This is a genomic window from Burkholderia sp. MSMB1588, from assembly GCF_001546925.1.
GTDB lineage: Bacteria > Pseudomonadota > Gammaproteobacteria > Burkholderiales > Burkholderiaceae > Burkholderia > Burkholderia humptydooensis.
This window is the reverse complement of record NZ_LNJS01000001.1, coordinates 1-223,127: the sequence shown is the minus strand read 5'-3', so window position 1 is coordinate 223,127 and position 223,127 is coordinate 1. Positions and strand designations below refer to the sequence as shown.

General features: G+C 68.3%; 220 protein-coding genes and 4 pseudogenes (1 of these 224 running past the window's edge). 120 read left to right on the top strand and 104 right to left on the bottom strand.

The genetic code is table 11. The features are described 5' to 3' along the window. From WS92_RS12825 to WS92_RS32020, 6 genes and pseudogenes are all read right to left on the bottom strand, one after another. A protein-coding gene (locus WS92_RS12825) for an indolepyruvate ferredoxin oxidoreductase family protein (RefSeq protein WP_059930484.1) crosses the window boundary here: on the bottom strand, positions 1-11 show its start. It extends 3,565 nt beyond the left edge of the window; only the first 11 of its 3,576 coding nucleotides appear in the window; the start codon lies at positions 9-11; the stop codon falls past the left edge of the window. A gap of 218 nt (positions 12-229) precedes the next feature. Next, positions 230-1,264 (bottom strand): ion channel, encoded by a 1,035-nt coding sequence (locus WS92_RS12820; RefSeq protein ID WP_059930486.1) that lies wholly within the window; start codon positions 1,262-1,264, stop codon positions 230-232. A gap of 144 nt (positions 1,265-1,408) precedes the next feature. Continuing rightward, positions 1,409-1,813, bottom strand: a complete 405-nt coding sequence (locus tag WS92_RS12815) for a hypothetical protein (RefSeq protein ID WP_059930487.1) — start codon at positions 1,811-1,813, stop codon at positions 1,409-1,411. Positions 1,814-1,858: 45 nt separating this feature from the next. Next, entirely contained in the window at positions 1,859-3,562 is a 1,704-nt protein-coding gene (locus WS92_RS12810) for a S10 family serine carboxypeptidase-like protein (RefSeq protein WP_059930489.1), read from the bottom strand. Between the two features lie 509 nt (positions 3,563-4,071). After that, positions 4,072-5,085: a sulfate ABC transporter substrate-binding protein gene (locus WS92_RS12805; RefSeq protein ID WP_059930491.1), complete on the bottom strand. Its 1,014-nt coding sequence runs from the start codon at positions 5,083-5,085 to the stop codon at positions 4,072-4,074. A 201-nt stretch (positions 5,086-5,286) separates the two neighbouring features. After that, positions 5,287-5,952: pseudogene (locus WS92_RS32020) on the bottom strand (hydantoinase/oxoprolinase N-terminal domain-containing protein). A gap of 621 nt (positions 5,953-6,573) precedes the next feature. Here WS92_RS32020 and dapA point away from each other — a divergent pair. Then, positions 6,574-7,461 carry a 4-hydroxy-tetrahydrodipicolinate synthase gene (dapA, locus tag WS92_RS12790; RefSeq protein WP_171845218.1) on the top strand — a complete coding sequence of 296 codons (888 nt, stop codon included), beginning with the start codon at positions 6,574-6,576 and terminating at the stop codon, positions 7,459-7,461. A gap of 24 nt (positions 7,462-7,485) precedes the next feature. On the opposite strand, the gene WS92_RS12785 is transcribed toward dapA, so the two are convergent. The 3 genes from WS92_RS12785 to WS92_RS12775 are packed head-to-tail and all read right to left on the bottom strand — an operon-like array spanning position 7,486 to position 9,352. Further along, complete coding sequence (locus WS92_RS12785; RefSeq protein ID WP_015601966.1) at positions 7,486-8,328, bottom strand: alpha/beta fold hydrolase; 843 nt, start codon at positions 8,326-8,328, stop codon at positions 7,486-7,488. Beyond that, positions 8,325-8,627: an AzlD family protein gene (locus WS92_RS12780; RefSeq protein WP_015601653.1), complete on the bottom strand. Its 303-nt coding sequence runs from the start codon at positions 8,625-8,627 to the stop codon at positions 8,325-8,327. Before WS92_RS12780 ends, WS92_RS12785 begins: the two co-directional genes overlap by 4 nt. Beyond that, positions 8,624-9,352: an AzlC family ABC transporter permease gene (locus tag WS92_RS12775; protein WP_059930497.1), complete on the bottom strand. Its 729-nt coding sequence runs from the start codon at positions 9,350-9,352 to the stop codon at positions 8,624-8,626. Before WS92_RS12775 ends, WS92_RS12780 begins: the two co-directional genes overlap by 4 nt. 124 nt (positions 9,353-9,476) lie before the next feature. On the opposite strand from WS92_RS12775, the gene WS92_RS12770 reads away from it, so the two are divergent. Next, on the top strand, positions 9,477-9,935 hold the full coding sequence (locus WS92_RS12770; RefSeq protein ID WP_006024311.1) for an Lrp/AsnC family transcriptional regulator: 459 nt from the start codon (positions 9,477-9,479) through the stop codon (positions 9,933-9,935). 32 nt (positions 9,936-9,967) lie between these two features. Here WS92_RS12770 and WS92_RS12765 read toward each other — a convergent pair whose 3' ends face one another. Then, positions 9,968-10,606, bottom strand: coding sequence for a glutathione S-transferase N-terminal domain-containing protein (locus WS92_RS12765; protein WP_015600822.1), 639 nt, complete (start codon positions 10,604-10,606; stop codon positions 9,968-9,970). A 116-nt stretch (positions 10,607-10,722) separates the two neighbouring features. Here WS92_RS12765 and WS92_RS12760 point away from each other — a divergent pair, with 116 nt between their 5' ends. The 3 genes from WS92_RS12760 (at position 10,723) to WS92_RS12750 (ending at position 14,268) form a co-directional block, all read left to right on the top strand. Next, positions 10,723-11,715, top strand: a complete 993-nt coding sequence (locus tag WS92_RS12760; RefSeq protein ID WP_059930499.1) for a LysR substrate-binding domain-containing protein — start codon at positions 10,723-10,725, stop codon at positions 11,713-11,715. A 92-nt stretch (positions 11,716-11,807) separates the two neighbouring features. Next, the gene (locus WS92_RS12755; protein WP_059930501.1) at positions 11,808-12,104 is read left to right on the top strand and encodes a hypothetical protein; all 297 of its coding nucleotides are present in this window, start codon (positions 11,808-11,810) and stop codon (positions 12,102-12,104) included. 46 nt (positions 12,105-12,150) lie between these two features. Further along, positions 12,151-14,268 carry a phosphocholine-specific phospholipase C gene (locus tag WS92_RS12750; RefSeq protein WP_059930503.1) on the top strand — a complete coding sequence of 706 codons (2,118 nt, stop codon included), beginning with the start codon at positions 12,151-12,153 and terminating at the stop codon, positions 14,266-14,268. Positions 14,269-14,463: 195 nt separating this feature from the next. On the opposite strand, the gene WS92_RS12745 is transcribed toward WS92_RS12750, so the two are convergent. Then, positions 14,464-15,102 (bottom strand): RBBP9/YdeN family alpha/beta hydrolase, encoded by a 639-nt coding sequence (locus WS92_RS12745; protein ID WP_059930505.1) that lies wholly within the window; start codon positions 15,100-15,102, stop codon positions 14,464-14,466. Positions 15,103-15,250: 148 nt separating this feature from the next. Between WS92_RS12745 and WS92_RS12740 the strand changes: the two genes are divergently transcribed. The 5 genes from WS92_RS12740 to WS92_RS12720 all read left to right on the top strand — a co-directional run bounded on the left by WS92_RS12740 (position 15,251) and on the right by WS92_RS12720 (position 18,523). Continuing rightward, positions 15,251-15,688 carry a VOC family protein gene (locus WS92_RS12740; RefSeq protein WP_006024305.1) on the top strand — a complete coding sequence of 146 codons (438 nt, stop codon included), beginning with the start codon at positions 15,251-15,253 and terminating at the stop codon, positions 15,686-15,688. A gap of 4 nt (positions 15,689-15,692) precedes the next feature. Then, the gene (locus tag WS92_RS12735) at positions 15,693-16,634 is read left to right on the top strand and encodes a 2-hydroxyacid dehydrogenase (protein ID WP_059930507.1); all 942 of its coding nucleotides are present in this window, start codon (positions 15,693-15,695) and stop codon (positions 16,632-16,634) included. Between the two features lie 73 nt (positions 16,635-16,707). Further along, positions 16,708-17,640, top strand: coding sequence for a hydroxymethylglutaryl-CoA lyase (locus WS92_RS12730; protein WP_009911100.1), 933 nt, complete (start codon positions 16,708-16,710; stop codon positions 17,638-17,640). A gap of 50 nt (positions 17,641-17,690) precedes the next feature. Then, positions 17,691-18,197: a YbaK/EbsC family protein gene (locus tag WS92_RS12725; protein ID WP_006024302.1), complete on the top strand. Its 507-nt coding sequence runs from the start codon at positions 17,691-17,693 to the stop codon at positions 18,195-18,197. Beyond that, positions 18,194-18,523, top strand: coding sequence for a DUF1289 domain-containing protein (locus WS92_RS12720; RefSeq protein WP_059930509.1), 330 nt, complete (start codon positions 18,194-18,196; stop codon positions 18,521-18,523). Before WS92_RS12725 ends, WS92_RS12720 begins: the two co-directional genes overlap by 4 nt. Positions 18,524-18,743: 220 nt before the next feature. Here the strand turns inward: WS92_RS12720 and WS92_RS12715 are convergent, their stop codons facing one another. Beyond that, positions 18,744-19,658 (bottom strand): DMT family transporter, encoded by a 915-nt coding sequence (locus WS92_RS12715; RefSeq protein ID WP_082743596.1) that lies wholly within the window; start codon positions 19,656-19,658, stop codon positions 18,744-18,746. A 111-nt stretch (positions 19,659-19,769) separates the two neighbouring features. On the opposite strand from WS92_RS12715, the gene WS92_RS12710 reads away from it, so the two are divergent. Further along, positions 19,770-20,258, top strand: a complete 489-nt coding sequence (locus WS92_RS12710; protein ID WP_015602269.1) for an Lrp/AsnC family transcriptional regulator — start codon at positions 19,770-19,772, stop codon at positions 20,256-20,258. 48 nt (positions 20,259-20,306) lie between these two features. Here the strand turns inward: WS92_RS12710 and WS92_RS12705 are convergent, their stop codons facing one another. Next, positions 20,307-21,200: an alpha/beta fold hydrolase gene (locus tag WS92_RS12705; RefSeq protein WP_059930512.1), complete on the bottom strand. Its 894-nt coding sequence runs from the start codon at positions 21,198-21,200 to the stop codon at positions 20,307-20,309. Positions 21,201-21,498: 298 nt separating this feature from the next. Between WS92_RS12705 and WS92_RS12700 the strand changes: the two genes are divergently transcribed. Further along, positions 21,499-22,458 carry an NAD(P)H-dependent flavin oxidoreductase gene (locus tag WS92_RS12700; RefSeq protein WP_059930514.1) on the top strand — a complete coding sequence of 320 codons (960 nt, stop codon included), beginning with the start codon at positions 21,499-21,501 and terminating at the stop codon, positions 22,456-22,458. Between the two features lie 171 nt (positions 22,459-22,629). Here WS92_RS12700 and WS92_RS12695 read toward each other — a convergent pair whose 3' ends face one another. From WS92_RS12695 to WS92_RS35780, 3 genes are all read right to left on the bottom strand, one after another. Continuing rightward, positions 22,630-23,592: a LysR family transcriptional regulator gene (locus tag WS92_RS12695; RefSeq protein ID WP_015602416.1), complete on the bottom strand. Its 963-nt coding sequence runs from the start codon at positions 23,590-23,592 to the stop codon at positions 22,630-22,632. A gap of 158 nt (positions 23,593-23,750) precedes the next feature. Next, positions 23,751-24,827: a porin gene (locus WS92_RS12690; protein WP_059930516.1), complete on the bottom strand. Its 1,077-nt coding sequence runs from the start codon at positions 24,825-24,827 to the stop codon at positions 23,751-23,753. A gap of 408 nt (positions 24,828-25,235) precedes the next feature. Next, positions 25,236-25,721: a hypothetical protein gene (locus WS92_RS35780; RefSeq protein ID WP_043281943.1), complete on the bottom strand. Its 486-nt coding sequence runs from the start codon at positions 25,719-25,721 to the stop codon at positions 25,236-25,238. Between the two features lie 378 nt (positions 25,722-26,099). Here WS92_RS35780 and WS92_RS12680 point away from each other — a divergent pair, with 378 nt between their 5' ends. From WS92_RS12680 to WS92_RS12655, 6 genes are all read left to right on the top strand, one after another. Next, positions 26,100-27,140, top strand: a complete 1,041-nt coding sequence (locus WS92_RS12680; protein ID WP_059930518.1) for a bile acid:sodium symporter family protein — start codon at positions 26,100-26,102, stop codon at positions 27,138-27,140. 184 nt (positions 27,141-27,324) lie between these two features. Continuing rightward, positions 27,325-28,884 carry a methyl-accepting chemotaxis protein gene (locus tag WS92_RS12675; RefSeq protein ID WP_059930520.1) on the top strand — a complete coding sequence of 520 codons (1,560 nt, stop codon included), beginning with the start codon at positions 27,325-27,327 and terminating at the stop codon, positions 28,882-28,884. 172 nt (positions 28,885-29,056) lie between these two features. Beyond that, complete coding sequence (locus WS92_RS12670) at positions 29,057-30,076, top strand: LacI family DNA-binding transcriptional regulator (RefSeq protein ID WP_015601005.1); 1,020 nt, start codon at positions 29,057-29,059, stop codon at positions 30,074-30,076. Beyond that, positions 30,073-31,503, top strand: a complete 1,431-nt coding sequence (locus WS92_RS12665) for an AGE family epimerase/isomerase (protein WP_006024289.1) — start codon at positions 30,073-30,075, stop codon at positions 31,501-31,503. The genes WS92_RS12670 and WS92_RS12665 overlap by 4 nt, the downstream gene beginning before the upstream one ends. Then, a complete protein-coding gene (locus WS92_RS12660) occupies positions 31,500-32,408 on the top strand; it encodes a carbohydrate kinase family protein (RefSeq protein ID WP_059930521.1) in 909 nt (302 codons plus the stop codon). Before WS92_RS12665 ends, WS92_RS12660 begins: the two co-directional genes overlap by 4 nt. Positions 32,409-32,573: 165 nt before the next feature. Continuing rightward, entirely contained in the window at positions 32,574-32,798 is a 225-nt protein-coding gene (locus WS92_RS12655) for a hypothetical protein (protein ID WP_006024287.1), read from the top strand. 108 nt (positions 32,799-32,906) lie between these two features. Here the strand turns inward: WS92_RS12655 and WS92_RS12650 are convergent, their stop codons facing one another. Together WS92_RS12650 and WS92_RS12645 are read right to left on the bottom strand one after the other, a co-directional pair. Further along, positions 32,907-33,101, bottom strand: coding sequence for a DUF2905 domain-containing protein (locus WS92_RS12650; protein WP_006024286.1), 195 nt, complete (start codon positions 33,099-33,101; stop codon positions 32,907-32,909). 18 nt (positions 33,102-33,119) lie between these two features. Continuing rightward, a complete protein-coding gene (locus WS92_RS12645) occupies positions 33,120-34,310 on the bottom strand; it encodes a class I SAM-dependent methyltransferase (RefSeq protein WP_059930524.1) in 1,191 nt (396 codons plus the stop codon). Positions 34,311-34,323: 13 nt separating this feature from the next. On the opposite strand from WS92_RS12645, the gene WS92_RS12640 reads away from it, so the two are divergent. The 3 genes from WS92_RS12640 to ttcA all read left to right on the top strand — a co-directional run bounded on the left by WS92_RS12640 (position 34,324) and on the right by ttcA (position 36,629). Then, complete coding sequence (locus WS92_RS12640; protein ID WP_059930526.1) at positions 34,324-35,151, top strand: SDR family NAD(P)-dependent oxidoreductase; 828 nt, start codon at positions 34,324-34,326, stop codon at positions 35,149-35,151. Between the two features lie 81 nt (positions 35,152-35,232). Continuing rightward, positions 35,233-35,637 (top strand): dihydroneopterin aldolase, encoded by a 405-nt coding sequence (locus WS92_RS12635; protein WP_059930528.1) that lies wholly within the window; start codon positions 35,233-35,235, stop codon positions 35,635-35,637. Beyond that, positions 35,634-36,629, top strand: coding sequence for a tRNA 2-thiocytidine(32) synthetase TtcA (gene ttcA / locus WS92_RS12630; protein ID WP_006024282.1), 996 nt, complete (start codon positions 35,634-35,636; stop codon positions 36,627-36,629). The genes WS92_RS12635 and ttcA overlap by 4 nt, the downstream gene beginning before the upstream one ends. Positions 36,630-36,694: 65 nt before the next feature. Here the strand turns inward: ttcA and WS92_RS36565 are convergent. Further along, positions 36,695-36,826, bottom strand: a pseudogene (locus WS92_RS36565) (alkaline phosphatase family protein); the annotation flags it as partial. A 291-nt stretch (positions 36,827-37,117) separates the two neighbouring features. Here WS92_RS36565 and glmU point away from each other — a divergent pair. Continuing rightward, complete coding sequence (gene glmU / locus WS92_RS12625) at positions 37,118-38,479, top strand: bifunctional UDP-N-acetylglucosamine diphosphorylase/glucosamine-1-phosphate N-acetyltransferase GlmU (protein WP_015602180.1); 1,362 nt, start codon at positions 37,118-37,120, stop codon at positions 38,477-38,479. A 62-nt stretch (positions 38,480-38,541) separates the two neighbouring features. After that, the gene (glmS, locus tag WS92_RS12620) at positions 38,542-40,374 is read left to right on the top strand and encodes a glutamine--fructose-6-phosphate transaminase (isomerizing) (protein ID WP_015601271.1); all 1,833 of its coding nucleotides are present in this window, start codon (positions 38,542-38,544) and stop codon (positions 40,372-40,374) included. A gap of 39 nt (positions 40,375-40,413) precedes the next feature. Here glmS and WS92_RS12615 read toward each other — a convergent pair whose 3' ends face one another. The 3 genes from WS92_RS12615 to WS92_RS12605 are packed head-to-tail and all read right to left on the bottom strand — an operon-like array spanning position 40,414 to position 42,424. Continuing rightward, positions 40,414-40,911 carry a TPM domain-containing protein gene (locus WS92_RS12615; protein WP_059930530.1) on the bottom strand — a complete coding sequence of 166 codons (498 nt, stop codon included), beginning with the start codon at positions 40,909-40,911 and terminating at the stop codon, positions 40,414-40,416. Next, entirely contained in the window at positions 40,911-41,765 is an 855-nt protein-coding gene (locus WS92_RS12610) for a TPM domain-containing protein (RefSeq protein WP_059930532.1), read from the bottom strand. Before WS92_RS12610 ends, WS92_RS12615 begins: the two co-directional genes overlap by 1 nt. Further along, complete coding sequence (locus tag WS92_RS12605) at positions 41,762-42,424, bottom strand: LemA family protein (RefSeq protein ID WP_059930534.1); 663 nt, start codon at positions 42,422-42,424, stop codon at positions 41,762-41,764. The genes WS92_RS12610 and WS92_RS12605 overlap by 4 nt, the downstream gene beginning before the upstream one ends. 678 nt (positions 42,425-43,102) lie before the next feature. On the opposite strand from WS92_RS12605, the gene WS92_RS12595 reads away from it, so the two are divergent. Further along, positions 43,103-45,526, top strand: a complete 2,424-nt coding sequence (locus WS92_RS12595; RefSeq protein WP_059930535.1) for a heavy metal translocating P-type ATPase — start codon at positions 43,103-43,105, stop codon at positions 45,524-45,526. 55 nt (positions 45,527-45,581) lie between these two features. Here the strand turns inward: WS92_RS12595 and WS92_RS12590 are convergent, their stop codons facing one another. The 9 genes from WS92_RS12590 to WS92_RS35775 form a co-directional block, all read right to left on the bottom strand. Further along, entirely contained in the window at positions 45,582-45,782 is a 201-nt protein-coding gene (locus WS92_RS12590) for a heavy-metal-associated domain-containing protein (protein ID WP_006024274.1), read from the bottom strand. A 227-nt stretch (positions 45,783-46,009) separates the two neighbouring features. After that, positions 46,010-46,729, bottom strand: coding sequence for a hypothetical protein (locus WS92_RS12585; protein ID WP_059930537.1), 720 nt, complete (start codon positions 46,727-46,729; stop codon positions 46,010-46,012). A 79-nt stretch (positions 46,730-46,808) separates the two neighbouring features. Then, a complete protein-coding gene (locus tag WS92_RS12580; protein ID WP_006024272.1) occupies positions 46,809-47,312 on the bottom strand; it encodes a hypothetical protein in 504 nt (167 codons plus the stop codon). 243 nt (positions 47,313-47,555) lie between these two features. Further along, positions 47,556-48,896 carry an argininosuccinate synthase gene (gene argG, locus WS92_RS12575; protein ID WP_006024271.1) on the bottom strand — a complete coding sequence of 447 codons (1,341 nt, stop codon included), beginning with the start codon at positions 48,894-48,896 and terminating at the stop codon, positions 47,556-47,558. A gap of 335 nt (positions 48,897-49,231) precedes the next feature. Then, positions 49,232-50,593: a glutathione-disulfide reductase gene (gene gor, locus WS92_RS12570; protein ID WP_015601892.1), complete on the bottom strand. Its 1,362-nt coding sequence runs from the start codon at positions 50,591-50,593 to the stop codon at positions 49,232-49,234. 193 nt (positions 50,594-50,786) lie between these two features. Then, complete coding sequence (locus WS92_RS12565; RefSeq protein WP_015600563.1) at positions 50,787-51,014, bottom strand: hypothetical protein; 228 nt, start codon at positions 51,012-51,014, stop codon at positions 50,787-50,789. A 353-nt stretch (positions 51,015-51,367) separates the two neighbouring features. After that, complete coding sequence (locus WS92_RS12555) at positions 51,368-51,547, bottom strand: hypothetical protein (RefSeq protein ID WP_059930541.1); 180 nt, start codon at positions 51,545-51,547, stop codon at positions 51,368-51,370. 69 nt (positions 51,548-51,616) lie between these two features. Then, positions 51,617-53,275 (bottom strand): NRAMP family divalent metal transporter, encoded by a 1,659-nt coding sequence (locus WS92_RS12550; protein WP_059930543.1) that lies wholly within the window; start codon positions 53,273-53,275, stop codon positions 51,617-51,619. A gap of 69 nt (positions 53,276-53,344) precedes the next feature. Then, positions 53,345-53,485 carry a hypothetical protein gene (locus WS92_RS35775; RefSeq protein ID WP_006024265.1) on the bottom strand — a complete coding sequence of 47 codons (141 nt, stop codon included), beginning with the start codon at positions 53,483-53,485 and terminating at the stop codon, positions 53,345-53,347. Between the two features lie 1,070 nt (positions 53,486-54,555). On the opposite strand from WS92_RS35775, the gene WS92_RS32000 reads away from it, so the two are divergent. The 6 genes from WS92_RS32000 to WS92_RS12520 all read left to right on the top strand — a co-directional run bounded on the left by WS92_RS32000 (position 54,556) and on the right by WS92_RS12520 (position 60,916). Then, positions 54,556-54,825 carry a hypothetical protein gene (locus WS92_RS32000; protein WP_006024262.1) on the top strand — a complete coding sequence of 90 codons (270 nt, stop codon included), beginning with the start codon at positions 54,556-54,558 and terminating at the stop codon, positions 54,823-54,825. Positions 54,826-54,923: 98 nt separating this feature from the next. Beyond that, complete coding sequence (locus WS92_RS12540) at positions 54,924-56,390, top strand: carbohydrate porin (protein WP_059930545.1); 1,467 nt, start codon at positions 54,924-54,926, stop codon at positions 56,388-56,390. A gap of 445 nt (positions 56,391-56,835) precedes the next feature. Then, a complete protein-coding gene (gene hpnI / locus WS92_RS12535; RefSeq protein WP_015601420.1) occupies positions 56,836-58,083 on the top strand; it encodes a bacteriohopanetetrol glucosamine biosynthesis glycosyltransferase HpnI in 1,248 nt (415 codons plus the stop codon). A gap of 91 nt (positions 58,084-58,174) precedes the next feature. After that, on the top strand, positions 58,175-59,155 hold the full coding sequence (locus tag WS92_RS12530) for an HpnL family protein (RefSeq protein WP_167359313.1): 981 nt from the start codon (positions 58,175-58,177) through the stop codon (positions 59,153-59,155). A gap of 316 nt (positions 59,156-59,471) precedes the next feature. Beyond that, positions 59,472-60,035 carry a hypothetical protein gene (locus tag WS92_RS12525; protein WP_006024256.1) on the top strand — a complete coding sequence of 188 codons (564 nt, stop codon included), beginning with the start codon at positions 59,472-59,474 and terminating at the stop codon, positions 60,033-60,035. A gap of 59 nt (positions 60,036-60,094) precedes the next feature. Continuing rightward, positions 60,095-60,916: a hypothetical protein gene (locus WS92_RS12520; RefSeq protein WP_006024255.1), complete on the top strand. Its 822-nt coding sequence runs from the start codon at positions 60,095-60,097 to the stop codon at positions 60,914-60,916. A gap of 73 nt (positions 60,917-60,989) precedes the next feature. Here the strand turns inward: WS92_RS12520 and WS92_RS12515 are convergent, their stop codons facing one another. The 3 genes from WS92_RS12515 to WS92_RS12505 all read right to left on the bottom strand — a co-directional run bounded on the left by WS92_RS12515 (position 60,990) and on the right by WS92_RS12505 (position 63,471). Then, on the bottom strand, positions 60,990-62,123 hold the full coding sequence (locus WS92_RS12515; protein ID WP_015601566.1) for a porin: 1,134 nt from the start codon (positions 62,121-62,123) through the stop codon (positions 60,990-60,992). 239 nt (positions 62,124-62,362) lie between these two features. After that, on the bottom strand, positions 62,363-63,109 hold the full coding sequence (locus tag WS92_RS12510) for a YoaK family protein (RefSeq protein ID WP_015600076.1): 747 nt from the start codon (positions 63,107-63,109) through the stop codon (positions 62,363-62,365). A gap of 17 nt (positions 63,110-63,126) precedes the next feature. Continuing rightward, the gene (locus WS92_RS12505; protein ID WP_059930547.1) at positions 63,127-63,471 is read right to left on the bottom strand and encodes a zinc ribbon domain-containing protein YjdM; all 345 of its coding nucleotides are present in this window, start codon (positions 63,469-63,471) and stop codon (positions 63,127-63,129) included. Positions 63,472-63,583: 112 nt separating this feature from the next. Between WS92_RS12505 and WS92_RS12500 the strand changes: the two genes are divergently transcribed. After that, positions 63,584-63,922: a hypothetical protein gene (locus WS92_RS12500; RefSeq protein ID WP_006024251.1), complete on the top strand. Its 339-nt coding sequence runs from the start codon at positions 63,584-63,586 to the stop codon at positions 63,920-63,922. 83 nt (positions 63,923-64,005) lie between these two features. Here the strand turns inward: WS92_RS12500 and WS92_RS12495 are convergent, their stop codons facing one another. Together WS92_RS12495 and WS92_RS12490 are read right to left on the bottom strand one after the other, a co-directional pair. Next, complete coding sequence (locus WS92_RS12495) at positions 64,006-64,536, bottom strand: chromate transporter (protein WP_059930550.1); 531 nt, start codon at positions 64,534-64,536, stop codon at positions 64,006-64,008. Next, positions 64,533-65,129 (bottom strand): chromate transporter, encoded by a 597-nt coding sequence (locus WS92_RS12490; RefSeq protein WP_006024249.1) that lies wholly within the window; start codon positions 65,127-65,129, stop codon positions 64,533-64,535. The genes WS92_RS12495 and WS92_RS12490 overlap by 4 nt, the downstream gene beginning before the upstream one ends. A gap of 97 nt (positions 65,130-65,226) precedes the next feature. Here WS92_RS12490 and WS92_RS12485 point away from each other — a divergent pair, with 97 nt between their 5' ends. Continuing rightward, positions 65,227-66,108 (top strand): transcriptional regulator GcvA, encoded by an 882-nt coding sequence (locus WS92_RS12485; protein WP_059930552.1) that lies wholly within the window; start codon positions 65,227-65,229, stop codon positions 66,106-66,108. A 103-nt stretch (positions 66,109-66,211) separates the two neighbouring features. Here WS92_RS12485 and WS92_RS12480 read toward each other — a convergent pair whose 3' ends face one another. From WS92_RS12480 to flgB, 13 genes are all read right to left on the bottom strand, one after another. Beyond that, entirely contained in the window at positions 66,212-67,519 is a 1,308-nt protein-coding gene (locus WS92_RS12480; RefSeq protein WP_059930554.1) for a solute carrier family 23 protein, read from the bottom strand. Positions 67,520-67,884: 365 nt separating this feature from the next. Next, complete coding sequence (gene flgL / locus WS92_RS12475; protein WP_059930556.1) at positions 67,885-69,117, bottom strand: flagellar hook-associated protein FlgL; 1,233 nt, start codon at positions 69,115-69,117, stop codon at positions 67,885-67,887. Between the two features lie 15 nt (positions 69,118-69,132). Next, positions 69,133-71,136, bottom strand: coding sequence for a flagellar hook-associated protein FlgK (gene flgK / locus WS92_RS12470; RefSeq protein WP_059930558.1), 2,004 nt, complete (start codon positions 71,134-71,136; stop codon positions 69,133-69,135). A gap of 196 nt (positions 71,137-71,332) precedes the next feature. Further along, entirely contained in the window at positions 71,333-72,091 is a 759-nt protein-coding gene (locus WS92_RS12465; RefSeq protein ID WP_006024243.1) for a flagellar brake protein, read from the bottom strand. 223 nt (positions 72,092-72,314) lie between these two features. Continuing rightward, positions 72,315-73,250 (bottom strand): flagellar assembly peptidoglycan hydrolase FlgJ, encoded by a 936-nt coding sequence (gene flgJ, locus WS92_RS12460; RefSeq protein WP_059930560.1) that lies wholly within the window; start codon positions 73,248-73,250, stop codon positions 72,315-72,317. Beyond that, positions 73,251-74,444 carry a flagellar basal body P-ring protein FlgI gene (locus WS92_RS12455; protein WP_051139209.1) on the bottom strand — a complete coding sequence of 398 codons (1,194 nt, stop codon included), beginning with the start codon at positions 74,442-74,444 and terminating at the stop codon, positions 73,251-73,253. A 5-nt stretch (positions 74,445-74,449) separates the two neighbouring features. Continuing rightward, entirely contained in the window at positions 74,450-75,160 is a 711-nt protein-coding gene (flgH, locus tag WS92_RS12450; RefSeq protein ID WP_059930562.1) for a flagellar basal body L-ring protein FlgH, read from the bottom strand. A 20-nt stretch (positions 75,161-75,180) separates the two neighbouring features. Then, a complete protein-coding gene (flgG, locus tag WS92_RS12445; RefSeq protein WP_015601866.1) occupies positions 75,181-75,969 on the bottom strand; it encodes a flagellar basal-body rod protein FlgG in 789 nt (262 codons plus the stop codon). Between the two features lie 32 nt (positions 75,970-76,001). Next, complete coding sequence (gene flgF / locus WS92_RS12440) at positions 76,002-76,763, bottom strand: flagellar basal-body rod protein FlgF (protein WP_059930564.1); 762 nt, start codon at positions 76,761-76,763, stop codon at positions 76,002-76,004. Between the two features lie 25 nt (positions 76,764-76,788). Continuing rightward, on the bottom strand, positions 76,789-78,030 hold the full coding sequence (gene flgE, locus WS92_RS12435) for a flagellar hook protein FlgE (protein ID WP_009911064.1): 1,242 nt from the start codon (positions 78,028-78,030) through the stop codon (positions 76,789-76,791). A 26-nt stretch (positions 78,031-78,056) separates the two neighbouring features. Beyond that, positions 78,057-78,863 (bottom strand): flagellar hook assembly protein FlgD, encoded by an 807-nt coding sequence (gene flgD, locus WS92_RS12430; protein ID WP_006024236.1) that lies wholly within the window; start codon positions 78,861-78,863, stop codon positions 78,057-78,059. A gap of 58 nt (positions 78,864-78,921) precedes the next feature. After that, positions 78,922-79,347, bottom strand: a complete 426-nt coding sequence (gene flgC / locus WS92_RS12425) for a flagellar basal body rod protein FlgC (protein WP_009911063.1) — start codon at positions 79,345-79,347, stop codon at positions 78,922-78,924. Positions 79,348-79,430: 83 nt separating this feature from the next. Next, the gene (gene flgB, locus WS92_RS12420) at positions 79,431-79,922 is read right to left on the bottom strand and encodes a flagellar basal body rod protein FlgB (protein ID WP_015600307.1); all 492 of its coding nucleotides are present in this window, start codon (positions 79,920-79,922) and stop codon (positions 79,431-79,433) included. A gap of 273 nt (positions 79,923-80,195) precedes the next feature. Between flgB and flgA the strand changes: the two genes are divergently transcribed. From flgA to WS92_RS12340, 16 genes are all read left to right on the top strand, one after another. Then, positions 80,196-81,539: a flagellar basal body P-ring formation chaperone FlgA gene (gene flgA, locus WS92_RS35770; protein WP_059930566.1), complete on the top strand. Its 1,344-nt coding sequence runs from the start codon at positions 80,196-80,198 to the stop codon at positions 81,537-81,539. A gap of 103 nt (positions 81,540-81,642) precedes the next feature. Next, positions 81,643-81,978, top strand: a complete 336-nt coding sequence (gene flgM / locus WS92_RS12410; protein WP_006024232.1) for a flagellar biosynthesis anti-sigma factor FlgM — start codon at positions 81,643-81,645, stop codon at positions 81,976-81,978. Between the two features lie 25 nt (positions 81,979-82,003). Beyond that, on the top strand, positions 82,004-82,498 hold the full coding sequence (locus tag WS92_RS12405) for a flagella synthesis protein FlgN (protein WP_009911058.1): 495 nt from the start codon (positions 82,004-82,006) through the stop codon (positions 82,496-82,498). A gap of 468 nt (positions 82,499-82,966) precedes the next feature. Then, complete coding sequence (locus tag WS92_RS12400; RefSeq protein ID WP_006024230.1) at positions 82,967-83,257, top strand: RebB family R body protein; 291 nt, start codon at positions 82,967-82,969, stop codon at positions 83,255-83,257. Between the two features lie 32 nt (positions 83,258-83,289). Beyond that, entirely contained in the window at positions 83,290-83,559 is a 270-nt protein-coding gene (locus tag WS92_RS12395) for a RebB family R body protein (protein WP_006024229.1), read from the top strand. Between the two features lie 38 nt (positions 83,560-83,597). Continuing rightward, positions 83,598-83,864, top strand: coding sequence for a RebB family R body protein (locus WS92_RS12390; RefSeq protein WP_006024228.1), 267 nt, complete (start codon positions 83,598-83,600; stop codon positions 83,862-83,864). Positions 83,865-83,921: 57 nt separating this feature from the next. Then, the gene (locus WS92_RS12385) at positions 83,922-84,194 is read left to right on the top strand and encodes a RebB family R body protein (RefSeq protein ID WP_006024227.1); all 273 of its coding nucleotides are present in this window, start codon (positions 83,922-83,924) and stop codon (positions 84,192-84,194) included. Positions 84,195-84,282: 88 nt separating this feature from the next. Continuing rightward, positions 84,283-84,474: a RebB family R body protein gene (locus tag WS92_RS12380; RefSeq protein WP_009911057.1), complete on the top strand. Its 192-nt coding sequence runs from the start codon at positions 84,283-84,285 to the stop codon at positions 84,472-84,474. Positions 84,475-84,479: 5 nt separating this feature from the next. Beyond that, on the top strand, positions 84,480-85,013 hold the full coding sequence (locus tag WS92_RS36990) for a RebB family R body protein (RefSeq protein ID WP_059930568.1): 534 nt from the start codon (positions 84,480-84,482) through the stop codon (positions 85,011-85,013). Positions 85,014-85,062: 49 nt separating this feature from the next. Next, positions 85,063-85,410: a hypothetical protein gene (locus tag WS92_RS12370; protein WP_006024224.1), complete on the top strand. Its 348-nt coding sequence runs from the start codon at positions 85,063-85,065 to the stop codon at positions 85,408-85,410. A gap of 44 nt (positions 85,411-85,454) precedes the next feature. After that, on the top strand, positions 85,455-86,555 hold the full coding sequence (locus WS92_RS12365) for a hypothetical protein (protein ID WP_059930571.1): 1,101 nt from the start codon (positions 85,455-85,457) through the stop codon (positions 86,553-86,555). Continuing rightward, entirely contained in the window at positions 86,552-86,881 is a 330-nt protein-coding gene (locus tag WS92_RS12360) for a hypothetical protein (RefSeq protein ID WP_059930573.1), read from the top strand. The genes WS92_RS12365 and WS92_RS12360 overlap by 4 nt, the downstream gene beginning before the upstream one ends. After that, positions 86,878-87,249, top strand: a complete 372-nt coding sequence (locus WS92_RS12355; RefSeq protein WP_059930575.1) for a hypothetical protein — start codon at positions 86,878-86,880, stop codon at positions 87,247-87,249. Before WS92_RS12360 ends, WS92_RS12355 begins: the two co-directional genes overlap by 4 nt. 181 nt (positions 87,250-87,430) lie before the next feature. After that, on the top strand, positions 87,431-89,380 hold the full coding sequence (locus tag WS92_RS12350) for a hypothetical protein (RefSeq protein WP_231755902.1): 1,950 nt from the start codon (positions 87,431-87,433) through the stop codon (positions 89,378-89,380). A gap of 91 nt (positions 89,381-89,471) precedes the next feature. Continuing rightward, positions 89,472-90,149, top strand: a complete 678-nt coding sequence (locus tag WS92_RS12345; RefSeq protein WP_015602213.1) for a glycoside hydrolase domain-containing protein — start codon at positions 89,472-89,474, stop codon at positions 90,147-90,149. Between the two features lie 58 nt (positions 90,150-90,207). Next, the gene (locus WS92_RS12340; RefSeq protein WP_015600373.1) at positions 90,208-90,921 is read left to right on the top strand and encodes a glycoside hydrolase domain-containing protein; all 714 of its coding nucleotides are present in this window, start codon (positions 90,208-90,210) and stop codon (positions 90,919-90,921) included. On the opposite strand, the gene WS92_RS12335 is transcribed toward WS92_RS12340, so the two are convergent. Then, the gene (locus WS92_RS12335; RefSeq protein ID WP_231748932.1) at positions 90,902-92,419 is read right to left on the bottom strand and encodes a helix-turn-helix domain-containing protein; all 1,518 of its coding nucleotides are present in this window, start codon (positions 92,417-92,419) and stop codon (positions 90,902-90,904) included. The genes WS92_RS12340 and WS92_RS12335 overlap by 20 nt on opposite strands. A gap of 519 nt (positions 92,420-92,938) precedes the next feature. Between WS92_RS12335 and WS92_RS12330 the strand changes: the two genes are divergently transcribed. Next, entirely contained in the window at positions 92,939-93,661 is a 723-nt protein-coding gene (locus tag WS92_RS12330; protein WP_059930577.1) for a response regulator transcription factor, read from the top strand. Here WS92_RS12330 and WS92_RS12325 read toward each other — a convergent pair. The 5 genes from WS92_RS12325 to WS92_RS12305 all read right to left on the bottom strand — a co-directional run bounded on the left by WS92_RS12325 (position 93,625) and on the right by WS92_RS12305 (position 101,125). Beyond that, the gene (locus tag WS92_RS12325; protein WP_041861785.1) at positions 93,625-95,505 is read right to left on the bottom strand and encodes an ATP-binding protein; all 1,881 of its coding nucleotides are present in this window, start codon (positions 95,503-95,505) and stop codon (positions 93,625-93,627) included. The two genes, WS92_RS12330 and WS92_RS12325, sit on opposite strands and share 37 nt — an antisense overlap. Before the next feature lie 634 nt (positions 95,506-96,139). Continuing rightward, a complete protein-coding gene (locus WS92_RS12320; RefSeq protein ID WP_006024213.1) occupies positions 96,140-97,381 on the bottom strand; it encodes a multifunctional CCA addition/repair protein in 1,242 nt (413 codons plus the stop codon). After that, on the bottom strand, positions 97,378-98,025 hold the full coding sequence (locus WS92_RS12315) for a glutathione S-transferase family protein (protein ID WP_059930579.1): 648 nt from the start codon (positions 98,023-98,025) through the stop codon (positions 97,378-97,380). Before WS92_RS12315 ends, WS92_RS12320 begins: the two co-directional genes overlap by 4 nt. A 64-nt stretch (positions 98,026-98,089) precedes the next feature. Further along, positions 98,090-99,049, bottom strand: coding sequence for a complex I NDUFA9 subunit family protein (locus tag WS92_RS12310; protein ID WP_059930581.1), 960 nt, complete (start codon positions 99,047-99,049; stop codon positions 98,090-98,092). A 120-nt stretch (positions 99,050-99,169) separates the two neighbouring features. Then, positions 99,170-101,125 carry a lytic transglycosylase domain-containing protein gene (locus tag WS92_RS12305; RefSeq protein ID WP_059930582.1) on the bottom strand — a complete coding sequence of 652 codons (1,956 nt, stop codon included), beginning with the start codon at positions 101,123-101,125 and terminating at the stop codon, positions 99,170-99,172. 21 nt (positions 101,126-101,146) lie between these two features. Between WS92_RS12305 and WS92_RS12300 the strand changes: the two genes are divergently transcribed. Continuing rightward, complete coding sequence (locus WS92_RS12300; RefSeq protein WP_006024209.1) at positions 101,147-101,743, top strand: 5-formyltetrahydrofolate cyclo-ligase; 597 nt, start codon at positions 101,147-101,149, stop codon at positions 101,741-101,743. A gap of 80 nt (positions 101,744-101,823) precedes the next feature. Here the strand turns inward: WS92_RS12300 and WS92_RS12295 are convergent, their stop codons facing one another. Further along, a complete protein-coding gene (locus WS92_RS12295) occupies positions 101,824-102,336 on the bottom strand; it encodes a winged helix DNA-binding protein (RefSeq protein ID WP_010113407.1) in 513 nt (170 codons plus the stop codon). A gap of 149 nt (positions 102,337-102,485) precedes the next feature. On the opposite strand from WS92_RS12295, the gene pxpB reads away from it, so the two are divergent. From pxpB to WS92_RS12265, 5 genes are all read left to right on the top strand, one after another. Then, a complete protein-coding gene (gene pxpB / locus WS92_RS12290) occupies positions 102,486-103,142 on the top strand; it encodes a 5-oxoprolinase subunit PxpB (protein WP_059930584.1) in 657 nt (218 codons plus the stop codon). Next, positions 103,139-104,227, top strand: coding sequence for a 5-oxoprolinase subunit C family protein (locus tag WS92_RS12285; protein WP_059930586.1), 1,089 nt, complete (start codon positions 103,139-103,141; stop codon positions 104,225-104,227). Before pxpB ends, WS92_RS12285 begins: the two co-directional genes overlap by 4 nt. Positions 104,228-104,283: 56 nt before the next feature. Beyond that, a complete protein-coding gene (gene pxpA / locus WS92_RS12280) occupies positions 104,284-105,048 on the top strand; it encodes a 5-oxoprolinase subunit PxpA (RefSeq protein ID WP_059930589.1) in 765 nt (254 codons plus the stop codon). A gap of 497 nt (positions 105,049-105,545) precedes the next feature. Further along, positions 105,546-106,289, top strand: coding sequence for a DUF969 domain-containing protein (locus WS92_RS12270; protein WP_015600507.1), 744 nt, complete (start codon positions 105,546-105,548; stop codon positions 106,287-106,289). Continuing rightward, a complete protein-coding gene (locus tag WS92_RS12265; protein ID WP_059930591.1) occupies positions 106,286-107,242 on the top strand; it encodes a DUF979 domain-containing protein in 957 nt (318 codons plus the stop codon). The genes WS92_RS12270 and WS92_RS12265 overlap by 4 nt, the downstream gene beginning before the upstream one ends. 490 nt (positions 107,243-107,732) lie before the next feature. On the opposite strand, the gene WS92_RS12260 is transcribed toward WS92_RS12265, so the two are convergent. The 10 genes from WS92_RS12260 to WS92_RS12215 all read right to left on the bottom strand — a co-directional run bounded on the left by WS92_RS12260 (position 107,733) and on the right by WS92_RS12215 (position 119,099). After that, the gene (locus WS92_RS12260) at positions 107,733-108,881 is read right to left on the bottom strand and encodes a TraB/GumN family protein (RefSeq protein ID WP_059930593.1); all 1,149 of its coding nucleotides are present in this window, start codon (positions 108,879-108,881) and stop codon (positions 107,733-107,735) included. Beyond that, positions 108,874-109,890 (bottom strand): peptide ABC transporter ATP-binding protein, encoded by a 1,017-nt coding sequence (locus WS92_RS12255; protein ID WP_059930595.1) that lies wholly within the window; start codon positions 109,888-109,890, stop codon positions 108,874-108,876. The genes WS92_RS12260 and WS92_RS12255 overlap by 8 nt, the downstream gene beginning before the upstream one ends. Then, positions 109,887-110,879 carry an ABC transporter ATP-binding protein gene (locus tag WS92_RS12250; RefSeq protein WP_009911032.1) on the bottom strand — a complete coding sequence of 331 codons (993 nt, stop codon included), beginning with the start codon at positions 110,877-110,879 and terminating at the stop codon, positions 109,887-109,889. Before WS92_RS12250 ends, WS92_RS12255 begins: the two co-directional genes overlap by 4 nt. 1 nt (position 110,880) lies before the next feature. Then, on the bottom strand, positions 110,881-111,798 hold the full coding sequence (locus tag WS92_RS12245) for an ABC transporter permease subunit (protein WP_006024198.1): 918 nt from the start codon (positions 111,796-111,798) through the stop codon (positions 110,881-110,883). A gap of 98 nt (positions 111,799-111,896) precedes the next feature. Continuing rightward, a complete protein-coding gene (locus WS92_RS12240) occupies positions 111,897-112,907 on the bottom strand; it encodes an ABC transporter permease subunit (RefSeq protein ID WP_006024197.1) in 1,011 nt (336 codons plus the stop codon). 111 nt (positions 112,908-113,018) lie between these two features. Next, positions 113,019-114,647: an ABC transporter substrate-binding protein gene (locus WS92_RS12235; protein WP_059930597.1), complete on the bottom strand. Its 1,629-nt coding sequence runs from the start codon at positions 114,645-114,647 to the stop codon at positions 113,019-113,021. 310 nt (positions 114,648-114,957) lie between these two features. Then, a complete protein-coding gene (locus tag WS92_RS12230; protein WP_059930599.1) occupies positions 114,958-116,250 on the bottom strand; it encodes an MFS transporter in 1,293 nt (430 codons plus the stop codon). 223 nt (positions 116,251-116,473) lie between these two features. Further along, positions 116,474-116,791, bottom strand: coding sequence for a high-potential iron-sulfur protein (locus WS92_RS12225; RefSeq protein WP_006024193.1), 318 nt, complete (start codon positions 116,789-116,791; stop codon positions 116,474-116,476). A 134-nt stretch (positions 116,792-116,925) separates the two neighbouring features. After that, the gene (locus tag WS92_RS12220) at positions 116,926-118,047 is read right to left on the bottom strand and encodes an NAD(P)/FAD-dependent oxidoreductase (RefSeq protein ID WP_043281922.1); all 1,122 of its coding nucleotides are present in this window, start codon (positions 118,045-118,047) and stop codon (positions 116,926-116,928) included. A gap of 71 nt (positions 118,048-118,118) precedes the next feature. Then, positions 118,119-119,099: an AAA family ATPase gene (locus tag WS92_RS12215; RefSeq protein WP_059930601.1), complete on the bottom strand. Its 981-nt coding sequence runs from the start codon at positions 119,097-119,099 to the stop codon at positions 118,119-118,121. 342 nt (positions 119,100-119,441) lie between these two features. Between WS92_RS12215 and WS92_RS12210 the strand changes: the two genes are divergently transcribed. The 8 genes from WS92_RS12210 to WS92_RS12175 all read left to right on the top strand — a co-directional run bounded on the left by WS92_RS12210 (position 119,442) and on the right by WS92_RS12175 (position 127,196). Beyond that, positions 119,442-120,008, top strand: coding sequence for a hypothetical protein (locus WS92_RS12210; RefSeq protein ID WP_059930603.1), 567 nt, complete (start codon positions 119,442-119,444; stop codon positions 120,006-120,008). Between the two features lie 6 nt (positions 120,009-120,014). Beyond that, positions 120,015-120,827 carry an endonuclease/exonuclease/phosphatase family protein gene (locus tag WS92_RS12205; protein ID WP_009911022.1) on the top strand — a complete coding sequence of 271 codons (813 nt, stop codon included), beginning with the start codon at positions 120,015-120,017 and terminating at the stop codon, positions 120,825-120,827. A 61-nt stretch (positions 120,828-120,888) separates the two neighbouring features. Continuing rightward, entirely contained in the window at positions 120,889-121,542 is a 654-nt protein-coding gene (locus WS92_RS12200) for a LysE family translocator (RefSeq protein WP_059930605.1), read from the top strand. Between the two features lie 214 nt (positions 121,543-121,756). Beyond that, positions 121,757-122,527, top strand: coding sequence for a ferredoxin--NADP reductase (locus WS92_RS12195; protein ID WP_006024186.1), 771 nt, complete (start codon positions 121,757-121,759; stop codon positions 122,525-122,527). A gap of 404 nt (positions 122,528-122,931) precedes the next feature. Continuing rightward, on the top strand, positions 122,932-123,774 hold the full coding sequence (locus tag WS92_RS12190; RefSeq protein ID WP_059930607.1) for a sensor histidine kinase: 843 nt from the start codon (positions 122,932-122,934) through the stop codon (positions 123,772-123,774). Next, on the top strand, positions 123,771-124,427 hold the full coding sequence (rqpR, locus tag WS92_RS12185; protein WP_059930673.1) for a response regulator transcription factor RqpR: 657 nt from the start codon (positions 123,771-123,773) through the stop codon (positions 124,425-124,427). The genes WS92_RS12190 and rqpR overlap by 4 nt, the downstream gene beginning before the upstream one ends. Before the next feature lie 187 nt (positions 124,428-124,614). Further along, on the top strand, positions 124,615-126,006 hold the full coding sequence (locus WS92_RS12180) for a branched-chain amino acid transporter BcaP (RefSeq protein WP_006024183.1): 1,392 nt from the start codon (positions 124,615-124,617) through the stop codon (positions 126,004-126,006). Between the two features lie 164 nt (positions 126,007-126,170). After that, complete coding sequence (locus WS92_RS12175) at positions 126,171-127,196, top strand: XdhC family protein (protein ID WP_059930608.1); 1,026 nt, start codon at positions 126,171-126,173, stop codon at positions 127,194-127,196. Positions 127,197-127,244: 48 nt separating this feature from the next. Here WS92_RS12175 and WS92_RS12170 read toward each other — a convergent pair whose 3' ends face one another. Further along, positions 127,245-128,303 (bottom strand): LacI family DNA-binding transcriptional regulator, encoded by a 1,059-nt coding sequence (locus WS92_RS12170; protein ID WP_059930610.1) that lies wholly within the window; start codon positions 128,301-128,303, stop codon positions 127,245-127,247. A 207-nt stretch (positions 128,304-128,510) separates the two neighbouring features. Here WS92_RS12170 and ugpC point away from each other — a divergent pair, with 207 nt between their 5' ends. The 5 genes from ugpC to WS92_RS12145 all read left to right on the top strand — a co-directional run bounded on the left by ugpC (position 128,511) and on the right by WS92_RS12145 (position 134,862). Beyond that, the gene (gene ugpC, locus WS92_RS12165) at positions 128,511-129,650 is read left to right on the top strand and encodes an ABC transporter ATP-binding protein (protein WP_059930613.1); all 1,140 of its coding nucleotides are present in this window, start codon (positions 128,511-128,513) and stop codon (positions 129,648-129,650) included. Between the two features lie 9 nt (positions 129,651-129,659). Beyond that, positions 129,660-131,642, top strand: a complete 1,983-nt coding sequence (locus WS92_RS12160) for a beta-galactosidase (RefSeq protein WP_059930614.1) — start codon at positions 129,660-129,662, stop codon at positions 131,640-131,642. Positions 131,643-131,704: 62 nt separating this feature from the next. Continuing rightward, positions 131,705-132,964 carry an ABC transporter substrate-binding protein gene (locus WS92_RS12155; protein ID WP_059930616.1) on the top strand — a complete coding sequence of 420 codons (1,260 nt, stop codon included), beginning with the start codon at positions 131,705-131,707 and terminating at the stop codon, positions 132,962-132,964. 161 nt (positions 132,965-133,125) lie between these two features. Continuing rightward, positions 133,126-134,001, top strand: coding sequence for a carbohydrate ABC transporter permease (locus WS92_RS12150; RefSeq protein ID WP_141668096.1), 876 nt, complete (start codon positions 133,126-133,128; stop codon positions 133,999-134,001). Positions 134,002-134,010: 9 nt separating this feature from the next. After that, positions 134,011-134,862, top strand: coding sequence for a carbohydrate ABC transporter permease (locus tag WS92_RS12145; RefSeq protein WP_015601769.1), 852 nt, complete (start codon positions 134,011-134,013; stop codon positions 134,860-134,862). Positions 134,863-134,952: 90 nt separating this feature from the next. On the opposite strand, the gene WS92_RS12140 is transcribed toward WS92_RS12145, so the two are convergent. From WS92_RS12140 to fliE, 6 genes are all read right to left on the bottom strand, one after another. Beyond that, a complete protein-coding gene (locus WS92_RS12140) occupies positions 134,953-135,672 on the bottom strand; it encodes a PepSY-associated TM helix domain-containing protein (protein WP_059930618.1) in 720 nt (239 codons plus the stop codon). Between the two features lie 346 nt (positions 135,673-136,018). Further along, positions 136,019-136,345, bottom strand: coding sequence for an EscU/YscU/HrcU family type III secretion system export apparatus switch protein (locus WS92_RS12135; RefSeq protein ID WP_006024174.1), 327 nt, complete (start codon positions 136,343-136,345; stop codon positions 136,019-136,021). Further along, entirely contained in the window at positions 136,342-137,814 is a 1,473-nt protein-coding gene (locus WS92_RS12130; protein ID WP_059930620.1) for a flagellar hook-length control protein FliK, read from the bottom strand. Before WS92_RS12130 ends, WS92_RS12135 begins: the two co-directional genes overlap by 4 nt. A gap of 109 nt (positions 137,815-137,923) precedes the next feature. After that, positions 137,924-138,250, bottom strand: a complete 327-nt coding sequence (locus WS92_RS12125) for a flagellar protein FliT (RefSeq protein ID WP_006024172.1) — start codon at positions 138,248-138,250, stop codon at positions 137,924-137,926. Next, positions 138,247-138,681, bottom strand: a complete 435-nt coding sequence (gene fliS / locus WS92_RS12120) for a flagellar export chaperone FliS (RefSeq protein ID WP_009911010.1) — start codon at positions 138,679-138,681, stop codon at positions 138,247-138,249. Before fliS ends, WS92_RS12125 begins: the two co-directional genes overlap by 4 nt. Positions 138,682-138,813: 132 nt before the next feature. Beyond that, positions 138,814-139,158: a flagellar hook-basal body complex protein FliE gene (fliE, locus tag WS92_RS12115; RefSeq protein ID WP_015600580.1), complete on the bottom strand. Its 345-nt coding sequence runs from the start codon at positions 139,156-139,158 to the stop codon at positions 138,814-138,816. 248 nt (positions 139,159-139,406) lie between these two features. Between fliE and fliF the strand changes: the two genes are divergently transcribed. The 6 genes from fliF to WS92_RS12085 are packed head-to-tail and all read left to right on the top strand — an operon-like array spanning position 139,407 to position 146,382. Continuing rightward, positions 139,407-141,203 carry a flagellar basal-body MS-ring/collar protein FliF gene (gene fliF / locus WS92_RS12110; protein ID WP_006024169.1) on the top strand — a complete coding sequence of 599 codons (1,797 nt, stop codon included), beginning with the start codon at positions 139,407-139,409 and terminating at the stop codon, positions 141,201-141,203. Then, positions 141,193-142,188, top strand: coding sequence for a flagellar motor switch protein FliG (gene fliG / locus WS92_RS12105; protein ID WP_009911003.1), 996 nt, complete (start codon positions 141,193-141,195; stop codon positions 142,186-142,188). Before fliF ends, fliG begins: the two co-directional genes overlap by 11 nt. After that, the gene (gene fliH / locus WS92_RS12100) at positions 142,181-142,864 is read left to right on the top strand and encodes a flagellar assembly protein FliH (protein WP_015601037.1); all 684 of its coding nucleotides are present in this window, start codon (positions 142,181-142,183) and stop codon (positions 142,862-142,864) included. Before fliG ends, fliH begins: the two co-directional genes overlap by 8 nt. Then, the gene (gene fliI, locus WS92_RS12095; protein WP_059930622.1) at positions 142,858-144,429 is read left to right on the top strand and encodes a flagellar protein export ATPase FliI; all 1,572 of its coding nucleotides are present in this window, start codon (positions 142,858-142,860) and stop codon (positions 144,427-144,429) included. Before fliH ends, fliI begins: the two co-directional genes overlap by 7 nt. A gap of 5 nt (positions 144,430-144,434) precedes the next feature. Then, the gene (fliJ, locus tag WS92_RS12090) at positions 144,435-144,887 is read left to right on the top strand and encodes a flagellar export protein FliJ (RefSeq protein WP_059930624.1); all 453 of its coding nucleotides are present in this window, start codon (positions 144,435-144,437) and stop codon (positions 144,885-144,887) included. 34 nt (positions 144,888-144,921) lie between these two features. Continuing rightward, positions 144,922-146,382 (top strand): flagellar hook-length control protein FliK, encoded by a 1,461-nt coding sequence (locus WS92_RS12085; RefSeq protein ID WP_059930626.1) that lies wholly within the window; start codon positions 144,922-144,924, stop codon positions 146,380-146,382. A 34-nt stretch (positions 146,383-146,416) separates the two neighbouring features. On the opposite strand, the gene WS92_RS12080 is transcribed toward WS92_RS12085, so the two are convergent. Then, positions 146,417-148,063, bottom strand: coding sequence for a GMC family oxidoreductase (locus WS92_RS12080; RefSeq protein WP_059930628.1), 1,647 nt, complete (start codon positions 148,061-148,063; stop codon positions 146,417-146,419). Positions 148,064-148,297: 234 nt separating this feature from the next. On the opposite strand from WS92_RS12080, the gene WS92_RS12075 reads away from it, so the two are divergent. After that, positions 148,298-149,977: an isovaleryl-CoA dehydrogenase gene (locus tag WS92_RS12075; protein ID WP_059930677.1), complete on the top strand. Its 1,680-nt coding sequence runs from the start codon at positions 148,298-148,300 to the stop codon at positions 149,975-149,977. Positions 149,978-150,011: 34 nt separating this feature from the next. Further along, the gene (locus tag WS92_RS12070) at positions 150,012-151,430 is read left to right on the top strand and encodes a coniferyl aldehyde dehydrogenase (RefSeq protein ID WP_059930630.1); all 1,419 of its coding nucleotides are present in this window, start codon (positions 150,012-150,014) and stop codon (positions 151,428-151,430) included. Between the two features lie 81 nt (positions 151,431-151,511). On the opposite strand, the gene WS92_RS12065 is transcribed toward WS92_RS12070, so the two are convergent. From WS92_RS12065 to kdgD, 9 genes are all read right to left on the bottom strand, one after another. Then, a complete protein-coding gene (locus WS92_RS12065; RefSeq protein WP_059930632.1) occupies positions 151,512-152,822 on the bottom strand; it encodes an MFS transporter in 1,311 nt (436 codons plus the stop codon). Positions 152,823-152,924: 102 nt separating this feature from the next. Beyond that, positions 152,925-153,779 (bottom strand): SMP-30/gluconolactonase/LRE family protein, encoded by an 855-nt coding sequence (locus tag WS92_RS12060; protein ID WP_059930679.1) that lies wholly within the window; start codon positions 153,777-153,779, stop codon positions 152,925-152,927. A gap of 71 nt (positions 153,780-153,850) precedes the next feature. Beyond that, entirely contained in the window at positions 153,851-154,720 is an 870-nt protein-coding gene (locus WS92_RS12055; protein ID WP_059930634.1) for an NAD-dependent epimerase/dehydratase family protein, read from the bottom strand. A gap of 2 nt (positions 154,721-154,722) precedes the next feature. Then, a complete protein-coding gene (gene garD / locus WS92_RS12050) occupies positions 154,723-156,324 on the bottom strand; it encodes a galactarate dehydratase (RefSeq protein WP_015600196.1) in 1,602 nt (533 codons plus the stop codon). A gap of 28 nt (positions 156,325-156,352) precedes the next feature. Next, the gene (gene gudD, locus WS92_RS12045; protein ID WP_171845248.1) at positions 156,353-157,714 is read right to left on the bottom strand and encodes a glucarate dehydratase; all 1,362 of its coding nucleotides are present in this window, start codon (positions 157,712-157,714) and stop codon (positions 156,353-156,355) included. Between the two features lie 8 nt (positions 157,715-157,722). Further along, complete coding sequence (locus WS92_RS12040) at positions 157,723-159,165, bottom strand: enolase C-terminal domain-like protein (RefSeq protein WP_059930681.1); 1,443 nt, start codon at positions 159,163-159,165, stop codon at positions 157,723-157,725. Between the two features lie 17 nt (positions 159,166-159,182). Next, positions 159,183-160,538 (bottom strand): MFS transporter, encoded by a 1,356-nt coding sequence (locus WS92_RS12035; protein WP_009910985.1) that lies wholly within the window; start codon positions 160,536-160,538, stop codon positions 159,183-159,185. An 86-nt stretch (positions 160,539-160,624) separates the two neighbouring features. Beyond that, complete coding sequence (locus tag WS92_RS12030) at positions 160,625-162,196, bottom strand: aldehyde dehydrogenase (NADP(+)) (RefSeq protein WP_059930637.1); 1,572 nt, start codon at positions 162,194-162,196, stop codon at positions 160,625-160,627. Next, positions 162,187-163,137, bottom strand: a complete 951-nt coding sequence (gene kdgD / locus WS92_RS12025; RefSeq protein ID WP_006024152.1) for a 5-dehydro-4-deoxyglucarate dehydratase — start codon at positions 163,135-163,137, stop codon at positions 162,187-162,189. Before kdgD ends, WS92_RS12030 begins: the two co-directional genes overlap by 10 nt. Before the next feature lie 118 nt (positions 163,138-163,255). On the opposite strand from kdgD, the gene WS92_RS12020 reads away from it, so the two are divergent. Next, complete coding sequence (locus tag WS92_RS12020) at positions 163,256-164,152, top strand: LysR family transcriptional regulator (RefSeq protein ID WP_059930639.1); 897 nt, start codon at positions 163,256-163,258, stop codon at positions 164,150-164,152. A 52-nt stretch (positions 164,153-164,204) separates the two neighbouring features. Here the strand turns inward: WS92_RS12020 and WS92_RS12015 are convergent, their stop codons facing one another. Together WS92_RS12015 and WS92_RS12010 are read right to left on the bottom strand one after the other, a co-directional pair. After that, positions 164,205-165,236 (bottom strand): serine/threonine protein kinase, encoded by a 1,032-nt coding sequence (locus WS92_RS12015; protein ID WP_006024150.1) that lies wholly within the window; start codon positions 165,234-165,236, stop codon positions 164,205-164,207. A gap of 40 nt (positions 165,237-165,276) precedes the next feature. Continuing rightward, positions 165,277-165,489 (bottom strand): hypothetical protein, encoded by a 213-nt coding sequence (locus WS92_RS12010; protein WP_004198969.1) that lies wholly within the window; start codon positions 165,487-165,489, stop codon positions 165,277-165,279. Between the two features lie 347 nt (positions 165,490-165,836). Between WS92_RS12010 and WS92_RS12000 the strand changes: the two genes are divergently transcribed. The 3 genes from WS92_RS12000 to WS92_RS11985 all read left to right on the top strand — a co-directional run bounded on the left by WS92_RS12000 (position 165,837) and on the right by WS92_RS11985 (position 168,790). Then, on the top strand, positions 165,837-167,126 hold the full coding sequence (locus WS92_RS12000; RefSeq protein ID WP_059930641.1) for an MFS transporter: 1,290 nt from the start codon (positions 165,837-165,839) through the stop codon (positions 167,124-167,126). Positions 167,127-167,483: 357 nt separating this feature from the next. Next, entirely contained in the window at positions 167,484-168,347 is an 864-nt protein-coding gene (locus WS92_RS11990) for a DMT family transporter (RefSeq protein ID WP_059930642.1), read from the top strand. A gap of 257 nt (positions 168,348-168,604) precedes the next feature. Beyond that, on the top strand, positions 168,605-168,790 hold the full coding sequence (locus tag WS92_RS11985; protein ID WP_006024145.1) for a hypothetical protein: 186 nt from the start codon (positions 168,605-168,607) through the stop codon (positions 168,788-168,790). An 88-nt stretch (positions 168,791-168,878) separates the two neighbouring features. Here WS92_RS11985 and mgrA read toward each other — a convergent pair whose 3' ends face one another. Next, entirely contained in the window at positions 168,879-169,922 is a 1,044-nt protein-coding gene (gene mgrA / locus WS92_RS11980) for an L-glyceraldehyde 3-phosphate reductase (protein ID WP_006024144.1), read from the bottom strand. A gap of 175 nt (positions 169,923-170,097) precedes the next feature. Between mgrA and WS92_RS11975 the strand changes: the two genes are divergently transcribed. Continuing rightward, the gene (locus WS92_RS11975) at positions 170,098-170,304 is read left to right on the top strand and encodes a DUF3185 family protein (protein ID WP_015601268.1); all 207 of its coding nucleotides are present in this window, start codon (positions 170,098-170,100) and stop codon (positions 170,302-170,304) included. Positions 170,305-170,482: 178 nt separating this feature from the next. Here the strand turns inward: WS92_RS11975 and WS92_RS11970 are convergent, their stop codons facing one another. Continuing rightward, positions 170,483-171,376, bottom strand: a complete 894-nt coding sequence (locus tag WS92_RS11970; protein ID WP_231755904.1) for a phytanoyl-CoA dioxygenase family protein — start codon at positions 171,374-171,376, stop codon at positions 170,483-170,485. Positions 171,377-171,619: 243 nt separating this feature from the next. Here WS92_RS11970 and WS92_RS11965 point away from each other — a divergent pair, with 243 nt between their 5' ends. Continuing rightward, positions 171,620-171,973: a hypothetical protein gene (locus tag WS92_RS11965; RefSeq protein WP_059930647.1), complete on the top strand. Its 354-nt coding sequence runs from the start codon at positions 171,620-171,622 to the stop codon at positions 171,971-171,973. A 143-nt stretch (positions 171,974-172,116) separates the two neighbouring features. Here WS92_RS11965 and metK read toward each other — a convergent pair whose 3' ends face one another. After that, complete coding sequence (gene metK, locus WS92_RS11960; RefSeq protein WP_006024140.1) at positions 172,117-173,304, bottom strand: methionine adenosyltransferase; 1,188 nt, start codon at positions 173,302-173,304, stop codon at positions 172,117-172,119. Positions 173,305-173,570: 266 nt separating this feature from the next. On the opposite strand from metK, the gene WS92_RS11955 reads away from it, so the two are divergent. The 9 genes from WS92_RS11955 (at position 173,571) to hslU (ending at position 182,660) form a co-directional block, all read left to right on the top strand. Continuing rightward, positions 173,571-174,455 carry a lipid A biosynthesis lauroyl acyltransferase gene (locus WS92_RS11955; protein WP_006024139.1) on the top strand — a complete coding sequence of 295 codons (885 nt, stop codon included), beginning with the start codon at positions 173,571-173,573 and terminating at the stop codon, positions 174,453-174,455. 40 nt (positions 174,456-174,495) lie between these two features. Further along, positions 174,496-175,365 (top strand): diaminopimelate epimerase, encoded by an 870-nt coding sequence (gene dapF / locus WS92_RS11950; RefSeq protein WP_009910968.1) that lies wholly within the window; start codon positions 174,496-174,498, stop codon positions 175,363-175,365. A gap of 46 nt (positions 175,366-175,411) precedes the next feature. Continuing rightward, positions 175,412-176,125: a DUF484 family protein gene (locus WS92_RS11945; RefSeq protein ID WP_015601168.1), complete on the top strand. Its 714-nt coding sequence runs from the start codon at positions 175,412-175,414 to the stop codon at positions 176,123-176,125. A gap of 43 nt (positions 176,126-176,168) precedes the next feature. Continuing rightward, entirely contained in the window at positions 176,169-177,089 is a 921-nt protein-coding gene (gene xerC / locus WS92_RS11940) for a tyrosine recombinase XerC (protein ID WP_015601712.1), read from the top strand. Positions 177,090-177,169: 80 nt separating this feature from the next. Further along, positions 177,170-178,441: a class I SAM-dependent rRNA methyltransferase gene (locus WS92_RS11935; protein ID WP_015602026.1), complete on the top strand. Its 1,272-nt coding sequence runs from the start codon at positions 177,170-177,172 to the stop codon at positions 178,439-178,441. Positions 178,442-178,618: 177 nt separating this feature from the next. Next, the gene (locus tag WS92_RS11930; protein ID WP_006024134.1) at positions 178,619-179,692 is read left to right on the top strand and encodes a CobW family GTP-binding protein; all 1,074 of its coding nucleotides are present in this window, start codon (positions 178,619-178,621) and stop codon (positions 179,690-179,692) included. 396 nt (positions 179,693-180,088) lie between these two features. After that, a complete protein-coding gene (dksA, locus tag WS92_RS11925) occupies positions 180,089-180,505 on the top strand; it encodes an RNA polymerase-binding protein DksA (RefSeq protein ID WP_006024133.1) in 417 nt (138 codons plus the stop codon). A gap of 265 nt (positions 180,506-180,770) precedes the next feature. Beyond that, a complete protein-coding gene (gene hslV / locus WS92_RS11920; RefSeq protein WP_006024132.1) occupies positions 180,771-181,307 on the top strand; it encodes an ATP-dependent protease subunit HslV in 537 nt (178 codons plus the stop codon). Between the two features lie 9 nt (positions 181,308-181,316). Beyond that, complete coding sequence (gene hslU / locus WS92_RS11915) at positions 181,317-182,660, top strand: ATP-dependent protease ATPase subunit HslU (RefSeq protein WP_015601087.1); 1,344 nt, start codon at positions 181,317-181,319, stop codon at positions 182,658-182,660. 219 nt (positions 182,661-182,879) lie between these two features. Here hslU and WS92_RS11910 read toward each other — a convergent pair whose 3' ends face one another. From WS92_RS11910 to WS92_RS11900, 3 genes are read right to left on the bottom strand one after another with little or no spacing between them, the layout of a single operon-like run. Continuing rightward, positions 182,880-183,422 carry a response regulator transcription factor gene (locus WS92_RS11910; protein WP_006024130.1) on the bottom strand — a complete coding sequence of 181 codons (543 nt, stop codon included), beginning with the start codon at positions 183,420-183,422 and terminating at the stop codon, positions 182,880-182,882. A 19-nt stretch (positions 183,423-183,441) separates the two neighbouring features. Further along, on the bottom strand, positions 183,442-184,722 hold the full coding sequence (locus WS92_RS11905) for an ATP-binding protein (RefSeq protein ID WP_059930649.1): 1,281 nt from the start codon (positions 184,720-184,722) through the stop codon (positions 183,442-183,444). Positions 184,723-184,739: 17 nt separating this feature from the next. Then, positions 184,740-184,991, bottom strand: coding sequence for a cysteine-rich CWC family protein (locus WS92_RS11900; RefSeq protein WP_015601868.1), 252 nt, complete (start codon positions 184,989-184,991; stop codon positions 184,740-184,742). Between the two features lie 300 nt (positions 184,992-185,291). Here WS92_RS11900 and argB point away from each other — a divergent pair, with 300 nt between their 5' ends. From argB to WS92_RS11865, 7 genes are all read left to right on the top strand, one after another. Continuing rightward, positions 185,292-186,191, top strand: a complete 900-nt coding sequence (gene argB / locus WS92_RS11895) for an acetylglutamate kinase (RefSeq protein ID WP_006024127.1) — start codon at positions 185,292-185,294, stop codon at positions 186,189-186,191. After that, entirely contained in the window at positions 186,188-186,991 is an 804-nt protein-coding gene (locus WS92_RS11890; RefSeq protein ID WP_015601368.1) for a pyrimidine 5'-nucleotidase, read from the top strand. Before argB ends, WS92_RS11890 begins: the two co-directional genes overlap by 4 nt. Beyond that, on the top strand, positions 186,958-187,647 hold the full coding sequence (gene slmA / locus WS92_RS11885) for a nucleoid occlusion factor SlmA (RefSeq protein WP_059930651.1): 690 nt from the start codon (positions 186,958-186,960) through the stop codon (positions 187,645-187,647). Before WS92_RS11890 ends, slmA begins: the two co-directional genes overlap by 34 nt. A 300-nt stretch (positions 187,648-187,947) precedes the next feature. After that, the gene (locus tag WS92_RS11880; protein ID WP_009910959.1) at positions 187,948-189,093 is read left to right on the top strand and encodes a homoserine O-succinyltransferase MetX; all 1,146 of its coding nucleotides are present in this window, start codon (positions 187,948-187,950) and stop codon (positions 189,091-189,093) included. After that, entirely contained in the window at positions 189,090-189,704 is a 615-nt protein-coding gene (gene metW, locus WS92_RS11875; protein ID WP_006024122.1) for a methionine biosynthesis protein MetW, read from the top strand. The genes WS92_RS11880 and metW overlap by 4 nt, the downstream gene beginning before the upstream one ends. Before the next feature lie 11 nt (positions 189,705-189,715). Next, positions 189,716-191,029 (top strand): AmpG family muropeptide MFS transporter, encoded by a 1,314-nt coding sequence (locus WS92_RS11870; protein ID WP_006024121.1) that lies wholly within the window; start codon positions 189,716-189,718, stop codon positions 191,027-191,029. Further along, on the top strand, positions 191,019-192,002 hold the full coding sequence (locus WS92_RS11865; protein WP_015600088.1) for a M48 family metallopeptidase: 984 nt from the start codon (positions 191,019-191,021) through the stop codon (positions 192,000-192,002). The genes WS92_RS11870 and WS92_RS11865 overlap by 11 nt, the downstream gene beginning before the upstream one ends. Before the next feature lie 172 nt (positions 192,003-192,174). Here WS92_RS11865 and WS92_RS11860 read toward each other — a convergent pair whose 3' ends face one another. After that, the gene (locus tag WS92_RS11860) at positions 192,175-193,119 is read right to left on the bottom strand and encodes an AraC family transcriptional regulator (RefSeq protein WP_059930653.1); all 945 of its coding nucleotides are present in this window, start codon (positions 193,117-193,119) and stop codon (positions 192,175-192,177) included. 218 nt (positions 193,120-193,337) lie between these two features. Here WS92_RS11860 and WS92_RS11855 point away from each other — a divergent pair, with 218 nt between their 5' ends. Then, positions 193,338-194,402: an NAD(P)-dependent alcohol dehydrogenase gene (locus tag WS92_RS11855; protein WP_059930655.1), complete on the top strand. Its 1,065-nt coding sequence runs from the start codon at positions 193,338-193,340 to the stop codon at positions 194,400-194,402. 42 nt (positions 194,403-194,444) lie between these two features. Here WS92_RS11855 and WS92_RS11850 read toward each other — a convergent pair whose 3' ends face one another. From WS92_RS11850 to gatC, 5 genes are all read right to left on the bottom strand, one after another. Beyond that, positions 194,445-195,215: an exodeoxyribonuclease III gene (locus tag WS92_RS11850; protein WP_006024117.1), complete on the bottom strand. Its 771-nt coding sequence runs from the start codon at positions 195,213-195,215 to the stop codon at positions 194,445-194,447. 31 nt (positions 195,216-195,246) lie between these two features. Beyond that, positions 195,247-196,086, bottom strand: coding sequence for a PPK2 family polyphosphate kinase (locus WS92_RS11845; RefSeq protein WP_009910957.1), 840 nt, complete (start codon positions 196,084-196,086; stop codon positions 195,247-195,249). Positions 196,087-196,212: 126 nt separating this feature from the next. Next, on the bottom strand, positions 196,213-197,685 hold the full coding sequence (gene gatB, locus WS92_RS11840) for an Asp-tRNA(Asn)/Glu-tRNA(Gln) amidotransferase subunit GatB (RefSeq protein ID WP_059930657.1): 1,473 nt from the start codon (positions 197,683-197,685) through the stop codon (positions 196,213-196,215). Positions 197,686-197,687: 2 nt separating this feature from the next. Beyond that, a complete protein-coding gene (gene gatA, locus WS92_RS11835) occupies positions 197,688-199,178 on the bottom strand; it encodes an Asp-tRNA(Asn)/Glu-tRNA(Gln) amidotransferase subunit GatA (protein ID WP_059930659.1) in 1,491 nt (496 codons plus the stop codon). Between the two features lie 111 nt (positions 199,179-199,289). Then, a complete protein-coding gene (gatC, locus tag WS92_RS11830) occupies positions 199,290-199,589 on the bottom strand; it encodes an Asp-tRNA(Asn)/Glu-tRNA(Gln) amidotransferase subunit GatC (RefSeq protein ID WP_015602347.1) in 300 nt (99 codons plus the stop codon). A 373-nt stretch (positions 199,590-199,962) separates the two neighbouring features. Here gatC and WS92_RS11825 point away from each other — a divergent pair, with 373 nt between their 5' ends. From WS92_RS11825 to rodA, 5 genes are all read left to right on the top strand, one after another. Further along, positions 199,963-201,006: a rod shape-determining protein gene (locus tag WS92_RS11825; RefSeq protein ID WP_004189550.1), complete on the top strand. Its 1,044-nt coding sequence runs from the start codon at positions 199,963-199,965 to the stop codon at positions 201,004-201,006. A gap of 119 nt (positions 201,007-201,125) precedes the next feature. Beyond that, positions 201,126-202,205 (top strand): rod shape-determining protein MreC, encoded by a 1,080-nt coding sequence (mreC, locus tag WS92_RS11820; protein ID WP_059930661.1) that lies wholly within the window; start codon positions 201,126-201,128, stop codon positions 202,203-202,205. Then, on the top strand, positions 202,202-202,714 hold the full coding sequence (gene mreD / locus WS92_RS11815; RefSeq protein WP_006024111.1) for a rod shape-determining protein MreD: 513 nt from the start codon (positions 202,202-202,204) through the stop codon (positions 202,712-202,714). Before mreC ends, mreD begins: the two co-directional genes overlap by 4 nt. Before the next feature lie 120 nt (positions 202,715-202,834). After that, entirely contained in the window at positions 202,835-204,988 is a 2,154-nt protein-coding gene (gene mrdA / locus WS92_RS11810; protein ID WP_059930663.1) for a penicillin-binding protein 2, read from the top strand. Positions 204,989-204,999: 11 nt separating this feature from the next. After that, positions 205,000-206,148: a rod shape-determining protein RodA gene (rodA, locus tag WS92_RS11805; protein WP_015601947.1), complete on the top strand. Its 1,149-nt coding sequence runs from the start codon at positions 205,000-205,002 to the stop codon at positions 206,146-206,148. A 98-nt stretch (positions 206,149-206,246) separates the two neighbouring features. On the opposite strand, the gene WS92_RS11800 is transcribed toward rodA, so the two are convergent. The 5 genes from WS92_RS11800 to queC all read right to left on the bottom strand — a co-directional run bounded on the left by WS92_RS11800 (position 206,247) and on the right by queC (position 210,019). Further along, a complete protein-coding gene (locus WS92_RS11800) occupies positions 206,247-207,038 on the bottom strand; it encodes a tetratricopeptide repeat protein (protein ID WP_006024108.1) in 792 nt (263 codons plus the stop codon). Continuing rightward, a complete protein-coding gene (locus WS92_RS11795) occupies positions 207,035-207,820 on the bottom strand; it encodes an HpcH/HpaI aldolase family protein (RefSeq protein ID WP_006024107.1) in 786 nt (261 codons plus the stop codon). The genes WS92_RS11800 and WS92_RS11795 overlap by 4 nt, the downstream gene beginning before the upstream one ends. 254 nt (positions 207,821-208,074) lie before the next feature. Beyond that, complete coding sequence (gene queD / locus WS92_RS11790) at positions 208,075-208,527, bottom strand: 6-carboxytetrahydropterin synthase QueD (protein WP_006024106.1); 453 nt, start codon at positions 208,525-208,527, stop codon at positions 208,075-208,077. Positions 208,528-208,546: 19 nt separating this feature from the next. Beyond that, positions 208,547-209,179 (bottom strand): 7-carboxy-7-deazaguanine synthase, encoded by a 633-nt coding sequence (gene queE, locus WS92_RS11785; protein WP_059930665.1) that lies wholly within the window; start codon positions 209,177-209,179, stop codon positions 208,547-208,549. Positions 209,180-209,284: 105 nt separating this feature from the next. Next, a complete protein-coding gene (gene queC / locus WS92_RS11780) occupies positions 209,285-210,019 on the bottom strand; it encodes a 7-cyano-7-deazaguanine synthase QueC (RefSeq protein ID WP_006024104.1) in 735 nt (244 codons plus the stop codon). 880 nt (positions 210,020-210,899) lie between these two features. Between queC and WS92_RS11775 the strand changes: the two genes are divergently transcribed. The 5 genes from WS92_RS11775 (at position 210,900) to WS92_RS11760 (ending at position 214,587) form a co-directional block, all read left to right on the top strand. Next, positions 210,900-211,436 (top strand): PAAR domain-containing protein, encoded by a 537-nt coding sequence (locus WS92_RS11775; RefSeq protein ID WP_059930683.1) that lies wholly within the window; start codon positions 210,900-210,902, stop codon positions 211,434-211,436. Then, complete coding sequence (locus WS92_RS31945) at positions 211,433-212,152, top strand: VRR-NUC domain-containing protein (RefSeq protein WP_082743599.1); 720 nt, start codon at positions 211,433-211,435, stop codon at positions 212,150-212,152. The genes WS92_RS11775 and WS92_RS31945 overlap by 4 nt, the downstream gene beginning before the upstream one ends. Before the next feature lie 14 nt (positions 212,153-212,166). After that, positions 212,167-213,261, top strand: coding sequence for a type VI immunity family protein (locus WS92_RS11770; RefSeq protein ID WP_059930667.1), 1,095 nt, complete (start codon positions 212,167-212,169; stop codon positions 213,259-213,261). Positions 213,262-213,931: 670 nt separating this feature from the next. Beyond that, a complete protein-coding gene (locus tag WS92_RS11765) occupies positions 213,932-214,228 on the top strand; it encodes a type II toxin-antitoxin system RelE/ParE family toxin (protein WP_006027262.1) in 297 nt (98 codons plus the stop codon). Between the two features lie 2 nt (positions 214,229-214,230). Beyond that, a complete protein-coding gene (locus tag WS92_RS11760; RefSeq protein ID WP_004202809.1) occupies positions 214,231-214,587 on the top strand; it encodes an addiction module antidote protein in 357 nt (118 codons plus the stop codon). Between the two features lie 43 nt (positions 214,588-214,630). On the opposite strand, the gene WS92_RS11755 is transcribed toward WS92_RS11760, so the two are convergent. Together WS92_RS11755 and WS92_RS11750 are read right to left on the bottom strand one after the other, a co-directional pair. Beyond that, on the bottom strand, positions 214,631-215,686 hold the full coding sequence (locus tag WS92_RS11755) for a phage portal protein (RefSeq protein ID WP_061083856.1): 1,056 nt from the start codon (positions 215,684-215,686) through the stop codon (positions 214,631-214,633). Next, positions 215,683-217,452 (bottom strand): terminase ATPase subunit family protein, encoded by a 1,770-nt coding sequence (locus WS92_RS11750; protein WP_061083892.1) that lies wholly within the window; start codon positions 217,450-217,452, stop codon positions 215,683-215,685. The genes WS92_RS11755 and WS92_RS11750 overlap by 4 nt, the downstream gene beginning before the upstream one ends. Before the next feature lie 143 nt (positions 217,453-217,595). Here WS92_RS11750 and WS92_RS11745 point away from each other — a divergent pair, with 143 nt between their 5' ends. From WS92_RS11745 to lysC, 11 genes and pseudogenes are all read left to right on the top strand, one after another. Beyond that, entirely contained in the window at positions 217,596-218,405 is an 810-nt protein-coding gene (locus tag WS92_RS11745) for a GPO family capsid scaffolding protein (RefSeq protein WP_059934701.1), read from the top strand. 44 nt (positions 218,406-218,449) lie between these two features. Then, positions 218,450-219,463 carry a phage major capsid protein, P2 family gene (locus WS92_RS11740; RefSeq protein ID WP_059934700.1) on the top strand — a complete coding sequence of 338 codons (1,014 nt, stop codon included), beginning with the start codon at positions 218,450-218,452 and terminating at the stop codon, positions 219,461-219,463. Next, complete coding sequence (locus WS92_RS11735; protein ID WP_059934699.1) at positions 219,460-220,149, top strand: phage terminase small subunit; 690 nt, start codon at positions 219,460-219,462, stop codon at positions 220,147-220,149. Before WS92_RS11740 ends, WS92_RS11735 begins: the two co-directional genes overlap by 4 nt. Before the next feature lie 99 nt (positions 220,150-220,248). Continuing rightward, complete coding sequence (locus WS92_RS11730) at positions 220,249-220,728, top strand: head completion/stabilization protein (RefSeq protein WP_059929026.1); 480 nt, start codon at positions 220,249-220,251, stop codon at positions 220,726-220,728. After that, positions 220,728-220,979 carry a hypothetical protein gene (locus WS92_RS11725; RefSeq protein ID WP_059929023.1) on the top strand — a complete coding sequence of 84 codons (252 nt, stop codon included), beginning with the start codon at positions 220,728-220,730 and terminating at the stop codon, positions 220,977-220,979. Before WS92_RS11730 ends, WS92_RS11725 begins: the two co-directional genes overlap by 1 nt. Beyond that, a complete protein-coding gene (locus WS92_RS11720) occupies positions 220,976-221,182 on the top strand; it encodes a tail protein X (RefSeq protein WP_010112635.1) in 207 nt (68 codons plus the stop codon). The genes WS92_RS11725 and WS92_RS11720 overlap by 4 nt, the downstream gene beginning before the upstream one ends. A gap of 14 nt (positions 221,183-221,196) precedes the next feature. Beyond that, complete coding sequence (locus WS92_RS11715) at positions 221,197-221,541, top strand: putative holin (RefSeq protein ID WP_004553021.1); 345 nt, start codon at positions 221,197-221,199, stop codon at positions 221,539-221,541. A 1-nt stretch (position 221,542) separates the two neighbouring features. After that, positions 221,543-221,815: a phage holin family protein gene (locus WS92_RS11710; protein WP_004524440.1), complete on the top strand. Its 273-nt coding sequence runs from the start codon at positions 221,543-221,545 to the stop codon at positions 221,813-221,815. Next, entirely contained in the window at positions 221,812-222,624 is an 813-nt protein-coding gene (locus WS92_RS11705; protein ID WP_061083855.1) for an N-acetylmuramidase domain-containing protein, read from the top strand. The genes WS92_RS11710 and WS92_RS11705 overlap by 4 nt, the downstream gene beginning before the upstream one ends. Continuing rightward, a pseudogene (locus WS92_RS36545) lies at positions 222,621-222,911 on the top strand (LysB family phage lysis regulatory protein); the annotation flags it as partial. The gene WS92_RS11705 and the pseudogene WS92_RS36545, both read left to right, overlap by 4 nt. After that, positions 222,898-223,127, top strand: a pseudogene (gene lysC, locus WS92_RS36540) (Rz1-like lysis system protein LysC); the annotation flags it as partial. The pseudogenes WS92_RS36545 and lysC, both read left to right, overlap by 14 nt.

Genomic DNA, 223,127 nt, shown 5'->3' with positions numbered 1-223,127 from the left:
CGAGCGTTCATGTGTCGTCTCCTCGATGTGCTGTTCGCCGTTGCCGCATCGCCGCGCGCCGGGAAAGCGCGCCCCTCTGTTTCGATGCGCAACGCAATGAGCCTTATTTTTTTACGCCAATAGAAGAATTTTTTTGCTCATCTTGATATCGATCAGCGTTTCATCGAAAGACGGCTGAAGCTTTGCTTGCGATTCGAGAAAGATTTCGCTCCGCGCCGGCTCGGCGGGGTCAGACCGGGCGGGCGTCGCCTTCGCCGGGAGGCTTTGCGCAGGGCGTCGCCACGCCGGACGTCGCCACGCCGGGCACGTCCGCCGCCGGCGGCTCGACCGGCTCGACGTCGTTGAAGCGCGTGTAATCGATGTGCGTCATGCCGTCGACGTCGCTCATCAGGTCGACGTAGCGGTGGTGCCAGCGGATGTCGCCGTGCTCCCACGCGTGGCGCGCCTGCATCACCTGCGCGGTGGTCTCGTCGGAGCCCTCGATCGTCACGAGCAGCATCGCGCTGCGCTCGGCGAGCGACTCCGGCGTCTCGCCGAACAGCGGGCTCGACTCGTCGATCACGTGCATCATGTTCCAGCCGAGCAGGAAAATCGGATGCTCGCTGCGCACGAGCTTCAGATCGTGGATCTTCATCAGCGAATACCCGTCGGACGAGCGCTCGCGCCGCATCAGCCGCATCTTCGCGCGCGCCTCGGCGATCACGTTCTGCCGCGCGTTCGCTGCGCGCACCATCAGCGTCATCCGGCCGTTGAGCGGGCGCACGATCGCGTGGCGCGCGAACATGATCTTCGCGCGCGGCCGCGCGAAGCGCGCGAACACGAGCCCCGTCGACAACGCGATCCCCGACATCCCGACGAAGATCTCGAGCGTCGCGACCACGTGCGCGTAGACGGTTTGCGGATGCATGTCGCCGTAGCCGACGGTGGCGAGCGTCTCGACGCTGAAGAAGAACGCGCCGGCGAAACCGGGCGGCGACTGATTCGCGATCGGCGCGGCGCCGAGCTGGTAGAGCAGCGCGAACAGCGTGTTGTTGACGACGAACAGCGCGGCGAGCGACGCGAAGAACACGGGCCAGCTCACTTTCAGCGCCCAGTAGTAGAGATCGCGCCAGACGGACGCCGGCATGCCGTATGCGATCACCTCGCGCGTGCCGGACCAGATCCGGCGGCCGCCGCGCGGCGGCTTGCGCGCTTGCGCGCCGTCGCGTGCGCCGTCGCGCGCGAAAGGATCGGAGGAATGCGGGAAGGAGGGATCGACGTTCATCGCGGTCTCGCCGGAATCGGTGCGGCGAGCGTAGCACGCGGCGCTTGCGATGCGTTCGTCGCGCGGCCGGATTTCGCGCGATCCGCGAGCGGCGGCACACCCGGCCTTCGGCGGGCCGGGCGCGCCGCGCCGCCCGTCAACGCGTCACTGACGCTGCTGCTCGATGAACTGCTGGACCTGCTTGAGCGTGACCTTGCCGGTGTGCGCGGCGTCGATCTCGTCGAAATGCTGCGCGACGTAGCCGAGGCCGCTCGCCTGCGCCTGCGCCTTCGTGACCGCCGCGCCGTTGCGAAGCACGCCGCTCGCGCCGAGGCTCGCGGCGAGCCGGCTCTGCGCCTGCTGCTGCAACTGCGCGCCCGTCGTCGCCGAAGCCGACGCCGGCACGGCCGACGCTGCCTTCGGAAAGAACGGGCCGTCGACGCCGCCGTGCAACGGCGCGACGGACGAAACGGCCTGCAAGGTTTCGGCGGACGCGCCGATCGAACACGCGGCGGCGAACGCGAATGCGACCGCCGGAAGGATGCGCCGCAACGGGAGAATCTGGAACATGACTGGACTCGCAATATCAGGGGTTCAACGAAGCGGGCCGCAATCTCAGCGGGCCGCGGCGGCTCGCGCGATCTTCGCCGTCGGCGTGTTCGCCGGGCTCTCGTCGGGCCACGGCGACGGCAGCGCCGCGAGCGTCAATGCATTCGCCGCCGGCCGGTTCTGGTAGAACGCGACGAGATCCGCCTGCATCTGCGGCCTCGCAACGTCGTCGAGATAAATCATGTGGCCGCCCTGATAGAACGTCACCTGCAGATTCGGCGCAAGACCGGACACCGTCTGCAGCCGCGCGAGCTCCTTCTCCGTCTCGAAATACGGCGTCGCGAGATCATGATAGCCGTTCGACGCGAGCACCTTCAGCTTCGGATTCAGTTGCAGCGCGGCGAGCAGGTCCGGGATCGTGTCCGGATACGGCTGCCCCGCGTGGCTGAAGTTCCACACGCCGATGATGTCGGGATTCAGCGTCTGATATGTCGCGTTCGGCGCGGTGTAGCCGAGGTAGTTCGGCATCTGCGAGGCGAGCGCGGTCGTGAACGGCTTCGAGATCAGGATGTCGGACGGATCGTCGTCGCTCGCGAGGCGCGGATCGCTGTTCGGCAGCGACACGCGGCCGTCGTAGCGGCCGATCGTGTAGCCGGGCACGAGCGTCGTCTGGCCGGGCGACGGTTCCGTGTCATAGAAATACTGGAAGTACGCGCTGATCGACGCGGTCGTCATGCTCGTTTGCGTCGACCATGCGGAGAGCGTGCCGGCATCGGGCGAAATCGGCGACGACGCCGTTGCGTAATGCACGATCGGCGCGTATTGCGCGGTCACGAAATCCTCGATGCGCTGCGCGTACGCGCCGAGATTCGTCGGCGACGGCGACACCTGGTTGAAGTACGCGGCCACCTGCGCATACGACGGGAAGGTGCCGGCCGCCTGATCGCCCGTGGCCGCCATGTAGTTCAGGATCGACGACTGCAGCACGATGCCCGCGAGCGGCACGCCGGCCGATTCGAGCGCGAGCGCGAGCATGTCCGTGCGCGGCGTGCCGTACGATTCGCCGTACAGATAGATCGGCGAGCCGCCGCGGCCGTTGACCGACAGATAGCGGCGAATGAAGTCGCGCATCACCTTCACGTCGGCGTCCGCGCCCCAGAACGTCTGGTTCGTGTTCGGCTGGATCGCCTCCGAAAGGCCCGTGCCCGGCGGATCGATGAACACCATGTCGGTGGTTGCGATCAGGCTTTCCGGGTTGTCGATGAGCGGATAGTTCGGCCAGTTCGTCATCAGCGGATCGGGCGTCGCGACGCGCGTCGGCGCGAACGAGCCGAGGCGCAGCCACACCGACGACGAGCCCGGGCCGCCGTTGTAGAAGAACGTGACGGGCCGCGGCGAGCCGTCGCGGCTCGGCACCGTGTACGCGACGTACGACATCGTCGCCTGCGCGTTGCCGTTCGGATCGTAGGCCGTCAGATGCCCGGTCGTCGTCAGGTAGTCGAGCGGCGCGCCGTTCGCCGACCACTGGTGGCTCATCACCGCCGCGCGCTCCGATACCTGCGACGCCGGCAACCCGTCGCCCGCCTTCGGCGAGTACGCGGTCGTGTCCGTGTACGGTTGATTGAGCTGCGCGGGCGTCGTGGTGCTCTGCAGATCGTCGCCACACCCGCCGAGCGCGAGCAGCATCGCCGCGGCAGCGGCCACCGCCGCCGACATCCGGCCACGCGATCGCGCCGGGCTGGCATACCCTCCATGCATCGTTTTTTTCATTTTCGCTTTCTATTTATTTCAAAGACGTAAGATATTGCGGCGCAATATCTTCCTCGATAAAGTCTCAATTGATTTATTCAATTTCGGCGCATCGTAATAATGAAAAAATGGCGCGTCAACCGTGGAAGCCCACCATTCTTCAATCGATCGTCAATCGATGAATGCGGCCGCGTTTGCCTCTCTGCCGAAAGCAATCACGCGCGGTTTGCGAGGCCCTGCGCGTACACAAGCCGCCTCAAAGGCGTCTCGGCTTGCGAACGTTCGTTGCGGACACAACGAATCAGGCGGATTGCGACAGGCATGCGGCCGGGCGGTGACTGAATCCGCGCCGGGAATACCGAAATGCGCGAAATAATCCGGCATTCGAACCGGAGAAAGGAAACAAAACGGGCGTATTCCGATTCCATCGGATACGCCCGTGAATTTCCGAAGGGATGATGCAATCGTCATCCGGACGGCGAATGACGAAGCGGCGACAGCCCGCGCGAATCGCCGGCCGGCCGATGCGCTTACTTGCGGTCGACGATGATCTTGTCGAACGTGCCGCCGTCGGCGAAATGCGTCTTCTGCGCGTTCGCCCAACTGCCGAAGATCTGCTCGACGCTGAACGTCCTGAGCGGCTTGAACTCGCTCGCGTGCTTCTTCAGCACGTTCGGGTCGCGCGGGCGCAGATGGTGCTGCGCGACGATCTCCTGCGCGGCGGGCGAGTACAGATAGTCGAGGTACGCCTGCGCCGCGCGGCGCGTGCCCTTCTTGTCGACGACCTTGTCGACGATCGCCACGGGCGGCTCCGCGAGAATGCTCGCCGATGGATAGACGGCGTCGAAGCTCGCGCCCGCCGCGCCCGTGTCGATCAGCGCGACTTCGTTTTCGAACGTGACGAGCACGTCGCCGATGCCGCGCTGCGTAAACGTCGTCGTTGCTCCCCGGCCGCCGGAATCGAGCACCGGCACGTTGCGGAAGATCGCCTTCTCGAAGTCGAGCGCCTGCTGATCGGTCGCACCCTTCAGCTTCTGATAACCCCACGCGGCGAGATACGCGTAGCGGCCGTTGCCCGACGTCTTCGGATTCGCGATGATCACCTGCACGCCGGGCTTCGCGAGATCGCTCCAGTCCTTGATCTGCTTCGGATTGCCGTGGCGCACGAGGAACACCATCGTCGTCGAGTACGGCGAGCTGTTGTCCGGCAGGCGCGCGCGCCAGTCCTTCGGCAGCAACTGGCCGCGCTCGGCGAGCAGATCGATGTCGTTGGGCTGATTCATCGTCACGACGTCGGCCTGCAGCCCCTGCAGCACCGACAGCGCCTGCGCGCTCGACGCGCCGTGCGACTGCCGCACCGACACCGTCTCGCCCGTCTTCTGCTTGTACGCGGCGACGAAGCTCGCGTTGATGTCCTTGTACAGCTCGCGCGTGACGTCGTAGGACACGTTCAGCAGCGACGTATCCGCATGCGCGGCCGCCGCGAGCAGCGCTGCGGCGACGCCGGCGGCGAGCCGGCGGCCGATTCCCTTGTTGTGCTTCATCGTTGATGCTCCGCTGGTGGTTCGACGTGATTCGTCAGGTTTTCGCAAGCGACGATTTTAGCGGCGATCGGCGCGGCGCGAGCCGATCCGGCGCGAAGAGATGCGAAGGACGATGAGGACATTGTGCACGCCGCCGATATATTCTCGGGGCATTGCGATGGCGTCGCCCGCAGGCGCATGTAGAGCGTCTTGCCGCCCGCGTCAATGCCCCCCACGCCGACGCGTATCGCTCACCGCCCCGAGCAGACCGTACTCGCGAATCTTCTCGTACAGCGTGCTTTTCGCGATGCCGAGCTGGTTTGCCGTCTTTGTCAGATTCTTGTGCGATTGCAGCAGGCAGATCACGATCGCCTTCGCGCCCGCCGCGACGAGTTCGCGCGTTGCGTGCCGCACCTCGTCCTCGCGCAGCGGAATCACGATGTCGCCCTGCACGTCGGTGCGCTCGGTGACGCCGCGCGTGCGCGACAGCGGCACGAGCGGCTCGTCGTAGCGATGCGTGTTCAGGTGGATCCGCTCTTCGAGCGCGTAGCCGAGATAGCTCTGGATCGCGCGGCCCATCGAATGGATGTGCTCGAAACCCTTGTTCACGAGCAGGCCGACGTCGAGCCCCTTGCGCTACACGACGCGGTTGAGCATCGCCGTGCCCGAGTATACGCAGGTGAGCAGCTCCGGATACACGTCGTCGACGTCCCGCCGCCAGTGGGCGAGCGCATCCTGCGACGAGTTGAGGATCGCGAGCGATTCGTCTTCGGGATTGCTTTGCGCCTTGCCGACGACGAAGCGGCCGTCCGCGCGCACGAAGAAGGTGTCGGTCATCGTGCCGCCTGCGTCGATGCCCGGCACCTGGACTTGCGAAAGCCCTTCCATGTTTTCGTCTCCAGTGATTGATGTAGCCGTGAGCCGCGATACGCCCGAATGAACGTGTTCGTCGAATCGGAAGCGACGGCTCGGAGACGACGTCGCAATAGCCGTGCCATTGGCGACCGGCGCGCACGGCGTGATGCCAGTCGCGATGCCGGCGATCGAGCATCTCGACGCGGTGCGAGGCACGATGCGGCCGTTGCTACGCAGGGGGTGTCCAGCGCGACGCCGCGCGGCTCGCGCGTTCGGCATGCGTGTTCCGGCACGCGCCCCGGCCATTCATGCGGCCCGGCGCGCGAACCGCCGCACAAAACATGCGCCGCCGTGTCGCAGCCGCTCGCCATCGCCAACGCATTGGTGCTAAGATCGCCGCTCAGCCCACTTTTCGTTCAGCCATGTCCGCCGCATTTCACTCGCGTTCGCTGTCGCCATCCGCCGCGCTTGCGGCGCACGCGCGCATGGCCGGGCTGAACCTCAAAAAACGACTCTCCGACTGACGGGGACGTCGCATCCCGTCAGGCGATCGCCGGACGGGATGCCCGCGTGTTCACGCACCATTCGCATACCTCGATCCGGCGCCGGCCGGCGGGACGGCTCCCCTCCACCCGTTTCACCTAGAGGATGCACATGCAATCACGTTTCGAAGGTATCTGGCTTCCGATCATCACGCCGTTCCACGCCGGCGAAATCGACCATTCGGCGCTCGCGCGCCTTGCGCGGCACTATGCGGACGAAGGAATCGCGGGCTTCGTCGCCGGCGCGACGACGGGCGAAGGCGCGCTCCTGAACGCGGGCGAGCAGGAAGCGATTTTCGCGACGCTGCGCGACGCCGCCCCGGCGCTGCCGGTCGTGCTCGGCGTGACCGCGGTCGCGACGCACGCGGCGGCCGAACGCGCGCGCTCGCTCGCGGCGCTGCGCCCGGACGGGCTGCTCGTCACGCCGCCCGTCTACGTTCGACCGACGCAGGCGGGCGTGCAGCGGCACATCGAAGCGATCGTCGAAGCGGCCGATCTGCCCGTGCTCGTCTACAACATCCCGTACCGCACCGGCGTGAACGTCGAGCTCGATACGCTGAAGGCGCTGTCGCGCGATGCGCGCGTCGTCGGCGTGAAGGAATGCGGCGGGACGATGGAGCGAATGCTGCGCCTCGTGCACGAAACGCCGCTGCGCATCCTCTCCGGCGATGACAACCAGAATTTCGCGGCGCTGTGCGCGGGCGCGCACGGCGTGATCGCGAGCGCCGCGCACGTGCTGCCCGCATGGCACGTGCGCGCGCACGCATTGCTGCGGGAAGGCCGGCTCGACGACGCGCGGCGGATCGCGGCCGCGTTGCAGCCGCTCGTCGCCGATCTGTTCGCGGAGCCGAATCCCGCGCCCGTGAAGGCGCTGCTCGCCGCGCAGGGCTGGTGCGACAACGCGCTGCGGCTGCCGTTCCTGCCGGCGAGCGACGCGCTCGCATCGCGGCTGGTCGCGCATTGGGAAGCGCTGCGGCAAAGCGAAATGGCTGGCGTTTGAGCGAACGGGGGCGCGCCGCCGACATCACCCGGCCGAGTCTGAACCGCCGCAACGCGCGTCACGAAGAAACGCCGCAACGCGCTCCGCCACCCACTGCTCGCGCTCGCGATGCGGCACGTGCCGCACGCCGGGCGCGATTTCGATCTGCGAAGGCCCGCCGACCGAGCGCGCGATCGTCTCCGGATGCAGCGTCGAGCCGTATTCGTCGTCGCTGCCGTGAATCGCGAGCGTCGGGCACATCACCTGCGGCAACACATCGCCGAGCGACCAGTCGGCAAATTCCGGCGACAGCCACGTGCCGATCCATGCATCGAGCACCCAGCGCGCCTTGTCGCCGTGATGCGCGCGCAGCCGCTCGAACGCGTCGCGCCGCTCGAACTGCTCGCGCGCGTCGACGATGCCGGCGCGCGTGCGGTCTTCGACGAACGCCTGCGCGGATTCGGTGATCAGCGCTTCGCACGCCGACGGGAACGCGGCCGCGCAATGCACGGCCATCCCGCCGCCGACGCTATGACCGAACGCGACGAAACGATCGAAGCCGAGCGCATCGCGCAGCATCGGGAAAAAACGTCGCGCCTCGTCGCGCACGAAGCCGGCGTCGAGCGTATCCGTGCGCGCATCCGACTGACCGAAGCCGAGGCGATCGTAAGCGATCACGCGCCGCCCCGCGCATGCGGCCAGCGTCTGCGGAAACGTTCGCCACAGACGAATGCAGCCGAGCGAATCGTGCAGCAGCACGATGGGCGGCGTATCGTCCGGCGCGCCCGCGCGATGCGGCGCGGGCCAGCATCGCGCGAACAGGCGTCCGCGCCCGGTATCGATCCGGCGATCTTCGGCGGCGTGCGGTTGGTCGTCCATGTTCGTCATTGACCGAGCAGATGGCGCAACACGCCGGTCGACACGATGCCGATGATCACAGTCGGCAGGATCGACAGGCGGGTCGCGGCGAGCAGCGTGATCGCGAGCGCGAGCAGATTGGCCGGCTTGTCCGACACGAACGCCGGCGCGATCACCGATACCAGCACGCATCCCGGCACGTTCTCCATCACCGACATCATGCGCGGGCTCAGCGTGCGATTGCGCAGCACGACGTAGCCGAGAATCCGGCTCAGGTAGGTGGACGAGGCCATCAGCACGATCGTCAGCAGCGTCGGGATGTCGATCATGCCGGCTCTCCGCAGGCGACGGCCGCGACGAGGCCGGCGAGCGCGCCCGCCGCGACGTACCACGCGCCCGGCACGAGCAGGTAGGTTGCCGCCGCGACGACGAGGCTGACGAGCCACGGGCGGCTCGCGCGCGCGCCTTTCCACATGCCCCGCAGCAGCACGAGGAAGACCGCGGTGAACGCCATGTCGAAGCCGTATTGCTCGACGTCGCCGATCGTCGGCCCCAGCGCCGCGCCGAGCGCGGTGCACGAGATCCAGGTGAGATACAGCCCGGCCGACACGCCGAGATAGTACGGCAGGCTGACGCGCCCGCGTCCCTCGCGCCGCGCGTCGGCGAGCGCCATCGCCCAGCTTTCGTCACACATGAAGAAGAGCGCCGGGAAGGTCTGCTTGCGCGACAGATGCCGCAGATACGGCGCGAACGCCGCGCCCATCAGGATGTGCCGGCAGTTGACGAGAAACGACATCGCGACGATGAGCAGGATGTGCGGCGGCGACGTCCATAGCCGGATCGCGGTGAATTCGGAGCCGCCGCCGAAATTCAGGCCGGTCAGAAGCGGCACTTCGACGACGCTGAAGCCCTTTTGCGCCGCCTGCGCACCGAGCACGAGCGCGAACGGAACGAAGCCGAGCATCACGGGCAGCGATGCGCGCAGGCCGCGCCAGGCTTCGGATCTTGCAGGGGATTCCTCGGAAACGAGGGTGGATGTTGGCAGACTGTTCATTAAACCTCCTTCGGGGCAATATTGTCTGCCAAAATCGATGGAATCGGGTTGCGTTGTTGCTATATGCTGATGCCAAATTGGGATTGACCGCTGATTTTCGGTATTTTTCTGGAATGGAATTTCAATGAAGCTCGACACCATCGATCGGCGCATCCTGCAGGCGCTGCAACGCGACGGCCGGCTGCAGAACGTCGAACTCGCGAAAGAGATCGGCCTGTCGCCTTCGCCGTGCCTGAGGCGCGTGCGGCTGCTCGAGGAAGCCGGCGTGATCGAACGGTACGTCGCGGTGCTCAATCCCGCGATGGTCGGCCGCGGATTGACCGTGTTCACGCGCGTCTGGCTCAAGGAGCAGGACGCGGACACCGTCGATCACTTCGCCGAGGCGGTCCAGCAGTTGCCGCAGGTCGTCGAGTGCCACCTGATGGCGGGCGACTGCGATTTCCTGCTGCGCGTCGTCGCGGCCGACATCGACGACTACCGGCAATTCCAGATGCAGCACCTGACGCGAATCAGGGGCGTGCAGAGCGTGAAGACCGAGATTCCGCTGCAGAAGGTGAAGCTGACGTCGGAAGTGCCGGTGTGAAGGCTCGGCGGCGCATACGCGCCCTTGCGTCGCTACAGCCCCTCCGTCGCGAGCGCCCGCTTCGCCGCATCGCGCGCAGAGACGCGCGCCGCATGCTCGCCCCACGCATCGCGTCGACCCATGTCGAGCCCGATCGCGCCCCCCCACCGATACAGCACGAGCAGGAACGGATCGACGATCGAATACCCGCCCGGCTCCGCCCATTGCCGCCCGTCGCGCAGCGCCGCGTCTATCGCGCCGTTCGCTTCGTCGATCACGCGCCTTGCGTGCGCGGAGATCGCCGGATGAATCGATTCGTCGCCGGCGAACCGCCCCGGCCGCCACAGCGCGCCGTAACCGACGCCGTGCACCCAGCCGACGAGCCACGCGAGCCATTCATGGCAACGCGCCTCGCGCAGCGGATCGTCGATCGGCAGCAGCGCGGCGTCCGGATGCCGGCGCGCGAGATAGGTGAGGATCGCGGGCGTCTCGGTCAGCACGCGCGCTTCGCCGGAAATCGCGAGCGCGGGCACGCGCGCCTTCGGATTGATCGCGAGATAGCGCTCGCCGAGATGCTCGCGATGCGACAGGCGCACTGGCTCGGCATCGAACGGCGCACCGGTTTCCTCGAGCGCGATGTGCGCGGCGAGCGAGCACGCGCCCGGCGAATAGTAGAGTCGATAACTGCTCATGATTGCGAGGCCTCCTTTGCCGACATGAATGGCGATGGCGGCGAGTGTAGGAACCGGATGCGCTCGCGACAAACGATAAATTGTCGTGCTCGGGCATTAGTGTTACTAATACGCGAATGACACGATCCCGCATTCCACCGTTGCAGACGCTGCGCGCATTCGAGGCTGCGGTGCGGCTGCAAAGCTTCACGCGCGCGGCCGACGAGCTCGCGCTCACGCAAGGCGCGGTCAGCCAGCACGTGCGCGCGCTCGAAGCGCAACTCGGCCGCCCGCTCTTCACGCGCGAGCGCAACGGCGCAGTGCCGACGCAAGCCGCGCATGCGCTCGCGCTGCAAGTGCGGCAGGGCTTGAGCGTGCTCGCGCGCGCGTTCGACGCGACGAAGGCGGTGCGCGCCGCCCGCGCATCGAACACGACGCTGCACGTGAGCGTGCTGCCGAGCGTCGCGACGCGCTGGCTCGAGCCGCGCCTGCCGCGCTTTCGCGCCGCGCATCCTGCGATCGACGTCGTGCTCCATCCGGACATCGCACTCGCGCCGCTCGACAAAGGCAGCCGCATCGACGTCGCGTTGCGCTACGGCCCCGGCGCGTGGCCCGGCGTGGTCGCGGAAAAGCTGATGAACGAGACGCTGTTTCCGGTCGCGAGCCCCGCGTATCGCAACCGCGATGGCGTCGCGCCGCGCGAGGCCGCCGACCTCGCGCGCTCGACGCTCCTGCGACACCCCGCGCAGCCGTGGGAGCCCTGGTTCCAGGCGGCGCGCGTCGATCTCGTCGAACCGCGCCGCGCGCCGCGGTTCAACGATGTCGAATCGCTGATCGAAGCCGTGCTGAAAGGGCGCGGCGTCGCGCTCGCGCGCCGCTCGCTGATCGCGCCGGAGCTTGCGTCGGGCGCGCTCGTGCGGGTGTCGAAGGTGAGCCTCGCCGACGTCCACGCGCACTATGTGGTCTGGCGGCCCGGGCATCCGAAAGCGCGCGCGATCGCCGCATGGCTCGGCTGGCTGCGCGACGAGGCGCGCCGCAAGCCGCCTCGCCGCACGTCCGTGACCGGCACGTCCGTGACCGGCATGTCCGTGACCGGCGGCCGCCAGCAAATCGAAAGCGATTCGTCATAATATGGCCGTCGCAAACGGTTCACGTAACCGACGCATCGTTTCCTCATACTAGCGGATGTTCAGCACCCGCGATCCCTCAGGAGACACCCCCGATGCGCCAGCGTCTCGCCGCCGTCGTTGCAGCACTCTGCGTCGCGCCGCTCGCCGCCGCGTGCAGCGACGATACGTCCCAAGCCCGCGCGAACGCGAACGCCGACACGTCGCCCGCGTCGCTGCAAGGCGGCGCCGCGAACGCGTTCAACGGCGGCGCGACGGCGGCCGGCAATGCGCCCGCGGGCGCGAGCGCGCCGCTAGCGACGCCCGTGATCCACTACCCGCCCGAAGACAGCGCCGACGACGCATCCGGCGCGACGGCGGCATCCGCGCAACCCGCATCGAATCCTGGCTGATCGCTTTTTGCCGCGCCCTCTTCCCCGCAGAGCCAAAGGTGAAAACATGACGTCAGAAAGCCGCCGCCGTTTCCTGCATGCCGTTGCGCAATCCGCGAGCGCCGCCGCCGCGCTCACCGTGTTTCCCGAATCGATCCGCCGCGCGCTCGCGATTCCCGCCGCGTCGCGCACGGGCACGATCCGCGATGTCGAGCACATCGTCGTGTTCATGCAGGAGAACCGCTCGTTCGACCATTACTTCGGACACCTGCGCGGCGTGCGCGGCTACAACGATCGCCTCCCGATTCCGCTGCCGAACGGCAAGCCCGTCTGGTATCAGCCGTCGAAGGCGGACCCGGGCAAGCCGGTGCTGCCGTTTCGCCTGAACACGCTGACGACGAGCGCGCAATGCATCGGCGACCTCGATCACTCGTGGTACAAGACGCACGCGGCGATCGACGGCGGCCGCTATGACCGGTGGCCCGCGAACAAGACCGACATGACGATGGGCTATCACGTGCGCGAGGACATCCCGTTCCACTACGCGCTCGCCGACGCCTTCACCGTCTGCGACAACTACTTCTGCTCGCTGCCCGGCCCGACGCATCCGAACCGCTCGTACCTGATGACGGGCACCGTCGACCCGACCGGCAAGTACGGCGGCCCGCTTCTCGACAACAGCGATTATGTCGACGGCGACGTGCCGCCAAAATACGATTTGCTCACGTGGACGACGTACCCCGAGCGCCTCGAGGCGAGCGGCATCTCGTGGCAGATCTATCAGCAGGGCACGACGGGCGCCGATCCGCTGAACGGCAACTACGGGACGAACATCCTGCAGAACTTCGCGAACTTCATCAACGCGAAGCCGGGCTCGTCGCTGTATCAGCGCGCGCAGACGGCGCGCACGCTCGACGATCTGAAAGCCGACGTGCTCGCGAACAAGCTGCCGCAGGTGTCGTGGCTGCTGCCGCCCGCCGCGTTCTCCGAGCATCCGAAATACACGCCCGCATACGGCGCGAACTACACGTCACAGATCCTCGACGCGCTGACGTCAAACCCCGACGTGTGGCGCAAGACCGTGCTCTTCATCATGTACGACGAGAACGACGGCTTCTTCGATCACGTCGTGCCGCCGCAGCCGGCGACGACGCGCGCGCAGGGCCTGTCGACCGTCACCGTCGACGGCGAGATCCACGACGTCGTGAACCCTGGGCGCGGCGGCAGCTACACGGCCGACGGCCTGCCGTACGGCCTCGGCCCGCGCGTGCCGATGACGGTCGTGTCGCCGTGGACGAAGGGCGGCTTCGTGTGCTCGCAGGTGTTCGACCATACGTCGGTGATCCGCTTCATCGCCGCGCGCTTCGGCATCGACGAGCCGAACATCACGCCGTGGCGCCGCGCGGTGTGCGGCGATCTGACGTCGGCATTCGATTTCCGCACGCCCGACGCGACGCTGCCGACGCTGCCCGATACGAGCAACTATCGGTCGATCGCCGATCAACTCTGCTCGACGAAGCCCGCGCCGACCGTGCCCGCCGCGCCGAGCCCCGTCGATCCGCAGGAGCCCGGCGTGCGCCCGGCGCGCGCGCTGCCTTACGAGCTGCACGTGAACGCATCGGTGCACGGCGGCGCGCGCCTGCGGATCGAGTTCGCGAATCGCGGCGAGCAAGGCGCGCACTTCTATGTATATGCAATGAATCGCAGCGACGGCCCGTGGCGCTACACGGTCGGCGCGCACCGCTCGCTGCACGACGAGTTCGATCTCGCCGCGACGAACGGCGCGTATGCGTTCGCCGTGCATGGTCCAAACGGCTTCGTGCGCCGCTTCGAAGGCGTCGCCGCCGCCGAGGGCCACGGCAGGCATGCGGCTGCGCATCCGGAAGTGAAGGCGGGCTACGACGTCGCGAACGGCAACCTGTATCTGAAGCTCACGAATCACGGCGGGCAGAGCGTGCAACTGACTCTCGCCGACAACGCGTATGGCGCGTCGCCGCGCCAGATCACGCTGCACGGCGGCGACGAGCGGGTCGAGCAATGGGCGCTCGCATCGAGCCATCACTGGTATGACGTGACGGTATCGGACGGCGCGAACGGCAAGTTCACGCGCCGCTTCGCGGGGCACGTCGAGAACGGCAAGTCGAGCTATTCCGATCCGGCCGCGGTCGCCCCCGTCACGAACTGACGATTCGGAAGCCGGGCGACGGCATGCGTGGGCGGATGCCGTCGTCCTGTTGATTCGTTCAGTCGATTCGGTCGGGCGTACCCGGTCCGTTTCGATGCGGTCGAAAACACGTTCGGCGAGACATTCGGCGCTGCACATCCGGACAAATAGCGGGAAAACAGCATCAAGCGGCATCAAGCATGCCTCAAGAATGCCTCAGGCCGCCGTCACGAGCCGCTCCGGCACGAGTGAGCCGAACGCCGGCGCATCGTCGTCGCGAAACCTGAGCGGTGCCGCGCAGTGCACGAGCGTGTCGACGAAGTATTTCGCGCGCGGCCACGGACCGTAGCCCGCCGCGGCGTTGATGTGCCCCGCGTCGCCGAGATTGACGAACGCGCTGCCGAGCCGGTGCGCGAACTCGCGCGCGTCGGCAAGCGTCATCCACGGGTCGCTTTCGCTGCCGACCACGATCGACGGCACGGTGAGGCGCCGCGCGTCGAAATCGCCCGCGAACGCGAACTTGCGCGGATTCGCCGGCGCGACGAACAGCACGCCGACGACGTCCGCTCCTCGCGCATCCGCCGCCGATGCGTGCCGCGCCAGCGCATGAGCGGTCGCGAGGCAGCCGAAGCTGTGCGCGGCGAGCACGAACGGCCCGCGCTCGCGCGCGAGCAGATCGCCCACCTTCCGCGCCCAGCGCTCGACATGCGGCGCGTCCCAGTCGTCCTGCTCGACGCGCAGCGCGCGCGCGAACTGTCTCTCGAGCCAGGTCTGCCAGTGCGCGCCTTCGCTGCCGTGCAGGCCTGGCACCGTGACGAGCCGCGGCGGCCACGTCGATTTGCTGCATGAGCGCATGTGTCCCTCGCGAAGCTAGGAGCCTGCGCCGATTGTCGCGTGCGCGCCGCGCGCGGCGAACCAATTTTTTGTGCTTTGCATTTCCCCGCTTTGCGACGCAACGCACGGCAAAACCGTAGAATGAGGGCTTCCCTTCAGGAGACGATGCATGTCCGCCACGCCGCGCGGCGCGTTGCGCCCGTTTCATCTCGCATTTCCGGTCACGAGCCTCGAGCACGCGCGCCGCTTCTACGGCGGCCTGCTCGGCTGCCCGGAAGGCCGCAGCTCCGATCGCTGGGTCGATTTCGATTTCTTCGGACATCAGCTCGTCGCGCATCTCGCGCCTGACGAGACGGGCCGCTCGGCCGTCAGCCCGGTCGACGGCGACGACGTGCCGGTGCGCCATTTCGGCGTCGTGCTGTCGATGGACGAATGGCACGCGCTCGCCGACAGGCTGAAGGCAGCCGGCACGCGTTTCGTGATCGAGCCGCACATCCGCTTCAAGGGCGAAGCCGGCGAACAGGCGACGATGTTCTTCGTCGATCCGTGCGGCAACGCGCTGGAATTCAAGGCGTTCGCCGACATCGGCCAACTGTTCGCGAAGTAGACGCATGCGCATTCTGCTCTACACGCCGCATCGGGACGCGCAGGACTGGAAGCGCGACATCGAGCGCGCGCTGCCCGGCGCGCAGTTGCGCGCCTGGGCGCCGGGCGACAACGCGAGCGCCGATTACGCGCTCGTCTGGCGCGCGCCGCGCGAGTTCTTCGCGCCGCGCGCCGGTCTGAAGGCGGTGTTCAACCTCGGCGCGGGCGTCGACGCGATACTCTCGCTCGAGCGCGCGCATCCGGGCCTGCTGCCGCGCAGCGTGCCGCTCGTGCGCCTCGAGGACGCCGGGATGGCGCGGCAGATGGTCGAATACGCGACGCACGCGGCGCTGCGCTATCTGCGCCGCTTCGACGAATACGCGCTGCTGCAGCGCGAGCGCCGCTGGCAGGTGCTCGAGCCGCATTCGCGCGAGACCTTCGTCGTCGGCGTGCTCGGGCTCGGCGCGCTCGGCGCCGAAGTCGCGCGCGCGCTCGCCGCGCTCGGGCTGCCGGTGCGCGGCTACAGCCGCGCGCCAAAGACGCTCGACGGCATCGCGACGTTCGCGGGCGCCGCGCAGCTCGACGCATTCCTGTGCGGCGTGAAGCTGCTCGTGAACCTGCTGCCGAGCACGGCGAGCACCGATGGCATCCTGAACGCGCGCACGTTCTCGAAGCTCGCGCACGGCGCGTATCTCGTGAACCTTGCACGCGGCGCGCATCTCGTCGAAGCGGATCTGCTCGACGCGCTCGCGAGCGGCCGCCTTGCCGCCGCGACGCTCGACGTGTTCGCAACCGAGCCGCTGCCGGCCGAGCACCCGTTCTGGCGCGAGCCGCGAATCGCGATCACGCCGCACTGCTCGGCCGATACGCTGCGCGCGGAGGCGGTCGAGCAGATCGCCGCGAAGATCGGCGCGCTCGAACGCGGTGAGCCGATCGGCGGCGTCGTCGACCGCGATCGCGGCTACTGATCGCGGCCCGCCAACGCGCGCCGGACAACCGCATGCCCCACATTCATCAGAAGACAGGAATCAGGAGACTCGGATGACGCTCCCCCAATCCGTGAAGATCGTCGAAGTCGGCCCGCGCGACGGGCTGCAGAACGAGCAGGCGTTCGTGCCGACCGGCGTGAAGATCGAACTCGTGAACCGGCTGTCGCGCGCCGGGTTTCGCAACGTCGAGGCGGCGTCGTTCGTGTCGCCGAAATGGGTGCCGCAGATGGCCGACGGCGCTGACGTGATGGCCGGCATCGAGCGCCGCGCGGGCACGATCTACTCGGCGCTCACGCCGAACCTGAAGGGCGTCGAGAACGCGCTCGCCTCGCGCGCCGACGAAGTCGTGATTTTCGGCGCGGCGAGCGAAGCGTTCTCCCAGCGCAACATCAACTGCAGCATCGCCGAGAGCATCGCGCGCTTCGAACCCGTCGCGCGCGCGGCACAGGACGCGGGCGTGCGGCTGCGCGCGAGCGTGTCGTGCGCGCTCGGCTGCCCGTATCAGGGCGACGTGCCGATCGAGGCGGTCGTCGATGTCGTCGAGCGTCTTGCCGCGCTCGGCTGCGACGAGATCGACATCGCCGACACGATCGGCGTCGGCACGCCGGGCCGCACGCGCGCGGTGCTCGACGCGGTCGCGAAGGCGTTTCCGCGCGAGCGGCTGTCGGGCCACTTCCACGATACCTACGGGCAGGCGCTCGCGAACATCTACGCGGCGCTCCTCGAAGGCATCGCGATCTTCCACGCGTCGGTCGCGGGCCTCGGCGGCTGCCCGTACGCGAAGGGCGCGACGGGCAACGTGGCGACGGAAGACGTGCTGTACATGATGCGCGGGCTGAACATCGACACGGGCGTCGACCTCGATCAGGTCGTCGCCGCCGGCGATTTCATCTCGAATGCGATCGGCCGCGCGAACGTGTCGCGCGCGGGCCGCGCGCTGCTCGCGAAGCAGCGCGCGGCCACCGAGCCGCCCGCCTGCGCGTGACGCGCGCGGGCGCCCATTCACCCCACTCCACGAGGATGCGAAGCGCACTCATGGCTACCCCCGCCCCCATCGACAAGCTTCCCGATTCCGCCCGCCGCGTCGCGTTGCTGCTGCGCGAGCGCGGCCATGCGAAGGGCATCGTGATGCTCGAGGAAACCGGCAAGACGTCGGCCGAAGCCGCCGCGGGCCTCGGCTGCTCGGTCGCGCAGATCGCGAAGTCGATCCTGTTCCGGCGCCGCGCCGACGGCGCGCCGGTGCTCGTCGTCGCGAGCGGCGCGAACCGCGTCGACGAAAAGAAAGTCGCCGCGCAGGTCGGCGAAGTCGGCCGCGCGGACGCAAAGTTCGTGCGCGACAACACCGGCTACGCGATCGGCGGCGTGTGCCCGATCGGCCATCTCGTCGAGCCCGTCATGCTGATCGATCGCGACTTGCTCGAACTCGACAGCCTGTGGGCGGCGGCGGGCCACCCGCACGCGGTATTCAACCTGTCGCCGCAGGAGCTCGTGTCGCTGACTGGCGCGCCGGTCGCCGACGTCGCGCAACGCAGCGACGCATGAGCGGCGACCTAATGGAAACGCACGGCGCGACGCCCGCCGAGTGCGCGCCGGGCGCGGCGCCCGCCCTCGATGCGGCGACGCATGCGCCGGCCACCGCGCGCACGGACGCAAGCGCCAACGCCACGGCGGCAAGCGCCGCTGCGCAACACGCAGTGCCGAATGCGGGCGTGCCGTCACCATGCACGAACGTCTGCCGGATCGATGCGGGGACCGGCTGGTGCGAGGGCTGCCGCCGCACGCGCGACGAGATCGCCGGCTGGCGCAAGCTCGACGACGACGCGAAGCGCACCGTGCTCGCGCGCATCGCCGCACGACGGGCCACATAAGCGGTGCGCATCGAGCGCGTGCCGCGCACGCAAAAAAAAACCGTCCGACCTGACAGGCGAACGGCGTATCGAATGAGAATTCTGTGGACGTGATCAACGTCACTGCGCATCATACGAGCGCCCTCGCTGCACCGCATCAGGAGTTTCCCTACAACTTTCTTGCGCGTGTCGGAATGTCGCAGCGCGCGCTCGCGCTCACATTCGCATTCGCGCGGCGCGTTCAGCCGCGCGCCGCGACGCTTCGCGCCGGCGCGATCCGCCATCCGAGGTTCACGCCCGCCGCTGCGAGCAGGATCAGCGCCGCGCCGAACACCTGGCTCCACGCGAGCGCCTGTCCGAACGCGATCCGGTCGACGACGATCGCGACGACCGGATAGACGAACGACAGCGCGCCGATCGTCGCGGTCGGCAGCTTCTGGATCGCGCCGTACAGCAGCACGTACATGATCCCCGTGTTGACGACGCCGAGCACGACGAGGTCGAGCCACTGCCCCGCCGTCGCGGGCAGCGCGTCGTAGTGGACGAACGGCGCGAGCGCGAGCACGCCGACGCCCGTCTGGAACAGCGCGAGCAGATGCGGCGGCGTGCCCTTCAACCGCTTCGTGACGATCGACGACACCGCGTACAGGAACGCCGCGCCGAGCGCGAGCGCGACGCCCTCGAGATACTCGCCGGGCACCGCGAGCACCGCGGGCTCGACGCGCACGACGAGCGCGAGCCCGCCGAACGCCAGCACGAGCCAGGCGACGGCCGACGCGGTGAGCCGCTCGCGGAACACGATCGCGCCGAGCGCGACGAGCATGAACGGCTGCGTGTTGTAGACGGCCGTCGCCATCGAGATCGACGCGCGCGAATACGCGGCGAACAGCAGCGCCCAGTTCGCGACGATCGCGATGCTGCCGATCAGCGCGAGCGCGGCCGTGCGCTTCGTCAGCAGATCGCGGCGCAGCAAGCCGAGCGCCGCGCAAATGATCAGCATCGTCGCGCCGCCGAACAGGCAGCGGAAAAATACGACATTCATCAGATGCTGCCGCGACGACACGACGAGCCAGCCGATCGTGCCGGACATCAGCATCGCGACCACCATTTCGAGCGCGCCGCGGCGCGTGTCATGCGAAGCCAGGATCGAAGCCATGTGAGTTCTCGCGAGAAGAAAGCCTGACTTCGATTCTAGGGACTTGATTCGGGCATCTCCATCGATAAACTGAGCACAAAGCGTCTTTCCACCTTTGAAAAGAAGGTTGCCATGCAAAAACGCCTTTCCACACCGCCACCCGTGGCGGGCGCGCTCGATGCGATCGACCGCGAACTGCTGCGCACGCTCGCCGACGACGCGCGCCAGCCCGTCAGCGAGCTCGCGCGGCGCGTCGGGCTGTCCGCGCCGAGCACGGCCGACCGGCTGCGCCGGCTCGAAGCGCAGGGCGTGATCGCGCGCTTCACGGTCGAGCTCGATCCGCGCGCGCTCGGCTACACGCTGCAGGCAATCGTGCGCGTGAAGCCGCTGCCCGGCCAGTTGCATCTCGTCGAGGAGTTGCTGCGGCGGATTCCGGAATTCGTCGAATGCGACAAGGTGACGGGCGACGACTGCTTCGTCTGCCGGCTTTATCTGCGCTCGATCGAACAGCTCGACGGGATACTCGCGAAAGTGACCGAGCGTGCGGAAACGAGCACGTCGATCGTCAAGTCGACGCCCGTCGCGCGGCGATTGCCGCCGCTTGCGCCCGAAGAAGATTGACGCGCGCGCGTCGCGCCGTCGATCGCCGCCGCCTGCGCGGCGTCGGCGTCACGCCGCCTCGCGCGCCTCGAAGAACGAGACGATCTCGTCGATCAGCGCGACGGGCGCCTCTTCCGGAATGTAATGCCCGCATGCGAGCGCGCGGCCGCTCACGTCGCGCGCGACGCGCCGCCATTCGTCGAGCGGCTCGAAGCAGCGCGCGACGACGCCTTGCTCGCCCCACAGCACGCGCAACGGGCACGCGAGCTTGTGCCCGCGCTCGAGATCCGCGCGATCGTGATCGAGATCGATCGTCGCCGACGCGCGATAGTCCTCGCACATCGCATGCACCGCGCCCGGCTGCCGCAGCGCGTCGCGATACGCGTGCAATGCCTCCGTCGAAAACGGCGCGAGCCCCGCCGAGCGATTGCCCATCACCGCCTCGACGTACGCGTCCGAATGGCCGCCGATCAGCGTCTCGGGCAACGGCTCGGGCTGGATCAGGAAGAACCAGTGGAAGTACGCGGTCGCGAATGCGCGATCGGTGCGCTCGTACATCGCGAGGGTCGGCGCGATATCGAGAAGCAGCATCCGCTCGACCGCGTCCGGATGATCGAGCGCCATCCGGTGCGCGACGCGCGCGCCACGATCGTGCGCGCACACGTAGAAGCGCGAAAAGCCGAAGTGGCGCATCACGGCGACCTGGTCGGCCGCCATCGCGCGCTTCGAATACGGCTCATGCCGCGCATCGCTCGGCGGCTTGCCCGATGCGCCGTAGCCACGCAGATCGGTGGCGATCACCGTGAAATGTCTGGCGAGCGTCGCGGCGACGCGATGCCAGATCATGTACGTTTGCGGGTGCCCGTGCAGCAACAGAAGCGGCGGTCCCGCGCCTCCTTTGACGCCGAAGATGTCGACGTCTTGCGCCGTGACGCGAAACGGCGCGAACTCCTCAAACGGCATGGTCTTGTTCTCTCGGATTGTTGTGCTCGTTATTGTAGGAGCGCGATCGACTCGCCATCGCAGCCGCCCCCGCGCAAAGCGTAGAAACAGAGCACTCATTCGACAGCCGTGCGGCGGCGCGTTCGTCGAAGCGCGTCTATAATGGCACGACCGTTCGTATTAATTCATCGCGGGCGCGCAGTCGGCACGACACTCCCATAACATATCGACAGCGCGCGACGCGCGTCCGCAAGGGCGGCGCGACGCGACGAATTTCATGCATCCGCCGCGCTCGCGGCGACGATTCAGGAGACACCGCATGGCCCTGCCCGCCGTCCTGCAAAACCTCGCGCTGCCCGTCATCGCGTCGCCGATGTTCATCGTCAGCTATCCGGAACTCGTGCTCGCGCAATGCAAGGCGGGCATCGTCGGCTCGTTTCCCGCGCTCAACGCGCGCCCGGCCGAATTGCTCGACGAATGGCTCACGCAGATCCAGGCGCAGCTCGCCGAGCACAAGGCCGCGAACCCGGACGCCGTGATCGGGCCGATCGCCGTGAACCAGATCGTCCATCAGTCGAACGTGCGGCTCGAGCACGACATCCGCGTGTGCGTCGAGCACAAGGTGCCGATCTTCATCACGAGCCTGCGCGCGCCGGCGCGCGAGATCGTCGACGCGGTGCATAGCTACGGCGGCATCGTGCTGCACGACGTGATCAACCTGCGGCACGCGCAGAAGGCGCTCGAAGCGGGCGTCGACGGCCTCATCCTCGTGGCCGCCGGCGCGGGCGGCCACGCGGGCACGACCTCGCCGTTCGCGCTCGCCGGCGAAGCGCGCAAGATCTTCGACGGCCCGATCGTGCTGTCCGGCTCGATCGCGAACGGCGGCTCGATCCTCGCCGCGCAGGCGATGGGCGCCGATCTCGCGTACATGGGCACGCGCTTCATCGCGACACAGGAAGCGCACGCGGTGGACGCGTACAAGCGCGCGATCCTCGACGCGAAATCGGCCGACATCATCTACACGAATCTCTTCACCGGCGTGCACGGCAACTACATCCGCGAGAGCATCGTGAACGCGGGGCTCGATCCGGACGCGCTGCCCGAATCCGACAAGACGAAGATGAACTTCGGCGGCGACAAGGCGAAGGCGTGGAAGGACATCTGGGGCGCGGGCCAGGGCGTCGGGCTGATGGACGACGTTCCGTGCGTCGCGGAGCTCGTCGCGCGCCTCAAGCGCGAATACGACGACGCGAAGGCGCGCCTCGGGATTCGCGCGTAACCGGGCCCGCCGCATGGTCCGAACGTCGCGGCGCTCTCGCGGGCGAACGCGAAGAACGAGAAGCGGTAAACAACAAAACCCTCGCGATGCGAGGGTTCGTCTTCAGTCTGATGCGGACCGCACGGTCCGCTTTTTTTCGTCGCTACGCGGCGCGCGCGGCGCCCGCGCGCGTCATCCGAGCCGCTTCATCCGCGGCATCGCGATCTGCCGCAGCCGCTCGTCGATCGACGGGCACAGCGACTGGCCGGCGAAGCGATCGGCGAGGAAATCGACGAACGAGCGCACCTTCGCCGACACGTGCCGGCGGCTCGCGTACACCGCGTAGATCGGCAGCTCGCGCGGCGGCAGCGCATCGAGCAGCAGCGGCACGAGGCGGCCGGACTCGATGTCCTCGCCGACCACTTCGGTGCCGAGGAGCGCGATGCCCGCGCCGCCCAGCACCGCGACGCGCAGCCCTTCGAGATGATTGACGATCACGTTGCCCGACAGCGGCACACGCGAAGCGGCCGCGACGTCGGAGATCGCCGCGTCGATCAGCGTCTCGTTCGGCTCGCGGCGAATGAAGCTGTGATGCTGGAGATCGGCGATCGTCGCCGGCGTGCCGTGCTTCGCGAGATAGTCGGGCGACGCGACGAGCACGATGTGCGCGGTCGCGATCTGCCGCGCGACGAGCGACGACGATTTCATGCCCGTGGGCGCCGCGCGCACCGCGACGTCGTAGCCTTCGTCGATCAGCTCGACGACGCGATCGGACAGCGTGATCTCGACCGTCACGTCGGCGTAGCGCTGCGCATACGACGTCACCGCGTCCATCACGTGCCGCAGCCCGAACGCGGACAGCGACGTCACGCGCAGCCGCCCTTGCGGCACGACGCTCGCGGCGCCCACCGCCTGCCCGGCCTCGTCGAGTTCGGTGAGCGCCTGCACGAGCCGCTCGTAGTATTCGCGTCCCGCCTCCGTCGGCGCGACGCGGCGCGTCGTGCGATGCAAAAGACGCGCGCCGAGCTGGTGCTCGAGATGCATCACGTGCTTGCTCGCCATCGCCGCCGACATCTCCATGCGTTCGGCCGCGCCGACGAAGCTGCCAACTTCGACGACATAGCGAAACACATTCATGCTGACGAGGGTATCCATCCGAAATGCTCGCAATCGAGAGGAATTATGCAATCGCAAGCAACTGTAACAAAGCTGGTGAATTGAAAACGTCAAAAAAGGCAAAACGGCGCCGCTAATGTGACGCCGCTCACTTTTCCCTGCATCGCCCGGGCGGCGCGCGCCCGGCACCCCATTCGTTAGAACTTCGCACGAATTCCCGCGCCGAACGTGTCGCCGCTCGACATGCCCGAGTAGCGATCGTTCATGTAGGCGGCATACACGTCGGTGCGCCTGGACAGCGGATAGTCGTAGCCGAGCGCCCATGTGCGATGCGTCTGATCGAGCCCGCCCGAATCGCGCGAATATGCGTACGACGCGAGCGCGCTGCCCGGCCCGAGCGGCACCGACACGCCGCCTTGCGCGGTGTTCACGTGCCAGCTTCCGGCGTTCCGCTCGTTCTTCGTATACATATATTGCGCGTAAATCTTCGCAAGCTTGAAGTCATACGACAGGCCGACCTGCGCGACGCCCTGGCTCTTCATGCCGGACACGAGCGCGCCGAGGTCGCCCGGGCCGCCGTTGAAGTTCACGTATTGATAGACCGCCGTCGCCGCGAACGGGCCGTTCGAATAATTCAACTGGCCGCTCCACTTCTTCGAGCGGTTGTCGCCCGCCGTGTTGCCGAACGCGTACATCGCGGCCGCGTTGAAGCCGCCGAAGCTCGGGCTCGTGTAGTCGATCGCGTTGTTCCAGCCCGAATCGCCGACGACGCCCTGATCGGTCGTGTACGTCGGGAACGTGCCGAGCCCGAGGAACACGTGGTACACCATCGGCGAGAACACGTACGAATCGATGAACGGATTGAAGAGGATCGTCGAGATGAAGAGCTGCGTCGTCAGACGCCCCGCGCGCACGGTGCCGTACGGGGTCGCGAGTCCGACGTATGCGTTGCGGCCGAAGAACGTGTCGCCGTCGAAGCGGCCGTAACGGCCGTTCTGCGCGCGAAAGAAATCCTCGAGCGTGAAGATCGCCTGATAGCCGCCGCCGAGATCCTCGGTGCCGCGCAGCCCCCAGTACGACGTCGACATCCCGCCGCCCTGCACGCCCCACGCGCGCTGCCCGCCCGGGAATTTCTGCGCGCCGATCCATTCGTCGACTTGCCCGTAGAGCTGAACGCTCGATTGCGCGCGAGCGCCCGATGCGCCCGCGGCCAGCGCCGCGACGGCGACGCACGCGAAAGTGGTTTGCAGCGCGCGGCTGACGGTTGACTTCATGTGATCTCCAGATTGTCGTCCAACGGAAGCGAGGCGAACGGGCGGGCGACGCCAGGAAGACGCGATGCCGTTCGGGGGGCGTCGCCATCTTCCCGAGCCATTTTTCCGGTCAAAAAAGGAGGGACTTATTGCGGATATAGCGTCAGCGTTAACTTCCCGGCGATTTGTCGGGTGTCGGCGATCGGCTCACCGGTTTCAAACTGACGAACGGCTTTCCTGCGCGCGCGGAACGCGCGCCGGCGACGATCGCGGGCGGCGGTTCGAACGCGGAGAAAACGCCGGCGTGCGCGCGTCGTCCTCGCAACGAGGCGCGAAAGATAGCGTAATCAAGGAAATGCGAGGCAGGATTTCGCGCGAGTGTCGCGGATTTGCATCAGCCGGCGGCGAGCGCGGCCGCCGGCCCGGCGCTCAGTTGCGGTAGAACGGCGCGAAAAACGGCACGCGCGGGGCTTCGTCCTGCCTCGGCGCCGGCGCGGGACGGCCGCCGCGCTCCTCGTTGTAGCGCGCGACGTCGGCGCGGATCGAGCCGGCGCGCATCGGCAGGTTGGCCGAGCCCGGCGCGTGCGGCGCCTGGCGCGCCTCGGCGCTGATCGGCCGGTACGGGTTTTGCGCCGCGTAGCGGCCATACGACGGCGTCGGGCGCAGCCCCCAGCGCTGGCGATAGCCGTTCACGCCGATCCGCGCGTCGCCGCCGTGCGGCGCCGCCTGCAGATAGCCGGGCGCGCTGCGCCAGCCGCCCCCGCTGCCCGCCATGTACGGCGCGCCGCCGCGCCCGCTGCCGAAACCGGGCCCGCCGCCGTGCGGCGGCTGCGCGAAGGCGAGCGTCGCTGCGAGCGCGCACATCGCGCCCGCCGCCCATTGCCCGATCTTCCGTACTGCCCGTTCCGTCATCATGATTGGTCTGCTGCTGGCTTTTTTGCCCGCGCGCGCACCTGAATCGCGCGCAAGCCTTTCAGCGGTAATTTATGGGCGAGGCGAAAACGTGTCGAGCGCAAAAGTGTTAGACCAAAAGCATCGGTGTAACACCGTGTTACTGCACGGCTTTTGCCGATCCCGCATACGTTTCCGGCGCATGCGCGCCGCCCGTTTTCGACCGTTTCCGCCGTAAGGTTCCAATGTGCCGGCAGCGTGCATCGGCATGCATTTAAATCATCAATCGATTCTTCGAATGAATTTGCCTATTCAATCGCCGGCCGCGACAATATCAGGCCGACAACCGCCGCGCCGCCCGCGGGCCGCCGGCGCTTCCACCGCATTCGATCGAGACCCGAGATGGCGCGCTCCCGCTTCGTTCCCGACAACTTCACGCTCGCGCTCGTCGGCACCGTCGTGCTCGCGAGCTTCCTGCCGTGCCGCGGCGCAGCCGCGCACGCATTCAACTGGGCGACCGACGTCGCGGTCGGCCTGCTGTTCTTCCTGCACGGCGCGAAGCTGTCGCGCGAGGCAATCATCGCGGGCGCGACGCACTGGCGGCTGCACGCGGTCGTGCTGCTCAGCACGTTCGCGCTGTTCCCGCTGCTTGGCCTCGTGCTCAAGCCCGTGCTCACGCCGCTCGTCACGCCCGCACTGTACGCCGGCGTGCTGTTTCTCTGCACGCTGCCGTCGACCGTGCAATCGTCGATCGCGTTCACGTCGATCGCGAAGGGCAACGTGCCGGCCGCCGTCTGCTCGGCGTCCGCATCGAGCCTGCTCGGCATTTTCGTCACGCCGGCGCTCGTCGGCGTGATGGTGTCGACGCAGGGCACGGGCGCGACCGCGTCGCCGTGGAGCACGATCGGCGCGATCGTGATGCAACTGCTCGTGCCGTTCATCGCCGGCCAGTTGCTGCGGCCCGTGATCGGCCGCTGGATCGAGCGCAACCGCGGCGTGCTGCGCTTCGTCGATCAGGGCTCGATCCTGCTCGTCGTCTACGTCGCGTTCAGCGAGGCGGTGAACGAAGGGCTCTGGCACCAGATTCCGGCGACCGCGCTCGCGGGCCTCGTCGTCGTCAACGTCGTGCTGCTCGCGATCGCGCTCGCGGTCACGACGATCGTCAGCAAGCGGCTCGGCTTCAACCGCGCGGACCAGATCACGATCATCTTCTGCGGCTCGAAAAAGAGCCTCGCGGCCGGCGTGCCGATGGCGAAGGTGATCTTCGCCGCGCACGCCGTGGGCGCGGTCGTGCTGCCGCTGATGCTGTTCCATCAGATCCAGTTGATGACCTGCGCGGCGCTCGCGCAGCGCTGGGGCGCGCGCGATACGAGCCGCGAGCGGCCCACGGGCGCGCGTGGCGGCCGGCCGCTTGGCTCGGGCGCGAGCGCGGCGAAGCGCTGAGCGACGGGCGCGGCGAAGCGGGCTGCTTCGGCCGCGCCGCCGCCTCCCCGGCGGCCGACGCCCCAAAGCGGGGCGTCGCTTCACGAAAAATTCATTCAACCCTGGTTCCGCGACGCCGTTAAGCCGGCTTCTCGTCACGGCCCGGCGCGTCACGAGCGCGGCGCGCCGCTTCCGGAACCACCCGATGAACACCACCCGCCTCACCGTCAAGACCCGTCTGCGCGCCCTCGTCGCGGTCGTCGTCCTCGTGCTCACCGCCGCCGGCGGCATCGGCCTCGCCGGCGTCGCGCGCGTCGGCGACGCGCTCGCGCACGTCTTCGAAGATCGCGCGAAGACGCTGCAGCGGATCTCGTCGATCGACGAGCTCGTCACGCAGACGCGCTACGCGGTCGGCGACGCGGTGCTCGATCCGTCCGCCGCGAAAACGGAGGCGGTCGCCGCGGCGTCGGCGCGCGACATCGACGCGATCGATCGCCTGCTCGCCGACTTCCGCGCGACGCCGCGCGCCGGCGCCGAGCGCGAGCAGGCCGAGCGCCTCGCCGCCGACTGGGCGACGTTGCGCGACAAGGGCATCCGGCCCGCGGTCGATCTGCTCAAGGCGAACAACCTGTCCGAAGCGCAATGGGTCGTCACGCAGACGCTCGATCCCGTCGCGCAACGCGTGAAGGGCGAGGCCGCGCAACTGCGCCAGGGGCAGCTCGAGGCCGCGCAGCGCGCGTACGATCGCGCGCGCGGCGTCGCGCGGCTCGTCCAGTGGGCGGTCGCGCTCTGCGTGCTCGCGGGCGTCGCCGCCGTCGCGATCCTGTGCGCGGCGATGGCGCGCGCGCTCGCGCGACAGTTGGGCGGCGAGCCCGACTACGCGGCGAGCGTCGCGAACGAGATCGCGTCCGGCAATCTCGCGCTCGACGTGCGCGCCGCCGGCGCCGCGTCCGGCAGCGTGCTGCATGCGATGCACGCGATGCGCACGCGCCTCGCGGCGACGATCGGCACGCTGCAGCGCGCGGCCGACGCGATCGCGCACGCGACGTCCGACATCGCGCACGGCAACCACGACCTGTCGCGCCGCACCGACGAACACGCGGCCGGCCTGCAGCAGACGGCGAGCAGCATGGAGCAGCTCGCGGCGACGGTGCGCACGAACGCGGATCACGCACGCCAGGCGAGCTCGCTCGCGCTCGCCGCGTCGACGCAGGCCGAGCAGGGCGACGCCGCCGCGCGCGATGCGATCGCGCGGATGGAGGCGCTGTCGGTGCGCTCGCGGCAGATCCGCAGCATCTCGTCGACGATCGAGGGCATCGCGTTCCAGACCAACCTGCTCGCGCTGAACGCGGCCGTCGAGGCGGCGCGCGCCGGTCAGGCGGGGCGCGGCTTCGCGGTCGTCGCGCAGGAAGTGCGCGGCCTCGCGCACCGCAGCGCGCAGGCGGCGAAGGAGATCTCGGCGCTGATCGCCGACGTGACGGGCGAAGTCGAGCTCGGCGCGGACACGGTGAAGGCCGCGGGCGGCACGATCGTCGGCATGCTCGCGTCGGTGCGGCAGGTCGCGACGCTCGTCGACGAGATCTCGCACGCGTCCGACGAGCAGCGCAGCGGCATCGATCAGGTGAACCGCGCGGTCGCGCAGATGGATGAGATGACGCAGCACAACGCGCTGCTCGTGCAGAAGGCGGCGAGCGCCGCGGGCGCGCTCGCCGGCGAGGCGGCCGCGCTGCGCGAGGCGGCCGCGATCTTCCGGGTCGCGGCGTAAGCGCCGCCCGCCTCGGCGCAATCGCCTTGTTTAGTATTTTTAGTAAACGATTATGGCTGTATTTACCGTTTATACATAAGCACTTATAAGCCGATTCCGCGCAATGCCGGAGCGTTTTGCGGCGATTTTTACTATACAATCGCCAACACTCTAAACATCCCGGCTCAAAACGATGGGCACCACCATTCGCGACGTCGCGCAGGCGGCCAACGTGTCGATCGGCACCGTGTCGCGCGCGCTCAAGAATCAGCCTGGCCTGTCCGAGGCGACGCGCGCGCGCATCGTCCAGATCGCGCACCGCATGAACTACGATCCGACGCAATTGCGCCCGCGGATCAAGCGGCTCACGTTCCTGCTGCACCGCCAGCACAACAACTTCGCGACGACGCCGTTCTTCTCGCACGTGCTGCACGGCGTCGAGGACGCATGCCGCGAGCGCGGCATCGTGCCGACGCTGCTGACGACGGGCCCGACCGACGACGTGCTCCGCCAGATGCGCCCGCACGCGCCCGACGCGATCGCGGTCGCGGGCTTCATGGAGCCGGAGACGCTCGAAGCGCTCGCCGCGACGGGCCGGCCGCTCGTCCTCATCGACATCCGCGCGCCCGGCCTGCGCTCGATCAACGTCGACAACGCGGGCGGCGCGGCGCTCGCGATGCATCACCTGTTCGCATCGGGCCGCCGGCGCGTCGCGTTCATCGGCGGCTCGCTCGCGCACTACAGCATCGCGCAGCGCGCGCTCGGCTATCGCCGCGCGTTCTTCGACGCGGGCATGCTGTTCGATCCGTCGCTCGAGCTGTCGATCGACACGAGCCTCGGCCCCGACGCCGGCGCGGCGAACGCGATGCGGCAGTTGCTCGACGCGGGCGGCCCGCTGCCCGACGCGGTGTTCGCATACAACGACGCGGCCGCGCTCGCCGCGATGCGCGTGTGCGTCGAGCGCGGCGTGCGCGTGCCCGAGGACATCGCGTTCGTCGGCTTCGACGACATCCCGGCCGCCACGCACGCGGCGCCGCCTCTCACGACGCTCGCGATCGACAAGGAGGCGCTCGGCCGGCAAGGCGTCGAGCTGCTGCTCGCCGATTCGCCCGCGCAAACCGAACTCAGCCTCCCCGTGCGGCTCGTCGCGCGGGCCAGCAGCGCGGGCGCCGCACGCACGCCGCGCGCCCTCACCCCGGTACTCGGATCATGACGACCTCAGCCACGCCCGCTCCCCGCCCGGCTCCCGGCGCGCCGCACGCCACCGCGCCATACGTCGCGAGCTTCCGCGACCCGCAGTTCCTCATCGCGCATGTCGAGGACACGCTGCGCTTCTACGCGCCGCACGCGTTCGACCCGACGGGCGGCTTCCACCACTTCTTCCGCGACGACGGCAGCATCTACGACCGCACGACGCGCCATCTCGTCAGCAGTTGCCGCTTCGTCTTCAACTATGCGATGGCGTACCGCCACTTCGGCGACGCGCGCGATCTCGACCACGTGCGCCACGGGCTGCGCTTTTTGCGCGACGCGCACTGGGACGCCGGGCACGAAGGCTACGACTGGGAGATCGAATGGCGCGACGGCGAGAAGCGCGCGACACGCGACGGCACGCGCCACTGCTACGGGCTCGCGTTCGTGCTGCTCGCGGCCGCGCATGCGGCAATGGCTGGCGTCGAAGAGGCGAAGCCGCTCATCGCGCATACGTTCGACCTGATGGAGCATCGCTTCTGGGATCGCGCGGCGGGCCTCTACGCGGACGACGCGACGCCGAACTGGACCGTGTCGAGCTACCGCGGCCAGAACGCGAACATGCATGCGACGGAAGCGCTCCTCGCCGCATACGAGGCGACGGGCCATCTGACATATCTCGATCGCGCGGAGAAGATCGCGACGAACATCGTGCAGCGGCAGGCCGCGCTGTCGCAGGGGCTCGTGTGGGAGCATTTCCACGCGGACTGGTCGATCGATTGGGAATACAACAAGGAAGACAGCTCGAACATCTTCCGGCCGTGGGGCTTCCAGCCCGGCCACCAGACCGAATGGGCGAAGCTGCTGCTGATTCTCGAGCGTCACCGCCCGCTCGACTGGCTCGCGCCGCGCGCGATCGAGCTGTTCGACGCGGCGTTCTCGCACGCGTGGGACAGCGATCACGGCGGCCTCTGCTACGGCTTCGGGCCGGACTACACGGTGTGCGACCACGACAAGTACTTCTGGGTGCAAGCGGAGAGCTTCGCGGCGGCCGCGCTGCTCGCGCAGCGCACCGGCAGCGAGCGCTTCTGGGACTGGTACGACGAGATCTGGCGCTATAGCTGGGCGCACTTCGTCGATCACCGCCACGGCGCATGGTACCGGATCCTCACCTGCGACAACCGCAAGTACAGCGACGAAAAGAGCCCGGCCGGCAAGACCGACTACCACACGATGGGCGCGTGCTACGAAGTGCTGCACGCGCTCGCGTCGACACGCGACGACGGCGGTCGCGGCGCGCGCGCGGGCGACGGCGCGGGGGGCGACGGCCAGGCCGCGCCCGCTGCGCGCGGCAACGGGCACGGTGGCAACGCCAGGAACGACGGCAGCAACGACAACAGCGACAAAGGCGACGGCGCCGCGCGCCGCCGCAACGGAGAAGTTCGATGAGCGCAGGATTTCCGCAATTCGTGTCGGCGGGCGACATTCTCACCGACATGGTCCGCACGGGCGGCGCGCACTGGACGTCGCGCCCGGGCGGCGCCGGCTGGAACGTCGCGCGCGCGGTCGCGCGGCTCGGCGCGCCGAGCGCGTGCGCGGGCGCGGTGGGCCGCGACTGCTTCTCCGACGAGCTGTGGCGCGAAAGCGAGGCGGCCGGCCTCGATCTGCGCTTCCTGCAGCGCGTCGAGCGCGCGCCGCTCCTCGCGATCGTCCACGAGACGCAGCCGCCCGCCTATTTCTTCATCGGCGAAAACAGCGCCGATCTCGCGTTCGATCCGAAACGGCTGCCCGACGGCTGGCGCGAGCATGTGAAGTGGGCGCATTTCGGCTGCATCAGCCTCGTGCGCGAGCCGCTCGCGTCGACGCTCGTCGCGCTCGCCGCGGAGCTGCGCGAAGCGGGCGTGAAGATCAGCTTCGATCCGAACTACCGGAACCTGATGACGGACGGCTACCGGCCGACGCTCGCGAGGATGGCCGAGCTCGCCGATCTGATCAAGGTGTCCGACGAAGACCTGTGCCACCTGTTCGCGGGCGATGACGAAGCAAGCGCGATCGCGCGGCTGCGCGCGCTCAATCCGCATGCGGCGCTGCTCGTCACGCGCGGGCCCGACACGGCGACGCTCTACGCGGGCGGCGAGACGCTCGACGCGCAGCCGCCGCGCATCGAGGTCGCCGATACGGTCGGCGCGGGCGACGCGACGATCGGCGGCCTGCTGTTCAGCCTGATGACGGTGCCGGAGCGCGGCTGGCGCGCGCATCTGTCGTTCGCGCTCGCGGCGGGCGCGGCGGCGTGCCGGCACACGGGCGCGCACGCGCCGACGCTCGACGAAGTCGTCGCGCTCGTCGCGGCGTGACGCGAGCGCCGGCGGCGCGGCGCGCCGCCCGATGCCGTCTTCGGGCGCCCGCTCCCGGCCGCCCATGCGCGCGCGGCCCCGCTCGCCCGCCGCGCGTTTTTGCCGCCGCTGAAAGCGCGGCGTCGGAATGCTACGATGGGAGCGTCCTTTCTCGGGAGAGGCATCATGGACGGCGGCAACACCTACACGAAGGGCCTTTACACGGCCAAGGCGCACACCCGCAAGACGGATAACGGACGCTTCCAGGGCTACGTGATCCTGTCCCGGGACGAAGGCGGCACGCCCGACAACACGCTCTACGAGGTCGAAGCGACGAGCGCGAACGAGGCGGAAGCGTTCGACGAAGCGAAGGCGCTCGCGCACCGGATTCTCGGCGAGCTCGAGCTGTAACGCGAGCGCGGGCGGCGCGGTGCGCGACAGGCGGCCGGTTGCGCGCACGCCCGCCGCGCCCGGGCCTCGGGTCGTCCGAACGCGGCGTCGGCCGCCCAGGCGCCGGCGTCACCAGAGCCGCGCGATCACCGACACGATGCCCATGATCACGAGCGTCGACATGAACGGAAACGGATAGACGCGCGAGCCGAGCCGCAATGTCACGTCGCCCGGCAGCCGCCCGACGCCGAGCTTCGCGAGCCACGGCCACGCGCGCGCGAGCACCATCACGGCGATGAACGTGGTGAGCAGCCAGCGCAGCATCGCGTCGCGTCCGGCCGGCTACAGCGTGTGCGAGCGGTCGCCGCGCGCGAACGCGTCGAGCGTGCCGCCGATGCCGCGCGAGAACGCGATCACCTTGAAGAGCTCGCCCATCTCCGCCTCGGAAATCAGCTTCTGCACCGCGTTCGCGGCGGGCAGGAAATGCTGCGCGTCGGACGGGTCGATTTCGGCGAGCACGTCGGTGATGCCCGCGTTCAGCAGGAAGCGCGCCTGCGACGTATAGCCGAGCAGATCCGCGCCCGCGCCGACACCCGCCTCGTAGATCGCGCTGAATTCGACGTGCGCGGTGATGTCCTGCAGCCCCGGATAGACGAAAGGATCGCCATGCGCGCGGTGCCGGTAGTGGCACATCAGCGTGCCCTGCGCGCGCTGCCGGTGATAGTACTCGTGACCCGGAAAGCCGTAGTCGATGAAAAACGCCGCCCCGCGCCCGAGCATCGCGCAGGCCGTGCGCACGAACGCCGCCGCCGCCTCGTGCGTCTCGGTCACGTAGCCTTCGTCGGCGTCGAGTTCCGCGAGCCGCGCCGCGTCTTCGGCGCGCGCGAGCGGCCGGTCGGCGAACACGAACGCGCCCGCGTCGTCGACCGACACGCCGCGCTCGCGCCAGCCGTGCGCCTGTTTCGCGACGAGTTGCACCGGCATCGCGTCGAGCACTTCGTTGCCGACAACGACGCCCTCGAAGCGCTCGGGCAGCGCATCGAGCCAGCGCACGCGCGCGGCGAGACCGGGCGCGTGCGCGGCGAGCGTCTCGCGCTGACGCGCGCGCAGTTCGCCGGACAAATCGACGATCGCATATTCGTCGAGCTCGACGCCGAGCGCGGCGAGCGCGTTCAGCAACCCCGCCGCGAGCTTGCCCGTGCCCGCGCCGAATTCCATCACGCGCCGCGTGCCGCTCGCGCCGAGCGCCTGCGCGACGGGGCGCGCGAGCGTCCGCGCGAAGAGCGGCGACAGTTCGGGCGCGGTCACGAAATCGCTGCCGTCGTCGGCGCGCCGGCCGAATTTCTGCGCGCCGCCGCTGTAGTAGCCGATGCCCGGCGCATACAGCACGCGCTCCATATAGCGCGAAAACGGGATCCAGCCGCCCGCCGCGGCGATTTCGGCGCGCAGCGAAGCGGCGAGCGCGTCGGACTGCGCGAGCGCGTCGGGGCCGGGAACGGGTAAACTAGCGGGTTCGTGAGCTTTCGGATTCATCCCGGCATTGTAAATGACCGCCCCAGCCGACACCTGCGACACATCCGCGGCCCGCTCCGCGCGGGTCGTGCTGATTACGGGCGCCGTGCAGACGGGCGCCGTGCAAGCGGGCGCCGCCGAAGCCGCGCGGGCGAGCGCGCAGCAGACGCCCGCCGCCGCGCGGCCCGCGCCCGGCACCGCGGCCGTCGGACACGCGCTCGCCGTCGGCTTCGCGCGACGCGGCTGGGACGTCGCGCTCGCGGCCGCCGCGGGCGACGAAGCCCGCGCGGCCGCCGCGCTCGCCGTCGAAGTCGAGGCGCTCGGCCGCCGCGCGGCGGTGCTCGTCGCCGATCTGTCCGTGGAAGCGGATGTCGCGCGGCTCGTCGCCGCCTGCGACGCGGCGCTCGGCCGGCCGACCTGCGTCGTCGCGCAGGCCGCGGGCGTCGCGGACAACGCGCACGACGTCGGCTACGCGTCGCTCGCGGGCGCGATGGCGCGCGGCGTCGCCGCGCCGCTCGTGCTCGCGCGCGCGCTCGCCGACGCGACGCCCGACGCCGCGCGCGATGACGAGCGCGAGCGCGCGGTCGTGATCCATCTGCTGGACGAGACGCTGTTTCATCCGGCGCCCGAGCGCCTGTCGCACTCGCTCGCGCAAGCCGCGCTGCACCGCGCGACGACCGCGCAGGCGCTCGCGCTCGCGCCGAAGGTGCGGGTCGTCGGCCTCGCATGCGGGCGTGCGCCGCGCGCGCGCGACATCGCCGACGCCGCGTGCTATCTCGCGGACGCGCCCGGCGTGACGGGCGCGACGCTGACCGTCGACGGCGGCGAGCATCTCGCGCCGCCCGCGGACGAACGGAATTGACGGGCGCGGCCCCGTGCGGACATCTCGACGCCGCGCCCGGCCGCGCCCCTTTGCATGCTTCACCCTTTGACTGGAACGACCATGTTTGCCGCCCTCCTGCATCCCAGGCTCGCCGATTGCCGCAGGCTCTACCTGCGCAATCACGAGGTGTACATGAACATCGGCGCCTTCGAGCACGAGAAGCGCGGCGAACAGCGCGTCGTCATCAACGTCGACCTGTTCGTGCCGCTCGCGCTGACGACGCCAGTCGAGGACAGGCTGCGCGAAGTCGTCGACTATGATCTGATGAAGCAAAACGTCGCGCAGTGCGTCGCGCGCGGCCACATTCATCTGCAGGAAACGCTCTGCGACGCGATCGCAACGAGCCTGCTCGCGCACGACGCGGTGCGCGCGGTGCGCGTCTCCACCGAAAAGCCGGACGCCTATCCCGATTGCGACGCCGTCGGCGTCGAAGTATTTCGCATCAAGGACGAGGAGCGAGCATGAATGCGCCCCACACCCCGCATCTGAACGAAGCCGACGCGGCCGCCGCCGTCGAAGCGAACACGGCCGAGATCGGCCGCCGCGCGCTCACGCGCCGCGAGCAGAAGGAAGCGTACGAGAACAACAAGCTGTTCAAGCGGCTCGTGCGCCAGGTCGGCCAGGCGATCGGCGACTACAACATGATCGAGCACGGCGACAAGGTGATGGTCTGCCTGTCGGGCGGCAAGGACAGCTACGCGCTCCTCGACATCCTGCTGCGGCTGCGCGAGCGCGCGCCGATCGATTTCGACATCGTCGCGGTGAACCTCGACCAGAAGCAGCCGGGCTTTCCGGAGCACGTGCTGCCCGAGTACCTGACGAAGATCGGCGTGCCGTTCCACATCGAGAACCAGGACACGTACAGCATCGTGAAGCGCCTCGTGCCCGAAGGCAAGACCACCTGCTCGCTGTGCTCGCGGCTGCGCCGCGGGATCCTGTACCGCGTCGCGGGCGAGCTCGGCGCGACGAAGATCGCGCTCGGCCACCATCGCGACGACATCGTGCAGACGCTGCTCCTCAACATGTTCTACGGCGGCAAGCTGAAAGGGATGCCGCCGAAGCTGCAATCGGACGACGGCAGGAACGTCGTGATCCGTCCGCTCGCCTACGCGAAGGAAACCGATCTCGAGAAATACGCGGAGCTGCGCGAATTCCCGATCATTCCGTGCAACCTGTGCGGCAGCCAGCCGAACCTGAAGCGCGCGGAAATGAAGGCGCTGATCCGCGATTGGGACAAGCGCTTCCCGGGCCGCGTCGACAACATGTTCAACGCACTTGCGAACGTCGTGCCGTCGCACCTGATGGACGCGCAACTGTTCCCGTTCGCCGGACTGCGCGCGACGGGCGAAGCCGATCCGAACGGCGACATCGCGTTCGACGAGGACCCGTGCGGCACCGACGCGCTCGCGCCGGGCGGCGCGAAGTCCGTGTCGATCGTGCAGTTCGACGATCTGTAATCCGTCATTCCCGGCGCGCGCCGCCGTTGAACGAAACGCACGCGTAACGAACAGCGGCGCGCCAGGCTTGCTCCCGCATAGCCGAGATACGGCAGCCCGAACGCGCCCTCGATGCTCTTCAGCAGCGCATAGTGGTTGTACGGCGCGTTGCTGACCGTGCCGCCCATGATGAACGGCGACAGCAGCACCGCGCCCGTCGGATCGTTGACACTGATGAGACGCCGGCGCGTCTTGAAACGCGCGGACGCATTGCCCTGATCCTGATTCACACTCCCTCCCTGAAACCGCGCGTGGCGCGATCGGTTCAGCTCGCCGATCCGCCGTCGCGTCATGCGAGCGGGAGTCTCGCGTTGCGCGTGTGACGCGCCGCTGACGACGACACCGATTCGCGAGTGGGTCGACACGTGGCTCGCGGCGAGCCTCAGCGGCCGGAGAGGGCCTGCATGCTAGAATGGCCAGCTTCGAACTCTCCCTACGAAACTGGCGCCATGAATATCGTGATTTTGGCGGCAGGCACCGGCAAGCGCATGCGTTCGGCGCTGCCGAAAGTGCTTCATCCTCTGGCCGGCAGGCCCCTTCTCTCCCACGTGATCGATACCGCCCGCGCGCTCGCGCCGTCCCGGCTCGTCGTCGTGATCGGCCACGGCGCCGAGCGGGTGCGCACGGCCGTCGCCGCGCCCGACGTGCAGTTCGCGGTGCAGGAGCAGCAGCTCGGCACGGGGCACGCGGTGCGCCAGGCGCTGCCGCTGCTCGATCCGTCGCAGCCGACGCTCGTGCTGTACGGCGACGTGCCGCTCACGCGCACGGCGACGCTCAAGCGCCTCGTCGACGCCGCGACCGACGCCCGCTACGGCGTGCTGACCGTCACGCTCGACGATCCGACGGGCTACGGGCGCATCGTGCGCGATCAGGCCGGGTGCGTCACGCGCATCGTCGAGCAGAAGGACGCGTCGGCCGACGAGCTGAAGATCGCCGAGATCAACACGGGCATCGTCATCGCGCCAACCGCGCAGTTGTCGATGTGGCTCGGCGCGCTCGGCAACGACAACGCGCAGGGCGAGTACTACCTGACCGACGTCGTCGAGCAGGCGATCGAAGCGGGCTTCGAGATCGTCACGACGCAGCCGGACGACGAATGGGAGACGCTCGGCGTGAACAGCAAGGCTCAGCTCGCCGAGCTCGAGCGCATTCACCAGCGCAACCTGGCCGACGCGCTGCTCGCCGCAGGCGTCACGCTCGCCGATCCGGCGCGCATCGACGTGCGCGGCAAGCTCGTGTGCGGGCGCGACGTGTCGATCGACGTGAACTGCGTGTTCGAGGGCGACGTGACGCTTGCCGACGGCGTGGCGATCGGCGCGAACTGCGTGATCCGCAACGCGGCGATCGCCGCGGGCGCGCGCGTCGACGCGTTCTCGCATCTCGACGGCGCGACGCTCGGCGCGCACACGGTCGTCGGCCCATACGCGCGGCTGCGCCCGGGCGCGGTGCTCGCCGACGAAGCGCACGTCGGCAACTTCGTCGAGGTGAAGAACGCGACGCTCGGCCACGGCTCGAAGGCGAACCATCTGACCTATCTCGGCGACGCGGACATCGGCGCGCGCGTGAACGTCGGCGCGGGCACGATCACCTGCAACTACGACGGCGCGAACAAGTTCCGCACGATCATCGAGGACGACGTGTTCGTCGGCTCGGACACGCAGCTCGTCGCGCCCGTGCGCGTCGGCCGCGGCGTGACGATCGCGGCGGGCACGACCGTATGGAAGGACGTCGCCGAAGGCATGCTCGTGCTGAACGACAAGACGCAGACCGCGAAAAGCGGCTACGTGCGCCCCGTCAAGAAGAAGAGCTGAACCGTTTTTCGGGCGCGCAGCGGCGCGCCCGCATCATTGTCGAGTTTCGAGGATAGATTTTCATGTGCGGGATTGTCGGCGCAGTTGCGCAACGTAACATCGTTCCAGTGCTGATCGAAGGACTGCGCCGTCTCGAGTATCGCGGCTACGACTCGTGCGGCGTCGCGGTGCTCGATGCCGGCGCCCCTGCGCCGGGTGCGCCGAAGCGCGCGCGCAGCGTCGCGCGCGTCGCCGATCTCGATGCGCAGGTGCGCGAATCGCATCTCGAAGGCGCGACAGGCATCGCGCATACGCGCTGGGCGACGCACGGCGCGCCCGTCACGCACAATGCGCATCCGATCTTCTCGTCGAACGCGCTCGCGCTCGTGCACAACGGCATCATCGAGAACTTCGAGCCGCTGCGCGAAGCGCTGCGCGCGAAGGGCTACGAGTTCGTGTCGCAGACCGACACCGAAGTCATCGCGCACCTGATCCACAGCCTCTATCGCGGCAATCTGTTCGCAGCCGTTCAGGAAGCCGTCAAGCAGTTGCACGGCGCATACGCGATCGCGGTGGCGCACAAGGACGAGCCGCATACCGTCGTCGGCGCGCGCCAGGGCTCGCCGCTCGTCGTCGGCTTCGGCGAGCACGAGAACTTCCTCGCGTCCGACGCGCTCGCGCTCGCGGGCAGCACCGATCGCTTCACGTTCCTCGAGGAAGGCGACGTCTGCGAGCTGACGCTCGCGGGCGTGACGATCGTCGATCGCGACGGCGCGCGCGCGGCGCGCGACGTGCGCGTCGTCGCCGCATATGGCGGCGCGGTCGAGCTGGGCCCGTACCGGCACTTCATGCAGAAGGAAATCTTCGAGCAGCCGCGCGCGATCGCCGATACGATTGCGCAAACCGAAGCGTTCGATCCTTCGCTGTTCGGCGGCAACGCAAGCGGCGTGTTCGCCGATATCGACAGCCTGCTGATCCTCGCGTGCGGCACGAGCTACTACTCGGGCCTCACCGCGAAGTACTGGCTCGAATCGATCGCGAAAATCCCGACGCAAGTCGAGATCGCAAGCGAATACCGCTACCGCGAATCGGTGCCGAACCCGCGCGCGCTCGTCGTCGTGATCTCGCAATCGGGCGAGACGGCCGACACGCTCGCCGCGCTCAAGCACGCACAGGCGCTCGGCCACGCGCACACGCTCGCGATCTGCAACGTCGCGACGAGCGCGATGGTGCGCCTGACCGAGCTGCAATTCCTCACGCACGCGGGCACCGAGATCGGCGTCGCGTCGACGAAGGCGTTCACGACGCAGCTCGTCGCGCTGTTCGTGCTCGCGGCGACGCTCGGCAAGCTGCGCGGCCACGTCGACGCGGCCCGCGAGGCCGACTTCCTGAAGCAGTTGCGCCACCTGCCCGCCGCGCTCAACAGCGTGCTCGCGCTCGAGCCGCAGATCATTGCGTGGTCCGAAGAATTCGCGCGCAAGGAGAACGCTCTGTTCCTCGGCCGCGGGCTGCACTACCCGATCTCGCTCGAAGGCGCGCTGAAGCTCAAGGAGATCTCGTACATCCACGCGGAAGCGTATCCGGCGGGCGAGCTGAAGCACGGGCCGCTCGCGCTCGTGACGGAGGCGATGCCGGTCGTGACGGTCGCGCCGAACGATACGCTGCTCGAAAAGCTGAAATCGAACATGCAGGAGGTGCGCGCGCGCGGCGGCGAGCTGTACGTGTTCGCCGACGCGGACACGCACATCGTCAACGACGAGGGGCTGCACGTGATCCGGATGCCCGAGCATTACGGGCCGCTGTCGCCGATCCTGCACGTCGTGCCGCTGCAGTTGCTCGCGTATCACACCGCATGCGCGCGCGGCACCGACGTCGACAAGCCGCGCAATCTCGCGAAGTCGGTGACGGTGGAATAATCGCTCGCCGCGCGAGCGCACGGCGGCACGGCACGCGGCTCACAGCACGACGGGCGCGCTCGACAACTCGTCGCCCGGCGCGCGGCGCGACGGATAGTGCCGCGCGAGCAACGCGGTGACGGCCTCGATCCCGTGAATCGAGCCCGCCTCGAAGCGGCCTCGGCGGAATTCCGCTTCCATCTCGCGGCACGCCTTCTCCCAGTCGTCGCTGTCGACACGCGCATGAATCCCGCGATCGGCGACGATCTCGACGTCGTGATCGGCGAGCAACAGATAGATGAGCACGCCGTTGTTGTGCTCGGTGTCCCACACGCGCAGTTCGGAGAACACATCGATCGCGCGCTCGCGTGCGGTCATTCCGCGCAAGAGCATCGACACGTGCAGCGCGCCTTCGACCGCGAACCGCAGTTGGCCGACGTGCTTCCCGTGGCTCGCGACGATCGCGCGCTCGATCTTGCCGAGCGTGCGTTTCGGAAACGCCGCGCCGACGCGCCAGCGCGTCATCGACAGGTGCCTCGCGATTCGTGCGATATCCATCACCACCTCCCGGACGCGCCGCCGCCGCCGAACCCGCCGCCGCCGCCGCGAAAGCCGTCGCTCCCGCCGCCCCAGCCGCCGCCGCGCCCGCCGATGAACGGCCCGCCGACGCGCGCGCCCATCCCGCCGCCGAGCAGCGTGAAGAAAAGCGCGATCGCGGCCGCCGCGATCGCAACGAAGAGCGCGCCGGACAACAGCCACGCGACGAAGCCCACCACGCCGCCCGTGACGACCGAGCCCGCGAGCCGCCCGAATATCGCGCGCAGCACGCCGCCCGCGACGATCGTCATCACGAACAGCAGCGGCAGCAGGCGGCCGAGCCCGCCTGTATCGCCGCGACGCGCGCGCGGCGGCGGCAGCGGCTCGCCTTCGATCACGCGCATCATGCTGCCGACGCCCGCCGAGATGCCGCCGTAGAAATCGCCGCGCCGAAAGCTCGGCACGATGATCTCGTCGATGATCCGGTGGCTCGTCGCATCGGTCAGCACGCCTTCGAGCCCGTAGCCGACCTCGATGCGCAGCGTGCGGTCGTTCTTCGCGACGATGAGGAGCGCGCCGTCGTCGACGTTCGCTCGGCCGAGCTTCCATTGCTCGACGACGCGGATCGAATACTGCTCGATCGTCTCGGGCTGCGTCGTCGGCACGATCAGCACCGCGATCTGGCTGCCCTTGCGCGCTTCGAAATCCTTCAGCGACTGTTCGAGCGCCGCGCGTTCGGCGGCCGTCAGCGTGCCTGTCTCGTCCGTCACGCGCGCGGCGAGCGGCGGCACCGGCTGCTCGGCGCGGCAGGCGCCGCCGCCGATCGACAGGAACGTGAGGACCGCGAAGCACGCCGCGCGGAACAAGCCCTTCAATTCGACGCTCCGGCGGCCGGCGCGGGCGTGGTCCCGAAGTCGACGCGCGGCGGCTTCGAGATCTCCGCTTCGTTCGCGACCGAGAAGTTCGGTTTTTCCTGGTAGCCGAACGCCATCGCGGTCAGGTTGCTCGGGAACGAGCGAATCGTCGTGTTGTACGCCTGCACCGAGCGGATGTAGCGATTGCGCGCGACCGTGATGCGGTTCTCGGTGCCTTCGAGCTGCGCCTGCAGATCGCGAAAGTTCGCATCGGACTTCAACTGCGGATAGTTCTCGGACACGACGAGCAGCCGAGACAGCGACGACGTCAGTTGCCCCTGCGCGGCCTCGAATTTCGCGAACGCCTGCGGGTCGGACAGCAGCTCCGGCGTCGCGCGAATCGAGCCGACCTGCGCGCGCGCCTCGGTCACGCGCGTGAGCACGTCGCGCTCCTGATTCGCATAGCCCTTCACGGTATTGACGAGATTCGGCACGAGATCCGCGCGGCGCTGATACTGATTCAGCACCTCCGACCAGCTCGCCTTCACCTGCTCGTCCTGCACCTGAATCGCGTTGTAGCCGCAACCGGACAATGCGAATGCGAGCGCCGCCAGCAGCGCGGCGCCGATCAGACGCATCCACGTCGCGGCGGGACGCGGGCCCGAAGAGTGATGTCGCATTCTGCCATCTCCATTGCAGTTCGCCGGGGAAGGCGCGGCGCCGGCCGCCGACGGCTCGTCTCGAGCCATCGCCCGCGAATCGCCGCACAGGCTTCGAATCGATGCTACGTATGCGGTTCCTGATCCACTTGATTTGCGTCAATGGTCGACCTGCGCGGCGAGACAGCAAGAATCGTACGCGATATCCCGCCGCCGTTTTTGGGCCCGCTCGGCGGCCGAGCCTCAGCATGTGTCGGCCGGCGCGCATGCAACGGGGCTCGATTGAGGTAGGTCAACCCGCATCATCCAGCCAGCACTACAGTGAAATGATCATTCGCGTTCGATCCCGGTGCTCAGGCCCCCGAAATGAAAGCACTCAAGCGATTCGCGATTGCAACGGTCGCCACGCCGCTCGCAACGGGATTCGGGATTGCCCGCCCCACGCGGGCGTCGGTGGAGATGGAGGCTGCACGGCGCTTCGCGATCGGCGCGGCGCGCCGGCTCGGCGCAATCGCAACCGTCGTGTGGCTGCCTCGCCATCGATGCCGCACGCTCGGCTTCCTGCCGCATCCGTTGTTGCTCGCGCCCGCTCGCCCATCTTTTCATGCATCGCGGCCATCGGCATCGCAACGCTTCGGGAAGTGAAGCGCGCCGTTGCGGCAGACATCGACATCCATCGACGAGACAGGAGCGCTTGCCATGCACGACGCACATGTCCATCACGATCACGGCCACGACGCGGACGAACGGCGTGATCCGAGTCGCTCGCACGATGCGGGGGCGCCCGGCGAAACGGTGGTCGACCCGGTCTGCGGCATGACGGTGCCGCTCGACGCGAAACGTCGATACGACTATCGGGGCCGCACGTATCGCTTCTGCAGCGACCGGTGCCTGGCAGCGTTTCGCGCATCGCCGCAGCAGTTCGTCGGGATGCCGAAGCAGCCGCCCGGCGAAGCCGCGGCGCAGCCGGGCACGATCTACACGTGCCCGATGCACCCGCAGATACGCGCAAACGAGCCGGGCGACTGCCCGATCTGCGGGATGGCGCTCGAGCCGCTCGCGCCGGGCGCGGCCGAAGAGAGGAACCCCGAGCTCGAATCGATGACGCGGCGCTTCTCGGTCGGCCTCGCGCTGTCCGTGCCGCTCGTGCTGATGACGATGGGCGCGATGGCGTTGCCGTTCGATATCGGCGCTGGCATCGACGCGCTGCTCGCACGCTGGCCGCGGCCGTTCGGGACGGCGGCGTCGTGGCCGCAATGCGTGCAGGCCGCACTCGCGACGCCTGTCGTGCTGTGGGGCGGCTGGCCGTTCTTCGTGCGCGGCTGGAAGTCGTTCGTCACGCGGCAGTTGAACATGTTCAGCCTGATCGCGCTCGGCGTCGCGGCGGCCTATCTGTTCAGCGTGTTCGCGCTGCTGTTCCCCGACGCGCTTCCGCAGGCGTTCCGCAACGGCCATGACATTCCGCTCTATTTCGAGGCATCGGCGGTGATCGTGACGCTCGTGCTGCTCGGCCAGGTGCTCGAACTGCGCGCGCGCGCGCGCACGTCGAGCGCGATCCGCGGCCTGCTGCAGCTCACGCCGCACACGGCGGTGCGCGTGAAGTCCGACGGCTCGGAGGAGAGCGTCCCGCTTGAGGCGGTCGTCGTCGGCGATACGCTGCGCGTGAAACCCGGCTCGAAGGTGCCGGTCGACGGCATCGTCGTCGAAGGGCACTCGAGCGTCGACGAATCGATGATCACCGGCGAGCCGGTGCCCGCCGAGAAAACCGAGGGCAGCCCGGTGACGGGCGCGACCGTCAACCAGACGGGCACGTTCGTGATGCGCGCGGAAAGGATCGGCGCCGACACGCTGCTCGCGCGGATCGTGCAGATGGTCGCCGAAGCCGGACGCTCGCGCGCGCCGATCCAGAAGCTCGCCGATCAGGTGTCCGGCTGGTTCGTGCTCGCCGTCATCGCGCTCGCCGCGATCGCGTTCGTCGCATGGGCGGCGTTCGGTCCGGCCCCCGCGCTCGCGAACGCACTCGTCGTCGCGATCAGCGTGCTCATCATCGCGTGCCCGTGCGCGCTCGGCCTCGCGACGCCCGTGTCGATCATCGTCGGCGTCGGCCGAGGCGCGCGCGAAGGCGTGCTCATCAAGGATGCCGAAGCATTGGAACTGATGGAGAAGGTCGATACCGTCGTCGTCGACAAGACCGGCACGCTGACGCAGGGGCGGCCGCGCGTGCAGACGGTCGTCGCGCTCGACCCGCGGCGCGAGCGCGCGCTGCTCGGCGATGCGGCGAGCCTCGAAGGCGTGAGCGAGCACCCGCTCGCGCAGGCGATCGTCGAGCATGCGACGCAGGCGGGCGCGGCGCGCAAACCGGTGGAATCCTTCGATTCGGTGCCCGGCAAGGGCGTGAAAGGCACGATCGACGAGCGCGCGGTCGCGCTCGGCAACGCGCATCTGATGGCGGACCTCGCGATCGACTGCACGGCTGTCGAAACGGATTCGAATCGCCTGCGCGAAGCCGGCCAGACCGTGATGTATGTCGCGATCGACGGAAGGCTTGCCGGCTATATCGGCGTCGCGGACCCGATCAAGGCGACGACGCCGGACGCGGTGCGGCTGCTCAAGGCGTCGGGCGCGCGCATCATGATGCTGACGGGCGACAATCCCGTCACCGCGAACGCGGTCGCGAAGACGCTGTCGCTCGACGGCGTGAAGGCGGGCGTGCTGCCCGAGGACAAGTACCGGCACGTGCAGGCGCTGCAGCAGCAAGGGCATGTCGTCGCGATGGCGGGCGACGGCGTCAACGACGCGCCGGCGCTCGCGCAGGCGAACGTCGGCATCGCGATGGGCACCGGCACCGACGTCGCGATGAACAGCGCCCGGATCGTGCTCGTGAAGGGCGATCTGCGCGGCATCGCACGCGCGCGCGCGCTCAGCGTCGCGACGATGAAGAACATCCGGCAGAACCTGTTCTTCGCATTCGTCTACAACGCAGTCGGCATTCCGGTCGCGGCGGGCGTGCTGTATCCGTGGTTCGGCATCACGCTGAGCCCGATCTTCGCGAGCGCCGCGATGGCGGCGAGCTCGGTTTCCGTCATCGGCAACGCGCTGCGGTTGCGCGCCGCGAAGACCTGAGCGGGCGGCGCGCGGGCGGCGGATCTGCTCGACGCTCGAACGCCGGCCATGCCGCTCACGCGGCGACGACGGCCGGATGGAATCCCGCGGCTTCGATAATCTCGACCACGCGCTCGACGCCGAGCGCCGAGCCGACTTCGACCACCTTCGACGCGATGTCGACGGAAACGGCCGCCGACGCATCGACGGCCTTGATCGCCTGCGTGATCGCGTTCGCGCAGCCGCCGCACGACATGTCCTTCACTTCGAGCTTCATGTTGCTTCTCCAGGGGGATTTGGGGCGATCGAAGGATGAATCTTCCCACAGTGGGAAGGTCAAGCGCGGGCGGCGCGGATCGGCTGCGCAGCCGGGGCCGGCGCGCCCGCTGCGATCGGCTCCGGCGACACGTTCGTCGCGGCCGTCGAATCGTCGAATCGTCGAATCGTCGAATCGTCGAATCGTCGAATCGTCGAATCGTCGAATCGCCCCGCCCGGCTCGCGCGTCAGCGCTTCGCCGGCGCCCGGCAAAGCGCGAGATTGTGCAGGATCGCGTCGCCCGTCGGCTTGTAGTTGTCGGCGTCGCACGGCGGCAGGCCGAACGCCTCGCTATGATCCTGCTGCGCGCGATAGGCGAGCGTATCGGACAGCACGGCCACGCATTGCGCGCGATCGCCGCGGTGGTACTCCGTCAGCGCCAGATCGCTCTTCGCCCGGTCCAGCTCGATCCAGTCCATGAAGCCGCTGCATTCGGCCAGCAGCGATTTCAGCGTCGCGCGCGCGCCATCGTAGTCGTGCGCCGCGTATTGCTTGTGCGACCGCTCGGTGCGCACGCTCCGCGCGCGATCGGCGCACGCGGCGCTCGGGCGCCGATATTCACCGTCGAACGACGCGCGCATCCCGCAAAAATCGCGGCACGCGTCCGAGCCTGACGTATCCAGCCTGACGACGCCGTGCCCGCCGGACACCGCGATCCGGCATACGTTGTCGCCGTCGCGCGCGATGCCGACGCGCCCATCGAACGTGCCGCTCAGCGCGCAGGTATGGCAGTTGCCGCCGATCGTCTCGATGTCGAAGGCATTGCCCTTGACGGTCAGCACGCCGTGCGCGCTGCCGCCTTCGACGTACAGATAGCGGCCCGCGTCGACCGCCGGGCCGGCGGCGATCGCCGGCACGCTAGCCGAAAGGCCCGCTGAAAACGCGGCCGCCGCGACCGCCGCCCGCATGCGGATTCTCCAGTTCATTCGCGCCCCCTTCGTCGATGTGCGGTGCAACCCGCGCGCGCCGGTCACGGCGCGCGCAACATCATGCGGATTCGCCCGCGAGCAGCCGCAGCCGCCGCGCCTGCCGCGGCAGCACGATGTACATGCCGGCCGCGACGTTCAGCATCCAGCCGATCGCCTGACCGACGAGCGGATGGCCGGCATGGCGCAGCGGCATCGTCGCCACGCTGATCGGCAGCGCGGCCAGCGCGGCCCAGCCGGCCGTCGTCAGTCCGAGCGTCAGCGCCTGCCACAGCGACAGCCGGCCGGGCGCCGTCAGCGCGTGCGCGGCGAACCCGCCGCGCACCATGTATCCGGTGATCGGCAGGCAAACCGCGAGGCCAACGATGAAGGCGACGCCGGCGATCGCCGTCGCGTTGCCGCTCGGCAGCCGGCCGGCGACGGGATCGGTTCGCCATATCCACCATCCGACGATCGCGACGCCGGCGATCCATACCGGCGCGCTGGCGAGCGTCTGACGCCACATGCACGACCACCACACCGACAGGCGTCGGCCGAACGTCATCGGCGGCAGCATCTGGAACATATCAACCTCCATTCTTGTTATCGGTTCTGTGAACGCGACGAATGCGGCTTCGTTCGACGGTTGATGCGTGCGGACGGCGGGCGCGCTCGCCCCGGTCCGGCAGCGCGGACCGGCGAGCGGCCCGCGCTTTTGCGCGCTTTTGCGCGCTTTCGCGGCGCGCCGCCCGCGCGATTGCGGCGCGGGCGTCTTCTTGCTTCACGTCGGCCGGCCCGCGCTGCCGCGGCGGGGCCGGACGTCAGGACGTCATTTGCCGTTCTCGTCTTCCTTCAGCTTCGGCAGCGCCGACGATTCGCCCGGCGTCAGCAGGCCGACTTGCGAGTAGATGCGCAGCTTGTCGCGGGTGTCGGTGATGTCGAGGTTGCGCATCGTCAACTGGCCGATCCGGTCGCGCGGCGAGAACATCGACTCCACCTTCTCCATCGACAGGCGCTCCGGCTGGTACGTGAGGTTCGGCGAGCGCGTGCCGAGGATCGAATAGTCGTTGCCGCGGCGCAGCTCGACCGTCACCTCGCCCGTGACCGCGCGCGCGACCCAGCGCTGCGCGGTCTCGCGCAGCATGATCGCCTGCGGATCGAACCAGCGGCCCTGGTACAGCAGGCGGCCGAGACGGCGGCCGTTCTCGCGGTACTGCTCGATCGTGTCCTCGTTGTGGATGCCGGTGACGAGGCGCTCGTATGCGATGTAGAGGAGCGCGAGCCCCGGGGCTTCGTAGATGCCGCGGCTCTTCGCCTCGATGATCCGGTTCTCGATCTGGTCGCTCATGCCGAGGCCGTGGCGGCCGCCGATCCGGTTCGCCTCGAGCAGCAGCTCGACCGCATCCTTGTACTCGACGCCGTTCAGCGCGACCGGGCGGCCCTCTTCGAAGCGGATCGTCACTTCTTCCTTGTCGATCTTCACGTCGTCGCGCCAGAACGCGACGCCCATGATCGGATTGACGATCTTGATGCCGCTCTCGAGGCTCTCGAGATCCTTCGCCTCGTGCGTCGCGCCGAGCAGGTTCGAATCGGTCGAGTACGCCTTCTCGGCGGACATCTTGTACCCGAAGCCCGCCTGGTGCATGAATTCGGACATTTCCGCGCGGCCGCCGAGCTCGTCGATGAACTGCTGGTCGAGCCACGGCTTGTAGATCTTCAGGTCCGGATTGACGAGCAGGCCATAGCGGTAGAAGCGCTCGATGTCATTGCCCTTGTACGTGCTGCCGTCGCCCCAGATGTTGACGCCGTCCTCCTTCATCGCGGCGACGAGCATCGTGCCCGTCACGGCGCGGCCAATCGGGGTCGTATTGAAATACGTGACGCCCGCCGTCGAGATGTGAAACGCGCCGCACTGGAGCGCCGCGATCCCTTCGGCCACGAGCTGCGCGCGGCAATCGATCAGGCGCGCGCCTTCCGCGCCGTACTGGATCGCGCGCTTCGGGATCGCGTCGTAGTCGTCTTCGTCGGGCTGGCCGAGATTGGCCGTGTACGCGTAAGGAACGGCCCCCTTGATGCGCATCCAGTGCAGCGCGGCGCTCGTGTCGAGGCCGCCGGAGAACGCGATGCCGACCTTCTGGCCGGCCGGGAGATTTTCAAGAATCGTGGTCATGACGAAAACCGTTCAATCAGTTGGAAGGGGGAATTTCGCGGAATCCAAGAGTATCGGCTGTGCCCGATTATGAGGCAAGTCTCGCGCGCGCCCGCGGCGGGCCGTAAATGGGGCCGTGGCGGCACGCGGCGCGGGTGGGCGGGCGATTGAATGGCGCAATGGCTCGGCGGTGCAACCGACCGGCCAGTCAGCGGGATCGGGCCGGACGATCGCGCTCGACGCACGCTTGCTGGCGCCCGGCCGGGCATTGCGGCAGCCTCGCCCGCCCGCATGCGGCGAGCGGCCACCGCCGGCCTGAAGGCGCCAGGCGCGCCCGCCGGCCCCCATCGACGCAATCACGCGTCGTCCGGCTCCTTCTGCCGCATCGTGACGAACTCCTCGGCCGCGGTCGGGTGGATGCCGACCGTCTCGTCGAACTGCGCCTTCGTCGCGCCCGCCCGGATCGCGATCGCGATGCCCTGGATGATTTCCGCCGCATCGCGCCCGACCATGTGCGCGCCGACGACGCGCTGGCTGTCCCGCGCGACGACGAGCTTCATCAGCGTCTTCTCGTCGCGGCCGGACAGCGTATGCCGCAGCGCGCGAAACGATGTCCTGTAGATGTCGAGCGCGCCGAGCTCGGCGCGCGCATCCGCCTCGGTGAGGCCGACCGTCGCGATCTCCGGCTGGCTGAACACCGCGGAAGGGATGTAGCGATGATCGGCCGCGATCCGCTTGCCGCCGAACAGGTTCGCCGCGAGCAGCATGCCGTCGCGCGTCGCGACGGGCGTCAGTTGCGGGCGCGCGGTGACGTCGCCGATCGCGTGGATCGACGGCACCGTCGTCGTCGAATACGCGTCGACCTCGATCGCGCCGCTCGCGTCGCGCGCGACGCCGACCGCCTCGAGCCCGAGCCCGTCGGCATTCGCGACGCGCCCCGTTGCGTACAGCACCGCGTCGTACGGGCCGTGCGCGCCCTGCGCGAGCCTGAGCGTCAGCGCGCCGTCGGCGCCGCGCTCGATCGCCTCGATCGCCGCGCGCGTATGGATGGCGACGCCCTGCTTCGTCATCTCGCCGTGCAGCGCGCGCCGCACGTCGTCGTCGAAGCCGCGCAGGATCTGCTCGCCGCGATAGAACAGGTCGACGTCGACGCCGAGCCCGTTGAAGATGCCGGCGAACTCGACCGCGATGTAGCCGCCGCCGACGATCGCGATCCGCCCGGGCAGCTCGGGCAGGCTGAGCGCCTCGCGCGACGTGATCGCGTGCCCGATGCCGGGAATCGGCGGCAGCACCGGCCGAGAGCCGGTCGCGACGCCGATGTGCCGCGCGGTGACGCGCCGGCCCGCGACATCGACCGTATGCGCGTCGACGAGCGTCGCGCGCCCCGCGTGGATCTCGACGCCCGACTTGTTCAGCAGATCGACGTAGATGCCGCTCAGGCGCGCGATCTCACGATCCTTCGCCTCGATGAGCGCCGGCCACGAGAAGAGGCCGATGTCGAAGGTCCAGCCGAAGCCCGCGGCATCCTCGACGTCGTGGCTGTAGTGCGAGGCATAGACGAGCAGTTTCTTCGGAATGCAGCCGCGCAGCACGCAGGTGCCGCCGATCCGTTCTTCCTCGGCGATGCCGACGCGCGCGCCGCAGGACGCCGCGACCCGGCTCAGGCGCACGCCGCCCGAGCCCGCGCCGATGACAAAGAGATCGTAGTCGAATTCCATAGCGCCGCCTGATCGAAGCCTCGATGACCGGACGATAGCAAGTTTCCGAATTTCTTGCGGCGCGGTGCGCGCGTACTGTCATACAGCGCAATCATCTGTGGATTCTTCCGCGCGCCGCCCAGAAAAAAGCGGAGGGCAATGCCCTCCGCTTCATCGGGTGCCGTGCGCGACGCGAATTCGTCGCGCCGACGCGTCACGCCTGCGATGCGTCGCCGTCCTGCGGCGCGGCCGTGTTGTCGCCGTCGGCCGCCTCGTCGTCCTTCTTCTTCTCGACGAGATTCTCGAGCGCCTCGGCGCCCTTGAAGCCCGCGACCGCGGCCGCGGCCTTCGTCAGCAGACCGGCGTCCGGATCGACCTTCTCCGCTGCCTCGACGGCCGCCACTGCGCCCGCAATCTCACCTACCGTATTCAGGATTCCCATCGCAATCACCGTTTGGGTTGAACGTGAGCGAGCATGATTGCACGGACATTCATGCAGCGCCGCGTTTGTCACATTCGGTAGCACCGGTTACTTCGGCGCGACCGCTCACGAGCCGGCGCGCAAGACGCCGGCGAATGCGCGCGCCGGCGCACGACAGCGAACCGGAACGCATGCGCGGCGCACGATCGGCGACGATCGCGCTTCGATGCCGCGCGCGAAGCAGCTTAGCTCACTGCCGTCCGCGCAACTGTCAAACTATGTCGGATAATTTTCAGGCGGCTTTCATTCGAAGGATTCCTTGGTTTTTCCGCATGCACCGCAGCGCGCGACGCGCATCGCGCGCGCGTTTGCGTTCATTCGCTCGCGCCCGATGCAGGCGCGGCCGCCGCGACGCTCGCCGACGCGCCCGACGCGCCCGCCGCCGCGACGGCCACATCGTTGGTCTTGCTGCTCACTTCGTCGTCGTCCGTCCTCGTGCACGCGGCAAGCAGCAACACCGCCGTCATCGATGCAGCCCATGCGTAACGCTTCATCCTGTCGCTCCCATCGGAACCGAATCGTCGGAAAACGGCCGCTGCGCGCCGAACGGCCGCACGCACCGGCTACCTGAAAAACGCCATCTGCACGACCTTCACGATCACGAGCCCGACCGCGAGCACCAGATAGCCGCGCAGCACGCCCATCCAGATGCGCGTCGACAGCGTGATCCGCGGCGCCGGCAGCGCGTCGAGCGGCGGCATCCGCCACGTGTCGCGGCCGCTGCGGTCGATGCCCGCGCCGGCAGCGACGTTCGCGCCGCCGACGCGCTTGCGCACCACGAGCGTCGCCGCGAGCCCGGCCACCGCGAGCAGCGTGCCGCCCGCGAGCACCTCGAGCATCGTCTCGCCGCTCATGTCCGGATACATCACGGAAGCCGTCAGGATAATCGACAACATCACGAGCACCCAGATCACCGCGCCCGTGAACAGATTCAATTTCGTCGAGTTGACCCACGGGCCAAGCACGGCCCGGTCATTGCACAGCAGCAGCAGGAACACCGTCGCGCTCGGCAGCAGCACGCCCGCGAGCGTCTGCACCGCTTCCGTCAGCAGGCCGAGCGGGCTGCCCGGCATCAGCACGAGCGCGGCCGCCGCGGCGACGATCCCGAAGTAGACGAGATAGAAGCCCTTCGCATCCGACACGCCGCGATGCAGCGAGTGATGGATCTTGAACACGTCGCCGATCGCGTACGCGGTCGCAAGCGACACGGCCGCCGCGCCGATGATGCACGCGTCGAGCAGCGCGATCGCGAAGAGCGTCGCGCTCGTGTGGCCCGCGTACTTCGCAAGGCCGGCGATCACGCCGCCCGCGTCGGTGAAGCCGCCCGCCTCCGGGCGGCCCGCGTAGAGCGCCGCGCAGAACGAGATCATCGCGATCGCGCCGATCATCACGAACACGATGCCGATCCACAGATCCGCTTTCTCGTACTTCATGAAGCGCGGCGTGATCCGCTTGTCGATCACGTAGCTCTGCTGAAAGAACAACTGCCACGGCGCGACCGTCGTGCCGACGATGCCGATCACGAGCAGCATCACGTCGGAGAGCTTCGCGTGCGCGGGCCAGGCCGGCACGAACAGGTCCCGCGTCATCTGATGCACGGGCGGATGGATCGACACGAGCACCGGCACGAGCAGCAAGCTCAGCACGCACAGCACCACCGCGAAGCGCTCGAAGCGGCGGAAGTCGCCCGTGCTGACGGCCGCCATCGTGAGCGCCGCCGCGATGCACACGCCCGCGACCTTCGACACGCCGAAGAAATCGAGCACGAACGTGATGCCGATGAACTCGGTGACGATCGTCAGCGCGTTCAGGATGAAGAGGTCGATCACGCTGAACGCGCCCCAGAACCTGCCGAAGCGCTCGAAGATGAGGCGCGCGTGGCCGACGCCCGTCACGGCGCCGAGGCGCAGCACCATCTCCTGGTTCACGAACAGCACGGGCACGAGCAGCAGCAGCGTCCACAGCAGCGACGTGCCATAGTTCTGCCCCGCCTGCGTATAGGTGCCGAACGCGCCGGCGTCGTTGTCGCCGACCATCACGATGAGACCCGGCCCGAGGATCGCGAGCAGCGTGCGCACGCGCGCCCACCAGCCGCTGCGCGGCGCCGTGTCGTGGTGCGCGATCGTGCCGAACGCGCCCCTGATGTCGCCCAGGTGCGCCTGATCGAGGACCGCGCTGCGCTCGAGCGCGATGGGCGGCGAGATATCGGTTGGCGTGGACATGTGTTTTCTCCCTATGCGTATGGTTGTCGTCGAAGCGCCGCATCGGCATGCGTAAGCGCGCCGCTGGTCTCAGGAAATCAGGGTTTTCAGGCGCCGCCAGAACGAGGCGAATGCCGGCTTGCCGGCGGCTTCGAGCGACAGCATCGCGTCGTAGTGGACGCGCGATTCGGCGACGTGCGGCAGTTGCGACAGAAGCAGACCGAATTGCATGATGATTCTCCGGGCGCGGGTTCTCGCGCATGGCGGGAAGCCGCGTGCCCGAACGTCATGCGCGCGATGCGCTTATCGATCGAGCCCTACGCGCTTCCCTTGATGATCGAAATCGAAAAGATCCAGGGTGCGGCATATGGGATGACTGTCACTGTCCGGCATGTCGGCTCCTTGTCTGAAGGTTGGCTCACTGCGAGCACGCATGCACGACGAACGCGCACGCGAACACGCACGCTCGACGCCGCCGTCATGCCAAGCATGCGGCAGCGCCAAGCGAACGCGCGCCGCGAACCGGCGTTCGCGGCGAGTGCCGGATGGGCGCGCGAAAACGCAGCGCTCATGCGGCGCGAATCAAGGGTGCACGGGGAAGCGGTACTGCGAACTGCGACGCGCACCGTCTGCCTGATCGGCTGGACGGCGGCGAATGAATGGGCGCGGACGTCTTGCCGTTCAGGCGGAGAAACTGCTCGAAAGTCGACTACTGCAAGTGTCCAAGGCGGATGCCCCATTTGTGGAGATGGCGGGATTCTAGGTAGGCGGCGAACCTAAAGTCAATGACGTTCGTCGGCTTCACGAAAAAAAATTTCCGCGCTTGCGGCACTGTAAGTTTTTACGCGATGAAACCGTGCCCGTTGCTTTCAATCGCCGAGGGACGGAGCCGGATCGAAAGCCGGAACGCGCACCGTGCGGCGCTTGCCGCGCGCACGCGCCGATTTCGCCGGATGTTGACCGATCCGGCATCTTTATTCGTTTTTTTCTTGCGCGCCCACGTACGGCACGCATACAATCCGCCGCGGTTCATCACAGAAGGAGAGTCCCTCGTGGACACGTCCCCCAGTAGTTGCAGTCCGACGCCGGTCGAAGCCGGCAATGCAATCGCGCGCTAGCCGCCTGGTCCTCCTTCGCCGCTAGCTCGCATTGGTCGAGTTAGCGCGCTTCATCACCGGCGGCCTCCGTCCGCACGCACGCAGCACGCTTCCTCTGTTCAGGTCTCGTCGCAAGCCCCCCTCCGGCGCGCAAGCGATGTGTTACGTCGTCCGGCGCAAGCCGGAGCGGACGGGAGCGAAGTCATGCTTGTTCAGTTTTTCAAGGCTAAGCTCGGGCGCTACGCCCATTTCGCGAGCCGCCGGATCGTCATATCGTCGATCTCGCCGCTCGCGCATGCGGCGAACGCATCGAGCAACGGCGCGCTGCCAGGCGCGGGGCTGATCGTCCGGCCAATCAGTTGCGCGATCGTCGGCGCCATCGCGGGGGCTGTCGCGATCGTCGCGCTGCTGTCCGCCTCGGGCGGCCGCGCCGGCCTGAATCAGGCGATGCGCGTTAGCTGGTGGTTCTCCTGAGCACCCGGCAAGCCCGACGGTCAGCCGTGCCCGGCGGGCAACCTCAAGCGGCGAGCGGGCGAGGATATCGCCCGCATTCATCCAGGCAACGATTCGTCATGAAGAAAACCATCCGTCACATGCTCGTCAAATCCGGCATCGTTTCCGGCCTGCCGTTGCTGCTGTCGCTCGGCGTCTCGCACCCCGCGCTCGCGCAAGCCGCGGCCGCGGACGGCGCGCAGACGCTATCCGCCACGCAGGCCGCCGATGCCGCCGCCACGCCCGCCCCCACCGGCTTCTGGGAACGCTCGAACCTGTTCGGCGACATGGGCGGCCTGCGCAGCAAGCTCGGCGATCACGGGATCACGCTGAATCTGCAGGAAACGAGCGAGTACCTGCGCAACCTGTCGGGCGGCACGAGCCGCGGCGGCGCATACGACGGTCTCACGCAATTCGGCTTCAGCGTCGACACCGAAAAAGCGATCGGGCTGCCCGGCGGCACGTTCAACGTGTCGGGTCTGCAGATTCACGGCACGAGCCTCACGTCGCGCAACCTGCAGTTGCTGCAGACGGCGAGCGGCATCGAGGCCGAAGGGACGACGCGCTTGTGGGAGCTGTGGTATCAGCAGTCGTTCGCGAACGGCCGCGCCGACGTGAAGATCGGCCAGCAAAGCCTCGACCAGGAATTCATGGTGAGCCAGTACGCGAGCACGTTCATCAACGCGACGTTCGGCTGGCCCGTGCTGCCCGCCGTCGACATGCCGGCGGGCGGCCCCGCGTATCCGCTGTCGTCGCTCGGCGTGCGGCTGCGCGCGAAGCCATCCGACGCGTGGACGGTGATGGCGGGCGTGTTCGACGGCAATCCGGCGGGCGGCGTGGGCGACGCGCAACAGCTCAATCGGCACGGCACGAATTTCAACCTGCGCAACGGCGCGCTCTTCATCGGCGAGCTCCAGTACGCGCTCAACGCGCCGCCCGCCGATCCGAAGGCGCCGCAGCCGGCGGGCCTGCCCGGCATGTACAAGCTCGGCGTCTGGTACAACTCCGAGCGCTTCGCCGATCCGCGCTACGACACGAACGGCGTGCCCCTCGCCGATCCGGCAAGCAACGGCATCGCGGCGACGCATCGCGGCAACTACGGCTTCTACGCGGTCGCGGACCAGATGGTGTGGCGGCCGAGCGCGGACAGCCCGCGCTCGCTGAACGTGTTCGCGCGCGTGATGGGCGCGCCCGGCGATCGCAACGCGGTCGATTTCACGCTGAACGCGGGCGTCACGCTGAAGGCGCCGTTCGCCGGACGCGACAACGACACGGCGGGGCTCGCCGTCAGCTACGCGAAAATCGGCTCGCACGCGCGCGGCGCCGACGGCGACGCCGGCGTGTTCCAGACGCCCGGCTATCCGGTGCGCCGCGCGGAAACGCTGATCGAGGCGACTTATCAGTATCAGGTGACGCCGTGGTGGCAGTTGCAGGCGGACTTCCAGTACGCATTCCGGCCGGGCGGCGGCATCCCGAACCCGAACGAGCCGGGCTCGCGCATCGGCAACGAGGCGATCGTCGGCGTGCGCACGACGATCACGTTCTGATCCGCTTCGCTTGCCACGCCAGGCACGCCTTTCACGCGTTTCATTCTTCCGCCGCGCGCGTGTCGCTCACGACGGCACCGCGCCTGCGCGCATCGCCCGCGCGCCGTCAAATCGCCGGGAGCCTGTTCACGCCAGGAACGGGCGCTAAACCGATTTGTCACCATAGTGCCATCAGAAAGTCGGCTCCGTGCATTACCGTGATTCATTCGGCCGCACACCAACGCCGCTTCGCGTAGTAACTTAAGCGTTGCGGCGCGCGACCGGACACGGCATGCCGGACCGGCCGCGCGCCGCGCGCGCGCCGGCCCGGCGCCTCCCGACGAGAGTCGCATTCACGCGGAGCCATCAGCTTGTTCTGTCTCGATCTCGCCGCACGCCGCCACGCTCGCACGACCGATCGCGCGGCAGCCGTTCATCCGCGCCGCCGCACGCCGAAGGCCGCGCGATGAAAGCGCTCGCGTGGCTCGCCGGCACCGTCTGCGCGCTGCTCGCGGCCGAGCTGGTCTCGTTCGGCGACATCGGCCGCTTCGTCGCGCTGCTCGCCGACTTGCTCGCCGCGCTGTGCGCGATCGCGGCCGCATTCGGCTGCGCGTACACACTCGTCGCGGCCGCGCTCACGCACCGCTTCTTCGCGCGTGCGCCGCGCGAGCCGCGCGAGTGCCCGCCGGTGACGATCGTCAAGCCGCTGCACGGCACCGAGCGAACGCTGTTCGCGAATCTCGCGAGCTTTTGCGAGCAGCGCTACGACGGCCCGATCCAGTTCCTGTTCGGCGTGCACGATCGCGACGATCCCGCGCTGCGCGCCGTCGATGCATTGCGCGACGCGTTTCCCGGCGCGCACGTGACGATCGTCGCCGACGCCCGCCTGTACGGCCCGAACCGCAAGATCGCGAACCTCGTCAACATGCTGCCCGCCGCCGTGCACGACGTGCTGATCTTCGCGGACAGCGACGTGAGCGTCGGCCCCGACTACGTGCGGCACATCGTCGGCGAGCTCGGCGAACCGGACGTCGGGCTCGTCACCTGCGTCTATCGCGGCCGCCCGGACCCAGGTTTCTGGCCGCGCGTCGAGGCGCTCGTCACCAATCATCAGTTCCTGCCGGGCGTCGTGACGGGCCTCGCGCTGAAGCTCGCGCGACCATGCTTCGGCCAGACGATCGCGATGCGCCGCGCGATGCTCGACGCGATCGGCGGCCTCGCGCAGTTCGCGCATCATCTCGCCGAGGATCACGCGATCGGCGAAGCCGTGCGCGCGCGCGGCGCGCGCGTCGTCGTGCCGCCGTTCGCGGTCGAGCACGGCTGCGTCGAGACGCGCGTCGCTCAGCTCGCCGAGCATGAATTGCGCTGGAGCCGCACGATCCGCGCGGTCGATCCGCTCGGCCACCTCGGCTCGCTGCTCACGCATCCGCTCGCGCTCGCGCTGCTCGCCGGCGTGCTGTCGAGCGGCGCGGCGTGGGCGTGGCCGCTCGTGCCCGTCTCGCTCGCCGCGCGCGTCGCCGCGAAGTGCATCGTCGATCGCGCGACGCTGCGGCCGGTGCGCGATCTGTGGCTGCTGCCGCTCGCGGACCTGATCGCATTCGGCATCTTCGTCGCGAGCTTCTCGTCGTCGCGCGTGATCTGGCGCGGCTTCAGCTTCGACGTCGACCGCGACGGCCGCCTGTGCCCCGCGCCGGAAAAACGCCCGAATGCCTGATCGGCGTCACGCATCGAACACGTTTTTCTTCGTCATGCCAAACGAACTTACGCAATCACGAAGCAATGCGCGCGACGCGCGCAACCGACGATTGATGCAGCATGCGGGGCGCATTGCAGCGCTCGCGGGGCTCGCGGTCTCGCTCTGGCTCGTCGCGCGCGACAATCCGCGCGCGGTGCTGGATCTGCTGCGCGCGGCGGGGATCGGCCTCGTCTTCGCCGCCGCGTCACATCTGCTGCCGATGCTCGCGAACGCGAAGGACTGGCAAACGCTGATCGCGCCGCCGGATCGGCCGAGCCTGCGCGCGATGCTGCGACTCGTGTGGATTCGCGAATCGGTCAACGGGCTGCTGCCCGTTGCGCGCATCGGCGGCGAGTTCGCATCGTTCCGCTTGTTGCGCGCGCATGGCCTGACGGCACCCGCCACGGTCGCGAGCCTCGTGTCGGACATGCAGCTCACGCTGATCAGCCAGGCGCTTTTCGCGCTCGCGGGCGTCGGCTATCTGCTCGTGCACGCGACGTCGGACACCGCGCGCGTCGCCGGCATGTTCGCGTGGGGGCTCGCCGCGCTCGCGCCGCTCCTGATCCTGTTCTCGCTCGTTCAGCACGCGAAGCCGTTCGAGCGCGCGATGCATGCGCTCAATCGCGTCGCGGGCGGTCAGCTCGCATCGCTCGTCGAACGCTCCGCGCAGATCGACGAAGCGCTGAAGGCCGTCTGGCGGCGGCGCGGCACCGTCGTGCGCTATCTGTTCTTCTGGCAGCCGCTGCAACACCTCGCGACATCGCTCGAAATCTGGCTCGCGCTGCATTTTCTCGGCGCGCCCGTTTCGATCGTCGACGCGCTCGTGATCGAAGCGCTGATCCAGGCGCTCAGCAGCGTCGCGTTCTTCGTGCCGGGCGGGCTCGGCGTGCAGGAAGGCGGCTTCGTGCTGATTGGCGGCGCGCTCGGGCTCGACCCGGCGACGTCGCTCGGGCTCGCGGGCGCGCGACGCATCCGCGATCTGCTGATCTTCGTGCCCGGCCTGTTCGCGTGGCAGCACGCGGAAAGCACGGTCGCGGCGAACAGTTCGTGAGCGATCGGCGCACTGCGTCGTGATTCGTGCGATTCGCGCGGTTCGCGCGGTTCGCCGTCACGCCATTTTCAATTTCCACCTGCATGATCGGATCGGGCCGGACGGCTCGTCACGCGGCGCAATAATCGAAGCAATTGACGCCGCACTCGAACCGCCACGACGCGAGGCCCTCGCTCACGATACGGTAACGCTTCCCCGTTGCGATGATTTCTTGTAACGTTTGCAAGCCGTTGGTGGAGACGAGAACTGCGGAATCGCGACGGGAAACCGGCTGCGGTCCGCAACGAATACAAAAGACACAACAAAAGGAGAGGGCATGCGATGGCAATACCCTGTTGCGGCCGCGCTCGCGATCGCCGCATTCGTGTGGGCCTGCGCGCGAATCGTGTCGACCGATGCGGCGCCCGCCGCCACGCCGGCCGAGCAAACAAAATCACCCGCGCCCGCAGCGCTCGCGAGCGCATTCGCCGTCGCATCGGCGGCGGCGCCGCACGGCGCGCCGCCACCGCTTCCCCCTCGCGTCATCGAATACATCGCGCATGAATACGCGGATTCGGCCGTCACGCGCGAAGCGCTCACGCAGATCGCATACGGCTGGAGCCAGGCGGTCAACGACGTCCACGATCCGGGCGACGCCAAGACGGCCGGCGACGCGATCGCGAAAGGCATCGCATGCGCGCTGAGCGCGCGCGTGCTCGCGAAGGCGGGCGTCGACCAGCAGACGATGCTCGACCGGATCAAGAGCACGCGCGCGATCATGCTCGACACCGAAGCCGACACGCTCGCGTACATCCGCTTCCAGTCGCTCGCGGGCGGCCAGTTCTTCGACGATCCCGGCCCCGCATCGTGCGGCTTCAACCCGACGTCCATGCCGAATTGAGTTCACCGACGCCGTAGCGCTTCAACCACCATCCGAGGGGACTTTCGATGAAAAAGTTAGTGACGCTGACGATTGCCGGCGCGCTCGTCGCGCTGCCCTGTTCTATGCACCTGAACGCCGCGCATGCGGCGACGGTCACGCCAGCCGCAGCGGCCTCGCCCGGCTCCGCGATCGTGTTCGTCAACGGCATCAACAATACGTTCGACGATGCGGTCGCGAGCCTGCAAGTGCTGAAGAACCAGTTGAACGCGCGCGACGCGAACAACGCATACGTGTACGGCAACGCATATAACGCGACGCAAGGCACGTTCAGCGACCTGTGGCAGGTGTTCAAGCAGAAATCGGTCGAAGGCGCGAGCCCGGCGGACTTCTGGCGCGCGATCGACGGCGGCGCGATTCCCGCGGGCGGCATGGACGCGGCACTGCAACAGAAATACATCGACATCCTGACGAAGAGCGAGACTCCCGAGCTGCCCGATCACCTGAACCAGTACCGCACGTATCTGCAGCAGAACCGCAAGGTCGTGCTCGTCGGCCACTCGCAGGGCACGCTGTACGCGAACTTCGAGATGAATCTGCTGATCACGGGACCGGAGCGCGCACAAGGCAAGATCAGCTCGGTGAACGTCGGCAACGCGGCGCGCTATCTGCTGCCGGGCTCGAGCTATCTGACGTCGTCGTCGGACACGGTGATCGGCAGCCTCGGCCTCGTGCAGACGGTGATGCCGTCGAACTTCTCGCTCGGCCTGCATCTGCTCACCGATCCGCTCGGCCATTCGTTCACGAAGATCTACCTGAACCCGTCGTTCGCGGCGGCCGGGCAGATCCTCACGCAAGTGTCGCAGCAGGCGAACAGCGCGACGAAGGCTGCCATGCGCTGAGGCAGCGCTGCCGCCACGAGAAAGGCCCGCTTTTGCGCGGGCCTTCCACGGACGCCGAGCGACGCCGAAACGCTCAGAAGATGTTGCGCAGACCGATCGCGACGCCCGTCTGGTTGCTGCGGCCCGGCATCTCGACCGTCGCCGCGCCGTTCACCTTGTTGAAATCGACGGTGCCGTAGATCTCGGTGCGCTTCGACAGCGCATATTCGACGAGGCCGACGACCGTATAGCGATTGCCGCTGTCGAGCTGGCCGTTCGCGATCGTCGCGTTGCGCATCCGGTCGTAGTAGAACGCGCCCGTCAGCGTGAGCGCGGGCGTCGCCTGCCAGCTCACGCCGGCGAACGGACCGTCGTCGATCCGGCCGGTGCGCTTCGGCGCGCCGTTCGCGAAGAGGCCGGGCTGCTGCGCGAGCACTGTGTCGACGAAGCCGGTGTCGTCCTTCGAATGCAGGTAGCCCGCGTAGATCTTCGCCTTGCTGAACGCGTAGACGACGTTCGCGTGATAGATCGTCTGCTTGCGGTTCGAGTTGTCGCTGTTCTGCTGCACGCCCGCCGCGACGCTGACCGGCCCGGCGACGTACGACAGCGAGAAGCCGTACATGTTGCCCGCGCCCATGTGGCCCGGAAGCTGGCCGGAAAAGCCGCCCGCGCCCGTCGACGTCGAGTCGGTGCCGAACGAGTACATCGCGCCGATCGTCAGGCCGCCGAACGTGCCGCGATACTTGACCGAGTTGTCCGCGTACAGGCCCGCGCCGAGCGCGACGGGCAGCCACGCGTTTTCCAGATAGTTGCCGACCGTCAGCGGATCGTACGTGTCGCTCAGCAGATCGAACAGCACCGTCTTCTGGCGGCCGAGCGTCACGGTGCCGTACTGGCTCGTCAGGCCGACGTATGCGGCGCGATTGAAGATGCGCTTGCTGTCCGAGAACGAGCCGTCCTGCAGATTGACGCCGCTCTCGAGATTGAAGACCGCCTTCAGGCCGCCGCCCAGGTCTTCGCTGCCGTGCAGGCCGATGCGGCTATTGGTGATCGCACCGTTCGTCATGAAAAAGCGGCCGTCGTTCTGCGCATTCGAGTTGCTCAGGTAACGCAGGCTCACGTCCGCGACGCCCCAGAGCGTCACCGAGCTTTGCGCCATCGCCTGCTGGCCTGCGATCGCCAGCATTGCTCCTCCTACCAGTCCCGCGATCTTGGTGGTTTGCTTCATGAGCTTTCCTTTGTGAATTGTCTCCGTCTCTTCTCCGGCCACGGCCGCGGCCGGCTCGCCGCGCGCGGCGAGCCCACGAATCATATGACGATGTAAGGTCTGTAAAAAAATAAACGCCGCGAGAATCGCGGCGTTGTCGTGGTGATGCAACGGTGGGCGCTTGCCGAATGGATCGGCGAGTTTCATCACCCGCTCCCGGCCGTGGCGTTCGGCGCGGCGGCGAGCGCGCGATGCCTCCTCTATCGCTCGGCGCGTTCGGCGGATGCGCCACGCGGCGCGTCGCGCGCGACGGATTCGTTCTTCGGGACGCCGCCGCCCGCATCGCGGCGCGCGCGCCGCACGATCTCGGCGAACGCCGCAACGAGCAGCAGCACCGCGCCCCACAGCGCGCCGTCGCCGACGATCCGCGTGACGAAGCCGCCCGCCACCGCGCCCATGAGAAAGCACAGGCTGATCACGGCGAGCAGACCGGAATCGTGCAGCGCGAGCGCGTCGTAACGCGGAATCAGCCCGGCGAACAGCAACTGCGCGGAACGCCTCAGATTGCCCGTCGTCATCACCGACGTGTACGACAGATTCTCGAGATGCGTGAACGACAGCGTCTGCAACGTCGCGACGAACGAAATGCCCGGAATCAGCCACGCGCTCGACATCGCGGGCCAGCCGGCCGACGCGAACGCGAGAAAGCCGATCTCGACGATCAGGCTGATGAACGCGGCGTGCCGGATCCAGCCCTTCTGCGCGGCGAGGCCGAGCGTGTGCGCGACGAACACCGCGATCACGAAGCCCGCGAGCGGCGGCACGTGATGCAGCGCCTGCGCCCACTCGCCCGCCGCCGCATTGATCCCGAGCAGCGCGACGTTGCCCGTCATCGTGTTCGCGAACACGTGGCCGTGGCCGACGTATGTGTATGCGTCGAGATAGCCGCCCGACAGCGTGAGCAGCGATGCGACCGTCAGGTTGCGGCTGGCGGCGTCGGGATTCATCGTCCGTCGCGCGCCGCTCAGACCTTCTTCAGATAGCACGCCTTCAGCATGAAGTTGCCGGCGTCCATCTTGCAGTCGACTTCGTGATCGCCGCCGACGAGACGGATGCTCTTCACCTTCGTGCCCATCTTCAGCGTAATCGACGAACCCTTCACCTTCAGGTCCTTGATCAGCACGACCGAGTCGCCGTCGGCGAGCACGTTGCCGTTCGCGTCCTTCACGACGGCGGCCGCGTCGTCATCGGCGGCGCTCGCGTCGCCGGCGATCGGCCATTCGTGCCCGCAGTCCGCGCAAATATACTGTTCGCCGTCCGGATACGTGTTTTCCATTGCGCATTGAGGGCAGGCGGGAAGTGTCGACATGGTGTTGCAGCCTTGTTTGCAATTGAACGAATGCATGAAAGTATACTCGCCCGCACGCACGCGCCGACCGCGCCCGGCGATCCGTCTCCCGATTCACTGCATCCGCCCTGCCATGAAAGCCGTCAAGTTCTTCCTGCGCTATACCCTCGTGCCGTTCATCGCGATCGTGCTCGTCGTCGTGTGGGCGTTCAATCGCGAATCGGACGAAATCGATGCGCGCCAGTACGCGGCGCTCGTCGCCGCCTATCCGGGCTTCACGCCGGACCTTCAGGACGAAGTGAATCGCGCGATGCGCGACGGCAAGCTCGCGAAGTCCGATTACGCGTCGATCGTCCGCGATTCGCTCAACCACGGCTATGTGCTCGACTGGTCGTCGACGAACGTCGATCTGAACGCCGAGCGCGGCAAGCTCCTCGGCCTCGTGAAAAGCGGCGCGCGCACGCCGGGCTGACGCCTCCCGTGAAGCGCCCGGCTCCCGCGCGCGGAGCCGGGATTCGCGGATGGCTGCGCATCGCGCACCGCCCCAGGGCGCGTCTACGCGAAAAATCCGCCGGCGAGCCCGGCGAGCGCGCCGCCCGCGAGCAGCCACAGCGGATGCACGCGCGTCCGGTACGCGAGCGCCGCGACCGCCGCGGTGATCCCCCATTGCAGCGCCGAGCGGTTCGACGCCTCGGAGATCAGCATCGCGCTCGCGACGACGAGGCCCGCGGTGACGGGCATCATCCCCTGCTGCACGTAGCGCCGCCACGGCTTGTCCCTGAAGCGCTCCCACGCGTGCAGCGCGAGCATCGTCACGATCGACGACGGCCCGAACTTCGCGACCGACGATACGAGAAGGCCCGGCCAGCTCGCAACGTGCCAGCCGACGAGCGGCACGATCATCATGTTCGGCCCGGGCGCCGCCTGCGCGAGCGCGAAGAGCGCGGTGAACGCCTGCGCGCTCATCCAGTGATGCACGTCGACGACCTGCCGCTGCATCTCCGGCAGGATCGTGTTGCCGCCGCCGAACGCGAGCAGCGAAAGCTGGCCGAAGATCGCCGCGAGTGCGGCAAGCGTGCCGCTCATCGCCGCACTCCCTGCGCGCCCGCATTCGCGCCGCGCGGCGCGCGCGATGCGAGCCAGATGCTCATGGGCGTCAGCACGAGCATCGTCGGCAGCAGCGGCGCGCGCAGCAGCGCGATCGCGACGAACGCGAGCGCCGCGACGCACGCGCCCGCGCGCATGTGGCGCAGCGGCTTCGCGACCTTCACCGCCATCGCGACCAGCAGGCCCGCCGCGGCCGCCGCGAGGCCGCCGAACAGATGGTGGACGGCCGGATTCTGCTGCGTCCTCGCATACAGCACGCCGAGCGCGATGACGACGAGCGTCGGCCCGGCGACGAGGCCGAGCAGGCCCGCGATCGCGCCCGGCACGCCGCGAAACCGCATGCCGACCGCGACTGACAGGTTGATCACGTTGCCGCCCGGCAGAAACTGGCAAAGGCCGAGCAGATCGGTGAACTCGTCGGCGCTCAGCCAGCGGCGCTCCTCGACGAGCGCGCGGCGCGCGAACGGCAGCGCGCCGCCGAACGAGATCAGCCCGAGGCCGAGAAAGCCTGCGAACAGATCGGCAACGCTCACGTCGAGCGCATCGCCGCCAGGTCCGGAACGAGATTGCATGGGAGTCCTCGTGATTTTCACGAACCGAGATTACGCCCGTTCGCCGTGGACTCCAAACGATTTTATCGGCGCGCCCTTGTGATCTAGAATCACAAGCATGGCACGCGATCTCCCACCGTTTCCGGCCCTCAGGGCCTTCGAGGCAGCAGCAAGACATGAAAGCTTCAGCGCCGCGGGCGAGGAGCTGCATGTGACCCACGGTGCCATCAGCCGGCAGATCGCCGCGTTCGAGGCGTGGCTCGGCCAGCCGGTGTTCCGCCGGCACGGCAAGCGGGTGAAGCTCACCGACGAAGGCCGCCGCTATCTCGCAACCATCGAGGCGGCGTTCGACAGCATCGCACGCGCGACCGACCAGTTGCGCGAGACGGGCACGGCGCGCGTGCTGCGGATCAACGCGCTGCCGACGTTCGCGATGAAATGGCTGCTGCCGCGGCTGTCGCGGTTTCAGCGCGAGGCGCCGAACGTCGAGCTGAAGCTGTCGACGTCGAATGCGCCGCTCGGCTCGCTCGACGGCTTCGACGTCGCGATCCGGCGCGGCCCGGGCCGCTGGCCGAACTGCACGAGCGGCCGCTTTCTCGACGAAAGCGTGATTCCCGTGTGCAGCCCGGCGCTCCTGAAGCGCACGCCGATCGCGAGCGCGGACGATCTCGCGCGCCACGTGCTGCTGCATTCGGATACGCGCCCGGACGCGTGGCGCGAATGGTTCGCCGCGGCGGGCGCGCCGATGAAGGGCCGCAAGAAGCAGTCGTTCGACCACTTCTATCTGGCTTTGCAGGCGGCCGTGGACGGTCTCGGCGTCGCGCTCGGGCCGCTGCCGCTCATTGCCGACGAGCTCGCGAGCGGCCGGCTCGTGACGCCGCTGCCGGGCCCGCGCATCGCGACGCTCAGCTACTGGTGGATCGTGCCGCGCGAGACGGCGAGCAACGCGCTCGTCGGCCGGTTCTGCGCGTGGCTCGACGCGCAGGCGCAGGCGGGCTGAACGTTCGGGCGGGTTTCGGCAGGCAGGCTCGAGGCCGGACAAACCGCGCGCGCCGATGCGCCCGACGGCGCGATCACGTTGCCGGCCGGCCGCGCCCGTGCGCTCACACCATCGGCCCCGGCTCCTTCTCCTTGCGCAGCAGCGCATAGAGGATGATCGCGCCGAACGTCGCGGTGCCGATCCCGCCGAGCGCGAAGCCGCCCAGCTTCAGCGAGAAGTCGCCCGCGCCGAGCACGAGCGTGACGGCGGCGACGATCAGATTCCGGTTGTCGGAGAAATCGACGCGGTTCACGACCCAGATCCGTGCGCCCGTCACCGCGATCAGGCCGAACACGACGATCGACACGCCGCCCAGCACCGGCCCCGGAATCGTCTGGATCACCGCGCCGAACTTCGGCGAGAAGCCGAGCGCGATCGCGATCAGCGCGGCCGCGACGAACACGAGCGTCGAGTAGATCCGCGTCACCGCCATCACGCCGATGTTCTCCGCATACGTCGTCACGCCCGTGCCGCCCAGGCTGCCCGACACGATCGTCGCCAGGCCGTCGCCGATGAACGCGCGGCCGACGTAGCGGTCGAGATTGCGGCCCGTCATCGCGCTCACCGCCTTGATGTGGCCGAGGTTCTCCGCGACGAGGATCACCGCGACGGGCGCGATCAGCAGCATCGCGTGCGTATCGAACACGGGCCGATGGAACGTCGGCACGCCGAACCATGCGGCATGCGCGACCAGCGAGAAATCGACCGGCTTGCCGAGCCCCATGCCGTTCGTGAGCGCCGCGTAGATCGCGTAGGCGATCAGCACGCCGACGAGAATCAGCAGGCGCTGCAGCATCCCGCGCGCGAACACCGCCACGCCGCCGACGCAGAGCACCGTCACGAGCGCGAGCGTCGAATCGAAGGTCGACGCGGACACGCTCTTCACCGCGATCGGCGCGAGGTTCAGCCCGATCACGGCGACGATCGCGCCCGTGACGACGGGCGGCATCAGCGTCTCGATCCAGCGCGTGCCGATCGCGGACACGACGAGCCCGATCAGCGCATAGGCGACGCCGCTGGCGACGATCCCGCCGAGCGCGACGGGGATGTTCGGATTCGCGCCGCCGCCCGCGTAGCCCGTCACCGCGATCACGAGGCCGATGAACGCGAAGCTCGAGCCGAGATAGCTCGGCACGCGCCCGCCGACGAGCACGAAGAACAGCAGCGTGCCGATCCCGGACATCAGGATGCAGAGGTTCGGATCGAAGCCCATCAGCAGCGGCGCGAGCACGGTCGAGCCGAACATCGCGACGACGTGCTGCACGCCCATCGCGAACGTCTGCGGCCACGGCAGGCGCTCGTCGGGGGCGACGAAGCGGGCCGCGTCGTCGCGCGGCTGCGCGCGCCACCGCGGAAAATAGGAATCGGCCATCGCGGGATTCTCCTGGTTGTCTGGATTGAGGCGCGCGCGACGGCGCGTCGAGGCAAAATCACGCGCGAGTGTACGAAGCGGGAATCGCGCTGACAAGCGGCGGGCGCGCAAAAACGCCCCGCTGCGCGGGATGCGCGCGGGCAACAAACGCAAGGAACGGGTAAGGAAACGGGCGCGGGCGCGCGAGAGCGGCGGGAATCGACGACAACGGGCGGCAAGCGCCAACAACATGGCAACGGCGCGATGGCCTCGCCGAAAAAACAAAGCGGGCGGCGCGTGCCGTCCGCTTCATCGCACCGCACGAGGTCTCGGCGCAGCCAACCGCCCGCTGTTCGCGCGGCCGATTCGCGAACCGAATCGGCCGCTTACGGATTCAGATACTGGAACAGCGACAGGTTCTGCATCTGCACGAACGCCTTCTGCGCGGCGCTCAGCGAATTCTGCAGTTGCAGGAACTGGCTGATCGCGGCGGGCAGGTTCGTGTCGGTCAGGTTCGACAGGCTGTTCGTCGTTTGCAGCGAATTCGTCGTCGTCACCGCCTGCATCGCCTTCACTTCCTGCAGGCGGCCGCCCACCGACGCCTGCACGGTCAGCACGTTCGTCATCGTGTTCATCAGTTTCGTCGACGCGGTGGCCATCGTGTTCGTCAGCGCGGTCGACGCGGTCGGGTTGTTGCCGACGGGCGTCTTCAGCGCGGCGATCACCGTGTCGAGCGTCGCGAACACGTCGGTGCCCGCCTGCGGCGCGGGCGTCACCGTGAACGTGTCACCCGCGGCCGGCGTGCCCGACACCGCGACCGTCTGGCCGCCGAGATCGATCCCCTCGCCTGGCGAGTACGGCTGCGCGACCGGCGGCGTCGGCGACGTGACCGTATTGTCGGTCACCGTGTAGGTCGGCGCCGCCGCCGTGCCGCCGAACGTGATCGTGAACTGGTGCGTGTTGGTCGGATCGGACGGGTTCGTGATGCTGACCGCGCCGATCGTGCCCGTGCCCGTGTTGCTCGCGCCCGCGGCGGGCACCGGCAGGCTGCCGAGGAACGGCACCGACATGAACACGCTCGCGCCGTTGTCGCCCTGCGGGACCGTGCGCGTATCGGCAATCTGCACCGTGCGCGCGCCGTAGTCGCCCGCATACGTGACGCCGCCGCCCGGCTTGTTCGAGAACGGCTGCGTCGTCGGCTGGAAGCCCGCGAACAGGTAGTTGCCCGCGCCGTCCGCGGTGTTCGCGAGCGTGAGCAGATGGTCGCGCGAGCCCTGGATCTGCGCGGCGAGCGCCGCGCGGTCGCTGTCCGACAGCCCGCCGTCGCCCGCGTGCATGATCGCCTGGTACGCGGCGTTGAGCACGTCGTTGACGCTCGTGAGCGTCGTGTCCTCGGTCTGCAGCGCGGTCTGCACGATGGTCTGGTTCTGCGTGTACTGCGAGAGCGTCGCGGACGTCGCCGACAACTGCACCGCCTGCGCGGCCGCGATCGGATTGTCGGCGGGCGTCGTCAGGCTGACGCCGCTCGACACCTGCTGGTAGAGCTGAGCGATCTGCGCCTGCTGGTCGTTCATCATGTCGACGTTCAGGCTGTAGAGCTGAGAGCTGGAAATGCGCATCGCCGCCTACCTCGTTCAGTTGAAGATGCCGAGCACGGTCTGGAATACCGAGTTCGCCGTCTGGATCACCTTCGCGTTCGCCTGATACAACTGCTGGTACTGCATCAGGTTCGCCGCTTCCTCGTTCTGATTCACGCCCGACACCGACTGCTGCGCCTGCGTGATCTGGCCGACGAGCGCCGTCTGCGCGGCGCTCGACGCCTTCAATTGGCTCGCCGCGTTGCCGATCGCGTTCACGTAGCCCGCGTACGCGCCGGTCAGCGTCGCCGTGCCGTTGTTCATCGTCTTCGAGTTCACGAGCTGGGACAGCGCAAGCGCATTGCGCCCGTCGTTGGTGCCCTTGTTCGCGCCGATCGTGAACTGGTCGCCATCCGCGGGCGTGCCCGACAGCGATACGCTCACGCCGTTCATCACGCCCGACGGCGCCGGCTGCGTCGTGCTCGAGATCGTCATCGACGCGCCCTTCGACGGGTCGTATGGCACGGGCGTCGTCGCGCTCGTGATGTCGATCGACGTCGGCGGCGTGCCCGCGATCGTCACCGTCGTGCCGACCGGGAAGCCCGACAGCGTCTTCGACGACGCGTTGTACGTGAGCGTCGTCGTGCCGGACGGCAGTTGATAGCCCGCGCTCACCGAGCCCTGCGAGATCGCGCCCGTGCCGCTGTTCGTCGGCGCGGCCGCCGCGAGCACGGGCGACGCGGCCGCGATCGCCGAGCCGTTCGCGGTGGCGAGCGCGAAGCCTTCGAGCGCGCCGCGCGTCGGCAGCACGGTGAACGCGTCGCCCGCGTTGGGCGTGCTCGTGAGCGACAGATTCAAGCCGCCGATCGTCATCGTCGGCGGCGTGGACGTCGATGTCGCCGTGCCGACGACACTGCCCGTCGCGCGATCCGTCAGCGTGTACTTCGAGCCGTCGTACGACAGCGAATAGTCGCTCGACGGCGGCTGCGTGCCGTCCGCGATCGACGCCGTCAGCGTCGCGCCGCTGGTATTGCCCTGATTCGCATAGACGGTCGGGCTGCCGACCGTGAACAGATTGCCGCCCGGGTTGCCCGACATGTCGACGCCGAGCGCGTTCTGCGCGTTGACCTGCGACGCGAAGCTGACCGCGAGCGCGCCGAGCTGCGCCTGCGCGGGGTCCAGCGTCTGGCTGCGAAACGCGAGCAGGCCGCCCAGCGTGCCGCCCGACAGCGACGCGTCGGGCAGGTATTGCGGGCTGCCCTGCGGATTCGCGCCGGCGATGCCGTTCGACACGATCGTGAGCTCGCTCGGATCGGATTTCGATGCGACGGCGGCGAGCTGGTAGCTCGTGTTGCCGACGACGAGCGGCTGGCCGCCCGCGAGGAACACGCTGTAGCTGCCGTTGCTCTGCACGACCTGCACGCCCGCGAGCTGCGACAGATTCGACACCGCGAGATCGCGCTGGTCGAGCAGTTGGTTCGGCGGCTGCCCCTGCGAGCTCGCCGACGCGATCTGCTCGTTGAGCTGCGCGATCTGCGAGGTGTAGCTGTTGATCTGCTTGACGCTGTCGGTGAGCTGCGAGTTCACGCTCTGGCGCAGTTGCGAGTATTGCTGGCTCGCCGCGACGAGCTGGCTCGCGAGCGTCTGCGCGTTGCTCATCGCGGTCTGCCGTGCGGACGGGTCCGCCGCGTTGTTCGCGACAGTCTGCAGGCCGGTGAAATAGTTCGTGATCGCGGTCGCGATGCCGGCCGTCGGGCTGCCGACGTAGTTGTTCAATTGCGCGACGAGCGTGTAGTAGGTCGACAGCGCGTTGCCCTGCGTCTGCGCGGCGTTGAGCTGGTCCGACAGATACTGGTTGTACTGCCGCTGGACCGTCACGGTCGACACGCCTTGCGGCAGATAGCCGCTGCTCGTGTACTGGCCGCTTGCCTCCGCATAGACGGGACGCTCGACGGAGTAGCCGGGCGTCGCCGCGTTGCTGATGTTCTGGCCGGTCGTGGTGAGCCCCCAGAGTGCGGCGTTCAGGCCGCTGACCCCGAGGTTCATGAGGGTATTGGACATGCGCGATCCTATGAGCCGGCCGCGCCGCGGCCGCCGGGTTGCGTGGACTCCCGGTATAACGGCCGCGCGTCGAAAAAATTGAGGGACCGCACGCGCAAAAGATGCGCGCCGCGTTGCGCGGCCGGCGCGCGAGCGCCGCCGCGAGCGTTTCCGTTGCCCCGCGCGGTCGCGTCGGCCACGCGCGAGAGCGGCTTCGTCAGGCGCGCGCGAGTTGCCGGCGCTTCATCTCGAGCTGCGTGATGATGCGCTGCAGCGTGTTCTCGGCATTGCCCGGCAGCGACAGGAAGCGAAAGCCGAGCTGGTAGCGGCGCGCGCCGCTCGGCGTCTCGGTCGCGCGGTGCGACACGAGTTGCAGATCGAGCGACAGCTTCCCGTGGCCGTTCAGGTTCAGCTCGACGTCGGGCAGCGTCGTGCCCGGCTCGAGCGACGCCACGCGGTCGTCGCCCGTGCGCAGCCCGAGGCCGCCGAGCGACAGGTTGTGCACCTCGAACAGGAAGCTCTCGCCGTCGGGCAGCTTGCCGCGGCACACGTACGGATCGAGGATCGGCGCGTCGACCCGGAAATATTCGCGGCGCTGCACGCAGTACAGCACGTCGGGGAAGTCGGCCTCGAACGCGGGCAGGTTTTCGTAGCGGGTTTCGCGCGGGGGCGCGGTCGAGAATTCGACGCGTACGCCGTCCGGCGACGCATGGAACACGCAGCGCGGCGCGGCGAGGATGCCCGCGTTCTGATCGGCAAGCGCGCCCCAGTCGAATACGAAGGTCCGCGCGCCGACGTCGACGTCGAGGATGCGGGTGACGAGCTGGCCGCCCTGGTACTGGACGGTCAGGAAATCTCCGCGATTGACGAGGTTGCGCAACTGCACGCCGATCTCGAGCGGATTGCGGCGGCCGTAATCGTGGCCGGAATGCGCGGCGGCGCTCTCGGCCAGACTCGTCGACTGTTCGGTATTCATGGCTTGCCGGTATTTTATCTCTATGCGCCCGGCGGATTTCGGGGGCGCGTTATGACCGGGCGTGATCCGCCCGATCGCTGGTCTCTCACGTTTAGCGGCAACAGCAACGCAAAGTTTAGATCGAAACCGGAGTTTATTTTTTCAGCAAACGTTAAAACCGCGCGGGGCCAGCCGGCGCGGTCCGAAATGTACCGAACGGTTGCTCGGCTTGTGTCGACCGAGGTCAGCCGAGCTGCTGCATGATCGAAATCAGCTTCTTCGCGTAGTGCGGATCGGTCGCGTAGCCGGCCTTCTGCATCCCGTTGGCGAAGCCTTCCGCGCTGTGGCCCGCGTTCAGCACGCCCGCGTAGCGCGGGTTGTTCTTCAGGAGGTTCGCGTAATCGGTCATCGCGTGCTCGTATGAGTCGTACGCGCGGAACTGCGCGACGACGCGGCGCGGCTTGCCGTTCTCGTACTCGGTCGTAACAGCCGACACCGTGCGGCCGGCCCAGCCCTTCGTCGCCTTGATGCCGAACACGTTGTAGCTCGATTCGCCGTTCGCGCCGCGGATCTCGCGCTTGCCCCAGCCAGATTCGAGCGCCGCCTGGCCGACGATGAAGCGCGCCGGAATGCCGGTGGCCGCGCTCGCTGCCTGCGCGGCGCCCGCCATCTTCTCGACGAACGCGTCCGCCTGCGCGGAATTGCCGTTGCCCTTCAGCGGCGGCGTGAGCGCGCTCGCCGCCGAATAGCCGCGCGTGCCCGCGAGCGCGCCGTTGCCGGACGACGCATTCGAATTCGCATACGCCCTCGCGAGCGCGTTCATTGCCGCGAGGCCGCCTTCGCCCTGCGCGTCGGCCGCGACGTTCGCGTTGCGCAGCAACTGCTTCGTCAGCGCGTCGGCGACGCCGATGCCCTTCGACGACATCTGCTGCGCGAGCTGCTGATCGAGCATCGACGTGTACATCTTCGACGAGCTCGAATCGAGCAGGCCGTCCGACGGCGTCGCGTCGCGCATGCTCTTCAACATCATCTGCGTGAACATCGCGTCGAACTGGCCCGCGACCATCTTCACACCCTCGCGCGGCGACGCCGCCGTGGCCTTCGAGCGCAGCGCGTCGAACCCCTGAACGTCGAGCGCGAAGCGCTGCGACAGATCGTTCGCTTTCGTGAAAGTCGTCACTTAGATGATCTCCAGGTCCGCGCGCAGCGCGCCCGCCGCCTTCATCGCCTGCAGGATCGACATCAGGTCCGCGGGCGTCGCGCCGAGCGAGTTGAGCGCCTTCACCACTTCGGCGAGGTTCGCGCCCGCCGTCACCATCCGCAGCGAGCCGTTGTCCTGCTTGAGCTGGATCTGCGACTGCTGCGCGACGACCGTCTGCCCGTTCGAGAACGGCCCCGGCTGCGACACGACGGGCTGCGTGTTGACGACGACCGACAGATTGCCGTGCGCGACCGCGCAGTTCTGCAGCGTCACCATCTGGTTCATCACGATCGAGCCCGTGCGCGCGTTCAGGATCACCTTCGCCGCCGCCCGCTCGGGGCTCACCTCGAGGTTCTGCAGCCGCGCCATGAACGCGACCTGCTGCGCCGAATCGGCGGGCGCGGTGAGCTGGATCGTGCGGCCGTCGAGCGCCGTCGCCGTGCCCGCGCCGAAGCTCGAGTTCACCGCGGACACGATCCGCTGCGCGGTGCCGTAATCCATGTCGTTCAGTTGCAGTTGCAGCACGCCGTTCATCTGCGCGATCGCGTTCGGCACCGAGCGCTCGACGATCGCGCCGCCGGCGATGCGGCCGGCCGCGAGCTGGTTCACCTGCACGCGGCTGCCGTTCGCGCTCGCGCCCGCGCCGCCCACCGCCATGTTGCCCTGCGCGAGCGCGTACACCTGGCCGTCCGCACCCTTCAGCGGCGTGAGCAGCAGCGTGCCGCCGCGCAGGCTCTTCGCGTTGCCGAGCGACGATACGGTCACGTCGATCGCCTCGCCCGGCCGCGCGAACGGCGGCAGCGTCGCCGTCACCATCACCGCGGCGACGTTCTTCAGTTGCATGTTCGTCATCGCCGACGATCCGCCGCCGTTCGCCGAGCCGTTGTTGATCGAGATGCCGAGGTTCGCGAGCATGTTCGCGAGCGTCTGCGTCGTGAACGGCGTCTGCATCGTCTGGTCGCCCGTGCCGTCGAGGCCGACGACGAGGCCGTAGCCGATCAGCGGGTTGTCGCGCACGCCCTGGATTTGCGCGAGATCCTTCAGGCGCTCCGCGCGCGCCGCGGCGGGCGCGCATGCGAGCGCGAGCGCGCACGACGCGAGCGCGCAGCACGCCGCCGCGCGGCGATTAGATCGGACGAGGGTGCGCACGGCGCGCGCGAGCAGGATACGCATCGTCTTCACCACGGCGCGATGTTGAGGAAGAAGCGCTGCAGCCAGCCCATCGTCTCGGCTTCGTTGATGTAGCCCTTCGCCGAATATTCGATCTTCGCGTCCGCCACCTGCGTCGAGTAGACCGAATTCTGGCCGGAGATCGTATTCGGATTGACGACGCCCGAGAAGCGCACGAATTCGTTGCCCTGGTTGATCAGCATCTGCTTCTCTCCGCTCACGACGAGGTTGCCGTTCGGCAGCACGTTCGTCACCGTCACGGTGATCGTGCCATTGAACGTGTTCGCCGCGCTCGCGCCGCCCGTCGACGCGAACTTGTTCGCGCCCTGCGCGGACAGGTTCGCCTTGTTGAAGAGGCCGCCGAGAAAGCCCGCCGTCGGCACGTCGAAGCTCGTGTTGCCCTGCCGGTTCGTGTTCGCGCCCGACGACTTCGTCGCGTTGATGTTCTCCGCGATCACGATCGTCAGGATGTCGCCGACGTTGCGCGGCCGCTGATCCTCGAAGAGCGGCCGGCCCGCATAGCCCGGGTTGTAGATCGAGCCGGGCGCCTGCATCGCGGGCGGCATCGGCGGCGCCGCCGACATCGGCTGCTGCGTGATCGGCTCGCGCGGGATCTGCGCGCAGCCCGCGAGCGCGGCGGCCGCGAGCGCGGCGGCCGCGAGCGCGGCCGCGACGCGCGCGCGGCGCGCCGGTTGCGGGAGGAAACGAACCTGCTTCATGGCTTCTGACCTGGTGCCGGTTAGCGCGACATCTGCGTGACGGTCTGCAGCATCTGGTCGGACGTCGTCACCGCCTTGCTGTTGATTTCGTACGCGCGCTGCGTCTGGATCATGTTGACGAGCTCCTGCACGACGTTCACGTTCGACGATTCGACGTAGCCCTGCTTGAGCGTGCCCGCGCCGTTCAGGCCCGGCTGCGACACGTTCGGCGCGCCCGACGACGTCGTCTCCGCGAACAGGTTCTCGCCCTTCGCGTCGAGGCCGGCCGGATTGACGAACGTCGCGATCTGCAGCGCGCCGATCTGCACCGCGTTGTTCGAGCCCGGCTGCGTGACGGACACGACGCCGTCGCTGCCGATCGTGAGCGACGTCGCGTTCTGCGGCATCGTGATCGCCGGAATCACCTGATAGCCGCTCGACGTGACGAGCTGGCCCTGCGCGTTGGTCTGGAACGAGCCGTCTCGCGTGTACGCGTTCGTGCCGTCCGGCATCAGCACCTGGAAGAAGCCCTGACCGTTGATCGCGACGTCCTTCGAGTTGCCGGTCTGCTGCAGGCTGCCCTGCGTGTACAGGCGCTCGGTCGCGACCTGCTGGACGCCCGTGCCGAGCTGCAGGCCGGAAGGCAGCTCGGTCTGCTGCGTCGAGTTCGCGCCCGGCTGGCGCACGGTCTGGTACAGCAGATCCTCGAACACCGCGCGCGAGCCCTTGAAGCCGTTGGTGCTCACGTTCGCGAGGTTGTTCGAGATCACGTCCATCTGCGCCTGCTGCGCATTCATGCCGGTCGCGGCGATGTAGAGGGAACGGTTCACGTGTTGACTCCTTGTCTGGCGCCCGGCGGCGCTTAGCTGAAGTTGAGCAGTTGGTTCGCCGCCTGCTCGTTCTGGTCGGCGGACTGGATCAGCTTCGTCTGCAATTCGAACGCGCGCGCGTTGTCGATCATCGACACCATCGCCGCCACCGGATTGACGTTGCTGCCCTCGAGCGAATTCGGCACGACCTTCACGGCCGCGTCGGCGTCGGCGGGATTGCCGTCCGCGGTGCGGAACAGGCCGTCGTCGCCGCGCTTCATCGTCGCGGGATCGGGGTTCACGAGCTTCAGTTGATCGATCATCGCGACGGCGGTCGGCGGATCGCCCGGCATCAGCGCCGACACCGTGCCGTCCGCGCCGATCGTGAGCTGCGCGTTCGGCGGCACGGCAAGCGGGCCGCCGTTGCCGACGACGGGCAGGTTGTTCGCGGTCACGAGCTGCCCGTTCTGGTCGACATGCAGGTTGCCCGCGCGCGTATACGCCTCGGTGCCGTCCGGCAGCATCACCGACAGCCAGCCCGGCCCCTGAACCGCGACGTCGAGCGGATTGCCCGTGCGCTCGATCGGCCCCGGCGCGAAATCCGCGCCGGGCGTCGACGACAGCGTGTAGGTGCGCGTCGTCGCCGGATCGACGTTGCCGCTGCCGTCGTCGAAGTTCATCGGCACCGCGCGGAACGTCGCGAGCTGCGCGCGAAAGCCCGTGGTCGACGCGTTCGCGAGATTGTTCGCGACGACGGACTGCTGCTCGAGCGACTGCGTCGCGCCCGTCATCGCCGTATAGATCAGTCGGTCCATGCTGGCTGTTGTCCGCGAAGGCCGCTTACAGGTTGATGAGCGTCTGGTCGACGGCCTGCTGCGTCTTGATCGTCTGCGCGTTCGCCTGGTAGTTGCGCTGCGCGGTGATCAGGTTCACGAGCTGGCTCGTCAGATCGACGTTCGAGTTTTCGAGCGCGCTGCCCTGCAGCGTGCCGTGGTTCGTGCTGCCGGGAGCCGAGATCTGCGGCACGCCCGATGCGGCCGTCTCGACGTACTGGTTGTTGCCGATGTTCACGAGGCCGTTCGGGTTGTTGAAGTTCGCGAGCACGATCTGGCCGAGCGTCGCGGTCTGGCCGTTCGAGTAGTTGCCGGTCAGCTTGCCGTCGTTGCCGATCGTGAAGGTCGTGAGCGTGCCGCTCGCGAAGCCGTCCGGCGCGAGGTTGGTCACGCCGTCCTTGCCGCCGTACTGCGTCGTGCCCGTCAGGTCGAGCGTGAGCGCCTGCGGCGTCGCGGAGCCGTCCGTGTTCGGGATCGAGAACTGGAACTGGCCGAGCGTCGTGGTCGGCGTGGTCGAGCCCGCCAGCGTCGTGCTCTTGATCGCGCCCGACGTATCGAACGTGACCGTGCCGAGATCGGTCGGCGTCTGGTTCTTGACGCCCGCGTATGCTTCCCACGTGCCGGCCGCCGACTTCACGAAATACATGTTGACCTGCTGCGAGCCGCCGAGCGAGTCGTATACCTGGACCGCCGTCTGGAAGTTGTACGTCGTGGAATCCGCATAGTCGAACGGCGTCTTGGTCGGCACCGTATCCTGTGAGTTCAGGTTGAACTGGCCGGAGATCCTGGTCGTCGCGGTCGGCGCCATGTTGTTCGTCGGCGCCTGCAGCGGCACGGTCTGCGCAGTGTTGATCACGCCGTTCTTGTCCGCCTGGTAGCCCATCAGGCTCAGGCCCTGCGAGTTGACGATGTAGCCGTTCTTGTCGCGCTGGAACGTGCCGTCGCGCGAGTACGTGAGAACGCCGTTGTTCGACATCTGGAAGAAGCCGTTGCCGTTGATCGCGACGTTCAGCGACGACGTGCTCGACGTGATCGTGCCCTGGCTGAACTGCTGCTGCACCGATGCGAGCATCGTGCCGATGCCGATCGGATTGTTGACGGCCGATGCGACCGAATTCGCGTACATGTCGGAAAACTGCGCGGTGCTTCCCTTGAAGCCCACCGTGTTCGCGTTCGCGATGTTGTTGCCGATCACGTCGAGGTTGCTCGACGCGCCCGCCAAACCGCTCAAACCTTGTTGATAGCCCATCTCGGTCTCCGTAGCGAAGTGCTGGATTAGTTGGTGGAAGACGACGAGCTGTCGGTCGACGCGCTCTTCGTGGTGTTCGGGAAGATCGACGCGACCTGGCTGAAGCCGACCGTCGAGCCGTTCGACAGCACGAGCCCCGGCGTGCCGTCCGCCTGCTTGATGACGCTCAGCACCTGCGCGGACGACAGCGTGGTCGGCGCGTACTGCTTGCCGGACGTGTCGGTGTAGCTCGCGCTGATCGTGTAGGTGCCGTCGGGCAGCGCGTTGCCGGCCCCGTCCGTCGGCGTCCAGTTGAACGGCACGGTGCCCGCCGACTGCGCGCCCGCGTCGATCGTGTTGACGACGACGCCCGCCGAGTTCTTCACGTTGATCGTCAGGTTCGACACGGCGCTCGTGAGCTGCACGCCGAACGGCGACGCCGCGCCGCTCTTGACGGGCACGGTGTTGCCGGGCGCGAGCACGTTCGAGCCGATCAGCATCGCCGCCTGCGTCTGCTGGCTCGCGGTGATCTGCGACGACAGCGACGTGAGCGCCGTGTTCAGTTGCGCGATGCCGCTCACGGTGTTGATCTGCGCGAGCTGCGACGTCATCTGCGAGCTGTCGACGGGGCTCGTCGGGTCCTGGTTCTGCAACTGCGTGACGAGCAGCTTGAGGAACGTCGTCTGCAGATCGGCCGCCGACGTCGTCGACAGCGAGCTCGCGACATTGCTGTTCGCGTTCGTGCCGCTCGCGCCGCTCGTGCCCGACGACTGGCCGTTCGAGCTCATCGTGTCATACGGCAGCGAGTTCACGGAGGTGCCGCTGCTGCCGATGGTCGTGGAGGAAGATGTCATCCCGGTTCGCCTTTCTCTCTGCTGTGCGTGTTTCTTTCGGTCGATGCAAAGCCGCGTGTCAACTGCCGATCGTCAGCGTCTTCAGCATCAGTTGCTTCGCGGTGTTGAGCGTCTCGACGTTCGCCTGGTACGAGCGCGACGCGGAAATCATGTTGACCATCTCCTGCACCGGATCGACGTTCGGCATCGTCACGTAGCCGTTCTGGTCGGCGGCCGGGTTCGACGGATCGTAGGTCGTCTTCATCGGCGACGGATCGTCGACCACCTTGGTCACCTGCACGCCGCCGACGCCCTGGCCGGACGCGGTGCGCGCGCGGCCCATCGGCGCGGTCGCGAACACCACCTGCTTCGCCTTGTAGGGCTTGCCGTCGGGCCCCGTCACGCTGTCGGCGTTCGCGAGATTCGACGCCGTCACGTTCAGACGCTGCGACTGGGCCGACATCGCGGAACCCGCGACGTCGAAAATGTTCATCAACGAAGGCATGCATGCTCCTTATCGCGTTGCGCGCTCATTCAACCGTTTCCCGTGACGCGCGCGGCACGCGGGAAAAGCGCCGATGCGGCGCATCACGAACCCGAATTCGACGTGATCGCGGCGATCATCGTCTTGATCTGCTGCGTCATCACCGTCATCCCGGCCTGGTAGTGCACCGCGTTGTCGGCGAACTGCACGCGCTCGGTGTCGAGATCGACGGTGTTGCCGTCGAGCGCCGGCTGCTGCGGAATCCGGTACTGCGCGCGGCCGTAGTCGTCGCTCGGGCCGCCCGTCGGGATCAGCTTCACGTTGCCCGCGAGGTGCGCGCCCGAAGTCGCCGCCATCGACATCCCGCTCGTCACGCCCGCCGGCTGCGCGAGCGGCAGTGTCGCCCCGTTGCCCGCGCTCGCCGCGCCGTCCTGCTTGAGCGCGCGAGCGAGCGTCGACGAGAAGTCGACGTCGCGCGCGCGGTAGCCGGGCGTATCGGCGTTCGCGATGTTCGACGACAGCAGTTCCTGCCGATACGCGCGCACGTCGAGCGCCTGGCGGCCGAACGCGAATTCGGCATCGAGTTTGTCCAGCATCCGCGAGCTCCGTCTGAAGATAAGATGCGCCGCTCTTTCGCCGCCCGCGGCACCCGCGGCGCGGACAACCGGCGATGGACGGCCAAAGAGGCTTTTTCCCATGGGACGCATGGTAGGCGGACAACGCAACGGGCAATCGGGCGAATAACCGGCAAAGGGCCCCTCTATTCGCGGTTTGCCGGCGCTCGCCCATCCCTAGAATGCAACCCCGTATCAATCGGTTTCCAAGCGGGTTTCCAAGCGGGTTTCCAAACGGGTTTCGAGGAGGGCGCGATGACGACTGACGCAGGCCGCGCAACGCGCGTGCGCTTTGCCGCGGCGCTCGCGCTGGCGGGCTGGATGGGCGCGGCGCTCGCGCAGCAGGCGGGCGACGGCGGGATGATCGTGATCCCGGGCCGCGGCGAATCGGCACAGACCGCGCTCGCGAATGCGAACGCGGCGAGTGTGCGCGGCGCGAATGCCGCGGGCGCGGCGGGCCTGAACGGGGCCGACCGCACGGCAAGCCCGAGCGGATGGAGCGCGCAGGCGGCTGCCGCATGGGCCGGCCGAGCCGGCGCGGCGCCGGGCGCGGAATCGGGCGAACCCGGCAATGTCCACGCGGCGGCCGAGCCGGGCCACGGCCTGATCGTGATCGAACCCGGCCCGGCCGAATCGAAGGGCCGGGCCCTGACCGCCGCCCCGAGCGGCTGGAACCGGCAAGCAACCGCGGCCGCGGCGGGCCAAGGCACCCCGGCGGCGACGCTCGCCGCGCAAGACGGGGCCCCACCGGCCGGCCAACCCGCGAATGCGCGGACGGCTGCGCGATCATGGCCCGCGCCGCGCATGCAAGGCGCGGCGGCCACGCAAGGCGGCGTGATCCCCGTGTCGTTCCGCTCGCAACCCGCTCCGCGCACGCTGCCGGTCCGCCCCGCGCCGATTCGGGCGGCGGCGAGCGCACCCGGCGCGCAACCGGCGGCCGCAACCGGCACCGCCGCGGCGGCTCCGGCTCCCGCCGGCCAGCAGGACGGCGAATCGATCCGCCGCGCGGCGCTTGCGTTCCTGCAGCAGCAGGCGGCCGGCCTGCCCGGCAAGACCACCGTCACCGTCGCGCCCGCGTTCCCGCGCGGGCTCGCCGCGTGCGCGACGCTCGAGCCGTTCCTGCCGTCGGGCGCGCGCCTGTGGGGCCGCACGACGGTCGGCGTGCGCTGCGCGGGCGAGCGTCCGTGGACGATCTACCTTCAGGCGAAGCTCGCCGTGCAGGCAACCTACTATGTCGCCGCGCGCCAGATCGCGCCGGGCGAGACGCTCACGGCCGCCGATCTCGTCGCGCGCGACGGCGATCTGACGATGCTGCCGCTCGCCGTGATCACCGACGCGCAGCAGGCGGTCGGCGCAACCACGCTTACGCGGGTCGCGGCGGGGCTGCCACTGCGCCAGGATCTGCTGAAGAGCGCAGCGTCGGTGTCGATCGGGCAGACGGTGCGGGTCGTCGCGTCGGGGCAGGGATTCACGATTTCGGCGGAGGGCAGCGTGCTCAACAACGCGGCGCCCGGCCAACAGGTGCGGGTGCGGATGGCGGCGGGCCAGATCGTCACGGCGATCGTCAAGGACGCCGCGACGGTGGAAATCCCCCTCTAAGATTGCAAACTTTCGTTGATTCAGGGGGTTACTGAAAAACGGGGGCTAAAGTTCGGGCCGGCCTTGCCGTTATTGTGGTCAAACCCGTACAGGAAACACCATCGTGAATGTCGATTCCACCCCTACTTCGAACGCCCGCACGCTGTCGAACGCCAGTACGGGCGCGGCTCGCGCGCAAGCCGACCAGCCGCCCGCGGCCCAGGCGCCCGCGGGCGCGCCGGCGGGCGGAGACGCGAGCGTGAGCCTGTCCGGCCTGTCGTCGACGCTGCGCAGCCTCGCCGCTTCGGGCGGCGCCGACATCGATACCGCCCAGGTCGACGCGATCCGGGACGCGATCAAGAACGGCACGCTGTCGATCGACACGGGCAAGATCGCCGACGGGATCCTGCAGACCGCGCGCGATCTGCTGAAGCCGCCGCCGCAGACGGGCAACAGTTGAGCCGGCTTCGCAGCCGGACGACGGAATGCACAACACGGCGCGCGGACGGCCCGCGCGCCGCCATGCCGAGCGAAACGAAATGAGAGACGAACTGCTGGCCACGGTCAACGACGAGCACGCGACGGTCGAGGCGTACGCGTCCCTGCTCGCGTACGAGGAGAAGGCGCTGACGACGGCGTCGCCGCTCGACGCGTTGCCGGGCATCGTCGAGCGGAAAACCGGGCTGCTCGAGAAGCTCGCGCAACTCGAGCGCCGGCGCGACACGCTGCTCGCGTCGCTCGGCCTGCCGGCCGGCAAGAAAGGGATGGATCTCGCGGCGGAAAACGACGCGCGCCTCGCGAACGGCTGGCAACTGCTGCAGCAATCGGCCGAGCGCGCGCGCCACGCGAACGCGATCAACGGGATGCTGATCCGCATCCGGATGGACTACAACGAACGCACGCTGTCCGTGCTGCGCGCCGCGCCGCCGCGCAACGGCTTCTATGGGCCGGACGGGCGCGTCGCCGCGGCCGCACGCTGAAATCGGAGCGGCAGCGCGCACACCGAGCGCGCCTGCCGCCTCCCCCGCCAACCCCGGCACCCGCCTGCTCGCCAGCGCCGATCGCCTGCGCGCGCATGCGCACGCGCGCGGTGCGCCGCCTCCTTGATCATCGCTGAAGCGCCGGAGACGTTTCGTCCGGCCGACTACGCCTTCTCGCGCCCTTGCGGGCCGGATCGGAAATTTCGCCGCAAATCGGCGCTTTTTCCGCATGCCGCCTTTTCTGCCACCACGAAACCGACACCGATACGGCGAAAACGCCGATCGGCGCGGCAGGTTCGTCTGGCCGGTTGCGACGATTTGCCGATTCGGCGCCGTGTTTTCCATCGGTCGCACCAATTGGGGCCGCGGTTGCTTTTCTAAGATGTTTTCACGGCCCTGCCAAGTTGCGCAGGGTTCGTACCGAAAACATCCCGCCGAAAGGCAGCCACACCGTCACAAGGAGCAACCATGGCATTCCCGACCAGCGTCAACGACCAGATCACCGATTCCGTCACACAGGCCAATACCAAGGTATTGGGCGATGCGCCGGCGATCGCGATGGGCAACCTCTACCAAGCCACCGCGCAAGCGCTCGCCAATACCGCCCACAACGCCACCAACGCTCAGCAGCAAAGTTACGTCACCACGCAAGCCGCCACCACGATGGGCGTCGCGACGCTGTACTCGCTCGATACCGCCGCCACGGGCGTGTCGACCAAGGACATCCTGAGCACCGGCGTTCGCGGCCTCGGCAGCTAAGCGGCCAGGACTAAACCACCAAGGAGCCCGACATGGCTTTTCCGACCAGCGTCAATGACCAGATCACCGATTCCGTCACGCAGGCCAACACCAAAGTGTTGGGCGATGCGCCGGCGATCGCGATGGGCAACCTGTACCAGGCTACGGCGCAAGCCCTGGCCAACGCGGCGCACAACGCGACCTATGCGCAGCAACAGAGCTACGTGACCGCGCAAGCCGCCACCACGATGGGCGTCGCGACGCTGTATTCGCTCGACACGGCCACGACCGGGATCGCCACCACCAAGATCCTCGGTACCTGAGGATCGCCGGCAACCGTTGATCCCAAGGAGTTGAGCACATGGCCTTTCCGACTGCCGTCAACAACCAGATCACCGATTCGGTGACTCAGGCGAACACCCAGGTGCTGGGAGTCTCTCCGTCCATCGCGATGGGCAACCTGTACCAGGCCACGGCGCAGGCGTTGGCCAATGCGGCACACAACGCGACCCTGGCGCAACAGCAGATGTACGTCACGGCGCAGGCTGCGACCACGATGGGCGTCGCGCTGCTGTACTCGCTGGACACCGGCAGTACGGCGATGGCGACCAAGAAGATCCTCGGCTGAGGGTCCGTGCATTGATCATCGCCACACTCGTCATCTCTATATTAAGGAGTATGAATCATGGCATTTCCGACTTCAGTCAACAGCCAGATCACCGATTCGGTCTCGCAAGTCAACACGAAGGTACTGGGCGACGCGCCGTCCGTCGCGATGGGCAACCTGTATGTGGCAACGAGCCAGGCGCTGTCGAACGCCGCACACAACGCGACGAACAATCAGCAGCAATCGTACGTGACGATGCAGGCATCCACCACGCAGGCCGTGTCCACGCTGCTGACGGTGGAAACGGGCACCACGGGCGCCGCCACCGCGGAGATCCTCGGCCTGAAATAACCGCGCCTGACGCCCGCGGCCGACGCACCGGGGCACGCGGGCGCCATGCGCGCCGGCTATCGGGTACTCGGCCGCACCGGTCCGCGCGATGCCACAGCTCGCCGTAGATCAAACGGCCGCCGCCGCGATGGCCATGACCTATCTCGCGATGGCCGACAGCATCGGCATCGCGATGGGCAATGCCGTCGCCAATCAGCAGCGGGGCCAGGTCATCGCCGGCGCGGCCACGACTCAGGTTCTCGCATTGATCATCGCCAAGGGAAGCCAACAGGGAAGCTAATCGTCATGAGCACCGATGACAGCACCGTCAACAGTCAAATCGTCGACGCCGTCAGCAACGTCGTCACGCTGACGACCGGCCAATCGCCGTCACAAGCGTTCGGCATGCTCGACGCCGTCTTGCTGGAAACGCTCGGCATGGCCATGCACAACGCGGTGAATCGCCAGCAAAGCGTCGGCATGATCAACTCGGCCGCGCTGACGGCCGCGTGCGCGAAGATCCTCGCCGTGCCGTTCCCGGCGCCGCCCCCGCCGCCGCCGCCCGCGCCGGCACCGCCGCCCGAAGTGCATCCGCTGCCGGGGCCCGGCGAATCGTCGTCGCCGGCCGCCGTCGTGGAAGCCGCCGTCAAGGAAAGCGAGACGGCTTTCGGCGAAGCCAAGGCCGCCCTCGACGAGCTGAAGGCCTCGGCCGACACGGCCGCGAAGGACGCGGGCGACGCCGAGTACGCGCTGGACCAGTTCGCGCAATCGGTCACGGCCGCGCTGTCGAAGCCGGGCGGCGACACGCCGAACCACGGCGCACCGAGCAGCAGGAACTGAAGGATTTCGCGCTGCCCGCTGACACATTCACCCCACCGAAGGAAATGTCATGGATCCCTCGAAGGTCAACTCTCAAGTCATCGACGTGATCAACCAGAGCCAGCTCGCGACGATGAGCCCGCAGGTGGTGTTGACGAGCGGCGCGGGCAAGGCCTATCAGTCGGTCGCCCAATCGACCGCGCTCGCGGTGCAGGACGCGACCGACGCGTTGCGCAACATCACCACGATCGCGACGACGGCGGCCGGCGTGGCGATGGCGCAGTTCCTCGCCACCGGCAAGCCGCAATACGCGACGGCGCTCACCCAGGCGCAGGAGATGATGAAGTCCGCAACCGACGACTACGCGAAGATCGGCTCGGTCGCCGCGACCGTGCTCAAGGGATTCCCGGCCGGCTGAAGCGAACCCGTATGCCTCCCGCAGTCCGATCAAGGAGCATTGCCATGACCGTATCCGTTGCCGGCAAGCTGATACCGCTGCCCAACGCGCTGTCCGACATCGGGCGGCTCGCGCTCGCGTTCGTCGACGGCGGCATAGAGTGGCTGGTCTGGGCCGCCACCGCGCCGTCGGCGCGCTACGACTTCGCGGACGAGACGGAGCTGATCGCCACGGTCCAGCAGGGGCTGCACGCGTCGCGCTACACGCTGCTGCCGCAGCTCGGACTGATGATCAGCCCGGTCAAGCTCATGACGCTGAGCCTGGCCGACCTGCACATCCTCGCGCGCGCCGAGAGCGGCGACGGCTCGTCCGTCGTGGCCGCGCAGGTGGCGAAGGTCCTCTCGGAACACCGTCTCGTCACCCGCGACGAACTGGCCGCGGGCACGAGCTTCCTCGCGCAGTTGGGCGTCAAGTCGGCGCCGCTGTTCCAGGCGCTCGGCTTCGACGACAGCCTGGCGGTCACGGACCTGATGCACCTGCCGCAGGGCGCACGGCAGCAGCCGTTGCAGCAGGAGGCCGCCTCGTTCGCGTTGAAGCAGGCGCGCACCGTGCTCGAATTCTGCGACTTCTACCGCTTCTATCTCGACTACGCGGAACAACTGAACAGCAGCGCCGCCACGCCCGAGCGGCGCGAAGCCGCGGCGACGGATGCGTCGGAAGCGTTGCTGCCGATTCTTTTCGGCGCGCTGGACTGTCCGCAGGTGCAGGGCCTGGCGGGGCCGTCCGACGTCGCGCAGACCGTGCGCAACTGGCTCGCTCAAGGCCGAATGGTGGGCTTCGCGAGGCTGTCGCAAGGCGCCCAGCAGATCGTCCAGCACACCGCCTACAAGGGCGAGACGGGCGAAGCGGCCAAGCGCATCGTCGAGCTCTTCATGCACGCGGCGCAGGCGTTTCTGGCCGCCCACCAGCCCGACCGCGGCACGATGGGCCAGGATGGCGCGACCTGTCTGTTCCCCGTCGAGTCCGCTCAATTGCATGCCGAATTGCAGTTGAGCGGCAACGGCGTGATTTCGCTGAACGACTTCGGCGCGAAACCCGCCGCGCCGGCGGCGCTTGCGCCCGCCGCGACGGAAAACGCAACCGCAGAACAGGAGAACGTATCGTGAGCATTCCCAATAAACCGATTTCGAACGCATTCGAACGGCCGGAAGACTCGCAAGCGGCGGCCGGGCGGCTACGCGTGTCCGCGCCTTCCGGCGTCGCGCCGGTCATCACGCCGTCCATCACGCCGGCCAACGCACCGCCTGAATTCGCGAACCCGCACGCCGCCGTCGCCGACATGCGCAGGCAAGCGCGCGCGAAGGCTCAGCAGATGGTCGTGGACGCCAGGCTGGCGCTGCTGGAATCGCTGCACGCATTGCACACCGCCGGAAAGACGGATGCCGTTTCCACGGTTGCGGTTCCGGCTCCGAACAAGCGAGGCATGCGATGAACCCCCGACGTGACGTATCGGCGACGAATCCGCCCGAGTCCATTTCGCAGACCGCCGAGATGCAGGCGCAACAGGCGGTCGATGACGCGGTCGCGGCGACCGACAAGGCGATGCGCGCCGCGTTGAACAGCACGGCGCACGCCGGCGCAGCCGACGGCGATCACGCCGCGCGCGAAGCGATGACGCAGGCCGAGCAGGCGCTCGCGGCCGCGCTGAGCGGCGCGGCAGCCGGCGAAGCCGCCGTGGCGAACGCGTCGCGGCAAGCCGGAGAGGCCCAGGCTCGCGCGGTCGAGGCGGCGCAGCGACAGGCGGAACAGGCGATGGCCGCGGCGGCGGGGGCCGGGGCGACGGGACCTCGGGCGGGATAGCTCATGGGCAGCGCCTACCTTGCGGGAGACCCGCTCTCGTCAGACGGCTTCGTGTCATGCCAGGTCGCGACCGCCCTACGACCGGGTCAAGCCAAGGCTTTTGGGGCGGCCGACAACGGACTCGTCATGACTCGACGAACTCGTTCAATCGCTGCAATTGAAACTTAGTCCGGGAGCATGTATGGAAACGCCCGAACAGCGGTCGGCGCGGCGCGCGATGAGCAGTTGGCTGACCGAACTGATCAACGACGTGGAAAAGCCGGACGGCATCGAGAAGCGGGCCATCCGCGCCCGAGTCCTGGAGGCGCTGCAGGAAATCGACGTTCGCATCGCCGAGTTGAACGAGTCGTTGCAAGCGAAATTTCACGTTGTCCAGGGCCGGAAACTGGTGAAGTTCTATATGAAGGGCGGCAATGCGTTCAAATGCATACACGAGCCCGAGGGAACAGCGGCCACGGAAAACGGCGGCGGAAAATCCGACTGGGATACGCAGGTCGTCATCGATCCGTGGGCGCCGGTACCGCTGCAAGCCTACGTCTACGGCCTGCTTGAAGAGCTGGTGACGGACACGATGATCCGGGCAGGGGTCGACATCGCACGGGTGGCAGGCGACTTCGCCGATCAGACGATCAAGCAATGGATCGCGCAGCGGGACGACCCAAAGTCAAAGCATCGGATCTACTCGGCCTATTCGCTCGAATACGACGACCCGCAATCGCTGCGCCAGGTGTTCGACCAGCAACGGCTGGGGCTCTGGACCAACGACAGGCGCCGGATATCCGACCCGGACGTCGATCACCCGGAACGGATACCCGGCATCTTGCTCAATGACGCGATCCGTCCATTCATCCTGCACCGGCTCGGCTACACCTGGCACGCCCAATTGCCGTCTCTGCCACCTCTGCTGCTATCCAAGCTTCCGGTGCCGCAGCCAACCCTGCTGCGGGGCCCCTTGCCCGCGCAGATAAAAACGGATGTTCGCAAGCCGCTGCTGATGGAATTGATCGACGTCACGCTGCCGCGACGGGACACGATCGAAGCGGTGGCGGTCTGGGAGGAACTGGCCCAGGGGCAGATCGACATCCAGAACACGACGATCGCGGTGAAATCGTCCGGCGCCGACAGCGCGGAAGTCGGGGCGACCGGCGATAGCACCGAAGTGAAGCTGCCGCTGCCGGACATCATGTACCACCTGCGGGAAATCGCGACGATGCTGTGCGAGATCGCGGATGGAAGTTCGCGTCACCCGGATAAGCTCGATAGACGCTTTGAACGCTTCGGGCAAATCTGGAGATCCAGCGACAGATCACAAATTGCCCACACGCTAAGCGAAATGGCCGGGGTGGCCGATATCAATGCGGCCCCTCCCGCGCACGTGGCGAGCGTCACCGATGCCATCGAACAGCATGGCGGCTCCCTGACACGAGCCATACTGGATGATGGAGACCCCGCTTACTGCCTGGCACGCAACCTGATGGACCGGATTGCCGACGGAATGGCCGCGAATCACAACGACTTCACTGCGGGAGGCCATGTCCCCCGCGAACTGCTGATCCGCTTTGACGAGGCGCGAGTGAGGTTGAGGCAACTGATCGATCGAACGGTGGCGCGCTTGCCCGACGAATTAGCCGTAGGCGTACTCGACGCCGCATTCAGCGACGACTTGGTGCTGATCCGCGTCCTCGAGCAAAACGAATACGTTGAGCCCAGGCAAATCGGCTTTTCGGGCGTATTGATGGCCGTCGTGATTCGCGTGAAAAACCAGTTGCAGTTGGACACCCTGTGCGAGCTGTTCCGAACGGAATTCGATCCGCGCTATGTCGACACGCCGATAAGCACGTCGGTACGCTTTCGGACTTACAGCGTACCGCGCGCCACTGGCATCACCCATGAGATGACGATGGTGGTATTCGAGAAAGGCAAGGCGATCGCCTATCTGACAATGACGACTGCCACTCCCGGCGAAGCCCCATTCCGACGCGATGCGGCATATCCCGACCTCGAATACGCATCGCTGCCGGAAATCGCCGCGCAGCGCAAGGTCGCCGCGGCATTGATCGAAGACTACCTGATTCGCAAAACGATCTCGCAGCAATACGAGGCGCTGAAAACGCTGCTTCCCGTGGTGTGACGGATCGCGCGAGCCCCCTGTGTTTCGTGGCCTCGCATGTTCTGCCAGCACGCCAACTATCGCTGCGAGTCGTCAATCAAGGAGCGCCAGCATGACCTTCTATGCAGGATTCGACATTGAGGACTTTCCTGGTCTGGACCAGCTCAAATGGCTGAAGGAGAAAACCAACCTCTCCTGGTGCGGCTACCATCTGACGCCCCCGCCCGGGCGTCCTGACAGCGAGTGGAAAGGCAAGCGCGAAGCGCTGACCAAACAGGGTTGGGGCTTGCTGCCCCTCTACAGGAGCCAGCAGGCCGACCCAGCGAAAATCGACGAGAAGCAAGGCAAAGACGACGGCTCAGATGCCGCCGAGCTGATGGACAACGAAAAATTTCGAAAGGGCGCCTACGTATTCATCGACTGGAGAAGCAGCAGCCTTGCCGACGAAAAGGCAAAAGCCTATCTCCTCGCGTGGGCGGACAATGTCATGAAGGGCAAATATCAATATCGCCCCGGCGTCTGTTGCTCGGGCAAGCTTGCCGCCAAGATAGCGACGTGGACGGCCGATCTGGACCCGCCGCCCGAGTTGCGTATCTGGGCCACGAAGGAAACAACCGAGGAGCTACATCCGTACTCAGGGTCCATCGGTCAATTTGAGACCGACAACCCCGCCAATTGCGGCTACGCGGACGCCATCGCATACCAATACGAGAAAGACAGCGTGCTGATGCTGTGGACGTTGCAGGTGGGCCTGAGTTCGTCAACGCTGAAGGACCCGTCCGCCCCCTGACATCCTCATAGCCGTTGGAATGGCCCGCCGCCGCGGGCCATCTGAAAGGAGCAACGCCATGCCCTTCTACGCAGGCTTCGACACCGACATCTTCCCCGGCCAACTGCAGCTCGACTGGCTCAAATCCAACACCAATCTCAGTTGGTGCGGCTACTATCTCGCGCCTGCGCCGAACCATCCCGACGACAGTTGGATGGGCAATCGTCAGGCGTTGATCGAGCAAGGCTGGGGGCTGCTGCCGATTTACGTCGGCCAACAGGCCGGATCGAACACGCTGACCGATGCGCAAGGCACCGCCGACGGCTCGCAAGCCGCTCACCTGGCGCGCGCCGAAGGCTTTCCGCGCGACGGCTACCTGTACATCGACTGGGAGGACGGCAGCCCCCTCGACGCCGATGCCCAGGCCTATCTCGGCGCATGGGCGGCCGAGGTCGTCAAGAACGGCTATCAGCCCGGCGTCTATTGCTCGCACGATCTGGCCGATTCGATCGCGTCGCTGATGGCCGGTCTGAATCCGCCGCCGGAACTGCGCATCTGGGCCTGGAACGTGCCGACGACGAACCCGCAGCCCTACCTGGGCCCCCTCGGCGCATTCCCCGCCGTCACGCCCGCCGGTTGCGGCTATGTGCACGCGATGGCGTGGCAACACCTGCAAAACTGCGTGCTGATGCCCGGAGCGTTGCAGGTGGATCTGAGCGCGTCGAACCTGAAGGACCCGTCCGCGCCGTCCATATCGCGATGGCAGCGGCCCGTCACGCCGCCGAGCCCCTGAACTCGCGCGGGCTCGATCCCACGATGCGCCGGAAGCTTTTTTCGAAGTGGCTCAAGTCGCCGAAGCCGACGCTCAGCGCAACCTCGGTCACACGCGGACAGTCGTGGCGCATCAGCATTTCCTTCGCCTTCTCGATGCGAATGTGCTGAAGCAACGGCTTGAACGCGACATTCAGCGTGTGACGGAACAGATAGCTCAAATGCGACGGGCTCACGTGCGCGTGCTGCGCCAACTGCTCCATCGAAATCGGATTGGCGTAATGCTCGCCGAGATAAAGCAGCGCCTTGCGCAGCGCCTTATGCAATCGCGCCAGCTCCGCGGCGTTGCGCGTCATTGCGCATCGCGCCCAGTGGGCCGGCAGCACCGAAGATTGCAACGCGGCGGCATTCGTCTCGATCGCGGGCCGTGACGTCCCGTCGTCCCGATCGTGGCCGTGCGCCGCGCCGACGCGCTCGCCGTGCGGCCGATCAATCATCCACGGCACATGAAGCGCGACGTCGTCGCGGCCAATGGGGGCATCGCCCGTCATGACCGCCAGGCGCGCGATCACGCGCTCGAGCTCATAGACGTTTTCCGGCCACGCGTAGCGCTCGCATATCTCGAGCAGTGCGTCGCTGCACTTGCGCTCGGCGACGTAGCCATGATGCTCGAGCGCCGCGGCGACGAGGGGCGCGATGTCGTTTTCGCGCTGGCGAAGCGTCGGCACCGTCGCCGACAAGAAGTCCAGCTCGGCCAGCAGCGCTTGCGAGAATCGCCCTTCCTCCACGCATCGTCGCAAATCGGACGTCGTCGACGCGATCACGCGCACCTCGCACTCGCCCGGCACCACCAGCCATTGCCCGAGCCGCGAATGCAGATACTGCCGCACCTGATTCTGAAGCCGGGGAGCGAGCTCGTCGATGCCGTTGAAGAACAACGTGCCGCCCGCCGCCTGCCTGAACCATTGCGCCGGATCGTCCGCCGGATCGGCGCAGTTGACTTCGATGAACGGCCCGTCACGTCTCGGCCCGCAGCAATGCAGCGCCGCCGCCAACGGCGCCTTCTCGGTGCCGAACTCGCCGGTGAGCAACACGGGCAACAGGCTGTACGACGCCTTTTCGACGAATATCTCAATGCGATGCAACGGCTCGGACATGCCCACGAGCAACAAGCTTCGGCTCAGCCGCTGCCGGGCCCAGCGTTGCACGCCGTAGCGCTGGAACAGGAGCGCGCAGCGATGCGCAAAGGCCGCGCCGTGCGCGGCGAAGGCGTCCGACCGCGCGGCGCCCTCCGTCGCGCTCAACGTCAGCATGCCGAGCGGCTCTCCCGCATAGGTCACCGGAAACCGCGCCGAATGCGCGACCGCGCGGATGTCGTCGTCGGCGTGGGCGCCGGCGCCCTTCCCGTCGAGCCAGACGAGATCGAACCGCTCGCCGCTGCGATGCAACCGCAGCACGCCGACGTCGCGCAATCGCAATGACGCGCCGCCCAGGTCCAGATGTCGAGCGAACGCGCGCATCAACAATTCGAGCAAATCCGGCAATCGCCGATACGGTCGATAAACGTTTCGCAATATCGCTTCCACGTCGAAGGCCTCGCTCGTGCATTCACGAATTCGATCACTCCGGCATCGGGGTTCCGATGCGGTCTTTCGACGATCTCCCGACATGGACGCGCGATCCCGCATACGTGGCGTCGAGTCCGGAAACGGGATACGCCGGGAAGGCCCGAATGAACCGGCATGCCGCGACGGCGAGCCGTCGCTGGCGTGCGCCCAGTATGCGAGGCTCGCGCGGCATCGAACGTCGCCGGCCCACCGTTGTCGACCGTTGTTCACACGGAAGCGCGGCATCGCGTGACGACGGGGCCGCGACGGCGAACGATCGCGCGACGGCGGCACGGCTTCGAGCATTCGATTGCATGCTCCGCTTAACATGGCGACTGACAATTTGCCGGCCGGGATCGACGGCGGAACCGGCGCGGAACCGTTGCCATATTCGAATCAATCGCGCCAATTGGTTATCCGGAAGGAGACGCCATGGAAACAGCACCGGGACGCATTCTCGTCGTCGAGGACGATCCCATCACCCGCACGATGCTGGCGCGCTACCTGTGCAGCGCCGGCTTCGATCTGCGCACGAGCGGCAACGTCGCGCAAGCGCGCGACGCGCTGCGCGCCGCGCCCGCCGACGTGCTGCTGCTCGACATCAATCTTCCCGACGGCGACGGCATCTCGCTTGCCCGCGAACTGCGCGAGCACAGCACGGCCGGCATCATCTTCGTCACGCAACGGGACGGCGACCTCGATCGCGTCCTCGGCCTGGAAACCGCCGGCGACGACTACATCACCAAGCCGTTCCGGCTGCGCGAGCTGCTCGCGCGCGTGCGCGCCCTGTTGCGCCGGCAACGGCTGTATCACGAGCTCGCGCCTGTCGACACGGTGCTCACGTTCGACCGCTGGATGATCGACCTGCGGCGCCGGGAGCTGGCGCTCGTGGGCGGCGCCGTGCTGCCGCTGACCCCGCGCGAGTTCGATCTGCTGGCGGCGCTCGTGATGGTTCGCGGCACGACGCTCACGCGCGAGTACTTGCTCGAAGTGGTCAGCAAGCGCGAGCGCGCCGCGGACGCGCGCACGGTGGACACGTTGATCGCGCGGCTGCGCCGCAAGATGTCCGGCGACGCGGGCGGGCTCCGCTGCCCGATCGGCACGGTAGTCGGAGTCGGCTATCGGCTCGACGCCGCGGTGAACCGATGCAGTTGACGATTGCGCCGCGCGCCCCGCGCCTCGCGCGCGATGTCGCGTAATGCATCGAAAGCGTGTTCGAACTCGATGTCGAGCGCGACCAGGAGCGCGGACAGGTCCGACGGCGGATGACGAGCGGCCGCCTGCTTCAGGCGCTCGGCGAGCGCCCCGAGCCGCAGCAGTCCCAGCGCGGCGGCCGAGCTCGCGAGCCGGTGTGAAAGCTCGTTGACCCGGTGCAGGTTTTGCTCCGTGATCGCTTCGCCGAGCTCGCGCAGCGAGCGCCGTCCCGCGAACCGGAACTGATGAACGAGCCAGCCGACCGCGGCGACGCCGAGCGCCTCCGCATGCTCGCTCAGGCACGCGAGATCCACGGCCATGTCCGTCGAACCGATTCCGTCCGAAGGCCGGGCGGGCTCGGCAGCGCCGGCGACGAGTTCGAGCACCCGGCACAGCGCGTCTCGCCGAACCGGCTTCACGAGGATCGACATGAACGCGTCCGCCACGTCGGCATGCCGCGCACGAAGCAGATCCGCGGTCAGCACGACGATCGGCATCTCCGGCCGCCCCTGGCTGCGCGCGTTCTGCACGCGTATGCGGCGCGCCGTCTCGATGCCGTCCACGAGCGGCATGTGCAGGTCCACGAATACGGCGTCGAAGCGCCCGCGGGCGATCTCCGCGACGGCCGCGTCCGCGCTGCTCACCGGCGTCGCGTCGTGGCCCGCCTGGGTCAGAAGGCCGCCAATCACGATCAGGTTGACCGGGTCGTCGTCGACGACGAGGAGCTTCAAGCGTCGCGATGAAGGCAACGCCGATATGGCCGGCGGCCGCGCAGCAACCGCCGCGGCCACCGGCACGACGACCCGGAACCGGCTGCCGACGCCGTATTCGCTGGCCACGGCGATCGTGCCGCCCAGCGTCTCGACGATGCGCCGGCATACGGCGAGCCCGAGGCCCGCGCCGCCGAAGCGTCGCCCGATCGACTCGTCGGCTTGAACGAACTCGTCGAAAATCCGCGTCAGCATGTGTTCCGGGATACCTATGCCGGTATCCTCGACGGCGATCTCCAGTTGCCACGCGCCCGCGACGCGGCCCCGCATCGTCAACGACACGCCGACGCGGCCCCGTTCGGTGAACTTCACCGCATTGCTCAACAGATTCATCAGCACCTGACGCAGCCGTCCGGCGTCTGCGTGCAGCGCCGGCGGCACGCGATGGTCGACGAAGACATCGATGGCCGTCTGGCGGGCCGACGCATGCGTGCGCATCAATTCGACAACGCCTTCAATCAGGTGCCGAGGATCGAAGTCGATCGGAGCCGGCGCGTCGAGCGCCGCGCCGCCGCGCACGTAATCGGCCACGCCGTCGAGCAGGCCGACCAGATGCTCGGCGCAATCCCGCGCAATCGAGACCTGGCGACGCTGTATCGCATCCAGCCGAGAACCTTCGAGCAATTGCAGCACGCCGAGCACGCCGTTCATCGGTATGCGGACTTCGTGGCTGACCATCGCCAGCAGGCTCGTCTTGGCCCGGTCCGCGGCTTCGGCGGCCTCCTTCGCACGCCGCAGCTCCTCGCACAGGCGCGCGTCGCGGCGCATACGGGCGAATTCCTGACGGCGCATGCGCTCGGTGCGCCAGACCTGCTGCAAACCCACGGCAAGCGCGAAACCCATCGTGATCGACAGCGGGCAAAGCAGCGGCGATGCGGCCGCGCACCGCCATCGCAGTATCACGGAGAGTCCTGCCACGACGCATGCGGCGTTGATTGCGCTCGGCAGAAAGCGCAGCAGCAGGCATGCCGCCCCCAGGACGACGGCAAAGCGCAAGCCGTGTGGAATTACGCCCCGCAGCATGTCGGCAGTCATAGTTGTTCTGGTTGAGCATTTCCCGGCGGATAAGCGGGTCGGGCCGGCCAGTCTGAATTTTAGGAACAGAAAAAATCGACAGCAGTATTCGTTTTCGAGATCGAAGATTAGCGGAACGGGGGGCGGCGAGCCGGCAACGACGATACAAGCCGGCGCGCGGTTGCGCCGCGGAATGCGAGGCGGAAACGCGATATGGGAAAGTCCGGAGCAGCGGATCGAAGGTCGGGGATGACGTCGACTGTCAGGATCGGAAAGCCGGCGGACAATGACGCCATCGCGGCGAACCGGCATTCGGGAAAACGAGGGGCCGCGAGATGAACCGGCCGTCCAGCATGCCGCGCGACGCGGAGCCGACGCCGGAGACCAAAATCGAAACCGGGACCGGGCGCGTTTCGGCGCCATACGATGCGAATCGGTTCATCGCCGGGTGGCGCGACGATGTCGCAATGCGCGCGCCGCAGCGCGGTGAGCGGGCATGGCGAAGCGCGGAGCGATTGCGCAGTCAGACGGCCCCCTCGCCGCGACAGACGCGGCGATTCGATAGGACGAGCCGCATTCGCGGGGGCACTACCATCGAAGAGCGGCCGATCGCCGGGCTCGGCTGCCCAACCCCACCATGTCGGCGCCGCCGGCCTCAGTCCGCTATGCCGATCGCCTGCGCGACCGCGCGCACGCGCGCGCGGTGCACCGCATCCTTGATCTTCGCGGGCTCGCCCGCGAGCCCCTGCGCGATCGCGCCCGCGTCGACCGAGCGCGCGGCGACGAGCGCCTGCCGCAGCCGCTCGGCCTGCGGATAGGGCGTCGCATCGAGGCCGAGCCGGCCGCGCGCGTCGGCCTCGCTCGCCTGCAGCGCCTCGGCGAAGCGCGCCGGCTTGCGCAGCGCATCGGCGCGCTCGAACAGGCGCACCAGCGCGGCCGCGCCCATCTCCATCACGCGATGCAGGTTGCCGTGCTCGCGCGCGACGACGAGCGCCAGATCGCGGCACTCGTTCGGCACCCGCAGCCGCTCGCACAGCGGCTTCAACAGATCGACGCTGCGGCCCTCGTGGCCGATGTGGCGCGGCAGCACGTCGGCGGGCGTCGTCGCCTTGCCGAGATCGTGCGTGAGCGCCGCGAAGCGCACCGGCAGCGAATAGCCCTGCTTCGCCGCGTGATCGATCACCATCATCACGTGCACACCCGTGTCGACCTCCGGGTGATAGTCGGCGCGCTGCGGCACGCCGAAGAGCGCGTCGATCTCGGGCAGGATCCGCGCCAGCGCGCCGCATTCGCGCAGCACCGCGAACATCCGCGACGGCTTCGCTTCCATCAGCCCGCGCGCGAGCTCCTGCCACACGCGCTCGGGCACGAGCGCGTCAGCCTCGCCCGCATCGACCATCTTGCGCATCAGCGCGGCCGTGTCCGGTGCAACCGAGAACTCGGCGAAGCGCGCCGCGAAGCGCGCGACGCGCAGGATGCGCACCGGATCCTCGACGAACGCGCCGCCGACGTGCCGGAACAGCTTCGCACGCAGATCCGCCTGCCCGCCGAACGGATCGACGACCGGCCCGACGAGCGCGCCGTCCGGGCTCACTTCGCGCGCCATCGCGTTGATCGTCAGGTCGCGCCGCACGAGATCCTGCTCGAGCGTGACGTCGGGCGCGTAATGGAACTGGAAGCCGTGATAGCCGGCCGCCGTCTTGCGCTCGGTGCGCGCGAGCGCGTATTCCTCATGCGTGTCCGGATGCAGGAACACCGGAAAATCCTTGCCGACCGGCTTGAAGCCTTGCGCGGCCATCTGCTCGGGCGTCGCGCCGACGACGACGTAGTCGCGATCACGCACCGGCAAGCCGAGCAGTTCGTCGCGGATCGCGCCGCCCACCGCGTAGATCCTCATCGCGACGGCCCGTAGAGGTCGATCACGCGGGTCTCGCCGCGCGCGCCCTCGATCCATTCGCGCACGGCCGGCAGCTCGGCGACGCGCGCCGCATACGCGCTCGCCTCGGGCGACAGCGGCGGCGCGTAGGTCTTCAGGCGCAGCACGACGGGCGCGTACATCGCATCGGCGATCGAGAACGCGCCGAACAGGAACGGGCCGCCCGACGCGGCGAGGCACGTGCGCCACAGCTCGTCGATGCGCGCGACGTCGGCGAGCGCGGCGGGCGTCGCGCCGCGCCCGGGGTGGGACTCGCGCACGTTGAGCGGCATCTCGGCGCGCAGCGCGGTAAAGCCCGCGTGCATCTCGGCGGACACGCTGCGCGCGTGCGCGCGCGCGGCCGGATCGCTCGGCCACAGCGCATGCTGCGGGAAGCGCTCGGCGAGCGTCTCGACGATCGCGAGCGAATCCCAGACCGCGCCGCCGTCGTCGTCGACGAGGCACGGCACCTTGCCCGACGGCGAGTGCGCGCGGATGCGCTCGGTCGTGTCGTCGAGCCGCAGCCCGATCATCACTTCGTCGAACGGGATTCCGAAGTGCTTCATCAGCACCCACGGGCGCATCGACCACGACGAATAGTTCTTGTCACCGATCACGAGTTTCATGGGATTCATCCTGTAGTTGTCGATCGTCCGGTCCGCCCGCGGCGGCCGCGGTCGTTCCGTCCGCTTACCGGCGCGTGCGCCGGCCGGGAAAGCGCGAGCGCGGCGCCGCGTCGCCGATGTAGGTCGGCGCGATGCTTTCGAGGCTCGCGGGCGTGATGCCGAGCTCGGGCGCGATCGGCCCCGTCATCACGCTCGGCACCGACAGCGAAGCGAGATTGTCGCGCGTGATGAGCGGCTCGCCCGGCAGCATCTCGAACACGCACGCCTGCAGCCGCGCGAGCGCGTCGGGCAGCCGGACGATCCGCGCGGGGCGGCCGGCGAGCCTGCCCGCATAGCGGACGATCTCCTCGAGCCGGTACGTGCGCGGCCCGCCGAGCTCGTAGGTCCGGCCGCGCGTCGCGTCGCGCGCGCAGGCGTTCGCGATCGCCTGCGCGACGTCGCCGACGTAGATCGGCTGCATCAGCGCGTCGGGCATCGCGAGCGGCAGCACCGGAAAGATTCGCTGCAGCCGCGCGAACGTATTGACGAACGCGTCGCCCGGACCGAACACGATTGACGGCCGGAACACCGTCACGTCGAGCACGCCCGCCGCGGCCTGCGCGCGCAGCGCTGCCTCGCCGTCGCCCTTCGAGCGCAGGTACATGCTCGGCGCGCGCGGATCGGCGCCGAGCGCGCTCACGTGAAGCATGCGCGACACGCGCGCTTCGATGCACGCGGCGGCGAGCGCCGCGGGCAGCGCGACGTGCAGCCGCTCGAAGCGTTCGCCGTAAGGCTTGCCGTGCCCGCCGTGCAGCACGCCGACGAGGTTGACGGCCGCGTTCGCGCCCGCGACGAAGCGGGCGAGCTCGCGCACGTCGAACGCGGACAGCTCGACGATGTCGACGGGCAGCATCGCGAGATGCCGCGCATGTTCGCGGCGGCGCGAGCCGATCCGGACGCGCGCGCCCGCCTCGACGAGCGCGTTGACGAGGCGGCTGCCGATGAAGCCCGTGCCGCCGAGCACGGCGATGGTCTGGCCTTGCATGATCGTGCCTCACCCAAGCGCGCCGCCGCGCGATGCGCGGCGGCGAATCTCACACGAAGCGTCGGCCGGCGGCGCCCGGAAAACGCCTGTGCGATGTTCCGGGCCGTTGCGCGACGCGCGTTACGGCGCGATGAAGCCGAGGCGAGCCTTCAGCGATTGCGGCTTCTTCTCGAAGAGCGCCGCGTAGTACGTCTCGTTCGACAGCACGTTCTTCACGTATTCGCGCGTCTCGTTGAACGGGATCGTCTCCGCGAAGATCGCGCCCTCGACGGGGCGCGCGAGCCCCTGCCGCCACTGGGCCGGCCGGCCGGGCCCGGCGTTGTAGCCGGCCGTCGCGAGCACGGCCGAGTTGTCGAACTTCTGGTAGATATCGGACAGGTACCAGGTGCCGAGCTGCACGTTCGTGTCGATGTCGTGCATCTGCGCGCGCGTGACCGTGCCGAGGCCGAGCTTCCTCGCGACGAGCTGCGCCGTCGCCGGCATCAGTTGCATCAGGCCGCCCGCGCCCACCGACGAGCGCGCGTTCGTGATGAAGCGCGATTCCTGGCGGATCAGCCCGTACGCCCATTCGATGTCGAGCCCGTTGGTCCGCGCGTAGCGCTCGACGATGTCGCGATACGGCGACGGATAGCGCAGCGAGAAATCGTGCTCGGCCGTCGTGCGATCGGCGGTGTTGACGGTGCGGTCGAGCAGGTCGACACGCTTGCCGTACTCGGCCGCGGCGAGCAGTTGCCGATCGGTCATCCCGCGCAGCGGCCAGTTCCATTCGCGGTTGCCTTCGAGCCGCAGATCGAGCGCGTAGAAGCGCTGCGCGAGCGCGAAGCCCGGCACCTTGCCCATCGCGTCGATCTCGGCGTCCGTCACCTTCGCGCGCGGCGGGATCGTCGTCTTCTGGCCGAGCTCCTCGCCCGCGAGCTGCCCGTAGAAGTTGAACTGCCCGGCGATCCGCTCGAATTCCTGGTTCGCCTTCAGCGTGTCGCCGCCTTCCTTCAGCGCGCGGCCGCGCCAGTAGATCCACGCGGTGTCGTCGCGCAGCCGCTCGGGCATCTGCTCGATCGAGCGGCGCACCATCGGCCAGTCGCCGGCGAGGAGCGCCGCGCGCACGCGCCATTCGTACGCCGGATCCGACAGCGGCGCGCCCATCGACTTCCGATACCACGACGCGGCCTGCGGCAGCCGCTTGACCGTCGCCTGATAGCCGATCTCGCCCCAGCCGATCGCCTGCTCGTCCGCCGTCAGCGTCGACGCGAGCGACGCGAGCTGCCCCGCCGCCGCTTCCGGGTCGTTGCGCGCCATCCGCGTGATCGCGACGAGCGCGAGCTGCCGCGACACCGCATCGGAGCCGATGCCGCGCGCGAGGAAGAGCGGCGGCGCGCTCGTCACCTGATCGAAGCCGACCGGGCGCGGGCCGAGCGCGTCGGCGATCTTGCCGCCGAGCGTCGTGTAGTTCTGCTCGTACGCGAGGCGCACCTGCGCCCACACGTCGTCGCTCGAGAACTGCTTGTTCGCCGCGAGCGCGGTGATGAGGTCGACGCACGCATCGCCGTAGTACTTCGGCTCGACGAGCAGCTCGCGCGCCATGTCCGCGACGTTCTCGCCTTGCGCCGCGCGCGATTCGAGCGCATAGCACTTGACCTGCGTGTCGTCGTCTAGCACGAAGCGCTTGTACTGCTCGTCGAAGGTGCGCCAGTCGTGGCGCGCGCCGAGCACGAGCAGGTAATCGTTGCGCATCCGGTCGGCGATCGCCTGGCCGTCGTAGCGCGACAGGAACGACAGCACCGGCGCGTCGGGCGCGTCGAGGCGCGCGTGGCCCGCCGAGTCGAACAGTTGCGGCTTGATCTGGAAGTAATCGAGATACGACGGCGCCGGATAATTCGGGATCAGCGCGGCGAGCTGCGCGGCGCGCACCGGATCGTTCCTGCGCGCGGCCTCGCGCAACTGGACGAACACCCGATCGTCGTTCGACGCCACTTCGTCGGCGGTCTGCGCGGCGCAGGCGGCCGTCCCCGCGGCCAGCACGGCCGCGACGAGGGGCGCCGCGAACGCGCGATATACTCGAAAAAGTCTGGTTGACATCGTTGTATACGGAGCACTCTAGTGAGCGAAAGCATAGCACGCGCCCAAGCGCCGAACCCGAAGCAAACGCTGCGCGAAACGCTTGCGCAGCGCCGCCTCGACGCGCATCGCTCGCCGCTCGCGCACGACGCGCTCGCGCAGCGCGTGCTCGCGATTCTCGCGCAAGCCGCGCCGCGCACGGTCGGCTTCTACTGGCCGCTCGCGGGCGAGTTCGACGCGCGCGAGATGATCGCGTCGTGGCTCGCGGGCGACGCGAGCCGGCAGGCCGCGCTGCCCGTGATCGGAGCGCCTCGCACGCCGCTCGAATTCCACGCGTGGACGCCCGATGCGCCGATGCGCGAGGGCCGCCACCGGATCGCCGAGCCCGCGGCGGGCGCGCGGCTCGTGCCGGACCTGCTGCTGATTCCGTGCGTCGGCTTCGATCACGGCTGCTTCCGGCTCGGCTACGGCGGCGGCTATTACGACCGCACGCTCGCCGCGTGGCCGGGCACGGCGCGGCCCGTGACGGTCGGCGTCGCTTACGACGCGTGCGGCGTGCGCGAATTGCCGCGCGAAGCGCACGATCTGCCGCTCGACTGGATCGTCACCGAGACGCGGCTCCATCGGTCCGGCGACTGACGCGCGCCGGCCGGCACGCGGGGCGCGGCGGCCGGCGCTCGGCGCGGCACTGCCCGCCCCGCCGCAGCGCCGCCCGGAAGCTACAGCGACGCGGCCGCGCGCGCCGCGGTGTCGTACAGCCCCGACGCGTGGCGAAGCAGTTGCGCGGCGTCGCCGATCTGCTCGTTCGTGAGCCCGCTGTCCTTCAGGGTCTCGATCAGGCAGCGCTCGCGCACGTCGCGGTACTTGAGGCAGAGCGCGCGGCCCGCGTCGGTCGCGTCGAAGAACACTTCCTTGCCTGTCTTTTCGCTTTTTACGTACCCTCTAGCTACCAGCTTCTTGAGTGCATACGTCGCGACGTGCGTGTCCTCGATGTTGAGCACGAAGCAAATGTCGGCCAGCTTCTTCTTGCGGTCCCGGTGGCTCACGTGGTGCAGCAGCGACACCTCGACCGCCGTCATGTCCTTCGCGCCGGCCGCCGCCATGCACCGGACCATCCAGCGATTGAACGCATTTCCCGCCATGATGAGCGCATATTCAAGCTCGGAGAGCTCCGCGCTTGTCTCGGAAACGAGATGTTCGGACGATACGATCTTGGTCGGATGGCGCTGCATGGCGGATCGGCGAAGGCGAGTCGGAGGTGCGCGAAAGTGTACGCCAAAGTCGTCCGCGCGACGTCCGGCAAAATTTTTTGACAATAAGTTATCGACATTTTATTGATAATGTATTCTTCACCCGGCTCAACGCCGTTTGCTTGCCACCGATGACCACTCCACGCATCTATCCGCTTGGCGACACCGCCCTCGTCTGCGAGGCGCCCCCGCCCGCGACGCTCGAATGCCAGCGCCGCGTGTGGGCGGTCGCGAGCGCGGCGGCGGGCTGGCCGCACGTCGTAGACGTCGTGCCCGGCATGAACAACCTGACGATCGTGTTCGACCCGCTCGAAACGACGGCCGACACGCTCGCGCCGCTGATGAAGGCCGCGTGGCGCGACGCCGACGGCGTCGCCGAAAACGGCCGCGAGATCGAGATCCCCGTCGAGTACGGCGGCGCATTCGGCCCCGATCTCGACGCGGTCGCGAAGCACACGGGGCTCGCGCGCGACGAAGTCGTGCGCCGCCATTCGGCGGGCGCCTACGTCGTGTTCTTCCTCGGCTTTCAGCCGGGCTTCACGTACATGGGCGGCCTCGACGGCTCGCTGCACACGCCGCGGCGCGCCGTGCCCCGGCTCGAGGTGCCCGCCGGCTCGGTCGGCATCGGCGGCGAGCAGACGGGCATCTATCCGGCCGCCGCGCCGGGCGGCTGGCAACTGATCGGCCGCACGCCGCTCGCGCTCTTCGATCCCGCGCGCACGCCGCCCACGCTGCTGCAGCCGGGCGACCGCGTGCGCTTCACCGTCGCGGGGGTGCATACCGGATGACTTCACGCCAAGCAACGAGCGGCATCGAAGTGCTGCGCGCCGGGCCGCTGTCGACAGTCCAGGATCTCGGCCGCCGCGGCTATCGCCATCTGGGCGTCGCGCAAAGCGGCGCGCTCGACTCGCTCGCGCTCGAAGTGGGCAATCGCCTCGTCGGCAACCGGCCGGACGCCGCCGCGATCGAAATCACGCTCGGCCCCGCGTCGTTCCGCTTTCCGCGCGCGGCGCGCATCGCGATCACCGGCACCGAGTTCGGCGCGACGCTCGACGGCGTGCCGATCTACTCGTGGTGGAGCGTGCCCGTCGCGGCCGGCCAGACGCTCGCGCTGCCCGTCGCGAAGCGCGGGATGCGCGGCTATCTGTGCGTCGCGGGCGGCATCGACGTGCTGCCGATGCTCGGCTCGCGCAGCACCGATCTCGCGTCGCGCTTCGGCGGCCTCGGCGGCCGCGTGCTGCGCGACGGCGACCGGCTGCCCGTCGGCGCGCCGCCCGCCGCCGCGCCCGCGTGCGTCGCGCCCGACGCGCCCGAGTTCGGCGTGAAGGCGCCCGCGTGGTGCGCGTTCGCGCGCGTCGACAGGGAGCCGCGCCGCCACAAGCACGCCAGGCACGCGCACGCCGCATGGGCGATGCCCGTGCGCGTGCTGCCCGGCCCGCAATACGCGAGCTTCGCGCCGGCGGCGCAGCAGGCGTTCTGGGACGAGGAATGGATCGTCACGCCGAACAGCAACAGGATGGGCTACCGGCTCGCGGGCGCGAAGCTCGAGCGCACCGAGACGGGCGACCTGCTGTCGCACGCGGTGCTGCCGGGCACGATCCAGGTGCCGGGCAACGGCCAGCCGATCGTGCTGATGAACGACGCGCAGACGACGGGCGGCTATCCGCGGATCGGCGCCGTGATCCGCGCGGACCTCTGGAAGCTCGCGCAGGCGCGCCTGAACCTGCCGGTCCGCTTCGTCCGCGTGACGGCGGCGGCCGCGCGCGACGCGCTCGCCGCCGAGCGCGCGTACCTGCGGCAGATCGACATCGCGATCGAGATGCGTGAGGAAGCGCTGCAGCGCGCGCGCGCCGCGCGGGCGGTGGCCGCATGATTCCGGGGCCGGGTGCCGCCGCGCGGCCGGCCGCGAACGCTTTGGATAGAAACGTCATGGAAATCGATTTGAACGCCGACCTCGGCGAAGGCTGCGGCTCCGACGAGGCGCTTCTCGACTTCGTCACATCGGCGAACATCGCGTGCGGCTGGCACGCGGGCGGCGCCACGGCGATGCGCGACTGCGTGCGCTGGGCGGTCGAAAAAGGCGTGTCGATCGGCGCGCATCCGAGCTTTCACGATCCGGAGAATTTCGGCCGCAGGGAAATGGATCTGCCCGCGAGCGAGATCTACGCGGGCGTGCTGTATCAATTGGGCGCGCTATCTGCGATCGCTCAGGCGGAAGGCGGGCGCATCGCGCACGTGAAGCCGCACGGCGCGCTGTACAACCAGGCCGCGCGCGAGCCCGAGATCGCCGACGCGGTCGTGTCGGCGATCCACGATTTCGATCCGTCGCTCGCGGTGTTCGGCCTTGCGAAAAGCGGGTTCGTCGATGCCGCGCGGCACGCGGGGCTCGTCGCCGTCGAGGAAGTGTTCGCCGATCGCGGCTATCGCGCGGACGGCTCGCTCGTGCCGCGCAGCCAGCCGGGCGCGCTCGTCGACGACGAGAACGAGATGCTCGCGCGCACGCTCGAGATGGTCCGCGGCCAGCGCGTGCGCGCGGTCACGGGCGAATGGGTGCCGCTCAACGCGCAGACGGTCTGCCTGCACGGCGACGGCCCGCACGCGCTCGCCTTCGCGAGACAAATCCGCCACGCGCTCGAAGCGGCCGGCATCGACGTGCACGCGCCCGGCGCGCTGCACGCGGGAGAGCGCGCGTAACGCTTCGCGCGGGATGCGTTCCGGATTCGTCTGATTCGCACGCGCGGCCGGCGGCGCTTTTTCCCAGCGACCCGGCCCTGCGCGAGCGGCCTGCCCGCGCCGAAGCCGCGAAGGCGATCGTCAAGGCGCGTGCGCATCGCGCATCCCGTCGACCGCACGCCTGCCGTCCGGCTGCGCGCAGCGAAGACCGAGAAGGTCACGAAGCATGAACACCGCCCGCGCGCCGGGCGCACACGACACCTTGCAGGCGGCGGGCCGCGCCCGCCGCACGAACGATTCGCCGACACGGCGAAGGCCGGCGCGCACCCATGTCCGCGCGACAGCCTTCGCCGTCGCCAGGATCGGGCGGACGCGCACGACGAGCGCGCGTCCACTCCGCAGTCCCGAGCGGCCATGAGAGCCGCGAAGGCCCATCGGCGCGACGGCCGCGCGCCGATCGCAAGCCGCCGCGCGCCGCCCGAAGACGGCGCGCGTCAACCCATGTCAGGAGAATGTTCATGCAAGGCACCGTAAGTCTATGGCCGCTGATCGGCGTCGCCGTGATCGTCGTCGGCTTCGCGCTGCGCTTCAACCCGATGCTGATCGTCGCGACCGCGGCGATCGTGACGGCAGCGAGCGCGCACTTTCCGCCCGAGCGGATTCTCGCCGCGATCGGCGCGGGCTTCCTCAAGACCCGCAACATCCCGCTCATCATCCTGCTGCCGCTCGCCGTGATCGGCCTCCTCGAGCGGCACGGGCTGCGCGAGCGCGCGCAGGCGTGGATCGCGAGCATCAGGGCGGCCACTGCGGGGCGCCTCCTCATCCTCTATCTGCTCGTGCGCGAGCTGACGGCGGCCGTCGGCCTGACGGGCCTGGGCGGTCATCCGCAGATGGTGCGGCCGCTGATCGCGCCGATGGCCGAAGGCGCGACCGAGAACCGTTTCGGTCCGCTGCCCGACGCGATCCGCCACCGGCTGCGCGCGTACGCGGCCGCGACCGACAACGTCGGCCTCTTCTTCGGCGAAGACATCTTCGTCGCGTTCGGCGCGATCGTGCTGATGGTGACGTTCCTGAAGGAAGCGGGCATCGCGGTGGAACCGATGCACGTCGCGCTCTGGGGCATCCCGACCGCCGCGTCCGCGTTCCTGATCCACGGCCTGCGGCTGTGGCTGCTCGACCGCCGGCTCGAACGCGAGCTGCGCGCGGGCGCCGCGTCGCACCTCGCCGCGAACCCCGCCGCCGACAACGGAGGCCGCGCATGACGCTCACGATCGATTATCTGTTCTGGCTCGTCGGCCTCGTGCTGCTCGCGGTCGGCGCGACGATCGTCACGGACCGCGCGCACCCGCGCCGCTTCACCGCGGGCGGCTTCTGGCTGCTGTACGCGCTCGTCTTCCTCATCGGCGACAAGCTGCCCGTCGAGCTCGTCGGCGCGCTCGTGATCGTGATGGCGCTGATCGCGGGCTTCGGCGGCGTGACGGCGGCCAAGCCGAAGCTGCCGTCCGACGATGCGCGCCGCGCGAGCGCCGCGCGCATCGGCAACCGGCTCTTCATGCCCGCGCTCACGATTCCGTTCGTGACGGTCGCGATCACGCTCGCGGCAAGCCATCTGCACGTCGGCGGCGCGCCGCTCGTCGATCCGAAGAACGTCACGCTGATCGGCTTCGGCATCGGCTGCGTGATCGCGCTCGGCTTCGCATGCCAGATCACGCGCGATTCGGTCGGCCAGTCGCTGCAGGAGGCGCGGCGGCTGATCGACGCGCTGTCGTGGGCGGCCGTGCTGCCGCAGATGCTCGGCATGCTCGGGCTCGTGTTCTCCGACGCGGGCGTCGGCAAGGCGGTCGCGCACGTGACGACCGCGTATGTGAACCTCGATTACCGGCTCGTCGCGGTCGCCGTGTACTGCATCGGGATGGCGCTCTTCACGATGGTGATGGGCAACGGCTTCGCCGCGTTCCCGGTGATGACGGGCGGCGTCGGCGTGCCGATCCTCGTCAACGTGTTCCATGGCGATCCGGCCGTGATGGTCGCGATCGGGATGTTCTCCGGCTACTGCGGCACGCTGATGACGCCAATGGCCGCGAACTTCAACATGGTGCCCGCCGCGCTGCTCGAGCTGCCCGACAAGAACGGCGTGATCAAGGCGCAGATCCCGACCGCGCTCGCGCTGCTCGCGACGAACATCGTTCTGCTGAATGTTCTGATGTTTCGGTGAGCGGACGCGGCGCGCGGCCGCACGGCGCACATGAAAAAAGCGCCCTCGGGCGCTTTTGCTTCGATCGGCCGGCCGATCCGCGCGGCAGGCCGGCCAGCGGCCCCGCATCGTCGCGACCGAATCCGTCGCTCAGGATGAAAAATGCGTCCGCCGCCGCCCGCATCTGCTTCCCCCGGCCGGACGGCGGAACGCCCATCGAATAGGCGTACGTGCCTGCATGGTGGCTTGTTGTCGTGACTGGCCCCGTCGTGCATGCAGACAACCGTTGCCGGCACGCCGAAAGCATGCCGGCAACGCTACCCCCGCGCTGTTTTTATTGTTCCCCGTAGCGCATTTTCTTTTTTACGGCTTGGTGAAAGGAGCATAGGTTTAGCGCCTTGGAGTGTCAATCGTCGGAACAGGGTTTGCCCGTGCGCCGCGGCCAAAATGTGGGTTTATCCCTATCCCCATCTCCATCCCTATTCGCCCGCCCGTTCGTTCGGGTTCCCGATTACCCGGCGTCGACGCGATAGCCCTGCTGCCGCAGCAATTCGAGCACGCCCTTCGGGCCGCCCAGGTGCAGCGCGCCGATTGCGACGAACAGCGGCCGGTTCGGCGCGGCGATCGCCGTCATCCGCGCGACGAAGCGGCGGTTGCGCTCGTAGACGATCTTGTTGTCGATCGAATCGGCGATCGACTGCGCGCGCGCGAGCCGCTCCGTCTTCGCGCTCGCCCAGGCGGCGATCGCGTCCGCGTCGCCGATGCGCCAGAGGCGATGCAGCGCGCGCACGTCGGCCGCGTTCTGCGCGGGCGTCTGCACCATGTCCTGCGCGAGCATCTCGCGCTGCTGCGCGAGCGTGAGCCCCGTGAACGCGCGCATCTGCTCGGCGAGCGTCTCGAGCCCGACCACCCTGCCGCCCTTCTTGCGCAGGAACACGTTCTGCAGTTGCGCCTCGGTGCCGTATTCGGTCTGCAAGCCGGCCGACAGCGAATCGTACGTTTCGACGACGAGCGACGCGAGCCACGGCCGCATGTTGCGGATGCCGGCGAGCGCGGCCGGATTGCCGCGCAGCCGGCTCGCGAGCTTCTGCCAGAGGGGCGGCGGCAACAGGCGCGGCAGGCACGCGTAGTTGCATACGCCGTACTTCGACACGTCGTCCTGCGATTCGAGCAGATCGTCCGGCGACAGCTCGAGCGCGAGTGTCGGCGACGCGGCGAGCGCCGCGAGGATCGGCCGGCGAAACGGCTGGCTCGCCGGATAGTCGGCGGGGTCGCCGACGTGCAGCGTGCCGAGCACGTAAATCGTGACCTTGTTTTTCGTCGCGACGTAGAACGGCATCCGCGCGGGCTGCGTGCGCACCGCGCCGCTCGCGACGGTGCCGTTCGACGTCGACGGCGGCGGCGCGTGGAAGCCCGGCAGCGACATGCTCGGCGCGGGAATCGGCGCCTGCGGCAGCGGCGCGGTCGCGACGCTGCCCGCCGCCAGCGCGCCGACGGACGGCCAGGCGAGCCCGCCCGTCGCGCACGCGCCGGCGAGCACGGCGCTCGCGAGCGAGCGCGCGCGCCAGCGCCGGGGCGTCCGTGCGGCGTGCGTCGCCACGCGCCGCACGCTGTTACGCGAGCGGCGCGCGGCTTCGCGCGCCGCCACTGCCTCAGGCATTCGCCTCCCCCACCTCCTCGGCGCGATGGCAGGCAACGAGCCGGCCATCGACGTCGCGCAGCTTCGGCTCCTCGGCGCGGCACCGCTCGACCGCGTACGGACAGCGCTGATGGAACGCGCAGCCGGACGGCGGATTGAGCGGCGACGGCAGCTCGCCCTGCAGCTTGATCTGGATCTTGCGATCCGCCTCGAAGATCGCGGGCGTCGCCGACATCAGCGCGCGCGTGTACGGGTGCCGCGGCCGCGCGTAGATCGTCTTCTTGTCGCCGAGCTCCGCGACGCTGCCGAAGTACATCACCATCACGTCGTCGGCGATGTGCTCGACGACCGCGAGGTTGTGCGAGATGAACACGTAGCTCGTCCTGAACTGCTCCTGCAGATCCATGAAGAGATTCAGGATCTGCGCCTGGATCGACACGTCGAGCGCGGACACCGGCTCGTCGGCGACGACGATCCGCGGCTCGAGGATCATCGCGCGCGCGATCGCGACGCGCTGGCGCTGCCCGCCCGAGAACATGTGCGGGTAGCGCTTCGCATGCTCGGGCCGCAGGCCCACCGTGCGCATGATCTGCGCGATCCGCTGCGCGCGCTCGGCGGCCGTGAGCCGCGTGTTGATCGCAAGCGGCTCGGCGAGCGTCTGCTCGACCGTCTTGCGCGGATTGAGCGACGCGAACGGATTCTGGAACACCATCTGCACGCGGCGGCGCAGCGCGGCGATCGTTTCCTTGTTGGCGCCCGCGACGTCGCGGCCGTCGATCGACAAGTGCCCCGCGCTCGGCTGCTCGATCATCGTGAGCTGCCGCGCGAGCGTCGACTTGCCGCAGCCGGACTCGCCGACGACGGCGAGCGTCTTGCCGCGCACGAGCGAAAACGACACGCCGTTCAGCGCCTTCACGGTGCCGTGGCCGAACATCCCGCGCCGCACCGTGTAGTGCTTCGCGAGATGGTCCGCGACGAGCACGACGTCGTCTCGCGCGGCGGATTCGCGCGTTTCGTGGACTGCGTTCATCGCGCGCCTCCTTCGGTGTGCATCGCTTGCAGATTGAGCGGCTTGATGCAGCGCGCGCGCACGCCGGTGCCCGGCGCGAGCTCGGCAAGCGCGGGCCGCGCCTTCATGCAGTCGTCGACGACGTACTTGCAGCGCGGCGCGAACAGGCACCCGCTCGGCCTGTCGTCGCGGCCCGGCACCATCCCGGGCAGCGCGGCGAGGCGCTTCGCGCCCGCATTGTGCTCCGGAATCGCCGCGAGCAACGCTTCGGTGTACGGATGATGCGGATGCGCGAAGATCTCCGGCACGCGGTTCGTCTCGATGATCTCGCCCGCGTACATCACCGCGACGCGCTGCGCGACTTCCGACACGACCGCGAGATCGTGCGAGATCAGCACGAGCGCCATCCCGCGCTCCTTCTGCAGCGTGACGAGCAGATCCATGATCTGCGCCTGGATCGTCACGTCGAGCGCGGTCGTCGGCTCGTCGGCGATCAGGAGCTTCGGATTGCACGCGACCGCCATCGCGATCATCACGCGCTGGTTCATGCCGCCCGACATCTGGTGCGGGAAGGTGTCGATGCGGTTCTTCGCATCGGGAATCCCGACCTGGTCGAGCAGTTCGAGCGCGCGCTTTCTCAGCGCGTCGCCGCGCAGGCCCTCGTGCAGCCTCAGCACCTCCTTGATCTGATAGCCGACCGTGTAGCTCGGGTTCAGGCTCGTCAGCGCGTCCTGGAACACCATCGCGACGTCCTTGCCGATGATCCTGCGGCGCGCCTTCGGGCTCGCCTTCAAGAGATCGACGCCGTCGAACGTGACTTCGTCGGCGGTGACGATGCCGGGCGCGTCGATCAAGCCCATCAGCGCCATCATCGTCACGCTCTTGCCCGAGCCGGATTCGCCCACCACGCCGACCACTTCGCCGCGCGCGACCGACAGGTTGATCCTGTCGACCGCGGGCAGCCCGTTGAAGTTCACCGCGAGATTGCGGATGGTCAATAAATCGCTCATGTCAGGCCATCCGCTTGAGTTTGGGATCGAGCGCGTCGCGCAGCCCGTCGCCGAGCAGGTTGATCGCGAGCACCGAGATCAGGATCGACAGGCCCGGCATCGTGACGATCCACCATGCGTTGTCGATGTAGTCGCGCGCCGACGCGAGCATCGCGCCCCACTCGGCCGTCGGCGGCTGCACGCCGAGGCCGAGGAAGCCGAGCGCGGCCGCATCGAGGATCGCCGACGAAAAGCCGAGCGTCGCCTGCACGATGAGGGGCGCCGTGCAGTTCGGCAGCACCTGCGAGAACATCAGGCGCGGCGTGCCCGCGCCCGCGACGCGCGACGCCGTCACGTACTCCTTCTGCAGCTCGCCGAGCGCCGACGCGCGCGTGAGGCGCACGTACGCGGGCAGCGCGACGATCGCGATCGCGAACATCGTGTTGGTCAGGCCCGGGCCGATGATCGCGACGACCGCGACCGCGAGCAGCAGCGACGGCAGCGCGAGCAGCACGTCCATCACGCGCATCACGGGCGTGTCGGCCCACTTCTGGAAGAACGCGGCGACGAGCCCGAGCACGACGCCCGGAATCAGCGCGAGCACGACCGAGACGAAGCCGATCCAGAACGACATCCGCGCGCCGTACATCAGCCGCGAGAGGATGTCGCGGCCCGCTTCGTCGGTGCCGAGCACGAATTGCCAGTTGCCGCCCGCGAGCCACGCGGGCGGAATCTTCACGTGGTCGCGGTACTGCTCGATCGGGCTGTGCGGCGCGAGCACCGGCGCGAGCAGCGCGACTGCGACCAGCGCGAGCACGACGATGCCGGCGCCGACCGCGCCGCGGTTGCGGGAGAAATTCGCCCAGAATTCGCGCAGCGCGAGCACGCGGCCGCTTGCGGGCGCCGCCTGCGACGGCATCGCGTTTTGCAGGTCGCTCATCGGGCCTCCCGCGTGGCCGCGCGCGCGCGGTCGAATGCCGCGGCGGCGCTCGGGCGCCGGCGCAGCGAATGGATATGAGTATGGGGATGCATGTTCGATTACCTCGTATGGCGAATGCGCGGATTCAGCACGCCGTACAGCAGATCGACGACCAGGTTCACGACGATCACGAGCGTCGCGATCATCAGGATGCCGCCTTGCACGACCGGATAATCGCGGCGGCCGATCGCGTCGATCAGCCATTTGCCGACGCCCGGCCACGAGAACAGCGTCTCGGTGAGCACGGCGCCCGCGAGCAGCGTGCCGACCTGCAGGCCGATCACCGTGACGACCGGAATCAGCGCGTTGCGCAGCGCATGCACGACGACGACGCGCGCGGGCGACAGCCCCTTCGCGCGCGCGGTGCGGATGTAGTCCTCGCGCAGCACTTCGAGCATCGACGAGCGCGTCATCCGCGCGATCACCGCGAGCGGAATCGTGCCGAGCACGATCGCGGGCAGGATCAGGTGGCTCACCGCCGACGCGAACGCGCCCTCCTCGCCGGAGAGCAGCGTGTCGATCAGCATGAAGCCCGTCGCATGAGGAATCTCGTATTCAACGGCGATGCGGCCCGACACGGGCGTCCAGCCGAGCGTCGCCGAGAACACCATGATGAGGATGAGCCCCCACCAGAAGATCGGCATCGAATAGCCGGTGAGCGCCGTGCCCATCACGCCGTGATCGACGATCGTGCCGCGCCGGAGCGCGGCGAACACGCCGGCCGGCAGCCCGAGCGCGAGCGCGAACGCGAGCGCGCAGATCGACAGCTCGACCGTCGCCGGAAAGCGCGCGAGGAACTCGCCCATCACGCTCGTGTTGGTGATGATCGACATGCCCAGGTCGCCGCGCAGCGCGCGGCCGACGTAGTGCAGGTACTGCATGGGAAGCGGCTCGTCGAGCCCGAGGCGATGCAAGGCTTCCGCATGCATCGCCGGATCGACGCCGCGCTCGCCCATCATCACTTCGATGGGGTCGCCCGGTATCAGGTGGATCAGCGCGAACGCGAGCACCGTGATGCCGATGAAGGTCGGGATCACCATGCCCACGCGGCGCAAGACGAATCGGAACATGACGCTTCTCGATATTTTCTTGTGGGAAATGTGCGACCGGCGACGAGGAGCTCGTGGCCCCCCGTCGCCGGGTGATTATCGTGCAGTCGGGCTAACGGCGCACCAACGCGCTTATTTCACGCTGACGCCGTCGAAGCGCGCATAGCCGAGCGGCTCGATCCGCATGTCGACGACGTTCTTGCGCACGGGCTGATAGACGGTCGAGTTCGCGATCGACGAAAACGGCAGTTGCTGCGCGAAGATCTGCTGCGCCTGCATGTAAATCTTCGTGCGGCCGTCCTGCGACGTCGTCACGCGCCCCTTCTGGATCAGCTCGTCGAACGGCTTGTAGCACCACTCGGAGAAGTTGTTGCCCTTGACCGCCTCGCAGCCGAGCAGCGTGCCGAGCCAGTTGTCGGGGTCGCCGTTGTCGCCGTTCCAGCCGATCAGCATCGTATCGTGCTCGCCCGCATGTGCGCGCTTGATGTACTCGCCCCACTCGTACGTGACGATCTTCGCCTGCACGCCGATCTTCGCCCAGTCGGCCTGGATCATCTCGGCCATCAGCTTCGCGTTCGGGTTGTACGGGCGCTGCACGGGCATCGCCCACAGCGTGATCGGGAAGCCGTTCGGGTAGCCCGCCTTCGCGAGCAGCGCCTTCGCCTTCGCCGGATCGTAGGCGGCGGCCTTCAGGTTCTTGTCGTACGACCATTGGGTCGGCGGCATCGGCGCGCTCGCCGCCTGGCCCGCGCCCTGATAGACGGATTCGAGAATCGCCTTCTTGTTGATCGCCATGTCGAGCGCCTGGCGCACCTCGAGCTTGTCGACCGGCTTGTGCTGCACGTTGTACGCGAGGTAGCCGAGGTTGAAGCCCGGCAGCGACGGCATGTCGACGTTCGAATCGGCCTTCAGCGTCGCGATGTCGGCGGGCCGCGGATAGCTCATCACCTGGCACTCGTTGCGCTTGATCTTCTGCACGCGCACGCCCGGATCGGGCGTGATCGAGAAGATCAGCTTCGAGATCTTCACCGCGCCCTTCTTCCAATAATCAGGATTGCCGTCGAAGCGGATCGTCGCGTCCTTCGTGTAGCTGCGGAAGATGAACGGGCCCGTGCCGATCGGCTTCTGATTGATGTCGGCCGCCTTGCCCGCCTTCATCAACTGGTCCGCGTATTCGGCGGACAGGATCGACGCATACTGCATCGCGAGGTTCTGGATGAACGGCGCGTTCGGCTCCTTCAGCGTGAAGCGGACCGTATACGGATCGAGCTTCTCGATCTTCACGATCAGCTTGTCGAGGCCCATGTCGGTGAAGTACGGGAACGACACCGGATACGCCTTGCGGAACGGCTGGTTCGGATCGAGCATCCGCTCGAACGTGAACGTGACGTCGTCCGCGTCGAATTCGCGCGTCGGCTTGAAGAAATCGGTCGTGTGGAATTTGACGCCGTGGCGCAGATGGAACGTGTAGACCTTGCCGTCGGGCGAGATGTCCCACTTCTCGGCGAGGCCGGGCTCGACCTTCGTGCCGCCGCGCTCGAACTCGACGAGGCGGTTGTAGATCGGGAACGAAGATGCAGTGAAATCGACGCCCGTCGTGAATTGCGCGGAATCGAAGCCCGCCGGGCTGCCTTCTGAGCAGTAGACGAGCGTTTTGTTCGGGATCTGTGCGAATGCAGAGCCCGCGATGCCGCAAGATGCCGCTGCAACGCCCGCGATGGCGGTAACACGCAGTGCGCGCAACAGACGGTTATGTTCCATGTTTCCTCCAGGTCTCCGGTTCAAGGCCGGCCCAGGCCGGCGTAGGCGGATATTACTTGAGCTTTCGTAAGAGGAACAAGCTGGAGAAAAAACCGTTCGTCATATGCTCGCAATCGTCAATTGCAAGGAGATGCGCGGCTTTGCGGCGCAAAACGCGCGCGATGCCGAGCCAATTCGGCACGATGCGCCGAGATTAGCGTTATCCCTTATATCTTCGTATTTTCGCAACGGTCTTCGGAGATCGAACGGATTCGGGCCGCGGCTGTTACGGAATGCGTGATGCTTTTCGGCCTGCGGCCGTCAACGTCGATCAATCGGGATCGTTGCTTCTCGCCGGCACGAACGCGAGCGCGACGAGCGACAGCGCGAGCCCCGCCATCACGTAATAGGTCGGTGCAAGCGGCGAGCCCGTCGTCTTGATGAGCCACGTGACGATGAACTGGCCGAAGCCGCCGAACACCATCACCGCGACGTTATAGGCGAGCGACAGCCCCGTCGAGCGCACGTTCGCCGGAAAGAGCTCGGCGATCATCGCGCCGAATGGGCCATAGTAGCCGGCGAGCGTCACCGACAGGATCGCCTGCACGACGATCAGCCGCGCGATGCTCGGCGACGCGTCGAGCCACACGAAGAGCGGATAGATCATCACGAGCGTGAGCCCGAGCGCCCACAGCGAGAGCCCCTTGCGCCCGATCCGGTCGGACCACGCGCCCGCGACGGGCGACAGCGCGGTCAGCAGCAGGTTGCCGATGATCACCGCGTAGAACGATTGCCCGTAAGGCAGCTTCAGTTGCTTGACGGCGAACGTCGGCAGATAGCTGATCAGCACGTAGACGGTGACGGTGAGCGCGATCACCGCGCCGAGCCCGCACATCACCGCGCGAGCGTGCCGCGCGAACACTTCGCGAAGCGTCACGTGCTCGCCGCGCTCGCGCGCCTGCAGGAACGCCTCCGAATCGACGAGATGGCGGCGCACGTAGAAGCCGACCGGCCCGATCACGAGCCCGATCAGGAACGGCACGCGCCAGCCCCACGCATGCAGGGCCTCGGTCGACAGGCCGCGCGTCACGGCCACGCCGACGAGCGAGCCGAGCAGAAGCGCCGCCGCCTGGCTCGCCATCTGCCAACTGCCGTAGTAGCCGCGCCGCGAAAACGGCGCCGCCTCGATCAGCAGCGCGGTCGCGCTGCCGAATTCGCCGCCCGCGGAGAAGCCCTGCAACAGGCGGCCGAGCACGATGAGAAGCGGCCCGCCGATGCCGATCGCCGCATACGGCGGCGCGACCGCGATCAGGAAGATGCCGACCGTCATCAGCAGGATCACGAGCGACAGCGCCGCCTTGCGTCCCGCGCGATCCGCGTAGAGGCCGAGCACGATGCCGCCGATCGGCCGCATGAAGAACGCGACGCCGAACGTCGCGGTGGTGAGGAGCAGCGACGAATATTCGTTGCTGGTCGGAAAGAACAACTGCGCGATCACGACCGTCATGAAACTGAAAACGGTGAAGTCGTACCACTCGAGCGCGTTGCCGATCACGGCCGCCGCCACCGCGCGCCGGTTCAGCGCATGTCCCGCCGTTTTCGTCGAAACCGCAATGGATGACATCCTCGCTCCTCGCTGTCGTCGTGCTTTCGTGATGCGCCGTGCGCCGATATCGCCGCCTGAAAAAAAGGGCGGGCGCCGCGCCGAGCGTCGTGGAGCGAGTGTAGAAAGCGGCGGAATCGATTTCAAGCAATAAAAAAAAACGCCCGCCGTCGTCGGACGGCGGGCGTCTGTGCATGTCGATTCGGCACGGTGCGGCGCGGCGCGACGCCGCGCCAGGCCTGCGTCACGCCATCTTCTTCGTGAACGCGCTGCACCAGCCCTTCGCCACCACCTGCTTGCCGGGGAACGCGCCGCACGGGCCCGATGCCGAGCCCTTCTTGCCCTGATACAGCATGCAGCCCGAACAGGTTTCGCCTGCCACGTATTTCTGGAACTTCGCCTTATCCACCTTGGTGGCGTCGGCCTTGTAGCCGAGCGCGACGGCGGTCGGATCGGTTTCGGACAGCATCGGCAAATCGGCCGAGAACGCTTCGCGCGTGAGCGCGAGCGCCGACACGGCGCCGACGCTCGTGATCAGGAAACTCCGGCGGGACGTTTTCATGGGAATTCGCTCCAACATTGTGGGTTGTCGCTGCTCTGGCGGCAGCAGCGCACAAGCATACCGCTCACGCGCCCCGATGTGTCGCGGGTAATTCCGAAGATAAGCCAACGGAGAACAAGAAATCGTCACGCAGCCTACGCATGCGGCGTGCGCGCCGCCATTTCGCCGACGCGCTGCGCGATCGCGAGCGCCGCGGTGAGCCCGGGCGACTCGATGCCGAACAGGTTCACGAGCCCGCGCACGCCATGCTGCGCCGCGCCCTGGATCACGAAATCGGCAGCGGGCTCGCCAGGCCCGGAGACTTTCGGACGAATGCCCGCGTAAGCCGGCTGAAGCGAGCCGTCGGGCAATCCGGGCCAATACGCGCGGATCGACGTGTAGAACGATTCGGCGCGATGCGGATCGACGTCGTAACGCAGCGTGTCGATCCATTCGACGTCGGGCCCGAAGCGCGCGCCGCCGGCGAGATCGAGCGTCAGATGAACGCCGAGCCCGGCGCGGTCCGGCACCGGATAGACGAGGTGCGCGAACGGCGCGCGGCCGGACAGGCTGAAGTAATTGCCGCGCGCGAGATAGAGCGGCGGCACCCAGCGCGAATCGAGCCCGCGGATGCGCTTGGCGAGCGCCTGCGCGCCGAGCCCCGCGCTGTTGATCACGCACGCGGCCTCGATTGCGGCCGGCGCATCGCCGCCCGTGCGCACGACGAAGCGGCCGCCCGCCGCGTCGATCGATTCGACGGGCGAGCGCAGCGCGCACGATGCGCCGCCGCGCTCGGCGTCGCCGAGCAGCGCGAGCATCAATTGATGGCTGTCGACGATGCCCGTGCTCGGCGAGAACAGCGCCTCGATGCATTCGAGCTCGGGCTCGAGCGCCTGCACCTCGTCGCGCGACAGCGTCAGCAGATCGAGCACGCCGTTTTCTTCCGCGCGCGCAGCGATCACCTTCAACTGCTTCGCCTGTGCGGGCGAGGTCGCGACGACGAGCTTGCCGCAGCGCCGGTGCGGCACGTGGTGCGTGTCGCAGAAGTCGTACAGCAGGTCTCGCCCGTGCACGCACAGCGACGCTTTCAGCGATCCGCGCGGGTAGTAGAGCCCCGCGTGGATCACCTCGCTGCTGCGCGAGCTCGCGCCCGTGCCGACCGCGTCGGCCGCTTCCAGGATCAGCGTCTCGCGGCCGCGCGCGGCCAGCTCGCGCGCGATCGCCACGCCGACAACGCCGGCGCCGATCACCACACAATCAATCCGCTCCATTGTCATTCGCTTCGCTCACGCTTCGAAGGCAGGACCTTCGATTGTACGTCGCGCAAAGCGTGCGCGCGTGGCGGCCGTCAAAAGCCGATCGGCCGGCGGCGCCCCGCGCTTTCGTCGGTGCGGATGTCGCGCGGCGCGATCGCGTCCCGCCCGTCGAGCCGCGCCGCGCCGAACGCGTGCAGCAGCACGCGGCGCATCGTGCGCGGCGGCATCGCGGCGAGCACGTCGAGCGCGTCGCAGCCGAGCGCGTCGGGAAAGCGCCGCCCCCACGCGTGCGCGTTGCGGATCTCGCCGTAGATCGTCTGCGCGATGCGGCGCGCGCCCGACGCGTCGGGCGGCTCGATCTCGTACACGTTCATCCGGTTCATGATCGGCTCGGGAATCGCGCTCGCGTCGTTCGCGGTCGCGATCCAGATCACGTTGCCCGCGTCGATCGGCACCTCGGCGAATTCGTCGACGAACGCGCACGCGGTATCGTGCTCGAGGAGCGCATACAGCGCGCCGAGCGGATCGTACTGCGCGTCGCTGCCCGCCTTGTCGATCTCGTCGATCGCGATCACGGGGTTCGAGTAGCAGCCGTTGACGAGCGCGTCGAACACCTTGCCCGGCTTCGCGTTCTTCCACTGCGACGACGCGCCCGACAGCACCCAGCCGGCCGTCAGCGAACTCATCGGCACATAGTGGTAAGCGGTCCCGAGCATCTTCGCGAGCGCCTTCGCGAAATACGTCTTGCCGATGCCCGGCTCGCCGAGCAGGAGGATCGGCATCAATTCGAGACGGTCGTCGGTTTCGAGGCACAGCGCCACCTGCTTGCGCACGTCGTCGAGCGGCTCGGCGAAGTTCGGCAATTCGTCCGCGAGCGAATCGAACGCGGGCATGCGCGTCGGCTTCACGCAAAAGCGCAGGTTGCCCGTCTTCAGCATCTTCTCGTAAGTCGCGCGCAGCGCATCGCTCGCGCCTTCGTTCAGATCATTCAGCGCCGTCTCGACTCGCTCGATATCGTAGACCGTGCTGAACGAAGCCACCGCCAGTTCCTGTTTCACCATCGCCGTCGTCATCGCCCACCTCGCCTTGCTACCGCTGTCCGTCCATCGGACCCCTTCGATTTCAGTGTAGCCAGCCCGGCATCCCGTGCAAGCGAGCAGCCGTCGGGGTCTGCTGCTGACATGCTCGCGATGCTGCACGCGACACGCGCCGCGCGTATGATCATGAGTTCACGTCGTGCGCATCGCGCCGCCATCCGCGGCGCGCCGCCCCTGCGCGCCGCGCCGCCGCGCCCGTTTGCCGCGTCGCCCGACGCTTGAAAAATCCGCGCGTCGCGCACATGTCGTCGATGTCCCCGATAACGGCGCCGCGCGCGAAAATTGAACCGAGCAAAAACCCGCGCGGTCGGAAGTTCGATGATTTCGTTTAAGCGTAAGATGTCCACCTGTCCCGCCTCCCGGCTCGCCCGCGCCGGAGAATTCGTGCTCGAAGCCTGCGTCGCGGGCGCGCTCGCCGGCGCCGCGCTCGTCGCGCATGCGCAAAGCGGCCCGCAGCCCGTGATCGATTGGGAGATCCAGGTGGTGCGCGACGGCCAGACGATCGACACGTTCGAGCAGAAAACCACCGTCGGCCAGGCCCGTTCGGACACGCACAGCTTTCCCGTCGCGCCGGCGCAAGGCTGCGCCGCAGCGGCCGCGTCGGCGGCCGACGCACCCGGCTCCGGCCTGTCGCGCACGATCACCGTCGCGCCGCTGTACGTCGAGGACGGCGCGGTCGCGCTCGCGATCGACGCGCAGGAGACGCTCGCCGACGAAGGCGCGGCGCCGTCCGCCGGCGCGCCGTGCACGTCGGCGCCGCCGCGGCGCATCGTCGCAAGCCACCCGGACTTGAACGCGCGCGCCGCGCAGTGGACCGACTGGACGCTCGCCGACCGCGGCCCGCAGCTCGTCTACCGCGTGCGCGCACGCGTCGTCGCGGACTGAGCGGCCATGCACGTCCCCGAAACCGTGCTGCTCGCCGAGCCGCTGCCCGCCGCCAACGAGATCACGGCGGTCAGTTGGAATCTGCACAAGGGGCGCTCGCCGCTCGGCTTCACCGCGTGGGACGCGATGCGCAGTTGGGTGGAATCGACGCACGCGGACATCTATTTCCTGCAGGAAGCGATGGCGCGGCGCATGCCGCGCCCGGTGCTCGCGTCCCGCTTCGGCACGCCGATGGCGGAGCCCGTCGACGACATCTGGCACTGCCAGGCGACCGAGATCGCGCGCGCGCTCGACTGGCAGATCGCGCTCGGGCCAAACGTGTTCAAGCCGTCGTGGCGGCACGGCAACGCGATCCTTTCGCCGCACCCGCTCGATCTCGGCGGCCGCTGGGACATCTCCGCGCACCGCTTCGAGCGCCGCGGCCTGCTCGTCGCGCGCGCGACGCTCGCGGGCGGCGCGCCCGTGACGCTGCTGTGCGCGCACCTCGCGCTCACGCGCGCCGCGCGACTGCGGCAGATGCACTGGATCGCGCACTGGATCGTGCGCAACGCGAGCACGGGGCCGCTCGTGCTCGCGGGCGACTTCAACGACTGGCGCAACGATTCGATCCCGCTTTTCGGCGAGATCGGCCTGTCGGAAGTGGCGACGCTGCTCGGCGAGCCGGGCCGCACGTTTCCGGCGTTCTCGCCCGCGCTCGCGCTCGACAAGATGTTCGTGCGCGGGATGACGCCGCTCGAATGGCGTGCGCCCGGCGACGAGACCGCATGGCTGTCCGACCATCTGCCGTACATCGCGCGGCTGCGGCTGGACCCGCCGTGAGCGCGGCGGCGCGGCGCGCGCTACATTAACGGCTTGCCCCCGCCGCCGAGCCCGCGCCGCCATGAACCTGTTGCCGATCCTGCTGCAAATCGCCGCCGTCTACCTCGTCGCGCTCGTCACGCCGGGCCCGAACGTCTTCATGATCTCGCAGTTGTCGCTCTCGGGCCGCCGCGGCCTCGGCGCGGTGTCGGCGCTCGGCGTCGGCACCGCGTCGCTCACGTGGGCGACGCTCGCGATGCTCGGCCTCGCGGCCGTGCTGCACCAGCTCGCGTGGCTGTACGAGGCGATCCGGATCGGCGGCGCGATCTATCTCGTGTATTTCGGCCTCAAGCTGCTGCGCGCGAGCGCGCGGCGCGAGCCGGCGCCGGCGGCCGACCGCCCGGACGACGCCCGCGCCCCCCTGCCGCCGCCCGCGATGCGCGATTACCTGCGCGCGTACCGGACAGGGCTCTTCACGTGCCTGACCAACCCGAAATCGTGCGCGTTCTGGACGAGCGTGTTCGCGGCGATGATGCCCGCGCACGTGCCGCTGTGGTTCAACGGCGCGACGCTGCTGACGATCGGCGCGATGTCGGGCGGCTGGTATTGCAGCGTCGCATACCTGTTCGCGAACCCGCGCGCGCAGCGCGGCTACCGGCGCGTGCGGCGCCCGCTCGACGCGCTGTGCGGGGCGGCGCTCGTCGGCCTCGGCGCGAAGCTCGCGGCCGACCGATGACGGTCGTCGGCGCGCATTCGCTGCGCCAAATCCGCGCGCGCCGCGGGGGTCAAGCCCGCGCTTGCTCCAAGCAGGGTAAAATGGCAAGTTCCTCAATCGTCTTTTGATCGAGAAGGCGCGTGTCCGACGCGCCGGCCGGCCGATCCGTGATCGGGCCGACGCCCTCGGTTTGGGCCCGTTTTGGGGCCCGTTATACGCGTCAGTTTCCGAATCCATGAGCAAATTCGACACCGCTACCGTCCTGTCCGTCCACCACTGGACCGACACGCTGTTCAGCTTCACCTGCACCCGCGACCAAGGCCTGCGCTTCAACAACGGCGAGTTCACGATGGTCGGCCTGGAAGTCGACGGCAAGCCGCTCACGCGCGCCTACAGCATCGTGAGCCCGAACTACGAGGAGCATCTCGAATTCTTCAGCATCAAGGTGCAGAACGGGCCGCTCACGTCGCGGCTGCAGCACCTGAAGATCGGCGACCCGGTCCTGATCGGCAAGAAGCCGACGGGCACGCTCGTCGCCGACAACCTGCTGCCCGGCAAGACGCTGTGGCTGCTGTCGACGGGCACGGGCCTCGCGCCGTTCATGTCGATCATCCGCGATCCGGACATCTACGAGCGCTTCGACAAGGTGGTCCTCACGCACACGTGCCGCCTGAAGGGCGAGCTCGCGTACATGGACTACATCAAGCACGACCTGCCGGGCCACGAGTACCTTGGCGAGGTGATCCGCGAGAAGCTCGTCTACTACCCGACCGTCACGCGCGAAGAGTTCGAGAACGAAGGCCGGATCACCGATCTGATCGCGTCCGGCAAGCTGTTCGCGGACCTGGACGTGCCGCCGTTCTCGCCCGAGCACGACCGCGTGATGCTGTGCGGCAGCACCGCGATGCTGAAGGACACGACCGAGCTGCTGAAGAAGGCGGGCCTCGTCGAAGGCAAGAACAGCGCCCCTGGCCACTACGTGATCGAGCGCGCGTTCGTCGACTGACCCCGATTCTTAATCGACATCAAAAACCGGAGCCTCGCGCTCCGGTTTTTTTGTGCCAAATCCTGGCAACATGGTTACAAAATGTCATATTTGCATCTCAAAATAGTTACAAGTTCCCGTTGGCTTGCGGCATTTGTCTGTCGGTGTTTGTCCTACATCGGGAACATCCAGACGCGTGACAATCGCCTTCAAATGTCCGTCTGGTATGACCTTTTCTATATTTTCTGCGATATCATGCGCCGCTGTGAAAACGGTCCCACGCGCTGTTACAGTGCCAGACTAAATGTTACAAGATGTAAATAATGTTTCCGCGCCACGTGGCTGACGCCGCCCCGGCAAATCGCGCCGGTCGGCCATCGTTTCAGCAGGTGTCTGAACAGCTTTCTGAACAGAAAGGGAGAGTCATGGATACGCCGTCCGTTGCGCCGTCGATTGCAAGCGCCTCCGCTTCGTCGTCGGGCGACCTCGCCCGCGAGGTCGGCACTCCTTTCGTTTCCCGCTCCGCCCCGCCCGCGCCCGCCGCCGAGCGGCTCGGCGCGCGCGTCGCGCAGTTGTCCGCCGAGCTCGTCGCCGCCGACGAATCCGCGCGCCGCCATCTCGCGGGCGAACTCCACGACGGCCTCGGCGCCGATCTCACCGCCGCGCGCTTCGCGCTCGCGAACGTCGAAACGTGGCTGCCGGACGGCGCGCCCGACGCGTGCCGGCGCGCGCTCGCGCTCGCGCAGCAGGCGCTCGACGCCGCGACGGCCGCGAATCGCCGCCTGATCGACGGCCTGCGCACGCCCGCGCTCGAAGCCGGGCTCGTCGGCGCGCTCGCCGCCTGGATCGGCGCGCACGGCGCGCGCACCGGGCTGCGCACGAGCTTCGTCTGCGCGGCCGACGCGCGCGTCACGCAGTTGTCCGCCGACGGCGCGCTCGCCGTCTTCCGCGTCGCGCAGGAAGCACTTGCAAACGTTGCCAAGCATGCGCGCGCGTCGGCCGCCGACGTGCGGCTCGATGTCGACGACACGCACCTGACGCTCGTCGTCGCCGACGACGGCGTGGGCATCGCGGCCGCGCGCCGCCGCGGCGGCTACGGGCTCGGCAGCATGCGCGCGCGCTGCGAGGCGCTCGGCGGCACGCTCGAGCTCGCTTCGGCGCGCGCGGGCGGCACGGGCGCCGCGCTGCGCGCGCGCTTCGCATGGAGCGCGCTCGCCGCCGCGCGCGCGCCGGCCGCCGCGCGCAGGGTGCGCCAGGAGGCGAGATGAGCCTGCAGATCCTGCTCGTCGACGACCATGCGATCGTCCGCCAAGGCATCCGCCAGTTGCTGATCGACCGCGGCATCGCGCGCGAAGTCACGGAAGCCGATTGCGGCAGCGAAGCGCTCGCGATCGTCGAGAAAAGCGCGTTCGACGTGATCCTGCTCGACATCTCGCTGCCCGACATCAACGGCATCGAGGTGCTCAAGCGCCTGAAGCGCAGGCTGCCGCGCGCGCCGGTGCTGATGTTCTCGATGTACCGCGAGGATCAGTTCGCGGTGCGCGCGCTGAAGGCGGGCGCGGCCGGCTACCTGTCGAAGACCGTGAACGCCGCGCAGATGGTGTCGGCGATCAGCCAGGTCGCCGCGGGCCGCAAGTACGTGAGCCCGGCGATGGCCGAGGCGCTCGCCGAGTACGTGTCGTTCGAGAACGAGCCGCTGCCGCACGAGAAACTGTCCGACCGCGAGTACCAGACGCTTTGCATGATCGCCTCGGGCAAGCGGCTCACGGACATCGCGCACGCGCTGTCGCTGTCCGTGAAGACGGTCAGCGTCTATCGGACGCGCCTGCTCGAGAAAATGAAGCTGTCGAACAACGCGGAGCTCACGTTCTACGTGATGAGCAACCGCCTCGTCGACATGAACCCGGCGATCGGCGCGTAAACGTGTGACAAGACGGCGGCCCGGCCCCGGCCGCCGCATGCAAGCAATTGTTTTCATTGAGCGATTTTTTTGCTCCCCGCGTCACGATCGCGCATCGTCCGGCGCGGGCGAGCACGCCATATCCGCTAAAATGGCGGATTTTCCACTTGTCCGGCGCGCGCCCCGCGCCGCCCGGTAATCCCTCGCAATGTCTCTCTTCCGCAAGAAAAACGTCGACCGCATGATCGCCGGCGCGCACGCGGCCGGCCTCAAGAAAGCGCTCGGCGCGGTCGACCTCACCTTTCTCGGCATCGGCGCGATCATCGGCACCGGCATCTTCGTGCTGACCGGCACGGGCGCCGTGCAGGCCGGCCCCGCGCTGATGCTGTCGTTCGTGATCGCGGCGCTCGCGTGCGGCCTCGCCGCGCTGTCGTACGCCGAATTCGCGTCGACGATCCCCGTCGCCGGCTCGATCTACACGTATTCGTACGCAACCCTCGGCGAGCTCGTCGCGTGGATCATCGGCTGGGACCTGATGCTCGAGTACGGGCTCGCCGCGTCCGCGGTGTCGGTCGGCTGGTCCGGCTACCTGCAGTCGCTGCTGCAGGGCTTCGGCGTGTCGCTGCCGACGGCGCTCACCGCCGCGCCGGGCGCGCTGCCGGGCGTCGTCACGTATTTCAACCTGCCCGCGTTCGTCGTGATGCTCGTCATCACGACGCTGCTGTCGATCGGCATCCGCGAATCGACGCGCGTGAACAACATCATGGTGTTCATCAAGGTCGCCGTCGTGCTGCTCGTGATCGCGGTCGGCGTCTTCCACGTGACACCCGCGAACTGGAAGCCGTTCATGCCGCACGGCTGGAACGGCGTGTTCGGCGCGGCGGCCGTGATGTTCTTCGCGTTCATCGGCTTCGACGCAGTGTCGTCGGCCGCCGAGGAAGTGAAGAATCCGAAGCGCGATCTGCCGGTGGGCATCATCGCGTCGCTCGGCGTGTGCGCGTTCCTGTACGTCGCGGTCGCGGCGATCGCGACGGGCATCGTGCCGTGGGCGCAGTACGCGAACGTCTCGCACCCGATCTCGTACGCGCTGCAGGTCGCGGGCGAGAAGTGGGTCGCGGGCTTCATCGATCTCGGCGCCGTCATCGGCATGCTGACCGTGATCCTCGTGATGAGCTACGGCCAGACCCGGATCATCTTCGCGATGTCGCGCGACGGCCTGCTGCCCGCCGCGCTGTCGCGCGTGCACCCGCGCTTCGCGACGCCGTTCCTGACGACCTGGCTCGTCGGCCTGTTCTTCGGCCTGATCGCCGCGCTGATCCCGCTCAACGTGCTCGCCGAGCTGATCAACATCGGCACACTCGCCGCGTTCTCGATGGTGTCGATCGCGGTGCTCGTGCTGCGCCGCACGCACCCGGATCTGCCCCGCGCGTTCCGCTGCCCGGGCGTGCCGCTCGTGCCGATCCTCGCGGTCGCCGCGTGCCTGTTCCTGATGCTGAACCTGCAGCCCGTCACGTGGATCGCGTTCCTGACGTGGCTCGTGCTCGGCCTCTTCGTGTACTTCGCCTACTCGCGCAGCCGCTCGAAGCTCGCGCGGCGCTGACGCGCCGCCGGCTCGCGCACGCGCGTTCCGCCCGAAACGCTCCCGGCTTCCGGGAGCGTTTTTTTGCGCGCGAAAGCCCTCCTGCACGCTTTCGTCGGACGCGCCATAATCGCGCCATCGAGCGGCCGGCTCTCCCGCCGGCCGGAAAGCTGCAGGGGCGAATCATGGAAAGCGTGGATCTCGAGGTACTGCGAACGAGCGCACGCTGGCTCGGCGAGGGCCGTCGCGCGCTGCTCGTCACGGTCGTGCGGACCTGGGGTTCGTCGCCGCGCCCCGAGGGCGCGATGCTCGCGGTGCGCGACGACGGGCTCGTCGTCGGTTCGGTGTCGGGCGGCTGCATCGAGGACGATCTGATCGCGCGCGTGCAGGCGTCGGGCGTCGCGAGCTGGACGCGGCCCGAAGCGGTCAAGTACGGCGTGACGGCCGAGGAGGCGCATCGCTTCGGCCTGCCGTGCGGCGGCACGATCGAGCTCGTGCTCGAGCCGCTCGCGCCGGCGAGCGGCATCGCCGCGCTGTGCGACGCGGTCGAGCACGGCCGGCTCGTCACGCGCACGCTCGAGCTCGCGACGGGCGAGGCGACGCTCGCGAGCGCGATCGCGACCGACGGGCTGCATTTCGACGGCGCGCGCCTCGTGACGGTCCACGGGCCGCGCTATCGAATGCTCGTGATCGGCGCGGGGCAACTGTCGCGCTACCTGTGCCAGATCGCGGCGGGGCTCGATTATCAGGTGACGGTCTGCGATCCGCGCGACGAGTACACGGATGCGTGGGACGTGCCGGGCACGCGCGTCGTGCGGACGATGCCCGACGACACCGTGCTCGACATGCAGCTCGACCGCCGCTCGGCGGTGATCGCGTTGACGCACGATCCGAAGCTCGACGATCTCGCGCTGATGGAGGCACTGAAGACGCCGGCGTTCTACGTCGGCGCGCTCGGCTCGCGGCGCAACAGCCAGGCGCGGCGCGAGCGGCTGCGCGAATTCGATCTGAGCGCGGCGGAGCTCGCGCGGCTGCACGGGCCGGCGGGCATCTACATCGGCAGCCGGACGCCGCCGGAGATCGCGGTGTCGATCCTCGCCGAGGTGACGGCGGCGAAGAACGGCGTGTCGCTGCCGACGATCCTGCAGGTCGAAGGGGCGAAGGCGGCGCGGGAAATCGGGGCGAGCAGCGGCGTGGCTTGCGGGATTTAGTGCGGCGGCCGCGCCCCGATCGAATGCTCGCCGTCGCCGCCGCGACGCTCAGCGACCGCGCGCCCCGCCCAGCGCGGGCCGCGCGACGCCCGTCGTCCCGCGCATCAGCAATCTCGGCGCGGAAGTCGTCCGCACGCGCGCCGTGGCCGGCAGCGCGCCTTCGCCCTCGCCGCCCGCCTCGCGCAACGCGTTGAGCAGCTCGACCGCCAGGTCCGCCGCTTCGCCGATCGGAATCGCGACGGTCGTGAGCGCCGGCCGCACGTCGTTCGCCAGATGAATGTTCGTGATCCCGACGATCGACAGATCGTCCGGCACCCGCATGCCGCGCTCGGCCGCCGCGTGCATCGCGCCGATCGCGGGCAGGTCGTTCGTCGCGAAGAGCGCGCTCAGATGCGGCTTCGCGTCGAGCAGCCGGCGCGCCGCGTGCACGCCGCCGTCGATCGTGTCCGGCTCGCACGCGACGGCCGCGACATCGAGCCCATGCTCGCGCATCGCGCCGGCGAAGCCGTCGAACCGCGCCGCGTGCACGCCGGTCTCCGAGCGGCCGCCGACGATCACGCCGACGTCGCGATGCCCGAGCTCGATCAGATGCTGCGCCGCGAGCCGTCCCGCGAGCCGGAAATCGACGGCGACGCACGGCAGCGCTTGCGGCGGCGCGTCGGGGCGCTCCCACATGCAGAGCACGACGGGCACGCCGCGCCGCTGCGTGTCGAGCAGGTCCGGCAGATGCAGATTCGCGTTCGTCACGAGAATGCCTTCGGAAATCGTCCCGGCGATCTGGTCGAGATACGCACGCCCTTCGGGCGGGTTGTCGTTCGTATTGCAGACGATCAGGAACTGCCCGTTGCGCCGCACCGCCTTCTCGACCGCGAGCGCGAACTCCGGATAGAACGGATTCGCGATGCTCGACACCATCAGCGCGACCGTCGGCGCGCGCCCTTCGGCAAGCGCGCGAGCGGCGAGGTGCGGCCGATAGCCGAGCGCGCGCACCGCGTCCAGCACACGCGCCCGCGTATCGGCGCCGACGCGCCCGCGATTGCGCAGCACGTTCGATACGGTTGCGGCCGTCACCCCCGCGCGCCGCGCGACTTCGTTCAGCGTTGCCATCCCGTCTCTCACTATATGAGAAGCTGATTCAATATTTGATTCACCGATTTTTCCGGCGCACCATCGTCGCACATCGAGTCGCCCGCGATACGGGCACGATACGGGCGCGACGCCACCGCGATCGCACGCGTTATACGCAGTCGTTTTTCGAGCCCGATGATTAAGCGCTTAATCATACTCGATGCATCAGAACATGGAGTGGAGACAATGGCGAGCATTTCATTGAGGCGCGTGCGCAAAGCCTATGGTGACGGCGCGCCCGTCATCCGCGACGTCGATCTGGAGATCGGCGCGCACGAGTTCTGCGTCTTTCTCGGTCCGTCCGGCTGCGGCAAGTCGACCTTGCTGCGGATGATCGCCGGGCTCGAAGACCCGAGCGACGGCGAGCTGCTGATCGACGGACGGCGCGTCGACGACGTCCCCGCCGCCGAGCGCGGCGTCGCGATGGTGTTCCAGAGCTACGCGCTGTTTCCGCACATGACGGTCTACGAAAACATGGCGTTCGGCCTGAAGCTCGCGCGCACGCCGAAGCCCGTGATCGACAGGAAAGTGCGCGACGCCGCGCGCATCCTGCAGCTCGACGCGCTGCTCGAGCGCAAGCCGAAAGCGTTGTCGGGCGGCCAGCGGCAGCGCGTCGCGATCGGCCGCGCGATCGTGCGCGAGCCGGGCGTGTTTCTGTTCGACGAGCCGCTCTCCAACCTCGATGCGACGCTGCGCGTGCAGACCCGCATCGAGATCGCGCGCCTGCACGCGCAGTTCGCGAACGCGAGCGTCGTCTACGTGACGCACGACCAGACCGAGGCGATGACGCTCGCCGACAAGATCGTGCTGCTGCACGCGGGCGCCGACACCGCGCGCGCCGGCAGCATCGCGCAGGTCGGCACGCCGCTCGAGCTGTATCACCAGCCGAACAGCCGGTTCGTCGCGGGCTTCATCGGCTCGCCGCGGATGAACTTCCTGCCGGCCGTCGTCGCCGGCCGCGACACCCATCGCACAACCGTCACGCTCGCCACCGGCGAAGCGCTGACGCTGCCGCGAGGCGACGCCGCGCTGCGCGTCGGCGATGCGGTGACGCTCGGCATCCGCCCCGAGCATCTCGCGCTCGCCGACGCCCAGGCGAGCGCGACGCTCACACGCGACGTCGCACTCGTCGAGCACCTCGGCGAGCTGAGCTACGTGCATCTCGACGAGCCGGGCGGCGCGACGCTCGTCGCAAAGGTGCCGGGCGACGCGCGGATGCGCGCGGGCGATCGCGTGCGGCTGCAGGCGAGCGCCGCCGCCTGCCATCTCTTCACCGAAGACGGCCGCGCGGTGCCAGCGTGCGCCGACGTTCCCCACTACGCATAAGGACCCGGCATGCGCATCGGCGTTTGTTACTACCCGGAACACTGGCCCGAATCGATGTGGGCGGAAGATGCCCGCCGGATGAAGGCGCTCGGCATCGAGCAGGTGCGGATCGGCGAGTTCGCGTGGAGCCGCATCGAGCCCGAGCCCGGCGAATACGACTGGGGCTGGCTCGATCGCGCGATCGACGTGCTCGGCGCGGCGGGGCTCGACGTCGTGATGTGCACGCCGACCGCGACGCCGCCGAAATGGCTGATCGACCGCCATCCCGACATCCTCGCGATCGGCGCCGACGGCCGGCCGCGCGCGTTCGGCTCGCGCCGCCACTACGATTTCTCGTCGCCGGCGTACTACGAAGCCTCGCAGCGGATCTGCACGGCGGTCGCCGGGCGCTACGGCCGGCATCCGGCCGTGCGCCACTGGCAGACCGACAACGAGATGGGCTGCCACCACACGGTCGTCAGCTACTCGAGCGCCGCGCTCGCGCGCTTTCGCGACTGGCTGAAGGCGCGCTACGGGACCGTCGACGCGCTGAACCGCGCGTGGGGCACGGTGTTCTGGAGCATGGAGTATCGGCGCTTCGACGAGATCGACGCGCCGGTCGGCACCGTGACCGAAGCGCATCCTTCGCATCGCCTCGACTATCGCCGCTTCGCGTCGGACGAACTCGCGCGCTATCACCGGATGCAGGTCGACGCGATCCGCGCGCACTCGCCCGGGCGCGGCGTCACGCACAACTTCATGCAGCTCTTCACCGAGTTCGATCACTACGCGGTCGCGCGCGATCTCGATTTCGCCGCATGGGACAGCTACCCGCTCGGCGCGCTCGAAGAGCAATGGTTCGCGCCGGAGCTGAAGGCGCGCTGGCTGCGCACGGGCCATCCGGATTTCGCATCGTTCAACCACGACCTCTATCGCGGGATGTCGAAAGCGCCGTTCTGGGTGATGGAGCAGCAGCCCGGCCCCGTCAACTGGGCGCAATGGAATCCGGCGCCGCTGCCCGGCATGGTGCGCCTCTGGAGCTGGGAAGCGTTCGCGCACGGCGCGGGCTGCGTGTCGTACTTCCGCTGGCGGCAAGCGCCGTTCGCGCAGGAGCAGATGCACGCCGGGCTGAACACGCCGGACGACGTGCTCGACGTCGGCGGGCATGAAGCCGCGCTCGTCGCGCAGGAGATCGCCGCGCTGCGCGACGCCGCCGGCGCGCAGGCCGACGCGGCCGTGCGCGCGCCGGTCGCGCTGATCTACGACTACGAAGCGAAGTGGCTGTTCGAAGTGCATCCGCAGGGCGCGGACTTCCACTACCCGCGCTTCGCGTTCGAATACTACTCGGCGCTGCGCGCGCTCGGCTTCGACGTCGACGTGATCCCGGCCGACGCGCCGCTCGACGGCTATCGGCTGATCGTCGTGCCGCCGCTGCCCGTCGTGCCCGATGACTTCGCCGCCCGGCTCTCGGCGTCGAGCGCGCACGTCGTGCTCGGCCCGCGCACCGGCTCGAAGACGCGAGACCTGCAGATCCCGCCGACGCTGCCGCCCGGCCCGCTCGCCTCGATCGTGCCGATCCGCGTGTGGCGCGCCGAGTCGCTGCGGCCGAATGTCGCCGAACGCGTCGAAGGCGCGCTCGGCGACGGCACCGCATTCTCGGGCGCCGCGCGTCACTGGCGCGATCTCGTCGAGCTGCGCGACGCCGCGCGCGGCGACGTGCGCGCCCGCTTCGCCGACGGCCATCCGGCGTGCGTCGCGCACGGCCGGCTGCACTATTGGGCCGCCCTCTTCGACGAAGGAACGACCGCGCGGCTCCTCGCCGACGTCGCCGCCGAGGCGGGGCTCGCGCCCGTGCCGCTTGGCGACAGCGTCCGCGTAAGCCGCCGCGGCGGCATCACGTACGTCTTCAACTACGGCAACGCGCCGTACACGATCGACGCGATCCCGCCGTCGGACTTCGTGCTCGGCGCGGCACGGGTCGAGCCGCGCGGCGTCGCGGCCTATCGCGGCTGACGGAGCCGGCCGTACCGGCGCCCGCGCGGCGCCGCTCACCCACACCCACATCGGAGACATACATGGACCATCGCCCCATCCGCTTCGTCGCCGGGCTCGCGGCGGCCGCCGCCGTCGCGGCCGCGTCGTTCGGCGCCGCATCGCCCGCCCGCGCGGGCACGCTCGCGGTCAACATCGCGTTCAAGGGCGCGAGCCAGCGCGCGGTATGGCAGTCGACATTCGACGCGTTCCACAAGGCGCACCCGGACATCGACGTGAAAGCGACCTTCGTGGACGAAGAAGCGTACAAGGTGCAGTTGCCCGCGTGGCTCACGACAGTCGCGCCCGACATCGTCAACTGGCACGCGGGCGAGCGGATGGCGTACTACGCGCGGCGCGGCCTGTTCGAGGACCTGAGCGCCGACTGGGCGAAGAACGGCTGGAACGCGATGTACGCGTCGACGCGAGACGCGTCGTCGTACAACGGCAAGCAGTACGCCGCGCCGACCGTCTACTACTCATGGGGCCTTTTCTACCGGAAGGACCTGCTGCGCAAGGTCGGCGTGGCCGACGAGCCGAAGACCTGGGATCAATTTCTCGCCGCATGCAAGAAGCTGAAGGCGGCGGGAATCACGCCGATCGCGATCGGCGGCCGCGACGCGTGGACGCTCGCCGGCTGGTTCGACTATCTCGATCTGCGGATCAACGGCAACGCGTTCCACCAGCGGCTCATGGCGGGCGACGTGCCGTACACCGACCCGCGCGTGAAGAAGGTCTACACGGCGTGGAAGACGCTGATCGACGCCGGCTACTTCATCGACAACGCGCTGTCCTACGATCTCGACGGCGCGCAGCCGTTCCTGTTCCAGGGCAAGGCTGCGATGATGCTGATGGGCACGTTCATCGCGGCGGGTTTTCCGCAGAACGTGAAGCCGCAAATGGGCTACTTCCAGTTTCCGATCATCGATGCGTCGGTGCCGACCGCCGAGGACGGTCCGGTCGAGTCGCTGCACATCCCGGCGAAGGCGAAGAACAAGGCCGACGCGCGCACGTTCCTCGCGTTCGTCGAGACGCCGGAGATCGGCGCGAAGCTCGCGCAGGGGCTCGGCTCGCTGTCGGCGAACAGCAAGTCGCCGGAACCCGACGATCCGATCTCGCGCATCGGCTTCCGGATTCTCTCGGACACGAAGGGCGGCGTCGCGCAGTTCTACGATCGCGACATGACAAAGGAGATGGCCGACGAAGGAATGAAGGGCATGCAGCAGTTCATGGCCAGTCCCGCGCAACTCGACGCCGTGCTCGCGCAGCTCGAGCAGACCCGCAAGCGAATCTACAAGAAGTAAGCCGGCGGCGGCCGCGCGCCGCCGCCTTCCTTCCGGTTCAGGAGTTCGCCGTGACCCGTTCGACCATGCCTCGCCGAGTCGACGCCCGCCCCGCCGCGCGATCGCGCCGGGACGCCGGGCCTCGCGCGCCCGTCGCGCCAATCGCATCCGCCGTGCCGGCCATGCCGGCCGCGCGCCGGCCGTCGCGCACCGCGCGCGGGCAGCGGCGCGCCGCGTGGCTCTTTCTCGCCCCCGCCTGCGCGATGGTCGCCGTCTACGTGATCTGGCCGATCCTGTCGACGATGTGGCTGAGCCTCTACAACTGGGACGGCATGACGGCGCGCACCTTCGTCGGTGTCGCGAACTACGTCGAGCTGCTGCACGCGCCGACGTTCTACACCGCGCTGAAGAACAACGTGATCTGGCTCGCGCTCTTCATGCTCGCGCCGCCGCTCGGCCTCGCGTTCGCGCTGTACCTGAACCAGGCGGTCGGCGGCATCCGGCTCGTCAAATCGCTTTGCTTCGCGCCGTTCGTGCTGTCGGGCGTCGTCGTCGGGCTGATCTTCTCGTGGTTCTACGATCCGACCTTCGGCCTGCTCGCGCTTGTCGTCGGACACGGCGTGCCCGTGCTCGGCGACGCGCGCTATGCGACGTTCGGCATCGTGCTCGCCGCACTGTGGCCGCAGACCGCGTACTGCATGATCCTCTACCTGACCGGCCTCACGGCGCTCAACGCCGAGCAGATCGAGGCCGCGCGGATGGAGGGCGCGCGCGGCTTCACGCTGTTCTGGCACGTCGTGCTGCCGCAACTGCGGCCGACGACCTTCATGGCGCTCGTCGTCACCGTGATCGGCGCGCTGCGCAGCTTCGACCTGATCTCGGTGATGACGGGCGGCGGCCCGTTCGAGAGCTCGACGGTGCTCGCGTATTACATGTACGACCAGGCGATCAAGTATTACCGCCTCGGCTATTCCGCATCGATCGCCGTCGTGCTGTTCGCGATCATGCTCGTCTACATCGTCTTCCAACTGCGCCGCATGCTGCGCAACGAACAGTGAGGTGCCGCCATGTTTCCGATGCCGGTCCAGCAATGGAAGCCCGTCTCGCGCAATCTGTACAGGCTGTCGCTGCCCGTCGCACTCGTCGTCTGGCTGCTGCCGATGATCGCGGTGCTCATCACGTCGGTCCGCTCGACCGAGGAGCTCCAGGAAGGCCGCTACTGGGGCTGGCCGAAGCGCTTCTCGATGATCGAGAACTACCGCGACGCGCTGACGGGCTCGCCGATGCTCCATTACTTCTGGAACAGCGTGCAGATCACGGTGCCTTCGGTGCTCGGCTCGATCGCGCTCGCGGCAATGGCGGGCCACGCGCTCGCGACCTATCGCTTTCGCGGCAACACCGCGCTGTTCGGCACGTTCGTCGCGGGCAACTTCGTGCCGGTGCAGGTGCTGATGATCCCCGTGCGCGATCTGTCGCTGCGGCTCGGCGTGTTCAACACGGTCGAGGCGCTGATCCTGTTCCATGTCGCATTCCAGACGGGCTTCTGCACGCTGTTCCTGCGCAACTTCATCAAGCAGTTGCCGTTCGAGCTGATCGAGGCCGCGCGCGTCGAGGGCGCGGGCGAATGGACCGTGTTTCGCCGCATCGTGCTGCCGCTCATCCGGCCCGCGCTCGCCGCGCTCGCGATCCTCGTCTTCACGTTCGTCTGGAACGACTATTTCTGGGCGCTGTGCCTCACGCAGGGCGACGAGGCGGCGCCGATCACGGCGGGCGTCGCGGCGCTGAAGGGGCAATGGACGACGTCGTGGAATCTCGTGTCGGCGGGCTCGATCCTCGCCGCGCTGCCGTCGGTCGCGATGTTCTTCGCGATGCAGAGGAATTTCGTCGCGGGAATCACGTTCGGCGCAACGAAGGGGTGAGTTGCGCGATCCGCGCGTCGGGGCGCTCGGGGCGCCGCAAAGCGCGCGTCGCGCGCGTCGCCCGGAAAGCGGCGGCCGGCGGCGCGCGCGTCAGGACAAGCCCGCCACCAGCGCCGCGGCCACCGAGCCGGCGACGAGCACGACGCCGACCGTGCGCCGCTTGTTGAGCTCGGTCCAGAGCAGCACGCCCGTCAGCGACAGCAGCACCATCGATCCCGCGATCGTATCCATCAGCAGCACCCAGAACAGGTTCATGCCGACGCCGCGATGCAGGTTGTTGAGCGTCGTGAGGAACGCGTTGTCGGTGCGCTTCACCGACACGTAGCCGTTCCCTTTCCAGTATTCGACCTGCACGTTGCTGCGCGGCCCGAAGAGGCCGAACTGCCAGTGCTCGGGCTGCTCGACGCGCCGGCCGCCCCACGCGACGGGCTGCGCGGGGTCCTTGCGGACGCGGCCGAGCCGGCCGTCGAACGCGAGCTGGCGCCGGACCCACGCGGCCATCGCGTGAGGCGTCGCGGGCGCGGGCGACGGCAGCGCGAGCTGGAGCTGGCTGACCTGCGGCTCGCCGGACGAGATCTTGAGCGGCGGCGCGCGGTGATTGAGGAGCACGCCCGTCACGCCGAACAGCAGGCCGAGCACCGCGCCCCACAGGCCGACCCAGCCGTGCACCTTGCGCAGCCATTTGATGAACGTCGCGCGCCGCGAGCGGCGGCGGCGGTCGGCCAGCGCGGATTCGTCGAGCTTGCGCGGCGAGCCCGGATACGGCACCACGACGCCGGAGTGTTTTTCGATCGATTCGGGCGCGTTCACGCTTCGGCTTCCATTCGCACAAAATATCGGGCGGCGCGCAACCGAGTCGCGCGCCGCCCGCATCAATTAAATGAGAATGGATATCATTACATAAAATGGCGACGGACTCAATGTCGCCGGATGGGGGTTCGCCGAACAGCAAGGTTCCGAGGCGGAGCCGTCGGGCCATTCGTCGATCGTTCGACTTGTCGATCCGGTGATGCGGCGATCCATCGATCCCCCGTTCCTCGCCTCACCGCCCCCAAGTCCCGCGAAGCGACCGGTCGGCGTCACGCGCGCCGAGCCCGAAACGCCCGCCACACGCGGGACACCTCGCGCCCACGCTCGACGTCCGGCGCCAAGGCACTCACCGCTTCGGCAGCGGCGGAAAAACCGGCAGCGCGCCGCCGCCATCGCCGCTGTCGCCCGCGCCGCTTTCGAGCGCGTACAGCCACGCGAGCAGTTCCGCGACCGCACGATACAGTTGCGGCGGAATCCGCGCGTCGAGGTCGACCTGCATCAGCAGCGACACCATCTCCGGCGCGGTGTGCACGTACAGTCCGGCATCGCGCGCGCGCTCGATGATCCGCTCGGCGACGAGCCCGTAGCCCTTCGCCACGACGCGCGGCGCGGTGTCGCCGCCCTTCGCGTCGTACGCGAGCACCGCGGCGCGCTTGCGCTGCGGCCCGCTCATCGCGCGAGCTCCCAGTCGTCGCCGGCCCCGACCTGCGACGGCGGCTCACGACGCCCGGCGCCCGACGCGCCGGCCATCCCCGCCGCCCCGGCTTCGCCACCCGCCGCCGCGCGCGCATACGCGGAGGCGGCCGCCCGCGCGGCCGCCGTGTCGAAGCCGTCCGGCGCGCCGTCGATCGCGCGGATCGACAGGCCGCTCACCTGCAGCCCGAGCGCCTGCAAACGCGCGCGCAGCGCCTCGCCGTGCGGCGCGAGCCGCGCCGCGCCCGCCTCGCTCGCGCGCAGCCGTGCGGCAAGCTGCTCGCCGTTCAGCACGAGCTCCGCGTCGACCGTGCCGAGCAACGGCAGCGCGAGCGTGAGGCGCGTGCGCCAGCCGCGCGCATCCGGGAAATCCGCGTCGGACGCGGGCCGCTCGCGGCCTTGCTGCTCGTCCGGCTCGATCGTCCAGTCGAGCCGCGCGCCCGGCCACGCCTCGCCGATCCAGCGAAACTGATCGGTCGCGAGCAGATCGAGCTGCTGGCGCACGATCGGCAGCGTCGCCGCATGCAGCGAGGCCGCGACCGGCGCCGACGCGTCGACGCTCGCCGCCGGCATGCCGGGCCGCGCGAGCGCCGCCTGCGCGGCCGGCGCGCCGACGGGCTTGCCGTTGGCGTCGGCGAGCACCGCATACGCATCGACGGAACGCGCGAGCGCCGCCGCGTTCGCCGGCGCGCGGCCGGACGCCGCCGCGCCTTCGTCCGCGCCGCCCCCCGGCGGTGCCAGCGCGCGCGCGCCCGCCTGCGCGGGCGCATCGCGGCCGCCCTCCGGCAGCGGCAGACGCGCGGCGAGCAGATCGGCGAGCGCATCGTCGAGTGCATCGCCCGCTTGGCCGGCCAGCGCGCCCGGCGGAGCGCCGCTTGCGAGCCGCGCCTGCGGCTCGCGCGCGAGCTCGGCCGTCGTGCGCTGGCCGGCGAGCCATTGGGCGAGGTGGGACTCGTAGAAAAGGCCGCTCTGAGCAACAGCCTGCGCGAGCGCGAGGCTCAGCGCGGCGGCGGGCGACGCCGCCAAAGCTGCCTGCGCGCCTGGCGCGCCCGCCTCCGCCGCGGAAGGCGCAGGATTGCCGGCGCGGGCGTCGGGCGTGACGAGCAGCGGATCGAGCAGCGCCGCCCGCACGGAGGAAGCGGCAAAAGCGGCGGAAGCAGCGGGCGCCGCGGGCAGCAGCGGCGCGGCGCCGACGACGGCGGGCGTCGCGCCGCCGCCGTAGCGGGAAATCGCGTCGAGCGTGAGTCCGACCTCGGACAGCGCGGCCTGCGCGGACGCAGGCGGCGGCCCGCCCGCACCCGGCTGCGGCGGTGTCGCGGCCGCGGGCGGCGTGCCGGACGTGCCGACCTGCGCCGCCGCCGCGCCGCCCGCCGAGGGCTGGATCGCGTCGAGAAGGCTGTCGATGCGGCTCGCCAGGATGGCGGCGGCAGCGGTGTCGATACCGGTCATCGTGAATCCTGACGCGCGCCGAATGAAATCCGGGCCATCCGCGGCAACGAACGCGCGCCGTTCGTCCGCGCGAGCCGGCGCGCCAGAAGGCGGCGGCGCGCCCTGCCCTTTAGCCGCGCGCCCGGTACAGATCCTTGAGCGTCGAGCGGCCCGCGTGGAAGAACGCGGACAGCCGCGCGACCTCGGGGCTCGCGAGATTGCGGATCGCGGCGTCGTCGGCGAGGATGCGGCGGATCAGCTCGAACTTGCGGGTGCGCTCGGCTTCGTCGAGCAGGACGCCCCGCTCGGCCTCCTTCAGCCCGTCGACGAGCCGCAGATATTCGTCCTGAAGCCCGCCCATCGCGTGCCATGCCGCATCGCGAGCCGCGACGAGCATCCGCCCGGACACGTCGGCGATCGCTTCGTAACGGGCAAAGTATTCGTCGTTCCGATTCATCGCGACTGTTCCGTTGCCGCTTGCGCGCTCATCCTGGCCACTTCCGGGCCGATGCCCGTCCACGCGTCCTCGAGCGTCGCGAGCAGGCCATCGGCTTCGATCAGCATCGGCTCGCTCGCATCGGCGTTCGCCTGCAGCAGACGCCGGCAGACATACGCGTAGAGCGCGTCGAGGCGCGATGCGATGTCGCCGCCGGCTTCCAGATTCAGCGACTGCTGCAGACCGCTCTCGACGATGCGGATCGCCTTGCCGATCGCCTCGCCGCGCGCGGCGACGTTGCCCTGCTGCAAATGCAGCCGCGCATGCGCGATCGCCTGGCGCGCGCCCTGATACAGCATCGCAATGAGCCGGTGGGGAGACGCGCCCATCACCCCGGTTTCGACGCCGACGCGCGCATAGGCACTAGCTCCCGCGTGGCCTGGGGTAAACATGGCGTTGCTCCTCTTTGGTGCATTCGATTCGATACCACCGCTCCGTGCGCGGCACGGCGCGGGCTTGTATCGACGTTATCGGTAAGGAAGCCCGAAAGCTTTAGCGAAATGACGCAGCGCCGGCAGGCGCCGTCAGACGGACATCTGCATGATCTCGTTGTAGGCGCTCACTAACTTGTTGCGCACCTGGAGCCCGAACTGAAAGCCGATGTTGGCCTTCTGCATGTCGACCATCACGTCGTTGAGCGACACGTTCTGCGCGCCGATCTCGAACGCGTGCGCCTCGCCGAGCGCCTTTTGCTGATCGCCGCTGATCTTGTCGAGCGAGGCCTTCATCGCGCTCGCGAACGAGCCGGCCGTCGCCGCGCCGGAGCCGGCGAGCGCCGTGGCCGGGCCTGCCGCGCCGCCCGCGGCCTGCGCGGCCATCGCCTGCATCTGTTGCAGCGCCGAAGCGATGCCGTTGACGGGGGCAACCATGTGATCTCCGCAAAAGAAGCCGGGCCGCGCGGGCCCGGCGGGGGGAACTCCGGCTTCCCGCGAGCGTGGCGAGAGCCGGATTGCGAAAAAGCATAGCAGCCGCGCCACGGCGAAAGCCGCAGAAGTACGGCCGAAACCCGGCTCTATTCGTCCGATCGCGCTTGGCCGCGCTGCGGATAATCGCACCGTGTCAATGTCCGCCTGCTCCGCCGAGCCGGCATTCAGCCCGCAGTGGAGATACTCGACGCATGGACTCGCAGGCCAACTCGCTGATCAACCCCGACGCCCGTTCGAGCCTCGCGGGCGCGCCGCCGCAAGCCGCGGCCGCGGCGGGCGCGCTGCCCGGCGCAGCGGCGGGCGGCGCGGATTTCGGCCTGGGCGGCTTCGCCGAACGCATCCCGGGCCTCGCGCGGATGAGGACCAATCCGCGGCTGCCGCTCCTGATCGGCGCGGCGCTCGCCATCGCCGCGATCGTCGCGATCGTGCTGTGGAGCCGCGCGCCCGACTATCGCGTGCTGTACAGCAACCTGTCCGACCGCGACGGCGGCGCGATCATCACCGCGCTCCAGCAGGCAAACGTTCCCTATAAGTTCGCCGACGCGGGCGGCGCGATCCTCGTGCCCGCGAACCAGGTGCACGAGACGCGCCTGAAGCTCGCCGCGATGGGGCTGCCCAAGGGCGGCTCGGTCGGCTTCGAGCTGATGGACAACCAGAAATTCGGCATCAGCCAGTTCGCCGAGCAGGTCAACTACCAGCGCGCGCTCGAGGGCGAGCTGCAGCGCACGGTCGAATCGATCAACGCGGTGCGCGCCGCGCGCGTGCATCTCGCGATCCCGAAGCCGTCGGTGTTCGTGCGCGACCGCGAGGCGCCGTCGGCGTCGGTGCTCGTCGATCTGTACCCGGGCCGCGTGCTCGACGAAGGGCAGGTGCTCGCCGTCACGCGGATGGTGTCGTCGAGCGTGCCCGACATGCCCGCGAAGAACGTGACGATCGTCGACCAGGACGGCAACCTGCTCACGCAGACCGCGTCCGCCACCGGCCTCGACGCGAGCCAGCTCAAGTACGTGCAGCAGATCGAGCGCAACACGCAAAAGCGCATCGACGCGATCCTCGCGCCGATCTTCGGCGCCGGCAACGCGCGCGCACAGGTGAGCGCCGACGTCGACTTCTCGAAGATCGAGCAGACCTCGGAGAGCTACGGGCCGAACGGCACGCCGCAGCAGAGCGCGATCCGCAGCCAGCAGACGAGCACCGCGACCGAGCTCGCGCAAAGCGGCGCGTCGGGCGTGCCGGGCGCGCTGTCGAACACGCCGCCGCAGCCCGCATCCGCGCCGATCGTCGCGAGCAACGGCCAGCCGGCCGGCCCGGCCGCGACGCCCGTCAGCGACCGCAAGGATTCGACGACGAACTACGAGCTCGACAAGACCGTGCGCCACGTCGAGCAATCGATGGGCACGATCAAGCGGCTGTCGGTCGCGGTCGTCGTCAACTATCAGCCGGCCGCCGACGCGAAGGGCCGCGTGACGATGCAGCCGCTCGCCGCGGACAAGCTCGCGCAGGTCCAGCAGCTCGTGAAGGACGCGATGGGCTACGACGAGAAGCGCGGCGATTCGGTCAACGTCGTCAACAGCGCGTTCTCGGCCGCGGCCGACCCGTTCGCGAACCTGCCGTGGTGGCGCCAGCCCGACATGATCGAGCTCGGCAAGGACATCGCGAAGTGGCTGGGCGTCGCCGCGGCGGCGGCCGCGCTGTACTTCATGTTCGTGCGCCCGGCGCTGCGCCGCGCGTTTCCGCCGCCCGCCCAGCCCGTGGCGGCGGCCGTGCCGGCGCTCGACGGCCCGGACGACGCACTCGCGCTCGACGGCCTGCCGAGCCCCGACAAGAAGCAGCTTGTCGAGGAGGACGAAGAGCATCCGGCCCTGCTCGCCTTCGAAAGCGAGAAGAACCGCTACGAACGCAACCTGGACTACGCGCGCACGATCGCGCGCCAGGACCCGAAGATCGTCGCAACCGTCGTGAAGAACTGGGTGTCCGATGAACGCTGAAGGCTTGACCAAGAGCGCGCTCCTGCTGATGTCGATCGGCGAGGAAGAGGCCGCGCAGGTATTCAAATTCCTCGCGCCGCGCGAAGTGCAGAAGATCGGCGCCGCGATGGCCGCGCTGAAGAACGTCACGCGCGAGCAGGTCGAGGACGTGCTCAACGATTTCGTTCAGGAAGCCGAAAAGCACACCGCGCTGTCGCTCGATTCGAGCGAGTACATCCGCTCGGTGCTGACGAAGGCGCTCGGCGAGGACAAAGCGGGCGTGCTGATCGACCGGATCCTGCAAGGCAGCGACACGAGCGGGATCGAAGGGCTCAAGTGGATGGATTCGGCGGCCGTGGCCGAGCTCATCAAGAACGAGCATCCGCAGATCATCGCGACGATTCTCGTGCACCTCGACCGCGACCAGGCGTCCGAGATCGCGTCGTGCTTCACCGAGCGGCTGCGCAACGACGTGCTGCTGCGGATCGCGACGCTCGACGGCATTCAGCCGACCGCGCTGCGCGAGCTCGACGACGTGCTGACGGGCCTCCTGTCCGGCAGCGACAACCTGAAGCGCGCGCCGATGGGCGGCATCCGCACCGCGGCCGAGATCCTGAACTTCATGACGAGCGTGCACGAAGAGGCGGTGCTCGAAAACGTCAAGCAATACGATCCCGATCTCGCGCAGAAGATCATCGACCAGATGTTCGTGTTCGAGAACCTGCTCGACCTCGAGGACCGCGCGATCCAGTTGCTGCTGAAGGAAGTCGAATCGGAGGCGCTGATCGTCGCGCTGAAGGGCGCGCCGCCCGCGCTGCGGCAGAAGTTCCTGTCGAACATGTCGCAGCGCGCGGCCGAGCTGCTCGCCGAGGATCTCGACGCGCGCGGCCCGGTGCGCGTGTCCGAAGTCGAGACGCAGCAGCGCAAGATCCTGCAGGTGGTGCGCAACCTCGCCGAGAGCGGCCAGATCGTGATCGGCGGCAAGGCGGAAGACGCGTATGTCTGATCGCGCGAGCGTGCCGGGCAAGCCCGTCACCGCGTACCAGCGGTGGGAGATGGCTTCGTTCGATCCCCCGCCGCCGCCTCCGCCCGACGACGGCGGCGCGGCGGCGGCGGCGGCGCTCGCCGCCGAACTGCAGCGCGTGCGCGACGCCGCGCACGCGGAAGGACTCGCCGCCGGCCATGTCGAAGGCCAGGCGCTCGGCTATCAGGCCGGCTACGAACAAGGGCGCGCGAAGGGCTTCGACGAAGGCCAGGTCGAAGCGCGCGCGCACGGCGCGCAGCTCGCCGCGCTCGCCGCGTCGTTTCGCGACGCGCTCGCGGGCGTCGAGCGCGATCTCGCCGACGACATCGCGACGCTCGCGCTCGAGATCGCGCAGCAGGTCGTGCGCCAGCACGTGCAGCACGATCCGGCCGCGCTGATCGCGGCCGCGCGCGAGGTGCTCGCCTCGGAGCCCGCGCTCGCCGGCGCGCCGCATCTGATCGTGAATCCCGCGGATCTGCCCGTCGTCGAGGCGTATCTGAAGGACGAGCTCGACACGCTCGGCTGGAGCGTGCGCACCGACGCTGGCGTCGAGCGCGGCGGCTGCCGCGCGCACGCGTCGACGGGCGAAATCGACGCGACGCTCACGACCCGCTGGGAGCGGGTCGCGGCCGCGCTCGGCAAGGTGAGCGCATGGTGAACGACGCCTGCGGCGACGCGCTCCGCCGCGACGAACTCGACGCGCTCGAGCGCGAGCTCGCGCTCGCGTCGCGCGGCCCCGAGCACGAAGACGCGGCCGCGCGCGACGGCGGCTTCGGCGGCCATCACCACGCGCCCCCGCGCCCGCTCGCGACGGGCACGCCGAGCCCGCGCGCGGCGCTCGCGAATCCGCATCTCGCGCACTGGCGCACGCATCTCGACGGCATCCGCGAGCGCAACGCGCGCGCGCTGCCGCTGCGCCCGTGCGGACGCCTCACTCGCGCGGCGGGCCTCGTGCTCGAAGCGATCGGGCTGCGGCTGTCGGTCGGCGCCGAGTGCACGATCGAGCTGCCCGCGGGCAGCGCGCTGCCGTATGCGCAAGCCGAGGTCGTCGGCTTCGCGGGCGAGCGCCTGTTCCTGATGCCGACCACCGCGGTCGCGGGCGTGCTGCCCGGCGCGCGTGTCTGGCCGCTCGAAAGCGCGCCCGTGGCCGATCCGCTCGCGGGCGCGAAGCGCCTGCCCGTCGGCTGGGAGATGCTCGGGCGCGTCGTCGACGCGTCGGGCCGCCCGCTCGACAATCTCGGGCCGCTCGCGTCGAAGGTCGACGCGCCGCTCACCGCGCCTTCGATCAACCCGCTCGATCGCGAGCCGATCCATCACGTGCTCGACGTCGGCGTGCGCGCGATCAACGGGCTGCTGACCGTCGGCCGCGGCCAGCGGATGGGCCTCTTCGCGGGCTCGGGCGTCGGCAAGTCGGTGCTGCTCGGCACGATGGCGCGCTACACGAGCGCCGAGGTGATCGTGATCGGCCTGATCGGCGAGCGGGGCCGGGAAGTGAAGGAATTCATCGAGCAGATCCTCGGCGAGGACGGGCTCGCGCGCTCCGTCGTCGTCGCGGCGCCCGCCGACGTGTCGCCGCTGTTGCGGATGCAGGGCGCCGCATACGCGACGACGCTCGCCGAATACTTCCGCGATCAGGGCAAGCACGTGCTGCTGCTGATGGATTCGCTCACGCGCTACGCGATGGCGCAGCGCGAGATCGCGCTCGCGATCGGCGAGCCGCCCGCGACGAAAGGCTATCCGCCGTCGGTGTTCGCGAAGCTGCCAGCGCTCGTCGAGCGCACCGGCAACGGCCCCGAAGGCGGCGGCTCGATCACCGCGTTCTACACGGTGCTCACCGAAGGCGACGACCAGCAGGACCCGATCGCCGATTCCGCGCGCGCGATTCTCGACGGCCACATCGTGCTGTCGCGCTCGCTCGCGGAAGCCGGCCACTACCCGGCCATCGACATCGAAGCGTCGATCAGCCGCGCGATGACCGCGCTGATCGACGACGCGCACCTCGAGCGCGTGCGCCAGTTCAAGCAGATGCTGTCGCGCTACCAGCGCAATCGCGATCTGATCGCGGTGGGCGCATATGCGCCGGGGCGCGACGCGCAGCTCGACCGCGCAATCGCGCTGTACCCGCGCATCGAATCGTTCCTGCAGCAGGGCTTTCGCGAATGCGCGCCATACGCGCCGAGCCTCGCCGCGCTCGATGCGCTGTTCGAATCCGAAGGAGGCTGATCGTCATGGCCCAAACGTTTCCGCTCCAGCTCCTGCTCGACCGCGCGCAGGACGAACTCGACGCCGCGACGAAGCAGCTCGGGCGCGCGCAGCGCGAGCGCACCGACGCGCAGGCGCAGCTCGACGCGCTCGTGCGCTATCGCGACGAGTATCGCGTGCGCTTCGCCGAGTCCGCGCAATCGGGGATGCCCGCCGGCAACTGGCGCAACTTCCAGGCGTTCCTCGACACGCTCGACGCGGCGATCGAGCAGCAGCGGCGCGTGCTCGCCGCCGCGCAGACGCGCATCGACACGGCGCGCCCCGAGTGGCAGGCGAAAAAGCGCACGCTCGGCTCGTACGAGATCCTGCAGGCGCGCGGCGCGCGCCAGGAAGCGCAACGCGCCGCGAAGCGCGAGCAGCGCGACGCCGACGAGCATGCGGCCAAGGCGCTGCGCATGCGCGCGGACGCGGCGAAGTAAGCGCCCTCCATCGAACCCGAACACGAGATCCGCCATGCCTCCTCTTCCCCTGATCGGTACGCTGCTCGGCGCAGCGAGCGCGATGGTCAAGTCGTCGGCCGGCGCCGCGGCGAACGCGTCCGGCGCATCGGGCGCGCCGTCCGGCGACGCATCGTCCGCCGCGCCGTTCGCGCAGACGCTCAGGCAAAGCGTGCAGACGCAGCGCCAGGCGAACGCGAGCGCCGGCGCGCCAAACACCGGCAATGCGACGAATGCCGCGACGAAACCCGCAACGAATGCCTCGACAGATACCGCGACGGGCAATGCCGCGAACGCTTCCACGCCGAGCGCGAGCGGGCAGACGACGGCGAGCGCGAACAACGCGAAGGCGTCCGGAAAGCCGGACGATCAGGACGACGACAAGAACGCGACGCAGTCTGCATCAGCGGATGCCGCGACGCTCGCCGCGGCTGCATCGCTGCAAGCGCAATTGCAGGCGCGGCCGGATGCGCAGGCCGCGCAGGCCGCGCAGGCCGCGCAGACCGCCGCCGCCGCGCAAGCGGGCGCGAGCGACGCCGCGCATCCGCCGACGACGCCCGCGACGAACGCCGCCGCCAACGGCGACGCCGATTCGTCCGCGCCCGCCGGCGCGCAGCCGCCGGTCGGCGATGCGCTGAACGCGGCGTTGAGCAAGCTGACAGGCGCCGGCCGGACGAGCGCGCCGGCCGCGCAGCCGGCGGGCCGGGGCGGCGGCGCGCCCGCCTCGCTTGCCGCGAACGGCGCCGCATTCGACAAGGTGCTCGCGGGCGCGAAGGCTCCCGCCGCGCAAGCGGCGCTTGCCGACGCTTCGGGCGCAAACCCGGCGAACGTAAACACAATCGCGAACGCGGCGGCGAACGCCGCCCGGCCCGACGCGTCAGGCGCGCTCGCCGCGCTGCGGGACGCCGCCGATTCCGCCCGCTCGACGCTCGCGGCGTCGAGCGCGCCGGCCGCGCTGCAACAGACGGCGCCCGCCGCGCTCGCCGCGAACGCGAACGCCGCGGCGGCATCGGCTGCGCCGTCGCTCGCGCCGCCCGTCGGCACGCCGGACTGGACCGACGCGTTGAGCCAGAAGGTCGTGTTCCTGTCGAACGCGCATCAGCAGAGCGCGGAGCTCACGCTGAATCCGCCCGACCTCGGACCGCTGCAAGTCGTGCTGCGCGTTGCCGACAATCACGCGCATGCGCTCTTCGTATCGCAGCACGCGCAAGTGCGCGAAGCGGTCGAAGCCGCGCTGCCGAAGCTGCGCGAAGCGATGGAAGCGGGTGGACTCGGGCTCGGCAGCGCGAGCGTCAGCGACGGCGGCTTTGCGTCCGCACAGCAGCAGCAAACCCCGCAACGACAATCGCCGGACGGCTCCGCGGCGCGGCGCGCGTCCGGCACATCGACGGCCGACGCCGCGCCCGGCGACGCGGCGGCGGCATCTTCCAGCGGCGCGACGCAGCGCACCGTCGGGATGGTCGACACGTTCGCCTGACAGTCGCGCCCGCGGCATCTCGCGGCGGCGCGCATCAGCCGCCGTGCGTCGCCGCGACCCGCTCGCGAGGAACGGCCGCGGCCTGCCCGTTGCGCGCGGCCACGATGAAATCCGCCGCGCGCTCGCCGATCATCACGGTCGGCGCATTCGTGTTGCCGCCGATCAGCGTCGGCATCACCGATGCATCGACGATCCGCAACCTGTCCACCCCTTTCACGCGCAATTGCGGATCGACGACGGCGCGCGCGTCGGTGCCCATCCGGCACGTGCCGACCGGATGGTAGATCGTGTCCGCGTGCGCGACGATCGCGGCGCGCAACTGCGCGTCGGTGTCGCCCGGGTCGGTATACAGCTCGCGGCCGCCCTGCGACGCGAGCGGCGCGGCCGACAGAATCCGGCGCATCGCCTTCGCGCCGCGGATGAGCAGTTCGAGATCGCGTTCGTCGCTGAAGAAGCGCGGATCGATGAGCGGCGCGACGCGCGCATCGCCGCTCGCGAGCGCGACGTTGCCGCGGCTCTTCGGCCGCAGCGCGCACACGTGCAGCGAATAGCCGAAGCCCCAGTGCATGTTGCGGTTGTGGTCGTCGACGAGCGCCGTGCAGAAGTGCAGTTGCAGATCGGGGCGATCGAGGCCGGGGTCGCTCTTGATGAAACCGCCCGCCTCGGCGACGTTGCTCGTCATCATCCCTTCGCGCTTCGACAGGTAGCTGAACAGCGCGGGCGTCATCTTCGCGACGCCGCGCACGCAGATGCCGACGAGCTCGGACGAATTCACGCGCTTGTTGATGATGAAATCGATGTGATCGATCAGGTTCTCGCCGACGTCGGGCGCATCGTGCACGAGCGCGACGCCGTGACGGCGCAACTGAGCGGCGGGACCCACGCCCGAGCACATCAGCAGTTGCGGCGTATTGAACGCGCCTGCGGACAGAATGACTTCCGCGCGCGCGCCGAGCGTCTCGACGCGCCCGCCGCGCGCGAGCTCGACGCCCGTGGCGCGCTTGCCGTCGAACACGACGCGCAGCACCGTCGCATCGACGATCACGTGCAGGTTCGGCCGCGTGCGGCCGTACACATAGGCGCGCGCGACGCTGCAGCGCGCGCCGTCGCGATGCGTGACCTGATAGAAGCCGACGCCTTCCTGATTCTCGCCGTTGAAGTCGTCGTTGAGCGGATAGCCCGCTTCGTGCGCGGCCGCGATGAATCGTTCGGAGAACGGATTATGGAAGCGCAGGTCGGACACCGTGAGCGGACCGTCCGCGCCGTGCCATTCGTTCGCGCCGCGCTCGTTGCCTTCGGCGCGGCGGAAGTACGGCAGCACGTCGCGCCATCCCCAGCCGGTGCAGCCGAGCCGCTCCCATTCGTCGTAATCGTGCGGATGGCCGCGCGTGTAGATCATCGCGTTGATCGCGCTCGAGCCGCCGAGCCCGCGGCCGCGAGGCTGATAGCCGCGGCGTCCGCCCAGGCCCGGCTGCGGCACCGTTTCGTAGCCGTAGTTCGTGCCGAGCCTGAACGGCACGAGCGCCGCGATCCCCACCGGCATGTTGACGAGCAGATTGCGTTCGGTGTGACCGCCCGCTTCGATCAGCGCGATCGTCGCATCCGGGCACGCGTCGGCCAGGCGACCCGCGAGGCTCGCGCCGCCCGACCCTGCCCCGACAATAATGTAGTCGTACTGCATGTCACGTCTCCCTGTTTTGTCATCCACGCACCGGCGACTGGAATCGCAATCGAGACCGCCGGATGAGGCCTGTCATGTTCGCGCATTTTAGGAACGCAAAACGAGCCGGGACATCCCGACTCAAGAGCGATTCCTCTAAACGTCGGCGTGAACTAAATTTAAGATGACCGGATTCGCCTCGCGCGGAGGACGCGGTCAACAGAAGCCGGGCCCCGCGAAATGGGAGACAAAGGCATGCAGCAAAACCTGATGACGGCGACGCACCGGGTGACGAACCAGGCGCCGCCGCTTTCCGATTACAACGCGTTTGAAACGGATGCCGCGCTCGTCGATGCCGTTCGACGGTACGACGCGAGCTGGCATCAAACGGCGCTATCACGCGACGGCGCCGCGCTGACGACGCCCGATGCGCTCGCGCTCGCCGAGCTCGCGAACCGGCATGCGCCCGAGCTCGCGACGCACAGCCCGCGCGGCGAGCGGATCGACGCGCTCGAATTCCATCCGAGCTGGCACCAGTTGCTCGCGCTGCTGCGCGGCGAAGGGCTGCACGCGCTGCCGTTCTCGGAGCCGCAACCGGGCGCGATGGCCGCGCGCTGCGCCGGCTATTTCCTGCATGCGCAACTCGAATCCGGCTCGCTCTGCCCGCTCACGATGACGTTTGCGAGCATTCCGGTGCTGCAACACGAACCGGCCCTTTTTGCGACGCTACGCGACAAGCTGTATGCGCGCGAGCACGACGCGCGCGACGTGCCGCTGCCGCAAAAGCGCTCGATGATGGTCGGCATGGGCATGACCGAAAAGCAGGGCGGCTCCGACGTGCGCAGCAACGAGACGCACGCGTACCCGCTCGGCGCGGCAGGGCGCGGGCAGGCGTATCGGCTCGTCGGTCACAAATGGTTCTTCTCCGCGCCGCAATGCGACGCGCATCTCGTGCTCGCGCGCACGTCCGGGCACGCGGGCATCTCGTGCTTCTACGTGCCGCGCTTTTCGCCCAACGGCGGCAAGAACGCGGTGCACGTGCAGCGCCTGAAGGACAAGCTCGGCAACCGCTCGAACGCGAGCGGCGAAGTCGAATTCCTGAACGCGTACGGCGTGATGATCGGCGACGAAGGGCGCGGCGTGCCGACGATCATCGAGATGGCGAACTACACGCGGCTCGATTGCGTGATCGGCAGCGCCGCGCTGATGCGCGCAGCGCTCGTGCAGGCGATCCATCACGCGCGGCATCGCAGCGCATTCGGCCGCCTGCTCGCCGAGCAGCCGCTGATGCGCAACGTGCTCGCCGATCTGGCGCTCGAATCGGAAGCGGCGACCGCGCTCTTCATGCGGCTCGCGCACGCGTTCGAAGAAGACGCGGCCGCGCGCTCGCCGCAGGCGCGCGGCTGGCGGCGCATCGTCACGCCGGCCGCGAAGTTCTGGGTCTGCAAGCGCACGCTCGAATTCACGGGCGAAGCGATGGAAGTATGGGGCGGCAACGGCTACGTCGAGACCGGGCCGATGGCGCGCTTCTATCGCGAGGCCCCGGTCAATTCGATCTGGGAAGGCTCGGGCAACGTGATGTGCCTCGACGTGCTGCGCGCGATCGAGCGCGAGCCCGACGCGGCCGCCGCGCTCTTCGACGAATGGCGCAACGCGGCGCGGTACAGCGCGCCGCTTGCCGACGCGCTCGCGGAATTGACGCGCCTGCTGTCGCTCGAACCCGAGCCGCGCGAAGCGTGCGCGCGCCGGATCGCACAACGCATCGCACTCGTCGCGCAGGCCTCGCTGCTGCTGCGCGACGGGCCCTCCGCCGTCGCGCAGGCATTCGTCGCCACGCGCTTCGGCAACGCCAGCAGCGAAACCGGACGCGTCTTCGGCACGCTGCCGGCCACCATCGATCACGCCGCGCTCATCGAGCGGGCGTTCCCGGCCTGAATGCCGGCCACACCCGTATCGCACAGGAGACGCCATGAAGAACGATCTGCCCGGCTTGGCCACGCTCGACGCGCTGTTGCGCGACCAGCGCGCCGCGTATCTGCGCGCGCCGTATCCGTCGTGGGCGACGCGCGCCGACCATCTGCGCGCGCTGCGCAAGATGCTGCTCGACCATCGCGACGCGCTCGCGGCCGCGATCCATGCGGACTTCGGCCATCGCGCGAAGGAAGAAGTGCTGATGTCCGAGATCTGGCTCGCGAAAGAGGAAATCGACGAAGCGCTCAAGCACGGCAAGCGCTGGATCAAGCCGAAGAGCCGGACGATGAACAAGTGGCTGCGCCCCGCGCGCGCGAAGGTGATGCCGCAGCCGCTCGGCGTCGTCGGCATCGTCGTGCCGTGGAACTACCCGGTGCTGCTCGCCGCGGGCCCGCTCATCTGCGCGCTCGCCGCCGGCAATCGCGCGATCGTCAAGATGTCCGAACTGACGCCGCGCACGTCGCAACTGTTCGAGGAACTGATCGCGAAGACCTTCGCGCGCGATCACGTCGCGGTCGTCAACGGCGATGCCGAAATCGGCGCCGCGTTCAGCAGGCTGCCGTTCGATCACCTGCTCTTCACCGGTTCGACGAACGTCGGCCGTCACGTGATGCGCGCGGCCGCCGAGAACCTCACGCCCGTCACGCTCGAGCTGGGCGGCAAGTCGCCCGTGATCGTCGGGCCGCGCGCGCGCTTCGACGCGGCGGTCGACGCGATCGTCACCGGCAAGACGCTGAACGCGGGCCAGACCTGCATCGCGCCCGACTATGTGCTCGTGCCGCGCGGCCGGGAGGCCGAATTCGTCGCGCGGGCGCGCGAGCGGATGGCGAAACTCTATCCGAATCTGCCGACGAACCCGGACTACACGTCGATCATCTCCGAGCGCCACTTCGCGCGGCTGCAGCGGCTCGCGAGCGAAGCGCAGGCGGGCGGCGCGCAGCTCCACCCGCTCACCGACGCCGCGCCCGATCCCGCGCTGCGCCGCCTGCCGCCCGTGCTCGTCACGCAGGCGCCGGAAGCGTCGCAGTTGATGCAGGAAGAGATCTTCGGCCCGCTGCTGCCGATCGTCCCTTACGACACGCTCGACGATGCGATCGCCTACGTGAACGCGCGCCCGCGGCCGCTCGCGCTGTATCTGTTCGACGAAGACCGTTCGAGCGTCGAGCGCGTGATGCGCAATACGATCTCGGGCGGCGTGACGGTCAACGACACGCTGATGCACATCGCATGCGGCACGCTGCCGTTCGGCGGCGTCGGCGCGAGCGGGATGGGCGCGTACCACGGCTACGACGGCTTCGTCACGTTCTCGAAGATGAAGCCCGTGCTCACGCAGCCGCGCCTGAACACGCGCGCGATGATCGCGCCGCCGTACGGCAAGCGCTTCGCGGCCATCCTCAAGCTGATGCTGAAGTTCTGACGCGCGCTCTCCGGCGCATGACGCACGAAGGGCCGCTCGCGCGCGGCCCTTTCCTGCGGGATTCGCGTGCGCGAGCGCCGCTCAACTGCCCGCGCTCGACGCCGCGCGCGCATGCTCGGGCGCGGCGTTCGACGGTGCGCGGGGCTGCGCGTCGGGCAGCAGCGTCCACACGACGATCGCGCCGACGATATCGAACGCCGCCAGCGCGACGAACAGCGGATCGTAGCCGACGACGGCGACGAGCGCGCCGACCGCGAGCGAGAAGAGCGTCGCGCCGAGATAGCCGGACATCCCCGCGAGCCCCGTCGCCGTCGCCACTTCGTGCCGGCCGAACACGTCTGACGCGAGCGTGTAGAGCGCGCCCGACAGCGTCTGATGCGCGAAGCCGCCGATGCAGAAGAGCGCGATCGCGGTGTACGGGCTCGTCGCGAGCCCGATGCACGCCGGCCCGATCATGCACAGCGCGCCCGTGGCCATCACCATCTTGCGCGACGCGATCAGCGTCGTGCCGAAACGCTTCCGGTACCACGGCGCGAGATAGCCGCCGAACAGGCAGCCAAGGTCCGCCGCGAGGAACGGCAGCCACGCGAACATCGCGATCTCCTTCAGGTTCATGTGGCGCACGGTCGCCATATACAGAGGAATCCAGAAGTTGAACGTCTGCCACGCGGGCTCGGACAAGAAGCGCGGAATCGCGAGCCCCCAGAAGCGCCGGCTCCTGACGATCGCGCTCCACGACGGCTTCGCCGCATCCGTGCGCGGCGCTTCCTGCCCGGCGACGATGTAGTCGCGCTCGGCGGCGCGAAGGCGCGGCTGCTGCGCGGGCGATCGATAGAACGCGAACCACAGCGCGCTCCACACGAGCCCGATCGCGCCGACGACGACGAACGCGATGCGCCAACTGCCGTGCAGCATGCACCAGACGACGAGCGGCGGCGCGATCAGCGCGCCGAGCGACGAGCCGATGTTGAACCATCCGGTCGCGATCGAGCGCTCGTGCGCGGGAAACCACTCGGACGTCGCCTTCAGCGCCGACGGAAATCCGGCCGCCTCGGTGATTCCGAGCAGGCCGCGAAACGCGGCGAGCGCGATCCAGTTGCCGGCCGTGCCGTGCAGCATGCAGACGAGCGACCACGCCAGCGCGAAGAGGGCGAAGCCCACCCTCGTGCCGAGCAGATCGAGCGCGTAGCCCGCGATCGGCTGCATCACCATGTATGCCGCCTGGAACGACGCGACGATGTAGCCGTATTGCTGCGTCGAGATGGCCAACAGCTTGTTGACTTCGGGCGCCGCCGTCGCGAGCGCGTTGCGCGCGAGATAGTTGACGATGAGGCCCAGCGTCACGAGCCCGATCATCCACCAGCGCACGTTGCCGATCCGTTTTCCGCTCATGGTGTCTCCGTCCTTTGTCGTATGTCGTCGTATGTCGTTGTACGTCGTCGTATGTCTTCACATGCTCGCGCGAGCCGCGCGCCGCGGCTCGCGCGCACCGAATCAGAGTCGCAGCGCGGGCTCCGGCAGGCCGCGCGCGTGCGGATCGAGCGCGAACGTCGCGCCCGACAGCGGATCGTCTCCGGTGCGAATCGACGTGACGAACAGCGTGTCGCGCCGCGCGCCGCCGAACGCGCACATCGAAGGCTTCGCGATGGGCACCGCGATGCTGCGATCGAGCAGCCCGTCCGGCGTGAAGCGATGCACGCATCCCGCGTCGACGCCGCAGATCCAGTAGCAGCCGTCCTCGTCGACGGCCGCGCCGTCGGGCCGGCCCGCGTGCGCGTTCATGTCGATGAACACGCGCCGCCCGTGCGGATGTCCGGCGTCGACGTCGTAGTCGAACGCCCAGACGATCCGCCGCGCCGGGTGCGAGTCCGACAGGTACATCGTGCGGCCGTCCGGACTGAACGCGAGGCCGTTCGGCACGATCAGCGCGTCGCATTCGGCGGCGAGCGCGCGTTCGCTCGCATCGAGCCGATAAAGCCTGCCGGACGCGCGCGCGAGCGACGTGTCGCACGTCATCGTGCCCGCCCAGAAACGTCCCTGCCGATCGCAGCGGCCGTCGTTGAAACGCATGCCGTCGGCCGCGTGCGCGACGCGCGCGAGCAACGCGGGCTCGGGCAGCGGCACGTCCGGCGCCGGCCGCGGCACGCGGTAGACGCCGGTCTGCATCGCGAGCGCGATCCCGCCGCCCGCGATCAGCGCGATCGAGCCCGCCATCTCCGGCAGCGGCCACGCGTGCGCGCGATTCGTTTCGGATTCCCAACGCCACAGCGCGCAGCCCGTGATGTCGGTCCAGTAGAGCGCCGCCTCGCCGTCGTGCCACACTGGGCTTTCGCCGACGCCGCAGCGCATGTCGCCGATCCGTTCGATCGACGCAGATGCAAAGGCCGATGCCGATGCCGATGCCGATGCGCGCACGAGCGTCAGCCTCCGAACGGTCCGGCGGCGACGAACGCGCCGCCCTGATAGCGGCGCACCGGATCGTCGTCGGCAAGCGGCGGCAGCGTGCGCTCGATCGATTCGCGCCACGGCTCGCTCGATTGCGTCGGCCGGTAGCCGAGATGCGCGGCGTGCGCGTTGTCCCACCACGCATCGCGGTTCGCCGACATCCCGTAGACGATCGTGCAGCCGACGCGCGGCACGAACATCGCGCGGCGCACGAGTTGCTCGAGGTCGTCGTAGCCGAGCCACGTGACGAGCATCCGCCGATCCTTCGGCTCGGAGAACGACGAGCCGATCCGGATGCACACGCTCTCGATTCCGTAGCGATCCTGATAGAACCGCGCGAGCTGCTCGCCGAACGCCTTGCTCAAGCCGTAGTAGCCGTCGGGCCGCGGCGGCGCGGCCGTGTCGATGCGCTCGCCCTGCTCGTAGAAGCCCGTCACGTGATTCGAGCTCGCGAACACGATGCGGCGCACGCCGTGCCGGCGCGCGGCTTCGTACACGTGATACGTGCCCGCGATGTTCGCGGGCAGCACGGTGTCGAACGGATGCTCGACCGACACGCCGCCGAAATGCACGATCACGTCGACGTCGCGCACGAGCGCGTCGACAGCCGCCGCGTCGGCGAGGTCGCAGCGCACGCACTCTTCGCCGGCGCGCGCGTCGCCGAGCGGTGCGACGTCGGAGACGCGCACGACATCCGCGTAGCGGCGCAGCCGCTCGCGCAGCACGCGGCCGAGATTGCCGGCCGCGCCCGTGAGCAGGATGCGGCCGCAGTGGGTGACGACGCCGTCGAGCGGGTCGTCGCCCGCCGCGCTCGCATCTTGGTTCGAATGCTGGAGGTCGGTCATGATCAGGTCACCGGTGCGGGATTGAACAGGACGAGCGCGTTGTGCAGCCCGAGCTTGTCGGCGCACACCTGGCGGCGGCCGCTCGCGACGTCGAGAATCAAATGGAACAGCTCCCAGCCCACGTCGGCGATGCTCGCCTCGCCGGTCGCGATGCGCCCCGCATCGAGATCGATCAGATCGTGCCAGCGCTCGCTCAATGCCTTGCGCGTCGCCACCTTGACGACGGGCGCCATCGCGAGGCCGTATGGCGTGCCGCGCCCCGTCGTGAACACTTGCAGGTTGATGCCCGACGCGAGCTGCAGCGTGCCGCACACGAAATCGCTCGCGGGCGTCGCCGCGAAGACGAGCCCCTTGCGGCGCATCTTCTCGCCGGGGCCGAGCACGTCGACGATCGGGCTCGTGCCCGACTTCACGATCGAGCCGAGCGCCTTCTCGACGACGTTCGACAACCCGCCCGTCTTGTTGCCCGGCGACGGATTCGCGCTGCGGTCGGTCTCGCCGCGCAACAGGTAAGCGTCGTACCACGCCATCTCGCGCAACAGCGCGCGGCCAACGTCCTCGTCGATCGCGCGCGGCGTCAGCAGATGAATCGCGTCGCGCACTTCGGTCACTTCGGAAAACATCACGGTGCCGCCCGCGCGCACGATCAGGTCGGCCGCGAAGCCGACCGCAGGGTTCGCGGTGACGCCCGAAAACGCATCGCTGCCGCCGCATTGCACGCCGACGACGAGATCGGACGCCGGGCACGGCTCACGACGGCGACGATTCAAATGTTCGAGGCGTGTGTCCGCCATCCGCATGATCGCGTCGACCATCGCGCCGAAGCCGTCGAACGCTTCGTCCTGCAGACGAAGCACGGGCGAATCGGCGGTGCCCGCCACCTCGATCGGAATGCGGCCGCCGGGCGCGAGCGAGGCCGGCACGAGGCGCTCCGGCACGAGCTTCTCGCAGCCGAGGCCGATCACCATCACCTCGCCGCCGAAGTTCGGATTGAGCGCGAGGTTCTGCAACGTGCGGATCGGCACGATCGCCGCCGGCGCGTTGATCGCGACGCCGCAGCCGTACGAGTGATTCAGCGCGACGACGTCGTCGACGTTCGGATAGCGCGGCAGCAGCTCGCGCTTGATGCGCGCGACCACGTAGTCGGTCACGCCGGCGACGCACTGCACGCTCGTCATGATGCCGAGCACGTTCTTCGTGCCGACCGTGCCGTCCGCGTTCCGATAGCCGTCGAACGTGTAGCCGTCGAGCTTCGGCAGCCTGGGATCGGCGCGCGTCGCGAGCGGCAGCTCGTCGAGCGCGGGCGCGAGCGGCAGCTTCACCGCGTGCTCGTTGACCCAAGCGCCGCGCGGCAGCGGCTTCGCCGCGTAGCCGATCACCTCGCCGTAGCGGATCACCGCGTCGCCCTCGGCGAGATCGGCGAGCGCGACCTTGTGCCCCTGCGGCACGCCTTCGACGAGCACGGTGCCGTCGGCAAGCGTCGCGCCGGCCGGCAGCCCGCGCGCGTTGACGACGATCGCGACGTTGTCGCTGTCGTGCACGCGAATCGTCAGCGCGCGCTCCGCTCGCGTGCGCGTGTCGTCGGTCAATGTGGATTCCTGCATCGAATGCTCCATGAAGGGTCTGCTTCGTTCAGCGCACGAGGCAAGGGCGCTTGTTGTCGAACGTCCAGTTCGGCACGAGGTACTGCATCGCGGCCGCGTCGTCGCGGCTGCCGAGGCCGTGCTTAAGATACAGCTCGTGCGCGGCGGCCAGCGCGTCCTCGTCGATCTCGACGCCGAGCCCGCCGCGTTGCGGCACCGCGACGTGGCCGTCCTCGATGCGCAGCGGCTCGCGCGTCAGGCGCTGGCCGTCCTGCCAGATCCAGTGCGTGTCGATCGCGGTGATGTTGCCGGGCGCGGCCGCCGCGACATGCGTGAACATCGCGAGCGAAATGTCGAAGTGATTGTTCGAATGCGAGCCCCACGTGAGCCCCCATTCGTCGCACAGTTGCGCGACGCGCACCGAGCCGCGCATCGTCCAGAAATGCGGATCGGCAAGCGGAATGTCGACCGAGCCGAGCCTGATCGCGTGGCCGAGCTGGCGCCAGTCGGTCGCGATCATGTTGGTCGCCGTCGGCAGGCCCGTCGCGCGGCGGAACTCGGCCATGATTTCGCGGCCCGAGTAGCCGTTCTCCGCGCCGCACGGATCTTCCGCGTACGCGAGCACGCCGCCCTTGTCGCGGCAGAGGCGAATCGCCTCCCGCAGCGGCCACGCGCCGTTCGGATCGAGCGTGATCCGTGCGTTCGGAAAGCGCTTCGCGAGCGCGATCACCGCGGCGATTTCATCGTCGCCCGACAGCACGCCGCCCTTCAGCTTGAAGTCCTGAAACCCGTAGCGCGCGTGCGCGGCCTCGGCAAGGCGCACGATCGCATCGGGCGTGAGCGCCGCTTCGTTGCGCAGGCGAAACCACGCGTCGCCAGCGTCGGTCTCGCTGCGGTAGTCGAGATCGGTACGCTTGCGATCGCCGACGTAGAACAGATAGCCGAGCATCGGCACGCGGCCGCGCTGCTGGCCTTCGCCGAGCAGCGCGGCGACGGGCACGCCGAGATGCTGGCCGAGCAAGTCGAGCAGCGCCGCTTCGAGTGCCGTCACCGCGTGAATCGCGATGCGCAGGTCGAACGTCTGCAAGCCGCGGCCGCCCGCGTCGCGATCGGCAAAGCGCGCGCGCACCGTATTGAGCACGTCCTGCCAACGGCCGAGCGGCTGGCCGACGATGAGCGCGCGCGCCTCCTCGAGCGTGCGCCGAATGCCTTCGCCGCCCGGCACTTCGCCGACGCCGGTATTGCCCGCGCTGTCGCGGATCAGCACGACATTGCGCGTGAAGAAAGGTCCGTGCGCGCCGCTCAGGTTCAACAGCATGCTGTCGCGCCCGGCGACAGGCACGACGCGCAGGTCGGACACGACAGGCGTCGCCGCAGGGCTCAATTCGGTTCGAATCACGAGTGTCTCCATCGAAGCGTTCATGCGCCGCGCGCGGCTGCGCGCGCGGCGGTGCCGAAGCTCGGCCGTTTCGGGTCGTAGGTCCAGCCCGGCATCAGGCATCGCATTGCCCGCGCATCGTCGCGTGCGCCCGGGCCGAGCGTTTCGTACAGCGCATGAGCCTGCATCACGCGGTCCATGTCGAGCTCGATGCCGAGCCCGGGCCCCTCCGGCACCGCAACGTGCCCGCGCGCGATTGCAAGCGGCTCGCGCGTCAGCCGCTCGTCGGCTTCCTGCCAGATCCAGTGCGTGTCGATCGCGGTGATGCGGCCGGGCGCGGCGGCTGCGACGTGCGTGAACATCGCGAGCGAAATGTCGAAGTGATTGTTCGAATGCGAGCCCCACGTGAGCCCCCATTCGTCGCACAATTGCGCGACGCGCACCGAGCCCTGCATCGTCCAGAAATGCGGATCGGCGAGCGGAATGTCGACCGCCTGCAACGCCGCCGCGTGGCCGAGCTGACGCCAGTCGGTCGCGATCATGTTGGTCGCCGTCGGCACGCCCGTCGCGCGCTTGAATTCGGCCATGATCTCGCGGCCCGAATAACCGGCCTCCGGCCCGCACGGATCTTCCGCATACGCGAGCAGATCACGCCGGCCCCGGCACAGCGCGATCGCTTCGTCGAGCGACCATGCGCCGTTCGGATCGAGCGTCACGCGCGCGCGCGGAAAGCGCGCCTTGATCGCCGCGACCGCTTCCATCTCGTCCTCGCCGTCCATCACGCCGCCCTTCAGCTTGAAATCGGCGAAGCCGTAGCGATCGGCGGCGGCTTCGGCAAGACGCACGATGGCGGCCGGCGTCAGCGCCGCCTCGCGGCGCGCGCGCAGCCATGTGTCGCCGCCGTCCGCGCCCGCCGGATACGGCAGATCGGTGTCGCGGCGCTCGCCGACGTAGAACAGGTACGCGAGCATCGGCGCCGCGTCGCGCTGCCGGCCCGCACCGAGCAGATCGGCCACCGGCGCGCCGACGAACTGGCCGAGCAGATCGAGAAGCGCCGCTTCGACCGCGGTCACGACGTTGTCCATCCGCAGGTTGATCTCGTGCGGCTGCCGCAGCACCGCGGCCTCCGACGCCGAGCTCACCTGATGGACGGTAGCCTGATGCGCGGCGGGGCCGTCGCCCGCGAGCGAGCGGCGAATCCCGGCGAGCACGCCGTTCATGCGGCCGATCGACTGCCCGACGACGAGCGGCGCCGCACGCTCGAGCGCGCGGCGAATGCCTTCGCCGCCCGGCACTTCGCCGGCGCCCACATGCCCGGCATCGTCGTTCAGGATCACGATGTTTCGCGTGAAGAACGGCGCGTGCGCGCCGCACAGATTCAGCAGCATGCTGTCGCGGCCCGCGACGGGAATCACCCGCATCCGCGTGACGAGCGGCGTCTGCGCGTGCGCTTGCGCGATAGCTTCGATCGTATTCTGCGTCATGTTCGGCATGCCTCGCATCACGATGCCGGCTTCAGTTCGACGCGCCTGATCTCGCCCACCACGAACAGATAGCAGACGCACGCGACGAGCGCATGAAGCCCCACGTAGACGAGCGCGCCGTTGAACGAGCCGGTCCTGTTGACGATGTAGCCGATCGCGATCGGCGTCGTGATGCTCGACAGGTTGCCGAACGTGTTCATCAATGCGCCGGACAGGCCCGCGATCTGCTTCGGCGCGGTGTCCGAATTGACCGCCCAGCCGAGCGCGCCCATGCCCTTGCCGAAGAACGCGAGCGCCATCACCGCGACGACGATGCCCTGCGTGTCGACATAATTGCAGATCACCATGCTGATCGACAGCAGCATGCCGAGCACGATCGGCACCTTGCGCGCGACCGACAGCGACGCGCCGCGGCGCAGCAGCGCATCGGAGACGATTCCGCCGAGAATGCCGCCGAGGAAGCCGCACACGGCCGGCACCGACGCGACGAAGCCCGCCTTCAGGATCGACATCCCGCGCGCCTGCACGAGGTACACCGGGAACCACGTGATGAAGAAGTACGTGAGCGCGTTGATGCAGTACTGCGCGACGTAGATGCCCATCATCATCCGGTTCTTCAGCAACTGCCTGATGTAGCCGAGATCGGGGCCTTCCGCCTTCGCGACGCCCGCGCGATCCATGTTGACGAGGCCGCCGCCGTTCTCGATGTATTCGATCTCCGCTCGGGTCATGCGCGGGTGATCCTTCGGATCGCGTACGAAGAGCCGCCACGCGCACGCCGCCGCGATGCCGATCACACCCATCACGACGAACACGTAGTGCCAGCCGAAGCGATGCACGAGCCACGCCATCAGCGGCGCGAAGATCACCGTCGCCGCGTACTGCGCGGAGTTGAAGATCGCGGAGGCAGTGCCGCGCTCGTTCGCCGGGAACCACGCGGCCACGATCCGGCTGTTCGCCGGAAACGAAGGCGCCTCCGCGACGCCGACGAGAAAGCGCAGCGCGAACACGGCCACGATCGCGGCGATGCCGGTGAAGAAGCCGATCGCGCCTTGCGCGAGCGTGAAGATCGACCACGTCAGGATGCTCGCCGCATAAACGCGCCGGGAACCGAAACGATCGAGGAGCCATCCGCCCGGAATCTGCGCGATCACGTACGCCCAGCCGAATGCGGAGAAGATGTAGCCGAGCGATACCGCGTCGATGCCGAGATCCTTCTGCATCGCCGAGCCGGCGATCGAGATCGTCGCGCGGTCCGCGTAGTTGATCGTCGTCACGACGAACAGCATCGCGAGAATCATGAAGCGCACGCGGCTCACGCGCTCGACGCGCGGCGTGCTGCGCGCACCCACGGCGGGGGCTTTGATGTCCATTGTCTCCTCCTTCCGCCGGCGTCCATTATGCGCCGGTCGTTTCAGCGCCGGGCCTGCCGCGGCCCGGCTTCGCGCGAATATCGCGATCAGGTCCAGGTTCCGTCGACGAGGCGGCGCAGCCGCAGCGGATTGTCGTCCTGCAGCGCGGGCGGCAGCAGCGCGGCGGGCAGGTCCTGATAGCAGACGGGCCGCAGGAAGCGCTCGATCGCCGCGGTGCCGACCGACGTTGCGCGCGCATCCGTCGTCGCGGGCCACGGGCCGCCGTGCACCATCGCATGACAGACTTCGACGCCCGTCGGCCAGCCGTTCGCGACGATGCGGCCCGCCTTGCGCTCGAGCACGGGCAACAGCGCGCGAGCGAGCGACGCGTCACCGTCGTCGAGATGCAAGGTCGCGGTCAACTGGCCGTCGAGCCGCTCGGCGATCGCGCACAGCTCGGCCGCGTCGCGGCAGCGCACGAGAAGCGCCGTCGCGCCGAAGATCTCGTCGTGCAGCGCGGGCTGCGCGATGAAGTGCCGCGCATCCGTCTCGAACAAGCCGGCGCGTCCGCGATTCGGCAGGTCGCTCGCATCGCCGCGCGCGACGCACCGCACGCCGGCCGTAGCCGCGAGGCGCTCGACGCCGCGCACGTACGCCGAGTGAATGCCGGGCGTGAGCATCGGCTGCGCGGCGCTCGTGGCGAGCGCATCGGCGGCGGCGTGCACGAACGCATCGACGCCCGGCCCGTCGATCGCGAGCAGCAGGCCCGGATTCGTGCAGAACTGCCCGGCGCCGAGCGTGAGCGACGCGACGAATTGCCGGCCGAGCGCGCCGCCGCGCTGCGCGAGCGCGTCGGGCAGCAGGAACACGGGATTGATCGCGCTCAGCTCGCCATACATCGGAATCGGCTGCGCGCGCGATTGCGCGATGCGCAGCAGCGCCTCGCCGCCCGCGCGCGAGCCGGTGAAGCCGACCGCCCGGATGCGCGGATCGGCGACGAGCGCGAGCGCGACGTCGTTGTCCGCCTGCACGAGCGAGAACACGCCCGCCGGCAGCGCGCATCGCGCAAGCGCGGCGGCGAGCGCGCGGCCGACGAGCTCGGAGGTGCCCGGATGCGCGGGATGCGCCTTCACGACGACCGGGCAGCCGGCCGCGAGCGCGGATGCGGTATCGCCGCCCGCGACCGAGAACGCGAGCGGAAAATTGCTCGCGCCGAACACCGCGACGGGGCCGAGCGCGATGCGCCGCATCCGCAGATCGGCGCGCGGCAGCGGCTCGCGCCCGGGCAGCGCGGAATCGATGCGCGCGCCGACCGCGTCGCCCGCGCGCACGACCGAAGCGAACAGACACAATTGACCGCAGGTGCGCGCGCGCTCGCCTTCGAGACGCGCGCGCGGCAACGCGGTTTCGGCGATCGCGCGTTCGATCAGCGCATCGCCGAGCGCCTCGATCTCCGTCGCGATCGCTTCGAGAAACGCGGCGCGCGCGTCGGGTTCGGTGTCGCGATACGCGTCGAACGCGGCGGCGGCCAGCTCGCAGGCACGCGCGACGTCCGCAGGCGTCGCGAGCGCGAACGGCGGCTCGAGCGTCGCGCCTGTCGCCGGATCGATCGCGCGCACGGCGCGCTCGCCGGGCGCGACGCGTTCGCCGCCCAGCATCAGCTCGCCGCTCACAGGCATGCTTGCACCTCGGCCACCTCGGCGACGTCGGCGATCCGCGCGACGAGCACCGACAGCTCGGCCAGCTCCGCGCCCGTCAGATCGACAAGCGGCGCGCGCACGGGGCCCGCGCCGCGGCCGACCACCTTCATCCCGGCCTTCACGATCGACACCGCATAGCCGCGCTTGCGATTGCGCAGCGCGATGTACGGCAGAACGAACTGATCGAGCATCGCGTACACCTTCGCATGATCCTGCGCGCGCACGGCCGCGTAGAAATCGAGCGCGAAGCGCGGCACGAAGTTGAAGATCGCCGACGAGTACGTCGTCACGCCGAGCGTCAGGTACGGCAGCGCGAACGTCTCCGCGGTCGGCAGGCCGCCGATGTACGTGAAGCGCTCGCCGAGCCGCGTGTAGATGCGCGTCATCAACTCGATGTCGCCGACGCCGTCCTTGAAGCCGACGAGGTTCGGGCAGCGCTCGGCGAGGCGCGCGAGCGCGTTTTCGTCGAGCACCTGGTTCGCGCGGTTGTAGACGATCACGCCGAGGCGCGTCGCGCGGCAGACCTGCTCGACGTGCGCGGCGACGCCGTCCGCCGCCGCCTCCGTCAGATACGGCGGGAACAGCAGGATGCCGTCGGCGCCCGCCGCCTCGGCGGCCTTGCAATAGTCGATCGCCATCGCGGTGCCGTAGCCCGCCGGCGCGATCACGGGCAGCCGGCCGCCGGTTTCGGCGACTGCCGCGCGCACGACGCGGTCGACTTCGGCGGGCGTGAGCGAGAAGAACTCGCCCGTGCCGCCCGCGGCGAAGAGGCCCGCGGCGTCGTGGCTGAAGAGCCAGCCGAGGTTCGCGCGGTAGGCGGCCTCGTCGAACGACAGATCGGGCTTGAAATGCGTGACCGGAAAGGACAGCAGGCCAGAGCCGATCTGGCGGGCGAATTCGGTGGGCGTATAGCGTGACATGAGCGTTCGTGCCGGTGCGGCGTGACAAGGGGTAAGCGAAGTAGTGAGCGGATTCTTGCACCGTGAACGATTCAAGTCCAAGATAACCGATGACTCAATCAATACACGTTTTGAATCAATGTTCGAACTCAGCCAGCTTCGCTGCTTCGTCGCCGTCGCGGAGGAATTGCACTTCGGGCGCGCGGCCGAGCGCCTGCACATGACGCAGCCGCCGCTGTCCCGGCAGGTGCGCCTGCTCGAGCACCAGATCGGCACCGAGTTGCTCGAGCGCACGAGCCGCTCGGTGAAGCTGACGGCGGCCGGCCGCGGCTTCCTGCCCGATGCGGCCCGCATTCTGCGGCTCGCCGACGAAGCGGCGGCCACCGCGCGCCGCGTCGCGACGGGCGCGGCCGGCACGCTCGCGATCGGCTTCACCGCGTCGGTGGGCTATGGCCTGTTGCCGTCGCTCGTGAGCGCGGTGCGCGCGGCGTCGCCGGACGTGCGCCTCACGCTGAAGGAGATGGTGAGCGGCGCGCAGCTCGAAGCGCTCGACGCTCGGCTGATCGACGTCGGGCTGCTGCGCCCGCCCGTCGAGCACGGCGAGCTCGCGTCGGCGCCATGCGTGCGCGAAGCGCTCGTGCTCGCGCTGCCGCAGGCGAGCGCCGGCACGTGGCCGAAGCATCCGACGCTGCGAGATTGCGAAGGCAAGCCGCTCCTGATGTATTCGCCTTACGAGGCGCGCTATTTTCACCAACTGGTGAGCGGGCTGCTCGAGCGCGCCGACGTGCTGCCCGACATCGTCGAATACGTGAGCCAGATCCATTCGATGCTGGCGCTCGTGCGCGCGGGCATCGGGGCCGCGCTGATTCCGGCGGCGGCATCGATGCTGCACTTCGAAGGGGTCGTCTACCGGCCGGTGCGCACGACGCCGGCGAAGCCCGTCGAGCTGACGCTCGCGTATCGCAAGGACAACGACAATCCGGTGTTCGGCGCGCTGAAGGATGTGCTGCGCAAGTCGCTCGCCGGAGGGCGATGAAGGAACGCATGCCGGCGCAGCCGAGCGTCGAGCGGTGGAGAGGGAAGCGACATCACACCGGCCACAGCGGCCCTTCCTGCATCGCGCCGATCTGCTCGCGCAATTCGAGCACGCGCGCTTCCCAATAGCGATGCGTGTTGAACCACGGAAACGCGGCCGGAAACGCGGGATCGCCCCAGCGGCGCGCGAGCCACGCCGCGTAATGGATGAGCCGCAGCGTGCGCAGCGCCTCGATCAGATGCAGCTCGCGCGGATCGAATTCGCAGAAGTCCTCGTAGCCCGCGAGCAGATCGGCGAGCGCGCGCGACGCGCCCGGCCGGTCGCCGGGCAGAAGCAGCCACAGGTCCTGCACGGCGGGCGCCATCCGGCTGTCGTCGAAGTCGACGAAGTGCGGGCCCGCGTCGGTCCACAGCACGTTGCTCGGATGGCAGTCGCCGTGCGCGCGCAGCATCCGCACGTCGCCCGCGCGCTCGTACGCGTGCTCGACGCCTTCCAGCGCGAGCGCGACCGCCGCTTCGTAGGCAGGCCGAACGTCGTCCGGCACGAAGTCGTGCGACAGCAGGAAATCGCGCGGCTCATAGCCGAACGTATGAATGTCGAGCGTCGGCCGCGCGGCGTACGGCTTCGTCGCGCCGACTGCGTGAATGCGTCCGATGAAGCGGCCGAGCCATTCGAGCGTGTCGCGCCGGTCGAGCTCCGGCGCACGGCCGCCGCGCCGCTCGAAGATCGCGAAGCGAAAGCCCTCGAACTCGTGCAGCGTGCGGCCGTCGAACGCGAGCGCCGGCACGGCCGGAATCTCGCGCGCGGCCAGCTCGGCGACGAACGCATGCTCTTCGAGGATCGCGTCGTTCGGCCAGCGATGCGGACGATAGAACTTCGCGACGATCGGCGCACCGTCCTCGATGCCCGCCTGATAGACGCGGTTCTCGTAGCTGTTGAGCGCGAGCAGGCGCCCGTCGGTGCGCGAACCGGCGGGAATCAGCACGCTGTCGAGCGCATCGAGCACGCGCTCCGGCGTGAGGCCTGCAAAAGGCAAGCCGGCGCTTGCGCCGGCTGCGTTGGATTCGGAAGTGGCGTCGTTCATGCCCCGCATTGTGCCGCGCGCGGGGCCGAAAGACGAGCGCTCAGTGCAGCGCCGCGCCCGCGGGGAGCACGGATTCGCCGGTGTCGATCAGGTCCTCGAGAAAGAACGGCTCGGTGTTGAGCTCCTTGGATTCGCCCGGCACGCCCGCGTACCAGGTCACCATCGCCATGTCCCCCAGAATGCGCTGGACGATGCCGCGCGCGCCCTTCGGCACGGCGATGTGGGTGGTGCAGACAATCGAACCGACATGCATGATGTTTCCCCGCTTTCAAAGCCGGCCGCGTGCTGCCCGGCCGGAAATACCCGAATTGCGCATCCATGAGGCGACGAATCGCGCGTATTCCATGGTTCATCGCTCATGGAATCGCGAAAGCGCGAGTTGACGACAAACGCGCCGCCAATTCGCGGGATGCATCGATTCCGCCGCCGCGACGCGCCGCTTTCGAGGCAGCGCGTCGCTCCATCATACCCCGACGCGCGCGGCCGCCATCCGACGATTCATTCGGAAGTGCGGTCAAAAGCCAACGCATCGTCCGACGAAACGACGCCGAACGGGCAACCGGCGTATCGTTGAGGTTTGCCTCGCATGGAGAATCCAGCGTGACTGTATCATCCGGGGCGCCGGGGCCCGCCGCCGGCGCCCGCCCAAGCTCGACGCATGCCGCGCGAGGCGCGTCGTCCGTTTCACCCGCCCCGTATCTCGAACGCGGCTCGCGCAGCTACTGGCACGCGAGCGTCGCGCTGCTGTTCGCCGGTTACGCGACATTCTCGCTGCTCTACTACGTGCAGCCCCTGTTGCCCGAGTTCTCGAAAGCATTCGGCGTGAGCCCCGCGCAGAGCAGTCTCGCGCTGTCGTTCTCGACCGCCGCGCTCGCCGCCGCCGTGTTCGTCGCGGGCTTCGTCTCCGAAGCATCGAGCCGCCACCGGCTGATGACGGCGTCGCTCACCGCGTCGTCGCTGCTCACGCTCGCCGCCGCGTTCGCGCCGCACTGGCATCAACTGCTGATCCTGCGCGCGCTGACGGGGCTCGCGCTCGGCGGCGTGCCCGCCGTCGCGATGGCGTATCTCGCCGAGGAAGTGCATCCGGACGGCCTCGGGCTCGCGATGGGGCTCTATGTCGGCGGCACCGCGATCGGCGGAATGGCGGGGCGCGTGATCACGGGCATTCTCACCGACCTGTTCTCGTGGCGCATCGCGGTCGGCGCGATCGGCGTGCTCGGCCTCGCATCGATGCTCGCGTTCCGCATGCTGCTGCCGCCGTCGCGGCACTTCACGCCGCGCCGCGGCCTGAGCCTCGCGCATCACCGCATGTCGCTCGTCCATCATCTCGGCAAGCGGCGCGAGCTGCCCGTGCTGTTCGCGATGGCGTTCGTGCTGATGGGCAGCTTCGTCACGCTCTACAACTACATCGGCTATCGGCTGCTCGCGCCGCCGTATTCGATGGGACAGGCGACGATCAGCGCGATCTTCGTCGTCTATCTGGTGGGCGTCGTCGCGTCGCCCTTGTCGGGACGGCTCGCCGATACGCTCGGCCGCGGCCGCGTGCTGATCGCGAGCCTCGCGGTGATGCTCGCGGGCGTCGCGCTGACGCTGCTGCATCCCGTCGCCGCGATCGCCGCGGGCATCGCGTGCGTGACGTTCGGTTTCTTCGCGGGCCACGCGGTTGCGAGCGGCTGGGTCGGCCGGCTCGCGCAGCACGGCAAGGGCCAGGCGGCCGCGCTCTATCTGCTCGCGTACTACATCGGCTCGAGCGTCGTCGGCTCGCTCGGCGGACGCTTCTGGAGCACGCTCGGCTGGCCCGGCGTCGCGGCGCTCGTCGGCGCGCTGCTCGCGCTCGGCGTCGTCGCGGCCGCATGGCTGCGCGCGCGCGAGCGCACCGGCGCCGCGTGATCGCCTGTCGCGTTCACGGCCGTGGCGGTTGCCAGATCGCGCGTCGATGCGTTACCTTTGGCGTTCCTGCATTTTCCTTCACACCTTCGCACGTTTTGCGATGAAACCCTCGTTGCCCGCCCGCGCCCTGTCGAAGCCGTCCATCGCACGGCTGCCGCGCGCGTGCGCGCATCGTCCGCCTGCCGCGCCGCCGCCCGTCGGCGCGCCGCCTCCTCTGGCGCTGCTCGGCTAAACGCCGCGCAAGCTCTCACGCTCTCCGTTCGCCGCTGATCGAACCGTTCCGTGCGCTTCGCGCACGGCGCGTTCGCGTGCGCGCGCGACCGGAGCGTTCCGATTCGATCGACAGGTGGATTTCAAATGGCTTCAGTCAGACCCACGCTCGCCGCGCATGGGGCAACGTCGCTTTTCGTGCTGCTATGGAGCAGCGGAGCGATCTTCGCCGAACTCGGCCTGCGGCATGCGTCCGCATTCGCTTTCCTGATCGCGCGCTTCGCGCTCGCATCGCTCGTGCTGCTCGTGCTGTCGCTCGCGCGGCGCCGCTGGCTGCCGCCGCGCGGCGCGCGCCGCGCGACGGTCGCGACCGGCCTGCTGCTCACGGGCGGCTATTCGATCCTGTATCTGCTCGCGCTCGAGCGCGGGCTCGCGCCCGGCATCCTCGCGACGATACTCGGCGTGCAGCCGATCCTCACGCTCGTCGTGCTCGAACGCCGCGCATCGGGCGCGCGGCTTGCCGGCCTCGCGCTTGCGCTGACCGGCCTGGGCCTCGTCGTCTATCGCAGCATCGCGGGCGGCGACGCGCCGGTATCGGGCGCCGCGTGCGCGCTCGGCGCCTTGCTCTCGATCACGGCGGGCGCGCTGCTGCAAAAGCGCGTGCGCGCCGCGCCGATCGACGTGCTGCCGCTGCAGAACGCGCTCGGCCTCGGGCTATGCGCGCTGATCGCGCCGTTCGAGCCGATCGCGTTCGAAGCGAGCTGGTCGTTCGCGCTGCCGCTCGCGTGGCTCGGCATCGTGATCTCGGTGTTCGCGCAGTTGCTGTTCTACCGGCTGATGCAGCGGGGCGATCTCGTCAACGTGACGAGCCTCTTCTATCTCGTGCCGGTCGTGACCGCGCTGATGGATGCCGCGTGGCTGGGCAACCGTCTCGCGCCGCTCGAGATCGCCGGCATGATCGCGATCCTCGCCGGCCTCGCGCTCGTGTTCCGGCGCGCCGTGCGCGATTGACGGCGATGTCGGCGACGCGGTAACGGCGCGCCCGCACTGCAACATGCGGGCGCGCCGTTCATTGCATCGCAACGCCGACAAGCGATTGGAAAGACGGAATGAAAGCATTTCGTCGGATTGTTCGCGCCAAACCGCGCGATCTGCGTGTTTTCGTCGCGCTGCGAAGCTTTGGATAACCAAAAAACGCCGGCCGTTATCTATACTCGAAACAACCGGCCGCCCCGCACGCGACCGGGCGGATAAAAAAGGAGACACGCATGTCGACCTATTTCACGATCGCCGACTTCATCCTGCTGATCCCGATGGCGCTTGCCGGCGCGCTGTTCCTCGGCGCGGTGCCGTGCGCGACCGAGTTCCGCCACAACGTGCTGCGCGTGCTCGGCGCGATGCTCGGCATGGCGGTCGGCGTACTGCTGGTCGAAGGGCTGCCCGCGCTGATCTAGCTGCCGCGCCCGCGCCCCGTGCATCCGCCTGCGCCGCCTTCGGCGCGCCGAGAGCGGGCGGCAGGCGTATTGTCAGGATCGCTATCGATCAGATCGCCTGATCGGTGGACGGTTTTTCCCACAGATTGATCCCGCCTTCCGTCGCATGGCGGTCGATCTCGGCGATCTCGTCGTCGCCGAACGCGAGATTGGCGAGCGCCGCGACGTTCTCGCGCACCTGCTCCGCGCGGCTCGCGCCGATCAACGCGGACGTGACGCGCGAATCGCGCAGCACCCACGCGAGCGCCATCTGCGCGAGGCTCTGGCCGCGCCGCTGCGCGATCTCGTTCAGCTTGCGCACGTGCTCGAGGTTCTCCGCGCTCAGGTGCTCCCCCTTCAGCGATCCGCCGCCCGGCTTGTTGATCCGCGCATCGGCCGGCACGCCGTTCAGATACTTCGACGTGAGGAGCCCCTGCGCGAGCGGCGTGAACGCGATGCAGCCGGCACCCGTCTCGTCGAGCGCGTCGAGCAGTTCGCGCTCGATCCAGCGATTGAGCATGTTGTACGCGGGCTGGTGAATCAGGAGCGGCACCTTGTATTCGGCGAGCAGCTTCGCGATCTCGCGCGTCTTCGCCGCCGAATACGACGAGACCCCGACATAGAGCGCCTTGCCCTGCTGCACGGCGGTCGCGAGCGCGCTCGCGGTTTCCTCGAGCGGCGTGTGCGCGTCGAAGCGGTGCGAGTAGAAGATGTCGACGTAATCGAGCCCCATGCGCTGCAGGCTCTGGTCGAGGCTCGCGAGCACGTACTTGCGCGAGCCGCCGCCGCTGCCGTACGGGCCGGGCCACATGTCCCAGCCGGCCTTCGTCGAGATCAGCAGCTCGTCGCGGTACGGCCTGAAATCCTCGCGCAGCAGCCGGCCGAAGTTCGTTTCGGCGCTGCCGTACGGCGGCCCGTAGTTGTTCGCGAGATCGAAGTGCGTGATGCCGAGATCGAATGCGGTGCGCAGGATCTCGCGCTGCGTCGAGATCGGCGTCGTGTCGCCGAAGTTGTGCCACAAGCCGAGCGAAAGCGCCGGCAGTTTGAGCCCGGATTTGCCGCTTACGCGATACTGCATGTCCGCATAGCGTTCGGAAGCTGCTTCGTAGGCCATCTGAATTCCCGTCGAGACGTTGAACGAGGCCGGATGCGATCCGGCCGGACGTACCCCAGCGGGCCATGTTAGCCAACCGTCGCGAATCGTGCAGCAACGCCGCGCCGTGATGGACGCCGCGGCGGCGCTCCCCTACACTGCGGCGTCTTCATCATCCGTTTCAGCGAGGATCTTCATGACTCGAGCGATTTCCGTTGCGCTCATCGTCGGCGGCGTCGTGCTGCTGTATTTCGGCGGCCAGTCGTTTCATTCGATCAACGACGGCGTCGCACGCTTTTTCACCGGTTCGCCTTCGACGAAGACGATCACGCTGATCGCGGGCGGCGTCGTCGCGACGCTCGTCGGGCTGATCGGCCTGTCGATGCCGAGCGGCAAGCGCTGACGCGCGCGTTCCGGCTCGATCCCGAAACGAAACGGGCGGCCCGCATGTGGCCGCCCGTTTCGTCCGGTCGTTATCGAGACCGCCATCGCCATGCGCGCGGCTGCGCGCATTTCATCTCATCCCGCGCCGGACGAAGCGCGCCACATCGAGCGTCGCGCCGCCTCGCGCGAACCCTGAACTAGAACCGCACCTCCGGCTTCGACGCCGACCGCGAGCCCGGCACGGGCCGATTGCTGTCGCCGTGATACGTGAACACGAGCGAGAACTTCACCCGATCGGTGCGGTTCTGACCCGCCGAATGCAGCGTGTTGCAGTGAAAGAACACGACGTCGCCCGCCGCGAGCTCCGGGCACACCGCCTGCTCGATCAACGCCCGGTTCGCCGGCGCGTCGCTGCGGAAGAACTTCGCTTCGTCGAAGCTCTCCGGCCCGAATTCCGCGTCATGCGAGCCCGGCACGAGCCACAGCGCGCCGTTGTCGTCCGTCTCCGGCCCGAGCGCGAGCCACACGGACACGAGGTCCGGGCGCCCGAACGACCAATAGCGCACGTCACGGTGCCAGCCGGTCAGGCTGCCGTACGCCGGGTGCTTCGTCATCACGCAATTGTGATGCGTGCGCGACAGCACCGGTGTCTCGCCGAAATATGCTCGCATCCACGCGCCGATCTCGGGTGCGGTCGCGCGCCTGGCGAACGCCGCGTCGCGCGCGTAGGCGTCGAGCAGCCGTCGCACCGTATGACCGCCCGGCGCATGCCGCGATTCGGGCGCGCCCGGATAGCGCAGATCGGCTTCGAATTCGAGCGGCTGCGCCGCCTCGTGCAGTTGCCGCTCGGCGATCGCCTTCAGTTGCGCGCACCCCTCGGGCGCGACGAGCCCCGGTGCGACGACGAAGCCGCGCTCGCGCAGCGTCTGGACCTGCGTGTGAATCAACTCCGGGTGCAAGAAAGACATGGGATGATCGACATAATTGTTATCAACGATCGATTGTAAAGCGGGCGTGCGCGACATGCTCGCAACAATGCCGCGAAGCGAAAAAAGGCACGCGATCGTCGCCGCGAATTTGATGTAACGCAAAGGAACTGTCGGGCGCGCGCTCGCCACTAACTTTAGCTGCCCCGGGGCGGCGCGCCCGGCGCACGAGGGTTAGCGCGACTTCCTGGCGTCACGAAGCCCCTGTAGCCTCGGCACACCTGCTAGTTTTCGCGGGCAGCGGCGCACCGATGCTTTCGGTACGATGGGTTCGACCCTTGCCGCACAACGGCCGTTTTGACATTCGCGCCCTGAAACGGGCCACACTACGAGCGAATTACTTTCGTCATGCCTTTCCGTCTGACTTCCCGTCTTCACCGCACCCCGAAGAGCGCGCCGTCGGCGCCGCACCGGATCGTGCGCGCGTTGCGCCACCACAGCGCGCGCTCGAGCGTGCTCGCCGAGCGCGCGCGCCAGCACCAGCCGCGGCTCGATGGTCTGCGCGCATGGCTGCACGCGTTCCTGTCGCTGATGAGCGCCCATGCCGCAGCGCGTCGCACCGCGCTGCGCTCGCTGCTGCAAAAGCCGTCGCTGCGGCTGCGCGCACCGTCGCTGCACCGCGCAAGTGTCGCGCCGCGCCGGATCAACCGGCCGCGCCGTCTCGCGACGAGCACCGGCTGGTTCGTGTTCGCCGCGCGCTAGGCGCGGCAGCACACGGCACGCGCCGCCGCGCGCGTCCGACGCGGATCGCGCCGATGCGCAACGCGAGCCGCGGCCCGAAGCGCAACCGAAAATAAAAAAACCCCGGCGAGACCGGGGTTTTTGTTTGCCATCGCGAACGTGCGTCAGGCGACTTGCACGGCCGGCTCGACGCCCGCCGCCTCGGCGAGCGCGAGCGCCTTGTCGGCGGCTTCCCACGAGAATTCCGGCTCTTCGCGGCCGAAGTGGCCGTAAGCGGCGGTCTTCTCGTAGATCGGACGCAGCAGATCGAGCATCTGGATGATGCCCTTCGGACGCAGGTCGAAGTGCTCGCGCACGAGCCTCGTGATCGTCTCGTCGGACACGCGGCCCGTGCCGAACGTGTTGACCATCACCGAGGTCGGCTCGGCGACGCCGATCGCATACGACACCTGGATCAGCGCGCGCGACGCAAGGCCCGCGGCGACGATGTTCTTCGCGACGTAGCGGCCCGCGTAAGCGGCCGAGCGGTCGACCTTCGACGGGTCCTTGCCCGAGAACGCGCCGCCGCCGTGCGGGGCTGCGCCGCCGTAGGTGTCGACGATGATCTTGCGGCCGGTCAGCCCGCAATCGCCTTGCGGGCCGCCGATCACGAAGCGGCCGGTCGGATTCACGAGGAACTTGATGTCGCCCTTGATCAGGTCGGCGGGCAGCGTCGGCTTGATGATCTCTTCGATCACCGCTTCGCGCAGCGCGGGCAGATCGATGTCCGGCGCGTGCTGCGTCGACAGCACGACGGTATCGATCGAGTGCGGCTTGCCGTCGACGTAGCGAACCGTCACCTGCGATTTCGCGTCCGGACGCAGCCACGGCAGGCGGCCGTCGCGGCGCAGGTTCGCCTGGCGCTCGACGAGGCGGTGCGACAGGTGGATCGGCAGCGGCATCAGCTCGGGCGTTTCGTCGCACGCGTAGCCGAACATCAGGCCCTGGTCGCCCGCGCCTTGATCGAGGTTGTTGTCGTGCGCGCGATCGACGCCTTGCGCGATGTCGGGCGACTGCTTGTCGTACGCGACGAGCACCGCGCAGCCGCGGTAGTCGATGCCGTAATCGGTGTTGTCGTAACCGATGCGCTTGATCGTGTCGCGCGCGATCTGGATGTAGTCGATGTTCGCCGTCGTCGTGATTTCGCCGGCCAGCACGACGAGGCCGGTGTTGCACAGCGTTTCGGCCGCAACACGGGAGTACTTGTCTTGCGCGAGGATTGCGTCGAGGATCGCGTCGGAGATTTGATCTGCGACCTTGTCCGGATGGCCTTCGGAAACGGATTCGGACGTAAAGAGATATTCGTTTGCCACGTTCTCAGGCTCCTGTTGTGGTTACGGTTGAAGTTCACGTAGCCAGCTTCCAGAGGCCCGAAGTGGCGACGCTTTAGCGGATTTCCTGCGCCGTGGGCGCTCGTCGCGCCCGCCGGCTTCGCCCCGCAAGTTGTCAGTTAACTCGGCGAAGCCCGTATTATAGCGGCTTTCTCGAATTGTCACAGAGCGTCCATCGTGCGGCTCCTTCCACTGTCCTTCAACCCTGCTCTCATCGCGCCGGCCGGCCGGATCGACGGAGGATTCGCATGCTAGGCCGTCTCGGCACACAGCTCGCCGTCGCGTTTCTCAAATTCCTCGCGGTCCTGCCCTACGGCCTGACCGCGCGCCTCGGCGACGGCCTGGGCTGGCTGCTCTACCAGATCCCCAGCCGGCGCAAGCGCATCGTACACACCAATTTGAAACTCTGCTTCCCTGATTGGAGCGACGCGCGCCGCGAGGAAGTCGCCGGCCGGCACTTCCGGCACGCGATCCGCAGCTACGTCGAGCGCAGCATCCAGTGGTTCGGCTCCGCGAAAAAGCTCGAAAAGTTGATCCAGGTCGACAGCGCGGTCGACCTCGCCGACCCGAACCTGCCGCCGACGCTCTTCCTCGGGCTGCACTTCGTCGGCATCGAGGCGGGCTCGATCTGGCTGAACCGGTCGCTGCAACGCCGCTGCGGCTCGCTGTACCAGCCGTTCTCGAACCCGACGCTCGAAGCCGTCGCGAAAGCCGCGCGCGGCCGCTTCGACGCCGAGATGGTCGGCCGCGCCGACAGCGCGCGCGTCGTGCTGCGCTGGCTGCGCGACCGCAAGCCGGTGATGCTCGGCGCCGACATGGATTACGGCCTGCGCAACTCGACGTTCGTGCCGTTCTTCGGCGTCCCCGCGTGCACGCTGACCGCGGTCGGCCGGCTCGCGAAGACGGGCCATGCGCAGGTCGTGCCGTTCATCGGCGAAGTGCTGCCCGATTACCGGGGTTATCGGCTGAAAATCTTCAAGCCTTGGGAAAATTATCCGACGGGCGACGACGACCTCGACGCGCGCCGGATGAACGCGTTCCTCGAAGAGCAGATTCCGCTGATGCCCGAGCAGTATTACTGGGTGCACAAGCGCTTCAAGACGCGCCCGCCCGGCGAGCCGAGCCTCTATTGACCCCGCCGCCGCGGCATGCCCGCGGCATACAATAGCGCCCATGAAACTCTCGTTTACCAAGATGCACGGCGCGGGCAACGACTTCGTCGTGCTCGACGGCTACAGCCGCGCGCTGCCCCCGCTCACCGGCGCGCAGGTGCGCGCGCTCGCCGACCGCCACTTCGGGATCGGCGCCGATCAGTTGCTGCTCGTCGAAAAGCCCACCGTCGACGGCGCCGATTTCAAATACCGGATCTTCAACTGCGACGGCGGCGAGGTCGAGCACTGCGGCAACGGCGCGCGCTGCTTCGTCAAGTTCGTCCGCGACCGCGGGCTCACCGACGAGGCAAGCGTGCGCGTCGAAGTCAAGCACGGCGTGATCACGCTGACGATGCAGGACAACGGCGAGGTCGTCGTCGACATGGGCGCGCCCGTGTTCGAGCCGGCGCGCGTGCCGTTCGACGCGAGCGGCCTCGAAGGCCGCCGCGAGGGCGCCGACACGCTGTGGCCGCTGCCCGTGAACGGCGCGACGCGCTGGATCTCGGTCGTGTCGATGGGCAATCCGCACGCGGTGCAGATCGTCGACGACGCAAAGGCGGCCCCGGTGCTCGCCGATGGCCCCGCGATCGAGCGCCACCCGCGTTTCCCGCAGCGCGTGAACGCGGGCTTCATGCAGATCGTGTCGCGGCACGAGGTGAACCTGCGCGTGTACGAGCGCGGCGCGGGCGAGACGCTCGCGTGCGGCACGGGCGCGTGCGCGGCCGTCGCGGCGGGCATCCGGCGCGGGCAACTCGATTCGCCCGTCACGGTCCATACGCATGGCGGCACGCTGACGATCTCGTGGGACGGCGCGCGCGACGAACGCGCGCCGCTCAAGATGGCCGGCCCCGCGACGACCGTCTTCGAAGGCGTGATCGAGCTGCCCGCCTGACCTTTTGTAGCCTGACCTTTCATTTGCCGAAGCCGAACGAAGCGCCATGAACGATCGCGAAGTCGCAGACTACCTGCTCGCCAACCCCGAATTCTTCGCCCAGCACGCGGAACTGCTCGCGACGATCAAGCTCGCGAATCCGCACGGCAAGGCCGCGGTGTCGCTTCAGGAGCGGCAGATGGAGATGCTGCGGGACAAGAACAAGCATCTCGAACGCCGGCTCGCCGAGCTGCTGCGCTACGGTCACGAAAACGACGGGCTCGCCGCGAAGTTCAACCGCTGGACGGCGCGCGTGATCGCCGAGCGCGATCCGTACGCACTGCCGCGCGCGATCGCGGGCGGCTTGGCCGACGTGTTCGACGTCCCGCAGACGGCGCTCAGGCTCTGGGACGTCGCCGAGACCTACGCGCAAGCCGATTTCGCGCGCAACGTCGGCGAGGAGGTGCGCCTCTTCACGAACAGTCTTGCGACCCCATATTGCGGCGCGAATACCGGCTTCGAGGCCGCGCAGTGGCTCGCGCCCGTCGCGGCCGCGCCCGTCGCAGCCGACGGCGAAGCCCCCGCGGCGAGCGGCGCCGCCGAATCGGTCGCGCTGATCGCGCTGCGCGCGAGCGCCGCGGGCGAAGGCGCGGGCGCGTTCGGCCTGCTCGTGCTGGGCTCGCCTGACCCGCGGCGCTTCCACGACGGCATGGGCACCGACTTCCTCGCGCAGATCGGCACGCTCGCGAGCGCAGCGCTCACGCGCCTGCTGCCGCACTGACGGCCGCGCGCCGCGCCCCGCCTTCCGCCCGCCGACACGCGCCATGACCGCCGATCCGATCGCCGACTACCTGTCGAACCTGCGGCACGTGAGGAAGCTGTCGGATCACACGCTGCGCGCGTACGCGCACGAACTCGACGAACTGAAGAAGCTCGCGAACGGCCGCCCGCTCGAAAGCCTCACGGCCGTCGACATGCGCGGCGCCGTCGCGCGCGCGCATGCGGGCGGCCTGTCCGCGCGTTCGATCTCGCACCGGCTGTCCGCGTGGCGCGCGTTCTACCGCTGGTTTTCGCAGCATGTCGAGATGAACGCGAATCCGGTCGCGGCCGTGCGCGCGCCGAAGCGCGCGAAGACGCTGCCGAAGGCGCTGTCCGTCGACGACGCGGCCGCGCTGATGGACGCGCCGACGGCCGGCACCGCCGAGAGCCTGCGCGATCACGCGATTCTCGAGCTGTTCTATTCGTCCGGGCTGCGGCTCGCCGAGCTGATCGGCCTCGACATCGAATACGCGAAGGACGGCGACTACCGCTCCGAAGGCTGGCTCGACCTCGCCGAAGCGGAAGTCACCGTGCGCGGCAAGGGCGACAAGGAGCGCAAGGTGCCCGTCGGCCGCAAGGCGATCGACGCGCTGAACGCCTGGCTCGCGGTGCGCGGCGAGTTCGTGAAGCGCGATCCGCGGCCGCTCTTCCTGTCGGTGCGCGGCAACCGGATGTCGCCCGGCGTCGTGCGCGAGCGCGTGAAGCGCGCGGCGCTCGCGGCGGGCATTCCGGCGAACGTGCATCCGCACGTGCTGCGCCACTCGTTCGCGACGCACGTACTGCAATCGAGCGGGGATCTGCGCGCAGTGCAGGAGCTGCTCGGCCACGCGAGCATCTCGGCGACGCAGGTCTATACGTCGCTCGACTTCCTGCATCTCGCGAAGATCTACGACAGCGCGCATCCGCGCGCGAAGAAGCGCGACTGACGCGCGCCGCCGCGCTCGCCGAATCACTGAATCACCGAATCACACTCCGCCGCGCCCGGCGCGGCTTTTTCGATCCCGACATGCATACCGTTACGCTCAAGCCGTCGAAAGACAAATCCCTGCTGCGCCGCCATCCGTGGGTCTACGCGAACGCGATCGACCGCGTCGACGGCAAGCCCGCGCCCGGCGCGACCGTCATCGTTCGCGCGCACGACGGGCGCTTCCTCGCGCGCGCGGCGTACAGCCCGCATTCGCAGATCCGCCTGCGCGCGTGGAGCTTCGACGAGAACGAGCCGATCGACCACGCGTTCTTCAAGCGGCGCGTGCAGCGCGCGATCGCGCATCGCCGCGCGATGATCGCGGGCACGGGCGCGGTGCGTCTCGTGTTCGGCGAGGCGGACGGGCTGCCGGGGCTCATCGTCGATCACTACGTCGCGGCGCCGATCCCCGCCGGCGACGCCGCCGCGCGCGCCACCGAAGGCGATGCGGCGCAGCAGGCCGCGCCGGGCGAAGGCGCGGGCCGCGGCCAGCTCGTCTGCCAGTTCATGGCGGCGGGCGTCGAGCACTGGAAGGACGCGATCGTCGCGGCGCTCGTCGCGGCGACCGGTTGCCCGAACGTCTACGAGCGCTCGGACGTATCGATCCGCGAGAAGGAAGGGCTCGAGCAGACGACGGGCGTGCTCGCGGGCGACGCGCCGCCCGACACGCTGATCGCGAACGAGAACGGCGTGCTGTATCACGTCGACGTCCGCAACGGCCACAAGACGGGCTTCTACGTCGACCAGCGCGAGAACCGCGCGCTCGTCGCGCAGTACGCGCGCGGGCGCGACGTGCTCAACTGCTTCTGCTACACGGGCGGCTTCTCGCTCGCGGCGCTCAAGGGCGGCGCGAAGCGGGTCGTGTCGATCGATTCGTCGGGCGACGCGCTCGCGCTCGCGCAGCGCAACGTCGCCGCGAACGGCTTCGACGCCGCGCGCGCCGAGTGGCTCGACGCCGACGCGTTCAGGACGCTGCGCCGTCTCGTCGATGAAGGCGAGCGCTTCGACCTGATCGTGCTCGACCCGCCGAAGTTCGCGCCGACGCGCGACAGCGTCGAGCGCGCGGCGCGCGCGTACAAGGACATCAACCTGAGCGGCTTCAAGCTGCTGCGCCCGGGCGGCCTGCTGTTCACGTACTCGTGCTCGGGCGCGATCGACATGGACCTGTTCCAGAAGATCGTCGCGGGCGCGGCGGCCGACGCGAAGGTCGACGCGCGGCTCCTGAAGCGGCTCGGCGCGGGCGTCGATCACCCGCTCCTGACCGCGTTCCCCGAAGGCGAATATCTGAAGGGGCTGCTGTTGCAAATCGCGTGATCGCCCCGATCTGAGCGGGCGGCGCTGTGCGAGCCCGCGCCGCGCCGGCCGTCCGGCCGGCAGCGGGGGCTTGACAGGTATGTTTCAATAAACGGCTGAGCGCTCGAAAAAGTTTCGCCGGGCGCGCTGCTTCCAGCCGTTTTGACCCCGTTTCACGAACCACAGGCGACCGACGACATGGCCATTCCCGTCACCATCCTCACGGGCTTCCTCGGCAGCGGCAAGACGACGCTGCTCAAGCGCATCCTGAACGAACAGCACGGCATGAAGATCGCCGTGATCGAAAACGAGTTCGGCGAAGAAAACATCGACAACGAAATCCTCGTCCAGGATTCGAACGAGCAGATCATCCAGATGAGCAACGGCTGCATCTGCTGCACGATCCGCGGCGACCTCGCGCGCGTGCTCGCCGAGCTCGCCGCGAACAAGCGCGACGGCAAGTTCGACTTCGACCGCGTGGTGATCGAGACGACGGGCCTCGCGAATCCGGGCCCCGTCGCGCAGACGTTCTTCATCGACAGCGAGATCGCCGACGAATTCCTGCTCGATGCGGTCATCACGCTCGTCGACGCGAAGCACGCCGACACGCAGCTCGACGAGCACGAGGTCGTGCAGCGGCAGGTCGGCTTCGCCGATCGCCTGTTCATCACGAAGGCGGACCTCGTCGACGACGAGACGGTGTCCGAGCTCAAGCACCGCCTGCTGCACATGAACCCGAGGGCGGCGATCAAGGTCGTGAACTTCGGCGATGCGGACATCAAGGAGATCTTCGACCTGCGCGGCTTCAACCTGAACGCGAAGCTCGAGATCGATCCGGACTTCCTCGCGGAAGACGAGCACGAGCACGCGCATCACCACGATCACGACCACGATCACGCGCATTGCGATCACGATCACGGCCATTGCGAGCACGATCACGAGCACGGCCACCATCATCATCACGCGCACCACGACGACAAGATCAAGTCGTTCGTCTACCGCAACGATCGCCCGTTCGATCCGAACAAGCTCGAAGACTTCCTGGGCGGGATCCTGCAGATCTACGGCGAGCGGATGCTGCGCTACAAGGGCGTGCTGTACATGAAGGGCGTCGACCGCAAGGTCGTGTTCCAGGGCGTGCACCAGATGATGGGCAGCGATCTCGCCGCGAAGTGGCTGCCGGTCGAGAAGAAGACCAACAAGATGGTGTTCATCGGCGTCGACCTGCCGCGCGACCTCATCACCGACGGCCTCGACGCCTGCCTCGCGTAACCTGCCGCCCGCCGGGAAGCCCGCCGGGCCGGCGCACGGCCGTCATCGCTTTTTCCTGATTTGCGGGTTATATTTTCAGGATACCGCTTGACCGGCAGGGGATCGACCCGATACGGCGAGGGCTTGCGATTCAGTTACAATACCTGCCCGCTGGAGAAGGGCGGCGGCAGGCCCGATCCTCGCGTGAAGCCCGGGCGGCAGGTAGAGCGCAGGGGACGGCCGCCCGCCGGTCACGCGCAATCCGGTCCCCGAGGGAGTACTGAACGAAACGGGCCGGGTATCCGGAGGCTTTCGGCCCCGTCACAGCGAATGGCAAACAATTGCAAGGGCTGTTGCGGGTAATCCCAAAGTGCGGGCAATATCCATGGATTCGCCGCACATTGAAGAAGCAAGCAGATGACGAAGAAACTCTTGACCGAAGCCGAAATCCTGAAGATGAGCGACAAGGATTACATGAATGAGGATCAGCTCGCCTTCTTCAAAAATCGGCTCGAACAATTGCAGGCGGAAATTCTCCGCAATGCGGGCCAGACGACCGAGAATCTGCGCGAAACGGTGATCGTGCCGGACCCCGCCGATCGCGCGACGATCGAGGAAGAGCACGCGCTCGAACTGCGCACGCGCGACCGCGAACGCAAGCTTCTCAAGAAGGTCCAGCAATCGCTCGCCCGCATCGAATCGGGCGAGTACGGCTGGTGCGAAGAGACGGGCGAGCCGATCGGCATCCCGCGTCTGCTCGCACGTCCGACGGCCACGCTGTCGCTCGAAGCGCAGGAGCGCCGCGAGCTGCGTCAGAAGCTGTTCGGCGACTGACACCCACCCGGCGCGGCCCGCCTTCCGCGCCTCACACGCTTTGTCCAAAGCGCGCGGCCTGCCGCGCGCTTTTGTTTTGCTCCGCCGCCGCTTTGCTTTCCGCCGCGGCGGCGCCCGCCGCACGCCGCCCTTGATATCGCGGCGCCCGCCCTAAAATGAAGACCATGCGCGTCGAGCCGGCCGGCAGGGCCCCGCTCGCGCGCGCCGCAGCACGCGGCGGCGCCTTCGCGCGTCCCGCCTCCCCCGTCTTTCTCGAGGAATCCAGATGGAGCAATTTCACGGCACGACGATCGTCTCCGTGCGGCGTGGCGACAAGGTCGCGCTCGGCGGCGACGGCCAGGTCACGCTCGGCAATATCGTGATGAAGGGCGGTGCGCGCAAGGTGCGCCGCATCTACAACAACCAGGTGCTCGTCGGCTTCGCGGGCGGCACGGCCGACGCGTTCTCGCTCCTCGACCGCTTCGAGGCGAAGCTCGAAAAGCACCAGGGCAACCTGACGCGCGCGGCCGTCGAGCTCGCGAAGGACTGGCGCACCGATCGCATGTTGCGCCGCCTCGAAGCGATGCTGATCGCGGCCGACGCGACGTCGACGCTCGTCATCACCGGCAACGGCGACGTGCTCGACCCCGAGGGCGGGATCTGCGCGATCGGCTCGGGCGGCGCGTATGCGCAGGCCGCCGCGCGCGCGCTCGCCGAGAACACCGATCTGTCCCCGCGCGAGATCGTCGAGAAGGCGCTCGAGATCGCGGGCGACATGTGCATCTATACGAACCACAACCGGATCATCGAGACCATCGAGTAAGGAGAAGCCGTGAGCACCATGACCCCTGCCGAGATCGTCTCGGAACTCGACAAGCACATCATCGGCCAGGACAAGGCGAAGAAGGCCGTCGCGGTCGCGCTGCGCAACCGCTGGCGCCGCCAGCAGGTCGCCGAGCCGCTGCGCCAGGAGATCACGCCGAAGAACATCCTGATGATCGGGCCGACGGGCGTCGGCAAGACCGAGATCGCGCGGCGCCTGGCGAAGCTCGCCGACGCGCCGTTCATCAAGATCGAGGCGACCAAGTTCACCGAAGTCGGCTACGTCGGGCGCGACGTCGACAGCATCGTGCGCGACCTGATCGAGATCTCGGTCAAGCAGACCCGCGAAACAGAGATGCGCAAGGTGCGCAGCAAGGCGACCGATCTCGCCGAAGACCGCATCCTCGACGTGCTGCTGCCGCAGCCGCGCGCGGTGGGCTTCGGCGCGAGCGCCGAGCATGCGAACGACGACAACAACGCGACGCGCCAGACGTTTCGCAAGCGCCTGCGCGAAGGCCAGCTCGACGACAAGGAAATCGAGCTCGACATCGAGCAACCGACGGTCGGCATGGACATCATGGCGCCTCCCGGCATGGAGGAGATGACCGAGCAGATCCGCTCGATGTTCTCGAACCTGGGCGGCGGCAAGAAGCAGCGCCGCAAGGTGAAGATCAAGGAGGCGCTGAAGCTGCTGACCGACGAGGAAGCGGCGAAGATGCTCAACGACGAGGAAGTGAAGACGAAGGCCGTGCAGAACGTCGAGCAGAACGGCATCGTGTTCCTCGACGAGATCGACAAGATCACGTCGCGCAACCACGAAGGCGGCGGCGGCGAGGTGTCGCGGCAGGGCGTGCAGCGCGATCTGCTGCCGCTCGTCGAAGGCACGACGATCAACACGAAGTACGGGATGGTGAAGACCGATCACATCCTGTTCATCGCGAGCGGCGCGTTCCATCTCGCGAAGCCGAGCGACCTGATTCCCGAGCTGCAGGGGCGCTTTCCGATCCGCGTCGAGCTCGAATCGCTGTCGGTGAAGGATTTCGAAGCGATTCTCGTCGCGACCGACGCGAGCCTCGTCAAGCAGTATCAGGCGCTCCTCGCGACCGAGGACGTCAAGCTCGAATTCGCCGACGAAGGCATCCGCCGGCTCGCCGAGATCGCGTATGCGGTCAACGAGAAGACCGAGAACATCGGCGCGCGGCGCCTGTACACGGTGATCGAGAAGCTGCTCGAGGAAGTGTCGTTCGCGGCGGGCAATCACGCCGGCCAGAGCGTGACGATCGATGCGGCGTATGTCGACCGCGCGCTCGGCGAGGTGTCGAAGGACGAGGATCTGTCGCGCTACGTGCTGTGACGCGAAGCGGCTTCGCCGCCGTTGCTCGAGAAAAACGGGCCGTCCCTTGCGGGGCGGCCCGTTTTTCGTTGCGCCACGTAGCGGATCTTCGGTGTCGATCGGTCGAAACCGGCGATCGATTGCGGACCGGCTGCGGCCGGTCATCCGCCGACCGGCCATTGGTCAACTGCGAGTCAACTGCGGGTCAACTGCCGCCGGCCGACGTCCGCGGCGCGCCTTTTACTGCCGCACCGGCTTCTTCGCGAGCTTGCGCTGCAGCGTGCGGCGGTGCATGTTCAGCGCGCGCGCGGTCGCCGAGATGTTGTTGTTGTTCTCCGCGAGCACGCGCTGGATGTGCTCCCATTCGAGCCGGTCCACCGACAGCACGACCGGATTCTCGAGCGCCTCGTCGGCCTGCACCTCGCTCGCGTTCGTCTGCAGCGCCGCAAGGATCGACTCGACGTTCGCCGGCTTCGCGAGGTAGTTGTCCGCGCCGTCCTTCACCGCCTGCACCGCGGTCGCGATGCTCGCGTAGCCGGTCAGCACGAGGATCCGCGCGTCGGGCTGCAGATCGCACAGCGGCGCGATGAGGCTCAGGCCCGAATCGTTGCCGAGGTGCAGGTCGACGGTGATGAACTGGAACTTTTCGGCGCCCGCGAGCTTGAGCGCCTCGTCCTTGTTGTGCGCCTGCCGCACCACGTAGCCGCGGCGCTCGAGCCCGCGCGCCAGCGTACCGGCAAACACTTCGTTGTCGTCGATCACGAGGAAATTCTTGTCGCTCATTTGCATCACTCCATCTGGTCTATCCGTTTTCGTTCGCCATCTCGGCCGCTACCTGGCGTGCGACCGGCAGCCGCAGGATCGCCCGCGTGCCGCGCGGCCGCGCGTCGGCGAGCTCGATCGAGCCGCCCAGGCGCGCCGCCGCGCTGAACGCGAGGTACAGGCCAACCCCGTGGCCGCCCTGCGTGCTGTCGACGGGCGCCGCGCCGAGCGTGTCGCGCAACGCGGCCGGGATGCCCGGCCCGTTGTCGCAGACCTCGAACTCGATTTCGTCGTGCGCGCCGTCGTGCGCGATCGTTGCCGCCAGCGTAACGCGATCGCGGCTCGCGCGCGCGGCATTGTCGAGCAGGATGGTCAGGATCTGGCCGACCGCGACCGTGTCGTCGAGCGCGACGCCCGAGGGCTGCGGCCCCAACTGCTCGAACAGCACGTGCGGATGGCGCAGCCGCCAATGCTCGACGAACGTGTCGAGCCACTCGCCCACGGGCTCGCGGCTCGGCCGCTCCGACGCGCGGCTTCTCAGGCGCGCGAGCGCCGACGTGCACTGCGACATCTGCTCCTCGAGCACCTTCAGGTCCGCATCGTAACGCGCGAGCCCCGCGTCCGTGCGGGCGGCCTCGCGCAATTCCTCGGTCAGCATCGCGATCGTCGACAGCGGCGTGCCCATCTCGTGCGCGACGGTGGCCGCCTGCACGCCGAGCGCGACCGCGCGCTCATCGCGCAACAGCGCCTGCTGCGCCTCGCCGAGCGCCGCGTCGCGCTGGCGCAGCGCGCTCGACATCCGCGCGACGAACCACGCGATGAGCCCGACGCTCACCATGAAGTTCACCCACATGCCCGCACGAAAATAATCGAACAGATTCGCGGGATTATCCAGGTTGAGCGGCACCGAATCGATGCCGAGCGCGAGGTAGCACGCGACCGCGAACGCCGCGAGCCAGATCATCAGGTGCCACGGCAGCACCGCGGCCGCGATCGCGAGCGACGGCAAGTACAGCGAAACGAACGGGTTCGTCGTCCCGCCAGACAGGAAGAGGAGCGCCGAAAGCGCGCCCAGGTCGACCCACAGTTGGCCGAGCAGCTCGAAATTGGTCTCGGGCCGCGCGCGCAACACGCGCACCCACGTGAGTGCGTTGAACACGATTTCGAGCGCGATCACCATCAGCATCGCGGGCAACGGCAAATGAACGCCGAAATAGGTCTGTACGACAGCGATCGTGACCAGTTGGCCGATGATCGCCAGATTGCGCAACCAGAACAGATGGCTCAGGTTGACACGTCCGGTAGTGGTGATTCGTTGCATCCGCGCAGTTTACCTTCTCAGTCTTCGCGCTCGGGGCGATCCGTCCCTTCGTCCCTCATGCCAGCCGCGACACGCCGGGCGATCTCGTCGGCCAGGCATTCCGGGCACAGGCAGCGCGCCCCCGTCGCGGGTTGCGCGCCCGCCGGCAGCGCCGGCATCGCCGCGCACCAGCAGGTGAACGGACGCGTGCGGGCGCCGCAGTCGAACGCGCTGCCGCAGCGCGGGCAGCGCTTACTGGTCAGGCCGGACGGGGCGGCGGGCTCGGTCATCGCAATTGGGCCGGGTCAAGCCAGGACAGGGACGAAAACGACAAAAGGGTGAATGTCTGCGCCGGCCGCAACGGCGATCCGCCGCCTCGCGGCGCGCAGCCGGGCGTCACGTGCCAAGCATAAGCGCCGCGCGCGGAAATTGCATGCGGATCGCGCAGGAAAACCGCACTTTTTCCGGTCGCGGCGCCCGGTTTCGATGTGCGCGCCGCCCATCGTCCGAACGGCCAAAAACCCCATGCTGCGCTGCGCCACTCCTGTACAATTCCGCCTGTTTCAACGTTTCGCACCCGAGCCGCCGCCATGTCCGAGCCGATTGACCTCTCGCAGATCTCCCCCTCCCTGAAAGCCGAAATCCTCGCGGAAGCGCTGCCGTACATTCGCCGCTATCACGGCAAGACCGTGGTGATCAAATACGGCGGCAACGCGATGACGGAAGAACGGCTCAAGCAGGGCTTCGCGCGCGACGTGATCCTGCTGAAGCTCGTCGGCATCAACCCGGTGATCGTGCACGGCGGCGGCCCGCAGATCGACCAGGCGCTCAAGAAGATCGGCAAGCAGGGCACGTTCATCCAGGGGATGCGCGTCACCGACGAAGAGACGATGGAAGTCGTCGAATGGGTGCTGGGCGGCGAGGTTCAGCAGGACATCGTCACGCTGATCAACCATTTCGGCGGCCACGCGGTCGGCCTGACGGGCAAGGACGGCGGCCTCATCCACGCGCGCAAGCTGATGATGCCGGACCGCGACAGCCCGGGCGAGTACGTCGACATCGGCCAGGTCGGCGAGGTGGAGGCGATCAACCCGGCCGTCGTGAAGGCGCTGCAGGACGACGCGTTCATCCCGGTGATCTCGCCGATCGGCTTCGGCGAGGACGGCCTGTCGTACAACATCAACGCGGACCTCGTCGCGGGCAAGCTCGCAACCGTGCTGAACGCCGAGAAGCTCGTGATGATGACGAACATCCCCGGCGTGATGGACAAGGAAGGGAACCTGCTGACCGACCTGTCCGCGCGCGAGATCGACGCGCTCTTCGAGGACGGCACGATCTCGGGCGGCATGCTGCCGAAGATCTCGTCCGCGCTCGACGCGGCGAAGAGCGGCGTGAAGTCGGTCCACATCGTCGACGGCCGCATCGAGCACTCGGTGCTGCTCGAGATCCTGACCGAGCAGCCGTTCGGCACGATGATCCGCTCGCATTGAGCGCGCGCCGACAGCCGCGTCGCGCGGCCTCGCCGCCGGCGAGCGAGCAGACGCCCGGACGCCGGCGCAAGCCGCGCGCCCGCCCACAGGCGGGCGGCCCCGTCTGGCTCTTCGACCTCGACAACACGCTGCACCACGCGTCGCACGCGATCTTCCCGGCGATCAACCAGGCGATGACGCAGTACATCATCGATACGCTGAAAGTCGAGCGCGCGCACGCCGATCACCTGCGCACCCACTACACGCGCCGCTACGGCGCGGCGCTCCTCGGCCTCGCGCGCCATCATCCGATCGATCCGCACGATTTCCTGAAAGTCGTCCACACGTTCGCCGACCTGCCGTCGATGGTGCGCGCGGAGCGCGGGCTCGCGCGGCTCGTCGCCGCGCTGCCCGGCCGCAAGATCGTGCTGACGAATGCGCCAGAAGCGTATGCACGCGCGGTGCTGCGCGAGCTGGGGATCGAACGCCTGTTCGAGCGCGTGATCGCGATCGAGCAGATGCGCGACCGCCGCGCGTGGCGCGCGAAGCCCGACGCGGCGATGCTGCGCCGGGCGATGCGCGCCGCACACGCGCGCCTGTCCGACGCGATCCTCGTCGAGGACACGCGCGGCCACCTGAAGCGCTACAAGCGGCTCGGCCTGCGCACCGTCTGGATCACGGGGCATCTGCCCGGTCATCTGCCAAGCTACGGACGACCGCACTATGTCGATCGTCGCATTGGTTCGCTAAAATCGCTGCGATTGGGCACTCGATCGGGGCGACAAAAATGCAGCCGACTCACCCGCAGGACCCGGCAGTAACCACAGCGGCGGACGACGAACGCAACGCCGCTTCCGCGAGCCGCGCGCGCCCGAAGCCGGGCGAGCGCCGCGTGCACATCCTGCAGACGCTCGCGTCGATGCTCGAATCGCCGAAGCGCGAGAAGATCACGACCGCTGCGCTCGCCGCGCGCCTCGACGTGTCGGAGGCCGCGCTGTACCGGCATTTCTCGAGCAAGGCGCAGATGTTCGAAGGCCTGATCGAATTCATCGAGGAAACGTTCTTCGGGCTCGTCAACCAGATCGCCGCGAACGAGCCGAACGGCGTGCTGCAGGCGCGCTCGATCGCGTTGATGCTGCTCAATTTCTCCGCGAAGAATCCCGGCATGACACGCGTGCTGACGGGCGAGGCGCTCGTCGGCGAGCACGAGCGCCTCGCCGAGCGCGTCAACCAGATGCTCGAGCGGATCGAGACGTCGATCAGGCAATGCCTGCGCGTCGCGCTCCTCGAAGCCCGCGCGCACGCGGACGGCGGCGGCCCGCCGCCCGTGCCGCTGCCGGACGACTACGATCCGGCGCTGCGCGCGAGCCTCGTCGTCAGCTACGTGCTCGGCCGCTGGCACCGCTATGCGAAGAGCGGCTTCACGAAAGCGCCTGGCGAGCACGCCGACGCGCAGTTGCGGCTGATCCTGCAGTAACGGCACGCGGGGCCGCGGCAAGCATCCTGCCCGCAGCGGCAAGCAATGCCGGACGCGCGATTCCCTTCCATCGCCGCGACGCCGAAGTTTTTCCGTTATACTTGCCCGACTGTCGTCGCCGCTTTGCGGCGATGCTCGGAAAGCGCGCCGATTTGCTGACTCGATTGCGGGCGCGCGAACCGGCCGGGGCTGTCGTCCCGGCGGTTCACTACAAATGCGGCTAAAGAGGTCGTCAGCCTGCTCCCCGCTTTCCGCGCACGCCCGACAACCATTTAGCCGCCCAGTCATAAGGCGGAACGAATGGAATCGATCGGCGTCGTCGCTCCACAAACCATGCATTTCGCCGAACCGCTGCGCCTGCAAAGCGGCAGCGTGCTCGGCAACTATCAGCTCGTCGTCGAGACCTACGGCGAGCTCAACGCCGCGCGCTCGAACGCGGTGCTCGTCTGCCACGCGCTCAACGCGTCGCATCATGTCGCGGGCGTCTACGCGGACGATCCGCGCAGCACCGGCTGGTGGGACAACATGGTCGGGCCCGGCAAGCCGCTCGACACGAACCGCTTCTTCGTGATCGGCGTGAACAATCTCGGCTCGTGCTTCGGCTCGACAGGGCCGATGAGCATCGATCCGTCGACGGGCACGCCATACGGCGCGCGCTTTCCCGTCGTGACGGTCGAGGACTGGGTGCACGCGCAGGCGCGCGTCGCCGATGCGTTCGGCATCGAGCGCTTCGCCGCGGTGATGGGCGGCAGCCTCGGCGGGATGCAGGCGCTCGCGTGGAGCCTGCTGTATCCGGAGCGGGTCGCGCACTGCATCGACATCGCGTCGACGCCGAAGCTGTCCGCGCAGAACATCGCGTTCAACGAAGTCGCGCGCTCGGCGATCCTGTCGGACCCCGATTTCCACGGCGGCGACTACTACGCGCACGGCGTGAAGCCGCGGCGCGGCCTGCGCGTCGCGCGGATGATCGGCCACATCACGTATCTGTCCGACGACGACATGGCCGAGAAATTCGGTCGCGCGCTGCGCCGCGCGGACGGCGCGCTCGACGCGTACAACTTCAACTTCGACGTCGAGTTCGAAGTCGAATCGTACCTGCGCTACCAGGGCGACAAGTTCGCCGACTACTTCGACGCGAACACGTACCTGCTGATCACGCGCGCGCTCGACTACTTCGATCCGGCGAAGGCGTTCAACGGCAACCTGAGCGCGGCGCTCGCGCATACGAAGGCGAAGTATCTCGTCGCGAGCTTCGCGACCGACTGGCGCTTCGCGCCCGCGCGCTCGCGCGAGATCGTGAAGGCGCTGCTCGACAACCGGCGCTCGGTGTCGTACGCGGAGATCGATGCGCCGCACGGGCATGACGCGTTCCTGCTCGACGACGCGCGCTACCACAACGTGGTGCGCGCCTATTACGAACGGATTGCCGAGGAGGTGGGCGCATGAATCAACAGGCGCTGAATACGCTGTCCGCGCGCGCGGACTTTCGCGCGATCGCGCGCTGGGTCGAGCCGCGCTCGACGGTGCTCGATCTCGGCTGCGGCGACGGGTCGCTGCTGTCGCTCCTGACCGAGGAGCTGGAGGTGTCCGGCTACGGCGTCGAGATCAACGACGCGGGCGTGCTCGCGAGCGTGAAGAACGGCATCAACGTGATCCAGCAGAATCTGGAGGACGGCCTGCGCCTCTTCGAGGATCACAGCTTCGATTTCGCGATCCTGTCGCAGACGCTGCAGACGATCCACCAGACGGCCGCGATCCTGCGCGAAACCGCGCGCGTCGGGCGCGAATGCATCGTGTCGTTCCCGAACTTCGGCTATTGGGCGCACCGGCTGTCGGTGCTGCGAGGCCGGATGCCGGTGTCGAAATCGCTGCCTTATCAATGGCACAACACGCCGAACGTGCGGGTGCTGACGATCAAGGATTTCGAAGCGCTCGCGCCCGAAGTCGGCGTCGAGATTCTCGACCGCGCGGTGCTGCACGAAGGGCAACCGATTCGATGGGGAGTGAACTGGCGTGGTAGTCTTGCGGTCTACCGCGTCAAGCGGAGACAACCCTAGTATTTAGTTCGATGACCAAACCGCCGCACGACGCGCCCGCCCTCAACGCCCACGAGGATCACCCGGGCTGGCGCGCGTTTCTGAACACGCACATGCTGATCTGCGTCTTTCTCGGCTTCACGTCGGGACTGCCGCTCTTCACGCTCGTCTACCTGGTGCAGGCCTGGCTGCGCTCGGAAGGCGTGAACCTGAAGGAAATCGGCCTCTTCGCGCTCATTCAGTTCCCCTACACGTGGAAGTTCCTGTGGGCGCCGCTGATGGACCGCTTCATCCCGCGCCTGCCCGGCTGGCGGCCGGGGCGGCGGCGCGGCTGGATGCTCGTCACGCAGTTGCTCGTCGCCGTCGCGATTGCCGCGCTCGGCTTCGTGTCGCCGCGCGAATCGATCTGGACGGTCGCCGCCCTGACGACGCTCGTCGCGTTCTTCGGCGCGAGCGCCGACATCGTGATCGACGCATACCGCCGCGAGCTGCTGCGCGACACCGAACAGGGCCTGGGCAACGCGGTGCACGTGAACGCGTACAAGGTCGCCGCGCTGATTCCCGGCTCGCTGTCGCTGATCCTGTCCGACCATCTGCCGTGGGACGCCGTGTTCGCGCTCACCGCCGCGTTCATGCTGCCCGGCATCTTGATGACGCTCGTCGTGCGCGAGCCGGACGTGCACGGCGCGCCGCCGAAGAGCCTGTCGGAGGCGGTGATCCTGCCGTTTCGCGAGTTCATCGGCCGCGACGGCTGGCGCGGCGCGCTGCTCGTGCTCGGCTTCATCTTCCTCTACAAGCTCGGCGACACGATGGCGACAACGCTGTCGACGTCGTTCTTCCTCGACCTCGGCTTCAACAAGACGCAGATCGGCGTGATCGCGAAGACGACCGCGTTCTGGGCGAGCCTCGCGGGCGGCATCATCGGCGGCGTGTGGCTCGTGAAGATCGGCATCGCGCGCGGGCTGTGGATCTTCGGGGTCCTGCAGATCGTGTCGACGCTCGGCTTCGCGTGGCTCGCGAAGGCGGGCCCGGACCCCGTGCTGATGGCCGCCATCTACGGCTTCGAGACGTTCTCGACGGGCCTCACGCTCGCCGCGTTCACCGCGTACATCGCGAGCACGACGGACCCGCGCTATACCGCGACGCAATTCGCGCTGTTCACGAGCCTCGCGTCGGTGCCGCGCACGCTCGCGTCGGCGTCGAGCGGCTTCATCGTGGCGCAGATCGGCTGGTTCGACTATTTCCTCGTCTGCGCGGCGCTCGGCATTCCCGGGATGCTGCTGCTGTTCAAGATCGCGCCGTGGAACGGCAGCATGTCAGGCAACGAGGCCGCCCGTGCAGGCTAAGCTGCGCGTCGCCCGCGCCGCGCTCACGTTCGCGAGCGGCGTCGCGCTCGGCATCGCGGGCCCGGCGCTCGGGCTCGAGCTGTGCATGGCCGAGCCGATGCTCGTCGCCGACGGCGGCCCGCCGTCCGCGACGCCGGCGGGCGCGCCCGCCGGCAATCCGCAGCCGTATGGGCTCGGCGATCAGCAGGTGCGCTACGGCAACGCGATCGTGTTCCGCAGCCTGATTCCGTCGCCGCTCCTCGAACAGTTGACCGACAACGAATACCGGCAGACCGTGCAGGACGCCGTGCAGCGCGAGCGCCTGCTGCCGCCGAACAACGCGCGCGTGAAGCGGCTGCGCACGATCGTCACGCGGCTCGCGCCGTATGCGGTCAAGTGGAGCGAGCGCGTGAAGGGTTGGAACTGGGAAATCGAGGTGCGGCGCTCGCGCTCGATCCGCGCGTTCTGCCTGCCGGGCGGCAAGGTGCTCGTCGATAGCGGGCTGCTCGACCGGCTGCGCCTCACCGACGACGAACTCGGCGTACTGTTCGCGCACGAGATCGCGCACGCGCTGCGCGAGCATGCGCGCTCGAGCCTCGGCGAACAGCAGGCCGCGTCGCTCGGCACGGGCGCGACGCCGCTGCCGCCCCTCTTCGGGCTGTCGGAGCCGCTGCCCGCGCCGCTCGGCATCATCGAGCGCTTCGCGTCGGTCCGCTACGATCCGACCGACGAAACCGAAGCCGACGTGATCGGCGGCGACATCGCCGCGCGCGCGGGCTTCGATCCGCGCGCGGCGATCACGCTGTGGGACAAGCTCGCGGTCGCGACGCGCGCCGACAAGGACAACGGCTTCATCTACACGCACCCGTACGACACGCGGCGCCGCAACGATCTGCGCAAGCGCCTCGCCGACCTGATGCCGCTCTACCGGAAGGCGCTCGTCAAGAACGCCGACGCGGGCGCGAAGCAGCGCGCCACGGCGGCGAATCGCTGAGCGACGGCGGCCAGGCGTTGCTGTTCGCGGCTGCGTCCGCGCCGCGTCGCCGACGGCTCACGCACCGGTTCGCATTCGCCCTCAGCGTCGACTGCCCCCGCTCGCGCGTCGATCACGCGATCCGTCGCGGCGCTCCGCGTTCGGCCCGCCCATCACGCTCGGCCGCCCGCGATCACTCTCCCGCCTCGAGCCCGACCGGCTGCCGGCCGCCCGCCTGCACCCAGCGCACTTCGTCGCTCGGACTGCGCCCGAACAGCCGCTTGAACTCGCGGCTGAACTGCGACGCGCTCGCATAGCCGACCCGCGCCGCCGCCGCGCCCGCGTTCAGCCCGTCCTGCACCATCATCAGCCGCGCATGATGGAGCCGCATCGCCTTCACGTACTGCATCGGCGAGCTCGCGGTCACGCTCTTGAACTGCGCATGAAACACGGCGAGGCTCATCCCCGCTTCGCTCGCGAGCGTCTCGACGTCGAGCTCGCCGCTCAGGTCCGCATGGATCCGCCGCAGCGCCCTCGCGACGCGCCCGAAATGATGCTGCTGCGCGAGCGCCGCGCGGATCGCGTCGCCCTGCGCGCCCGTCAGCACGCGATAGCCGATCTCGCGCATGATCGCCGGCCCGAGCACGCGCGTGTCGGCAGGCGACGCGAGCGCCTCGAGCAGGCGCAGCACCGCGTCCGCGAGCGGCGCGTCGAGCGGCGTCGAATAGATGCCGCGCGGCTCGCTGATCGACGCGCCGTGCGTCTCGTCGAGCAGGATCGCGAGCTCGGCGATCACCGCGAGATCGACGCGAATCGAAATCGCGAGAAACGGCTCGTCCGGCGTCGCGAACGTCTCGCACTCGAACGGCAGCGGCACCGACAGCACGAGATACTGCTGCGCGTCGTAGACGAAGGTCTGCTCGCCGACATAGCCGCGCTTGCGCCCCTGACACACGACGACGATGCTCGGGTCGTACAGCACGGGCATCCGCGGCACCGGCCGGTTCGAGCGAATGAAGCGCACGCCGTCGATCACGGCGTGCGTGTAGCCTTCGTTCGGCGCGAGCCGGTCGAACAACGCGAGGATGCGGCGCTGCAGGCGCGCGCCGCCGTCGGGGAAAAGGGGTTCGAAACTCATCGGGCTTCCTTCGTGCCGCAAGAGAAACAGGCTTGCAATCTAGCACCGGCCCAGCCTTTTTTCCGCACTCCGCTCGAAATTCAAGAGAAATAGGCAAACCTTCAAGATCTTCAGGTATTCCGGGCGTCCAGCCGCATGCTTAGGATTGCTCCCGTGCCGCTGCGCCGCCGCATTCCGCGGCCGCGCGCGGCACACGTCTTTTCGAGTCAGGAGCCTTCATGAGCACGACTTACGCTTACGCGGCAACGAGCGCCTCGACGCCGCTCGCGCCGTTCGAATTCCAGCGCCGCGCGCTGCGCGATCTCGACGTGCAGATCGAGATCCTCTACTGCGGCGTCTGCCACTCCGATCTCCACCAGGTCCGCAACGAATGGAAGAACACGACGTACCCGATCGTGCCGGGCCATGAGATCGTCGGCCGCGTGACGGCCGTCGGTCCGCAGGTCACGCGCTTCAAGGCGGGCGAGCTCGTCGGGGTCGGCTGCCTCGTCGATTCTTGCCGCACGTGCCCGAGCTGCGCGCAAGGGCTCGAGCAGTACTGCGAGAACGGTTTCGTCGGCACCTACAACGGCCGCGACCGCGCAACGGGCGACATCACGTACGGCGGCTACTCGACGCAGATCGTCGTCGACGAGGCATTCGTGCTGCGCGTGCCCGACACGCTGGACCCGGCGGGCGCGGCGCCGCTCCTCTGCGCGGGCATCACGACGTACTCGCCGCTGCGCCAGTGGGGCGCGGGCCCCGGCAAGAAGGTCGGCATCGTCGGCCTGGGCGGCCTGGGCCACATGGGCGTGAAGCTCGCGCGGGCGATGGGCGCGCACGTCGTGCTGTTCACGACGTCGCCGTCGAAGATCGAGGACGGCAAGCGGCTCGGCGCGCACGAAGTCGTGATCTCGAAGGACGAAGCGCAGATGAACGTGCATCTGAACAGCTTCGACTTCATCCTGAACACGGTCGCCGCGCAGCACGATCTGAATCCGTTCCTCCATCTGCTGAAGCGCGACGGCACGATGACGCTCGTCGGCGCGCCGGAGCACGATCATCCGTCGCCGCAGGTGTTCAACCTGATCTTCAAGCGCCGCCGCCTCGCGGGCTCGCTGATCGGCGGCATCGCCGAGACGCAGGAGATGCTCGATTTCTGCGCGCAGCACGGCATCACGTCGGACATCGAAGTGATTCCGATGTCGCAGATCAACGCGGCCTACGAGCGGATGCTGAAGAGCGACGTGAAATATCGGTTCGTGATCGATATCGGGTCGGTCAGGCCGCAGCGCGCCGCGTAATGGATGATGCGCAGTGACGCGCGGCGCGGCTGACGCGCCGCGTCACTTGTAGTCGTAATCGACCGTGAGCGGCGCGTGATCGCTGAACTTGACGTCGCGGAAGATCGCCGTGCTTTTTGCCGTGCCGGCAACGCCCGGCGTCGCGATCTGGTAATCGATCCGCCACCCGACGTTCTTCGCATAGGCCTGACCGCGGTTGCTCCACCACGTGTACTGCTCGGGCCGCTGATCGAGCGTGCGGAACACGTCGACGTAGCCCACCTCGTCGAACAGCTTCGTGAGCCATGCGCGCTCCTCCGGCAGGCAGCCGGAGTTCTTCTGGTTGCTCTTCCAGTTCTTGATGTCGATTTCCTTGTGGACGATGTTCACGTCGCCGCACAGGATCACTTCGCGCTTCGCCTTCAGCTCGGCGAGGTGCGGCATGAATTCGTCCATGAAGCGGTACTTCGCCTGCTGGCGCTCGTCGCCGCTCGACCCGGACGGCACGTACACCGACACGACCGACAGCTTGCCGAAGCGCGCCTCGACGTAGCGGCCCTCCGAATCGAACTCGCTGCTGCCGTAGCCGATGATCACGTCGTCGGGCTCGCGGCGCGAGTAGAGGCCCGCGCCGCTGTAGCCCTTCTTCTCCGCGTGATGGAAGTAGCTTCGGAAGCCGTGCGGCTCGACGAACTCGGCGGGCAGATCGTCCGCCGACACCTTGATTTCCTGCACGCAGACGCAATCGGCGCTCTGCTCGCCGAGCCAGTCGAAGAAGCCCTTTTTCGCGGCCGAGCGGATGCCGTTCAGATTCGCGGTGATGACACGCAGCATGGTGAATTCCGTCCAGTGATTTCGTTGCGGTTTATTGAATCCTGATGCCGGCGAGCTCGGGTTTCTCGGGCGGATATTCGAGCTTCATCGCGGTCAGCTCGCGCAGCAGCAGCTCGGCGATCATCACGTTGCGATGCGTCTTCGAATCGGCCGGAATCACGTACCACGGCGCATGCTCGGCCGACGTCGCGGCGAGCGCGTCGCGGTAGGCCGCCTGATACGCGTCCCAGTGCTTGCGCGCTTCGAGATCCGAAATGTCGAACTTCCAGTGCTTGTTCGGATCGTCGATGCGCGCCTGCAACCGGGCGCGCTGCTCGTCCTTCGAGATGTGCAGGAAGCACTTGACGACCCGCGTGCCGGATTCGGCGAGCATTTCCTCGAACTGCCGGATCTGCTTGTAGCGCCGCTCGCACTCGGCCTTGTCGACCGCCCCCGTCACGCGCGGCACGAGCACGTCCTCGTAATGGCTGCGGTTGAAAATCGTCAGCTCGCCGGCGGCAGGCGCCTGCGCATGCACGCGCCAGAGGAAGTCGTGCGAGAGCTCGACGGGCGTCGGCGCCTTGAACGACACGATGCGCAGCCCGAGCGGGTCGACTTCGTGGAACACCGCGCGCACCGTGCCGTCCTTGCCGCTCGAGTCCATCCCTTGCAGCACGAGCAGCATGCGCTTGTGCCGCTGCGTGTGCAGCCGCTCCTGCAGCGTGTCGAGCTGCAACGCGACGGCGGACAGCCGCTCGCGGTCGATTTCCTTCGCCCCGTTCGAAAACGGCTTCGCGGCCGGATCGAACGCGTCGAGCATGAACGCGGCGGCTTCTTTTTCGCGCGTGTGATACGGCACGCGGTAGTCGTCGAGCGACGGTTGCTTGGCCATCGACACCTCCTCTCGTATTGCACGAAGCGCGGCCCGGCGCTTCGCGAAACGCGAGCGGGCCGCCCCGAACGCCGGTTCGGCGGCGGCCCGCTCGCATCAGTGCGGCTTCAATTCGGCGGCGCCCGCTCAGCCGAGCTTCTTCTTCAGGAGCTCGTTGACCTGCTGCGGGTTCGCCTTGCCCTTCGTCGCCTTCATCGCCTGGCCGACGAGCGCGTTGAACGCCTTTTCCTTGCCTGCGTGGAACTCCTCGACCGATTTCGCGTTCGCCGCGAGCACCTCGTCGATGATCGCCTCGAGCGCGCCCGTGTCGGAAATCTGCTTCAGGCCCTTCGCTTCGATGATACGGTCGGCCGCGCCTTCGTCGGCCGCCTTCTCGTCCCAGATCGTCACGAAGATTTCCTTCGCGATCTTGTTCGAGATCGTGCCGTCGGCAATCCGCTGCAGCACGAGCGCGAGCTGCGCGGCCGACACGGGAATCGCGTCGATCTCGACGCCGTCGCGGTTCAGTTGCGACGAAACGTCGCCCATCAGCCAGTTCGCGGCGATCTTCGCGTTGGCCGCACCCGCCTTCGCGACGACGGCCTCGAAGTACGCGGCCATCGCCTTCGTCGACGTCAGCACGCCCGCGTCATAGGCGGACACGCCGTACTGCTCGACGAAGCGCTGCTGCATCGCGGCCGGCAGCTCGGGCATCTCGCCCTTCACGCGCTCGATCCAGTCCGCGCCGATCACGAGCGGCATCAGGTCCGGATCGGGGAAGTAGCGGTAGTCGTGCGCGTCTTCCTTGCTGCGCATCGAGCGCGTCTCGCGCTTGTCCGGATCGTAGAGGCGCGTTTCCTGCACGACTTCGCCGCCGTCCTCGATCAGCTCGATCTGGCGGCGCACCTCGAAGTTGATCGCTTCCTCGAGGAAGCGGAACGAGTTCAGGTTCTTGATCTCGGCGCGCGTGCCGAACTTCTCCTGGCCGAGCGGGCGCACCGACACGTTTGCGTCGCAGCGGAACGAGCCTTCCTGCATGTTGCCGTCGCAGATGCCGAGCCACACGACGAGGGCGTGCAGCGCCTTCGCGTATGCGACCGCCTCGGCCGCGCTCCTCATTTCCGGCTCGGTGACGATCTCGAGGAGCGGCGTGCCCGCGCGGTTCAGGTCGATGCCCGTCATTCCCGCGAAGTCCTCGTGCAGCGACTTGCCGGCGTCCTCTTCGAGGTGCGCGCGGGTCAGGTTGACCGTCTTCGAATACGCGTCCTTGCCGGCCTTTTCGTTGGCGGGCACCTGGATCGTGATCTGGCCGCCCTGCACGACCGGAATCTCGTACTGGCTGATCTGATAGCCCTTCGGCAGATCCGGATAGAAATAATTCTTCCGCGCGAAGATGCTGCGCGGCGCGACGGTCGCGCCGATCGCGAGGCCGAAGCGGATCGCCCGCTCGACCGCGCCGCGGTTCAGCACGGGCAGCACGCCCGGCAGCGCGAGGTCGACGGGGCACGCCTGCGTGTTCGGTTCCGCGCCGAACTGCGTCGACGCGCCCGAGAAAATCTTCGAGACGGTCGACAGTTGCGCGTGCGTCTCGAGGCCGATAACGATTTCCCACTGGGTCATGCTCACACTCCTGCCGGTTTTTGTACGTGCCAGTCGGTCGCGCGCTGGAACGCATCGGCGACCTGCAGCACCCGGGCTTCGTCGAAATAGTTGCCGATGATCTGCAGGCCGACCGGGCGCTTCGCGTTCGCGCCCGCGCCGAAGCCGCACGGCACGCTCATGCCGGGCAGGCCCGCGAGGCTCACCGACAGCGTATAGATGTCCGCGAGATACATCTGGACGGGGTCGTCGCCCTTCGCGCCGAGGTCCCACGCGACGGTCGGCGACGCCGGGCCCATGATCACGTCGCAGGACTTGAACGCCTCCTGGAAATCCTGCGCGATGATGCGGCGGATCTTCTGCGCCTGCAGGTAGTACGCGTCGTAGTAGCCGTGCGACAGCACGTACGTGCCGACGAGAATCCGGCGCGTCACTTCGGGCCCGAAACCCTCGGCGCGCGACTTCTTGTACATGTCGAGCAGATCGCGGTATTCGGCCGCGCGGTGGCCGTAGCGCACGCCGTCGAAGCGCGACAGGTTCGACGACGCCTCGGCGGGCGCGATCACATAATAGACGGGGATCGACAGCTCTGTCTTCGGCAGCGACACCGGCACGAGCGTCGCGCCGAGCGCTTCATACGCCTTGAGCGCCGCGTCGACCGCCGCGCGCACGTCCGCGGCGAGGCCCGCGCCGAAATACTCGTCCGGCAGGCCGATGCGCAGGCCCGCGAGCGGCTTGCCCGCGCCGTTGCCCGGCGCCCACGGCTCGCCGAGGCGGCGCGTGAAGTCTTCGCCGGCGCGCTCGAGGCTCGTCGAGTCGCGCTCGTCGAAGCCCGCCATCGCGTTGAGCAGCAGCGCGCAGTCGGCGGCGCTGCCCGCCATCGGGCCGCCCTGGTCGAGCGACGACGCGAACGCGATCATCCCGTAGCGCGACACGCGGCCGTAGGTCGGCTTGATGCCGGTCACGCCGGCGAACGACGCCGGCTGGCGGATCGAGCCGCCGGTGTCGGTGCCCGTCGCGGCCGGGGCGAGGCGCGCGGCGACGGCGGCCGCGCTGCCGCCCGAGCTGCCGCCCGGCACCGCGTTCATGTCCCACGGGTTCTTCACCGGGCCGAACGCCGAGTTCTCGTTCGACGAGCCCATCGCGAACTCGTCCATGTTGGTCTTGCCGAGCGTGACCATGCCGGCCGCCGAGAGGCGGGCGACGACGGTCGCGTCGAACGGGCTCGTGTAGTTCGCGAGCATCTTCGAGCCGGCGGTCGAGCGCCAGCCGCGGGTGACGAACACGTCCTTGTGCGCGATCGGCAGGCCGGCGAGCGGGCCGGCCGCGCCCCGCGCGAGCGCGGCGTCGGCGGCCTTCGCCTGCGCGAGCGTCAGCTCGGGATCGACGTGGACGAACGCGTTCAGATCGTGCGCGGCGTCGATCCGTTTCAGATAGTGCTGCGCCAGTTCGACGGCCGAGCATTCCTTGGCGTCGAGCGCGGCGCGCAGTTCGGTCAGGCTTTTTGCGTGCATTGCGTGGGTTTCCTGGATTCTTCGGCGCGCGGCGACTAGGCGCGCGCGGGCGAACAAGCGGCGGGACGGGCGGGCGGAGCCGCTTTCGCGGCCGCGGCCCGAACCGGGCGCTTACTCGATCACCTTCGGCACGAGGTACAGGCCGTCCTGGACGGCCGGAGCCGGGCGCTGATTGTCGTCGCGGTTCACGTGCTCCGTGACGGCGTCGTCGCGCAGCCGCTGCGCGACCTCCAGAATCTGCTCGATCGGGTGCGCGAGCGGCGCGATGCCCGTCGTGTCGACGGCCTGCATCTGCTCGACGAGGCCGAAGAACTCGTTGAGCTGGGCCAGCGTGCGCTCGGCGTCGGCGTCGGCCATTTCGAGCCGCGCAAGGTGCGCGATGCGTTTCACATCGGTCAGGGTCAAAGCCATGCGGTCACCGGAAAAACAAGGGCTTGGCGCAGCGTGAAACTTGCGTTGCGTCAGGGGGTTGGAAGGTTCGATCTAACCCTCAAAAATCGGGGGCGAAGCGGCGAAAATACAGCCCGTTTCGGTTCAAATACAGCGAAATTATAAGGTATCATTACGCGTTCGACCCAGACCCGGACTGCCTTTGCCGCGCCGCCGCCGCCGCTTTGACGAAACGAAGCCGCGCGGGCTTCGCGCCGGTCCCGGAAGATTTCACTCGCAGCTTCGCGTTTTTCGAGCGGCCGCCCCCGCCCGATCCGAGGCTGTTATTTTTTCCGCTGCCGCCCTTCGCGCCATGTCCGCATGGGGCCGGCCCCAGAGCGAAACAGGATTCTGAATGTTCGGTTTTTTGCGCAGCTATTTCTCCAACGATCTCGCGATCGACCTCGGCACCGCAAACACCCTGATCTACATGCGCGGCAAGGGCATCGTGCTCGATGAGCCGTCCGTCGTCTCGATCCGCCAGGAAGGCGGCCCGAACGGCAAGAAAACGATTCAAGCAGTCGGCAAGGAAGCGAAGCAGATGCTCGGCAAGGTGCCCGGCAACATCGAGGCGATCCGTCCGATGAAAGACGGCGTGATCGCCGATTTCACGGTCACCGAGCAGATGATCAAGCAGTTCATCAAGACTGCGCACGAATCGCGGATGTTCTCGCCGTCGCCGCGCATCATCATCTGCGTGCCGTGCGGCTCGACCCAGGTCGAGCGCCGCGCGATCAAGGAAGCGGCCCACGGCGCGGGCGCGTCGCAGGTCTACCTGATCGAGGAGCCGATGGCGGCTGCGATCGGCGCGGGCCTGCCGGTGTCGGAGGCGACGGGCTCGATGGTCGTCGACATCGGCGGCGGCACGACGGAAGTCGGCGTGATCTCGCTCGGCGGCATCGTCTACAAGGGCTCGGTGCGCGTCGGCGGCGACAAGTTCGACGAGGCGATCGTCAACTACATCCGCCGCAACTACGGGATGCTGATCGGCGAGCAAACGGCCGAGGCGATCAAGAAGGAAATCGGCTCCGCGTTCCCGGGCTCCGAAGTCAAGGAAATGGAAGTGAAGGGCCGCAACCTGTCGGAAGGCATTCCGCGCAGCTTCACGATCTCCAGCAACGAAATCCTCGAGGCGCTCACCGATCCGCTGAACCAGATCGTGTCGTCGGTGAAGATCGCGCTCGAGCAGACGCCGCCCGAACTCGGCGCGGACATCGCCGAGCGCGGCATGATGCTGACGGGCGGCGGCGCGCTGTTGCGCGACCTCGACCGCCTGCTCGCCGAGGAAACCGGCCTGCCCGTGCTCGTCGCCGAGGATCCGCTCACCTGCGTCGTGCGCGGCTCCGGGATGGCGCTCGAACGGATGGACAAGCTCGGCAGCATCTTCTCGTACGAGTGATCGTCTAGGCATCCGTATGTCGCTCGCGCGGCGTGGCAGGCTCGCTCGTTTAGAACGAACCGCCGCGCCGTTCGCGCGTCTGAGCAACATCTAAACCGATCACGCGCCCGGCGCCGACCATGGAATACAGTCCGCCGCCCCTCTTCAAACAAGGTCCGTCCGCGCTCGCGCGGCTGATCTTCTTCGTCGTCCTGGCCATCGCGCTCCTCGTCTCGGACGCGCGCTTCAACACGCTCGAAATCGTCCGCGGCGTGCTCGGCACCGTGCTCTATCCGCTGCAGCGCGCGGCGCTCGTGCCGCGTGACCTGATCGTCGGCGCGGCCGAGCTCGCGACGTCGAGCGCCGCGCTGCGCCACGAAAACCAGCAATTGCGCGACCGCAACCTGAAGCTGTCGCTGCAGGCGAACCAGGCGGGCCAGCTCGCCGCCGACAACGCGCACCTGCGCGCGGTGCTCGAGCTGCGCCAGCAGATCGCCGCGCAGGCGACGCCCGTCGAGATCCAGTACGACACGGGCGATCCGTTCTCGCAAAAGATCATCATCGGCCACGGCTCGCAGGCGGGCATTCAGAACGGCGCGCCCGTCGTCAACGAGGACGGCGTGATCGGCCAGGTCACGCGCGTGTTCCCGCTGCAGTCGGAAGTCACGCTCGTCACCGACCGCGACCTCGCGATTCCGGTCCAGGTGCTGCGCACCGGGCTGCGCAGCGTGATCTACGGCACGCCGAAGGGCGATGCGCTCGATCTGCGCTTCGTGCCGACGAGCGCCGATCTGCTCGCGGGCGACGAGCTCGTGACGAGCGGGCTCGACGGCGTCTATCCGCCGGGGCTGCCGGTCGCGAAGGTCGTGCGCGTCGACAAGCTCGCGGACACCGCGTTCGCGCACGTCGTCTGCGCGCCGATCGCGGCGGTGCGCGGCGCGCGCGAGATGCTCGTGCTGCACTACCGCACCGACGTTCCGCCGCGCCCCGCCGCCGACGAAGCCGCGAGCGACGCGAACGCGAAATCGGCAAGGGGCAAAAAGGCGGCGAAGGGCGCGGACAAGAACGCGAAGGCCGCCGACAAAGGCGCGGACAAGGACAAGGGCGCAAAACCGGCCGCCGCGCCGCCCGCGCCCGCGCAGAGCCGGCCGGCCGGTGCGGCGCAACCCGCCGCGCCGCTCAAGCCCGCGGCCGCGCCGTCGCAAGGAGCGCCGCGATGAGCCGCCCTCAGTACATCCTGCAGCCCGTCAATCCGTACTTCATCGTCTTCAGCCTCGCGGCCGCGTTCCTGCTGAACCTGATGCCGTGGGGCCGGATTCCGGGCGTGCCCGATTGCGTCGCGCTCGTCCTCCTGTTCTGGAACATCCATCAGCCGCGCAAGGTCGGCATGGGCGTTGCGTTCGCGCTCGGCATCCTGATGGACGTTCACGACGCGGGCCTCCTCGGCGAGCACGCGCTCGCGTACACGCTGCTGTCGTACGGCGCGATCACGATCCACCGGCGTGTACTGTGGCTGCCGCTCGGCGTGCAGATCTTCTATGTCGCGCCGCTCCTCGTGCTCGCGCAGCTCGTGCCGTTCGTGATCCGGCTGCTGATGGGCGCCGCGTTCCCCGGCTGGAGCTATCTCGTCGACGGCTTCGTCGAGGCGGCGCTGTGGCCGGTCGCGAGCCATCTGCTGCTGATGCCGCAGCGCCGTCCGGTCGACCCGGACGACACGCGGCCGATCTGACGCGCCGCGCCGCCAGGAGTTTCGCGTTGAACGCCCGCCGATCGACCGACCGACCGCTCGCCGCCGGCGCGTTGCGGCCGCCGCGCGGCGGCGAAAGCGCGCCCCTTCATCCGTAATCGCATGACCGAATTCAAGGACACACAACAGCAGCTCTCGAAGTTCCGCCTGCGCGTCGCGGCGGCGGGCGTGTTCGTGTTCGTCTGTTTCGGCCTGCTCGCCGCGCGGTTCTTCTACCTGCAGGTCTGGCAGCACGGCAAGTACGCGCTGCAGGCCGAGGAAAACCGGATCTCGGTCGCGCCGATCGTCCCGAACCGCGGGATCATCACCGATCGCAACGGCGTGGTGCTCGCGAAGAACTACTCCGCGTACACGCTCGAGATCACGCCGTCGAAGCTCACCGACACGCTCGAGAACACGATCAACGCGCTCGCCGAGGTCGTGCAGATCGACGCGCGCGACCGCCGCCGCTTCAAGAAGCTGCAGGAGGACTCGAAGAACTTCGAGAGCCTGCCGATCCGCACGCGCCTGACCGACGACGAAGTCGCGCGCTTCACCGCGCAGCGCTGGCGCTTCCCGGGCGTCGACGTGCGCGCGCGCCTGTTCCGCCAGTATCCGCTCGGCCCGACGGCCGCGCACGTGATCGGCTACATCGGCCGGATCTCGAAGCGCGACCAGGACAGAATCGACGCGATGAGCGACGAGAACGACAGCGATCCGGAAAGCTACGATCCGCGCCGCGACGCGAACAACTACAAGGGCACCGACTACATCGGCAAGATCGGCGTCGAGCAGAGCTACGAGACCGATCTGCACGGGATCACGGGCTTCGAGGAAGTCGAGGTGACGGCGGGCGGGCGGCCCGTGCGCACGCTGTCGCGCACGCAGGCGACGCCCGGCAGCAACCTCGTGCTGTCGCTCGACATCGGGCTGCAGCAGATCGCCGAGCAGGCGTTCGCCGGCAAGCGCGGCGCGCTCGTCGCGATCGAGCCGAAGACGGGCGACGTGCTCGCGTTCGTGTCGTCGCCGAGCTTCGATCCGAATTCGTTCGTCGACGGCATCGACCAGCAGACCTGGGACGAGCTCAACAACTCGCCCGACAAGCCGCTCCTGAACCGTCCGCTGCACGGCACCTATCCGCCCGGCTCGACGTACAAGCCGTTCATGGCGCTCGCGGGCCTCGCGCTCGGCAAGCGCACGCCCGGCTGGGGCTTCCAGGACCCCGGCTACTTCACGTTCGGCGGCCACACGTTCCGCAACGACGTGCGCTCGGGCCAGGGCTGGGTCGACATGAACCGCGCGATCATGGTGTCGAACGACACGTATTTCTACATGCTCGCGCGCGACCTCGGCGTGACCGCGATCGCGAACTTCATGAAGCCGTTCGGCTTCGGCCAGTTGACGGGCATCGACATCCAGGGCGAGGCGCGCGGGATCCTGCCGTCGCCCGAATGGAAGAAGAAGACGTTCAAGAAGGCCGCGCAGCAGAAATGGTTCGACGGCGAGACGATCAGCCTCGGGATCGGCCAGGGCTACAACTCGTTCACGATCCTGCAGCTCGCGCACGCGACGGCGACGCTCGCGAACGACGGCGTCGTCATGAAGCCGCACCTCGTGAAGGAGGTCGAGAACCCGATCTCGCGCGCGCGGCACCTGACGGTGCCGAAGGAAAGCGGCACGATCCCGCTCAAGCAGGGCGACCTCGACGTCGTGAAGCGCGGGATGGAGAACGTCGTCGAGAGCCCGTCGGGCACCGCGTTCAAGGTGTTCCGCGGCGCGCCGTACCTTGCGGCGGGCAAGACCGGCACCGCGCAGGTGTTCTCGCTGCAGGGCGGCAACTACCGCGGCCACCTGCTCGCCGAGCATCTGCGCGACCACGCGCTGTTCATCGCGTACGCGCCCGTCGACCATCCGCAGATCGCGCTCGCGCTGATCGTCGAGAACGGCGGCTGGGGCGCGCAGTCGGCAGGCCCGATCGCGCGGCGCGTGCTCGATTTCTACCTGATCGACCGCAAGAATCCGACGACGGAAGCGGCGGCCGTCGCGGCGGCCGCGTCGGCGACCGAGCCCGTCAACGCGCCCGTGATCGGCGATGCGACGAGGCCTGTCGGCGTCGCGGCCGGGTTCAAGGCACTGCCGCAGCCGACGCCGCCCGCGCCGGCGAGCGGCGCGGCGATCACCGCCGCCACGCCGTGGCGCGACCAAAGGAAGTCCCCGCAGGACGACAACCATGCCGTCTCCGCCGCCAAGCCGGCGACGGGCGGCATCGACGAGTAACGGAGACAGGCATGCAATTCGACAAGCGCGCCTCGCTCGACAAGATCAAGCAGATGTTCGCGGGCTTCGACCGGCCGCTCGCGCTCATCGTGTTCCTGCTGCTGTGCGTCGGCATCGTCACGCTGTACAGCGCGAGCGTCGACGTGCCGGGACGCGTCGAGGACCAGTTGCGCAACATCATGCTGACGTTCGTGCTGATGTGGGTGATCGCGAACATCCCGCCGCAGACGCTGATGCGCTTCGCGGTGCCGCTCTATTCGTTCGGCGTCGCGCTGCTCATCGCGGTCGCGCTGTTCGGAATGACGAAGAAGGGCGCGAAGCGCTGGCTGAACGTCGGCGTCGTGATCCAGCCGTCCGAGATCCTCAAGATCGCGACGCCGCTGATGCTCGCGTGGTACTACCAGCGGCGCGAAAGCAGCCTGCGCTGGTACGACTTCGTCGTCGCGTTCGTGATCCTGATGGTGCCCGTCGGGCTGATCGCGAAGCAGCCGGATCTCGGCACCGCCGTCCTCGTGTTCGCCGCGGGCCTCTTCGTGATCTATCTCGCGGGGCTGTCGTACAAGCTGATCGTGCCGGTGCTCGTCGCCGGCGTGCTCGCGGTCGGCTCGATCGCCGTGTTCGAGGAGCGCATCTGCCAGCCCGAAGTCGTCTGGCCGCTGATGCACGACTATCAGAAGCACCGCGTCTGCACGCTGCTCGATCCGACGTCCGACCCGCTCGGCAAGGGTTTCCACACGATCCAGGCGGTGATCGCGATCGGCTCCGGCGGCCCGCTCGGCAAGGGGTATCTGAAGGGCACGCAGGCGCACCTCGAATTCATTCCGGAAAAGCACACCGACTTCATCTTCGCGGTGTTTTCCGAGGAATTCGGGCTCGTCGGCGGGCTCGTGCTGCTGACGCTGTACATGGCGCTGATCGCGCGCGGGCTCTACATCGCCGCGCAGGGCGCGACGCTGTTCGGGCGGCTGCTCGCCGGCTCGCTCACGCTCGCCTTCTTCGTCTATGCGTTCGTCAACATCGGGATGGTGAGCGGCGTGCTGCCCGTCGTCGGCGTGCCGCTGCCGTTCATGAGCTATGGCGGCACGGCGCTCACGACGCTCGGCATCGCGGTCGGGCTCATCATGAGCGTCGGACGGCAGAAACGGCTGATGAAGAGTTGATCGAAGCGGCGCGATGCGCCGTTTTTTGTGGTCGGCGTCGGGATGACGTCGGACGCGGCCGGCGCCGCGAACGGGACGGGCGTCAGCCGCACCGGCCGTCAGTTCGGCGGCCCGGACGCCTTCGGCGCCGACGCGCCGCCCGGCCCCGCCTTCAATGCCGCCGTCAGCTCGCGGTACTTGAGCGCCGCCGCGCCGTCGCCTTGCGCGGCGGCGGCCGCATAGTACGCGCGGGCGATGTCGAGATTGCGCGCGACGCCGTCGCCGCCGCGCTCGTAAAACGACGCAGTCACGTATTGCGAAACCGGCTCGCCCGCATCGGCCGCCCGCTTGTACCACACGAACGCCTGCCGGTTGTCGCGCGGCGTGCCGCGCCCGTCGAGAAACTGGTTCGCGAGCGCGAGCTCGGCCTGCACGTGCCCTTGCCGCGCGGCCTTCAGGAACCAGCCGTGCGCGGCCGCCGGATCGCGCGCGACGAATTCGCCGTCGTCGAGCATCCGGCCGTACACGTACTGCGCCTGCGACATCCCCGCGTCGGCCGCGCGCCGCAGCCAGCGCAGCCCTTCCGGCACGTTCGCCGTCACGCCTTCGCCGTTGATCAGCATCATCGCGTAGTCGAACGCGGCGAGGCGGTTGCCGCGCGCCGCCGCGTCGTGAAACTGCACGAGCGCCGCGCGCAGATTGCCCGCGTTGTAGTCGGCGACCGCCGACTCCGTCTCGCGCTCCGGGTTCGACTGGCTCGGCCCGCCCGATGCCTGCGCCCCCGATGCCTGCGCGAACGCGCCGCCCGCGGCCGCGACGAATGCCGCCGCGACGAACGAGCTGATCGCCGCGCCGCGAAGCGCGTGCCGCGCGCGAGCCGAGAACGGCGCGCCGCGGCGCTTCCCGTTCATCCCCGCACCTCCTGCAACGCCTGTCGCGTCGCACGCAGCAGCCACACGACATCCGCCGACAACGCGACCACGCGGAATCCGGCTTCGAGAGACTGGCGCGCGCCGGCCGCGTCCGCGGCGAAAATGCCCACCGGCACGCCGGCGCGCCGCCCGGCCGCGAGCACGTGCTCGAGCGCGGCGGTAACATCCGGATGCTTCGTGTCGCCAAGATGCCCGAGGCTCGCCGACAGATCGGCGGGCCCGACGAATACGCAATCGACGCCCGGCGTCGCCGCGATCCGCTCGGCTTCGTCGATGCCGCGCGCCGATTCGATTTGCACGATCGCCGCGATCTGCGCGTTCGCCGTCTGCACATAGTCGCGCCGCATCCCGTACGCGGCCGCGCGGACGATGCCCGCGACGCCGCGCAGCCCGTCCGGCGCGTCGGGCGCCTGAAAGCGGGTGAGCCGCACCGCATGCGCGGCCTCGTCGGCCGTCTCGACGCCCGGGAACATCAGCGTGCGCGCGCCCGCGTCGAGCGCCCGCTTGACGAGCCACGGCTCGCGCGCCGGCACCCGCACGACGGGCTCGCTCGGCAGATGCGCGGCCGCGAGCGCGCGCAGTTGCGCGGCGACGTCGCGACTGTCGTTCGGCGCGTGCTCCATGTCGATGCACAGCCAGTCGAAGCCGGCGTGCGCGAGCGCCTCGGTCGCCGCCGCGCTCGCGAGCGTCAGCCACAGGCCGAGCAGCGGCTCGTCGCCGTCGCGCAAACGTGCTTTCAGGGAATTGGTGAGCGTGCTCATCGGCGGCCTCCTGTCGTGCGGCGCACGGGCGGACTGCGATTCGGAAAGAGGGGCGGAGAAGCCGCCGGGCGGGGCGCGCGACGCGTTCGTCGCGGCGGACGATCCGCGATTCGATCATACCGTGATCGCGCCCGCGCGCGGATTCGGAAAACACCGATGCCGGGCCGGCCGGCCCTTGGCGGATTCAGGCAAAGAACGGAGCAGGTGGGAAGCCATGAGCAGCGCGGCGCGACTCACGCGGCGCGCCGCCCGCGTCAGCCGCGCGGATCGCGCTCGACGTCGGCCCAGCAGTTCGGCGTCTCGTACAGACGCACGCGCTCGAGGCGCAGATTGACGCCGTAATGCGCGTCGTACACGTTCGCGAGGATGCCGAACGCGATCGCGGCGAGATTCTCGACGGTTGGAATCCGGTCGAGCACGACCGTCTTGTGGTCGGCCATCCTTTCGAGGAACGAGCGCACGATTTCGTCGCGCGCATAGACGAGAAACGCGTGATCCCACTTGCTGACGAGGTGCTCCATCGCGAGCGCCTTCACGTCGGCGAAATCCATCACCATCCCGCGGTCGGGCGCGCCCTCGGTCTCGACGAGATCGCCGCGCAGCGTGATTTCGAGCACGTAGCGATGCCCGTGCAGATTCCGGCACTGGCTGCGGTGATCGGGAATGCGGTGTCCCGCGTCGAATTCGAGTTTTCGGGTAATCAGCACGATGAATGAAGCGTAACGCTCAGGGAATGTTCAGGTACTTGTGCGTCTGCGTCGACAGCCGCCATTGGGGATGGCGCTTGCACCAGTCGATCGCGAGCTTCGTATTGAGCTCGCGCGACGGGCCGTCCATCGGCTGCACGAGGAAATGCTCGAAGTCGAGCTTCGCGTAATCGGCCAGGTGCTGGTTGTCCTGCGGCACCACCACCTTCAGTTCGTTGCCCTTCGTGACGACGAGCGGCGCATCCGCCTTCGGGCTCACGCAGATCCAGTCGATCGATTCGAGCACGGGCAGCGAGCCGTTCGTCTCGATCGCGATCGTGAAGCCCGCCGCGTGCAGCGCGTCGACGAGCGGCTGATCGAGCTGCAGCATCGGCTCGCCGCCCGTGCAGACGACGAAGCGATGCGCCTCGCCCGCCGGCCAGAGCGACGCGATCTTCTCCGCGAGCGATGCGGCATCCTTGAACTTGCCGCCGTTCTCGCCGTCGGTGCCGACGAAATCGGTATCGCAGAAGCGGCACACCGCGCCGTCGCGATCCGCCTCGCGCCCGGTCCACAGGTTGCAGCCGGCGAACCGGCAGAACACGGCGGGACGACCGGCGTTCGCGCCCTCGCCCTGCAATGTATAGAAGATTTCCTTGACCGTGTACGTCATGCTGCTTCATTCCGGCTTGCGCCGCTCGCCTTCCGTTACTCGATGAATCCTGTTGCCGCTCGCGCCCACGCGCGAGCGCCACGCCACGCCACGCCACGCCACGCGTCAGACGGGCGCCTCCGTCACGCTTTCGCCGCGCAGATACGCTTCGAAGCCGCGCTTGCGCAGCTTGCACGCCGGGCATTCGCCGCAGCCGAAGCCCCAGTCGTGCAGCTCCGAGCGCTCGCCGACGTAGCACGTGTGCGTCTCCACGCGGATCAGCTCGACAAGCGGCTTGCCGCCCAGTTGCTCGGCGAGCCGCCACGTATCGGCCTTGTCGAGCCACATCAGCGGCGTCTCCAGCACGAAGCGCGAGTCCATGCCGAGATTGAGCGTGACCTGCAGCGCCTTCATCGTGTCGTCGCGGCAATCCGGATAGCCGGAGAAATCGGTCTCGCACATGCCGCCGACGAGCACGCGCAGCCCGCGCCGATACGCGATCGCCGCGCCGATCGTCATGAACAGCAGGTTGCGGCCCGGCACGAACGTGTTCGGCAGGCCGTTCGACGCCGTCTCGATCTCGATCGCGCGCGTCATCGCCGTGTCGCTGATCGCGCCGAGCACCGACAGATCGACCATGTGATCGTCGCCGAGCTTGTGCGACCACTGCGGAAAACGCCGCTTCAGCGCATCGCGCACGCCCTCGCGGCATTCGAGCTCGACGCGGTGGCGCTGACCGTAATCGAAGCCGAGCGTCTCGACGGTCTGATAGCGCTCGAGCGCCCAGGCAACACACGTGGCCGAATCCTGGCCGCCGGAAAACAATACGAGCGCGCCGTCCTTAGCGTCTGTCCGAATCACCGTGATACTCCGTGAATGATGAGCGAGCGCGCCGGCGATCCGACGCGCGCCGGCCCACCCAGTATAGGCAGCAGCGCGCGGCCCGAAACGGCGCGGCACTTATGTCGCTCATCGCGCCGCGCGGGCGGCGCACGGACTCGCGCGATGCACGAGCCGCCGAAACGAAAAAAGGACTTGCGGCGCCTTTTCGCGCATCCTCAAGTCCTCTAAGTCTTTGAGTCGACGAAGATTTTATCACGCCGCCCCGCAATCGGCCGAGGACCGGAATGCCGCGCCACAAACGAAAAACCCCAAGAACCTGGCGATTCTTGGGGTGGGATACTGCTGGTGGCCTGGGGCGGAATCGAACCACCGACACGCGGATTTTCAAAACGTACCGCTGACACCAGCGCCCCGTCTGGCAAGGCATCGCGGCCGCCCAAGAAGCGAAAAGCGGCCTGAAGTATTACACAACTTGGCACATTCCGGGCACAGCCCGGTTCATCCTCGGCACATGCGGCATCCGCGGGCCAGCCCCCGCGCGACGCTGAACGGGATGCCGGATCGCTCGCGCGCGCCATGCGGCAGAGTTGACCGTGCGCATGTAGCACTCGAGCACTGCCTTCGGAGTTTTATCAACGCACCACAACCCCTTACAAATCAATGCTTTACGCAACTTGCAATTTGCAAAATCAAGGCTAACCAAGGTCAATCAGGGCTATCCAAGCTCATCCAAACTGTAATTTCACTGTAATTCTTTCAGACGCAGTGAAACGGGTCAGCGCCGCGCCTCTCACTCGCTGTTACTACTTTTCCCCCTCGTCCCGTCAACTCTGACAGGGTAGTTACACATCGACAGCGCGTGCTACAGTCGCCGCAGATTTCGTCTGAGGAGTTCTGCATGGGATTCGCGTTCATTCGGGAAGGCGACACAACCTCTCACGGCGGCCGCGTGCTCGCGTGTGACCCCACAAATACCGACGACGGGAAACCGTTGGCGTTGCTCGGCGACATGGTTTCATGTCCACGCTGCGGCGGCGTCTATCCGATCGTCAAGATCAAGGCTGACTTGCACATGACGTTCAACGGCCGTCCGGTAGCATCTGACGGCGACATGACGGCGTGCGGCGCGACGCTCATCGCATCGCAGAGCAGCGCAACGGCATCGCCAACCTCCGGTGCGGGAGACCCGATCGGCGGCCGCCGCAGCGTAGTGGCCCAACAGGCAAGCGCTGACCAATCCGGCCCGCACCGCGGGCGTTTCCAGGTTCTAGACGACGACACTGGGAAGCCTGTCGCCAACCACCCGTATACCGTTACCGGCAGCGACGGCAGCACCATCACGGGAACGACCGACGAGAACGGATATACCAACTGGCTTGAAACAGGGCGGGCTGCATCGCTGACCTTCGGGCGTTCCGGCGCGAGTTCTGCATGACCGACTATGCGCAAGGGGGCGGGTCCGGCGCGACGAGCCAAGGCGACGGGCGGACGAATCAGGTGCGCTTGCGGCGCAACGCGCTCGACGCACAGGATCGGCAAGCGCTTTGCGCGGTTATCTGCAAATGCAACGCTATGCCGACGATTGGCGTCGATGGACAAAGGTTGAAGCAGCAATGTGTTAGCGGCCGACTGAAAGCAGCCGATGCAATCGGCGACCATCAGAGCCCGTACAAGGCCGAAATTAATTACGACATGTCCCGTGACCCGCCTGCGCCGATCATGGATTCAGGAATATCCACAAAGGCACACGATTACCTGCCGGGCTGGATTCAAAAATACTGGCCTGGGGGTCTAGGCGGATACACGCCTGGGATCGGAAGCATTCGACGGCCCGATGTTGTGATTGTCAACGATCCGTCGTTACCGCCAACCCAAGACAACATTAAAAGCGTCGTCGAAATCAAATTTCCGCCGGATCGCCGCGACAATAAGCAGCAGGAGGCTTATGCGAGAATCGCCGGAGATTCGAGCAAAGTCGCGGTGATGGAACCCTCGGATTGCGGCTGTTCAGATGGGGACGCAACAAAGCCAACACCGTCTACGAGTCGCGTAACCACTTCGGACCTCGACGATGTGCTCGGTTCGGGATTTGGCAGTTATATGCATGGGACTCCCCCTCCGATGCCACCTAGTCCGATTCCAGTGCCATAACCAGCGGTCCAGATATGACGATGACGAACGAGCTTTTACAGCGCGCCCAGGAGCTTTCGAAGGTGGGCATGTTGCCTTACGCGTTGCTTGAACCTCGATACGCGCACGATGGCATTGGGGCTGCGCTCACAGTACGCGCGGCGCTCTACTTCAAAGGCGGCTACACGAGCGCTAAACGACAAGCGATTGCGGCCGCCTTCGACGCATACATGGCGCTTGCTCGCGGAGCCATTGAAGGCCAAGACAGCAATCCCGTCACATGGCTCTGGTTCAACGGCAAACGCGCATTGAGATTTGCGAAGGCGCCGTCCCTCCGGGATCTCGAAAAACGAACGGGAGAAAACGAAGGATTCGACGCGTGCTATGTCGGCGGGGAGTCAGCGCGCGATGCCTCATATTTCGAATTCACGACGTTCTGTCTTGAGAAGTTCCAGGCTGACCTCGGTACACGCGGGCTGGATGTTGCCGTTTTCAGTTTGCCTAGTCCGTTCGTCCGCCAAGATCCCGACGCATTCGTAAAACTCTTCCTGGCAGTGGCTGCGATGCTCGAGGCGGTCCACGGGCACGCGGGGCTGGCGATAAATTTATCCCCTACCGGACGCACTGAAAACGAGAGCAGTGAATACTATCTAGCACAACGTCTCGGACCAGGCGTCGATATAGGCGACCCACTTGCCATGGAAGTCCGCGACCTCACGGACCGGATCAAAACCGTCGACTGGCTCACGCTCATCGACAAGGCGATGCTCGGGAAGGTCGGGGACATCGACGCGCTGCAATCCGCGTTGCCGAAAGACTGGTACGCCTTAGTGCCATGTGCGCAAGGGCTGATGATCCGCGCCGGTGTGGCGCCAGAAGCGGGCGTAGCTCACGCAGACACCGCGCCATCTGCTCCGCCTGCGTATGTCGTGCTCAATGCCGCCTTGCGCCCACTCGTTGCAGATACCGTTTCGATCCTTCAGCGTGGCACCGTGAACGGCGACGCTCCCGTCTACAACTCCAAGGTCAGCAGCAACGCCTGGCTTCGGCGTTTCGACGTATCCGAAAGCGAGTTGCTCAATGCCAAAGCGGCCGTGCTCGATACACCGAGACTTCCGCCGGCCGCCTAACGACTGCATGAATCCGCATCGTGGCGCATCAAAACGCACGATTTCCGGGCACCCCGACACGCCCGGAACCCCGCGCCACAAGGGCCGCCGAGCCGGACGGCCCGGTGCACTAAAACCCCCCACTCAAGCGAAGCCCGCAGGCGAGGAGGGGACCGCGCAGAAGCCGCCGCGGCGGCCTGCTGGTGCGGGCGGGCCGGCCCCTCAAACGCCCCCGTGCAGCCGCGTCATGGCCTCGCAGAGTCGCTCGCGGCGCTCGACCCGAAGCGGGCCACCCTGCCAACGCCAAGCCGCTGTAGGCCCTCTATCCGCACCGACGTCGCCCTATACCGCTTTCGCGGCCTCGCGGCAACAGTGTTCGGGACAATGGGACGCCAGACGGGACAACGGGACGCCAGACGGGACAACGGGACGCCAGACGGGACAACGGGACGCTAGTCGGGACAACGGGACGCTAGTCGGGACACGAATGGGACAGCGACGGGATGCCCTATGCGCCGTCGCACCGAGCGACTCCGCAGCTCGCGCTCGTCAGACGCAAAAAGGGCCGCGCCCGGTTGCCCGGTGCGCGGCCCTTCGCGTGGCGAATGCGCTTCGTTACACCGGCTTGTGCGACTTGAGCCACTCCTTCACAGCCGTAGCTGAATTGTCCCTTATGGGTTACAATTCTCGCATGTTCAAAGTTCTGACGACCCCCCAGTTTGACAAATGGCTCGACGGGCTTCGCGACCCGGTCGGTAGCGCGGCGATCAACCTGCGCATCGAGCGGGCAAAGCTTGGCAATCTCGGCCAATGGCGCGCAGTCGGCGACGGCGTCAACGAAATGAAGATTGATGTGGGGCCGGGATATCGGGCCTACTTCGTGCGACGCGGAAAAATTATCGTCGTGGTGTTGTGCGGCGGGGACAAGTCGACGCAGAAGAAGGACATCAAGCTAGCGAAGCAAATCGCCGGCGAACTGGAGGATTGAGTATGAAAATCAGCGAACTGGCCGAGTTCGACGGCTCGAAGTACCTGAAGGACGAAGAAACGATTCGTCACTACCTGGCGCAAGCGTTCGAGGATGGAAATCCGCGCCTGATTCAAGCCGCGCTTGGGAACGTTGCGAAGGCGCGCGGCATGACGGCGCTCGCGCGCGAGTCCGGCGTGAAGCGTGAAGCGCTCTACCGCGCGCTGTCGGAAGGTGGGAACGCGGAATTCGCAACGATCATGAAAGTTGTGGGCGCGTTGGGGCTGCACCTGACCGTTGCGCCGGCCGAACCTGCGCCGGTGCCCGCGCCAGCAACAACGCGTGCACGCTCGCGCGTTCGCACGGCTGCACACGCGTAACGCCATCGACGGCCGGATGCGCGGCGTTGCACTGGCCTGCGCGCTACGCCGCGACCGGCGCCGGCGGAATCTCGTAATCGTCGAACGTCACAACCTCGTCGCCGAGCCAGTCGTTCAGCTCGGCGAAGCGGGCCTGCAGCGGCCTGATTTCGTTGCGCCCGAACACGCGCGCGGCGGTATCCGGGGTGCCGAACCCGCCCGAATTGCTCGGCACGATGCCGAGCAGTTGCGGCGGCACGCGATGCGCGGCGAGCAGGTCATCGCGCGTCACGTTCTTGATGTTGAAGAACTCATCTTTCGCGGCAACCTCGGACACGGGAATGAGCTGGATGCCGTCCTTCTTCCCGCCCGGCGCGTACATGAACACGTTGCGGAAGTTGCCCGGCCCCTTCGCGTTCTTCAGCGCGTCGCGCATGTTGTCCACGTCGTCCTGCTTCTGCGCGGCGTCGGTCATGTACAGGATGAAGCCGGCGTGGCTGCCGTTCTCGTAATACTTGCGCCGGAACAGCGTCGACGATTCGTTCAGCCACGCCGAGTGCAGCGAGCTCAGATACTCGGGCAGGCCGTAGACCTCCTGATTGATGTCCGGCCGCACGAGCTGGAACACGCTGTCGGGCGCGAACTCGTGCCGGTCCTGCCAGCCGTTCACGTACACGAAACCGCTGAAATCCGCCTTGCGCCGCGTGTACTTCGCCAGCGCGGGCTCGAGGCGCAACGTGCCACCGAGCCGGTTTTGTCTGCGCTCCAGGTAGCCGTTGCCGAACGTCAGGAAATCGAGCGCCCATCGCTCGAACGCGTGCCGCGACAGCCAGCGGTGCGGGCGAAACGTCGACGCGAGCACGTTCGCCTTGAAGAACAGCGCCGAGCTATGGTGCGTGCTCGCGCGAAACGATTTCGCCAGGCCGGCGAAGCTGACCGGCGGCTCGAACCATTCGCCGTTCGACCAACACTCGACGTAATCGAGAATCTCGGCCCGGTTCATGACGGGCGTCGGATCGTCGAACGTGAAGACCTCGGCGCGCGCCGGCACGGCGCTGCCGGCGCTCGGATTTGGCGCGGCCGCGAACGTGCGCGGCGCGCGCGATCGGCGCTTGCTCATGCGTAAAACTCCGTGAATGAAGATGAATGAATGCCGCCGCCGGCGAGCGGCTCGCGGTCGATCGCGTGCAGGCACGCCCACGCCAGGTCGGCGTGGCCCGTCTCGTCGGTGCGGCCGGCGGTGTAGGTCGCCTGACGGCCGCTCGCCGTCATCGTCTGTTTGATCGCCATGAACGCCGCGGCCAGATCGGTCCAGCCCGCGTCGAATTGCAGGCGGCCGTTCCGGACGACGGATTGGCCCTTGAGCACGAGGCGGGTTTTCACCTCGGGCGAGTAGTTCAGCGCGACGGCGGCCGGGAAGAACTTGCACACGAGCTGGTAGACGCCTTGCCCCATGCCCGTGGTATCGATCGCGATGTAGCCGACGTTGTAGCGCCGCGTGATCGCTTCGATCGCCGCGGCCTGTTCCTCGAAATCGTTGCCGCGGAACTGGTGGCGTTCGAGCACGCGGAAGGCGCCGCCGTCGACGCGCGGCGGCGCCACGACGACGAGCCCCGCCGAGTCGCCCGTGAGCGCCGGATCGTAGCCGACCCATACCTCGCGATGGCCGAACGGCCGCAGCAGCAGCGGCGAGAAGTCGTCCGCCCATTCCTCCCACGAGTCGACCATGCAGCGTTGCAGGTCCGACAGCTTGAACACCGACAGCGAATCGTCGATGAAGTGGCACATCAGCAGGTTCGCGAATTCCTCGGCGCTGTATTCGCGGCGCAGCTCGTCGATGTCGAACAGGTTGCAGCCGCCCGCCATCGCGTCGAGCACGGTCACGATCTGCCGCCACTGTGCGTCCTCGCCCAACATGCCGCGCACGAGCGCTTCGTGGCTCGTGTCGATCTGGATGCGCTCGCCCGCGGCGCGGCCGCGGTTCGCATGCGCGCCGCTCCAAAATGCGTACGCCTCGTGCGTGACGCTCGACGGCGTGCTGAAGTACGTCTTGCGCCAGCGCTTGTGCATCGCCATGCCGGAGGCGACCTTGTTCAGCTCGCGGAACTTCGGCACCCAAAAGTATTCGTCGAAGTAGAAGTTGCCGTGGTACGACTGCGCGGTGCGCGCGTTCGTGCCCAGGAAGTACAACGTCGCGCCGCTCGGCAGGATGATCGGATCGCCCGTGAGCTCGATGTCGGCCGCCTCGCGCGCGAACTGCGTGATGTACTGCTTGAAGACGTGCGCCTGAGCCTTGCTCGCCGACAGGAAGATTTGATTGCGGTCGGTTTCGAGCGCGTCGACCAGCGCCTCGCGCGCGAAGTACCACGTTGCACCAATCTGCCGCGATTTCAGGATGTTGCGCGTGCGCTGATCGCCGTTCCGATACCAGACTTTCTGATAGTCGAACAGTGAATCGCGGAACGCTTCGATGATGCGCCTGTGCTGTTCCTCGCTGATTTCGTTGCGCGGCGCGCGGCGCTTCGGGCCGGCGTTGCGCGACGCAATCTTCGGGTTCAGGTCGGATTCCTTCCCCGTCTCGTCGTACTTGCGCACGCGCGCGAGCCGCTCGACCTGGCGGCCGAGCAGGTCGATTTCCTTGTAGTCCGCGCCGTCCTTCTTCTCCTTCGCGATCAACACCATCAGGCGCACTTCGAGCGATGCCTCGATGCGTTCGACGGGCGTTGCGTCCTTCCATTTCTCGCGTCGGCACCACGACGCGACGGTCGCGGGCCTGATGTCGAGATGGCGGGCGATCGACGCGATGCGCCAGCCTTGCCAATAGAGCGTGCGCGCGACCTTGCGCACGTCGTTTTCGAGCTGATGAGGGTCCGTAGTTTCGAGCATGCGGCCAAGCGTAGGCCGCCGCGTGCGCGCGAGCACGCGCAGCGCGCTGTACCCGCGTGACCCACAAACGCCGCGGATTGAGCCGTGGCGCGTGAACGCCGAACATGAGAACCACGCTCACTCAACCACGTTCGACCCTCTCTATGGCAAGCAAAACCAAATTCTTCCGCGTCGCAGTGGAAGGCGCGACCGTCGACGGTCGCGAGATCAAGCGTGAATGGCTCACGCAGATGGCGAAGCACTACGACCCGAAGCTGTACGGCGCGCGCGTCAACCTCGAACACCTGAAGGGCTGGGCGCCGCTCTCGGCGAACAACCCGTTCGGTGCATACGGCGACGTGATCGCGCTGAAGGCGGCCGAAATCGAGGACGGCCCGCTGAAAGGGAGGATGGCGCTGTTTGCGCAGATCGATCCGACCGACGAGCTCGTCGCGCTGTCGAAGAAGCGCCAGAAGATTTTTACGTCGATCGAAATCAACCCCGACTTCGCCGACATCGGCGAGGCGTATCTCGTCGGGCTCGCGGCGACCGATGACCCGGCGAGCCTCGGCACCGAAGCGCTGCAATTCGCCGCGAAGCGCTCGAACAACCTCTATTCGCCGGCGTGCGAGACGGCGATCGAATTCGAAGGCGCGACCGAAACGGCCGGCCTCAAGGAATGGGTGAAGGGCCTGTTCGCCCGCAATCGCGAGAACGACGACGAGCGCTTCGCCGACGTGCGCGAAGCGGTCGAACAGGTCGCCACCCATGCGCACCACACGGGCCGCGAAGTCGCGACGCTGAGCGCGGCTGTCACGAGCGCCACGAGCGCGGCCGCCGACGCGAAGAAGCGCGCTGACGAAGCGTTCGCCGCCGTCGAAGCGCTCACCGAGAAGCTGTCGAACACCGGCAACGGCGCGCCGCAGCGCCCGCCGTCGACCGGCTCGACGGGCGAGCTCGTGACCGACTGCTGACCGACTGCTGACCCATCCCGCACACCACACAGGAGAATTTCCCGATGAGGAAGGAAACGCGCAAAGCGTATGAAAAGTTCGCCGCGCAAATCGCCAAGCTGAACGACACGGCCGACGTGTCGGCGAAGTTCGCGGTCGAGCCGACCGTGCAACAGCGGCTCGAAACGAAGATGCAGGAATCGAGCGAGTTTCTCAAGCGCATCAACGTGCTGCCCGTGACCGAGCTCGAAGGCGAAAAGCTCGGCCTGTCCGTGTCCGGCCCGATCGCGAGCCGCACCGACACGACGAAGGCCGCGCGCCAACCGATCGACCCGACGGCGCTCGACAGCAACCGCTACCGCTGCGAGAAGACCGACTACGACACGGCGATTCCGTATCGCAAGCTCGACATGTGGGCGAAGTTCGCCGACTTCCAGCAGCGCATCCGCGACGTGATCCTCAACCAGGGGGCGGTCGATCGCATCATGATCGGCTGGAACGGCGTGAAGGCGGCCGCGACGACTGACCGCCAGGCGAACCCGCTGTTGCAGGACGTGAACATCGGCTGGCTGCAACAGTACCGCGAGCGCGCGGCGCAGCGCGTGCTGCACGAAGGCGCGAAGCAGGCCGGCAAGGTGCTCGTCGGCAAGGCGGGCGATTACGAGAACCTCGACGCGCTCGTGATGGACATCGTTTCGTCGATGATCGACCCGTGGTTCCAGGAGGACACGGGCCTCGTCGTGATCTGCGGCCGCGAGCTGCTGCACGACAAGTATTTCCCGATCGTCAACGCGACGCAGGCGCCGACCGAGCAGCTCGCGGCCGATCTGATCGTGAGCCAGAAGCGCATCGGCAATCTGCCGGCCGTGCGCGTGCCGCACTTCCCGAGACGCGCGCTGATGGTGACGAAGCTCGATAACCTGTCGATCTACTTCCAGGAAGGCGCGCGCCGGCGTGCACTGATCGACAACCCGAAGCGCGACCGCATCGAGAACTACGAATCGTCGAACGACGCCTACGTGGTCGAAGACTTCGGCTGCGGCTGCGTGGCCGAAAACATCGAACTGGTGGCGGCATGACGATCAACACGCCCGCCCGCGCGCACTTCAATCGCGTCTCGGCCGCGCGCGCGGCGGCCGCCGTGTCGCCCGGCGCGACGATGAAGGGCGCGACCGCCTATGAGCTGATGCTCGCGAAGCTCGCGGCCGACCGCCGCGCGCTCAAGGGCATTCAGTCGATCGAGCGGAAGATCGAGCTGAAACGCAAGCTGCTGCCGGAGTACGCCGACTACGTGGCGGGCGTGTTGAGCGGCGGCCGCGGCGCGCAGGACGACGTGCTCGTGACGGTGATGGTCTGGCGCATCGACGCCAGCGACTTCGACGGCGCGCTCGCGATCGCGGCCTACGCGCTCGCGCACGGCCTGACGCTGCCCGACCAGTTCGAGCGTTCGCTCGCGTCGCTCGTCGCCGAGCAGTTCGCCGACGCCGCGCTGTCGTCGTTCCTCGACGGCGAGACGTTCGACGCGGCGAGCCTCGAGCTCGTCGACGATCTGACGCGCGACGCGGACATGCACGACCAGGTGCGCGCGAAGCTGTACAAGGCGCTCGGCTACGCGACGCAGGCCGCCGCGCCGGCGCGCGCGCTCGACTATCTGCGCCGCGCGGTCGCGCTGAACGATCGCGTCGGCGTGAAAAAGGACATCGACCGGCTGACGAAGCAGGTCGAAGCCGCGGGCCGTCGGGGCGACGGCGCCGACGGCACGTAAGGAGCCCACCTCGGCATGGCGGCACCGGCGCCCAGGCCCTACGCCTGACGGTTACGGACCTGGTGCGCCGGTCCACCGCCACCTCATTGCGAACCGACCATGAACAGCTTTGTTGCCACCGCCGCGCCCGCCGTCGCGGCGACGCCGATCGAAGGCACGTTGACGAACGACGGCTTCTTCCCGGACATCGATCTGTCCGCGCTGCGCGACGCGATGCGCCTGGACGGCACCGTGACGGCCGAGCGGCTGCGGCACGCCGCGCGCGACGCGATGCTGACCGTGAACGACGAGCTCGCCGCGTGGCGCGCCCGGCAGCGCGCGGCGGGCGCGACGACGCTCGCCGACGCGCCGGCGCCGCGCATCGATGGCGAATCGGCTCACGTGGCCCGCTACCGGCGCGCGGTGTACCACCTGACGCTCGCGGACGTGACCGAGAAGTACCGCGGCTACGACACGACGAAGAGCGGCGGCCAGGTTGCGGCCGATCTGGCGTCGACGGTCGACGATTCGCGCCGCGCTGCGCGATGGGCGATCAGCGACATTCTCGGCCTCGCGCGCTCGACGGTGGAGCTGATCTGATGGCCCGCCCCCTGTACCGCATTCGTCAGTTTGCGCAGTCCCGCGTGCGCGGCGGGAAACTGTTCTGCGCCGGCGCGTGCCAGGTGCAGCAGCGCGTCGCTGGCCTGTTCTGGCTGGAGATTGCCTATTGCTCGGATCGCACCGGCGCGGAGGCGGCCATACGAGCCGCCGTGCTCGCGCGCCGGCGAGCCCGAATCAAGCCGCGCGTGCTCGGCCTGTTCGATCACGACGGGCAGGCGCTCGGCGAATGAAGATTGCGGCGCTGCAAGGCGAGACGCTCGACGCGCTGTGCTGGCGGCACTACGGCAGCACGGCGGGCACGGTCGAAGCCGTGCTCGAGGCGAACCCCGGCCTCGCCGAGCTCGGCGTGGTGCTGCCGATGGGAACCGTCGTGGAGATGCCCGAGCGCAGCGCGATCGAGACGACCACGCCGCTATTGCAACTGTTTGACTGACCGGAGCCGAATGAATGGCTGAACCGAACACCACCTCGGCCGCGGCGCTGTTCGCCGCGGTCGGCCTCGCCGGCATCGCGCCGGGCGTCGACGGCGACGCGCTGATCGGCGCGTTCGCGGGCGCGGCGCTCGTCGTCGTCACGTCGAAAGACCTCGGCCTCGCAAAGCGCGCCGCGTACATGCTCATCTCGCTCGTGATGGGCTACCTTGCCGCACCCGAAATCATCCACGCCGTGCCGATCCGCTCGACGGGCGTCGCCGCGTTCTTCGCGGCCGCGCTCGTGATCGCGGTCACGCTGACGCTGATCGAGCGCGTGAAGGGCATGGACCTGTTCGCGCTGTTTCGCAAGGGAGACTGACGTGCATGTCTCGTCCGCACTCGTCGCGCTCGCCGCGCACCTGGCCGTCATCGTGCGCGTGCTGACCTACCGCAAGAACGGCGCGCGGCATCGCTTCCACGTCGCGTGGGCGGCCTGGGTGATCGTCGCGATTTCCGGCGGCTCGGCGATCGAACTGCTGTTTCATCCGAAGCCGACCGGCTTCTTTCACGCGGCGCTCGCGGTTCTGCTCGCCGTGTTGGTGTACCTCGCGCGCGGCAACGTCGCGCGCCTTCTACGGAGTGACGAAGCGTGAACATCCTTCGATTCAACGATCACGGCGCGGAAGTCGGGCTGCTGCAGCAGCGGCTCGTGCGCGCCGGCTACCCGGTCGACGTATCGCACCTTTACGACGAACAGACCGAGCGGGCCGTTCAGACGTTGCAGGCGACCGCGGGCCTTGTCGTCGACGGCATCGCCGGCCCGAAGACGTACCGGGTGCTCGCCAGCGGGCAGCGCGACCCCAAGCACCTGACCGACGCCGACCTCGCGCGCGCGGCCGCGACGCTCGGCGTATCCGTCGCATGCGTGCGGGCGGTCAACGAAGTTGAGTCCCGCGGCGTCGGCTTTCTGGACGACGGCCGGCCGAAAATCCTGTTCGAGCGGCATGTCATGTATCAGCGGCTCGTCGCGAATGTCGGCAAGGAAGCGGCGGATGCGGCCGCCGCGCGTTGGCCGGGCGTCGTCAATCCGAAGCGCGGCGGCTACCAGGGCGGCGCCGCCGAATACGTGCGGCTCGACACCGCGGCGCGGATCGACGCGGCGTCCGCCTACGAGTCGGCGAGCTGGGGCGCGTTCCAGATCATGGCGTACCACTGGAAGCGCCTGAACTACGCGAGCGTCGACGAATTCGTGTCCCGTATGGAGCTGGGCGAAGCCGAGCACCTCGACGCGTTCGTGCGGTACGTCGCGGCCGACAAGAAACTGTTGGTCGCGCTTCGTGCCCGGAAGTGGGCGGCGTTCGCGGAAGGCTACAACGGCCCGGAATTCGCGATCAACCTGTATGACGTGAAGCTCGACCGCGCGTATGCGAAGTACGCCGGCGCGGGCAAGGCGGCCGCATGAGCTTCACGCGCCTCATGCCGTGGCTGGCGCTGCTCGCGTTGACCGCGCTCGTCGCGAGTTGCCAGCACGGCCGCGCGCTGCGCGCGCAGCTCGACCGGGCGACCGACGACGCGCGCCGCGCGAAACACGAGGCGCAAGCGAGCGCTGCCGTCATCGAGCGTCTGTTGGCCGATGCCAAGGCGAAAGACGCGCAGCGCGAGCAACTCGACCGTGCGCGCGCCGGCGTCGACGCGACGCTCGCGACCTATCGAAACGAACTGCGGAGACTGATCGATGAAAACGCCGCCGTGCGCGCCTGGGCTGCTGGCGCTCTGCCTGACGACGTTGTGCGCCTGCACGCAAGCCCGCCCTCAATGGCGCCGACGATTACGCTCAACGAATGCGCGGCGGTGACGCCGTGCACGATGCCGGCGATGGCGCCGCGAACCAACGGTGAGCTGAGCGACGCGCTGCACGTCGCGCGCGCGGCGTGGGCGCGCTGCGCGTCCGAAGTCGACATGATC

Excerpts from the sequence above, each read along its gene's own strand:
- WS92_RS12820 (WP_059930486.1), bottom strand. The coding sequence starts at position 1,264 with ATGAACGTCGATCCCTCCTTCCCGCATTCCTCCGATCCTTTCGCGCGC.
- WS92_RS12815 (WP_059930487.1), bottom strand. The coding sequence starts at position 1,813 with ATGTTCCAGATTCTCCCGTTGCGGCGCATCCTTCCGGCGGTCGCATTC.
- WS92_RS12810 (WP_059930489.1), bottom strand. The coding sequence starts at position 3,562 with ATGAAAAAAACGATGCATGGAGGGTATGCCAGCCCGGCGCGATCGCGT.
- WS92_RS12805 (WP_059930491.1), bottom strand. The coding sequence starts at position 5,085 with ATGAAGCACAACAAGGGAATCGGCCGCCGGCTCGCCGCCGGCGTCGCC.
- dapA (WP_171845218.1), top strand. The coding sequence starts at position 6,574 with ATGCAATCACGTTTCGAAGGTATCTGGCTTCCGATCATCACGCCGTTC.
- WS92_RS12785 (WP_015601966.1), bottom strand. The coding sequence starts at position 8,328 with ATGACGAACATGGACGACCAACCGCACGCCGCCGAAGATCGCCGGATC.
- WS92_RS12780 (WP_015601653.1), bottom strand. The coding sequence starts at position 8,627 with ATGATCGACATCCCGACGCTGCTGACGATCGTGCTGATGGCCTCGTCC.
- WS92_RS12775 (WP_059930497.1), bottom strand. The coding sequence starts at position 9,352 with ATGAACAGTCTGCCAACATCCACCCTCGTTTCCGAGGAATCCCCTGCA.
- WS92_RS12770 (WP_006024311.1), top strand. The coding sequence starts at position 9,477 with ATGAAGCTCGACACCATCGATCGGCGCATCCTGCAGGCGCTGCAACGC.
- WS92_RS12765 (WP_015600822.1), bottom strand. The coding sequence starts at position 10,606 with ATGAGCAGTTATCGACTCTACTATTCGCCGGGCGCGTGCTCGCTCGCC.
- WS92_RS12760 (WP_059930499.1), top strand. The coding sequence starts at position 10,723 with ATGACACGATCCCGCATTCCACCGTTGCAGACGCTGCGCGCATTCGAG.
- WS92_RS12755 (WP_059930501.1), top strand. The coding sequence starts at position 11,808 with ATGCGCCAGCGTCTCGCCGCCGTCGTTGCAGCACTCTGCGTCGCGCCG.
- WS92_RS12750 (WP_059930503.1), top strand. The coding sequence starts at position 12,151 with ATGACGTCAGAAAGCCGCCGCCGTTTCCTGCATGCCGTTGCGCAATCC.
- WS92_RS12745 (WP_059930505.1), bottom strand. The coding sequence starts at position 15,102 with ATGCGCTCATGCAGCAAATCGACGTGGCCGCCGCGGCTCGTCACGGTG.
- WS92_RS12740 (WP_006024305.1), top strand. The coding sequence starts at position 15,251 with ATGTCCGCCACGCCGCGCGGCGCGTTGCGCCCGTTTCATCTCGCATTT.
- WS92_RS12735 (WP_059930507.1), top strand. The coding sequence starts at position 15,693 with ATGCGCATTCTGCTCTACACGCCGCATCGGGACGCGCAGGACTGGAAG.
- WS92_RS12730 (WP_009911100.1), top strand. The coding sequence starts at position 16,708 with ATGACGCTCCCCCAATCCGTGAAGATCGTCGAAGTCGGCCCGCGCGAC.
- WS92_RS12725 (WP_006024302.1), top strand. The coding sequence starts at position 17,691 with ATGGCTACCCCCGCCCCCATCGACAAGCTTCCCGATTCCGCCCGCCGC.
- WS92_RS12720 (WP_059930509.1), top strand. The coding sequence starts at position 18,194 with ATGAGCGGCGACCTAATGGAAACGCACGGCGCGACGCCCGCCGAGTGC.
- WS92_RS12715 (WP_082743596.1), bottom strand. The coding sequence starts at position 19,658 with ATGGCTTCGATCCTGGCTTCGCATGACACGCGCCGCGGCGCGCTCGAA.
- WS92_RS12710 (WP_015602269.1), top strand. The coding sequence starts at position 19,770 with ATGCAAAAACGCCTTTCCACACCGCCACCCGTGGCGGGCGCGCTCGAT.
- WS92_RS12705 (WP_059930512.1), bottom strand. The coding sequence starts at position 21,200 with ATGCCGTTTGAGGAGTTCGCGCCGTTTCGCGTCACGGCGCAAGACGTC.
- WS92_RS12700 (WP_059930514.1), top strand. The coding sequence starts at position 21,499 with ATGGCCCTGCCCGCCGTCCTGCAAAACCTCGCGCTGCCCGTCATCGCG.
- WS92_RS12695 (WP_015602416.1), bottom strand. The coding sequence starts at position 23,592 with ATGGATACCCTCGTCAGCATGAATGTGTTTCGCTATGTCGTCGAAGTT.
- WS92_RS12690 (WP_059930516.1), bottom strand. The coding sequence starts at position 24,827 with ATGAAGTCAACCGTCAGCCGCGCGCTGCAAACCACTTTCGCGTGCGTC.
- WS92_RS35780 (WP_043281943.1), bottom strand. The coding sequence starts at position 25,721 with ATGATGACGGAACGGGCAGTACGGAAGATCGGGCAATGGGCGGCGGGC.
- WS92_RS12680 (WP_059930518.1), top strand. The coding sequence starts at position 26,100 with ATGGCGCGCTCCCGCTTCGTTCCCGACAACTTCACGCTCGCGCTCGTC.
- WS92_RS12675 (WP_059930520.1), top strand. The coding sequence starts at position 27,325 with ATGAACACCACCCGCCTCACCGTCAAGACCCGTCTGCGCGCCCTCGTC.
- WS92_RS12670 (WP_015601005.1), top strand. The coding sequence starts at position 29,057 with ATGGGCACCACCATTCGCGACGTCGCGCAGGCGGCCAACGTGTCGATC.
- WS92_RS12665 (WP_006024289.1), top strand. The coding sequence starts at position 30,073 with ATGACGACCTCAGCCACGCCCGCTCCCCGCCCGGCTCCCGGCGCGCCG.
- WS92_RS12660 (WP_059930521.1), top strand. The coding sequence starts at position 31,500 with ATGAGCGCAGGATTTCCGCAATTCGTGTCGGCGGGCGACATTCTCACC.
- WS92_RS12655 (WP_006024287.1), top strand. The coding sequence starts at position 32,574 with ATGGACGGCGGCAACACCTACACGAAGGGCCTTTACACGGCCAAGGCG.
- WS92_RS12650 (WP_006024286.1), bottom strand. The coding sequence starts at position 33,101 with ATGCTGCGCTGGCTGCTCACCACGTTCATCGCCGTGATGGTGCTCGCG.
- WS92_RS12645 (WP_059930524.1), bottom strand. The coding sequence starts at position 34,310 with ATGAATCCGAAAGCTCACGAACCCGCTAGTTTACCCGTTCCCGGCCCC.
- WS92_RS12640 (WP_059930526.1), top strand. The coding sequence starts at position 34,324 with ATGACCGCCCCAGCCGACACCTGCGACACATCCGCGGCCCGCTCCGCG.
- WS92_RS12635 (WP_059930528.1), top strand. The coding sequence starts at position 35,233 with ATGTTTGCCGCCCTCCTGCATCCCAGGCTCGCCGATTGCCGCAGGCTC.
- ttcA (WP_006024282.1), top strand. The coding sequence starts at position 35,634 with ATGAATGCGCCCCACACCCCGCATCTGAACGAAGCCGACGCGGCCGCC.
- glmU (WP_015602180.1), top strand. The coding sequence starts at position 37,118 with ATGAATATCGTGATTTTGGCGGCAGGCACCGGCAAGCGCATGCGTTCG.
- glmS (WP_015601271.1), top strand. The coding sequence starts at position 38,542 with ATGTGCGGGATTGTCGGCGCAGTTGCGCAACGTAACATCGTTCCAGTG.
- WS92_RS12615 (WP_059930530.1), bottom strand. The coding sequence starts at position 40,911 with ATGGATATCGCACGAATCGCGAGGCACCTGTCGATGACGCGCTGGCGC.
- WS92_RS12605 (WP_059930534.1), bottom strand. The coding sequence starts at position 42,424 with ATGCGACATCACTCTTCGGGCCCGCGTCCCGCCGCGACGTGGATGCGT.
- WS92_RS12595 (WP_059930535.1), top strand. The coding sequence starts at position 43,103 with ATGCACGACGCACATGTCCATCACGATCACGGCCACGACGCGGACGAA.
- WS92_RS12590 (WP_006024274.1), bottom strand. The coding sequence starts at position 45,782 with ATGAAGCTCGAAGTGAAGGACATGTCGTGCGGCGGCTGCGCGAACGCG.
- WS92_RS12585 (WP_059930537.1), bottom strand. The coding sequence starts at position 46,729 with ATGCGGGCGGCGGTCGCGGCGGCCGCGTTTTCAGCGGGCCTTTCGGCT.
- WS92_RS12580 (WP_006024272.1), bottom strand. The coding sequence starts at position 47,312 with ATGTTCCAGATGCTGCCGCCGATGACGTTCGGCCGACGCCTGTCGGTG.
- argG (WP_006024271.1), bottom strand. The coding sequence starts at position 48,896 with ATGACCACGATTCTTGAAAATCTCCCGGCCGGCCAGAAGGTCGGCATC.
- gor (WP_015601892.1), bottom strand. The coding sequence starts at position 50,593 with ATGGAATTCGACTACGATCTCTTTGTCATCGGCGCGGGCTCGGGCGGC.
- WS92_RS12565 (WP_015600563.1), bottom strand. The coding sequence starts at position 51,014 with ATGGGAATCCTGAATACGGTAGGTGAGATTGCGGGCGCAGTGGCGGCC.
- WS92_RS12555 (WP_059930541.1), bottom strand. The coding sequence starts at position 51,547 with ATGAAGCGTTACGCATGGGCTGCATCGATGACGGCGGTGTTGCTGCTT.
- WS92_RS12550 (WP_059930543.1), bottom strand. The coding sequence starts at position 53,275 with ATGTCCACGCCAACCGATATCTCGCCGCCCATCGCGCTCGAGCGCAGC.
- WS92_RS35775 (WP_006024265.1), bottom strand. The coding sequence starts at position 53,485 with ATGCAATTCGGTCTGCTTCTGTCGCAACTGCCGCACGTCGCCGAATCG.
- WS92_RS32000 (WP_006024262.1), top strand. The coding sequence starts at position 54,556 with ATGCTTGTTCAGTTTTTCAAGGCTAAGCTCGGGCGCTACGCCCATTTC.
- WS92_RS12540 (WP_059930545.1), top strand. The coding sequence starts at position 54,924 with ATGAAGAAAACCATCCGTCACATGCTCGTCAAATCCGGCATCGTTTCC.
- hpnI (WP_015601420.1), top strand. The coding sequence starts at position 56,836 with ATGAAAGCGCTCGCGTGGCTCGCCGGCACCGTCTGCGCGCTGCTCGCG.
- WS92_RS12525 (WP_006024256.1), top strand. The coding sequence starts at position 59,472 with ATGCGATGGCAATACCCTGTTGCGGCCGCGCTCGCGATCGCCGCATTC.
- WS92_RS12515 (WP_015601566.1), bottom strand. The coding sequence starts at position 62,123 with ATGAAGCAAACCACCAAGATCGCGGGACTGGTAGGAGGAGCAATGCTG.
- WS92_RS12510 (WP_015600076.1), bottom strand. The coding sequence starts at position 63,109 with ATGAATCCCGACGCCGCCAGCCGCAACCTGACGGTCGCATCGCTGCTC.
- WS92_RS12505 (WP_059930547.1), bottom strand. The coding sequence starts at position 63,471 with ATGTCGACACTTCCCGCCTGCCCTCAATGCGCAATGGAAAACACGTAT.
- WS92_RS12500 (WP_006024251.1), top strand. The coding sequence starts at position 63,584 with ATGAAAGCCGTCAAGTTCTTCCTGCGCTATACCCTCGTGCCGTTCATC.
- WS92_RS12495 (WP_059930550.1), bottom strand. The coding sequence starts at position 64,536 with ATGAGCGGCACGCTTGCCGCACTCGCGGCGATCTTCGGCCAGCTTTCG.
- WS92_RS12490 (WP_006024249.1), bottom strand. The coding sequence starts at position 65,129 with ATGCAATCTCGTTCCGGACCTGGCGGCGATGCGCTCGACGTGAGCGTT.
- WS92_RS12485 (WP_059930552.1), top strand. The coding sequence starts at position 65,227 with ATGGCACGCGATCTCCCACCGTTTCCGGCCCTCAGGGCCTTCGAGGCA.
- WS92_RS12480 (WP_059930554.1), bottom strand. The coding sequence starts at position 67,519 with ATGGCCGATTCCTATTTTCCGCGGTGGCGCGCGCAGCCGCGCGACGAC.
- flgL (WP_059930556.1), bottom strand. The coding sequence starts at position 69,117 with ATGCGCATTTCCAGCTCTCAGCTCTACAGCCTGAACGTCGACATGATG.
- flgK (WP_059930558.1), bottom strand. The coding sequence starts at position 71,136 with ATGTCCAATACCCTCATGAACCTCGGGGTCAGCGGCCTGAACGCCGCA.
- WS92_RS12465 (WP_006024243.1), bottom strand. The coding sequence starts at position 72,091 with ATGAATACCGAACAGTCGACGAGTCTGGCCGAGAGCGCCGCCGCGCAT.
- WS92_RS12455 (WP_051139209.1), bottom strand. The coding sequence starts at position 74,444 with ATGCGTATCCTGCTCGCGCGCGCCGTGCGCACCCTCGTCCGATCTAAT.
- flgH (WP_059930562.1), bottom strand. The coding sequence starts at position 75,160 with ATGAAGCAGGTTCGTTTCCTCCCGCAACCGGCGCGCCGCGCGCGCGTC.
- flgF (WP_059930564.1), bottom strand. The coding sequence starts at position 76,763 with ATGGACCGACTGATCTATACGGCGATGACGGGCGCGACGCAGTCGCTC.
- flgE (WP_009911064.1), bottom strand. The coding sequence starts at position 78,030 with ATGGGCTATCAACAAGGTTTGAGCGGTTTGGCGGGCGCGTCGAGCAAC.
- flgD (WP_006024236.1), bottom strand. The coding sequence starts at position 78,863 with ATGACATCTTCCTCCACGACCATCGGCAGCAGCGGCACCTCCGTGAAC.
- flgC (WP_009911063.1), bottom strand. The coding sequence starts at position 79,347 with ATGCCTTCGTTGATGAACATTTTCGACGTCGCGGGTTCCGCGATGTCG.
- flgB (WP_015600307.1), bottom strand. The coding sequence starts at position 79,922 with ATGCTGGACAAACTCGATGCCGAATTCGCGTTCGGCCGCCAGGCGCTC.
- flgA (WP_059930566.1), top strand. The coding sequence starts at position 80,196 with ATGACGACTGACGCAGGCCGCGCAACGCGCGTGCGCTTTGCCGCGGCG.
- WS92_RS12405 (WP_009911058.1), top strand. The coding sequence starts at position 82,004 with ATGCACAACACGGCGCGCGGACGGCCCGCGCGCCGCCATGCCGAGCGA.
- WS92_RS12400 (WP_006024230.1), top strand. The coding sequence starts at position 82,967 with ATGGCATTCCCGACCAGCGTCAACGACCAGATCACCGATTCCGTCACA.
- WS92_RS12395 (WP_006024229.1), top strand. The coding sequence starts at position 83,290 with ATGGCTTTTCCGACCAGCGTCAATGACCAGATCACCGATTCCGTCACG.
- WS92_RS12390 (WP_006024228.1), top strand. The coding sequence starts at position 83,598 with ATGGCCTTTCCGACTGCCGTCAACAACCAGATCACCGATTCGGTGACT.
- WS92_RS12385 (WP_006024227.1), top strand. The coding sequence starts at position 83,922 with ATGGCATTTCCGACTTCAGTCAACAGCCAGATCACCGATTCGGTCTCG.
- WS92_RS12380 (WP_009911057.1), top strand. The coding sequence starts at position 84,283 with ATGCCACAGCTCGCCGTAGATCAAACGGCCGCCGCCGCGATGGCCATG.
- WS92_RS36990 (WP_059930568.1), top strand. The coding sequence starts at position 84,480 with ATGAGCACCGATGACAGCACCGTCAACAGTCAAATCGTCGACGCCGTC.
- WS92_RS12370 (WP_006024224.1), top strand. The coding sequence starts at position 85,063 with ATGGATCCCTCGAAGGTCAACTCTCAAGTCATCGACGTGATCAACCAG.
- WS92_RS12365 (WP_059930571.1), top strand. The coding sequence starts at position 85,455 with ATGACCGTATCCGTTGCCGGCAAGCTGATACCGCTGCCCAACGCGCTG.
- WS92_RS12355 (WP_059930575.1), top strand. The coding sequence starts at position 86,878 with ATGAACCCCCGACGTGACGTATCGGCGACGAATCCGCCCGAGTCCATT.
- WS92_RS12350 (WP_231755902.1), top strand. The coding sequence starts at position 87,431 with ATGGAAACGCCCGAACAGCGGTCGGCGCGGCGCGCGATGAGCAGTTGG.
- WS92_RS12345 (WP_015602213.1), top strand. The coding sequence starts at position 89,472 with ATGACCTTCTATGCAGGATTCGACATTGAGGACTTTCCTGGTCTGGAC.
- WS92_RS12340 (WP_015600373.1), top strand. The coding sequence starts at position 90,208 with ATGCCCTTCTACGCAGGCTTCGACACCGACATCTTCCCCGGCCAACTG.
- WS92_RS12335 (WP_231748932.1), bottom strand. The coding sequence starts at position 92,419 with ATGCGCGCGTTCGCTCGACATCTGGACCTGGGCGGCGCGTCATTGCGA.
- WS92_RS12330 (WP_059930577.1), top strand. The coding sequence starts at position 92,939 with ATGGAAACAGCACCGGGACGCATTCTCGTCGTCGAGGACGATCCCATC.
- WS92_RS12325 (WP_041861785.1), bottom strand. The coding sequence starts at position 95,505 with ATGACTGCCGACATGCTGCGGGGCGTAATTCCACACGGCTTGCGCTTT.
- WS92_RS12320 (WP_006024213.1), bottom strand. The coding sequence starts at position 97,381 with ATGAGGATCTACGCGGTGGGCGGCGCGATCCGCGACGAACTGCTCGGC.
- WS92_RS12315 (WP_059930579.1), bottom strand. The coding sequence starts at position 98,025 with ATGAAACTCGTGATCGGTGACAAGAACTATTCGTCGTGGTCGATGCGC.
- WS92_RS12310 (WP_059930581.1), bottom strand. The coding sequence starts at position 99,049 with ATGCAAGGCCAGACCATCGCCGTGCTCGGCGGCACGGGCTTCATCGGC.
- WS92_RS12305 (WP_059930582.1), bottom strand. The coding sequence starts at position 101,125 with ATGTCAACCAGACTTTTTCGAGTATATCGCGCGTTCGCGGCGCCCCTC.
- WS92_RS12295 (WP_010113407.1), bottom strand. The coding sequence starts at position 102,336 with ATGCAGCGCCATCCGACCAAGATCGTATCGTCCGAACATCTCGTTTCC.
- pxpB (WP_059930584.1), top strand. The coding sequence starts at position 102,486 with ATGACCACTCCACGCATCTATCCGCTTGGCGACACCGCCCTCGTCTGC.
- WS92_RS12285 (WP_059930586.1), top strand. The coding sequence starts at position 103,139 with ATGACTTCACGCCAAGCAACGAGCGGCATCGAAGTGCTGCGCGCCGGG.
- pxpA (WP_059930589.1), top strand. The coding sequence starts at position 104,284 with ATGGAAATCGATTTGAACGCCGACCTCGGCGAAGGCTGCGGCTCCGAC.
- WS92_RS12270 (WP_015600507.1), top strand. The coding sequence starts at position 105,546 with ATGCAAGGCACCGTAAGTCTATGGCCGCTGATCGGCGTCGCCGTGATC.
- WS92_RS12265 (WP_059930591.1), top strand. The coding sequence starts at position 106,286 with ATGACGCTCACGATCGATTATCTGTTCTGGCTCGTCGGCCTCGTGCTG.
- WS92_RS12260 (WP_059930593.1), bottom strand. The coding sequence starts at position 108,881 with ATGCCTGAGGCAGTGGCGGCGCGCGAAGCCGCGCGCCGCTCGCGTAAC.
- WS92_RS12255 (WP_059930595.1), bottom strand. The coding sequence starts at position 109,890 with ATGAACGCAGTCCACGAAACGCGCGAATCCGCCGCGCGAGACGACGTC.
- WS92_RS12250 (WP_009911032.1), bottom strand. The coding sequence starts at position 110,879 with ATGAGCGATTTATTGACCATCCGCAATCTCGCGGTGAACTTCAACGGG.
- WS92_RS12245 (WP_006024198.1), bottom strand. The coding sequence starts at position 111,798 with ATGAGCGACCTGCAAAACGCGATGCCGTCGCAGGCGGCGCCCGCAAGC.
- WS92_RS12240 (WP_006024197.1), bottom strand. The coding sequence starts at position 112,907 with ATGTTCCGATTCGTCTTGCGCCGCGTGGGCATGGTGATCCCGACCTTC.
- WS92_RS12235 (WP_059930597.1), bottom strand. The coding sequence starts at position 114,647 with ATGGAACATAACCGTCTGTTGCGCGCACTGCGTGTTACCGCCATCGCG.
- WS92_RS12230 (WP_059930599.1), bottom strand. The coding sequence starts at position 116,250 with ATGTCATCCATTGCGGTTTCGACGAAAACGGCGGGACATGCGCTGAAC.
- WS92_RS12225 (WP_006024193.1), bottom strand. The coding sequence starts at position 116,791 with ATGAAAACGTCCCGCCGGAGTTTCCTGATCACGAGCGTCGGCGCCGTG.
- WS92_RS12220 (WP_043281922.1), bottom strand. The coding sequence starts at position 118,047 with ATGACAATGGAGCGGATTGATTGTGTGGTGATCGGCGCCGGCGTTGTC.
- WS92_RS12215 (WP_059930601.1), bottom strand. The coding sequence starts at position 119,099 with ATGACGACGGCGATGGTGAAACAGGAACTGGCGGTGGCTTCGTTCAGC.
- WS92_RS12210 (WP_059930603.1), top strand. The coding sequence starts at position 119,442 with ATGATTTCGTTTAAGCGTAAGATGTCCACCTGTCCCGCCTCCCGGCTC.
- WS92_RS12205 (WP_009911022.1), top strand. The coding sequence starts at position 120,015 with ATGCACGTCCCCGAAACCGTGCTGCTCGCCGAGCCGCTGCCCGCCGCC.
- WS92_RS12200 (WP_059930605.1), top strand. The coding sequence starts at position 120,889 with ATGAACCTGTTGCCGATCCTGCTGCAAATCGCCGCCGTCTACCTCGTC.
- WS92_RS12195 (WP_006024186.1), top strand. The coding sequence starts at position 121,757 with ATGAGCAAATTCGACACCGCTACCGTCCTGTCCGTCCACCACTGGACC.
- WS92_RS12190 (WP_059930607.1), top strand. The coding sequence starts at position 122,932 with ATGGATACGCCGTCCGTTGCGCCGTCGATTGCAAGCGCCTCCGCTTCG.
- rqpR (WP_059930673.1), top strand. The coding sequence starts at position 123,771 with ATGAGCCTGCAGATCCTGCTCGTCGACGACCATGCGATCGTCCGCCAA.
- WS92_RS12180 (WP_006024183.1), top strand. The coding sequence starts at position 124,615 with ATGTCTCTCTTCCGCAAGAAAAACGTCGACCGCATGATCGCCGGCGCG.
- WS92_RS12175 (WP_059930608.1), top strand. The coding sequence starts at position 126,171 with ATGGAAAGCGTGGATCTCGAGGTACTGCGAACGAGCGCACGCTGGCTC.
- WS92_RS12170 (WP_059930610.1), bottom strand. The coding sequence starts at position 128,303 with ATGGCAACGCTGAACGAAGTCGCGCGGCGCGCGGGGGTGACGGCCGCA.
- ugpC (WP_059930613.1), top strand. The coding sequence starts at position 128,511 with ATGGCGAGCATTTCATTGAGGCGCGTGCGCAAAGCCTATGGTGACGGC.
- WS92_RS12160 (WP_059930614.1), top strand. The coding sequence starts at position 129,660 with ATGCGCATCGGCGTTTGTTACTACCCGGAACACTGGCCCGAATCGATG.
- WS92_RS12155 (WP_059930616.1), top strand. The coding sequence starts at position 131,705 with ATGGACCATCGCCCCATCCGCTTCGTCGCCGGGCTCGCGGCGGCCGCC.
- WS92_RS12150 (WP_141668096.1), top strand. The coding sequence starts at position 133,126 with ATGCCGGCCGCGCGCCGGCCGTCGCGCACCGCGCGCGGGCAGCGGCGC.
- WS92_RS12145 (WP_015601769.1), top strand. The coding sequence starts at position 134,011 with ATGTTTCCGATGCCGGTCCAGCAATGGAAGCCCGTCTCGCGCAATCTG.
- WS92_RS12135 (WP_006024174.1), bottom strand. The coding sequence starts at position 136,345 with ATGAGCGGGCCGCAGCGCAAGCGCGCCGCGGTGCTCGCGTACGACGCG.
- WS92_RS12130 (WP_059930620.1), bottom strand. The coding sequence starts at position 137,814 with ATGACCGGTATCGACACCGCTGCCGCCGCCATCCTGGCGAGCCGCATC.
- WS92_RS12125 (WP_006024172.1), bottom strand. The coding sequence starts at position 138,250 with ATGAATCGGAACGACGAATACTTTGCCCGTTACGAAGCGATCGCCGAC.
- fliS (WP_009911010.1), bottom strand. The coding sequence starts at position 138,681 with ATGTTTACCCCAGGCCACGCGGGAGCTAGTGCCTATGCGCGCGTCGGC.
- fliE (WP_015600580.1), bottom strand. The coding sequence starts at position 139,158 with ATGGTTGCCCCCGTCAACGGCATCGCTTCGGCGCTGCAACAGATGCAG.
- fliF (WP_006024169.1), top strand. The coding sequence starts at position 139,407 with ATGGACTCGCAGGCCAACTCGCTGATCAACCCCGACGCCCGTTCGAGC.
- fliG (WP_009911003.1), top strand. The coding sequence starts at position 141,193 with ATGAACGCTGAAGGCTTGACCAAGAGCGCGCTCCTGCTGATGTCGATC.
- fliH (WP_015601037.1), top strand. The coding sequence starts at position 142,181 with ATGTCTGATCGCGCGAGCGTGCCGGGCAAGCCCGTCACCGCGTACCAG.
- fliI (WP_059930622.1), top strand. The coding sequence starts at position 142,858 with ATGGTGAACGACGCCTGCGGCGACGCGCTCCGCCGCGACGAACTCGAC.
- fliJ (WP_059930624.1), top strand. The coding sequence starts at position 144,435 with ATGGCCCAAACGTTTCCGCTCCAGCTCCTGCTCGACCGCGCGCAGGAC.
- WS92_RS12085 (WP_059930626.1), top strand. The coding sequence starts at position 144,922 with ATGCCTCCTCTTCCCCTGATCGGTACGCTGCTCGGCGCAGCGAGCGCG.
- WS92_RS12080 (WP_059930628.1), bottom strand. The coding sequence starts at position 148,063 with ATGCAGTACGACTACATTATTGTCGGGGCAGGGTCGGGCGGCGCGAGC.
- WS92_RS12075 (WP_059930677.1), top strand. The coding sequence starts at position 148,298 with ATGCAGCAAAACCTGATGACGGCGACGCACCGGGTGACGAACCAGGCG.
- WS92_RS12070 (WP_059930630.1), top strand. The coding sequence starts at position 150,012 with ATGAAGAACGATCTGCCCGGCTTGGCCACGCTCGACGCGCTGTTGCGC.
- WS92_RS12065 (WP_059930632.1), bottom strand. The coding sequence starts at position 152,822 with ATGAGCGGAAAACGGATCGGCAACGTGCGCTGGTGGATGATCGGGCTC.
- WS92_RS12060 (WP_059930679.1), bottom strand. The coding sequence starts at position 153,779 with ATGCGCTGCGGCGTCGGCGAAAGCCCAGTGTGGCACGACGGCGAGGCG.
- WS92_RS12055 (WP_059930634.1), bottom strand. The coding sequence starts at position 154,720 with ATGACCGACCTCCAGCATTCGAACCAAGATGCGAGCGCGGCGGGCGAC.
- garD (WP_015600196.1), bottom strand. The coding sequence starts at position 156,324 with ATGCAGGAATCCACATTGACCGACGACACGCGCACGCGAGCGGAGCGC.
- gudD (WP_171845248.1), bottom strand. The coding sequence starts at position 157,714 with ATGGAGACACTCGTGATTCGAACCGAATTGAGCCCTGCGGCGACGCCT.
- WS92_RS12040 (WP_059930681.1), bottom strand. The coding sequence starts at position 159,165 with ATGACGCAGAATACGATCGAAGCTATCGCGCAAGCGCACGCGCAGACG.
- WS92_RS12035 (WP_009910985.1), bottom strand. The coding sequence starts at position 160,538 with ATGGACATCAAAGCCCCCGCCGTGGGTGCGCGCAGCACGCCGCGCGTC.
- WS92_RS12030 (WP_059930637.1), bottom strand. The coding sequence starts at position 162,196 with ATGCCTGTGAGCGGCGAGCTGATGCTGGGCGGCGAACGCGTCGCGCCC.
- kdgD (WP_006024152.1), bottom strand. The coding sequence starts at position 163,137 with ATGTCACGCTATACGCCCACCGAATTCGCCCGCCAGATCGGCTCTGGC.
- WS92_RS12020 (WP_059930639.1), top strand. The coding sequence starts at position 163,256 with ATGTTCGAACTCAGCCAGCTTCGCTGCTTCGTCGCCGTCGCGGAGGAA.
- WS92_RS12015 (WP_006024150.1), bottom strand. The coding sequence starts at position 165,236 with ATGAACGACGCCACTTCCGAATCCAACGCAGCCGGCGCAAGCGCCGGC.
- WS92_RS12010 (WP_004198969.1), bottom strand. The coding sequence starts at position 165,489 with ATGCATGTCGGTTCGATTGTCTGCACCACCCACATCGCCGTGCCGAAG.
- WS92_RS11990 (WP_059930642.1), top strand. The coding sequence starts at position 167,484 with ATGGCTTCAGTCAGACCCACGCTCGCCGCGCATGGGGCAACGTCGCTT.
- WS92_RS11985 (WP_006024145.1), top strand. The coding sequence starts at position 168,605 with ATGTCGACCTATTTCACGATCGCCGACTTCATCCTGCTGATCCCGATG.
- mgrA (WP_006024144.1), bottom strand. The coding sequence starts at position 169,922 with ATGGCCTACGAAGCAGCTTCCGAACGCTATGCGGACATGCAGTATCGC.
- WS92_RS11975 (WP_015601268.1), top strand. The coding sequence starts at position 170,098 with ATGACTCGAGCGATTTCCGTTGCGCTCATCGTCGGCGGCGTCGTGCTG.
- WS92_RS11965 (WP_059930647.1), top strand. The coding sequence starts at position 171,620 with ATGCCTTTCCGTCTGACTTCCCGTCTTCACCGCACCCCGAAGAGCGCG.
- WS92_RS11955 (WP_006024139.1), top strand. The coding sequence starts at position 173,571 with ATGCTAGGCCGTCTCGGCACACAGCTCGCCGTCGCGTTTCTCAAATTC.
- dapF (WP_009910968.1), top strand. The coding sequence starts at position 174,496 with ATGAAACTCTCGTTTACCAAGATGCACGGCGCGGGCAACGACTTCGTC.
- WS92_RS11945 (WP_015601168.1), top strand. The coding sequence starts at position 175,412 with ATGAACGATCGCGAAGTCGCAGACTACCTGCTCGCCAACCCCGAATTC.
- xerC (WP_015601712.1), top strand. The coding sequence starts at position 176,169 with ATGACCGCCGATCCGATCGCCGACTACCTGTCGAACCTGCGGCACGTG.
- WS92_RS11935 (WP_015602026.1), top strand. The coding sequence starts at position 177,170 with ATGCATACCGTTACGCTCAAGCCGTCGAAAGACAAATCCCTGCTGCGC.
- WS92_RS11930 (WP_006024134.1), top strand. The coding sequence starts at position 178,619 with ATGGCCATTCCCGTCACCATCCTCACGGGCTTCCTCGGCAGCGGCAAG.
- dksA (WP_006024133.1), top strand. The coding sequence starts at position 180,089 with ATGACGAAGAAACTCTTGACCGAAGCCGAAATCCTGAAGATGAGCGAC.
- hslV (WP_006024132.1), top strand. The coding sequence starts at position 180,771 with ATGGAGCAATTTCACGGCACGACGATCGTCTCCGTGCGGCGTGGCGAC.
- WS92_RS11910 (WP_006024130.1), bottom strand. The coding sequence starts at position 183,422 with ATGAGCGACAAGAATTTCCTCGTGATCGACGACAACGAAGTGTTTGCC.
- WS92_RS11905 (WP_059930649.1), bottom strand. The coding sequence starts at position 184,722 with ATGCAACGAATCACCACTACCGGACGTGTCAACCTGAGCCATCTGTTC.
- WS92_RS11900 (WP_015601868.1), bottom strand. The coding sequence starts at position 184,991 with ATGACCGAGCCCGCCGCCCCGTCCGGCCTGACCAGTAAGCGCTGCCCG.
- argB (WP_006024127.1), top strand. The coding sequence starts at position 185,292 with ATGTCCGAGCCGATTGACCTCTCGCAGATCTCCCCCTCCCTGAAAGCC.
- slmA (WP_059930651.1), top strand. The coding sequence starts at position 186,958 with ATGCAGCCGACTCACCCGCAGGACCCGGCAGTAACCACAGCGGCGGAC.
- WS92_RS11880 (WP_009910959.1), top strand. The coding sequence starts at position 187,948 with ATGGAATCGATCGGCGTCGTCGCTCCACAAACCATGCATTTCGCCGAA.
- metW (WP_006024122.1), top strand. The coding sequence starts at position 189,090 with ATGAATCAACAGGCGCTGAATACGCTGTCCGCGCGCGCGGACTTTCGC.
- WS92_RS11870 (WP_006024121.1), top strand. The coding sequence starts at position 189,716 with ATGACCAAACCGCCGCACGACGCGCCCGCCCTCAACGCCCACGAGGAT.
- WS92_RS11860 (WP_059930653.1), bottom strand. The coding sequence starts at position 193,119 with ATGAGTTTCGAACCCCTTTTCCCCGACGGCGGCGCGCGCCTGCAGCGC.
- WS92_RS11855 (WP_059930655.1), top strand. The coding sequence starts at position 193,338 with ATGAGCACGACTTACGCTTACGCGGCAACGAGCGCCTCGACGCCGCTC.
- WS92_RS11850 (WP_006024117.1), bottom strand. The coding sequence starts at position 195,215 with ATGCTGCGTGTCATCACCGCGAATCTGAACGGCATCCGCTCGGCCGCG.
- WS92_RS11845 (WP_009910957.1), bottom strand. The coding sequence starts at position 196,086 with ATGGCCAAGCAACCGTCGCTCGACGACTACCGCGTGCCGTATCACACG.
- gatB (WP_059930657.1), bottom strand. The coding sequence starts at position 197,685 with ATGACCCAGTGGGAAATCGTTATCGGCCTCGAGACGCACGCGCAACTG.
- gatA (WP_059930659.1), bottom strand. The coding sequence starts at position 199,178 with ATGCACGCAAAAAGCCTGACCGAACTGCGCGCCGCGCTCGACGCCAAG.
- gatC (WP_015602347.1), bottom strand. The coding sequence starts at position 199,589 with ATGGCTTTGACCCTGACCGATGTGAAACGCATCGCGCACCTTGCGCGG.
- WS92_RS11825 (WP_004189550.1), top strand. The coding sequence starts at position 199,963 with ATGTTCGGTTTTTTGCGCAGCTATTTCTCCAACGATCTCGCGATCGAC.
- mreC (WP_059930661.1), top strand. The coding sequence starts at position 201,126 with ATGGAATACAGTCCGCCGCCCCTCTTCAAACAAGGTCCGTCCGCGCTC.
- mreD (WP_006024111.1), top strand. The coding sequence starts at position 202,202 with ATGAGCCGCCCTCAGTACATCCTGCAGCCCGTCAATCCGTACTTCATC.
- mrdA (WP_059930663.1), top strand. The coding sequence starts at position 202,835 with ATGACCGAATTCAAGGACACACAACAGCAGCTCTCGAAGTTCCGCCTG.
- rodA (WP_015601947.1), top strand. The coding sequence starts at position 205,000 with ATGCAATTCGACAAGCGCGCCTCGCTCGACAAGATCAAGCAGATGTTC.
- WS92_RS11800 (WP_006024108.1), bottom strand. The coding sequence starts at position 207,038 with ATGAACGGGAAGCGCCGCGGCGCGCCGTTCTCGGCTCGCGCGCGGCAC.
- WS92_RS11795 (WP_006024107.1), bottom strand. The coding sequence starts at position 207,820 with ATGAGCACGCTCACCAATTCCCTGAAAGCACGTTTGCGCGACGGCGAC.
- queE (WP_059930665.1), bottom strand. The coding sequence starts at position 209,179 with ATGACGTACACGGTCAAGGAAATCTTCTATACATTGCAGGGCGAGGGC.
- WS92_RS11775 (WP_059930683.1), top strand. The coding sequence starts at position 210,900 with ATGGGATTCGCGTTCATTCGGGAAGGCGACACAACCTCTCACGGCGGC.
- WS92_RS31945 (WP_082743599.1), top strand. The coding sequence starts at position 211,433 with ATGACCGACTATGCGCAAGGGGGCGGGTCCGGCGCGACGAGCCAAGGC.
- WS92_RS11770 (WP_059930667.1), top strand. The coding sequence starts at position 212,167 with ATGACGATGACGAACGAGCTTTTACAGCGCGCCCAGGAGCTTTCGAAG.
- WS92_RS11765 (WP_006027262.1), top strand. The coding sequence starts at position 213,932 with ATGTTCAAAGTTCTGACGACCCCCCAGTTTGACAAATGGCTCGACGGG.
- WS92_RS11760 (WP_004202809.1), top strand. The coding sequence starts at position 214,231 with ATGAAAATCAGCGAACTGGCCGAGTTCGACGGCTCGAAGTACCTGAAG.
- WS92_RS11755 (WP_061083856.1), bottom strand. The coding sequence starts at position 215,686 with ATGAGCAAGCGCCGATCGCGCGCGCCGCGCACGTTCGCGGCCGCGCCA.
- WS92_RS11750 (WP_061083892.1), bottom strand. The coding sequence starts at position 217,452 with ATGCTCGAAACTACGGACCCTCATCAGCTCGAAAACGACGTGCGCAAG.
- WS92_RS11745 (WP_059934701.1), top strand. The coding sequence starts at position 217,596 with ATGGCAAGCAAAACCAAATTCTTCCGCGTCGCAGTGGAAGGCGCGACC.
- WS92_RS11740 (WP_059934700.1), top strand. The coding sequence starts at position 218,450 with ATGAGGAAGGAAACGCGCAAAGCGTATGAAAAGTTCGCCGCGCAAATC.
- WS92_RS11735 (WP_059934699.1), top strand. The coding sequence starts at position 219,460 with ATGACGATCAACACGCCCGCCCGCGCGCACTTCAATCGCGTCTCGGCC.
- WS92_RS11730 (WP_059929026.1), top strand. The coding sequence starts at position 220,249 with ATGAACAGCTTTGTTGCCACCGCCGCGCCCGCCGTCGCGGCGACGCCG.
- WS92_RS11725 (WP_059929023.1), top strand. The coding sequence starts at position 220,728 with ATGGCCCGCCCCCTGTACCGCATTCGTCAGTTTGCGCAGTCCCGCGTG.
- WS92_RS11720 (WP_010112635.1), top strand. The coding sequence starts at position 220,976 with ATGAAGATTGCGGCGCTGCAAGGCGAGACGCTCGACGCGCTGTGCTGG.
- WS92_RS11715 (WP_004553021.1), top strand. The coding sequence starts at position 221,197 with ATGGCTGAACCGAACACCACCTCGGCCGCGGCGCTGTTCGCCGCGGTC.